Annotated in this window: 203 protein-coding genes, 4 tRNA genes, 3 pseudogenes and 1 riboswitch (1 of these 211 cut by a window edge); of the genes and pseudogenes, 113 read left to right on the top strand and 97 right to left on the bottom strand. The window is 62.3% G+C overall.

Annotated features, from left to right (window positions below; genetic code table 11):
• Positions 1–53: 53 nt before the first annotated feature.
• Positions 54–959, top strand: a complete 906-nt coding sequence (locus NKI08_RS01620) for a LysR family transcriptional regulator (protein ID WP_352470378.1) — start codon at positions 54–56, stop codon at positions 957–959.
• Positions 960–1,216: 257 nt separating this feature from the next.
• Here NKI08_RS01620 and NKI08_RS01615 read toward each other — a convergent pair.
• Positions 1,217–1,291, bottom strand: a tRNA-Asn gene (locus NKI08_RS01615).
• Between the two features lie 220 nt (positions 1,292–1,511).
• Between NKI08_RS01615 and NKI08_RS01610 the strand changes: the two genes are divergently transcribed.
• Entirely contained in the window at positions 1,512–1,772 is a 261-nt protein-coding gene (locus tag NKI08_RS01610) for a hypothetical protein (protein WP_023676401.1), read from the top strand.
• Between the two features lie 63 nt (positions 1,773–1,835).
• Here NKI08_RS01610 and NKI08_RS01605 read toward each other — a convergent pair whose 3' ends face one another.
• On the bottom strand, positions 1,836–2,036 hold the full coding sequence (locus tag NKI08_RS01605; protein WP_352451402.1) for a hypothetical protein: 201 nt from the start codon (positions 2,034–2,036) through the stop codon (positions 1,836–1,838).
• A gap of 217 nt (positions 2,037–2,253) precedes the next feature.
• Between NKI08_RS01605 and NKI08_RS01600 the strand changes: the two genes are divergently transcribed.
• From NKI08_RS01600 to NKI08_RS01565, 8 genes are all read left to right on the top strand, one after another.
• A tRNA-Cys gene (locus tag NKI08_RS01600) sits at positions 2,254–2,327 on the top strand.
• Positions 2,328–2,416: 89 nt separating this feature from the next.
• Positions 2,417–3,085, top strand: coding sequence for a protein-L-isoaspartate O-methyltransferase family protein (locus NKI08_RS01595; protein ID WP_352470404.1), 669 nt, complete (start codon positions 2,417–2,419; stop codon positions 3,083–3,085).
• Positions 3,086–3,272: 187 nt separating this feature from the next.
• Positions 3,273–4,664 (top strand): TolC family outer membrane protein, encoded by a 1,392-nt coding sequence (locus NKI08_RS01590; RefSeq protein WP_352737155.1) that lies wholly within the window; start codon positions 3,273–3,275, stop codon positions 4,662–4,664.
• Positions 4,665–4,863: 199 nt separating this feature from the next.
• Complete coding sequence (locus tag NKI08_RS01585; RefSeq protein WP_352766804.1) at positions 4,864–5,724, top strand: PopZ family protein; 861 nt, start codon at positions 4,864–4,866, stop codon at positions 5,722–5,724.
• A gap of 388 nt (positions 5,725–6,112) precedes the next feature.
• The gene (locus tag NKI08_RS01580) at positions 6,113–8,896 is read left to right on the top strand and encodes a valine--tRNA ligase (protein WP_352766802.1); all 2,784 of its coding nucleotides are present in this window, start codon (positions 6,113–6,115) and stop codon (positions 8,894–8,896) included.
• A 461-nt stretch (positions 8,897–9,357) separates the two neighbouring features.
• On the top strand, positions 9,358–10,578 hold the full coding sequence (locus tag NKI08_RS01575; protein ID WP_352470410.1) for an OmpP1/FadL family transporter: 1,221 nt from the start codon (positions 9,358–9,360) through the stop codon (positions 10,576–10,578).
• 280 nt (positions 10,579–10,858) lie between these two features.
• Positions 10,859–12,583 carry a dihydroxy-acid dehydratase gene (gene ilvD, locus NKI08_RS01570; protein ID WP_352766799.1) on the top strand — a complete coding sequence of 575 codons (1,725 nt, stop codon included), beginning with the start codon at positions 10,859–10,861 and terminating at the stop codon, positions 12,581–12,583.
• Positions 12,570–13,406, top strand: coding sequence for a tetratricopeptide repeat protein (locus NKI08_RS01565; protein WP_023678939.1), 837 nt, complete (start codon positions 12,570–12,572; stop codon positions 13,404–13,406). Before ilvD ends, NKI08_RS01565 begins: the two co-directional genes overlap by 14 nt.
• Positions 13,407–13,430: 24 nt before the next feature.
• Here NKI08_RS01565 and NKI08_RS01560 read toward each other — a convergent pair whose 3' ends face one another.
• The 5 genes from NKI08_RS01560 to erpA form a co-directional block, all read right to left on the bottom strand.
• Positions 13,431–13,748 (bottom strand): hypothetical protein, encoded by a 318-nt coding sequence (locus NKI08_RS01560; protein WP_023678938.1) that lies wholly within the window; start codon positions 13,746–13,748, stop codon positions 13,431–13,433.
• A gap of 77 nt (positions 13,749–13,825) precedes the next feature.
• Positions 13,826–14,620 carry an exodeoxyribonuclease III gene (gene xth, locus NKI08_RS01555; protein ID WP_023678937.1) on the bottom strand — a complete coding sequence of 265 codons (795 nt, stop codon included), beginning with the start codon at positions 14,618–14,620 and terminating at the stop codon, positions 13,826–13,828.
• A 30-nt stretch (positions 14,621–14,650) separates the two neighbouring features.
• Entirely contained in the window at positions 14,651–15,040 is a 390-nt protein-coding gene (locus NKI08_RS01550) for a VOC family protein (protein WP_352454660.1), read from the bottom strand.
• A 2-nt stretch (positions 15,041–15,042) separates the two neighbouring features.
• Positions 15,043–15,522, bottom strand: coding sequence for a hypothetical protein (locus NKI08_RS01545; protein WP_352568862.1), 480 nt, complete (start codon positions 15,520–15,522; stop codon positions 15,043–15,045).
• Between the two features lie 37 nt (positions 15,523–15,559).
• A complete protein-coding gene (gene erpA, locus NKI08_RS01540) occupies positions 15,560–15,907 on the bottom strand; it encodes an iron-sulfur cluster insertion protein ErpA (RefSeq protein ID WP_254818314.1) in 348 nt (115 codons plus the stop codon).
• A 73-nt stretch (positions 15,908–15,980) separates the two neighbouring features.
• On the opposite strand from erpA, the gene NKI08_RS01535 reads away from it, so the two are divergent.
• The 13 genes from NKI08_RS01535 to NKI08_RS01475 all read left to right on the top strand — a co-directional run bounded on the left by NKI08_RS01535 (position 15,981) and on the right by NKI08_RS01475 (position 32,393).
• Positions 15,981–17,195: a deoxyguanosinetriphosphate triphosphohydrolase gene (locus NKI08_RS01535; protein WP_352766796.1), complete on the top strand. Its 1,215-nt coding sequence runs from the start codon at positions 15,981–15,983 to the stop codon at positions 17,193–17,195.
• A gap of 61 nt (positions 17,196–17,256) precedes the next feature.
• Positions 17,257–19,014: an arginine--tRNA ligase gene (gene argS / locus NKI08_RS01530; RefSeq protein ID WP_352766794.1), complete on the top strand. Its 1,758-nt coding sequence runs from the start codon at positions 17,257–17,259 to the stop codon at positions 19,012–19,014.
• Positions 19,015–19,117: 103 nt separating this feature from the next.
• Complete coding sequence (locus NKI08_RS01525) at positions 19,118–22,906, top strand: SPOR domain-containing protein (protein ID WP_352766792.1); 3,789 nt, start codon at positions 19,118–19,120, stop codon at positions 22,904–22,906.
• Positions 22,907–23,022: 116 nt separating this feature from the next.
• Positions 23,023–24,042: a beta-N-acetylhexosaminidase gene (gene nagZ, locus NKI08_RS01520; protein WP_352766790.1), complete on the top strand. Its 1,020-nt coding sequence runs from the start codon at positions 23,023–23,025 to the stop codon at positions 24,040–24,042.
• Positions 24,043–24,100: 58 nt separating this feature from the next.
• A complete protein-coding gene (locus NKI08_RS01515; protein WP_023678931.1) occupies positions 24,101–24,901 on the top strand; it encodes a segregation and condensation protein A in 801 nt (266 codons plus the stop codon).
• Positions 24,898–25,677, top strand: a complete 780-nt coding sequence (gene scpB / locus NKI08_RS01510; protein ID WP_352470421.1) for an SMC-Scp complex subunit ScpB — start codon at positions 24,898–24,900, stop codon at positions 25,675–25,677. The genes NKI08_RS01515 and scpB overlap by 4 nt, the downstream gene beginning before the upstream one ends.
• Before the next feature lie 178 nt (positions 25,678–25,855).
• On the top strand, positions 25,856–26,077 hold the full coding sequence (locus tag NKI08_RS01505; protein WP_352490594.1) for a twin-arginine translocase TatA/TatE family subunit: 222 nt from the start codon (positions 25,856–25,858) through the stop codon (positions 26,075–26,077).
• Positions 26,078–26,105: 28 nt separating this feature from the next.
• Positions 26,106–26,792 carry a Sec-independent protein translocase protein TatB gene (gene tatB / locus NKI08_RS01500; protein ID WP_352470423.1) on the top strand — a complete coding sequence of 229 codons (687 nt, stop codon included), beginning with the start codon at positions 26,106–26,108 and terminating at the stop codon, positions 26,790–26,792.
• On the top strand, positions 26,789–27,652 hold the full coding sequence (tatC, locus tag NKI08_RS01495) for a twin-arginine translocase subunit TatC (protein ID WP_023678927.1): 864 nt from the start codon (positions 26,789–26,791) through the stop codon (positions 27,650–27,652). The genes tatB and tatC overlap by 4 nt, the downstream gene beginning before the upstream one ends.
• Positions 27,653–27,946: 294 nt before the next feature.
• The gene (gene serS / locus NKI08_RS01490; protein WP_352766787.1) at positions 27,947–29,251 is read left to right on the top strand and encodes a serine--tRNA ligase; all 1,305 of its coding nucleotides are present in this window, start codon (positions 27,947–27,949) and stop codon (positions 29,249–29,251) included.
• Positions 29,251–30,009 (top strand): 5'/3'-nucleotidase SurE, encoded by a 759-nt coding sequence (gene surE / locus NKI08_RS01485; protein WP_352470426.1) that lies wholly within the window; start codon positions 29,251–29,253, stop codon positions 30,007–30,009. The genes serS and surE overlap by 1 nt, the downstream gene beginning before the upstream one ends.
• Entirely contained in the window at positions 30,006–30,671 is a 666-nt protein-coding gene (locus NKI08_RS01480; protein ID WP_352470427.1) for a protein-L-isoaspartate(D-aspartate) O-methyltransferase, read from the top strand. Before surE ends, NKI08_RS01480 begins: the two co-directional genes overlap by 4 nt.
• 189 nt (positions 30,672–30,860) lie before the next feature.
• A complete protein-coding gene (locus NKI08_RS01475; protein ID WP_352766784.1) occupies positions 30,861–32,393 on the top strand; it encodes a peptidoglycan DD-metalloendopeptidase family protein in 1,533 nt (510 codons plus the stop codon).
• A gap of 96 nt (positions 32,394–32,489) precedes the next feature.
• Here the strand turns inward: NKI08_RS01475 and NKI08_RS01470 are convergent, their stop codons facing one another.
• Complete coding sequence (locus NKI08_RS01470; protein ID WP_352470430.1) at positions 32,490–33,365, bottom strand: ATP-binding protein; 876 nt, start codon at positions 33,363–33,365, stop codon at positions 32,490–32,492.
• Between the two features lie 293 nt (positions 33,366–33,658).
• On the opposite strand from NKI08_RS01470, the gene yajC reads away from it, so the two are divergent.
• From yajC to NKI08_RS01445, 5 genes are all read left to right on the top strand, one after another.
• Positions 33,659–34,000, top strand: a complete 342-nt coding sequence (yajC, locus tag NKI08_RS01465; RefSeq protein WP_352451381.1) for a preprotein translocase subunit YajC — start codon at positions 33,659–33,661, stop codon at positions 33,998–34,000.
• A 49-nt stretch (positions 34,001–34,049) separates the two neighbouring features.
• Complete coding sequence (locus NKI08_RS01460) at positions 34,050–35,051, top strand: SecDF P1 head subdomain-containing protein (protein WP_352766782.1); 1,002 nt, start codon at positions 34,050–34,052, stop codon at positions 35,049–35,051.
• A gap of 88 nt (positions 35,052–35,139) precedes the next feature.
• The gene (gene secDF / locus NKI08_RS01455; protein WP_352470433.1) at positions 35,140–37,692 is read left to right on the top strand and encodes a protein translocase subunit SecDF; all 2,553 of its coding nucleotides are present in this window, start codon (positions 35,140–35,142) and stop codon (positions 37,690–37,692) included.
• A gap of 15 nt (positions 37,693–37,707) precedes the next feature.
• On the top strand, positions 37,708–38,097 hold the full coding sequence (locus NKI08_RS01450) for an Mth938-like domain-containing protein (protein WP_352500864.1): 390 nt from the start codon (positions 37,708–37,710) through the stop codon (positions 38,095–38,097).
• 25 nt (positions 38,098–38,122) lie between these two features.
• The gene (locus NKI08_RS01445) at positions 38,123–38,950 is read left to right on the top strand and encodes a phytoene/squalene synthase family protein (protein ID WP_502899548.1); all 828 of its coding nucleotides are present in this window, start codon (positions 38,123–38,125) and stop codon (positions 38,948–38,950) included.
• A 26-nt stretch (positions 38,951–38,976) separates the two neighbouring features.
• Here the strand turns inward: NKI08_RS01445 and trmFO are convergent, their stop codons facing one another.
• The 3 genes from trmFO to NKI08_RS01430 all read right to left on the bottom strand — a co-directional run bounded on the left by trmFO (position 38,977) and on the right by NKI08_RS01430 (position 41,079).
• Entirely contained in the window at positions 38,977–40,386 is a 1,410-nt protein-coding gene (gene trmFO, locus NKI08_RS01440; protein WP_352685533.1) for a methylenetetrahydrofolate--tRNA-(uracil(54)-C(5))-methyltransferase (FADH(2)-oxidizing) TrmFO, read from the bottom strand.
• Between the two features lie 363 nt (positions 40,387–40,749).
• Positions 40,750–40,890, bottom strand: a complete 141-nt coding sequence (locus NKI08_RS01435; protein WP_023678914.1) for a DUF1127 domain-containing protein — start codon at positions 40,888–40,890, stop codon at positions 40,750–40,752.
• Between the two features lie 48 nt (positions 40,891–40,938).
• Positions 40,939–41,079: a DUF1127 domain-containing protein gene (locus NKI08_RS01430; RefSeq protein WP_091596947.1), complete on the bottom strand. Its 141-nt coding sequence runs from the start codon at positions 41,077–41,079 to the stop codon at positions 40,939–40,941.
• Between the two features lie 222 nt (positions 41,080–41,301).
• Between NKI08_RS01430 and NKI08_RS01425 the strand changes: the two genes are divergently transcribed.
• Complete coding sequence (locus tag NKI08_RS01425; RefSeq protein WP_352500861.1) at positions 41,302–42,420, top strand: DUF2157 domain-containing protein; 1,119 nt, start codon at positions 41,302–41,304, stop codon at positions 42,418–42,420.
• Positions 42,417–43,001: a GDYXXLXY domain-containing protein gene (locus NKI08_RS01420; RefSeq protein WP_352614037.1), complete on the top strand. Its 585-nt coding sequence runs from the start codon at positions 42,417–42,419 to the stop codon at positions 42,999–43,001. Before NKI08_RS01425 ends, NKI08_RS01420 begins: the two co-directional genes overlap by 4 nt.
• Positions 43,002–43,092: 91 nt before the next feature.
• On the opposite strand, the gene NKI08_RS01415 is transcribed toward NKI08_RS01420, so the two are convergent.
• Positions 43,093–43,177, bottom strand: a tRNA-Leu gene (locus NKI08_RS01415).
• A gap of 343 nt (positions 43,178–43,520) precedes the next feature.
• On the opposite strand from NKI08_RS01415, the gene tig reads away from it, so the two are divergent.
• From tig to NKI08_RS01390, 5 genes are all read left to right on the top strand, one after another.
• Positions 43,521–44,996 (top strand): trigger factor, encoded by a 1,476-nt coding sequence (gene tig / locus NKI08_RS01410; protein WP_352470469.1) that lies wholly within the window; start codon positions 43,521–43,523, stop codon positions 44,994–44,996.
• 160 nt (positions 44,997–45,156) lie between these two features.
• Positions 45,157–45,678, top strand: coding sequence for a hypothetical protein (locus NKI08_RS01405; protein WP_352470439.1), 522 nt, complete (start codon positions 45,157–45,159; stop codon positions 45,676–45,678).
• 212 nt (positions 45,679–45,890) lie between these two features.
• A complete protein-coding gene (locus tag NKI08_RS01400) occupies positions 45,891–46,244 on the top strand; it encodes a c-type cytochrome (protein ID WP_502899547.1) in 354 nt (117 codons plus the stop codon).
• A 147-nt stretch (positions 46,245–46,391) separates the two neighbouring features.
• On the top strand, positions 46,392–47,324 hold the full coding sequence (locus NKI08_RS01395) for a heme o synthase (protein ID WP_352500859.1): 933 nt from the start codon (positions 46,392–46,394) through the stop codon (positions 47,322–47,324).
• A 316-nt stretch (positions 47,325–47,640) separates the two neighbouring features.
• Positions 47,641–48,453 carry a DUF2189 domain-containing protein gene (locus tag NKI08_RS01390; protein WP_023678906.1) on the top strand — a complete coding sequence of 271 codons (813 nt, stop codon included), beginning with the start codon at positions 47,641–47,643 and terminating at the stop codon, positions 48,451–48,453.
• Between the two features lie 64 nt (positions 48,454–48,517).
• On the opposite strand, the gene NKI08_RS01385 is transcribed toward NKI08_RS01390, so the two are convergent.
• The 10 genes from NKI08_RS01385 to NKI08_RS01340 all read right to left on the bottom strand — a co-directional run bounded on the left by NKI08_RS01385 (position 48,518) and on the right by NKI08_RS01340 (position 56,289).
• Positions 48,518–48,991, bottom strand: coding sequence for an aminoacyl-tRNA deacylase (locus NKI08_RS01385; protein WP_352470443.1), 474 nt, complete (start codon positions 48,989–48,991; stop codon positions 48,518–48,520).
• A gap of 144 nt (positions 48,992–49,135) precedes the next feature.
• The gene (locus tag NKI08_RS01380) at positions 49,136–49,540 is read right to left on the bottom strand and encodes a cytochrome C oxidase subunit IV family protein (RefSeq protein ID WP_352470444.1); all 405 of its coding nucleotides are present in this window, start codon (positions 49,538–49,540) and stop codon (positions 49,136–49,138) included.
• Positions 49,541–49,550: 10 nt separating this feature from the next.
• Entirely contained in the window at positions 49,551–50,273 is a 723-nt protein-coding gene (locus tag NKI08_RS01375) for a heme-copper oxidase subunit III family protein (RefSeq protein ID WP_023678903.1), read from the bottom strand.
• A 13-nt stretch (positions 50,274–50,286) separates the two neighbouring features.
• On the bottom strand, positions 50,287–50,991 hold the full coding sequence (locus tag NKI08_RS01370) for a cytochrome c oxidase subunit 3 (RefSeq protein ID WP_352539753.1): 705 nt from the start codon (positions 50,989–50,991) through the stop codon (positions 50,287–50,289).
• Positions 50,988–52,757: a cytochrome c oxidase subunit I gene (gene ctaD / locus NKI08_RS01365; protein ID WP_352470447.1), complete on the bottom strand. Its 1,770-nt coding sequence runs from the start codon at positions 52,755–52,757 to the stop codon at positions 50,988–50,990. The genes NKI08_RS01370 and ctaD overlap by 4 nt, the downstream gene beginning before the upstream one ends.
• 91 nt (positions 52,758–52,848) lie before the next feature.
• Positions 52,849–53,664 carry a cytochrome c oxidase subunit II gene (gene coxB, locus NKI08_RS01360; RefSeq protein WP_352500857.1) on the bottom strand — a complete coding sequence of 272 codons (816 nt, stop codon included), beginning with the start codon at positions 53,662–53,664 and terminating at the stop codon, positions 52,849–52,851.
• 59 nt (positions 53,665–53,723) lie between these two features.
• Entirely contained in the window at positions 53,724–53,912 is a 189-nt protein-coding gene (locus NKI08_RS01355) for a hypothetical protein (RefSeq protein ID WP_352567649.1), read from the bottom strand.
• A gap of 93 nt (positions 53,913–54,005) precedes the next feature.
• A complete protein-coding gene (locus NKI08_RS01350; protein ID WP_352766775.1) occupies positions 54,006–55,352 on the bottom strand; it encodes a PQQ-dependent sugar dehydrogenase in 1,347 nt (448 codons plus the stop codon).
• Positions 55,352–55,801 (bottom strand): DUF2231 domain-containing protein, encoded by a 450-nt coding sequence (locus NKI08_RS01345; RefSeq protein ID WP_352470450.1) that lies wholly within the window; start codon positions 55,799–55,801, stop codon positions 55,352–55,354. Before NKI08_RS01345 ends, NKI08_RS01350 begins: the two co-directional genes overlap by 1 nt.
• A 131-nt stretch (positions 55,802–55,932) precedes the next feature.
• Positions 55,933–56,289, bottom strand: a complete 357-nt coding sequence (locus NKI08_RS01340) for an SPW repeat protein (protein WP_352451366.1) — start codon at positions 56,287–56,289, stop codon at positions 55,933–55,935.
• A 493-nt stretch (positions 56,290–56,782) separates the two neighbouring features.
• Between NKI08_RS01340 and NKI08_RS01335 the strand changes: the two genes are divergently transcribed.
• The 3 genes from NKI08_RS01335 (at position 56,783) to NKI08_RS01325 (ending at position 62,007) form a co-directional block, all read left to right on the top strand.
• On the top strand, positions 56,783–57,877 hold the full coding sequence (locus NKI08_RS01335; protein WP_352766772.1) for a glycosyltransferase family 4 protein: 1,095 nt from the start codon (positions 56,783–56,785) through the stop codon (positions 57,875–57,877).
• Positions 57,878–57,936: 59 nt separating this feature from the next.
• Positions 57,937–58,980 carry a class I SAM-dependent methyltransferase gene (locus tag NKI08_RS01330; protein ID WP_352685540.1) on the top strand — a complete coding sequence of 348 codons (1,044 nt, stop codon included), beginning with the start codon at positions 57,937–57,939 and terminating at the stop codon, positions 58,978–58,980.
• A 447-nt stretch (positions 58,981–59,427) separates the two neighbouring features.
• Positions 59,428–62,007: a bifunctional diguanylate cyclase/phosphodiesterase gene (locus NKI08_RS01325; RefSeq protein WP_352766965.1), complete on the top strand. Its 2,580-nt coding sequence runs from the start codon at positions 59,428–59,430 to the stop codon at positions 62,005–62,007.
• Positions 62,008–62,095: 88 nt separating this feature from the next.
• On the opposite strand, the gene radC is transcribed toward NKI08_RS01325, so the two are convergent.
• Positions 62,096–62,842 carry a RadC family protein gene (radC, locus tag NKI08_RS01320; RefSeq protein WP_352766770.1) on the bottom strand — a complete coding sequence of 249 codons (747 nt, stop codon included), beginning with the start codon at positions 62,840–62,842 and terminating at the stop codon, positions 62,096–62,098.
• 52 nt (positions 62,843–62,894) lie between these two features.
• On the bottom strand, positions 62,895–63,722 hold the full coding sequence (gene map / locus NKI08_RS01315) for a type I methionyl aminopeptidase (protein ID WP_352451363.1): 828 nt from the start codon (positions 63,720–63,722) through the stop codon (positions 62,895–62,897).
• A 297-nt stretch (positions 63,723–64,019) separates the two neighbouring features.
• On the opposite strand from map, the gene NKI08_RS01310 reads away from it, so the two are divergent.
• The gene (locus NKI08_RS01310) at positions 64,020–64,316 is read left to right on the top strand and encodes a DUF982 domain-containing protein (RefSeq protein WP_023678889.1); all 297 of its coding nucleotides are present in this window, start codon (positions 64,020–64,022) and stop codon (positions 64,314–64,316) included.
• Between the two features lie 122 nt (positions 64,317–64,438).
• Here the strand turns inward: NKI08_RS01310 and NKI08_RS01305 are convergent.
• From NKI08_RS01305 to phaC, 3 genes are all read right to left on the bottom strand, one after another.
• Positions 64,439–64,513, bottom strand: a tRNA-Glu gene (locus tag NKI08_RS01305).
• Between the two features lie 169 nt (positions 64,514–64,682).
• Positions 64,683–65,801 carry a YcbK family protein gene (locus tag NKI08_RS01300; protein WP_352501096.1) on the bottom strand — a complete coding sequence of 373 codons (1,119 nt, stop codon included), beginning with the start codon at positions 65,799–65,801 and terminating at the stop codon, positions 64,683–64,685.
• Positions 65,802–66,128: 327 nt separating this feature from the next.
• Positions 66,129–67,964, bottom strand: coding sequence for a class I poly(R)-hydroxyalkanoic acid synthase (gene phaC, locus NKI08_RS01295; protein ID WP_352766767.1), 1,836 nt, complete (start codon positions 67,962–67,964; stop codon positions 66,129–66,131).
• Between the two features lie 97 nt (positions 67,965–68,061).
• On the opposite strand from phaC, the gene NKI08_RS01290 reads away from it, so the two are divergent.
• The 5 genes from NKI08_RS01290 to recJ all read left to right on the top strand — a co-directional run bounded on the left by NKI08_RS01290 (position 68,062) and on the right by recJ (position 74,091).
• Positions 68,062–68,448, top strand: coding sequence for a hypothetical protein (locus NKI08_RS01290; RefSeq protein WP_352614042.1), 387 nt, complete (start codon positions 68,062–68,064; stop codon positions 68,446–68,448).
• A 40-nt stretch (positions 68,449–68,488) separates the two neighbouring features.
• On the top strand, positions 68,489–69,706 hold the full coding sequence (locus tag NKI08_RS01285; protein WP_023678886.1) for an LL-diaminopimelate aminotransferase: 1,218 nt from the start codon (positions 68,489–68,491) through the stop codon (positions 69,704–69,706).
• Between the two features lie 40 nt (positions 69,707–69,746).
• Positions 69,747–71,060 carry a homoserine dehydrogenase gene (locus NKI08_RS01280; protein WP_352766765.1) on the top strand — a complete coding sequence of 438 codons (1,314 nt, stop codon included), beginning with the start codon at positions 69,747–69,749 and terminating at the stop codon, positions 71,058–71,060.
• 202 nt (positions 71,061–71,262) lie between these two features.
• Complete coding sequence (gene glpX / locus NKI08_RS01275) at positions 71,263–72,246, top strand: class II fructose-bisphosphatase (RefSeq protein WP_352451359.1); 984 nt, start codon at positions 71,263–71,265, stop codon at positions 72,244–72,246.
• Positions 72,247–72,306: 60 nt separating this feature from the next.
• Positions 72,307–74,091 (top strand): single-stranded-DNA-specific exonuclease RecJ, encoded by a 1,785-nt coding sequence (gene recJ, locus NKI08_RS01270; protein ID WP_352451358.1) that lies wholly within the window; start codon positions 72,307–72,309, stop codon positions 74,089–74,091.
• Between the two features lie 19 nt (positions 74,092–74,110).
• On the opposite strand, the gene NKI08_RS01265 is transcribed toward recJ, so the two are convergent.
• The 3 genes from NKI08_RS01265 to folE form a co-directional block, all read right to left on the bottom strand.
• Positions 74,111–75,082 (bottom strand): patatin family protein, encoded by a 972-nt coding sequence (locus tag NKI08_RS01265; protein ID WP_352766763.1) that lies wholly within the window; start codon positions 75,080–75,082, stop codon positions 74,111–74,113.
• Between the two features lie 84 nt (positions 75,083–75,166).
• Positions 75,167–75,637 (bottom strand): phosphoribosyl-AMP cyclohydrolase, encoded by a 471-nt coding sequence (gene hisI, locus NKI08_RS01260; protein ID WP_352614045.1) that lies wholly within the window; start codon positions 75,635–75,637, stop codon positions 75,167–75,169.
• A gap of 35 nt (positions 75,638–75,672) precedes the next feature.
• Positions 75,673–76,308 carry a GTP cyclohydrolase I FolE gene (folE, locus tag NKI08_RS01255; protein WP_352466975.1) on the bottom strand — a complete coding sequence of 212 codons (636 nt, stop codon included), beginning with the start codon at positions 76,306–76,308 and terminating at the stop codon, positions 75,673–75,675.
• Positions 76,309–76,548: 240 nt separating this feature from the next.
• Here folE and NKI08_RS01250 point away from each other — a divergent pair, with 240 nt between their 5' ends.
• Complete coding sequence (locus tag NKI08_RS01250; protein ID WP_023678879.1) at positions 76,549–76,995, top strand: iron-sulfur cluster assembly scaffold protein; 447 nt, start codon at positions 76,549–76,551, stop codon at positions 76,993–76,995.
• On the opposite strand, the gene NKI08_RS01245 is transcribed toward NKI08_RS01250, so the two are convergent.
• Complete coding sequence (locus tag NKI08_RS01245) at positions 76,992–77,906, bottom strand: LysR substrate-binding domain-containing protein (RefSeq protein WP_352500847.1); 915 nt, start codon at positions 77,904–77,906, stop codon at positions 76,992–76,994. The two genes, NKI08_RS01250 and NKI08_RS01245, sit on opposite strands and share 4 nt — an antisense overlap.
• Positions 77,907–78,244: 338 nt before the next feature.
• Between NKI08_RS01245 and yidD the strand changes: the two genes are divergently transcribed.
• The 3 genes from yidD to thrS all read left to right on the top strand — a co-directional run bounded on the left by yidD (position 78,245) and on the right by thrS (position 81,722).
• On the top strand, positions 78,245–78,619 hold the full coding sequence (gene yidD / locus NKI08_RS01240) for a membrane protein insertion efficiency factor YidD (RefSeq protein WP_352451412.1): 375 nt from the start codon (positions 78,245–78,247) through the stop codon (positions 78,617–78,619).
• 146 nt (positions 78,620–78,765) lie between these two features.
• On the top strand, positions 78,766–79,581 hold the full coding sequence (gene blaOXA / locus NKI08_RS01235; protein WP_352540662.1) for a class D beta-lactamase: 816 nt from the start codon (positions 78,766–78,768) through the stop codon (positions 79,579–79,581).
• Positions 79,582–79,748: 167 nt separating this feature from the next.
• Positions 79,749–81,722 (top strand): threonine--tRNA ligase, encoded by a 1,974-nt coding sequence (thrS, locus tag NKI08_RS01230; protein WP_352473907.1) that lies wholly within the window; start codon positions 79,749–79,751, stop codon positions 81,720–81,722.
• A gap of 158 nt (positions 81,723–81,880) precedes the next feature.
• Here the strand turns inward: thrS and NKI08_RS01225 are convergent, their stop codons facing one another.
• Positions 81,881–82,846, bottom strand: a complete 966-nt coding sequence (locus NKI08_RS01225; protein ID WP_352540660.1) for an RgsD C-terminal domain-containing protein — start codon at positions 82,844–82,846, stop codon at positions 81,881–81,883.
• A gap of 155 nt (positions 82,847–83,001) precedes the next feature.
• Between NKI08_RS01225 and NKI08_RS01220 the strand changes: the two genes are divergently transcribed.
• Positions 83,002–83,586, top strand: coding sequence for a nitroreductase family protein (locus NKI08_RS01220; protein ID WP_352500844.1), 585 nt, complete (start codon positions 83,002–83,004; stop codon positions 83,584–83,586).
• A 21-nt stretch (positions 83,587–83,607) separates the two neighbouring features.
• Here the strand turns inward: NKI08_RS01220 and NKI08_RS01215 are convergent, their stop codons facing one another.
• Positions 83,608–84,489 carry an HpcH/HpaI aldolase/citrate lyase family protein gene (locus NKI08_RS01215; RefSeq protein ID WP_352766759.1) on the bottom strand — a complete coding sequence of 294 codons (882 nt, stop codon included), beginning with the start codon at positions 84,487–84,489 and terminating at the stop codon, positions 83,608–83,610.
• 3 nt (positions 84,490–84,492) lie between these two features.
• Positions 84,493–84,984 (bottom strand): MaoC family dehydratase, encoded by a 492-nt coding sequence (locus NKI08_RS01210; protein ID WP_502899539.1) that lies wholly within the window; start codon positions 84,982–84,984, stop codon positions 84,493–84,495.
• Between the two features lie 110 nt (positions 84,985–85,094).
• Here NKI08_RS01210 and NKI08_RS01205 point away from each other — a divergent pair, with 110 nt between their 5' ends.
• Positions 85,095–86,216, top strand: a complete 1,122-nt coding sequence (locus tag NKI08_RS01205; protein ID WP_352473901.1) for a DUF2336 domain-containing protein — start codon at positions 85,095–85,097, stop codon at positions 86,214–86,216.
• Here NKI08_RS01205 and NKI08_RS01200 read toward each other — a convergent pair.
• Positions 86,213–88,279, bottom strand: a complete 2,067-nt coding sequence (locus NKI08_RS01200) for an FUSC family protein (RefSeq protein WP_352614049.1) — start codon at positions 88,277–88,279, stop codon at positions 86,213–86,215. The genes NKI08_RS01205 and NKI08_RS01200 overlap by 4 nt on opposite strands.
• A 42-nt stretch (positions 88,280–88,321) precedes the next feature.
• Complete coding sequence (parE, locus tag NKI08_RS01195; protein ID WP_352614050.1) at positions 88,322–90,373, bottom strand: DNA topoisomerase IV subunit B; 2,052 nt, start codon at positions 90,371–90,373, stop codon at positions 88,322–88,324.
• Positions 90,374–90,645: 272 nt separating this feature from the next.
• Here parE and NKI08_RS01190 point away from each other — a divergent pair, with 272 nt between their 5' ends.
• Positions 90,646–91,815: a GGDEF domain-containing protein gene (locus NKI08_RS01190; RefSeq protein WP_352500839.1), complete on the top strand. Its 1,170-nt coding sequence runs from the start codon at positions 90,646–90,648 to the stop codon at positions 91,813–91,815.
• Between the two features lie 72 nt (positions 91,816–91,887).
• On the opposite strand, the gene gcvP is transcribed toward NKI08_RS01190, so the two are convergent.
• The 3 genes from gcvP to gcvT are packed head-to-tail and all read right to left on the bottom strand — an operon-like array spanning position 91,888 to position 96,207.
• Entirely contained in the window at positions 91,888–94,698 is a 2,811-nt protein-coding gene (gene gcvP, locus NKI08_RS01185) for an aminomethyl-transferring glycine dehydrogenase (protein ID WP_352766756.1), read from the bottom strand.
• A gap of 16 nt (positions 94,699–94,714) precedes the next feature.
• Entirely contained in the window at positions 94,715–95,083 is a 369-nt protein-coding gene (gene gcvH, locus NKI08_RS01180) for a glycine cleavage system protein GcvH (RefSeq protein ID WP_352451343.1), read from the bottom strand.
• A gap of 5 nt (positions 95,084–95,088) precedes the next feature.
• Positions 95,089–96,207, bottom strand: a complete 1,119-nt coding sequence (gene gcvT / locus NKI08_RS01175) for a glycine cleavage system aminomethyltransferase GcvT (protein ID WP_352766754.1) — start codon at positions 96,205–96,207, stop codon at positions 95,089–95,091.
• A gap of 148 nt (positions 96,208–96,355) precedes the next feature.
• Positions 96,356–96,442: riboswitch (glycine riboswitch) on the bottom strand.
• Between the two features lie 204 nt (positions 96,443–96,646).
• On the opposite strand from gcvT, the gene NKI08_RS01170 reads away from it, so the two are divergent.
• Entirely contained in the window at positions 96,647–97,645 is a 999-nt protein-coding gene (locus tag NKI08_RS01170) for a hypothetical protein (RefSeq protein ID WP_352766752.1), read from the top strand.
• A gap of 14 nt (positions 97,646–97,659) precedes the next feature.
• Here NKI08_RS01170 and NKI08_RS01165 read toward each other — a convergent pair whose 3' ends face one another.
• Positions 97,660–98,478: a transporter substrate-binding domain-containing protein gene (locus tag NKI08_RS01165; RefSeq protein WP_352766750.1), complete on the bottom strand. Its 819-nt coding sequence runs from the start codon at positions 98,476–98,478 to the stop codon at positions 97,660–97,662.
• Between the two features lie 98 nt (positions 98,479–98,576).
• Here NKI08_RS01165 and NKI08_RS01160 point away from each other — a divergent pair, with 98 nt between their 5' ends.
• Positions 98,577–99,179, top strand: coding sequence for a DUF3011 domain-containing protein (locus tag NKI08_RS01160; protein WP_352766749.1), 603 nt, complete (start codon positions 98,577–98,579; stop codon positions 99,177–99,179).
• A gap of 23 nt (positions 99,180–99,202) precedes the next feature.
• Here the strand turns inward: NKI08_RS01160 and NKI08_RS01155 are convergent, their stop codons facing one another.
• From NKI08_RS01155 to NKI08_RS01125, 7 genes are all read right to left on the bottom strand, one after another.
• The gene (locus tag NKI08_RS01155) at positions 99,203–100,012 is read right to left on the bottom strand and encodes a molybdopterin-binding protein (protein WP_352614056.1); all 810 of its coding nucleotides are present in this window, start codon (positions 100,010–100,012) and stop codon (positions 99,203–99,205) included.
• A 1-nt stretch (position 100,013) separates the two neighbouring features.
• Entirely contained in the window at positions 100,014–100,895 is an 882-nt protein-coding gene (locus NKI08_RS01150; RefSeq protein ID WP_352766747.1) for a cytochrome b/b6 domain-containing protein, read from the bottom strand.
• A 103-nt stretch (positions 100,896–100,998) separates the two neighbouring features.
• On the bottom strand, positions 100,999–101,676 hold the full coding sequence (locus NKI08_RS01145; RefSeq protein ID WP_352766745.1) for a DUF1345 domain-containing protein: 678 nt from the start codon (positions 101,674–101,676) through the stop codon (positions 100,999–101,001).
• Between the two features lie 4 nt (positions 101,677–101,680).
• The gene (locus NKI08_RS01140) at positions 101,681–102,148 is read right to left on the bottom strand and encodes a YaiI/YqxD family protein (protein WP_352766743.1); all 468 of its coding nucleotides are present in this window, start codon (positions 102,146–102,148) and stop codon (positions 101,681–101,683) included.
• A 66-nt stretch (positions 102,149–102,214) separates the two neighbouring features.
• On the bottom strand, positions 102,215–102,784 hold the full coding sequence (gfa, locus tag NKI08_RS01135; RefSeq protein WP_352766741.1) for an S-(hydroxymethyl)glutathione synthase: 570 nt from the start codon (positions 102,782–102,784) through the stop codon (positions 102,215–102,217).
• Between the two features lie 20 nt (positions 102,785–102,804).
• Entirely contained in the window at positions 102,805–103,077 is a 273-nt protein-coding gene (locus NKI08_RS01130; RefSeq protein ID WP_352451332.1) for a hypothetical protein, read from the bottom strand.
• Complete coding sequence (locus NKI08_RS01125) at positions 103,074–104,201, bottom strand: S-(hydroxymethyl)glutathione dehydrogenase/class III alcohol dehydrogenase (RefSeq protein WP_352766740.1); 1,128 nt, start codon at positions 104,199–104,201, stop codon at positions 103,074–103,076. Before NKI08_RS01125 ends, NKI08_RS01130 begins: the two co-directional genes overlap by 4 nt.
• Positions 104,202–104,414: 213 nt before the next feature.
• On the opposite strand from NKI08_RS01125, the gene NKI08_RS01120 reads away from it, so the two are divergent.
• Positions 104,415–106,427 carry an acetyl-CoA carboxylase biotin carboxylase subunit gene (locus NKI08_RS01120; RefSeq protein ID WP_352766738.1) on the top strand — a complete coding sequence of 671 codons (2,013 nt, stop codon included), beginning with the start codon at positions 104,415–104,417 and terminating at the stop codon, positions 106,425–106,427.
• Positions 106,428–106,859: 432 nt separating this feature from the next.
• The gene (dnaE, locus tag NKI08_RS01115) at positions 106,860–110,387 is read left to right on the top strand and encodes a DNA polymerase III subunit alpha (protein WP_352766736.1); all 3,528 of its coding nucleotides are present in this window, start codon (positions 106,860–106,862) and stop codon (positions 110,385–110,387) included.
• 14 nt (positions 110,388–110,401) lie between these two features.
• On the opposite strand, the gene NKI08_RS01110 is transcribed toward dnaE, so the two are convergent.
• Positions 110,402–111,283 carry a DMT family transporter gene (locus NKI08_RS01110; RefSeq protein WP_352471788.1) on the bottom strand — a complete coding sequence of 294 codons (882 nt, stop codon included), beginning with the start codon at positions 111,281–111,283 and terminating at the stop codon, positions 110,402–110,404.
• Between the two features lie 173 nt (positions 111,284–111,456).
• Between NKI08_RS01110 and NKI08_RS01105 the strand changes: the two genes are divergently transcribed.
• Positions 111,457–111,963, top strand: coding sequence for a hypothetical protein (locus tag NKI08_RS01105; RefSeq protein WP_352766733.1), 507 nt, complete (start codon positions 111,457–111,459; stop codon positions 111,961–111,963).
• A gap of 350 nt (positions 111,964–112,313) precedes the next feature.
• On the opposite strand, the gene NKI08_RS01100 is transcribed toward NKI08_RS01105, so the two are convergent.
• The 3 genes from NKI08_RS01100 to NKI08_RS01090 form a co-directional block, all read right to left on the bottom strand.
• A complete protein-coding gene (locus tag NKI08_RS01100; protein WP_352503869.1) occupies positions 112,314–112,565 on the bottom strand; it encodes a GIY-YIG nuclease family protein in 252 nt (83 codons plus the stop codon).
• 315 nt (positions 112,566–112,880) lie between these two features.
• Positions 112,881–113,660: a KilA-N domain-containing protein gene (locus tag NKI08_RS01095; protein ID WP_352766731.1), complete on the bottom strand. Its 780-nt coding sequence runs from the start codon at positions 113,658–113,660 to the stop codon at positions 112,881–112,883.
• A 139-nt stretch (positions 113,661–113,799) separates the two neighbouring features.
• Entirely contained in the window at positions 113,800–113,979 is a 180-nt protein-coding gene (locus NKI08_RS01090) for a hypothetical protein (protein ID WP_352647964.1), read from the bottom strand.
• Positions 113,980–114,006: 27 nt separating this feature from the next.
• Between NKI08_RS01090 and NKI08_RS01085 the strand changes: the two genes are divergently transcribed.
• Complete coding sequence (locus tag NKI08_RS01085; RefSeq protein ID WP_352766729.1) at positions 114,007–115,266, top strand: hypothetical protein; 1,260 nt, start codon at positions 114,007–114,009, stop codon at positions 115,264–115,266.
• 261 nt (positions 115,267–115,527) lie between these two features.
• Here NKI08_RS01085 and NKI08_RS01080 read toward each other — a convergent pair.
• The 3 genes and pseudogenes from NKI08_RS01080 to NKI08_RS01070 form a co-directional block, all read right to left on the bottom strand.
• Positions 115,528–116,495, bottom strand: a pseudogene (locus NKI08_RS01080) (IS1595 family transposase).
• 62 nt (positions 116,496–116,557) lie between these two features.
• On the bottom strand, positions 116,558–116,710 hold the full coding sequence (locus NKI08_RS01075; protein ID WP_502893712.1) for a GIY-YIG nuclease family protein: 153 nt from the start codon (positions 116,708–116,710) through the stop codon (positions 116,558–116,560).
• 248 nt (positions 116,711–116,958) lie between these two features.
• Positions 116,959–118,287: a DNA polymerase IV gene (locus NKI08_RS01070; RefSeq protein ID WP_352766727.1), complete on the bottom strand. Its 1,329-nt coding sequence runs from the start codon at positions 118,285–118,287 to the stop codon at positions 116,959–116,961.
• A 68-nt stretch (positions 118,288–118,355) separates the two neighbouring features.
• On the opposite strand from NKI08_RS01070, the gene NKI08_RS01065 reads away from it, so the two are divergent.
• Together NKI08_RS01065 and NKI08_RS01060 are read left to right on the top strand one after the other, a co-directional pair.
• Complete coding sequence (locus NKI08_RS01065) at positions 118,356–118,931, top strand: GNAT family N-acetyltransferase (RefSeq protein WP_352766725.1); 576 nt, start codon at positions 118,356–118,358, stop codon at positions 118,929–118,931.
• 348 nt (positions 118,932–119,279) lie between these two features.
• Positions 119,280–120,608, top strand: coding sequence for a hypothetical protein (locus tag NKI08_RS01060; protein WP_352766723.1), 1,329 nt, complete (start codon positions 119,280–119,282; stop codon positions 120,606–120,608).
• A gap of 9 nt (positions 120,609–120,617) precedes the next feature.
• On the opposite strand, the gene NKI08_RS01055 is transcribed toward NKI08_RS01060, so the two are convergent.
• Positions 120,618–121,271 carry a hypothetical protein gene (locus NKI08_RS01055; protein ID WP_352766721.1) on the bottom strand — a complete coding sequence of 218 codons (654 nt, stop codon included), beginning with the start codon at positions 121,269–121,271 and terminating at the stop codon, positions 120,618–120,620.
• The gene (locus tag NKI08_RS01050; protein ID WP_352502452.1) at positions 121,268–121,567 is read right to left on the bottom strand and encodes a DUF3572 domain-containing protein; all 300 of its coding nucleotides are present in this window, start codon (positions 121,565–121,567) and stop codon (positions 121,268–121,270) included. Before NKI08_RS01050 ends, NKI08_RS01055 begins: the two co-directional genes overlap by 4 nt.
• Positions 121,568–121,785: 218 nt before the next feature.
• Here NKI08_RS01050 and NKI08_RS01045 point away from each other — a divergent pair, with 218 nt between their 5' ends.
• From NKI08_RS01045 to NKI08_RS01010, 8 genes and pseudogenes are all read left to right on the top strand, one after another.
• Positions 121,786–122,157: a response regulator gene (locus tag NKI08_RS01045; protein WP_006334976.1), complete on the top strand. Its 372-nt coding sequence runs from the start codon at positions 121,786–121,788 to the stop codon at positions 122,155–122,157.
• A 33-nt stretch (positions 122,158–122,190) separates the two neighbouring features.
• Positions 122,191–123,564 (top strand): PleD family two-component system response regulator, encoded by a 1,374-nt coding sequence (locus tag NKI08_RS01040; protein ID WP_352448689.1) that lies wholly within the window; start codon positions 122,191–122,193, stop codon positions 123,562–123,564.
• Between the two features lie 461 nt (positions 123,565–124,025).
• Positions 124,026–124,760, top strand: a complete 735-nt coding sequence (locus tag NKI08_RS01035) for a FadR/GntR family transcriptional regulator (protein WP_023679986.1) — start codon at positions 124,026–124,028, stop codon at positions 124,758–124,760.
• Positions 124,757–125,944, top strand: coding sequence for a PLP-dependent transferase (locus NKI08_RS01030; protein WP_352766719.1), 1,188 nt, complete (start codon positions 124,757–124,759; stop codon positions 125,942–125,944). The genes NKI08_RS01035 and NKI08_RS01030 overlap by 4 nt, the downstream gene beginning before the upstream one ends.
• A 29-nt stretch (positions 125,945–125,973) precedes the next feature.
• The gene (locus NKI08_RS01025; RefSeq protein ID WP_352766717.1) at positions 125,974–127,251 is read left to right on the top strand and encodes an ABC transporter substrate-binding protein; all 1,278 of its coding nucleotides are present in this window, start codon (positions 125,974–125,976) and stop codon (positions 127,249–127,251) included.
• Between the two features lie 450 nt (positions 127,252–127,701).
• A complete protein-coding gene (locus tag NKI08_RS01020; RefSeq protein WP_352613811.1) occupies positions 127,702–128,625 on the top strand; it encodes a carbohydrate ABC transporter permease in 924 nt (307 codons plus the stop codon).
• Positions 128,625–129,473 carry a carbohydrate ABC transporter permease gene (locus NKI08_RS01015; RefSeq protein WP_352502457.1) on the top strand — a complete coding sequence of 283 codons (849 nt, stop codon included), beginning with the start codon at positions 128,625–128,627 and terminating at the stop codon, positions 129,471–129,473. The genes NKI08_RS01020 and NKI08_RS01015 overlap by 1 nt, the downstream gene beginning before the upstream one ends.
• Positions 129,474–129,477: 4 nt before the next feature.
• Positions 129,478–130,544 (top strand): annotated as a pseudogene (locus NKI08_RS01010) (ABC transporter ATP-binding protein).
• Positions 130,545–130,612: 68 nt separating this feature from the next.
• Here NKI08_RS01010 and rpmG read toward each other — a convergent pair.
• The 9 genes and pseudogenes from rpmG to NKI08_RS00965 all read right to left on the bottom strand — a co-directional run bounded on the left by rpmG (position 130,613) and on the right by NKI08_RS00965 (position 140,297).
• Positions 130,613–130,780, bottom strand: coding sequence for a 50S ribosomal protein L33 (gene rpmG / locus NKI08_RS01005; protein ID WP_006201775.1), 168 nt, complete (start codon positions 130,778–130,780; stop codon positions 130,613–130,615).
• A 318-nt stretch (positions 130,781–131,098) separates the two neighbouring features.
• Positions 131,099–131,467: a YybH family protein gene (locus tag NKI08_RS01000; protein WP_352471772.1), complete on the bottom strand. Its 369-nt coding sequence runs from the start codon at positions 131,465–131,467 to the stop codon at positions 131,099–131,101.
• Positions 131,468–131,518: 51 nt separating this feature from the next.
• Complete coding sequence (locus tag NKI08_RS00995) at positions 131,519–131,980, bottom strand: YqfO family protein (RefSeq protein WP_352471771.1); 462 nt, start codon at positions 131,978–131,980, stop codon at positions 131,519–131,521.
• Between the two features lie 110 nt (positions 131,981–132,090).
• Positions 132,091–133,266, bottom strand: coding sequence for an MFS transporter (locus NKI08_RS00990; RefSeq protein ID WP_352766714.1), 1,176 nt, complete (start codon positions 133,264–133,266; stop codon positions 132,091–132,093).
• A gap of 16 nt (positions 133,267–133,282) precedes the next feature.
• Positions 133,283–134,017, bottom strand: coding sequence for an NUDIX hydrolase (locus tag NKI08_RS00985; protein WP_352766712.1), 735 nt, complete (start codon positions 134,015–134,017; stop codon positions 133,283–133,285).
• 72 nt (positions 134,018–134,089) lie between these two features.
• A complete protein-coding gene (locus NKI08_RS00980; RefSeq protein WP_023679976.1) occupies positions 134,090–134,542 on the bottom strand; it encodes a DUF983 domain-containing protein in 453 nt (150 codons plus the stop codon).
• On the bottom strand, positions 134,542–136,848 hold the full coding sequence (gene rnr, locus NKI08_RS00975; RefSeq protein WP_502898793.1) for a ribonuclease R: 2,307 nt from the start codon (positions 136,846–136,848) through the stop codon (positions 134,542–134,544). The genes NKI08_RS00980 and rnr overlap by 1 nt, the downstream gene beginning before the upstream one ends.
• A gap of 6 nt (positions 136,849–136,854) precedes the next feature.
• Positions 136,855–139,470, bottom strand: a complete 2,616-nt coding sequence (gene topA, locus NKI08_RS00970) for a type I DNA topoisomerase (protein WP_352613807.1) — start codon at positions 139,468–139,470, stop codon at positions 136,855–136,857.
• 447 nt (positions 139,471–139,917) lie between these two features.
• Positions 139,918–140,297, bottom strand: a pseudogene (locus tag NKI08_RS00965) (COG4315 family predicted lipoprotein).
• A gap of 188 nt (positions 140,298–140,485) precedes the next feature.
• Here NKI08_RS00965 and NKI08_RS00960 point away from each other — a divergent pair.
• Entirely contained in the window at positions 140,486–141,232 is a 747-nt protein-coding gene (locus NKI08_RS00960; RefSeq protein WP_352471765.1) for a cytochrome c biogenesis CcdA family protein, read from the top strand.
• A gap of 24 nt (positions 141,233–141,256) precedes the next feature.
• On the opposite strand, the gene NKI08_RS00955 is transcribed toward NKI08_RS00960, so the two are convergent.
• The gene (locus tag NKI08_RS00955; protein ID WP_352766709.1) at positions 141,257–142,150 is read right to left on the bottom strand and encodes an SDR family oxidoreductase; all 894 of its coding nucleotides are present in this window, start codon (positions 142,148–142,150) and stop codon (positions 141,257–141,259) included.
• 129 nt (positions 142,151–142,279) lie between these two features.
• Here NKI08_RS00955 and NKI08_RS00950 point away from each other — a divergent pair, with 129 nt between their 5' ends.
• Both NKI08_RS00950 and glmU read left to right on the top strand, forming a co-directional pair.
• Positions 142,280–143,227 carry an AraC family transcriptional regulator gene (locus NKI08_RS00950; protein WP_352766707.1) on the top strand — a complete coding sequence of 316 codons (948 nt, stop codon included), beginning with the start codon at positions 142,280–142,282 and terminating at the stop codon, positions 143,225–143,227.
• Positions 143,228–143,357: 130 nt separating this feature from the next.
• Positions 143,358–144,719 (top strand): bifunctional UDP-N-acetylglucosamine diphosphorylase/glucosamine-1-phosphate N-acetyltransferase GlmU, encoded by a 1,362-nt coding sequence (gene glmU, locus NKI08_RS00945; protein WP_352502465.1) that lies wholly within the window; start codon positions 143,358–143,360, stop codon positions 144,717–144,719.
• A 1-nt stretch (position 144,720) separates the two neighbouring features.
• Here the strand turns inward: glmU and NKI08_RS00940 are convergent, their stop codons facing one another.
• On the bottom strand, positions 144,721–145,014 hold the full coding sequence (locus NKI08_RS00940; protein WP_352471802.1) for a hypothetical protein: 294 nt from the start codon (positions 145,012–145,014) through the stop codon (positions 144,721–144,723).
• A gap of 287 nt (positions 145,015–145,301) precedes the next feature.
• Here NKI08_RS00940 and glmS point away from each other — a divergent pair, with 287 nt between their 5' ends.
• Both glmS and NKI08_RS00930 read left to right on the top strand, forming a co-directional pair.
• Positions 145,302–147,125, top strand: a complete 1,824-nt coding sequence (glmS, locus tag NKI08_RS00935) for a glutamine--fructose-6-phosphate transaminase (isomerizing) (RefSeq protein WP_352502467.1) — start codon at positions 145,302–145,304, stop codon at positions 147,123–147,125.
• An 80-nt stretch (positions 147,126–147,205) separates the two neighbouring features.
• Complete coding sequence (locus tag NKI08_RS00930; protein ID WP_352766705.1) at positions 147,206–147,958, top strand: DUF502 domain-containing protein; 753 nt, start codon at positions 147,206–147,208, stop codon at positions 147,956–147,958.
• Here the strand turns inward: NKI08_RS00930 and recG are convergent.
• Positions 147,910–150,018, bottom strand: coding sequence for an ATP-dependent DNA helicase RecG (gene recG, locus NKI08_RS00925; protein WP_352766703.1), 2,109 nt, complete (start codon positions 150,016–150,018; stop codon positions 147,910–147,912). The genes NKI08_RS00930 and recG overlap by 49 nt on opposite strands.
• Positions 150,019–150,109: 91 nt before the next feature.
• Here recG and NKI08_RS00920 point away from each other — a divergent pair, with 91 nt between their 5' ends.
• The 6 genes from NKI08_RS00920 to NKI08_RS00895 all read left to right on the top strand — a co-directional run bounded on the left by NKI08_RS00920 (position 150,110) and on the right by NKI08_RS00895 (position 157,095).
• The gene (locus tag NKI08_RS00920) at positions 150,110–150,397 is read left to right on the top strand and encodes an FAD assembly factor SdhE (protein WP_352471754.1); all 288 of its coding nucleotides are present in this window, start codon (positions 150,110–150,112) and stop codon (positions 150,395–150,397) included.
• A 13-nt stretch (positions 150,398–150,410) separates the two neighbouring features.
• Positions 150,411–153,908 carry a transcription-repair coupling factor gene (gene mfd, locus NKI08_RS00915; RefSeq protein WP_352502470.1) on the top strand — a complete coding sequence of 1,166 codons (3,498 nt, stop codon included), beginning with the start codon at positions 150,411–150,413 and terminating at the stop codon, positions 153,906–153,908.
• A 179-nt stretch (positions 153,909–154,087) separates the two neighbouring features.
• The gene (locus NKI08_RS00910) at positions 154,088–155,461 is read left to right on the top strand and encodes a class II 3-deoxy-7-phosphoheptulonate synthase (protein ID WP_352613802.1); all 1,374 of its coding nucleotides are present in this window, start codon (positions 154,088–154,090) and stop codon (positions 155,459–155,461) included.
• Positions 155,462–155,610: 149 nt separating this feature from the next.
• A complete protein-coding gene (locus NKI08_RS00905; protein ID WP_352471751.1) occupies positions 155,611–156,030 on the top strand; it encodes a GFA family protein in 420 nt (139 codons plus the stop codon).
• Positions 156,031–156,107: 77 nt separating this feature from the next.
• Positions 156,108–156,467 carry a diacylglycerol kinase gene (locus NKI08_RS00900; RefSeq protein ID WP_352471749.1) on the top strand — a complete coding sequence of 120 codons (360 nt, stop codon included), beginning with the start codon at positions 156,108–156,110 and terminating at the stop codon, positions 156,465–156,467.
• 40 nt (positions 156,468–156,507) lie between these two features.
• A complete protein-coding gene (locus NKI08_RS00895; RefSeq protein WP_352613801.1) occupies positions 156,508–157,095 on the top strand; it encodes a hemerythrin domain-containing protein in 588 nt (195 codons plus the stop codon).
• 3 nt (positions 157,096–157,098) lie between these two features.
• On the opposite strand, the gene NKI08_RS00890 is transcribed toward NKI08_RS00895, so the two are convergent.
• Both NKI08_RS00890 and NKI08_RS00885 read right to left on the bottom strand, forming a co-directional pair.
• Positions 157,099–157,686: a DedA family protein gene (locus tag NKI08_RS00890; RefSeq protein WP_352613800.1), complete on the bottom strand. Its 588-nt coding sequence runs from the start codon at positions 157,684–157,686 to the stop codon at positions 157,099–157,101.
• Positions 157,683–158,246 carry a DUF1003 domain-containing protein gene (locus NKI08_RS00885; protein ID WP_023680015.1) on the bottom strand — a complete coding sequence of 188 codons (564 nt, stop codon included), beginning with the start codon at positions 158,244–158,246 and terminating at the stop codon, positions 157,683–157,685. Before NKI08_RS00885 ends, NKI08_RS00890 begins: the two co-directional genes overlap by 4 nt.
• An 83-nt stretch (positions 158,247–158,329) precedes the next feature.
• Between NKI08_RS00885 and NKI08_RS00880 the strand changes: the two genes are divergently transcribed.
• From NKI08_RS00880 to gltX, 5 genes are all read left to right on the top strand, one after another.
• Positions 158,330–159,043 carry a DNA-3-methyladenine glycosylase I gene (locus NKI08_RS00880; protein ID WP_352540625.1) on the top strand — a complete coding sequence of 238 codons (714 nt, stop codon included), beginning with the start codon at positions 158,330–158,332 and terminating at the stop codon, positions 159,041–159,043.
• A gap of 65 nt (positions 159,044–159,108) precedes the next feature.
• Positions 159,109–160,791: an NAD+ synthase gene (locus NKI08_RS00875; RefSeq protein WP_352613799.1), complete on the top strand. Its 1,683-nt coding sequence runs from the start codon at positions 159,109–159,111 to the stop codon at positions 160,789–160,791.
• A gap of 27 nt (positions 160,792–160,818) precedes the next feature.
• On the top strand, positions 160,819–161,232 hold the full coding sequence (locus tag NKI08_RS00870; RefSeq protein ID WP_352613798.1) for a GNAT family N-acetyltransferase: 414 nt from the start codon (positions 160,819–160,821) through the stop codon (positions 161,230–161,232).
• Between the two features lie 382 nt (positions 161,233–161,614).
• The gene (locus NKI08_RS00865) at positions 161,615–163,420 is read left to right on the top strand and encodes an ABC transporter ATP-binding protein (protein WP_352766698.1); all 1,806 of its coding nucleotides are present in this window, start codon (positions 161,615–161,617) and stop codon (positions 163,418–163,420) included.
• A gap of 133 nt (positions 163,421–163,553) precedes the next feature.
• Positions 163,554–164,927, top strand: a complete 1,374-nt coding sequence (gene gltX, locus NKI08_RS00860) for a glutamate--tRNA ligase (protein WP_352471740.1) — start codon at positions 163,554–163,556, stop codon at positions 164,925–164,927.
• Here gltX and NKI08_RS00855 read toward each other — a convergent pair.
• Positions 164,845–166,029, bottom strand: coding sequence for a DUF2865 domain-containing protein (locus tag NKI08_RS00855; RefSeq protein ID WP_352766696.1), 1,185 nt, complete (start codon positions 166,027–166,029; stop codon positions 164,845–164,847). The genes gltX and NKI08_RS00855 overlap by 83 nt on opposite strands.
• Positions 166,030–166,296: 267 nt before the next feature.
• On the opposite strand from NKI08_RS00855, the gene NKI08_RS00850 reads away from it, so the two are divergent.
• On the top strand, positions 166,297–166,917 hold the full coding sequence (locus NKI08_RS00850; RefSeq protein WP_352613795.1) for a DUF1287 domain-containing protein: 621 nt from the start codon (positions 166,297–166,299) through the stop codon (positions 166,915–166,917).
• A gap of 12 nt (positions 166,918–166,929) precedes the next feature.
• Here NKI08_RS00850 and NKI08_RS00845 read toward each other — a convergent pair whose 3' ends face one another.
• Positions 166,930–169,254: an NADP-dependent malic enzyme gene (locus NKI08_RS00845; RefSeq protein ID WP_352766693.1), complete on the bottom strand. Its 2,325-nt coding sequence runs from the start codon at positions 169,252–169,254 to the stop codon at positions 166,930–166,932.
• A gap of 397 nt (positions 169,255–169,651) precedes the next feature.
• Here NKI08_RS00845 and NKI08_RS00840 point away from each other — a divergent pair, with 397 nt between their 5' ends.
• Both NKI08_RS00840 and NKI08_RS00835 read left to right on the top strand, forming a co-directional pair.
• Positions 169,652–171,052 (top strand): selenium-binding protein SBP56-related protein, encoded by a 1,401-nt coding sequence (locus NKI08_RS00840; RefSeq protein WP_352750196.1) that lies wholly within the window; start codon positions 169,652–169,654, stop codon positions 171,050–171,052.
• Positions 171,053–171,076: 24 nt separating this feature from the next.
• Positions 171,077–171,742, top strand: coding sequence for a hypothetical protein (locus NKI08_RS00835; protein WP_352448725.1), 666 nt, complete (start codon positions 171,077–171,079; stop codon positions 171,740–171,742).
• 140 nt (positions 171,743–171,882) lie between these two features.
• On the opposite strand, the gene NKI08_RS00830 is transcribed toward NKI08_RS00835, so the two are convergent.
• Positions 171,883–172,662, bottom strand: coding sequence for an SDR family oxidoreductase (locus tag NKI08_RS00830; RefSeq protein WP_352502482.1), 780 nt, complete (start codon positions 172,660–172,662; stop codon positions 171,883–171,885).
• Between the two features lie 120 nt (positions 172,663–172,782).
• Between NKI08_RS00830 and NKI08_RS00825 the strand changes: the two genes are divergently transcribed.
• Both NKI08_RS00825 and NKI08_RS00820 read left to right on the top strand, forming a co-directional pair.
• Complete coding sequence (locus NKI08_RS00825) at positions 172,783–173,604, top strand: UDP-2,3-diacylglucosamine diphosphatase (RefSeq protein WP_352766691.1); 822 nt, start codon at positions 172,783–172,785, stop codon at positions 173,602–173,604.
• 127 nt (positions 173,605–173,731) lie between these two features.
• Entirely contained in the window at positions 173,732–174,949 is a 1,218-nt protein-coding gene (locus tag NKI08_RS00820) for an MFS transporter (protein ID WP_352502483.1), read from the top strand.
• Here the strand turns inward: NKI08_RS00820 and dgcA are convergent.
• Entirely contained in the window at positions 174,920–175,903 is a 984-nt protein-coding gene (gene dgcA, locus NKI08_RS00815) for an N-acetyl-D-Glu racemase DgcA (protein WP_352766689.1), read from the bottom strand. The two genes, NKI08_RS00820 and dgcA, sit on opposite strands and share 30 nt — an antisense overlap.
• Before the next feature lie 78 nt (positions 175,904–175,981).
• Between dgcA and NKI08_RS00810 the strand changes: the two genes are divergently transcribed.
• Genes NKI08_RS00810 through NKI08_RS00795 form a run of 4 tightly spaced genes read left to right on the top strand, consistent with a single transcriptional unit; the run spans position 175,982 to position 180,064 of the window.
• Positions 175,982–177,166, top strand: a complete 1,185-nt coding sequence (locus NKI08_RS00810) for an ABC transporter permease (RefSeq protein WP_352742600.1) — start codon at positions 175,982–175,984, stop codon at positions 177,164–177,166.
• A gap of 1 nt (position 177,167) precedes the next feature.
• Positions 177,168–177,986 carry an ABC transporter ATP-binding protein gene (locus tag NKI08_RS00805; RefSeq protein ID WP_352593549.1) on the top strand — a complete coding sequence of 273 codons (819 nt, stop codon included), beginning with the start codon at positions 177,168–177,170 and terminating at the stop codon, positions 177,984–177,986.
• Between the two features lie 13 nt (positions 177,987–177,999).
• Positions 178,000–179,373, top strand: a complete 1,374-nt coding sequence (locus NKI08_RS00800) for an MlaD family protein (RefSeq protein WP_352540616.1) — start codon at positions 178,000–178,002, stop codon at positions 179,371–179,373.
• Between the two features lie 37 nt (positions 179,374–179,410).
• Entirely contained in the window at positions 179,411–180,064 is a 654-nt protein-coding gene (locus tag NKI08_RS00795) for an ABC-type transport auxiliary lipoprotein family protein (protein ID WP_352742602.1), read from the top strand.
• A 104-nt stretch (positions 180,065–180,168) separates the two neighbouring features.
• Here the strand turns inward: NKI08_RS00795 and NKI08_RS00790 are convergent, their stop codons facing one another.
• Positions 180,169–186,555 (bottom strand): apolipoprotein A-IV repeat region-like domain-containing protein, encoded by a 6,387-nt coding sequence (locus tag NKI08_RS00790; protein ID WP_352766687.1) that lies wholly within the window; start codon positions 186,553–186,555, stop codon positions 180,169–180,171.
• Positions 186,556–186,840: 285 nt separating this feature from the next.
• On the opposite strand from NKI08_RS00790, the gene NKI08_RS00785 reads away from it, so the two are divergent.
• From NKI08_RS00785 to NKI08_RS00775, 3 genes are all read left to right on the top strand, one after another.
• Positions 186,841–187,209, top strand: a complete 369-nt coding sequence (locus tag NKI08_RS00785; RefSeq protein WP_292660938.1) for an Hpt domain-containing protein — start codon at positions 186,841–186,843, stop codon at positions 187,207–187,209.
• A 97-nt stretch (positions 187,210–187,306) separates the two neighbouring features.
• Positions 187,307–187,627 carry a 2Fe-2S iron-sulfur cluster-binding protein gene (locus NKI08_RS00780; protein ID WP_023674833.1) on the top strand — a complete coding sequence of 107 codons (321 nt, stop codon included), beginning with the start codon at positions 187,307–187,309 and terminating at the stop codon, positions 187,625–187,627.
• A gap of 81 nt (positions 187,628–187,708) precedes the next feature.
• The gene (locus tag NKI08_RS00775; protein WP_352766685.1) at positions 187,709–188,737 is read left to right on the top strand and encodes an NAD(P)/FAD-dependent oxidoreductase; all 1,029 of its coding nucleotides are present in this window, start codon (positions 187,709–187,711) and stop codon (positions 188,735–188,737) included.
• A gap of 27 nt (positions 188,738–188,764) precedes the next feature.
• Here NKI08_RS00775 and NKI08_RS00770 read toward each other — a convergent pair whose 3' ends face one another.
• Together NKI08_RS00770 and NKI08_RS00765 are read right to left on the bottom strand one after the other, a co-directional pair.
• Positions 188,765–190,246, bottom strand: a complete 1,482-nt coding sequence (locus NKI08_RS00770; RefSeq protein WP_352766683.1) for an MDR family MFS transporter — start codon at positions 190,244–190,246, stop codon at positions 188,765–188,767.
• 200 nt (positions 190,247–190,446) lie between these two features.
• Entirely contained in the window at positions 190,447–191,064 is a 618-nt protein-coding gene (locus tag NKI08_RS00765) for a DUF922 domain-containing Zn-dependent protease (RefSeq protein WP_352766681.1), read from the bottom strand.
• Between the two features lie 96 nt (positions 191,065–191,160).
• On the opposite strand from NKI08_RS00765, the gene folP reads away from it, so the two are divergent.
• The 3 genes from folP to folK are packed head-to-tail and all read left to right on the top strand — an operon-like array spanning position 191,161 to position 192,880.
• On the top strand, positions 191,161–192,006 hold the full coding sequence (gene folP, locus NKI08_RS00760; protein ID WP_352766679.1) for a dihydropteroate synthase: 846 nt from the start codon (positions 191,161–191,163) through the stop codon (positions 192,004–192,006).
• Between the two features lie 3 nt (positions 192,007–192,009).
• A complete protein-coding gene (gene folB / locus NKI08_RS00755; RefSeq protein WP_352471721.1) occupies positions 192,010–192,369 on the top strand; it encodes a dihydroneopterin aldolase in 360 nt (119 codons plus the stop codon).
• Complete coding sequence (gene folK, locus NKI08_RS00750; protein ID WP_352766677.1) at positions 192,353–192,880, top strand: 2-amino-4-hydroxy-6-hydroxymethyldihydropteridine diphosphokinase; 528 nt, start codon at positions 192,353–192,355, stop codon at positions 192,878–192,880. The genes folB and folK overlap by 17 nt, the downstream gene beginning before the upstream one ends.
• A 24-nt stretch (positions 192,881–192,904) precedes the next feature.
• Here the strand turns inward: folK and NKI08_RS00745 are convergent, their stop codons facing one another.
• The 6 genes from NKI08_RS00745 to NKI08_RS00720 all read right to left on the bottom strand — a co-directional run bounded on the left by NKI08_RS00745 (position 192,905) and on the right by NKI08_RS00720 (position 199,452).
• The gene (locus tag NKI08_RS00745; protein ID WP_352448961.1) at positions 192,905–193,453 is read right to left on the bottom strand and encodes a DUF924 family protein; all 549 of its coding nucleotides are present in this window, start codon (positions 193,451–193,453) and stop codon (positions 192,905–192,907) included.
• A 20-nt stretch (positions 193,454–193,473) separates the two neighbouring features.
• On the bottom strand, positions 193,474–195,309 hold the full coding sequence (locus NKI08_RS00740) for a monovalent cation:proton antiporter-2 (CPA2) family protein (protein WP_352682898.1): 1,836 nt from the start codon (positions 195,307–195,309) through the stop codon (positions 193,474–193,476).
• A 365-nt stretch (positions 195,310–195,674) separates the two neighbouring features.
• Positions 195,675–196,229, bottom strand: coding sequence for a hypothetical protein (locus tag NKI08_RS00735; protein WP_023674843.1), 555 nt, complete (start codon positions 196,227–196,229; stop codon positions 195,675–195,677).
• A gap of 87 nt (positions 196,230–196,316) precedes the next feature.
• The gene (locus tag NKI08_RS00730) at positions 196,317–197,411 is read right to left on the bottom strand and encodes a YcjF family protein (RefSeq protein ID WP_352471717.1); all 1,095 of its coding nucleotides are present in this window, start codon (positions 197,409–197,411) and stop codon (positions 196,317–196,319) included.
• Complete coding sequence (locus NKI08_RS00725; protein WP_352766674.1) at positions 197,408–198,886, bottom strand: YcjX family GTP-binding protein; 1,479 nt, start codon at positions 198,884–198,886, stop codon at positions 197,408–197,410. The genes NKI08_RS00730 and NKI08_RS00725 overlap by 4 nt, the downstream gene beginning before the upstream one ends.
• A gap of 62 nt (positions 198,887–198,948) precedes the next feature.
• Entirely contained in the window at positions 198,949–199,452 is a 504-nt protein-coding gene (locus NKI08_RS00720; protein ID WP_352471715.1) for a SixA phosphatase family protein, read from the bottom strand.
• 260 nt (positions 199,453–199,712) lie between these two features.
• On the opposite strand from NKI08_RS00720, the gene dksA reads away from it, so the two are divergent.
• A complete protein-coding gene (dksA, locus tag NKI08_RS00715; RefSeq protein WP_023674847.1) occupies positions 199,713–200,129 on the top strand; it encodes an RNA polymerase-binding protein DksA in 417 nt (138 codons plus the stop codon).
• An 83-nt stretch (positions 200,130–200,212) separates the two neighbouring features.
• Here dksA and NKI08_RS00710 read toward each other — a convergent pair whose 3' ends face one another.
• Entirely contained in the window at positions 200,213–200,965 is a 753-nt protein-coding gene (locus NKI08_RS00710) for a hypothetical protein (RefSeq protein ID WP_352502494.1), read from the bottom strand.
• A gap of 203 nt (positions 200,966–201,168) precedes the next feature.
• Here NKI08_RS00710 and cckA point away from each other — a divergent pair, with 203 nt between their 5' ends.
• Together cckA and NKI08_RS00700 are read left to right on the top strand one after the other, a co-directional pair.
• Positions 201,169–203,742: a cell cycle histidine kinase CckA gene (gene cckA, locus NKI08_RS00705; RefSeq protein ID WP_352766672.1), complete on the top strand. Its 2,574-nt coding sequence runs from the start codon at positions 201,169–201,171 to the stop codon at positions 203,740–203,742.
• Positions 203,743–203,825: 83 nt separating this feature from the next.
• A complete protein-coding gene (locus NKI08_RS00700) occupies positions 203,826–204,536 on the top strand; it encodes a purine-nucleoside phosphorylase (protein WP_352766670.1) in 711 nt (236 codons plus the stop codon).
• 46 nt (positions 204,537–204,582) lie between these two features.
• Here NKI08_RS00700 and NKI08_RS00695 read toward each other — a convergent pair whose 3' ends face one another.
• Positions 204,583–204,978 (bottom strand): hypothetical protein, encoded by a 396-nt coding sequence (locus tag NKI08_RS00695; RefSeq protein ID WP_352502497.1) that lies wholly within the window; start codon positions 204,976–204,978, stop codon positions 204,583–204,585.
• Positions 204,979–205,279: 301 nt separating this feature from the next.
• On the opposite strand from NKI08_RS00695, the gene urtA reads away from it, so the two are divergent.
• The 6 genes from urtA to NKI08_RS00665 all read left to right on the top strand — a co-directional run bounded on the left by urtA (position 205,280) and on the right by NKI08_RS00665 (position 211,474).
• Entirely contained in the window at positions 205,280–206,590 is a 1,311-nt protein-coding gene (gene urtA, locus NKI08_RS00690; protein WP_352455694.1) for an urea ABC transporter substrate-binding protein, read from the top strand.
• Between the two features lie 100 nt (positions 206,591–206,690).
• Positions 206,691–208,307 carry an urea ABC transporter permease subunit UrtB gene (gene urtB / locus NKI08_RS00685; RefSeq protein WP_352766667.1) on the top strand — a complete coding sequence of 539 codons (1,617 nt, stop codon included), beginning with the start codon at positions 206,691–206,693 and terminating at the stop codon, positions 208,305–208,307.
• Positions 208,304–209,536: an urea ABC transporter permease subunit UrtC gene (urtC, locus tag NKI08_RS00680; protein ID WP_352766665.1), complete on the top strand. Its 1,233-nt coding sequence runs from the start codon at positions 208,304–208,306 to the stop codon at positions 209,534–209,536. Before urtB ends, urtC begins: the two co-directional genes overlap by 4 nt.
• A gap of 7 nt (positions 209,537–209,543) precedes the next feature.
• Complete coding sequence (gene urtD / locus NKI08_RS00675; protein ID WP_023674855.1) at positions 209,544–210,290, top strand: urea ABC transporter ATP-binding protein UrtD; 747 nt, start codon at positions 209,544–209,546, stop codon at positions 210,288–210,290.
• Between the two features lie 70 nt (positions 210,291–210,360).
• The gene (urtE, locus tag NKI08_RS00670) at positions 210,361–211,056 is read left to right on the top strand and encodes an urea ABC transporter ATP-binding subunit UrtE (RefSeq protein WP_126041867.1); all 696 of its coding nucleotides are present in this window, start codon (positions 210,361–210,363) and stop codon (positions 211,054–211,056) included.
• Between the two features lie 217 nt (positions 211,057–211,273).
• Complete coding sequence (locus tag NKI08_RS00665; RefSeq protein WP_023674857.1) at positions 211,274–211,474, top strand: hypothetical protein; 201 nt, start codon at positions 211,274–211,276, stop codon at positions 211,472–211,474.
• A 45-nt stretch (positions 211,475–211,519) separates the two neighbouring features.
• Here NKI08_RS00665 and NKI08_RS00660 read toward each other — a convergent pair whose 3' ends face one another.
• The 9 genes from NKI08_RS00660 to NKI08_RS00620 all read right to left on the bottom strand — a co-directional run bounded on the left by NKI08_RS00660 (position 211,520) and on the right by NKI08_RS00620 (position 219,115).
• The gene (locus tag NKI08_RS00660) at positions 211,520–212,326 is read right to left on the bottom strand and encodes a DUF72 domain-containing protein (RefSeq protein WP_352682901.1); all 807 of its coding nucleotides are present in this window, start codon (positions 212,324–212,326) and stop codon (positions 211,520–211,522) included.
• Between the two features lie 28 nt (positions 212,327–212,354).
• Complete coding sequence (locus NKI08_RS00655; RefSeq protein WP_352766663.1) at positions 212,355–212,825, bottom strand: GNAT family N-acetyltransferase; 471 nt, start codon at positions 212,823–212,825, stop codon at positions 212,355–212,357.
• Positions 212,822–213,232: a DUF302 domain-containing protein gene (locus NKI08_RS00650; RefSeq protein ID WP_352568738.1), complete on the bottom strand. Its 411-nt coding sequence runs from the start codon at positions 213,230–213,232 to the stop codon at positions 212,822–212,824. Before NKI08_RS00650 ends, NKI08_RS00655 begins: the two co-directional genes overlap by 4 nt.
• Positions 213,232–216,153, bottom strand: coding sequence for an excinuclease ABC subunit UvrA (uvrA, locus tag NKI08_RS00645; RefSeq protein ID WP_352766661.1), 2,922 nt, complete (start codon positions 216,151–216,153; stop codon positions 213,232–213,234). The genes NKI08_RS00650 and uvrA overlap by 1 nt, the downstream gene beginning before the upstream one ends.
• A 696-nt stretch (positions 216,154–216,849) precedes the next feature.
• Complete coding sequence (locus NKI08_RS00640; RefSeq protein WP_352766962.1) at positions 216,850–217,146, bottom strand: hypothetical protein; 297 nt, start codon at positions 217,144–217,146, stop codon at positions 216,850–216,852.
• A 93-nt stretch (positions 217,147–217,239) separates the two neighbouring features.
• On the bottom strand, positions 217,240–217,845 hold the full coding sequence (locus NKI08_RS00635) for an ATP-dependent Clp protease proteolytic subunit (protein WP_352455702.1): 606 nt from the start codon (positions 217,843–217,845) through the stop codon (positions 217,240–217,242).
• A 26-nt stretch (positions 217,846–217,871) separates the two neighbouring features.
• Positions 217,872–218,396, bottom strand: a complete 525-nt coding sequence (locus NKI08_RS00630) for an SRPBCC family protein (protein WP_352613767.1) — start codon at positions 218,394–218,396, stop codon at positions 217,872–217,874.
• Entirely contained in the window at positions 218,393–218,707 is a 315-nt protein-coding gene (locus NKI08_RS00625) for an ArsR/SmtB family transcription factor (protein ID WP_352448759.1), read from the bottom strand. Before NKI08_RS00625 ends, NKI08_RS00630 begins: the two co-directional genes overlap by 4 nt.
• 81 nt (positions 218,708–218,788) lie before the next feature.
• Positions 218,789–219,115, bottom strand: a complete 327-nt coding sequence (locus NKI08_RS00620; RefSeq protein WP_352766960.1) for a cupin domain-containing protein — start codon at positions 219,113–219,115, stop codon at positions 218,789–218,791.
• Positions 219,116–219,386: 271 nt separating this feature from the next.
• Here NKI08_RS00620 and NKI08_RS00615 point away from each other — a divergent pair, with 271 nt between their 5' ends.
• Together NKI08_RS00615 and NKI08_RS00610 are read left to right on the top strand one after the other, a co-directional pair.
• Positions 219,387–219,899 (top strand): single-stranded DNA-binding protein, encoded by a 513-nt coding sequence (locus NKI08_RS00615; RefSeq protein ID WP_352448761.1) that lies wholly within the window; start codon positions 219,387–219,389, stop codon positions 219,897–219,899.
• Positions 219,900–220,023: 124 nt separating this feature from the next.
• On the top strand, positions 220,024–220,449 hold the full coding sequence (locus tag NKI08_RS00610) for an OsmC family protein (RefSeq protein ID WP_352766659.1): 426 nt from the start codon (positions 220,024–220,026) through the stop codon (positions 220,447–220,449).
• Positions 220,450–220,457: 8 nt separating this feature from the next.
• Here the strand turns inward: NKI08_RS00610 and NKI08_RS00605 are convergent, their stop codons facing one another.
• On the bottom strand, positions 220,458–221,087 hold the full coding sequence (locus tag NKI08_RS00605) for a MarC family protein (RefSeq protein ID WP_352766657.1): 630 nt from the start codon (positions 221,085–221,087) through the stop codon (positions 220,458–220,460).
• 74 nt (positions 221,088–221,161) lie between these two features.
• Positions 221,162–221,692, bottom strand: a complete 531-nt coding sequence (locus NKI08_RS00600) for a hypothetical protein (RefSeq protein ID WP_352471699.1) — start codon at positions 221,690–221,692, stop codon at positions 221,162–221,164.
• A gap of 86 nt (positions 221,693–221,778) precedes the next feature.
• On the opposite strand from NKI08_RS00600, the gene NKI08_RS00595 reads away from it, so the two are divergent.
• Positions 221,779–222,606, top strand: a complete 828-nt coding sequence (locus tag NKI08_RS00595; RefSeq protein ID WP_352766655.1) for a helix-turn-helix transcriptional regulator — start codon at positions 221,779–221,781, stop codon at positions 222,604–222,606.
• 149 nt (positions 222,607–222,755) lie between these two features.
• The gene (gene gyrA, locus NKI08_RS00590) at positions 222,756–225,560 is read left to right on the top strand and encodes a DNA gyrase subunit A (RefSeq protein ID WP_352471697.1); all 2,805 of its coding nucleotides are present in this window, start codon (positions 222,756–222,758) and stop codon (positions 225,558–225,560) included.
• A gap of 53 nt (positions 225,561–225,613) precedes the next feature.
• Here the strand turns inward: gyrA and NKI08_RS00585 are convergent, their stop codons facing one another.
• A complete protein-coding gene (locus tag NKI08_RS00585) occupies positions 225,614–225,766 on the bottom strand; it encodes a hypothetical protein (RefSeq protein WP_352540595.1) in 153 nt (50 codons plus the stop codon).
• A gap of 195 nt (positions 225,767–225,961) precedes the next feature.
• On the opposite strand from NKI08_RS00585, the gene coaD reads away from it, so the two are divergent.
• Both coaD and NKI08_RS00575 read left to right on the top strand, forming a co-directional pair.
• Positions 225,962–226,462 (top strand): pantetheine-phosphate adenylyltransferase, encoded by a 501-nt coding sequence (gene coaD, locus NKI08_RS00580; protein ID WP_352448768.1) that lies wholly within the window; start codon positions 225,962–225,964, stop codon positions 226,460–226,462.
• Between the two features lie 75 nt (positions 226,463–226,537).
• Positions 226,538–226,734, top strand: partial view of a peptidylprolyl isomerase gene (locus NKI08_RS00575; RefSeq protein WP_352766653.1) — the beginning only. Its footprint extends 394 nt past the window's final position; only the first 197 of its 591 coding nucleotides appear in the window; its start codon is at positions 226,538–226,540; the stop codon falls past the right edge of the window.

Raw genomic sequence — 226,734 nt, 5'->3', positions numbered from 1 at the left:
AACCTATCGACTATATCGAATAATCCGCTGCAAGCGACGGAGAGAGAAACTTCATGGCCAGAACCGATCTCAACCAATTGACGTGGTTTCAGGCTGTCGCAGAAGAGCGCAGCTTCACCAAGGCGGCGGCAAAGCTCGGCGTCGCGCAATCGACGCTCAGTCACACGATCAAGCAGCTCGAAACACGCATGGGCATACGCCTTCTGACCCGCACGACGCGTAATGTCGCGACGACCGTTGCGGGCGAAAGGCTGCTACAGACGATCACCCCGCGCATTGGTGAAATCGAAGACGAGATCACAGCGCTGATGGCGCTCCGCGAAAAGCCGTCAGGCTCGATCAGGTTGACCCTGTCCGACCACGCGCTCGAAAGCGTGGTCTGGCCGAAGCTTAAGCCGGTCCTCAGCGGCTATCCCGACATCGGCGTCGAACTGATCCTGGACAGCACCTTCCGCAACATTGTCGAGGAAGGCTTTGATGCCGGTGTCCGGCTTGGAGAGAGCGTCGAGAAAGACATGATCGCGGTCCGCATCGGCCCGGACTGGCGCTTAGTCGCCGTGGCTTCGCCGCGATACTTCGCGGCGCACAGCGTGCCTGTGCATCCGCAGGATCTGGTCCGGCACGTCTGCATCAACATGCGTCACGAAACCGCCGGTGGTCTGTACGCATGGGAGTTCGAGAAGGATGGACAGGCGCTGCGTGTCCGTGTGGACGGTCAACTTACCTTCAACAACTCCTACGCCATGATCGACGCTGCAGTGAGTGGCTATGGCATCGCCTATGTTCCCGAGAACATCGTGGAGCGGCACGTCGTCTCAGGATTGCTGGTGAAGGTCCTCGACGACTGGTCACCCTTCTTCGATGGCTATTTTCTCTATTATCCGAGCCGCCGCCAAAACCTTCCTGCGTTCAAGATCATTGTCGACGCGTTGCGGCATCGGGATCCGTCGGGATCGTGATGTTCCCTTCGTCATATTGTACTCAGGGGCGTGGTCGATAGCGGCTCATTCCTGAATCTCGATAGGCGCAGCAGGAAAGGCATAGGTCGAGGTCCGGTATCCAACTCGAAACGTTAGTTATAACCAGAACATCGCGTCGATGCTTGCGCGAAGGTTGGCCACAACTTTCTTCCCCATCGCGCCGGCTGGAGCGAAGCGCATGATCCTACAGGGAAATTGAATAGGTCCGCGGCCGCATCGCACCGCAGCGTAGATGTTGGCTCCCCGGGCCGGATTCGAACCAGCGACCAACCGGTTAACAGCCGGTTGCTCTACCACTGAGCTACCGGGGAACAGAGGCTCTCATGTGAGTGGGGCAGCCTATAGCAAACCCGTTTCGGCTTTGCAAAGAAGCATTTCGCATTTTTTCGATGCTTTTTGGCGCGAGGCTTGCTGGCAATGGCCGGCGAGCGCCCTCATATGAGCTGTCTCTCGCCTGTCAAGGAACAGAAAAGGCCGTTGCGGCTTTCTCCGGCTGATGGTGCTACTGATGCAAACGGATCGACATTTCACATGACGGCAATGAGCGACGAACAGCCACCGGCCCGGAAAATCTCGGTCTTCGGCCGCCAGTTCACCATGCCGCGCTCGCGCGGCCTCAGGATTGCGATCGGCGTTGTGCTGATCATCGGCGGCATTCTCGGCTTCCTGCCGATCCTGGGTTTCTGGATGGTACCGATCGGACTGCTGGTGCTCTCCTACGAATTTGCCCTGGTGCGTCGTCATCGGCGCCGCTTCGTCGTCTGGTGGGAGCGACGGCGCCGGCCTGACTGAGACTGCCCTGCTGACAGGCCGGTATTCGGCAATTGTTTTGAGAGCGGCGTGGTCGTCCAGGCCTCACCGAGGCTGGTCGAAACAGCTTTCCAGGCGTTCGCAAAGCTCCTTGAGAACGGCGGTAGCCGATGCCAGCCGCGCCCGGTCGCGCGGCGGCAGGGTGTTTGCGCCTTCTATGCTGAGGCGGTCGATGGCATAGCGCACAAGCTCTGCAGACTGCGACAATCCGCGCGACGTGCCGTCCTTCGTAGCTGCTCGACGCATGGCGGAGCCTCCTCTTTGCCCAACGTGGCCGCCGGTTTCGGGTTCCCGTCGCCCAGAATCATGCTTAACGATAAGCTAATATGTTATTGCTAAGATGGGCATTGCGTTGATAAGGCAGGGCATGGAATGTCGAGGAACCGTTGGGAATGCATGGTGGCCGCTTGACGGCATTTTCGCCGCAACCTATTGGAGCCGGGTGGAACGCCGGGAGCAATGAGGCCTCGTGGCGGAGTGGTTACGCAGAGGACTGCAAATCCTTGCACCCCGGTTCGATTCCGGGCGAGGCCTCCAATGCCCGAGCTCCCGCGCGTCAGCGTCAGGGGGCTTCAGTTCCGGTCGAAACAGCCGCGGCCTTTGCGCGGCAAGCGGATGGTTGGAACATGAGCGCTGATTTTGCCGAACGCCGGGTGAAGATGGTCGACGGCCAGATCCGCACCACCGACGTGACCAGCGCACCGCTGCTCGAGGCGATGCTTGTCGTGCCGCGCGAGGCCTTTGTCGGCGCCGGCCAGCGTGACCTTGCCTATATCGACGAGGACATCCGCATCGCCGATACGGCCGACGGTCCGCGCTATCTGATGGAACCGTCGCCATTGGCCAAGCTGATGCAGCTGGCCGATATCGGCCCAAGCGATTCGGCACTCGATGTCGGCTGCGGCACCGGCTATGCGGCGGCGATCCTGTCGCGGCTGGCAAGGTCCGTGGTGGCGCTGGAAAGCGATCCGGCGCTGGCCGAGACCGCCACTTCGACGCTTGCGGCGCTGGGTTGCGGCAATGTCACGGTGGTCCACGGGCCGCTGCCGCAAGGCCACGCAGAGAAGTCGCCTTACGACGTCATCCTGATCGGCGGCAGCGTCGGCGAGGTGCCGGCGGCGCTGTTCGACCAGCTTGCCGAAGGCGGCCGACTCGTCGCCGTTGAAGGGCAGGGCAATTCGGGCGTAGCCCGGCTTTTTTTTAAGACTGGAGGGGTTGTAACGGGAAGACGCGCATTTAATGCGGCAATTAAGCCACTACCGGGATTCGAACGCATTCCCGCCTTCGAATTCTGAGTGATTTTGCCTTGCAGCGAAGGCGCTGTCATGATCGCTTGCGTTTGAACAATCGTTGCTGATCTGCATAACCGGGTGTTTCTTGGGGGCTTTCAGCGGGGGAACGATAAAAAACGCGGCGCCGGCTGATCAGAAGGAGAAGCCAGCGTGGCGCAGTTCCCGTGCAAAACGAATGAGGGAATATAACGTGCCGTCTGTACGCAAGTTGCTTTTTACCGCTGTCCTCGTTTCGGCGACCGCGCTTTCTCCAATGGCCGCCTCGGCCGAAACCATTCTCGGGGCACTTTCAAAGGCCTATCAGAACAATTCCTCTCTCAATTCTTCACGCGCCGGCGTTCGCGTCACCGACGAGGGCGTTGCCATCGCCAAGTCCGGCTGGCGCCCGACCATCACCGGTTCCGGAAGTATTGATTATACCGCCAGCCACAGCAACCTGTTGCACCGGAACATCTCGTTGACCACCGGCAACTTCGGCGTCGAGATCGACCAGACGCTGTTTGACGGTTTTCAGACCAGGAACAATGTGGCGGCCGCCGAATCCCGGGTCCGCGCTTCGTTCGAAAGCCTGCGCAACGCCGAAGAAAACACTCTTTTCAACGCGGCAAGCGCCTATATGGACGTCATCCGCGACCGTCAGGTCGCCGTGCTGACCGAACAGAACCTGCAATTCCTGACCGAGCAGGCGCGTGCGGCGCGTTCGCGCTTCGAGGTCGGCGAAGGTACCCGCACCGACGTCGCGCAAGCCGACGCCCAGCGTGCCTCCGCGGTGGCACAGTTGAGCGCCGCCCGCGCCACGGCGCTGGCAAGCGCCGCGACCTATCGCCAGATCGTCGGCGATGAGCCCGGCCGTCTCAGGCCGGCTTCGCCGCTGTCGAAGCTGTTGCCGTCGAGCCTCGATGCGGCGATCGCGATCGCATCGGCCGAGCATCCGGCCATCCTCGCCACCGCGCATCTGGTCGACGCGGCGGCGTTTTCGGTGAAGTCTGCCGAAGGCGCGCTGCTGCCTCAACTCTCGGCGTCGGCGGGTGTTTCGAGCGCCTATCGCGGCACCGCGCCCGGCTCGCTCTCCTCGACACAGGATGGCGTAACCAATTCGGCGAACATCGGTGCGACATTGACGATACCGATCTATTCCGGCGGCCGGACCTCGGCATTGGTTCGCCAATCAAAGGAATCACTTAGCCAGGCCCGTATCGAGGTCGATGTCAGCCGCGACACCGTGCGCCAGGCGGTGACCTCGGCATGGTCGCAATACACCGCCGCGCAGCAAAGCGTCACGGCCAACCGGCAGGTGGTCGCCGCCGCGCAGCTTGCCCTGAACGGCGTCATCGAAGAGCGCAATGTCGGCCAGCGCACCACGCTCGACGTGCTCAACGCGCAGGCGACCCTCATCACCGCCAAGATCAATCTTGTCAGCGCCGAACGCGACGTGGTGGTGGCGAGCTATGCCATCCTCTCGGCGGTTGGCCATTTGTCGGCAGACCGCCTTGCGCTCAACGTGACGAAGTACAGGCCCGAAGAGCATTACAACGCCGTCAAGGACAAGTGGATCGGTCTGCGCACGCCGGACGGCCGCTGATCGCCAGGCCGTGTTTTCAGCCCGCGCTCGAACGACGCGCGGGCTTTCAACTCCCGACCCTAATCTGTTGAAATCCGAGATGTCGCCAGATTGGGGATTCTCGCAAGCCGTTCCGTCGGTTACGCTGTTGCCATGATTCGAATCCGGCATTGCCGGACAGGAAATCTGAGAACGAGTCACAAGGGCGGCGGATGTGACGATGGCGACGGCAAGCAGCGTACAGCGCGAACCTTCCATGGAAGAAATACTAGCTTCCATCAGAAGGATCATCGAGGACAGCGATACCGGCCGCAAGCAGCCGGGCGACGCCGACGAGCTGCGCCAGGATCTGCAACCGGCGCCGGCAGCCGGACGGGCAGCGGGGGGGGATGCGTTCCGCTCCGAACTGCGCGGCGGGCTGGAGATCGCCAAGCCGGCCACGCGCGCCGAGGTGCAGCCAACGGCCGCGCCGGTCATTGAGCCCCAGGAAACGCCGCTGCGCGCCGGCCCGGTAAAGGCAGCGGTGACGCTGGCTGAGGTGAACACCGCTCCCGCAAAGCCGGATCAGCCTGCGGCAGCCAAGGCTGCCGAGACGACCGACACCATCATCGCCGATTGGCGGCGCGAGATCGCCGCGGTCGGCGACGCGATGGCCAAGCCGGAGCGCGCCGAGCCACTCCGGACGCCCGACGCCGAGCCGAAAGCCGAGGTTTTCGAGAACGAGGCGACTGCTGGACCTGTGCCGGAGCCTTCGGAAATTGGGCCGAAGCCTTCGGAAAGCGGCCCGGAACCTTCGAAAATCGGCCCGGAATCTTCGAAAATCGGATTGGCGCGTCTGGCGGCCAGCGAGGCGCCGCCCGCACGTCCGGCAATCCTTTCGGAGCATACGGGCCGGCAGGTTGCCGCCGCCTTCGGCGAGCTTTCCGACGCGTTTGCCAGCCGCAGCAAGAAGACTTTCGACGAGATGGCCGAGGAGATGCTGCGGCCCATGCTGCAGGACTGGCTGGACAACAACCTTCCGACGCTGGTCGAGCGGCTGGTGCGCGAGGAAATCGAGCGCGTCGCGCGCGGCGCGCAGTAGCAATTCGGAGAGCCGCCAATGGGCGGCGCTCGACCGGCGAATTGTCGAAGTCGGCGCTGCCCCTCATCCGCCTGCCGGCACCTTCTCCCCGTATAGTGACGGGGAGAAGGGGTTGACCGCAATTTAGGCGCCTTTTCCGCAACGTTCGTGACTGGCGAAAACTTCAGTCAGGCGTTTTTCTCCCCGTCACTATACGGGAAGAAATGCCCGGCAGGGCAATGAGGGGCAGCGCAAACCTGAAGCGATTGCCTTGCAACATTCAGTCCCGCGAGTTGCACCGAACCATCCCGGCGCTATCTATTGGCCATGCCGCCCTTGCGGTTGACTTGGCAACAACCTTCCGATTTACACCGGACCACAAATTCCGGACAGCGCGGACCGTTTTCCCATGCTCGAAAAGACCTACGACGCCAAAGCCGTCGAGCCGAAGATTGCCAGGATCTGGGAAGAGGCCGACGCGTTTCGGGCCGGTGCCGGGGCCGAGGAGGGGCTTGAAGCCTTCACCATCGTCATCCCGCCGCCGAACGTCACCGGCTCGCTGCATATGGGCCACGCGCTCAATAACACGCTGCAGGACATTCTGGTGCGCTTCGAGCGCATGCGCGGCAAGAACGTCTTGTGGCAGCCGGGAATGGACCATGCCGGCATCGCCACGCAGATGGTGGTCGAGCGCCAGCTGATGGAGAAGCAGATCCACCGCCGCGACCTGACCCGAGATGAGTTCATCGACAAGGTGTGGGAGTGGAAGGCCGAGTCCGGCGGCGCCATCCTCAACCAGCTGAAGCGGCTCGGGGCCTCGGCCGACTGGAGCCGGGAGCGCTTCACCATGGACGAGGGCCTGTCCAAGGCCGTGCTCGAAGTGTTCGTGACGCTCTACAAGGAAGGGCTGATCTACAAGGACAAGCGCCTTGTGAACTGGGACCCGAAGCTGTTGACCGCCATCTCGGATCTCGAGGTCGAGCAGCAGGAAGTCAACGGCAACCTCTGGCACTTCCGCTATCCGGTCGAAGGCATGACCTTCGATCCGGAAAATCCGAAGACCTTCATCACCGTTGCGACGACCCGCCCGGAGACGATGCTGGGTGATACGGCTGTCGCAGTCCACCCCGACGACGAGCGTTTCCGGCATCTTGTCGGCAAGAACCTCATCCTGCCGATCGTCGGCCGCAGGATCCCGGTGGTGGCGCACGAGTATTCCGATCCCGAAAAAGGCAGTGGTGCGGTCAAGATCACGCCGGCGCATGACTTCAATGATTTCGAGGTCGGCAAGCGCCACCGGCTGCCGGCGGTCAACATCCTCACCGTCAATGCGGCGGTGAGCCTCAAGGACAATGAGGACTTTCTCGCCGGACTGGACGTGACGCCGGAGCGCCAGGCCGTCTGGGACAGGCTCGACGGCCTCGACCGTTTCGATGCGCGCAGGAAGATCGTCGAGCTGATGCAGGCGGGCGGCTTTCTCGAGAAGGTCGAGCCGCATCGCCACACGGTGCCGCACGGCGACCGCGGCGGCGTGCCGATCGAGCCGTTTCTGACCGACCAGTGGTATGTCAATACGGCGGAACTGGCCAAGCCGGCGATCGCCTCGGTGCGCGAGGGCCGTACCAATTTCGTGCCCAAAAACTGGGAAAAGACCTATTTCGACTGGATGGAAAACATCCAGCCCTGGTGCATTTCGCGCCAGCTCTGGTGGGGTCACCAGATCCCTGCCTGGTACGGGCCGGACGGGCATGTCTTTGTCGAAAAGACTGAGGAAGAGGCACTCGGTGCCGCCGTCGAATATTATCTGGCGCTGGAAGGGCCGTGGAAGGCCTGGGTCGAGGACAAGCTCGAGAATTTCCAGCCTGGCGAGATCCTGACCCGCGACGAGGACGTGCTCGACACATGGTTCTCGTCGGCGCTGTGGCCGTTCTCGACGCTTGGCTGGCCGGACCAGACGCCGGAGCTGAAGACCTATTACCCGACCGACGTGCTGGTGACCGGTTTCGACATCATCTTCTTCTGGGTCGCCCGCATGATGATGATGGGCTTGCATTTCATGGACCAGGAGCCGTTCCATACGGTCTATGTCCACGCGCTGGTTCGCGACAAGAACGGGCAGAAGATGTCGAAGTCGAAAGGCAACGTCATCGATCCGCTCGAGCTCATCGACGAATACGGCGCCGATGCGCTGCGCTTCACCTTGACGGTGATGGCAGCGCAAGGGCGCGACGTTAAGCTCGATCCGGCGCGCATTGCCGGTTATCGCAATTTCGGCACCAAGCTATGGAACGCGACGCGCTTCGCCGAGATGAACGAAGTGGCGCGCGACGACGATTTCTGGCTGCGGGACGCCAAGCTGGCGGTCAACCGCTGGATCCTGACGGAGCTGACGCGAGCCGCGCGCGACATAACGGACGGCATCACCTCATACCGCTTCAACGAGGCGGCGGGTGCCGCCTACCGGTTCGTCTGGAACCAGTTCTGCGACTGGTACCTGGAACTGCTGAAGCCGGTGTTCATGGGCGCCGACGAGGCGGCCAAGGCCGAGAGCAGGGCATGCGTCGCCTTCGTACTCGACGAGATCTACAAGCTGCTGCATCCGATGATGCCGTTCATGACCGAGGAACTGTGGGCCGAAACCGCCGGCGAGGGCAGGCAACGGCAATCGCTGCTTTGTCATGCGGCATGGCCGTCGCCCGACTTCGAGGACGAGGCGGCCGCCGCCGATATCAACTGGCTGATCGACCTTGTCTCCGGCATCCGCTCGGTGCGTTCGGAGATGAACGTGCCGCCGGCGGCTATCGCACCGCTCGTGGTGATCGGCGCCAACGACGCGACACACGAAAGGCTCGAGCGTCAGGGCTCGGCTATCAAGCGTCTGGCGCGGGTCGGCGACATCTCGCTCGCCGAGGCGCCACCCAGGGGATCCGCCCAGATCGTCGTCAACGAGGCGACGATCTGCCTGCCGCTCGGCAGCCTGATCGACCTTGCCGCCGAGGCAGCGCGCCTGCACAAGGAGCTTGCGAAGGTGACCGAGGAAATAGCGCGGCTCTACAAGAAGCTGTCCAACGAGAAATTCGTCGCCAACGCGCCGGAAGAGGTGGTGGAGGCCGAGCGTGAAAAACTCGCCGAATATCGCGAGGCGCAAGAGAAGCTTTCGGTGGCATTGGCGCGGGTGCGCGATGCCGGTTGATCGAATAGATTGGGCCGGTTGATCGAACAGATTGGGCCGGCTGATCAAACAAGTTGATCGAACAGATTGGGCCGGCCGATCAAACAAATTGGGCCTGCTGGCCGCAATAGATTCGCTGGTCACGAATCTGCCTTCCAGACAGGCCGCCTGCCACGAAAACGGGCATTCCGCAGCGTAAATCTTGAGGCAAACTGAATGTTTTTGCCCCATTGTTGCCATAATGTAACAATGGCTGACTAGGCACGCAAAAATGCCCTGTTCTGCAGTAATTTAGGGGTTTTTCCCGAGTTTTCTCGTCGATCTGTATTGTGGCGGCCATCTTCCCGCCTCGGCAACAAGGCCGGCACCTTGTCGGAAATGCGTTCAGCCAAGCTGTACATGTACGCACGGCGAATTCGTTGTTGCGCCGTTAACCTGAATTGGTTCTAGCTTGATGCAAGGATATTTCGGGGAGGAGATTCATGTGTTATTCGCGTCTGAAAGTGCTGCTGGGCGCGGGGGCTTTTTCGCTGGCTTTGGCTGGGACGGTGCAGGCCGGGGGCTTTGACCGGGGCGGCGTCAACATCGACCAGCTGTTCGACGCGGCGCCATATTCGTTCGACGCAGGCGTCACCTATGTTTCGCCACAGCGCAAACTCAAGAATGTGCAGCGTCTCGATGGCTCGGGTTTGTCGACATCGGCGGTGGACGTTGGTGGCGATTATGCGGTGCCGCATGTCGGCATCAAGGCCAACATCTTTGAGCCCGTAGACTGTCTTGCCACCTATACGAGACCGTATGGTGCGGACGCGAATTTCGGCATGAACAACGCCTATTCGCCGACAGCGGTCAAATACGCCGTCGACACAGACGATTTCGGTCTCACCTGCTCCTATAAGGTGAACGTCGGCAAGGGCGCCATACGATTCATCGGCGGTGTCTCCTACCAGCAGGTAGACGCGTTTCTTTCCCGTCAGACACTGCTCGCCTTCGGCAATACCGGCCTCGGTGTCTTCAAGCTATCCGACGAGGCATGGGGTTGGCGTGCGGGCGCAGCCTATGAGATCCCCGAGATCGCTCTGCGCGCCAGCCTGATGTACTCTTCGAGCTACAAATATGACGGGCTGTCGGGAACCGTCGACACGACCGGCTTCAGGGGCGCCTTTCCAGCGGATCTGATTCCCGGCTCTACCGGCGTGTACCCAGTCTCGGCGTCGGCTGAGATACCTCAGGCTCTGGAATTCAAGCTGCAGAGCGGCATAGCTCCTGGCTGGCTGGCCTTTGGTTCCATCCGCTGGCAGGAGTGGAGCAAGCTTGGCGTCATTGCCATCAATGGCGTGCGCAGTCCGGTAACCGGTTTGCCCTCGCCCGTTTCATTCGACCTGCTTTATCGCGACGGCTGGACGGTCACGGGCGGTATCGGGCACAAGTTCACCGATCAATTGTCGGGCGTGGTTTCGCTGACCTGGGATCGCGGCACCTCGACGACCTCCGGCTATCAGTCGGATACCTGGGCCGTCGCCAGCGGCGTCTCCTATTCGCCGAACGACCAGGTCGAGGTCAGGCTCGGCGGCTCGATCGGTGTGCTGACGAGCGGGTCATCGACTTTCAGCGGTGTCGGCGACGTGGCAAATGCCGTTACCTACACCTACGGCAACGACCTGCTTCTCGCTGGTTCGGCTTCCGTCAAGATCAAGTTCTAACTATTGAATTTTAAACGACAAAACGGCCGGGCGTTGCCAGGCCGTTTTGTTCGGTGCGTCATCCGGCATTCGGCCAATGCAACAAATTGCCCCCCATGATGTTCGCTCCGATAATTGTGACGTTTTGGCAACAGTTTCTGAACAACCCTCGCGTCGCCCGGCCGCCCGAGAACATTGCCTATTTCCCGCCATAAACCCGGCGCACCTCGAACCTGTCTCGGGACATGCGCCAAAAGGCTAGGCGAAGAGGCAGGCCGCACCGCCCGCGGCAAGGACGAGTATGGACGCCAGAGCGATCTCCAAGGCCAAGCTGCCGAGCCGCCACGTGACCGTTGGTCCCGAGCGGGCGCCGCATCGCTCCTACCTTTATGCAATGGGGCTGTCGGCGGCCGAGATCGCGCAGCCTCTGGTCGGTGTCGCCAGCTGCTGGAACGAGGCCGCGCCCTGCAACATCTCGCTGATGCGCCAGGCGCAAGTGGTCAAGAAGGGCGTGGCGGCGGCCAACGGCACGCCACGCGAATTCTGCACCATCACCGTCACCGACGGCATCGCCATGGGTCATCAGGGCATGAAGTCGTCGCTGGTGTCGCGCGAGGTCATCGCCGACTCGGTCGAGCTCACCATGCGCGGCCATTGCTACGATGCGCTGGTTGGATTGGCCGGTTGCGACAAGTCGCTGCCCGGCATGATGATGGCCATGGTGCGCCTCAACGTACCGTCGATATTCATCTATGGCGGCTCGATACTGCCCGGCAGCTACCGTGGCCGGCAGATCACCGTGCAGGACGTGTTCGAGGCGGTCGGCCAGCATTCGGTCGGCACCATCGGCGACGCCGAGCTGCTCGAGATCGAGCAAGCCGCCTGTCCATCGGCCGGCTCCTGCGGCGCCCAGTTCACCGCCAACACCATGGCCACCGTCGCTGAGGCGATCGGCCTGGCGCTGCCCTATTCCTGCGGCGCGCCGGCACCCTACGAGATGCGCGACCGCTTCAATTTCGCTTCCGGCGAAAAGATCATGGAGCTGATCGCAAGGAACATCCGCCCGCGCGACATCGTTACTATAGAAGCGTTGGAAAATGCCGCGACTGTGGTCTCGGCCACCGGCGGCTCGACCAACGCGGCGCTGCATCTGCCGGCGATCGCGCACGAGGCCGGGATAAAGTTCGATCTTTTCGACGTGGCCAGGATATTCGAGAAAACACCCTATATCGCCGACCTCAAGCCGGGCGGCAAATACGTCGCCAAGGACATGTTCGAGGCCGGCGGCATTCCGCTCTTGATGAAGACGCTGCTCGACCATGGCTATCTTCACGGCGATTGCCTGACGGTGACCGGCCGCACTTTGGCCGAAAACATGGAACATGTTTCCTGGAATGACAGCCAGGATGTGGTCCGTCCCGCCAACAGGCCGATTACCCAGACCGGCGGGGTCGTGGGCTTGAAGGGTAACCTTGCCCCCGAAGGCGCGATCGTGAAGGTCGCAGGTATGGCGGAGCTCAAATTCTCGGGTCCGGCACGCTGCTTCGATTCGGAAGAGGAATGTTTCGAAGCGGTTACGCATCGCAACTATAGCGAAGGCGAGGTTCTCGTCATCCGTTACGAGGGTCCGCGCGGCGGCCCGGGCATGCGCGAAATGCTGTCGACGACGGCGGCTCTCTACGGCCAGGGCATGGGCGGCAAGGTGGCGCTCATCACCGACGGGCGTTTTTCGGGCGCAACGCGCGGTTTCTGCATCGGCCATGTCGGGCCGGAAGCGGCAGTGGGCGGCCCGATCGGGCTGCTTAGGGATGGCGACTTGATCTCGATCGATGCGGTGAACGGCACGATCGAGGTTGCATTGTCCAAAGCCGAACTGGCGGCGAGGGCAAAAGCATGGAAGGCGCGCACGACCGACTATCAGTCGGGCGCGATCTGGAAATACGCACAGACGGTCGGACCTGCCCGCGACGGCGCGGTCACCCATCCCGGCGGTGCCAAAGAAACACACTGCTATGCGGACATCTGAGTTGTTGAGGTCGTCTGTCCTTTCGGCACTGGTTGCGCTCGCCACGTTTGGCGCGACCTTGGGCGCCGTCGGCCAGGCCATGGCCTTCGACGACAAGGTGTTCGACGACAAGACCGGCGTGAAGCCGCAGTCGAGCCCGTGGGCGGTGTTCCAGTTCGGCTTTTCCGCCTACAAGAACGGCCATAAGGAGCAGGCCGCGGAAGCCTATAAATATGCCGCCGAGAACGGCCAGATCGGCGCCACCTGGAAGCTTGCGCGCATGTATGCCGAAGGCGATGGCGTGGCGCGAGACGACTACGCGGCGTTCAAGTTCTTCAGCGAGATCGTCGACCAGGATGTCGAGCCCGGTTCGCCCGAGGAAAGCTATGTTTCGGACGCGCTGGTGGCGCTTGGCGACTATCTGAGGAAGGGCATTCCCGGCAGCCCCGTCGAGGAGAACGAGGTGGCGGCCCAGGAATATTACATGCGCGCCGCCGCCAACTACCGCAACCCGAACGCCCAGTTCGAGATGGGCCAGATGTTCCTCAAGGGTGAGGGCGGCGTCAAGGCCAGCGTCAAGCAGGCCGGACGCTGGTTCCAGCTGGCGGCCGAAAAGGGCCATGCGGGCGCGCAGGCGACGCTCGGGAACCTGCTCTTCCAAAGCGGCAAGATCGTGCGGGGGCTGGCGATGATGACCGCGGCGCTCGAACGGGCCTCACCCGCCGACCAGCCATGGATCCGCGGCATGCAGGAAGAAGCGTTTGCGGCCGCCGGCGAAGCCGACCGCCGCACCGCGATCTCGCTGGCCGACGACATCCTCACCAAGGGTGGCGGCGACCAATAGGTCGGCAGAATTTCCGTTTTGAGATCAATTGTCGGTCGGTTCCGCCGGCATGCCGCTGGGCGCCGGTGTTGAGATCGGCGTGCCCTGCAGATGTGGGGCCAGCGTGTTCTCCGGGCAGCCATCCCGCTGCTTTGTCCAGGATGTGTTGTTGAGCACCATCTCGCAACGGGCGAGGTAGCTTTGGCCGGCAAGCGTCAGGCAGGCGACCCGGCCGATCTGGAATGATTTGCCGTTAGCCAGGCACTCTGCATCGGCAAAAGCCGGCGTCGCCACCGCCATCGCAAGCGCGCAGCCGATCGGGCAGAGTGCAAATCGAGTAGTCATGGGAACCCCAGCCACCATGATGATTTCTCATTAAGCGCGCGATTTGTGGCGATAAGAGGTCAACTTATCAATGTGCCGCCGGACAGCAGCTCCGGTCAGGCCGGCTGCAGCGCCAGATCGATCGCCACCGGCACGTGGTCGGAGGGTTTTTCCCAGGCGCGCACCTGTTTTTCGATCGAAGCCGAGGAAAACCAGTTGGCGGCTTCGGGCGACAGAAGCAGGTGGTCGATGCGGATGCCGTTGTTCTTCTGCCAGGCGCCGGCCTGATAGTCCCAGAACGTAAAAATGTCCGGGGCGTCGGTGACGGCACGCACGGCTTCGGTGAAGCCGAGATTCTTCAGCCGCCGGAACGCTTGCCGCGTCGCGGGCTGGAACAGTGCATCGCTTAGCCAGTTTTCCGGATATTTCGCGTCGATCGGCTCGGGAATGACATTGTAGTCGCCGGCCAGAACCAGCGGCTCTTCCAGTGCAAGCCGCTCCTCGGCCCAGCGCTCAAGTCGCGCCATCCAGGAAAGCTTGTAGGAGAACTTCTTCTCGTCGTCGATCGGGTTGCCGTTCGGCAGATAGATCGAGGCAACGCGCAAGGCGCCCTTGTCGGTCGAGAACACGCCCTCGATAAAACGCGCCTGTTCGTCGGCATCGTCGCCCGGCAAGCCGCGATTGACCTCGTCGAAACGCAGCTTCGACAGGATGGCGACGCCGTTGAAGCCTTTTTGGCCGTAAGTCTCGACATTGTAGCCGAGCGCCTCGATCTCGGCGCGGGGAAACTGCTCGTCGACCGTCTTGATCTCCTGCAGGCAGGCGATGTCGGGCGCGCTTTCCGTCAGCCAATGGGTCAAGTTGCCGATGCGGGCGCGAACGCCGTTGATGTTCCAGGTGACGATTTTCATGACGGCCTCGATAGGCTGGTGGTCCGGAGACTAGCGATCCGGTGGATGACGTTCGACAAGGCCGATCGTATTGCCTGCCGGGTCCTTTAGGAAGGCCATCCATTCGCTTTCCCCCGCCTGGCCGAACAGGCCTTCGGTGTCGCGATGGACGAGCGCCGGCGGCGCGGTGAAGGGAACACCCGCGGCCCTTGCCGAGGCGTGGAACTCGTCGAGGCCCGATATGTCGAGATAGACGGTGCCGGCAGGCAGGCCGTCGGTGAAAAGCAGGCGCACGTCACCGGCCATGATAAAGGCGATGCCCGGCGGATCGAAACGCGCATGCAGGTTCATGCCGAGCACCTCGCGCCAGAACGCCAGCGTCGCATCGAGGTCGCGCCCGGCGGAAAGCGCGACCTGACGGACCGCGCCGACACGGCGCATGCTCATTCACTCCCGAAAGGTTGGGGTTCGGCATTTTCCGCGAGTATTTGCTCTATCATCCATCGCAGGTGCGATGCCTGCTCGCGCGTTGCATTCTCGTCCATCCAATCACAGCCGTTGTAAAGGTCTCCAAGCCAGTGTGGAAAATCGTATTTGTCCTCAATCGGCGACACCATACGGCAGACCTGAAAGGGTTCCAGGTCGCCGTCAAGGTAAGTCCGAATGCGTCGAAGGAACAGCTTACGTGCTATTTCCTTGGCTTCATCGGACTTGTCGTTGAAATCGGGAAAACACCGCGCGATCAGCGACCTCAAATGGCCATGAGCTTTCGCAAGATTAACGGCATTCCGCGGATTGCACCGCACGAGCTGCACATAGTCAGCGTCGTCTGCGTAGACCCGAGCTGCCTTGTGACGGTTGGCCCAACCAACGATATCGATATCGGAAATTGCTTCTATCTCGCGGGCGACAAGGACCGTCATCGGATCCTCAAGGCCCTCGAGGAGCGGCTTCACATTTTCAAATACTGAAGCTGGTGCCGCAGCCGCAGGAGGCGACCGCATTGGGGTTTCTGATCTGGAACGACTGGCCCATCAGATCGTCGACGAAATCGATCACCGAGCCGCCCATATAGACCAGCGACAGGTCGTCGATCAGCACGGTGGCGCCGTCCTTCTCGATGGCGACGTCGTCGTCATTGCGCCTGTCGACCAGGTCGAACTTGTAGGAGAAGCCGGAACAGCCGCCGCCCTCGACCGAAACGCGCAGCGCCGTCTTGCCGGCTTCGCTCGCCACAATCTTGGCGATCCGCCTGGCGGCGGCGTCGGTCATCTCGACTTTCATGGCGGTCTTGGCATCAGCGCCCATGGGCGTCACCTTGCTTTCGGTTTTGTATGATAGGTATGAAGCGCGACGGGGCAAGTCAACTGCGGCATACGCTATGACCAACGAGTTGGGCGACATCGGATTCGGCTATCGGCCGCGCGCGGCCTATGCCAGCGACCCGGCGAAGTCGCGCGGGCGGCTGTTCGACGAGGTGGAAAGCCCGACGCGCACGCCGTTCCAGCGCGACCGCGACCGCATCATCCATTCGACGGCGTTCCGCCGGCTGAAGCACAAGACGCAAGTGTTCGTCGCACACGAAGGCGACCATTACCGCACGAGGCTGACGCATTCGATCGAGGTGGCGCAAATCGCACGCGCTCTGGCGCGGGCGCTGCGCGGCGACGAGGACCTGGCCGAGGCGGTGGCCCTGGTGCACGACTTCGGCCACACGCCCTTCGGCCATACCGGCGAGGACGCGCTGAACGACAAGATGGCCGCCTGGGGCGGCTTCGACCACAATGCACAGTCGCTGCGTGTGGTGACGCGGCTGGAGCGGCGCTATGCCGAGTTCGATGGGCTGAACCTCACCTGGGAAACGCTGGAGGGGCTGGTCAAGCACAATGGCCCGCTGACCGATGCCAAGGGGAAAGGGCTGAAGGGGCCGGTGCCGCAGGCTATCCGCGACTATTCCGAACTGCACGACCTCGAGCTCGACCGCTTCGCTGGTATCGAGGCGCAGTGCGCGGCGATTGCCGACGACATCGCCTACAACACCCACGACATCGATGACGGCTTGAGGGCAGGGCTGTTGACGCTCGATATGCTGGAGGGCGTCTCGCTGCCGGGGTCGATTCTCAAGGGCGTGCGTCAGCGCTATCCGGCGCTCGATGACGTACGCACCGGCCACGAGCTGATGCGCCGGCAGATCACCATCATGGTCGAGGACGTGATCGTCTCGACGACGGCCAATCTGGCGCGCATCCAGCCCGGCAGCGCCGAAGCGGTAAGGGCGGCCGGCGAGACGATGGTGAGCTTCTCCGCCGACACGGCCGCATCGGAAAAGGAGCTGAAGGCCTTTCTCTACAAACACCTCTATCGGCATGCGGAGGTCATGCGGGTGCGCGCCGATGCCGACCAGATCGTCAGGGACCTGTTCGACGTCTATTTCGCCGATCCGCGCGCCATGCCGGATGGCTGGCGCGAAGGGCTCGACCGGGCAGAGGACCGCGTCAAGGCGCGCAGTGTTGCCGATTTCCTGGCCGGCATGACGGACACTTATGCGCTCAAGGAACACAGGCGTTTGTTTGACCATACGCCGGATTTGAGCTAGGGCGGGCGCGATTTTGCCGGCCAACGCGCCGGATCCATGCAAAACCGTCAGAGCCATAGCAATGAACATCTTCGCCGATTTCAACGCGCGAATCATAAAGGCCGTCGAAGCGCTTGATTTGAAAGACAAGGATGGCGCGTCGCCGGACCTGTCGCGCTTCGCCGTCGAGCCGCCGCGCGATGCCAGCCATGGCGACCTCGCGACCAACGCTGCCATGGTGTTGGCCAAGCCGACCGGCCAGAGCCCGCGTGCGCTGGCCGAAAGGCTGGCCGAGGCGCTGCGCGCCGACGAGGATATCGCGGCCGCCGAGATCGCAGGCCCGGGCTTCGTCAATCTCAGGCTCAAGGACGGCTTCTGGCAGGCGCATCTGACGGCGCTGCTCGGCGAAGGCCGCAATTACGGCCGCTCGACTATCGGCGGCGGCAAGAAAACCAATGTCGAATATGTCTCGGCCAACCCGACCGGCCCGATGCATGTCGGCCATTGCCGGGGTGCTGTGGTCGGCGACGCGCTGGCCAATCTGATGGCCTTCGCCGGTTACGACGTGACCAAGGAATACGTCATCAACGATGCCGGTTCGCAGATCGACGTGCTCGGACGCTCAGTCATGCTGCGCTACCGCGAAGCCCTCGGCGATGAGATCGGCGACATTCCGGCCGGGCTTTATCCAGGCGACTATCTGATCCCCGTTGGTCAGGCGCTGGCCAGCGAATTCGGCCGCTCCCTGCTGCAGATGCCGGACGAAGAGGCGCTTGCCATCGTCAAGGACAGGACGATCGATGCGATGATGACGATGATCCGCGAGGATCTGGCGCTGCTCAACGTGCATCACGACGTCTTTTTCTCAGAGCGCACATTGCATGCCAACAATGCCAAGAAGATTCGCTCTGCGATCAGCGACCTGACGCTGAAGGGCCACATCTACAAGGGCAAGCTGCCGCCGCCCAAGGGCGAGAAGCCGGACGACTGGGAGGACCGCGAGCAGACGCTGTTCCGTTCGACCGCGGTCGGCGACGACATGGACCGGGCGCTGGTCAAGTCGGACGGCACCTTCACCTATTTCGCCGCCGATGTCGCCTACCTCAAGGACAAGGTCGATCGCGGCTTCGTCGATCTGATCTATGTGCTTGGTGCCGATCATGGCGGCTATGTAAAACGGCTGGAAGCGCTTGCCCGGGCGATTGCCGGCGACGAGGTCAAGCTTACCGTGCTGCTTTGCCAGCTGGTCAGGCTGTTTCGCGCCGGCGAGCCGGTGCGCATGTCGAAGCGGTCCGGCGAGTTCGTGACCTTGCGCGAAGTGGTCGAGGAGGTTGGCCGCGACCCGATCCGCTTCATGATGCTCTACCGCAAGAACGACGCGCCGCTCGACTTCGATTTCGCCAAGGTGACCGAGCAGTCGAAGGACAATCCGGTGTTCTACGTGCAGTATGCCTCGGCGCGCTGCCATTCGGTGTTCCGGCAGGCGAGCGAGCAACTGGGCGAGGCCATGTTCGACCGCAACCAGCTGGCCGCCGAAGTGGCTTTGCTGACCGACGAGGGCGAGATCGGCCTGATCAGGAAGCTCGCCGAATATCCTCGGCTGATCGAAGCCGCGGCGCTCGCGCTCGAGCCCCACCGGCTGGCATTTTACCTTTACGAACTCGCTTCCAGCTTCCACGGACACTGGAACCGGGGCACCGATAATCCCGACTTACGTTTTGTTAAGGTTAACGACCGACAATTGACGCATGCCAGACTAGGGCTGGTGCAGGCTGTTTCGGACGTTTTGACGTCCGGCCTGACGCTGATCGGAGCCAATGCGCCCACCGAAATGCGTTAGGTTTGAGTAAAAAACCTGTCACCTTTTGCCCACATTGCGCTGGTAAGGGCCAACCCTACGCGACGTCCATGGCGTCCGAATGAGTGCGAGTTCGGGAACAATAATGGCAGACAGAACCCAGCTGAGAGCAGCCGACCACAACGACATCGCCAACGATGATCCGTTCGCGGAACTGACCAGGATCATGGGGTTCGACCCGCGCCAGCCGGTCAAACCGCAAACGCCGGCACAGCCGAAAACCGCTGCCGCCGAACCGTCGGTGGACGAGGGCGATTTCGAGATCGATCTCGAGAAGGAGTTGATGGGCGAATTCGGCGCCGACGCCAATGACAATGCTTCCCCTGCCAAGCTTCGCGAGCCGACACCCGAACCGGCCGCCGCCGACGAAATGGAGGACGCGCTTGCTGCCTCGTTCGAACAGGATTTCGCGTTCGACGACAGTGCGGCGGATGATGCTGCTCCTGTTGCAGCAACTCCTGTTGCCGCCGACGAAATTGCCTCCGCCCCCGAAAGGGCGTTTGCTCCCGCCGTCGAGCCGGAGCTCGGCGACGAGTTCGATAACGCCGTCGCCGGCTCGCTCGAAGACGTGTCGCCGTTCGAGGACGACCTTTCGAGTGACGACAAACTTGCCGCCTCGCTCGACCAGGATTTTCGGCACGACGACGATGTGACGGCCAAGATCGCGGTGACCGGTGAGGATGAACCCAGGGCCGCAGCCGAGGCGATCGAGCCGGTCGACGAGCCCGCCTTCGACGATGAGTTCGACAATGCCGTGGCAAGTTCGCTCGAAGACGAGATGATGCTCGAAGAGCATGAGCCGATGGAGCAGACCGTCGCCGTTGAAACCGCCGCGCAAGCGGCCGCGCCTGCGTTCGACAACGAGTTCGACGATGCCGTTGCAAGCTCGCTCGAAGACGAGCTGATGTTCGACAAGCATGAGCCGATGGAGCAGACCGTCGCCGTTGAAACCGCCGCGCAAGCGGCCGCGCCTGCGTTCGATGACGAGTTCGACGATGCCGTGGCAAGTTCGCTCGAAGACGAGCTGATGTTCGACGAGCATGAGCCGGCGGAAAACGTCGCCGCCCCGGCATCGCCGGTTGAGGCGGTTTCGGCCGATGAGGATCTTGCCGGCCATTTCGATGATGCCATGGCCGATGTCGACATGGACTTCGACGTTCGCTCGGACGGGCCTGCCGAAATCGAAGAACCAGAGTTTATCGAAGAGCAGTCGATCGAAGAGCCAGAGGCCGCCCGGCTTTCCGGCACGGCCGCTGAAGCGGCGTTCGACGACGATTTCGATCTGAGCTTCGACGGTGCGCCTGCCGAGGAAGCCGAAGAGCCCGTGGCGCAGGTTGCGGCCGAACCAGCGGCGCCGGCCGCTGTCGTCCCGACGGCCCCAGTGGCTGAGGAACGCAGCCTGGAAGACGAACTGAACGCGCTGCTCGGTGCGATGAGCACACGGCCGGCACAAGTGGTCAACGAACCTCAGCCAAGCCCGCAGACTGCCCAGAAGCCCGTGATGGCTGTTCAGCAGCCTATCGCGCCGGTAATTCAGAAGCCAGCAGTGGCCGCTGAACAGCCAATGGCGGCGGTCAAAGACGTCGCCAACGAGCCGGTGCATGCTGTCGACGAGCTGGATTGGGAACTCGACGAGCACGAGCCCGCTGAGCCGCAGCAGTCCAGTGCCGCCGATGACGCCGATCTTGGCAGTGTCCTCCTCGATGAGCTTGAAGGCGAGGATTTCGGTGTTGAAGCCGCTGCCGGACCCGCGGATGATCTCGACAGCGATGCGCTCGATGCCGACTTCGCCAGGAATATCGGCCTGGATCATGACTCGGCCGACAAGAGTGCGGCAGCTGCTGCCGAAGAAGACCCGCTCGATGCGCTGAACTGGCTGACGACACGCGCCACGCCGCCCGAGCCGGCCCGCTCGTGGAGCCGCGTGACACCGGTCGCACAGCCTCAGCCCGCTTTTGCAAGCCAGCCGATGGCTTCGGCGCGTTCGGCACCACCGCCGCAGCCGGCTGCAACCCCGTCCTATCGGGCCGCACCGGTCGAAGAGAGGCCGTCCTATGAAAGCCAGGCATCCCGTGAAGAGAGGCCGTCCTATGAAGATCGGCCCGCCTACACGGAAGCTGCACCAACTTCGCGTCAACAGCCTTCCGCCTATGACGAGATGCCCGATGTCGAGACGGTCGACGTGCCCGAGCGCGTCGTGGCGCTGGCGGACGATCTCGACATTCCGGAGCTCAACTTCGACGATGACGAGCCGGTGGCGCCCGCCTACGACGATCTCGATGCCGATTTTGCCAGCCTTCTCACCGAAATGAATGCAACGGATATAGCGCCTGCCCCGGTGCGCAGTGCTGGCTATGACGATGAATACGATGCCGGCTTCGCGTCTGGCTACAAGCAAGATCGTAGCGAGACGCGCGCCTATGGCGCCAAGCCTGCGGAAGCCCCCGTCAGCGCGGCGGCTGCTTCCTATGCCGATGCAGCGGACGGTTTCGATCTGGGCCCATTGCCCGGTGGCCAGCCGGTTTCGCAGGCCGACGATTTCACCTTCGATGAGCTCGACTATGATCCCGAACTGGACGAGGAGATGTCGGTTCCGGGCCTTGCCGAACGCGGGGCCGAAAGGCAGCCGCGCAGGCGCGGGCTGCTGATAGGAGCGGTGGTCGGCGCCGTGGCGATCGCCGGAGGCCTTGGCGCCTTTGCGTTGACCCTCGGCGGCAAGAGCGGCGGCGATGCGCCGGTTATCGTCAAGGCCGACAACAGGCCGATCAAGATCAAGCCGGAAAATCCAGGCGGCACCGTCGTGCCGAACCAGGACAACAAGGTTTATGACGCTGTGGTCAAGGGCACCAAGCCCGCCGAGCCGGTTCAGCAGAAGCTGGTCACCAACACCGAAGAGCCTGTGGACCTGAAGGCCAACGAACCGGAGAGCCGCGTCGTCGATCTTTCGCCCAATGACCCCGATGCCGCGGACGATATCGACGCGCCCGGCACCGCGGCGTCCGACACCGACGGGGCTGGCACCAATGCGCCCGGCACCAGCGCGTCTGACTCCAGCACGCTTGGCGCCAGTGCGGCTGGCGCTGCCGAAACCGCCGCCGCACCGGCGCCCAAGTCCGAGGATCGCATCGCGCAGGTTCTGCAGGAGGCCGAGAAGGGTGCAACCCCCGAGATCGTCGCCGTTGCGCCGCGCAAGGTACGGACCATGGTCGTGAAACCTGACGGTTCGCTGGTGGCGCGCGAGGATCCGGCGCCTGCCGCCCCGCAGATGGCTGCTGCCGAGCCGGCCGATCCGGCGCCGCAGCACGTGGCTCCGTCGGCCCAGGCCGACGCCGCCGCGCAGACCGGCACCGTGCCCCTGATCGACCAAATAACAAGCGATCCGAAGATTGATGACCAGCCGAGTGGCGACCAGGCGAGCGGCGATCAGGCCGAAACCTCCAAGCTGCAGCCGGCGCCCAAGCCCGACACAAAGGCTGAAGCCAAGGCCCAGGCGTCAGCCAGCAAGCAGTCCGCCAGCACCCCGGCCACGGTTCCGGTGGCGCCGCAGCGCCCGTCCGACCAGCCGGTCGATGTGGTTGGCGAGGTCAAGCCCGATCAGGTCGCTTCCATCGATCCGGCCGCGGCCGGGGCTGGTTCGTGGTCGATACAGATCGCTTCGCAGCCGACAGTCGAAAGCGCCCAGGCGACTTACCAGGATCTGCAGCGCCGCTACGGCAGCGTGCTTTCCGGCCGCACCGCCAACATCGTCAAGGCCGAGATCGCCGGCAAGGGCACCTTCTACCGCGTCCGCGTTCCGGCGCAGTCTCGCAACGAGGCGATCAAACTGTGCACCAGCTACAAGGCTGCCGGCGGCAATTGCTTCGTGTCCCACTAGGCATCAAGGCCCCTCGAAAAGCCGGCGTCCGCGCCGGCTTTTTTGCGTGAACGGAAACCTCTGAAGGCAATTACGGGCGATTCCCTTTGTCGGCGCGAAGCTCTAAACTGTTCCGCATGACCGAATCAAAATCCATGATCCTCGGCTGCGCCGGGAAATCACTGACCCGCGACGAGATCCGTTTCTATCGCAACGAATGCCCGTGGGGCTTCATCCTGTTTGCGCGCAATATCGGCGAGACCGAGCAGATCCGCGATCTGGTCGCCGCCATGCGCGACTGCGTCGAGCGTGCGGACGCGCCGGTATTCATCGACCAGGAGGGCGGCCGGGTGCAGCGCCTGCGGCCGCCGCTGGCGCCGAACTATCCGGCTGCCGGCGCACTCGGCGCCTTGTGGCGCGACGACCATGACGCCGGCACCCGTGCCGCCTGGCTGATGGCGCGGCTGCATGCCTTCGACCTGCTGCGCTACGGCATCACGGCGGATTGCCTGCCGGTGCTCGACGTGCCGATCGAGGGCGCCAGCGACGTCATCGGCGCGCGCGCCTATGGCAAGGAGCCGCGCGCCGTCATCGAATTGGGTCGCGCCGCGGCGGAAGGCCTGATGGCGGGCGGCGTGCTGCCGGTGATGAAGCATATTCCCGGTCATGGAAGGGCCTTCGCCGATACGCATTTCGAACTGCCGACCGTCGACGCCTCGATCGGCGACTTGCAGCGGCATGATTTTGCCCCGTTCAGGGAGCTCAACCATTTGCCGATGGCGATGACGGCGCATGTCGTCTATAGCGCGATCGACCCGAAGAACCCGGCCACGACTTCCGGTAAGGTCATCGAAAAGATCATCCGAGGCGAAATCGGCTTCGACGGCCTGTTGATGAGCGACGACACCTCGATGAAGGCACTTTCTGGGGATTTCCCGTCAAAGGCGGCCGCTATCCTTGCGGCGGGCTGCGATCTGGTCCTTCACTGCAACGGCGTGTTCGAGGAAATGGCCGGCATTGCGTCGCGCACGACCGGGCTTGAAGGCAAGTCGTTTGAGCGCGCGGAGCGGGCGCTGACCTATATCAGGAACCGTGACGTGGCGGACGAGACCGAGATTCGGGCCGAATTTGCCAGTTATTTCGACGCGGTGGCCTAGCATCAAAGGAAGCGAAGTGGCGGAAACATTGGACCTGAAGGCCGGCAAGGCCGCACCGATGGACCGCTTGTGGGCCGAGAACGACGATTCCCGGCTGACCGGCGACCCGGCGTTGGTCGTCGATGTGGCCGGCTTCGAAGGTCCTCTCGATCTTCTGCTGCATCTTGCCCGCAATCAGAAGGTCGACCTGTCGCGCATCTCGATCCTGGCGCTGGCCGAACAGTATCTGGCCTTCGTCGAGAAGGTGAGGGCGCTGAGACTGGAGCTTGCCGCCGACTATCTGGTGATGGCGGCGTGGCTGGCGTTTCTCAAGTCGAAGCTCCTGATCCCCAAGCAGCCCGGCGACGAAGGCGAAAGCGGCGAGGAACTGGCGGCGGTGCTGCAGTTCCGGCTGAAGCGGCTGGAGGCAATGCGCGACGCGGCGGCACGGCTGGTCAACCGCAACCGGCTCGGACGCGACGTGTTTGCACGCGGCATGCCGGAAATGGTCATCGTCGAGAAGCGCAATGCCTATTCGGCCTCGCTCTACGACCTGTTGACCGCCTATGCCCAGCAGCGCCAGAAGCAGGCAATAACCAATGTGACGATCGCCAGGCGCGGCGTGTGGTCGCTCAAGGATGCGCGCGACGTGCTGACCAGGCTGATCGGGTCGCTGCGCGACTGGACGGCGCTCGACAGTTTCCTGGTCGAATATCTGGCCGGCCCGGAAGAGCGGCGCACCGCGGTTGCCAGCTCGTTTGCGGCGACGCTGGAACTGGTGCGCGAAGGCAAGATGGAAATGCGGCAGGACCAGGTGTTCGCGCCGCTTTATCTGCGCGGCCGCGCCCAGGCCATCAAGATAGTCGAGGTAACACCATGAACGAACGCGCCAACGCTTCGGTCATTCCGTTCAAGGTCGACGACGACGCCGAGCAAGGCGCGGTCGCCGAAAACCCGGCACAAAATCAGGGGCAGAATTTGTCGCGGAATCCCGGCGAGCGGCTGCATATGGCGGAGGCCGTACGGATGGCCGAGGCGATCGTATTCGCCAGCGCCGAGCCGGTCAGCGAAAAACAGCTCACTTCGCGACTGCCCGACGGCATCAACATTGCCGCGGCAATGGCCGAGCTGCAGCAGATCTATGCGCGGCGCGGCGTCAATCTGGTGCGCGTCGGCGATGCCTGGGCGTTTCGCACCGCCGGCGACCTCGCCTTCCTGATGAGCCGTGACACGGTGCAGCAGCGCAAGCTGTCCCGCGCCGCCCTCGAAGTGCTGGCGATCATCGCCTACCACCAGCCGGTAACGCGCGCCGAGATCGAGGACATCCGCGGCGTCGAGACGTCAAAGGGGACGCTCGACACGCTGATGGAGACCGAATGGGTGAGGATGCGCGGCCGGCGTCGCACGCCCGGCCGTCCCGTCACTTATGGCACGACCGACATTTTCCTCGACCATTTCGCACTGGAGGAGATACGCGATCTCCCCGGCATGGAGGAATTGAAGGGTGCCGGGCTGCTGTCCGGCCGCATGCCGTCGAATTTCTCGGTGCCGCTGCCGCCGGCCGACCCCGATGCGCTTACCGACGACGAGGATCCGCTGACCGACATCGACCTCGAAGAACTCGGCCTTTTGACGCCGCGCGTCACGGAAGATTGAGCCGAGCGCCATCTTAAAGCCACAGGCAGGATGGAACTGCGCCGATTGGTAGCGGGCCACCGTGCCGAAAGTGCGTGACTTCGGCGACTCATTCATGAACTCTGTCGCAGTTCTGTTTGAATCCGAACCCGAAAGCGCATAGATCAGCGTCTGGGAAACCGTTCGAGAGAGATTTGCTATGGGTTCATTTTCGATTTGGCACTGGATGATCGTTCTGGTGATCGTGCTGCTGGTGTTCGGCCGCGGCAAGATCCCCGAGTTGATGGGCGACATGGCCAAGGGCATCAAGAGCTTCAAGAAGGGCATGGCGGACGACGAGACTGCCGAGGACAAGCGTACCGTTGAACACCGTGCCGACGAAACCGTTTCGGTACCGAAGGAAAAGGCCAGCAAAAGCTGAGCCCAAACTTTAGTCGGAACGTATAGCCATGTTCGAAGTCGGCTGGACCGAGATGCTGGTGATCGCGATCGTCATGATCGTGGTCGTCGGGCCCAAGGATTTGCCCAACATGCTGCGCACCTTCGGCCGCACGACGGCGAAGCTGCGCGCCATGGCGTCCGATTTCCAGCGGCAGTTCAACGACGCGTTGAAGGAAGCCGAGCTCGACGACGTCAAGAAGTCGGTCGATTCGCTGAGAAGCCTCAATCCGGCAGCCGAGATCAGGAAGCAGCTCAATCCATTCGAGCAGGCCGCCGCCGACGTCCGTTCCGGCGTCGACGCAGTGATGAAACCCAAGCCGGCCGTCGATGCCGCCGCTTCGACGGAGCAGGCGGCCGAGCCGCTTAAGAACGGCGCAACGACGATGCCGGGCGTCAGCCCGCCGGAGCCGACGCCGGCCACGCCGATCTTTCCGGCGATGACGGACGAGTCCGTCGTAGCGCCGGCAGTGCAGGCGCAAACGGCTGCAGCGGCCGTGCCGAAAAAAGCACCTGCGGCAAAGAAGAAGCCGGCGCCCGCGAAAGCCGCGGCCGCCGTCCCGGCCAAGCCGGCAAAGACTGCTGCGCCAAAGGCTGCCGCAAAAGCTGAGCAAAAAGCGCAGTCGTCAGCAGCGAAGAAGCCGGCGTCAGCAACGAAGAAGCCGGCCGCCAGGAAAACGGCGGGAGCCGCCAAGTGAGCGTTTCGGACAAGGAAAAGGACGAGATAGAAAAATCGTCGGCTCCGCTGATGGAGCACCTGATCGAGTTGCGCCGGCGGCTGATCTGGTCGATCGGCGGTTTTTTTGTTGCCTTCCTGGTCTGCTTCTTTTTCGCCAAGCGGCTGTTCAACCTTCTGGTCATTCCGTTCAGATGGGCGACCCAATGGGCCGGGCTCGACCCGCACAAGGTCGAGCTGATCTATACGGCGCCACAGGAGTTCTTCTTTACCCAGGTCAAGCTCGCCATGTTCGGCGGCATGGTCATCGCTTTTCCGCTGATCGCCACGCAGATCTACAAATTCATCGCGCCCGGCCTCTACAAAAACGAGCGCAACGCCTTCCTGCCGTTCCTGATCGCCTCGCCGATCCTGTTCCTGATGGGCGCATCGCTGGTCTATTTCTTCTTCACGCCGATGGTGATGTGGTTCTTCCTCGCCATGCAGCAGACCGGCACCAACGACCAGGTGCAGATTTCGCTGCTGCCGAAAGTGTCCGAATATCTCAGCCTGATCATGACGCTGATCTTCTCCTTCGGCCTGGTGTTCCAGCTGCCGGTGGTGACAAGCCTGATGACGCGGGTCGGCATGCTGTCGTCCACGGCCCTGGCCGAGAAGCGCAAATGGGCGATCGTCATCGCCTTCGTGGTGGCGGCGGTGCTGACGCCGCCCGACCCGATGAGCCAGATCGGCCTCGCCATTCCGACGATCCTGCTCTACGAGGTCTCGATCTGGTCGGCCCGGCTGATCGAACGCAGCAAGGAGCGCGACCGTGTGGCCCGCGAAAAGCAGGACGCCACCGAAGAGGTGGCCGAAAAGCCGGCGGACGCGTCTTCGACATAGGTTCGGTTGAAGCGGGCAGCATTTTTTTGCCGGCCATAGCAACTTTGTTCTTGCTTTGTGCGGGCAGCTATGCTACTAATTTGGGTATGGTGCCAATTGGCTCCAAAAACCCGCCTCCCGAGGCGGGTTTTTGTTTCCAGGGTTCTTTCGATCGAACGTTGCGCGTGCTGCCTACCTGAGGTCGGCGCGAAGGAACTCTGCCTTGACGTCTTGTATCGATGCGGTTTACGCCCTCTGGTCTTTGTTTTGGGCATTTCCTTGCCCCGAAACCGCCGTGCCGAGGACGAACAGACCATGCTTGACATCAAATGGATTCGCGACAACCCGAAGGCCCTTGTCGAGGCGCTCCAGAAGCGCTCGTGGTCGGCCGGGGATGCGCAGTCCACGGTCTACGACCTGATCGCCGCGGATGAGGCGCGGCGCGAGCATCTGACCGAGCTGCAGACCAGGCAGGAACGCCGCAACGCCGCATCGAAGGAGATCGGCAATGCCATGCGCTCGGGCGATGCAGCTCTTGCCGAAAGGCTGAAGGCCGAGGTCGGCGAGATCAAGGCCTTCATCCAGAATGGCGAGGCGCGCGAGCGCGAGCTCGACAAGGCGCTGAACGATGCGTTGGCAGTGCTGCCAAACGTGCCGTTCGACGACGTGCCGGTCGGCAAGGACGAGCACGACAACGTCGTCAAACGCGTCGTCGGCAAGGTGCCGACGCGGCCGAACTGGGTGAAGGAGCATTTCGAGATCGGCGAAGCGCTCGGCATGATGGATTTCGAGCGGGCAGCACGGCTTTCCGGCTCGCGCTTCACCGTGCTCAAAAGCGGCCTGGCGCGGATGGAACGCGCGCTCGGCCAGTTCATGCTGGATCTGCACACCACCGAGCACGGCTACGTAGAGATCCAGCCGCCGTTGATGGTGCGCGACGAGGTGCTTTTCGGGACCGGGCAACTGCCGAAATTCGAGGAGGATTTATTCTTCGTTCGGCACGGGGACGGCAGGCTTGGCCTAATCCCAACCGCCGAAGTGCCGCTCACCAATCTCGTTCGCGACGAGATCACGCCGCACGAAAAACTGCCGCTGCGCTATACGGCGCTGACGCCGTGCTTCCGCTCCGAGGCGGGCTCGGCCGGGCGCGACACGCGCGGCATGCTGCGCCAGCACCAGTTCTACAAGGTCGAGCTGGTGTCGATCACCGACCAGGAGACTTCGGTTGCCGAGCATGAGCGCATGACCGAATGCGCCGAGGAGGTGCTGAAGCGGCTCGGCCTGCCGTTCCGCACCATGACGCTGTGCACCGGCGACATGGGCTTTGGCGCGCGCAAGACCTACGACATCGAGGTCTGGCTGCCCGGCCAGAATGCCTATCGCGAGATATCGTCGTGCTCGGTATGCGGCGATTTCCAGGCGCGGCGCATGGACGCCCGCTACAAGGACAAGGACGGCAAGGGCAACCGCTTCGTCCACACGCTGAACGGTTCGGGCACCGCCGTCGGCCGTGCGCTCATTGCCGTCATCGAAAATTATCAGAACGAGGACGGCAGCGTAACCATTCCTGAAGCGCTTCGGCCTTACATGGGCGGTCTGGAAAAGATCGAATCGAAATAATGCGCATCCTTCTGACCAACGACGACGGCATCCATGCCGAGGGCCTTGCGTCGCTCGAACGCATCGCGCGCACGCTGTCGGACGACGTCTGGGTGGTGGCACCGGAACAGGATCAGTCCGGCTATGCGCATTCGCTGTCGATCTCGGAGCCGCTGCGGCTCAGGAAAATCGGCGAAAAGCACTTTGCGGTGCGCGGAACGCCGACCGACTGTGTCATCATGGGCGTGAAGAAGATCCTGCCCGAAGCGCCTGACCTGATCCTGTCCGGCGTCAATTCCGGCGCCAACATCGCCGACGACGTCACCTATTCGGGCACGGTCGCCGGCGCCATGGAAGGCGCGCTGCTCGGCGTGCGATCGATCGCCATCAGCCAGGCCTATTCCTATGTCGGCGAGGACCGCGTCGTTCCCTACGAGACCACCGAAGCGCTGGCGCCGGCCCTGCTCGAAAAGCTCGTCGCCGTGCCGTTGCCGGACGACGTGCTGCTCAACGTCAATTTTCCGAACTGTGCGCCGGAAGAAATCGCCGGAACTGTAGTCACTTCGCAGGGCAAGCTGGTCCACAGCCTGTGGGTCGACGAGCGGCGCGACGGGCGCGGCCTGCCTTACTACTGGCTGCGCTTCGGCCGCGAGCCAGTCGAGGGCAAGCAAGGCACCGACCTCAATGCCTTGCGCAATCGGCTGGTGTCGGTGACGCCGCTGCAGCTCGATCTCACCGCGCATGAAATCCGCGATCAACTGGCCAAGGCGCTCGCATGAACTTGAACCACGCTGCAACGGTCGACGAGCGCGAAGGTTTCGCTGCCTTCCTGCTTCGCCTGCGCGGCAGGGGGACGGTGCCGAAGGCGCTTATCGCCGCCTTCGAGGCGACGCCGCGGCGCGGCTTTCTGTCTCCGCATTTCCACTCGATAGCCTGGTCGGACCGTATGCTGCCGATCGAATGCGGCGAGGCCATCGAAGGCGCCGACCTGCAGGCGGCGGTGATCGCGGCACTTGCCATCGAGCCGGGCAACCGGGTGCTCGAGATCGGCACCGGATCCGGCTACACGGCGGCGGTGATGTCGCGGCTTGCCGCGCGGATCGTCACCATCGACCGTTACAAGACGCTGGCCGAACAGGCCCGGCAGCGGCTCGAGGCGCTCGCCGTCGGCAATGTCATCGTGCGCCAGGCGGACGGTTCCAACGGGCTGGCCAACGAAGCGCCGTTCGACCGCATCGTAGCCTGGGCGGCCTTCGACAGCCTGCCGCGCTTTCTCCTCGACCAATTGTCGAGCGGCGGCATCGTCATCGCGCCGATCGGACCCGACGAAGGCGAGCAGGTGCTGGCCAAGCTGACCAAGGTCGGCAGCCGCTTCGAACGCGAGGATATCGGCCTGGTGCGCCTGCAGCCGATCCTGCACGGTGTCGCCGCGGTGATCTGATTCCGGGTACATCGCGCCGCTTGGGGATCAGCCGAAGCCTGTCGTTTCGTCATCCTAGGACGACGAAGTTGAGAGCCTTCCTCGAATATTTTAAGAAAATTTGCGTCTGATTCAACAGGTTTAACCGACCGGTAACATTAACGCGCTTTAATCGCACTCAGTTGTACCGGGTCTGTGCGGGTTAGTGCGATGCAATTCAGTGTTTTGAAGGCAAACGGACGCAATCTGGCGCGTGGCTGCGCCGTCCTCATGATCGCAGGCGCTGCGACGGGGTGTAGTTCCCAGGTGGCGCGGTTCAACAGCGTCGATGACGTGTTCACCGCCTCGACCAACAACCAGCGCGCCATCATCGACAAGCAGGATGCTGCCCAGCCCTATCCGGGCGATGTTGCGGCCGCGCCGATCGACGGCAGCCACACCCAGTCGGTCAGCCGCTCAAGCCTCGAACCGGTTACGGCGCAGCAGTTGCCACCGCCGGCTCCCGCCCTGGCACCCGCCGCCCGCCCGGTGCGTACCGCTGCCGCGCCGGCGATGGCGCCTGCCGCTCCTCGTGTCGACAGGACGGCAACCGGCACCGTCGCTCCGGCGGCAAGGCCGTTCAAGAACGCCGAGCCCGACGCGCCGCGCATGGCGACGGCCGCCGGCGCACCGCATGCAACCGAGATCGTCGTCAAGGACGGCGAGACCATTTCCGGCCTGTCGCGGCGCTACGGCGTGCCGGCCGATGCCATCATGAAAGTCAACGGGCTGAGCGCGACCAAGGGGCTGAAGACCGGCCAGAAGCTCGTCATCCCGGCCTATGCGTATTCGAGCAACGGCGCCACGCCGAAAGTCGCCGACGCCAAGCCCGCGAACGGCACCAGGCACGACCAGCCGGCCGACGCGCCGGAGAAGGTGGCCGTGCTGCCGCAGCAACCGAAGCTCAGGGAAGGCAAGTCTGCCGCGCAGGTGGACGCCTCGGCTGCCGCGAGCCAGCCGAGGGATGGAAAGGCCGCGCCCAAAGTGGCTTCGGCGACGGCCAAGCCAGCCGGTGCCGGCGGCACCTACACGGTTCAGCAAGGCGATACGCTGTCGGCCATCGCCCGAAAGACCGGCGTCGGCGTCGTCGCGTTGAAGCAGGCGAACGGCATGCAGGATGGACTGCTCAAGATCGGCCAGACCCTGAAAGTGCCGGCAGGCGGAACCGCTGTTGTCGCCGGTGCGAAGCCGGCAAAGGTCGATCCGGTGACGACGGCCACCACCCAGCCGCCTGCCAAGGCCACGCCGACGCAGACGCTCGCCTCCTACACGCCGCCAAAGAAGGACGCGAAAGTCATCCAGCAGGCCGAGGACGACGATGCGGTGGCGCCGGACGCAACGGGCATCGGCAAGATGCGCTGGCCGGTGCGCGGCCGCGTGATCTCGAGCTTCGGCGGCGGCAAGGACGGCGTCGACATTGCCGTGCCCGAGGGGACGCCGGTCAAGGCAGCTGAAAACGGCGTCGTCATCTATGCCGGTGACGGCCTCAAGGAATTCGGCAACACGGTGCTGGTACGGCACGAAAACGGTCTGGTCACCGTCTACGGCCACACCAGCTCGATCGAGGTGCAGCGCGGCCAGAAGGTCAAGCGCGGCCAGGAAATCGCCCTGTCCGGCATGAGCGGCACCACCGACTCGCCGAAACTGCATTTCGAAGTGCGCAAGAACTCGGCGCCGGTCGATCCTTCGACCTATCTCGAATAGATGACGAAAGCGATTTGCGGGCCACCTGACCTTCAGCCCGCCGAGGAAGTCCGCTCCGCAAGGTGCGGGCTTCTTCTGCTGTTAGTCCTTGAGCGGCTAATCCTTCAGCGGCTTGCCGAGCCGGCCTGCCAGATCCTGGGTGAACTGCCAGGCGACGCGGCCCGAACGGCTGCCGCGCGTCGTCGCCCATTCCAGCGCCTCGGCGCGCAGCGTCTCGGGATCGATGGCGAGACCGTGATGGCGGACATAGCCGTCGATCATGTCGAGATATTCGTCCTGCGAACATTTGTGGAAGCCAAGCCACAGGCCGAAGCGGTCCGACAGCGAAACCTTCTCCTCGACCGCTTCCGACGGGTTGATCGCGGTCGAGCGCTCATTGTCGATCATGTCGCGCGGCAACAGATGCCGCCGGTTCGAGGTGGCATAGAAGATGACATTGGCCGGGCGGCCCTCGACGCCGCCTTCAAGCGCTGCCTTCAGCGACTTGTAGGAGGTGTCGTCGTGGTCGAATGACAGATCGTCGCAAAACAGGATGAAGCGAAAGGGTGCCGCCTTCAGCAGTCCCATCAGCTTTGGCAGCGCGTCGATGTCTTCGCGATGGATCTCGATCAGCTTGAGCGGCAGGTCGGGGTTCGGCGAAGCGTTGACCGCGGCGTGCACCGCCTTGACCAGCGACGATTTGCCCATGCCGCGCGCGCCCCACAACAGCACGTTGTTGGCAGCATAGCCTGAGGCAAAGCGCTCGGTGTTGTCGACCAATATGTCGCGGACGCGATCGACCCCGCGGATCAGGCCGATGTCGACGCGGTTGACCTTGAGCACCGGCTCCAGATAGCCGGGATCGGCCTGCCAGACGAAGCAATCGGCCTCGCCCAGGTTGGTTTGCGGCACCGGCGGCGGGGCGAGGCGAGCGACCGCCTCGATCAGGCGGTCGAGCTTCTGGCTCAGGGTATCGATGGTGCTGTCGGTCATCTCTTGTCTTTTTTGTTTCGCTTTCGGGATGGTGCGGCAGGCCAATCTACCTGATTTCAGCGGTTTCGAAACTCGTCCCAAGCATTTGTTCGGGCATGATCTTTTGCGGAAACCGAGCGTCGCTTTTCGGGATCACCCTCTAACACGGCTCACCAGGCCGGAAAAGCAGCCGATTTGCCCGGCGGCGCAGTTGCATTGGCAACGTTACCGACTATATTCCGGCCAAATTTGGCGGGGCCGTCAAATTCCCAGAACGGTTAAGGCGGCTGTTTTTAAAATTCAGGAGTACCTCGATGTTCGTGACACCGGCATACGCCCAAGGCATCGGCGGGGACTCGTCCGCAATGTTTATCCAGATCGTGCCGTTTGCTCTGATTTTCGTGATCATGTATTTTCTGATCATCCGGCCGCAGCGTACGCAGCTAAAGAAGCGCGGCGAGATGCTGGCGGCGGTTCGTCGCGGCGATACCGTTGTCACCGGCGGCGGCTTGGTCGGCAAGGTGACCAAGGTGATCGACGATAACGAGCTGGAGATCGACCTTGGCGGCGGCACCAAGGTGACGGCGCTGCGCTCGACGATCGCCGACGTACGCGTCAAGGGCGAGCCGGTGGCAAACCAGAACGCCAAGAAATAACCCAAATCCAAGCGGTGATATCCGCGGGCAGGGCTACTAACGACGGCATATGTTCTATCTTTCGCGCGTGACGATCGTCCTGACTTGGCTTGCCGTGGCCGCCATGTTGGTCTTCGACGCGTCCAATCTCCTCGCCGCCAGTCCGCATATTCTGCTTCGGTTGGACGCGGCCGATGTAACCAACGGCCGGCTGGTGTCGACACGCGACGAGATCAGGACGCTGCTGCGCGATGCCAAGATCGGCTATACCGAACTTACAGGATCGGGCCGGACAGTGCAGGTGCACATCACCGATCCGGGTCAGCTTGACTCCGCCAAGGCGGCACTCAAGACAGTGACCGATCCTGTCGCGGACAGCGGTGTCCAGGAAATGACCCTGGACGATAGCGAGCCCGGCCTGCTCAAATTCACTGTAACAGATGCAGGTCTGAAGTATCGAACTTCGGCCGCGCTTGCACAGTCGGTTGAGGTCATCAAAAATCGTGTCCGCGATCTAGGCGTCACCGACCCGGTGGTCCAGTCAACGGATGAAGACGGCATATTGATCCGGACTGCGGGTGTTGCCGATCCGCAAAGGCTAGGACAAATTCTCACCCGGCCCGGTCGCCTAAGCTTCCAGCTCGTTGATCAATCGATGCCAGTCAACGAGGCAATCAACGGCCGCCCACCCGTCGGCTCGGCGGTTTTTTATTCGATGGGTGAGCCTCCGGTTCCCTACTTGATCGAAAATTGGGTTATCCTTTCCGGTGAAAATGTGGTGGATGCGGAAGCAACCCGCAATTTGGCAATCGATGAGCCCGTCGTCGCATTCCGGCTTGATTCGCGAGGTACGGCGCGTTTCAAATGGGCTACAACGCAGAATGTCGGCAAGCCGTTTGCGGTGATGTTGGACGATCAGGTGATTTCGGTGCCTATTATCCGAGAGCCCATTGAAGGCGGCACCGGTCAGATATCGGGAAATTTCACCGCTGAAAGCGCCAATGACCTCGCCTTGCTGCTACGCACCGGTCCATTGCCAGCAAGATTGACAATCGCCGAGGAAGCACGATAGGGCCGGCCGTGGTCAGAATTAGAAATATGCCCATAAACCGACCGATGGCGGAACGCTGCCGCTTGTACGCCTGAACGGATAAGAACTGATGCTTTATTTTTCGCGCTTCAAGATGATCCTGATCTGGCTGGCCGTAGCCGCCACGGTGGTCCTCGCTGCGCCCAATCTTTTCTCGGCAAGCACCTTGGCCCAACTGCCCAGTTGGGTGCCGAAGCGGCAGATGACGCTCGGCCTCGACCTGCAGGGCGGCTCGCACATCCTGCTCAGGATGGATCCGAACGATCTGATCAAGGATCGGCTGGAGACGACGCGCGACGAAATCAGGACGCTGCTGCGCGATGCCAAGATCGGCTATACCGGCCTTGCCGGGTCGGGGCGCACGGTGCAAGTCCGCATCACCGATCCCGCACAGATCGACGCCGCCAAGAACGCACTGAAGCCGTTGACCAATCCGGTGGCGGCCGGCCTGTTCAGCGGCGGCTCCATCCAGGAGATGACCCTGGATGATTCCGAGGCCGGCCTGCTTAAATTCACCGTCACCGATGCCGGCATCAAATACCGTACGTCGACGGCGCTGACCCAGTCGATCGAGGTCGTCAGCCGTCGTGTCAACGAACTGGGAACGACCGAGCCGATCGTGCAGCGGCAAGGCGACGACCGCATCCTTGTGCAGGTGCCTGGTTTGCAGGACCCGCAACGGCTGAAGGAAATTCTCGGCCAGACCGCCAAGCTGACCTTCCAGATGGTCGACCAATCGATGCCGGTGCAGGATGCGCTGAACGGCCGTCCGCCGCCGGGGTCCTCGGTGCTGTATTCGCAGGACGATCCTCCGGTTCCGTATCTGATCGAGAACCGCGTCATCGTTTCGGGTGAAAACCTCGTCGATGCCCAGGCGACGTTCAACTCGCAGACCAATGAGCCGGTGGTTTCGTTCCGCTTCGATTCCAAGGGGGCGCAGCGGTTCGGCCAGGCGACAGCGCAGAATGTCGGCAAGCTGTTTGCCATCATCCTCGACAACCAGGTGATTTCGGCGCCGCGGATCAACGAACCGATTCCTGGCGGCTCCGGCCAGATATCGGGGAATTTCACCGCCGAGAGCGCCAACGATCTCGCCGTGCTGCTGCGCGCCGGCGCCTTGCCGGCGACGCTCACAGTGATCGAGGAGCGCACCGTGGGGCCTGGCCTCGGCCAGGACTCCATCCATGCCGGCAAGGTCGCCGGCATCATCGGCTCGATCCTGGTCGTGGCGTTCATGTTCGTCGCCTACGGGTTCCTCGGCTTCCTCGCCAACATCGCGCTGGCGGTGCATGTCGCGATGATCGTCGGGCTGCTGTCGCTGCTTGGCGCGACGCTGACCTTGCCGGGTATCGCCGGTATCGTGCTGACCATCGGCATGGCGGTCGATTCGAACGTGCTGATCTATGAGCGTATTCGCGAGGAGAGACGTGCCGGCCGCTCGGTGATCCAGGCGATCGATACCGGCTTCAGCAAGGCGCTGGCGACCATCGTCGATTCCAACGTCACTTCGCTGATTGCCACCGTGGTGCTGTTCTACCTCGGCACCGGGCCGGTGAAGGGTTTTGCCGTCACCTATGCCATCGGCATCCTGACCACAGTCTTCACCGCCTTCACCTTCACCCGCCTGCTGGTGTCGATCTGGCTTCGCCGGGCCCGTCCGAAGGAGTTGCCACGCGCGCCGGTGACCTTCATTCCGCCGGGAACGAAAATTCCGTTCATGGGCATCCGCCGCTGGACGTTCACGCTGTCGAGCGTGCTTTCGGTGCTGTCGGTCATCGGCTTCATGACCATCGACATCAATTACGGCATCGATTTCAAGGGCGGCTCACTGATCGAGGTGCAGTCCAAGGCCGGCAATGCCGATCTGGCCGACATCCGCGGCAGGCTGACGGAACTCAATATCGGCGAGGTGCAGGTTCAGCAGTTCGGCGAGCCGAACGACGTGCTGATCCGCGTCGGTACCCAGGAGGGTGGCGAGAACGCCGAGCAGACCGTCATCGACAAGGTGCGCGGCGAGCTGCAGGACCAGTATGATTTCCGCCGCGTCGAAGTGGTCGGGCCGACGGTCTCGGGCGAGCTTGCCAAGCAAGGCACCATTGCCATGCTGGTCGCGCTGCTCGGCATTCTGATCTATGTCTGGTTCCGCTTCGAATGGCAGTTCGCGGTCGGCGCCATTGTTGCGACCGTTCACGACGTGGTCATGACGATCGGCTTCTTCGTCCTCACCGGCCTCGAATTCAACCAGTCGTCGCTGGCGGCGATCCTTACCATCATCGGTTATTCGCTCAACGATACGATCGTCGTCTATGACCGCGTTCGCGAGGATCTGCGAAAATACAAGCGAATGCCGCTGCCGCAATTGCTGAACAACGCCATCAACGAGACGCTGTCGAGGACGACGCTGACCTCGGTGACGACGATCCTGGCGCTGCTGGCGCTGGTGCTGTTCGGCGGCGAGGTGATCCGCTCGTTCACCATGGCCATGCTGTTCGGCGTCGTGTTCGGCACCTATTCGTCGATCTTTATCGCCGCGCCACTGCTTATCCTGTTCAAGCTGCGGCCGCAGGCCACAGCGTCGGACGAGGAAAAGCCGGTGGGCGGCGGCAAAGCCATAGCCACCTGACGGCTTGCCTCAAAAGTGGCCAAGGGTATCGTCATCCGCGAGGCGCATTTCCCCGGCCGCGCACCGATCGAGGCTTACGGCAATGGCGGTTTCCGCTTTGCCGACATGTCGCATCGCGGCTCGCTGCTGTGCCTGCCTTCGGGCATCTATGGCTGGGAGCCGGCCGATCCGCTGGCGCTGACGGCAGCGGATTTCGCCAAGCTGTTCAACGAGGCAGACAAGGTCGAGATCCTGCTGGTCGGCAGCGGCAAGGATCTGAGGCCGTTGCCGGCCGCGCTGCGTGCCGCGCTGAAGGATGCCGGCATTTCCGCCGATCCGATGTCGACCGGGGCGGCTGTGCGGACCTACAATGTGCTGCTGGCTGAAGACCGCGCGGTGGCCGCAGCACTCATCGCCGTCGACTGACGTGGCCGAAAACACCAAACTCGTCATGGAGACGGTGCGCGCCGCTGATCATGACCGCTACCTGACCGCGCTCTACGCGCCCGAAGACAAGCGGGACGCGCTGTTTTCGCTCTATGCCTTCAACGCCGAAATTGCCGGCATACGCGACCGCATCCACGAGGCGCTGCCGGGCGAGGTGCGGCTGCAATGGTGGCGCGACGTCATCGCAGTCGAAGAGGATGGGGCTGAGGTCGGCCATCCCGTGGCGGACGCGCTGAAGGCGACTATTTCCGCCCACCATCTGCCCAAGGCCGCTTTCGAAAACATGCTCGAAGCGCGCATCTTCGATCTCTATGACGACCCGATGCCGTCGCGCACCGACCTCGAAGGCTATTGCGGCGAGACTGCCGCAGCACTTATCCAGCTTGCGGCGATGGTGCTCGATCCGGTCGAAGCACCGCGCTTTGCCGAGCTTGCCGGCAGGGCAGGTTGTGCGCAGGCGATGACCGGTCTGCTGCTTCTGCTGCCGCTACATCGCGAGCGGGGACAGTGCTTTGTGCCGGCCGATATTTTGGCGGCGGCGGGATCCTCGCCGGAAGAATTCGTTACAGGTGACGGCGGGCCGGGCGCGGAACGCGCCGCTGCCGCGATAATCGCGCTGGCACGGGAACATCTTTCCGCCTTCGAGCAGGGGGCGTCCGCTCTACCGGTTTCGCTGCGCCCGGCGTTTCTGCCGCTGGCTCTTTCGGGCGCCTATCTCGACAAAATGGAGCGCGCCCGCCGCTCGCCTGTCAAGGAGGTGGCGCGGCTCTCTGTCTTGCGCCGGTATTGGCTCTTGTTCCGGCGCGCGACGCGGGGCTGGCCGGTCGCATAGAGGCTGCCGCGTAGCCAACCCGACCGTTATTCCGCCGCTTCCGCCCGAAAAGGCAGCCCCAGCCATTCGCGGCAGTCGGCGAGCGCGCGCGATGTCACCGCGTGCCGCTTGGCAACCGTCTTGTCCTTGCCGCGCAGCCGCTTGCCTTCGATCTTCGGCGCGTCCACCGGCGGAAACAGGCCGAAATTGACGTTCATCGGCTGGAAGGAGCGCTTTCCCGGCTCATCGTCTGAAACGATATGGCCGCCGGTGATGTGGTTGAGCAAGGCGCCGAAGGCGGTGGTCAAGGGCGGCAGCGACGGCGCATGGCCAAGCCTTTCGGCGGCGGCAAAGCGCCCGGCGAGCAGGCCGATGGCGGCGCTCTCGACGTAGCCCTCGCAGCCGGTGATCTGGCCGGCAAAGCGCAGGCCGGGCCGCGACTTCAACTGCAGCGACGCGTCGAGCAGCGTCGGCGAATTGATATAGGTGTTGCGGTGCAGGCCGCCGAGGCGGGCGAACTCGGCGTGTTCCAGCCCGGGGATGGTGCGGAATATGCGCACCTGCTCGGCATGCTTCAGCTTGGTCTGGAAGCCGACCATGTTGTAGAGCGTGCCCAGCGCATTGTCCTGGCGGAGCTGGACGACGGCATACGCCTTTACAGACGGATTATGCGCATTGGTCAGTCCCATCGGCTTCATCGGCCCGTAGCGCAATGTCTCGACGCCGCGCTCGGCCATCACCTCGATCGGCAGGCAGCCGTCGAAATAGGGCGTGCCTTCCCATTGCTTGAATTCGGTTTTCTGGCCGTCGACCAGCGCCTGCACGAAGGCAAGGTACTGCTCCTTATCCATCGGGCAGTTGATGTAATCCTTGCCGGTGCCGCCGGGACCGACCTTGTCGTAGCGCGACTGGAACCAGCAGATATCCATGTCGATCGTGTCGAAATGAACGATCGGCGCGATGGCATCGAAAAAGGCGAGCGCGTCGGCGCCGGTTGCTTCCGCAATCGATTGGGCGAGCGAAGGCGCCGTCAGCGGGCCGGTGGCAACGATCGCCTGGTCCCAGTCCGCCGACGGCAGGCCGGGCACTTCCTCGCGACGAATGGTGATGAGCGGGTGCGCTTCGAGCTTTCTGGTGACCGCTTCGGAAAATCCGTCGCGGTCGACGGCCAGCGCTCCGCCGGCCGGCACCTGATGCGCGTCGCCGGCGCTCATGATCAGCGAACCGGCCAGCCGCATTTCGGCGTGCAGCAGGCCGACGGCATTGGTTTGCGCATCGTCGGAGCGGAAGGAGTTGGAACAGACGAGCTCGGCCAGCCCGTCGGTCTTGTGCGCGTCGGTACCGCGGACGGGACGCATTTCATGCAGGACAACTGGAACGCCGGCTTCGGCCGCCTGCCAGGCGGCTTCGGAGCCGGCGAGACCGCCGCCGATAACGTGAATGGGGTTCTTGTCCATGAGCGCCGAAATAGTCGCTTGGCGCAAGGATTGCAATTGCCACGCGGGAGAATGGCTGACGGGGGAAGCCGCCCCAAAACAACAACACCCGCCGGGGGAGGAGGTCCGGCGGGTGTCGTTTTGTTGGTCGATCCTCGGGAGGAGGTGAAGATCGACCGTATTCGTCATCGCCGGGGAGGAGGTCGGCTTTGACGAAATTCCTTTCGCCATTTGAAAGGGCGCGAAACCCTTTTTAGAAACAGCGCCCGCCGGGGGAGGAGGTCCGGCGGGCGCCGTTTTTGTGGTCAACCCTCGGGAGGAGGTGAAGGCTGACCGTATCCGTCAGAGTCGGGGAGGAGGTCGACCCTGGCGAAATTCTTGTTGTTAGATCGCCCTGCGAGCGACCATCTTGATCTCGTCGCGGACGATGCCGAGATCGTTGAGCTGGCGGTTCGACAGGCGACCCAGCTCGGTAACCGTCTCGCGGTACACGCGCCAGTTACGATAGTTGCGGATCAGGTTCATTGTCGTTCTCTTTTCAAAACTGGTTCGGGCCATTTGCGGCCCGAAGGATTAGACCGCCTTGCGGGCGACGTAGTGAATGTCGCTGCGGCTGATGCCGAGATCGGTCAGTTCACGGGTGCTCAGGCGGCTCAGCTCGGACACGGTGTCCCTATAGCGGCGCCAGTTGCGATAGTTGCGGATCAGGTTCATGGTAGTCTCGTTTCGTCTTTCTTTCGGATCATTCCGTCTTTGTGTGCACCGTGAAAATAGGTGGGGTCATATCGATTTAAAAGCGCTATTGGTGCATGGCAGCAATGCAAATTGTGCAATGCAGCATTAACGCGCGTCCAGTTTTCCGCCCAGATCGGAAAATGCCGTTAGGTCAAACGCTTGGCCGGACGAGCTAAAAGAACCAAGGAAAGGGGGAGGGGCATGGCGAGCTATTCGTCACGGGTCAGGTCGGATATCGCGCGATGGCAGCAGGCCGGCCTGATCGACGCGCCGACAGCCGAGGCTCTAACGCGCGACGTCGAGGCAAACGAACGCAAATCGCTGAGTTTCGGCTCGATCCTGGCGATGATGGCGGCGCTGCTGTTCGGCGCGGCTATCCTGATCTTCATCGCCGCCAACTGGGAAGTCATCCCGCGGCTGGTGCGGGTCGCGGCACTTTTTGCCGTTATCCTTGCCGGCTATGTCGGCGGCGCGATGTTGAAGATGCGCGACCATGCGGCGATCGGCGAAGCACTGTGGATCGTCGCGGCTGCGGCATTCGGCGGTTCGATCGCGCTGATCGGCCAGATGTATCATTTGTCGGGCGACGAGGCCTCGGCCTTGATCACCTGGGGCGCCGGCACGACGCTAGCGGCGGTGGCGCTGCGCTCAAACCCACTGACCGTCGCTGCCGTCGGCATCGCCGATGCCTGGCTATTCCTGAGAGGGTTCGACTACTTCCGGCGCACGGAATTTCCGCATCTCTTCGTGGTCATGGCGCTAATACTGTTCGCCGTTTCGTTCTGGACGCGCAGCCAGGCGGCGCGCCACCTGATCATCCTGTCGGTCCTTTTCTACCTCGTGCTGTTGGCCATGGAATACGACACGCTGCAAGTCGCCATCCCGCTCGTTGCCGCGTCGGTGCTGCTTTTTACCGCTGCGATCTTTGCTGCCGGGCCGGTCGAGAGGGTTTTGCAACTCGGCGGCAGGTTGACCTTGCACGCGCTGATCGGCTTTCTCACCGGACTGGCGATGATCCAATTCGAACTGGCGGATGAAAGCAGCTACAATAGCGGCTTCGCCATTGCCTCGGCTGTTGCGCTGGCCGGCATCATCGCGGCGATCGTGCTGGGCGGCCGCGAGAGCCGGGGACTGCGCTGGGTTGCCTATGCGGGCTTCGCCTTCGAACTCGCCATCATCTACGTGGTGATGCTGCAATCAATGCTCGACACGGCAGGCTTCTTCCTTGCGGCGGCGGTGCTGCTCGCCGTTCTTGCTTTCATTATCATCCGCATAGAAAGGCGCATGAACGCCTCGAACATGACAGGAGCGGCGGCATGATGACCGGCAAAAGACTGATCATCTCGGCGCTGGTCCTGGCGCTCGTCCAGATCGGCTTTCTGAGCTGGATCATCGCCGGACGCGCGGCGATCCTGCGCGATGGCAAGCAGGTCCTGCTCAAGGTCGAGCCGATCGATCCGCGCGATCTCTTGCGCGGTGACTACATTCTGCTCGGCTACGACATTTCACGCATACCGGTGAAACTGATCGGCAACATTCCGGCCGGCAAGCTTTCCAGCGAGGAAACGTCGATCGTGGTCAGGCTGAAGCAGGGCGCCGATGGCTATTGGGGCCCGACCGCGGCCTGGTTCGGGCAAGCGCCGGCGCCGGCAGCATCCGATGAAGCCGATATCGTCGGACACGTCTCCGAGGGCTGGAATATCGGCCAGGGAGCAACGACGATCGCGCCGGAGTACGGCATCGAGCGCTTCTATCTGCCGGAAGGCGAGGGGATGGCGATCCAGAACGATATGCGGGTGCGGCCGTTCGGCATCCGGGTGGCGATTGCGGCCAACGGCACGGCGCAGATCAAGGCGCTGGTGGATGGCGACAAGACACTGTTCGAGGAGCCGCTTTACTAGATCGCGCCACGGCCTTGGCAATGATCCTCCTTCGCCAAGGCTTCGGAGGAGCTTCGAGTGGCCTGCCACCCGAAGCTCGAAGAGCGAAGGGTGGTGCGGATGAAGGGACTCGAACCCCCACGCCTTTCGGCACTGGAACCTAAATCCAGGGCGTCTACCAATTCCGCCACATCCGCATTGCCCGGCCAATCCCATGTAGCCATCATTCTGTCAATGTCAGGGCTGATATCGGCATCATTGGCCGGAATGCAAAGATGGTTGAAAATCAGCGTCGCCTGTGACAAAAGGCGTGTCGAATGTGACGGGACGCGACGATCCGCTTCTGCAGAATGTGATAAGAAGTAGGAAAAACAAAGACTTATTCACATTTTGGAGCGTATTTCTGGAGGATTTGTGCCGCGTTGAGCGGACAGATCGCCAAGTCCCGCACCAAAAGCCATTCCCGGCAAGATCATACCGGCAGGCTGTAAACGGCAGGGGCCGTTTGACGGCCTCATTGGTGGAAACAAAGGTTTTATGATGCAGGTCACCGAAACGCTCAACTCCGGTCTCAAGCGCGAGATCAAGATCACCGTGCCGGCCGGTGACATGGAAGCCAAGCTGATGGCGCGGCTCTCCGATGCCAGGAACAAGGTCCGCATCAACGGCTTCCGCCCCGGCAAGGTGCCGGTGCAGCATCTGCGCAAGGTCTACGGCAAGTCGTTCATGGCCGAAGTGGTCAACGAGATCCTCAATGATTCGACCCGTTCGATCATCACCGGGCGCGGCGAAAAGGCCGCCATGCAGCCCGAAGTGATCATGACCGAGGACGAGAAGGAAGCCGAGAAGATCCTGGCAGGCGGTGCCGATTTCGAGTTCCGTCTGAACTATGAGGTCATTCCGCCGATCGAGATCAAGGATTTCTCCGACATCAAGGTGACGCGCCAGGTGTTCGACGTGCCGGATGAAGAGATCGACGAGCAGGTCAAGCGTGTCGCTGAATCCGCCCGCACTTACGAGCCGAAAACCGGCAAGGCCGCCGAAGGCGATCGCGTGACCATCGATTATGTCGGCAAGATCGACGGCGAAGCCTTCGGCGGCGGCGCCGGCACCGATCAGCCGCTGGTGCTCGGCTCGAAGGAATTCATCCCCGGCTTCGAGGACCAGCTGGTCGGCAGCAAGGCCGGCGACGAGAAGCAGGTCACGGTTACCTTCCCGGAAAACTACCAGGCGGCGCATCTGGCCGGCAAGGAAGCCACTTTTGACGTGACGGTCAAGGAAGTGTCGAAGCCCGGCGCGCTTGAGATCAACGACGAGATGGCCAAAAATCTCGGCCTTGAATCGCTGGAGCGCCTGCGCGAGGTGGTGCGCGGTCAGATCGAGAACCAGTTCGGCTCGATAACGCGCCAGAAGGTCAAGCGGCAGTTGCTCGACCAGCTCGACGCTGCCTACTCGTTCGAGGCGCCGTCCAAGCTAGTCGAGGCCGAGTTCAACAACATCTGGAACCAGGTCAATCGCGATCTCGAAGCTGCCGGGCGGACCTTTGCCGACGAAGAGACGACGGAAGAAGAAGCGCGTGCAGAATACATGCGGCTTGCCGAGCGCCGCGTGCGTCTCGGCCTGGTTCTCGCCGAAATCGGCGAGAAGGCCGGCGTCACGGTGACGGACGAGGAATTGCAGCGCGGCCTGTTCGAGCAGGTGCGTCGCTATCCGGCCAACCAGCAGCAGGAGGCCTTCGAATTCTATCGCAACAATCCCGAAGCGCTGAACACGTTGCGCGCGCCGATGTTCGAAGAGAAGGTGGTCGACCATCTGCTCGGCCAGATTTCGGTCACCGACGTCAAGGTCAGCAAGGAAGAGCTGCTGGCCGACGAGGAGGATACGGATACAACCAAGGCCAAGCCGGCGAAGAAGGCGGCTGCGAAAAAAGCGGACACCAAGAAGGCCGACGACGACGCTGAAGAGCCGAAGAAAAAGGCCGCGCCGAAGAAGAAGGCCGCCAAGGACGCTGAATAACGTCCCTGCTGAATTCCGAAAGGCCGCCTTCTCGAGGCGGCCTTTTTCGTTGTGGCACAGACGCAACGGATTTCACGCATCTGGCGGTCGAGGTAGCGATATGAAGCTTTGATGATTATCTGCGCTGGGTTGCTGACCGCAGCGGTTGTTGGAGGCATCGTTGAGACAGTTCTTCGGTATCGGAAGCGTGGCGGCGGCGTTCCTGCTTGCGTCGGTCTGTGGCATTGCCCAGGCTGATACGGTTCTCGACAACTGGCGGTTCGACAAGAGCAGCGATGGCCTTGTCACCGCCTCGCTTTATGCGACCAACAAGCTCATCACCGGCGGCGGCGCATTGAGCTACAGCCCGGTTTTGACGATCGCGTGCCGGACCGCCGGCGAACCGCGTTGGAGCGAATGGCTGCAGCTGAGCGACACCGTTTCCGCCAGCCGAACCATCGCCATGTCGGTGACTGTCGGCCAATCCGGCAAGCTCAACGAAAGCTGGTCGGTCGGCCCGCGCAGCAGGATGCTGGTCCGCGACGGTGCCGACGGCATCAGGCGACTGATTGCCGCGGACCGGCTGCTGCTGTCCTGGCGGTTCGGGCTGCTGTCGGGGCGCGGCAAAGCCGAGTTTGACCTCACCGGAGTTGAAGAGGCGATCGGCCGGATCGCCGCCAGCTGCAACACCAAATTGCCTTGAGCAGATTGTCCGCATTAAACCTTGGCACGGCCGAACTCTATCTGCCGGCCGGGTTCCGTGGTATGTAGGTGCCGCAACCCCGGGCAGTGGATATCCGTTCTGCCATTCAAGAGCGCATGCCAGCGGACTAAATGTCGGCCTGTGCAGGTCAGCCAGGGCAAATTGGCGATCAGGGAGGAAATGCCATGCGTGCCTTTGTGTTTTTTGTCATCATGTCCGTCGCCACCGTCATTGCCGGCCCCTCGCGGGCACAGGATGCCGCGGCGGGTGAGAAGGTCTTCGCCAAATGCAAGGTCTGCCATATCGCGGACAAGGATCAGAACAAGATCGGTCCGTCCTTGAATGGCGTCATCGGCCGAACGGCCGGCACGCATCCGGGGTTCAGCTATTCCAAGGCTATGACCGAGGCCGGCAAATCCGGCGTTAAATGGGACGAAGCCACGCTGACGACCTACCTTCACGATCCCAAGGCGATGGTCAAAGGAACGAAGATGGCATTCCCCGGCCTCAAGAAGGACGAGGACGTCGCCAATGTCATTGCTTATCTGAAGCAATTCTCCAAATAGCCCGGCTCTTCCGCCGGATCTTGGTATAGCAAACAGGTCGAGGCATAGCCTCGGCCGCAATCTGCCGGCAGTGTCGGTGGGGAGGGCGACTCGTTGCAAAAAAGACATTGGCCGGCTAGGCTGCCATTCCCATCGGTGGTCGTCTGAATGTCGACTGAAGAAAGCCGTCTCAAGGATACCGGCATCCGCCTCTCGGAGGCGACGGCGGGTGATTTCTTTGCGCTTTTGAAACCACGCGTCATGGCGCTCGCCGTGTTTACTGCCTTCGTCGGCCTGATGATGGCGCCCGGCGTGATGAATCCAGTTATCGCCTTAATTGCCATCGGCGCAATCGCGGTTGGAGCGGGAGCCGCCGGCGCGCTCAATATGTGGTACGACGCAGACATAGACGCCTTGATGTCTCGCACGTCCAAGCGACCAATTCCGTCCGGTCGCGTCACGCCTGGCGAAGCTCTCAGCTTCGGTCTGGTGCTTTCCGCACTGTCGGTCATGACGCTCGGCGTGCTGGTGGGGTGGCTCGCCGCATCGTTGTTGGCGTTCACCATCTTTTTCTATGTCGTTATCTACACGATGTGGCTGAAGCGCTCGACGCCACAGAATATCGTCATAGGCGGCGCGGCAGGCGCCCTTCCTCCGGTGATCGGGTGGGTTGCTGCAACCGGCGCAATCGGCATTGAAAGTCTCATCCTGTTTCTGATCATTTTCCTCTGGACGCCGCCTCATTTCTGGGCGCTGGCCCTTTTCAAGGTCGGTGACTATGCCGCGGCTGGGGTCCCGATGATGCCGAATGTGGCCGGCCAGCACTCGACCAGAAAACAAATCTTCGCCTATTCGCTGCTCTTGGCGCCAATCGGCGTGCTCCCTTGGGGCCTCGGCTTCGCGAGCGGATATTACGGCACTGCTTCAGCCGCGTTGGGTGCAGGTTTCATTTGGCAGGCCTGGAAGGTTCTCGTCGCCGACAAGGAGATGAAGCCGGCAAAGGCGCTGTTTGCGTATTCGATTGTCTATCTTTTCGCAATATTTGCAGCGTTGCTTGCCGACACCATTGTAATGCGAGTGATCGCTTCAGCCGACTATTGACCCCGGCTCAAAACATCACATTGGCAGAGCACAAAATCCCAGCAACAGCAGAATAACGACGCCAAGGCCGAGTATGAGAACTGTCCTTCCGTCCATGACCTTCACCTTCGACTAGAAGAGCATATCGAAGAACGGCGTCCGTAGCTAGTCAGGCTACCCGGGACCTCTTACTCCCGGGCCTTCCTACAAAGCGCGACAAGTCCCCCGCATGAGAGTATATTGATCATGGTGCAGGTCGCGGTTTGCGTGGGCCAATCATGCGGAACGGCAGCACCGTAAAACGCGACCTTACCGGACCTGGTCTGGAGGAATGGTCATGGCAAGCTTTCACGTAATAGCAGGCGCCAGCGAGACGCTGGAACACACCAGAATTCGAAAAATCGGTGTCTCCGATCTTTTTGATGCGCTCAGGCGTGGCGTCGATGATTTCATGGTCAAGCCGTCGCACATCGTTTTTCTCTGCCTGATCTATCCGATTGCGGGTGTCGTGCTTGCTGTCTGGACATCAGGTAACAACACGCTGCCATTGCTGTTTCCGCTTGTGTCCGGCTTTGCACTGATTGGTCCGTTCGCGGCGATCGGCCTCTATGAGATCAGCCGGCGACGGGAAGCCGGGCTCGACGCCTCGTGGAGGCACGCCTTTGAGGTCAGGAGTTCTCCAGCACTGCCGGCTATTGCAGCGGTCGGCGTCATGCTGCTTGCGATCTTCATCGCCTGGCTTTTGACGGCCCAGATATTCTACCAGACCCTGTTCGGCCCGGCGCCGCCGCAATCGCTGTCCAGTTTCATCAGTGAAATATTTGCCACGGGACGCGGCTGGACGCTCATCATCCTGGGTCACGCCATCGGCTTCGTGTTCGCCGCGGTTGTGTTGTGCACCACGGTCGTCGCATTCCCGTTGTTGCTCGACCGCGATGTCGGCGCCTACGAAGCCATCCACACCTCGGTGCGCGTTGTCCTGGCCAACCCGATCGTGATGGCCGTGTGGGGCCTTATCGTCGCCGTCGCCCTGATCGTCGGCTCGCTGCCAGTGTTCGCCGGGTTGGCAGTCGTGCTGCCGATCCTTGGTCATGCGACCTGGCATGTCTATCGGAAAGTTGTGGAATCGCCGCCGGCCACCAGACCGTGAGCTGAAAAAACCAGCCCTGCGCGCACCGGTGAAAGTGCCGGTGCGGGCAGGTGGGGCAGAGCTTTCAATAGGCCGGGTGGCTGAAACGGGCCTGGCGCGCGTCCTTTGTCAGGTCGCGAAAATCTCTGCCGCTCACATGCACCAGCGTCCTATGATCACCGCCCTCGAAATAGATTTCGGGAGCGTCGCCGAGGCTTTCATCGAGGACCACTGGCACATCATAGGCAGCGCCGATCGGTGGCACAGCGCCGACATCGCAATCGCCGAACAACGAGACCACCTCGTCTTCGGAGGCAAGTCCAAGAGGCTTCTCCATGACATCCTGCAATGTCGCGAGTTCTATCCTGTGCGTGCTTGGAACCACGGCGAGCGCGTAGCCACGGTCGTGGTGAACGACCACCGATTTGGCCATTATGCTGCCAGGCACATGTGCCGCAATGGCGGATTGTCTGCTTGTCGCCGTGCGGTGATGCTCGACGGTGTCGTAGGAAATTCCCTTCCTATCGATGAAGTCTTTCAGTCTGGTTGCGATGGTCATCTTGGGCGCCCCTTGCTGGTGTTCGCGACGCATGTGGAAACGCCGGCATCGCCTGTCGTTTCCGATACCAACAGAAATGGACCAGTCGTGGATTGTTTCAAGGCGAAGGCTCCAGGACCGGACGGCCCGGATCCGGATTGCATGTCAGGGCCCAGCCCCGAAAAACGCCATTCGGGTGAGAAGCGTGTAGTCCGCTTCGAAGACCATCATCGTCACGAACACCAGAACCAGCACCGGCGGCAGGATAATTGCATATGCCAGTGCCAGCCGTTCCCAGGCCATGTGCATGAAGATGGCGACGATCAGTCCTGCCTTGAGGATCATGAAGATCAGGATCAGCGACCATCTGAGATAGCCGTGGAGACCGAAATAGTCGACCAGATAGGAGCAGGTGCTGAGGATGAACAACCACGCCCAGACCACCAGATAGAGCTTGATCGGGTGCTCCTGATGAACCTCCGCCGGGGTAACGCCGGTCGTCGTCGCATCATGGGTACGGGCGCTGTCCAGTGCGTGTTGTCCCAGGCCGTTTGCGGTTGCTTCAGCCATGTCCTGCCTCTCACCAAAGATAGAAAAATGCGAAAATGAACACCCAGACCAGGTCGACGAAATGCCAGTAAAGCCCCATGATTTCGACGTTCTCGTAGCGGCCCCTTCGGCTGGTGAAGAAGCCGGGCCGTCCGACATCGTAATCCCCGCGCCAGACCTTTCGCGCCACGATGATCAGGAAGATCACCCCGATCGTCACGTGCGTGCCGTGGAAGCCGGTGATCATGAAAAAGGATGCGCCGAACTGGGCAGCGCCCCAGGGATTGCCCCAAGGCCGCACGCCCTCGGTGATCAGCTTGGTCCATTCGAAGGCCTGCATGCCGACAAAGGTCGCGCCGAGTGCTGCGGTCAAGAGCATCAGCACTGCCGTCTTGCGGCGGTCGCGGCGGTAGCCGAAATTGACCGCCATGGCCATCGTTCCGCTGCTCGAGATCAGCACGAAGGTCATGATGGCGATAAGGATCAGTGGAATGTCGGAGCCACCGATGCGCAGGGCGAAGACCTCGCTCGGATTGGGCCACGGCACACGTGTTGAGATACGCGCGGTCATGTAGGAGAGCAGGAAGCAGCCGAAGATGAACGTGTCGCTGAGCAGGAAGATCCACATCATGGCCTTGCCCCAGGACACGTTTTTGAACGCCCGCTGATCCGAGGACCAATCGGCGGCGATGCCTTGCCAGCCTGCGGGCCGCGGCTCTGTTCGGCCGATGTGGGCCAGTGTCGTCTCTGCCATCCGCCCGTTCCTCCTAGGTCAGCAACCCTCGGCAAATGTCGATTAAAGTCGAAGCCCAGCCGGCCAGAAGCGCAAAGATGGCGAGCCAGACGAAAAGCAGGAAATGCCAGTACATGGCGCACAGCTCGACACTGAGGCGAAGCCGCTGCGGCTGCGCTCCGTTCCAGGCGCCGACGCTCGTTCTGCCCAGCCCGACCAGTCCTCCCAGTATATGCAGGCCATGCATTCCCGTTAGCAGGTAGAAGAAGCTGTTGGCCGGATTGGATGCCAGAAAATAGCCATCCGCACTCAGTTCCCGCCATGCCACAAGCTGTCCAATCAGGAAGACGAGCGCCGTGAGTCCAGCGGTGGCGAGGCCGAGCCTGACCATGTCCACTTGACCCTTGCGCGCCGCGAGCGAAGCGCACTGTATCGCGATGCTGCTCAAGACCAGTACGCCGGTGTTAAGCCAGAGCAGGGGCGGGATGGGCAGCGGCCGCCAATCCGACAGCGCCATGCGCATGAAGTAAGCACTGGTGAACAGCGCGAACAGGCAGCCGACGACGGCAAGGAAGACGCCGAGACCGATCTTTGCGGTCGGCAGCGCCGATCGGTCCAGAGCGACAAAATCCCCGGTCATACCTTGCTCGAGCCACGGCTTCGTCATTAGCCGCTGATGGGAAAGCCACCACCCGGCAATACCGGCGATCACGAGCAGGAAGACCAGGATTACGCTCATGCCGGCTCCCTGGAGGGCGCGAAGGAGCCCGGAACGTTTTGCGGTATGAAGTCCTCCTTGGCTCCCGGTACGCTGTAGTCATAGGCCCAGCGATAGACGATCGGCAGATCCTTGCCGAAATTGCCGTGGGCGGGCGGTGTTTCGGGCGTCTGCCACTCGAGCGTCGTTGCCCGCCACGGATTGCCGCCAGCCTCACGGCCATGGCGGATGCTCCAGATGAGATTGAACAGAAACACAATCTGAGCAAAACCGACTATAAAAGCCATGATGCTGATAAACGAGTTCAGGTGGTGGGCCGATTCCGTCATGATCGTCATGTCGGTCAATTCGTTGTACCGCCGCGGCACGCCCATCAAGCCGAGATAGTGCATGGGAAAGAAGATCAGATAGGCGCCGAGGAAGGTGACCCAGAAATGGAACCGGCCCAGTGTCTCGTTCAGCATCCGGCCGGTGACCTTCGGATACCAGTGATAGATCGCGCCGAAGATTACGATGATCGGGGCAACCCCCATGACCATATGGAAATGGGCGACGACGAACATCGTGTCCGACAGCGGAACGTCGACGACGACATTGCCAAGAAATAGCCCAGTCAACCCGCCATTGACGAAGGTGACGATGAAGGCCAAGGCAAAAAGCATCGGTATGGTGAGGTGGATGTCGCCGCGCCACAGCGTCAGCACCCAATTGTAGACCTTGATGGCTGTTGGGACAGCGATGATCAATGTCGTTGTGGCGAAGAAAAAGCCGAAATAGGGATGCATGCCACTGACATACATGTGGTGCGCCCAGACCACGAAGCTCAGCGCGCCGATGCCGACGATGGCCCAGACCATCATGCGGTAGCCGAAGATGTTCTTGCGCGCATGGGTGCTGATCAGGTCGGATACGATGCCGAAGGCCGGAAGCGCCACGATGTAGACTTCCGGATGGCCGAAGAACCAGAACAGATGCTGGAACAGGATCGGGCTGCCGCCGCCGTGCTGCAACTGTTCGCCCATCTCGACGATCGCCGGCATGAAGAAGCTGGTGCCGAGCGCCCGGTCGAGCAGCATCATCACGCAGGCGACGAACAGCGCCGGGAAGGCGAGCAGTGCCATGACGGTGGCGGTGAAAATACCCCAGACAGTAAGCGGAAGGCGCATCAGCGTCATGCCGCGCGTGCGCCCCTGCAGCACCGTCACGACATAGTTCAAGCCGCCCATGGTAAAGCCGACGATGAACAGGATCAGCGAGACAAGCATCAGGATGATGCCCCAGTCCTGGCCGCCTGGCGTACCGGTCATGATCGCCTGCGGCGGATAGAGCGTCCAGCCGGCACCCGTCGGTCCGCCGGGCGCAAAGAAGCTCGACACCAGGACCAGCACGGCGAGCAGATAGATCCAGTAGCTCAGCATGTTGACATAGGGAAAGACCATGTCGCGAGCACCAACCATCAACGGGATCAGATAGTTGCCGAAGCCGCCCAGGAAGAGTGCCGTGAGCAGGTAGATCACCATGATCATGCCGTGCATGGTGATGAACTGGTAGTAGGCTTCCGGGGTGATGAAGTCGAATGTGCCGGGGAAGCCGAGTTGCAGCCGCATCAGCCAGGATAGCACCAGCGCGACCATGCCGATCGCTGTCGCCGTCGCCGAATACTGGATGGCGATGACCTTGGCGTCCTGCGAGAAAACGTATTTCGTCCACCAGCTGTGCGGATGGTAGAGTTCCATTTCCGCGACTTCGGCCGGCGGTACCGCATCTGCAGGTGTGATATCGACCATAGGAACACCTCCGTGCCCTTCTCGGCCAGCCCGACAGTTCGGACTTGCCGCATTAACTTCAATCCCGACGGCGCGCCGTCGTTCCGGTTTCCTACTCTGCCGAGCCCATCTGCTGGGGCGCGGACAGCTGCGCAAAAGTCTGCTGCTGGCCAAGCCACGCCAGATAGTCTTCCTGAGTATCGACCATGACCACGCCATGCATCATCGGATGTCCCTGGCCGCAGAGTTCGGCACACAGGACCTGGAAGGTTCCGGTCTTGGTAGGAGTGAACCAGAAATAGGTGACCGAGCCCGGGATCATGTCCATCTTGGCGCGGAATTCCGGCACGTAGAAATCGTGCAGCACATCGATCGAGCGGAGCAGCATCTTGACCGGTTTGCCTACCGGGAGGTGCAGGTCGGCCGCTTCCACTACGACATCGTCCTGACCGTTGGCATCGGTGGCGATGACGCCGAGTGGATTTTCAGCGTTGACGTCGCGAGTGTCGGATGTGCCGAGCTTGCCGTCCTTGCCGGGGAGGCGGAAACTCCATTGCCACTGCTGGCCGACGACTTCGACCTCGGTTGCGTCGCTTGGAACGGTAACGAACCGGCTCCAGACGAACAGGCCTGGAACGAGCAAAGCGGTGACACCAACCGCGGTGACGACCGTCAGCCAGGATTCGAGCCGCCTGTTCTCAGGTTCGTATGCCGCCTGATTGCCTTCCCGATGACGGAAGCGGAAGACGCAATAGGCCATGAAAAGAACCACGGCGGCGAAGACGACACCGGTGATCCAGAAAGTTATGATGATGGTGTTGTCGATATAGTCCCAGTTCGAGGCAATCGGCGTCCACCACCATGGGCTCAGGAAGTGGAACAACACCGAGCCCACGACTATCAGAACGAGTACAAGCGCAACGGCCATGTCCCGGTTCCTCCCGGTATTCCAAGCGGCGCAAGCCGTCCCGGGAAATACCAAGTGCATCATAACTTGATTTGCGATGAAAATTCTAGAGCCGGCTGTGGGAAGGGCAAAAATACCATTTCGCGGCGCTGGCGGTCCTTCGGTTCGGCGGTGATCAGCGGCAGGCCCTCATCTATTTCCAGCTCACCCGCCCGATGCGGCCACGCGGCAAACATCGTCAGCGTGGAGTAGCCGGCAATGGCGGGCACGCCGAATGCGCCTAGCAGAACCACCGGAACGGCGATCGTCGGGGATCCCTCCACCTGCTCGACCGACAGCTCGACGAAGGGAGTGGAGCCACTTTATTGGCCGGCAGATGTCACCCGCCAAACTGTGTTGCCGACGTCGTCGGCGATGAGCAGGGCCCCGGTTTTGTCGACAGCCAGGCCGACAGGCCGGCCGCGCGCCTTGTTGTCCTTGTCCAGGAAGTCAGTCACCACGTCGGTAGCGACGCCGCTCGGACGGCCGCCGCTGAATGGTACGAAAACTACCTTGTAGCCATTGAAGCGCGTGCGGTTCCAGCTGCCATGCTCGCCAACGAAGGCGCCGCCGCGATATGCCTCGGGAAGGCTGGTTGCCGCATAGAAGGCCAGCCCCAGAGGGGCGACGTGGGAACTCAGTGCATAATCCGGAACGATCGCTTTTGCGACCAGGTCCGGACGTTGGGGCATGACGCGGGGATCGAGATGCTGGCCGTAATAGCTGTATGGCCATCCGTAGAAGCCGCCATCCTTTACCGAGGTCAGATAATCCGGCACGAGATTGGGGCCGAGCTCGTCGCGTTCATTGATCACTGCCCAGAGCGCCCCGGTCTGCGGCTCCCAGCTCAGGCCGTTTGGATTGCGCAAACCGCTGGCGAAAATGCGCGACCGGCCGGTGGCCCTGTCTACCTGCCAGATGGCGGCGCGGTTCTTCTCCGCCTCGATGCCGTTTTCGGCGACGTTGCTGTTCGAGCCGATGCCGACATAGAGCAGCGAGCCGTCGGGGCTTGCCACCAGGCTCTTCGTCCAATGGTGGTCGATCGGGCCGCCGGGCAGGGCGGTTAGCGGCGTCCCGGGCGCGGTGATCTTTGTGTCACCGGTGTTGTAGGGATAGCGGACGATGGAGTCGGTATTGGCGACGTAGAGATCGCTTCCCACCAGCGCCACGCCAAAGGGGGAGCTCAGGTGGTCGAGGAATACGCTGGTCAGCTCCGGCTTGCCATCGCCATCGGCGTCGCGCAGCAGCGTAATGCGGTTGCTTGGGCCGCTGTCGCCGCCCGAGGTGACCCAGGATTCGATCCAGCCCATCACCAAATCCTTGGGCCGTTTGATCGGTTCGCCACCCGGCGCCTTGGACTCGACCACCAGGACGTCGCCATTGGGCAGCACATAAAGCGACCGCGGATGCTGCAAGCCGTGGGCGAAAGCCTGGATCTGCAGCCCCTGCGCGACTGTCGGCTTCTCGTCGCTCTTCCATCCGACCACGGAAGCGAGATGCATCGGCGGGAAGAAATATTGGATCGGCTCCGGCAGTTTTGGATTCGGCCCTATCTGACTGCTGGGGTCCGGGTCGTTGCCGCTGCACGCTGCAAGAGTGATCGCCGCAGTGCAAACTAGGACGGACACCGCGATGCGCCTGGTCTGACCGATGGAGCTTGCTATGCGCATCAATCCGCCACTCCGACGTGATGCCTGTACACCATGGACCAGCCCAGCCAACCGGTGAAGATGAGGACGAGCACGACAACCGCCGAGAGGATCAAGCCTGTAGGAACGATGGAGGTCCATGCATCGCGGGTGTGCACGAGCATGTTGATGATGGATAACGCCAGCGCCAGAAGATTGCCGAGCACGTGCGGCCAGGCGGGGGGCTGTGCCCTTATCAGCGGATTGGCCAGGAAATCGATCAGCCCCGCGATCGCTGCCAGGCAGCCCATGATCACGCCGACGGTAACCAGCCAAGCGGAGAAGTCAGCCCACATCATCTCCGCTGTTCGCCAATAGGCTAGATCCGTCAGCAGGGTGCCGACGAAGCAGGCGATCGGAAATGGCACGAGCATCGGATGAATAGGATGTCCCGCAATCCTGGCCGTCGAACGCGGATTGTCACCGACCATAATGCGTCATCCTTCCTATTCTCGTCCAAACAAACGCCGCCTGCCCGGCCTCCAGCGGCTGTTGCCGAGAGACCGGCAGACGACCGATAGATCCGACAGGCCCAAAAAAGGGCGCTGGCTGGCTGCGCCTGTTAGGCGGCGGACTGGGTCGGCGGGTTCTGATACATCATCCAGAGCTCGATCGCCGCCAGCACGGCGACCAGAATGCCGATCACGACATGCACGGTCATCGCCGTGGTCGCCTGGAATCCAAGCACCCAGGGCGATGCGAGAACCCACAGTCCGACGACCAGGTTCACCCACTCTTCCCACACGGCAAATGCTGCGAGGGCGGCAACCGAAAGCACGACAATCAAGATTCCGCTGCCGAGGGCGTTCTGCGTCTGCGGGCCTGCCGCAAAGGTGAAGATCCAGGGGGAGAAGAACAGAATTGCCCCAAGGATCAGGTTGGCTACGTCACAGAGCCTGGCGTTTGTCCACTGGTTCATGGCATCCTCCATAAGGAGCGTTTATGGCTCCTGAGTTCGGCAAGGTGGTGCCTGAGTTCGGTGAGATGCGCCCGAAGCCGCTCACTCCGTGTCAAGGTAGTGCCCTGCCCGGCTGGAATTCCGCATCTGGCGGTACTCCAGCCAAATCCAGCTATCTAACTGAATTCCGGGCTTTATGTTCCATTCGGCACCGGCACGCCTGGATCAATTGGTGGTGATCGAGCGATCCAAAGCTGCCTGTCAGGGGCGGCGGGGCGGCGGCGCGTAGCTCATTCTGTCTTTTTATCGAGCCGGTGAAACATTTCTCGTGGATCGCAGTTCTTGGATGCAGAGGAGTTGAATAAGGGAAACCTGATTGCACGGGAGGAGCACGGACGGCACAACTATAAATACGCTCTGCATAGAATACTTCGCAACGGGAAGCTCTCGCTTGTCTTGGTTGCCGCCGAAGCTTGTTTGAAAGACGGCGATCGCCGCCGAAAAGATTTTCTAAATGAAAATAGCCCAGATCGCACCGCTAACCGAATCCGTGCCGCCCCGAACCTACGGTGGAACCGAGCGAATTGTTTCGTATCTGACCGAAGAACTTGCCCGACAGGGCCACGAGGTGACGCTGTTCGCCAGCGCCGATTCTCGTACCTCAGCCGAGCTGGTGCCGTGTTGCGACGTCGCGCTGCGCCTGAACCCCAGGGTCCAGGACGGTGGTCCGCACCATGTTATGATGCTTGAACGGGTGCGCCGGCGAGCCGGTGAATTCGACGTTTTGCATTTCCACGTCGATGTTCTGCACTTCCCCATAATTCGGGATTTTGCCAGACGAACGGTTACCACGCTTCACGGCAGGCTCGACCTGCCCGATCTGGCGCAGCTTTATGCGATGTTCGACGACGTTCCCCTGGTCTCGATTTCCTTCGACCAGCGCCGGCCCATGCCGCCCGTCAATTGGGTTGGAACCGTGCATCATGGCCTACCCCGCGATCTTCTGCCATTCCACCCGAACACCTCCGGCTATCTTGCGTTTCTCGGTCGCATCTCGCCGGAAAAGGGGCCGGAAGCGGCCATACAAATAGCGGCGCGGGCCGGGTTTCCCCTGAAGATCGCCGCCAAAATCGACAAGGTGGACCAGTCGTTCTGGAAGGAAAGGGTCGAGCCGCAAGTGCTGCGGCATTCGAACGTGGAGTTCATTGGCGAGATCGATGAGCGGCAAAAGGCGGATTTTCTGGGCAATGCGAAAGCGCTTTTGTTTCCGATCGACTGGCCGGAACCCTTCGGTCTCGTAACGATCGAAGCAATGGCCTGCGGTACGCCCGTGGTTGCGTTCCGGCGTGGCGCCGTCCCGGAGATCATCGATGACGGTGTGTCCGGATGGATCGTGGATACGGTGGAGGAAGCCGTGGGCGCGCTCCGGCGCATAGACAGCCTCGATCGCGCACGAGTGCGGCAGACGTTCGAGAAGCGGTTCACGGTCGAGCGCATGTGCAGCGATTATCTGGCACTCTACCGAGCACTCACGAGCGGCACGGCAGACGCAGTTGCCCCCACAAACGAGCTCTCCAGAAATATCGCGATGGTGGCTGTGCCGGGCTGAGGAACCGACTGATCCACATACAGACCACGACGGCGGAGTCCGGGAGCGCCTGCGGGGTCTTGTCGCCGGGCGCGGCGATCGCGCCAGAAGCCTTTGATCAGCAGCAAGCCTTCCCGGGACTAATGCTTTCGCGAGCGGCGTCGTACTGCCGCCCGGTCCGGATTGACGCGCGCTACTTTCGCTGCAAAGGTGCTTTAACGACTTGTTTACCATGCGTCGGTCAGGGGTGGGGGAATTTGGAACGGTTTCTGGGCGCGAACCGCCTTAATTGGGATGATCGGGCCGAACTGCACTCGACCGACACAACGGGCAGCTACCACATCGAGAATGTGCTGGCCGGCGGATCCAATCTCTATGAGCTGGAAACGCGCGAGCTCGGCGATATCGCCGGCAAGGATATCGTCCACCTGCAGTGTCACATCGGTCTTGACACGATCAGCTTGAAGAATCTCGGCGCAGGCAGCGTGACCGGGCTCGACTTTTCACCGACGGCGATCGTGGCGGCGCGGGATTTTGCTGCGAAGGCAGGCACCGACGTGCGCTTCGTGGAAGCGCCACTGTTCGAGGCGGTGGAAGCGCTCGGCCGGACCTTTGATATCGCTTACGTTACCTGGGGTTCGGTAAACTGGCTGGACGACGTGTTCCGTTGGGCGCGGGTGGTTGCCGATCTTCTGCGACCCGGCGGCCGCCTCTACATGGCCGAGGGCCATCCATTGCTGTTTCAGTGCGATCGAAAGGCCGCGGCCCTGGAATTGAAGCACGACTGGCGAACGCCGATAGCTCGGCCGCTCGCCTGGAACGAGGAACTGACCTACACCGGCGATGATCGCATCTTGAAGCATCCTCGCTATTATGAATGGATCCACCCGATCAGTGACGTGGTGAATGCGCTGATTTCAGCTGGTCTGACGCTCGATTTTCTCAATGAGCATGACACGGTTTCGTGGCAGCACTTTTCATTTGCCGTGCGGGCCGGCAAGGATATGTACGGCTTGCCGGAGAACTCTCCCAAGATACCGATGGCTTATTCCATTGGCGCGACGAAGCGCAGCGTCGGCAAGATACCATACCTTGTGTCTCCCAAGGCGATTGAGGGGCACTAGTCCAGGTCAACGCTCCAGAGTACCCGGGTCGGAGCGTCGACTTGTGCAATCGCGCTCGCGCTCCTCGATCTTCCGAGCAAGCCAGGTCTAGCCGGCCTCTCTCTCGGTCCGCTTCCACAGACGAGCGCCTTGAGATGAGCAGATCTCCTCGCGAATGGTCGACAGACGCTGGATCGCCGGCGCCAGCGCATCTCAATCAGTGGGACCATGGCAGTGGAAGTCGGCAGCTGGCTCCAACCGCTCGGGCCTGCAACATCAGCAACGGTCGGAAGTGCAAAAGCTCTAAGGAGCGTGAAGGTCAAATTAAACATTGAAAGCTAATGTTCCTCATCGGGTCGACCCGAAAACCTGAAATGGCACTTGAGGAATCGCCTATTGGCTTTTTTCCGCGCTAGGTTCGGCGGCATCAAGGAGATCGTCTTTTCGTCGGCAAATATTCCGGCGGCGATCGCGCTTGTCGTCATACTTATCAGCGCTGCGTTCGCGGAGCACCAGAACAAAGTCGTCTCGGACCAGGCCGTCCGTTCGGACGTGCTGACCAAGGTCAACCTCATCCGCGCCAAGCTCGAAGGCAATATCAACGGAAACCTTCAACTCGTGCGTGGATTGGTCTCCGCGGTCGTGACCGAGCCCTATATGGGACAGCAACGCTTCGCCTCACTCGCGAGCAATCTGTTTGGCGCCGACTCGCAATTGAACAATATTGCCGGCGCGCCCGATCTGGTCGTTTCCCTGATGTACCCGATGGAGGGTAACGAGCAGGCGATGGGCCTGGACTACCGCAAGAACGAACGACAGCGTGCGGCTGCGCTAAGGGCGCGAGACGAACGCAAGCTGGTGCTTGCCGGCCCCGTCGAGCTGAAGCAGGGAGGACAAGGCTTCATCGGCCGCTTTCCGGTTTTCGTGCGGAGCGCGGGCAATACGGAAAGGTTCTGGGGCATCATTTCCGCCGTTGTCGACGTGCAGCGTCTTTATCGGGCGAGCGGGCTGCTTGACGACGATCTCGGGATTGACATAGCGCTGATCGGCAGGGACGCTCTCGGCCAAAATGGAGACCAATTCTACGGTAGTGAGCGGATCAGCAAAAGCGATCCGGTGACAGCCGACGTTGTGCTCCCGTCCGGTTCGTGGCAAATCGCGGCCATTCCCAAAAATGGCTGGCCTTCGACGCCAAGCAACGCATGGTTGTTGCGCGCTATCATGGCGACGGCCGGAGCCTTGGTTGTGTTCCCTTTCCTGGTCACAGGCCGCCTGATTGGCGAAAGACAGCGCAATTATGCCGAATTGCGTCGATTGTCACGACGCTTGGAACTCGCCCTGGAAGCGTCGGCTATTGGGGTTTGGGAACACGATCTCGCGACCAACGAGCTTACGTGGGATGATCGCGTCAACGAAATATATGGCAAACCAACTGGCGAGCACCGGGGCTATCCAGACTGGGCGGGAGCAATCCACCCAGATGATTTGGCTGGCGCCAACGCGGACTTCGACAGGGCGGTGGCCAGCGGACGACCATATTTGTCGGAGTACCGGATTGTGCGTCAGGATGGCGAGATCCGTCATGTCCGGTCCAAGGCGATCGTTTACCGGGTCGCAAACGACACCCCAAAAATGATCGGCGCGGAATGGGACGTGACTGCCGACGTCCTGCTGAACAAGGATCTGGTTCGTGCAAAACAGCTGTCCGAGTCGAAAAATGCAGAACTCGAGTCAGCCAAAGCGCGCATAGAGCACATCGCGCTTCATGATTCGCTGACCGGCTTGCCCAACCGGCGTTACCTCGACCAGGTACTGGAACATTACGCGGCAAACGCCAGGCGCTCAGGCGGGCACGCGGCACTGCTTCACATAGATCTGGATCGGTTCAAGCACATCAACGATACGCTGGGCCACGCCGCCGGTGACGCGATGTTGGTTCACGCGTCAACCGTGCTCAGGTCGAAGGTCGGCGACGAGGGATTCGTCGCCCGTATCGGGGGAGACGAATTCATCGTTCTGTGCGTGGTGCGCGACGATACCAAGCAGCTGGCGCTGCTCGCCGACCGCGTCATCAGCCAGATGCGCGAACCGGTCTACTATCAGGGTCATCGATGCCGTTTTGGTGTCAGCGTGGGAATCGCTGTCGACAACGGAAAAGATGTCGAAGCCAAACACCTGCTGGTGAACGCCGATATCGCGCTTTACCGAGCAAAGGGGCGGGGGCGCAATCGATACGAATTCTTCACAGACGCGATGCAAAGCGAAATCGTCGATACCAAGCGGATTGCCGACGAAATTCTCGGCGGCCTCGAGCGCAACGAGTTCATCCCGTTCTACCAGCCCCAATTTGACGCAAAGACGCTCGAAATCGTTGGGGTTGAGGCGCTGGCGAGGTGGAAACATCCAATAAAGGGTATTTTGGCGCCCGACGTCTTCCTGAGGATTGCAGAAGAACTGAACGTTGTCTCGATCATCGACCAAGCCATATTGAAGCAATCGCTTTCGGATTTCGAAGCGTGGTCCGCTGCAAAACTTCACATTCCGCGGGTGTCGGTCAATGTCTCGGCCAGGCGCCTTCAGGATGAGGAGCTCATCAAGAGCCTGCGAGAGCAAAATATCAAGAAGGGAACAGTTTCGTTTGAGCTTGTTGAGTCGATTTTCCTGGACGAGAACGACGACCTTGTCACGTGGAACATCGAGCAGATAAAAGAACTGGGGATTGACATCGAAATAGACGATTTTGGTACCGGTTACGCTTCGATGGTCAGTTTGCTGAAGTTGCAGCCGCGCCGGCTGAAGATAGATCGGCAGCTGGTCACCCCAATCGTCAAATCGCCGCAGAGAAGGCAGGTTGTCTCGTCGATCATTGAAATCGGCAAGTCGCTGGGTATCGAGGTCGTGGCGGAAGGCGTCGAGACGATGCAGCATGCACGGCTACTCAAGGGCCTGGGCTGCGACATATTGCAGGGTTATGCCTTCGGCCACGCGTTCGATTCCGAGGGACTTAAGACCTTTGTCCGATCGCGACGCCTGCGCACGGCCAGCTGAGCCTCGGCGCCAGAATTTATCGAGCCGACCGCCTTCACGTTGCGGTACATAGGCGCACAGCGGACAAAGCTGAAGACAACGCCAAACCTCAGATCAGCAGCAGGCCCTTCATGCTGGAGTGGCCTTTCCTGCCGATGATGATGTGGTCGTGAACGGCAATGCCAAGCGGTTTGGCCGTCTCGATGATCAGCTTGGTCATCTCGATGTCGGCGCGCGACGGCGTCGGGTCTCCCGACGGATGGTTATGCGCCAGAATGATCGCCGTGGCGGAGAGCTCCAAGGCGCGCCTGACCACCTCGCGCGGATAGACCGGTGTGTGGTCGACGGTGCCGACCTGCTGGACTTCGTCGGCGATCAGCGCGTTTTTCTTGTCGAGGAACAGGATGCGGAACTGCTCGCGCTCCTCGAAGGCCATCACCGACCGGCAGTATTCGAGAACCTGCGTCCACGTCGACAACAGCTCGCGGCCGGCGATCTCGCCGCGCGCCATGCGCTGCGCCGTTGCCGCAACCACCTTGAGGTCGAGCGCCACCGCCGGGCCGATGCCCTTCACCTCCTGCAGGCGCTCGACGGACGCACCGAGGACCTCGGCCAATGTACCGAAGCGTGCCAGCAATGCCTTGGCGACCGGCTTGGTGTCGGCGCGCGGGATCAGCCGAAACAATAAAAGCTCGAGCAGTTCGTAGTCGGGGAGGGTGTTGGCACCGGCGGCGAAGCGCTCGCGCAGGCGGTCGCGATGGCCGAGATAATGCGGCTTGTCGGCGGCCACCGCCTTCGCGGGCGATCGCACTGGCCTTTCGGGAAAGAAGGCCCGCTCGTCGTCGTTATTGTTCATGGCTGCCCCACCCAGCATTTGCCGGGCAAGGTAACGCCCGATCTGCCAGACACTAGGCCCGCAGGCCGGGGCGGTCGAGGTTTTTTGGCGACAGCGTGAAGATCTCGCAGCCGGTCTCGGTGACGCCGATCGTGTGCTCGTACTGCGCCGACAGCGAACGGTCGCGCGTCACCGCGGTCCAGCCGTCCGACAGCACTTTCACATGCGGCCGGCCGAGATTGATCATCGGCTCGACGGTGAAGATCATGCCCGGCCGCATCTCGACGCCTTCGCTGGCGCTGCCGTAATGCAGGATATTCGGCGCGTCGTGAAACAGCCGGCCAACCCCGTGGCCGCAGAAATCGCGCACCACCGAGCAACGCTCGGCTTCGGCATAGGTCTGGATGGCGGCGCCGATGGCGCCGGTTCGGGCGCCCGGCTTGATTGCCGCGATGCCGCGCATCAGGCACTCATACGTGACTTCGAGCAGCCGCTCCGCGGCACGCTTGATCGTGCCCACCGGATACATGCGCGAGGAGTCGCCATGCCAGCCGTCGAGGATATAGGTGACGTCGATATTGACGATGTCGCCATCCTTCAACGGCTTGTTGTCGGGTATGCCGTGACAGACGACGTGGTTGATCGAGGTGCAGGATGATTTCGTGTAGCCACGGTAGTTGAGCGTCGCCGGAAGCGCGCCATGGTCCATCCCGAACTCGAAGACGAAGCGATCAATCGCTTCGGTGGTGACGCCGGGCGCCACAATCGGTACCAGTTCGTCAAGGCAGCGCGCGGTGAGATCGCAAGCCTTGCGCATGCCGACAAAACCTTCCTCGTCGTAAAGACGGATCTGGCCGGTGTTTCTGAGCGGTGCCGTGGCGGCGTCGAGATAGGTGACCATTTTATCCGTCTTGCAGGGATGCGGGGCTGGATGAGCCTCGGCGAGAGAAACCTTCCCAGATTTGGCACTGGAAAGCGCAAGGTTCAAGGACGAACTGCCGGCGACGGGCCGAAGACCGGCGATATTCACGCCTGGGGGCATTCTCCTTGCCTCTAGCGGCCCATACTTCGCTGGGTTCATTGACCACCGTAGTGACGACACATTTCTAGGCGAGAAGCGGCTCAAGCATTAAGCCGCCACGGCAATTTTTTGCGACGAACGGCGTTGCTGCGGGGGTGTCAGTTCGGGAGAGATCGAATGGACAGACTGCAATTCGAGGTGCCGGTGCGGATCGCGCCTGTGCCCGGCCAGCCGGTCGAGGAAATCTACAGTGTCGAGCAGGCGCTCGATTTCCTGCAAACATGGCCGGTTCGCCGGAAGGGACCAACCTACCAGGCCGCGTTCAATGCCTGTTTTGGCGCCACGGTGGACATCGTCGAGACCGAAGACGCATGGCGGGCCTTCATGGCCTTTTGCCGGGTGAGCGGCCTGCTTGCCAGGGACATGATGGTTCCGCGCAAGCGCGGCGGCGAGGCGAGGGGGCTGCGGGCGTAGGGAGCCTTCGACGTAGTCCTCAGTCGTCTTCGCCTCTTCTTGCCGACATCCCTATCAGAGTGGCGGGTCCAGCAAAGCTTGCGCAGCATCACGCTGGCGATAGACATGCCAAGTTGAAATGCTGGTACGCCCAAGGGGAATCGAACCCCTGTTACCGCCGTGAAAGGGCGGTGTCCTGACCGCTAGACGATGGGCGCGCTCAGATGTGAGCGCTTATAGTTGCGTCGCGACAAACCGGCAACCCGTCTGCCGCCGGCTGCGACAACTTTTTTCCTTTGGCTCCAAACCGCGTGTTTTTGCCGGCGAAGCTGGTTGCGGCAAAGTACAACGTCGCCGGGGAAGGGGCGTCGCGGCGCCGGAAAGAACCTAGCCGCGCCTGCGGCAGCGCCAGTTCCAGTCACGCTCGGGGCCGACATCGACATGGACGGATTCGGTGTGGCAGTAGGTGCCGACGCCGCCGCGGCCCGGCATGGTGCGGATATAGCTCGCCAGTTCCCATTTCGAGACGCCGGGAACCTGGATGTCGGCGGCGGCGCAGTACATGTGCAGCGAATTCTTTGCGCCGTTGGCGCGGCGGTTGCGGGCCGGATCGCGATAGCCGGAGGTGACCGTCATCTTGCGGCCGTAGTGGCCTTCGATCGTCTTCAGCACGCGAACCAGCGATGGCTTCAAGCAGGCGACATCGACGCTTTCGTTCTGTTTCAGGAGGCCGTTGGGCGCCAGCCGGGCAAGGCCGGCGGCGGAGGCGACCTGGTAGGCGCCACCCGAACCTTCGTCTTCGTTGAGATCGACATCACTCTCATCGTCGAGGCCGGATTTGCGCTTGATCTCGAACAGCGCCGTCTGTCGCACGCCGGGCAGCGCATCGGCGGTGAAGTGGCTGGTGTCGCCTGTCGACACCAGCTGCACCGGCTTTTCAGCCGGATCGGCCGAAGCCAGGGTGACGGTGGGTTTTGCCGCAGGCGTCGCCTTGGCCTGCATGACCGTTGGCTGCCCGCCCGCTCTGCTGTTGGCCGGCGAAGAAGGTGCCGCCGAAGCAGGCGTGGCGCTGAACAGTGAGGCCAGGAAGTTTTTCTTCGGTGCGTAGGCCTGTGGCTGCGGCATCTCGCCGGCGGTCACATAAACCGGGTTGGTCATCGCCGGTGCGGCGGCCTTGGCGTCGGGCTTCGATGCATCAGCACTGTTCTGCGCCACGGCCTGTTCGGCTGTCTGGGCGTTTGGTTGCAGCGGTTGCGGCGTGTGTCCCGCGATCGTCTCGGCTGCCGTGGGGACGGCGATCGGGAATCCAGCGTCGAGCTTGGCCCCTGGCTTGGCCACCGGCACATAGGCGACCTGCTCGGGAAGGTTGGCGTCGCCGTCGGCATTCATCGTCATTTGTGCGCTTGTCATCTGCGACGATGATGCGGCCGTGCTGGCCTGGGGCGCACCGGCGGCCGTGCTGATTTCGGTAGCCGAGGTATTGTAGCCTGGCATGCCGACCGACATCGTCGGGTCGCCGGCCGAGGTGCAGGACGCCAGGAGCACCGAGAAAAGCGCCGCCACAATGGCGCGGCTTTCTCCCTTCGCGAGGCGCGATCCTGCTGATCTCAAAACAAAATTCCCCCTCGATATCCGACCGGTTCGTCATTGGCGCGGCGTCGAAACGTCTCGTCGAAATGACCCTTGTTCCCCGAACCGGAAACGAGACCTGTGTCAAATCTGCAAGCCTCAAAGTAATTTGGCGGCTAGAGGATGAATCAAGGCTGCTCAGGGTTGACGGCACCATTTCGCCCGCTTTTGGCGGCGCGTCAACTCACCACACATTACAGATGGTTACACGCGCACCTTGACATAGGTGCCGGGGGCTTCGCCTAGAACTTGCATATGCTCGCCCGGTTTGCGGGCCGGTACGCGGGTATTGTCCTTGGCTTCGATCCAGCGTTGCCAGTGCGGCCACCAGGAACCGGGATGGTCGGTGGCCCCGGCGAGCCACTGGTCGAAGTCGCCGGCCGGCTTGCCGCCGGTCCAGTAGTGATATTTCTGCGCCGCCGGCGGATTGACGACTCCGGCGATGTGGCCGGAGCCGGCCATGACGTAATCGACCTCGCCGCCGAAATATTTCGAGCCGAGGAAGACCGAAAGCGCCGGCGCGATATGGTCCTCCTTAGAGGCGAGGTTGTAGACCGGAATGGTAACGTCCTTCAGCGAAACCGTGCGGCCCGCCAGTTCCATCATGCCTTGCGAAAGCCTGTTCTCGAGATAGCAATTGCGCAAATAGAAGGAATGGTTGGCAGCGCCCATGCGGGTCGAATCGGCATTCCAGTACAGCAGGTCGAAAGGCAGGGGATCCTTGCCGCGCATGTAGTTGTTGACGACATAGGGCCAGATCAGGTCGCCCGAGCGCAGCATGTTGAAGGCGGTCGCCATCTTCGTGCCGTCGAGATAGCCTTTCTCGTTCATCGCCTTTTCGACGGCCGCGACCTGCTCCTCGTCGACGAACACTTTTAGATCGCCGGCATAGGTGAAATCGACCTGGGTGGTGAAGAAGGTGGCGGATTTGATGCGGTTGTCGCCTTCCTGCGCCATCAGTGCCAGGGCCGCCGCCAGAAGCGTGCCGCCGACGCAATAGCCGATGGCGTTGACTTGCCTTTCGCCGGTGGCCTTCTCGATCGTGTCGAGGCCGTATTGCAGGCCCTCCCTGATATAGGCCTCCCAGCTCTTGGCGCCGTGCCGCTCGTCCGGGTTGATCCAGGAGATGACGAAGACGGTGTGGCCTTGCTCGACTGCCCAGCGAATGAAGGATTTTTGCGGGTTGAGGTCGAGGATGTAGTATTTGTTGATCCATGGCGGGCAGATCAGCAGCGGCCGCTTGAGCACGGTGTCGGTAGTCGGTTCGTATTGCAGGATTTCGGCGACGTCGCTGCGGCCGACCACCTTGCCGGGAGTGGTGGCGAGATTCTTACCGATCTCGAAAAGCGAATAATCGGCCTGCCGCAGCTTCAGGTCGCCCTTGCCGGCGGCAATGTCCTCGGCCAGCATCTTCATGCCGCGCACCAGGTTTTCGCCGTTGGAGGCGACAGTCTCGCGAAACAATTCCGGATTGGTCAGGATGAAATTCGACGGCGAGATGGCATTGGACACCTGCTTGACATAAAAGCCGGCCTTGTGGCGGGTGTGCTCGTCCAGGCCGTCGGCGTGCTCGACCAGTTCGGCCGCCCAGCGCGAGGTGACCAGATACGCCTGTTTGAGGAAATCGAAGAAGGCGTTGCGGCCCCATTCCGGGTCCTGGAAACGCTTGTCACCGCGCTCGGGCTTGACCGCGTCCTCGGCGTCCTCGGCGCCGGCGCCGATGCGCTGGACGGCGTTGGCCCAGACGGTCATGTAGCCGGAAAACAGCCGCGTTTGCGCCTCCAGCGCGCGCTGCGGGTCGGAGAGCCAGTACTCGGTGAGCTTGGAGAACGTCTTCACCATGTCGACGACCGGCTCAGCGACGTGATCGCGCACCTCGCCTTTTTCCCGCGGCTCGGCCCATGCCGAGGCGGCCTTGCCGGCCTGCTCGATCATGCGAGCCATGTTCAGCGCGAAGCGTTCCGGGTCCTTCACCAGATATTGCTCGACGGTCGAAGGTTGGTCATCTTCCGCTTTGCCCGAATCGGGTGTTTTGGACATGGTTCGCGGGGTTCCTCCCGAAGCGTTTTGTTGACATATTACCATGGGATACCGAACAGGGTCCAATGTGCTCTAACCCGGCCGCCAGGAAAACAACATGACGATTAATATTGGCAAGAACGTTTTTTCCGGCACTGGTCGTTTTTGCCGCATGGCGCTCGTCATGTTGGCGATGGCCGGTTGCACGAGCAGCAACATGGAAGGTGCGGCGCCCGCCACCGGCCTTGTCGGCGCGAAGGACACCGGTTCCTATCCGAACCTGAACATCCGGCCGCAGGTGGCGGCCGAGCAATTCACCGACGAGGAAAAGAACGCCAAGCTCGCCCAACTGAAGGCCGAGGAGCAGAGCCAGGCCGCCAAGGGCGGCGGCGTCAAGGTTGCGGACCAGGCAGCGCTGGACCAGCTGGCAAAAAAACACGGCGCCGAGGCGCTGAAGCAGATCGAAGGCAAATGCGACCCCGCTCTCGACCCTAGTTGCAAATAAGCTTATACGCGCGACCGCAACCTCACTGTCTGGAACTGCCATGGAAGAATTTCACAAGGTCCGCCGGCTTCCGCCCTATGTCTTCGAACAGGTCAACCGGCTGAAGGCCAGCGCCCGTTCGCGCGGCGCCGACATCATCGACCTTGGCATGGGCAATCCGGATCTGCCGACGCCCAAGGCCATCGTCGACAAACTCTGCGAGGTGGTACGCGATCCGCGCACGCACCGCTATTCGTCGTCGCGCGGCATTCCGGGCCTGCGTCGTGCCCAGGCCAACTACTATGCCCGCCGCTTCGGCGTGAAGCTCGACCCGGACAGCCAGGTGGTGGCGACGCTCGGCTCGAAGGAGGGCTTCGCCAATATGGCGCAGGCGATCACCGCCCCCGGCGACGTGATCCTTTGCCCTAATCCGACCTATCCGATCCATGCGTTCGGCTTCATCATGTCGGGCGGCGTCATCCGCTCGCTGCAGGTCGAGCCGGACGACGGCTTCATCCCGGCCCTGGAGCGCGGCATTCGCCATTCGATCCCGAAGCCGCTGGCACTGATCCTCAATTATCCGTCCAATCCGACGGCACTGGTCGCTTCGCTCGATTTCTACAAGGAGGTGGTGGCCTTCGCGAGGAAGAACGACATCATCATCCTGTCGGATCTTGCCTATTCGGAGATCTATTTCGACGGCAATCCGCCGCCTTCGGTGCTGCAGGTGCCGGGCGCCATAGACGTCGCCGTCGAGTTCACCTCGATGTCGAAGACCTTTTCGATGCCGGGCTGGCGCATGGGTTTTGCGGTCGGCAATGAACGGCTGATCTCGGCGCTGACGCGAGTGAAATCCTATCTCGACTACGGTGCCTTCACGCCGATCCAGGTGGCGGCGGCGCATGCACTCAACGGCGATGGCGCCGACATCGCGGAAGTGCGCGACGTCTACCGCAAACGCCGCGATGTCATGGTCGACGCTTTCAGCCGCGCCGGCTGGACCATTCCCGCACCGGCGGCTTCGATGTTCGCCTGGGCGCCGATCCCGGAGCCGTTCAAGCACCTGGGCTCGCTTGAATTCTCCAAGCTCCTGATCGAGCACGCCGACGTCGCGGTGGCGCCGGGCGTCGGCTTCGGCGAGCATGGCGACGATCACGTGCGCATCGCGCTGGTCGAAAACGAGCACCGGATCCGGCAAGCGGCGCGCAATATCAAGCGCTTCCTCGCATCCAGCGCCAAGCAGCCGAATAACGTCGTGCCGCTCGCCGCGCATCGCTGATTTTCTACACATCAACCGACTGAATGGGGCGTCGCCGGACATGGCTGAAGCGTTGCGTGTTGGAATTGCCGGGCTCGGCACCGTCGGTGCGTCGGTGGCCCGCGTGCTACGCGACAAGGCGGCCGAACTGACGCGGCAGTGCGGGCGCGACATCGTCGTGTCAGCGGTTTCGGCCCGCGATCCCAAACGCGACCGCGGCGTTTATCTTGGCACAGCACAGTGGTTCGACGACGCCGTCAAGATGGCGCAGACCGCCGAGATCGACGTGTTCGTCGAGCTGATCGGCGGCGACGAAGGCCCATCACGCTCGTCTGTCAAAGCGGCGCTCGAGGCCGGCCGACATGTCGTCACCGCAAACAAGGCGTTGCTTGCCAAGCACGGGGTGGCATTGGCCGAGATCGCCGAGAGGAAAGGCGTGCTGCTCAATTACGAGGCGGCGGTGGCCGGCGGCATTCCGGTCATCAAGACGATGCGCGAGGCGATGGCCGGCAATTCGGTGACCCGCGTCTTCGGCATCCTCAACGGCACCTGCAACTACATTCTGACGCGCATGGAAGCCGAGGGCCTGTCTTTCGATGCCTGCCTGAAGGATGCGCAACGGCTGGGCTATGCCGAAGCCGACCCGACCTTCGACATCGAGGGCCACGACACCGCGCACAAGCTGTCGATCCTGACCAGCCTTGCCTTCGGCACGAAGATCGCCGCCAACGACATCTACATGGAAGGCATCTCCAACATCAGCCAGGCCGACATCCGCGCGGCCGGCGATCTCGGCTACCGGATCAAGCTGCTTGGCGTCGCCCAACGCACCGAAAGCGGCATCGAGCAGCGCGTGCACCCGACCATGGTGCCGACGGCCTCGGTCATCGCGCAGGTGCACGGCGTCACCAACGCGGTGGCGATAGAAACCGACATCCTCGGCGAATTGCTGCTTTCCGGCCCTGGCGCCGGCGGCAACGCCACCGCGTCGGCGGTGATCGGCGACATTGCCGACATCGCCAAGAGCCGGCCTGGCTTCCAGCATGGTCCGGTCTTCGGCCGGCCGGCGAAGGAATTGAAGCCTTACAAGAAAGCGCAGATGCGCAGCCATGCCGGCGGCTATTTCATCCGGCTGACCGTGCACGACCGCCTCGGCGTTTTCGCGGCAATAGCCAAGCGCATGGCCGACAACGACATTTCTCTGGAATCGATCGTCCAGCATTCCGCCGGGCCGGAAACCGAGGCACAGAAGACGGTTATCCTGGTGACCCACGAGACGACCGAGGCGGCGGTGCGCAAGGCCGTCGACGGCATCACCAGGGACAGCCTTCTGACCGACAAGCCGCAAGTCATCCGCATCGAGCGGGCCGGATAGCAGTCTCACATTTTGCGTTTAATCGATTGATATTGCTGCGCTTTCAAAAAGGTCCAACGCAGGTCTTGCTGTTGTCACGGGGCTTTGACACAAGAAGCGCGTCTCTGGCGGGAGGCTAATGCATGTCGCCCAAAAGTGTGCAGCGGTTTTGGGACAACGACATGCATAATAAAAACAAAGTGCCAACGAGGATTGTCCATCGATGAATGTGGCCCAGAACATTGTCGCCGGCCTCGACCGGATACTGACCATGGAATTGGTGCGCGTCACCGAACGCGCCGCGGTCGCGGCCGCCAGATTGCGCGGACGCGGCGACGAGAAAGCCGCCGACCAGGTCGCGGTCGATGCCATGCGGCAGGAGCTCAACCGTCTTGCCATCAACGGCACGGTGGTGATCGGCGAAGGCGAGCGCGACGAGGCGCCGATGCTTTATATCGGCGAAGAGGTCGGTACCGGCCAAGGCCCGGCTGTCGACATCGCGCTTGATCCGCTCGAAGGCACGACGATCTGCGCCAAGAACCTGCCCAACGCACTGGCCGTTATCGCCATTGCCGAAAAAGGCAGCCTTTTGTTCGCGCCGGACGTCTATATGGACAAGATCGCGATCGGTCCGGGTTATGCCGACGGCATCATCGACATCGATGCCTCGCCGGCCGAAAACATCGCCAGCCTCGCCAGGGCCAAGGGCGTGCCGGTGGCGGAGATCACCGCCTGTATTCTCGACCGGCCACGCCATGGCGCGTTGATCGAAGCCGTGCGGGCGACCGGAGCCGCGATCCGTCTGATCGGCGACGGTGATGTCGCCGGGGTCATCCATACCACCGACCCGGACGAGACCGGCATCGACATCTATCTCGGCACCGGAGGCGCGCCCGAAGGCGTGCTCGCAGCTGCCGCCTTGCGCTGCACCGGTGGCCAGATGCAGGGCAGGTTGATCTTCGATACGCCGGAAAAGCTGGCGCGCGCCGCGAAGATGGGGATCTCCGACCCAAAACGGATCTACCACACGCAAGACATGGCACGCGGCGACGTGCTGTTTGCCGCGACCGGCGTCACCGACGGCAATATGCTGGCCGGCGTCAAGTTCGGCCGCAATTTCATCACCACGCACACGATCGTGCTGCGCTCGTCATCGCGGACCGTGCGCGAAATCAAAGCCAGGCATCAGGATCTGGAAAAGTTTTGATTTCGACTCAGTTAGCCGTTGCATATTGTGCGCAATGACAAATTGCAGACGGCGCGTCACGTGACGGGGGAAAGACGCTTTTTCCTCGATGTCAGGCAGTCGGCCACCGGCGTTTCCTGGGAACACCGGCTGACCGAGCGTCAGGACATGGCCGCGCTCGCCATCGCGCAAGGGTATGGCGTGCCTGACATCGTGGCACGTGTGCTGGCCGGGCGTGGTGTCACCGCCGAGCAGACCGAGCGGTTTCTGGATCCGACCATCCGCAATCTGCTGCCCGACCCGGCATCGCTGACCGACATGGACAGGGCCGCCGCTCGCATCGCCCAGGCGGTGATGGCCAGGGAAAAAGTGGCGATCTTTGGCGACTACGATGTCGACGGCGCCGCCTCGTCGGCGCTGCTCAAGCGCTTTCTCGCATATTTCTCGGTGGCGTCGGAGATCTACATACCGGACCGCATCTTCGAGGGTTACGGCCCCAATCCGGAAGCGATGCGCGAACTCGTCTCGCGCGGCGCGACGCTGATCGTCACCGTCGATTGCGGCACCAACAGTGCTGCTTCCATCGACGCCGCAAAGGCCGCCGGCGCCGACGTCGTGGTGCTCGATCACCATCAGGTCGGCGGGCCGCTGCCGGCGGCGGCTGCGGTCGTCAACCCAAATCGCGAGGACGACCTTTCCGGCCAAGGTCATCTTTGTGCCGCCGGCGTCGTCTTCCTTTGCCTGGTGCAGACCGCGAAGATCCTGCGCGGCCGCTTGCCGGATGCCGCACCGCCGGACCTGCTTGGCCTGCTCGACCTGGTGGCGCTGGGCACAGTCTGCGACGTGGTGCCGCTCACCGGCGTCAACCGCGCCTTCGTGGTCAAGGGGCTGCAGGTGGCGCGGCAGCAGAGAAACGAAGGGCTGGCGGCGTTGGCGCGGGTCTCGCGTATAGGCGAGCCGATCAGCACGTTCCATCTGGCCTTTCTGATCGGTCCGCGCATCAACGCCGGCGGGCGCATCGGCGACGCAGCACTTGGCAGCCGCCTGCTTGCAACCGACGACCCGGTCGAGGCCCGCACCATCGCCGAGACGCTGGATCGGCTCAACCAGGAACGGCAGTCGATGGAGCAGGAGATGCTGGCCGCCGCGCGCTCAGAGGCCGATGCCGAGCTTGCCGGCGGCAATGGTCCGGCCATCGTGGTGACAGCCAGCAGCAACTGGCATCCTGGCATTGTCGGCCTGCTTGCCTCGCGGCTCAAGGACCATGCAAGACGGCCGGCCTTTGCCATCGCCTTCAACGCCAATGGTGTCGGTACGGGGTCAGGCCGTTCGGTGTCGGGCTTCGACCTCGGCCGGCTGGTGCGCGAGGCTGCCGATGCCGGGCTTATCGTCAAGGGCGGCGGCCACGGAATGGCGGCCGGCATCACTGTCGAGCGGGCGAAGCTCGGCGAACTCAGGGCTTTCTTCGAAGAGCGCGCGGCGGTGGATGTGTTCCGCCTGCAAGGCGAGGAGAGCTTGGCGATCGACGGCGCGCTTGCCGCCGAGGGCGCGACGCTTGCGCTGCTCGATGCGCTTGAGAGGGCAGGGCCGTTCGGCGCCGGGCATGTTGCGCCGGTGTTCGCGCTGCCGCGCCACCGGCTTGTCGATGCGCGGGCGGTCGGCAGCAACCACATCCGCGCCGACCTGCAGTCGGAAAGCGGCGGCCGCATCCAGGCGATCGCCTTTCGCGCGGTCGACACGGCTCTTGGCGAATTCCTGTTCAAGAACAGGGGCAAGCCGGTGCATGTCGCCGGTTCGCTGTCGGGCAACCACTGGAACGGCAACCGCACGGTGCAGTTCCGCATCGTCGACGCGGCGCTTGCCTGAGAGCTCGCTGCCGCCCTGCCTAAGCGAGGACGGTCTGCAGCCGGGTCAGGTCGCCGATCTGCGCCATCGTTGCCTGGTAGCCGATACGGATCGCTTCGTCGGCGCGGTGGAATTCGGTCAGGCCGATATGGCTGAGCTTCGGCTGCAGCGATATGTCCGGCGGGTCGCCGGCCAGCCTGGCGCGCGAAATGCGGTCCTGGATGATGTTAAAGGCCTCGACCATGACGCCAGTAATGCCGAGCCGCGTCTCGCGCGACTGGCGTTCGGGATCGGCGTGGCCGGCCCTCGGCGCGTCTTTCTCGATGACCAGCTCGCCGGCATTGTGCTTGATCACCGCGGCGCGGCCGAACAGATCGTAGTGAAGGTTCACCGCAACCACGAGCGGCTGCTCGTAGGCACGGCAGACCGAGACCGGCACCGGATTGACCAGTGCGCCGTCAACCAGCACACGCCCATTGCAGGCGACCGGCTCGAACACGCCGGGCAGCGCGTAGGAGGCGCGCATTGCGGTGCTCAACGAGCCGCTCGACAGCCAGATCTCATGGCCGGTGCGGATTTCCGAAGCGACGCAGACGAATGGTTTTGGCAGGTCCTCGAAGCGGATGCCGGCTATGTGCTCGCGCAGCCGCGCATCGAGCTTCATGCCACCGAACAGGCCGCTGCCGCCTAGATTGAGGTCGAGAAGGCCAAAAATGCGCCGCCTGGTCAGGCTGCGCGCGAATTCTTCCAACTCGTCGAGCTTGCCGGCAACATAGCAGCCGCCGACCAGCGCGCCGATCGAGGTGCCGGCGATCATCGACACTTCGATGCCGGCTTCATCAAGCGCGCGCAGCACGCCGATATGCGCCCAGCCGCGCGCACAGCCGCCACCCAATGCCAGCGAAATCCCGGTTTTGCCCGGAGATTTGGTTTCGGATGCGCCCGCAGCCGAGGAGAGGCCATTGGCCTCCCGAACGTCAGGTCTGTTGCGCAATGACGCCCAGTCGAGCATCACAATCTCCCTTGTCCCACGGTCATCCTACAGGCGGGCCGTATCGAAATCATGAATATACGTGGCTGAAGTGCTGCGAATGGTTCATATTGATGGTGTATTGGGCTTTCGATTGGTTTTTTCCGCATCGAACGGCGGCTTGCTGCCGTCGCTGGCAAGCGTCCCTTTGCCATCGCTCAGCCCCACCGTCCGATAAAAGCATGAACGTCGGCCGGTGTGACAAGTTGCTTCGTGACCCAGCACTTTGACGCGCAACCATATCGCGTCCTGGTCACAATCCGTGAACATCTCGACGACCTGCTGGACATTGCCCGAGGTTTCGCCCTTCTTCCACAGCGCGTTGCGCGAACGCGACCAGTAGTGCGCGATGCCGGTCTCGAGCGTCAGCGCCAGCGCCTCGGCATTCATATGCGCGACCATCAGCAGCATGCCGTCTTCGGCATCGGTGACCACGACAGTGACGAGGCCGGCAGCATCGAAGCGCGGTGAAAGGACCGCGCCTTCCTCGAGTGCCTTCTTGTCTGTTGGAGCTTTCGGGAATTCCAATGCCGACATTCGCCGGTCCTTATCTAGCGAAGCCGGCAGGCCGATCAGATCCTGCCGCCGCGCACCATGGTGACGAAGCGGACCTGCTCTTCGGGTGTGTCCTTGAAGACGCCGGTGAAGGTTGAGGTCAGCGTGGTGGAGCCCTGCTTGCGGATGCCGCGCATGGCCATGCACATATGCTCGGCCTCAAGCATAACGGCCACACCGCGCGGATTGAGCACGTCCTGGATGACGCCGGCAATCTGCGCAGTCATCGCTTCCTGGGTCTGCAAGCGATGGGCGAAGATGTCGACGACACGGGCTATCTTGGACAGGCCGACAACCTTGCCGTCAGGCAGATAGCCGACATGCGCCTTGCCGATGATCGGCACCATGTGATGCTCGCAATGCGAGTGGAAGGATATGTCCTTGACGAGAACGAGGTCGTCATAGCCGGCAACTTCCTCAAAGGTGCGGCCAAGTTCCTCGGCTGGGCACATATCATAACCGTTGAACATTTCGCTGAACGCCTTGGTGACGCGCTTCGGCGTGTCGATCAGGCCCTCGCGGTCAGGGTTGTCGCCGGTCCAGCGCAACAAGGTGCGCACAGCGGCTTCGACTTCGGCCTCGCTCGGCCGGTCGGTGACCGGCTTTTCCATATAGGCAGACCGCGGCATGAGCTTCTTGATAACGGCGTCCATAAAGGCGTCTCCCGTAGTTCCTCTCTCAGGAGGAACGAGTTGAACGGACCACGACCTTTCGGGTGTCAGAAACTCGCCCGGTTTCCAGCCCGTAAGTGGCGTGAACAGAATTGGGCATGACGAGGTTTGTGGTCGCCTTGTCGATACCCGACTACCGCCATTATATATGTTCGTGCCGAGCGAAAGGAAGACGCCAGAGCGGCAATGACTGTTCGCTGGACGGCGACGGATTGGAAAAATATGATCGACGATGTCTACAATGCGAAAATTCTGGGTTTTGCCGGAAACATCGCACGGATCGGCCGGCTCGACCGGCCCGACGCAACCGCACGAGCACATTCCAAGCTGTGCGGCTCGACGGTGACCGTCGATCTGAAGATGGATGATGGCGTCGTCAGCGATTTCGCGCATGACGTGAAGGCCTGTGCGCTTGGCCAGGCGTCGTCGTCGATCATGGCGCAGCATGTCGTCGGCGCCAGCGCCGAAGAATTGCGCAGCGTGCGCGAGACGATGCTGAAGATGCTGAAGGAAAACGGCCCGCCGCCCGAAGGCCGCTTCGCCGACCTGAAATACCTGGAACCGGTGCGCGACTACAAGGCGCGCCACGCCTCGACCATGCTGACCTTCGACGCAGTGGTCGACGCGATCGGCCAGATCGAGAAGAAGCGGGCGGAAGAGGCGGCTTAAACCTTGGCGAGAAAACGCCGGCTTTCGGCGAATTCCGCCCGGACCCAGTCGGCAAAAGCCCTGGCTGGTTCGGAAAGGTCATTCAGCCTTCTGGCTACTAGCCAATAGGCGCCCGACGCGACGTCGATGTCGAAAGGCTTGATCAGCGCGCCGGACGCAAGTTCTTCGCCGATCTGCAAAAGATCGCCCAACGCGACACCGTGTCCAAGCAAGGCTGCCTGCTTCGAAAGCGAAGCATCGGCCAGCATCGGACCGCGCGCAGGCACGGCATCAGCCGTCACGCCCGCCGCTTCGAACCAGCGTGCCCAAGCCTGACGGTTTTCTTCGTGCAGCAACGTATAGCGACCAAGGTCGATCGGCTTTTCCAGAGCTGGGCCGGATGCAAGAAGTGCCGGTGACAGAACTGGGGAATCGACGACCGCGGCAAGCTGTTCGGCTTCGCTGCGTGGCCATGAGGTGGCGTGCGCACTGAAACGCAGGGCAAGTTCGGGCTGATCGCTGCGAAACTCTATCAATCTCGGGTCGACCTCAAGGGAAACGTCGATGTCGGGTCGCAACTCGCGAAAGCGGTTGAGCCGCGGCACCAGCCATACGGATGCAAGCGATGGCTCGACGCTGACACGCACCACGGACTGCGTCGGGGCCGCCGTCAATTCCGAAAGCAGCCTGTCGATGCCCTCGAAACTTCTGACCAACTGGTCGAGCAGCCGCTGGCCGGTGTCGGTCAACTCGACGCGGCGATGATGGCGGAAGAACAAAGGTTGGCGCAGGAAGGTTTCGAGCTCGCGGATCTGTCGGCTGATCGCCGCCTGCGAAACATAAAGCTCCTCGGCCGCACGGCTGAAGCTCAGGTGACGACCGGCTGCTTCGAAGCTTCTGAGAGCCGTCAGGGGGAGGTGTCCGCGCTTCATTCGCATAACTCAGAGTTATCTGACGTGGACGTTATACTCGTTTGAAGAGCAAGGCCAGCGGCGCTCTAATCGGTGCTCAAGGAGTGCCGCCATGATCCAGTTTCTCAACATTCTGGGCGATGTGATGCGGATCGCGACGTTTCAATGGTACGACGAGAAACCGCATAGGGATTGGTGCGAGGAGAGGCCGCCGACCAGCGTCGCCGTATGCCGAAGGCCGACGGCCGACCGCTATCCGGTTCGCCCTACCAGGCCATGACGGGATTGCCGGAACGGCATTGCGTTCCTGGCCCGATGCGCACATCTATCGCGTAGGGAAACGCGATGTGGAGACTGCGGTGGTCGGCCAACATCGGCATGCGCACGGCGCCAGGCCGATTCGACAAGGACGCAACTGGTCCGGCCCGTGGCGCAAGACGCCGGGCCGCGTCTTCGGCACGTCGCTTGTCCGACTTTACCAGCTGACGCTGTCCGGCTTCGTCGGCAATTCCTGCCGGCATCTGCCGACCTGTTCCGAATACGCGTACGAAGCGATCGCCCGCCACGGGCTGTGGGCCGGCGGCTGGATGGGGTTTTTCCGGGTGCTGCGCTGCGGACCGTTCGGCACGCACGGCATCGACCGGGTGCCTGAGGCACTGGCTGATCGCTACCTCTGGTTCACGCCATGGCGGTACTGGCGGATCGGGAAAAAACGTGGCGACCTGGACAGTTGACCGCAACTGTGCGGTGCACAGAGGGGTTGCTTTTTACGATCTGGTAGGGTTAACCGCAGCTTGCGCTGACATAGCGCATTTGAGACAAAATCGAGACAAGACACCTCGCTAAGCCGCTCCTGACACCCTTCAGGAGAGATTACCAAATGCGCCGGATAGATCGTCGTCCCTTCATTTTCGCCGTGGTTCTCTACGTCCTGGCGTGGCTGATGGGTTTTCCGATCCGTGCGCAATCGGCGCCGCTCGGGGACGTCGAATGCACGCTGATCGTCGACGCCGCAAGCGGCGAGACGCTGTATCGCCAAGGGACCTGTGATCAGCGCTTCAGCCCCGCCTCGACATTCAAGGTTCCGCTGGCGCTGATCGGCTATGATGCTGGAATCCTGAGCGACGAGCATACGCCAAGCTGGGAGTACAAGGCAGAGTTCAATGCCCCGAAACGGGACCGCAAGACCGTCGACCCGACGATCTGGGAAAGGGATTCGGTCCTTTGGTCCTCACGCGAGATTACGCGCCGGCTCGGCAGCAAACAGTTTGCCGGCTATGTGTCCAGATTGGACTATGGCAACACCGAAGTCTCCGGCACTGCCGGCAAGAATGACGGCCTCACCCATTCCTGGGTGAATTCTTCGCTCAAGATATCGCCGGTCGAGCAGGTCGATTTCCTGCGCAAGCTGCTGGCGCGAAAACTGCCGGTTTCGGACAAGGCCCATGCGATGACCAGCGCGATTGTCCCGACCTTCCGGGCAGGCGGCTGGACGGTGCAGGGCAAGACCGGAACGACCAGGCTCGGCGACAGCGCCGACAAGCGCTCGCTTGGCTGGTTTGTCGGCTGGGCGCAGACCGATGCTCGCAAGATCGTCTTTGCCCGCCTGGTAGTCGATACGAAACGTTCCGACACGCCAAAGGGACTCAAGACGCGGGCGATGTTCCTGAAAGATCTGCCGAATCTCCTCAGGTGACCTACATCCGGCTTTACGGCGCCGAAAACTGCCCATAAAAGACCGCTCGCCGCCGGACGCATCCGGCTCTTACTGATGCATCTCGTAGCCCCAAAACCGCTAAGCAGTCTTGGGCGACATGCATTTCACCACCCGCGCTCGTTTGCGGGACTGGATAGGAGAATCTTATGCTGAATTCCGTTTCCCTGACATTTCCCGATGGTTCCGTTCGCGATTACGACGCGGCGATGACCGGCGCCGGCCTGGCGGAATCGATCTCGAAGTCGCTGGCCAAGAAGGCCGTTGCCTATTCGATCGACGGCACGCTGCGCGATCTTTCCGACCCGATCGGCAGATCGGGCAAAGTCGAGATCATCACCCGCGAGGACCCGCGTGCGCTGGAGCTCATCCGCCACGATGCAGCCCATGTGCTGGCCGAAGCCGTGCAGGAACTTTGGCCGGGAACGCAGGTGACCATCGGGCCGGTGATCGAAAACGGGTTCTACTACGATTTTGCCCGCAACGAGCCGTTCACGCCCGACGATTTCCCGGTGATCGAGAAGAAGATGCGCGAGATCATTGCACGCAACAAGCCGTTCACCAAGGAGGTCTGGTCGCGCGAAAAGGCGAAAAGGATCTTTGCCGACAAGGGCGAGCGCTACAAGCTCGAGTTGATCGACGCCATCGCCGAGGACCAGGATCTCAAGATCTATGCACAGGGCGACTGGTTCGACCTCTGCCGCGGCCCGCATATGGCCGCGACCGGCCAGATCGGCAGCGCCTTCAAGCTGATGAAGGTCGCCGGCGCCTATTGGCGCGGCGACAGCAACAATCCGATGCTGACCCGCATCTACGGCACGGCCTGGGCCGATCAGGCGCAGCTCGAAGCCTATCAGACGATGCTGGAGGAGGCCGAGAAGCGCGACCACAGGAAGCTCGGCCGTGAGATGGACCTGTTCCACTTCCAGGAGGAGGGCCCCGGGGTCGTCTTCTGGCACGCCAAGGGCTGGAGGATGTTCCAGAACCTGGTCAATTACATGCGTCGCCGCCTCGACGAGCAGGGCTATCAGGAAGTCAACGCGCCGCAGGTGCTCGACAAGAGCCTGTGGGAGACGTCAGGCCACTGGGGCTGGTACCGGGACAACATGTTCAAGGTGACCGTTGCTGGCGACGACACCGACGACGACCGGGTGTTTGCGCTGAAGCCGATGAACTGCCCCGGTCACGTCCAAATCTTCAAGCACGGGCTGAAATCCTACCGCGATCTGCCGGTAAAACTTGCGGAATTCGGCAATGTGCATCGCTATGAGCCGTCCGGCGCGCTGCACGGGCTGATGCGCGTGCGCGGCTTTACCCAGGATGATGCGCACATCTTCTGCACCGAGGAACAGCTCGCCGACGAGTGCATCAAGATCAACGATCTGATCCTCTCGACCTATGCCGATTTCGGCTTCGACGAAATCACCGTCAAGCTGGCGACCCGCCCCGAAAAACGGGTCGGCACCGACGCAATGTGGGATCATGCCGAGGGCGTGCTGCAGGACGTGCTCGACAAGATCGCGGCGCGGTCGGGCAACCGGATCAAGACGGGCGTCAATCCGGGCGAGGGCACGTTCTACGGGCCGAAGTTCGAATATGTGCTGAAGGACGCCATCGGCCGCGACTGGCAATGCGGCACCACGCAGGTTGATTTCAACCTGCCTGAACGGTTCGGCGCCTTCTACATCGGCTCGGATTCGGAAAAGAAGCAGCCGGTGATGGTGCATCGCGCCATCTGCGGCTCGATGGAGCGGTTTCTCGGCATCCTGATCGAGAATTATTCCGGCCATTTCCCGCTCTGGTTCGCGCCGCTGCAGGTGGTGGTGGCGACGATCACTTCCGATGCCGACGATTACGCCCAGAAGGTCGTTGCGCAGCTGAAGGCGGCGGGGCTGATCGCCGAAGCCGATCTGCGCAACGAGAAGATCAACTACAAGGTCCGCGAGCATTCGCTGGCCAAGGTGCCGGTCATCCTCGTCTGCGGCAAGCGCGAGGCCGAGGAAGAAACGGTCAATATCCGTCGTCTCGGGTCGCGTGACCAGGAATCACTCGGCCTCGCAGCCGCCGTGAGGCTGCTTGCCGACGAGGCGGTGACACCCGACCGCAAGCGCCGCGCGGCCTGAACCTATCGACGAGCAATGAATGGCGGTGGAGCGATCCACCGCCATTTTTATATTTTGTATGCCTGTCACGCCGCACGCCTATCTGGCAAATCGATCGACGTGCGCGTCGGCGACGCGCTGGCGCGACCCATGCACAAGGCAGCTTAGAGGGGCGCGTCTCAGTCGGCGCCTTCCTCGGAATCGATGGCCGAAGCCTCGGTGGCCAGAACCTCGATGTCCTGGTTGTGCCCAGCCACCACCGTAAAATCCTTCTGGTAGATGCGGTCGCGGTTCTTGGCGATGATGGTGTAGTCGCCCTCGGCCAGCACCATCGAGGCAAAGGCGCCGACGGTTTCCTTGATCGGATCGCCGGATTCGTTGAGCAGGGACCAGGAGGTGTCGGCGATCGCCTCGCCGCCTGGTTCGCGCACCAGCTTCATGGTCATCTCGGCGGCACGGTGCTCGACGGTCGCTTCGGTCAGCTTGCCGGCCTCGACGCGGATGTCGGAGCGGATGACCGCGTTCACCGCGCCATAGGTCGACACGACGTGGTAGGTGCCGGCATTGAGCCGCACGACGCTGTTCGGCTCGACATCGGGTATGATCAGGGCGCGATCGCCATCGGCCGCGGCGTGGCTCTCATAGATCGAGAAGCGCAGCTTCTTCGGCGGTATGCGTACCCCGCCGGACAGCACTGCATCGAGCTTGAGGCCACCGGCATCGAGCACGAGGCTCTCGCGCTTGGCTTCCTTGCCGACGGTGATGCGCTTGGTGGCGCCGGCCCGCCCGTAGGAGGCGTGGACCAGATACGAACCCGGCTCGAGCTGGAATATGGCGGTGCCGCCATGAGAGGAGGCGACCATCGTCAGCTTGCCGTCGCTGGCCGATTCGGGTTTGAAGACGCGCCAGACTATGCCGCGCGTGATGTCGGCGCCCTTGTCGGTCAATTGCGCCGACAGCGTGATCGCCCCGCTGCTGCCCAATGCCAGCGATGTCTCGCTTTTCGGAGGTGCATAGCCCGAAATTCCGGGAAGCTTCAGCTCGCCAAGGCCGTCCACATCCTGGGCGACGGCAAGCGAAACCGGCACCATCAACAGTGCGGCAGCGAGCCATATCAGGAAAAGACGCAATGTCCCCTCAAACATGCCTTGCGTTGAAGCCCAAGGCGGTGGCAATTTCAAGGCTTAAGAGTCCGGTCGGCTTCTGCTACAGGCTCTTTGTCCGGCGCGCCGCGCCAATGGCCAAGCCGCCCGATGTCCCGATGGTGCGCTTCAGCTCAAATTCCAGGAGACTTGCGCCCATGGCGTCGCCGATCATCGATTTTCTGCTGACCCGAAATTCCGCGCCGATCCCGGATTTGAAAGAACCGGCACCGGGCGATGCGGAGATCGCGACGATGATCGCCGCCGCCTCGCGGGTGCCGGACCACGGCCGGCTGGAGCCTTGGCGTTTCATCCTCTATCGCGGCGAGGCTCGCGTCGATATCGGCAAGAAGCTGGCAGCACTTGCCGAACAGCGCGAAGGGCCGCTGCCGGAAGGCCGCCGCAACCAGGAACTGGCGCGCTTTTCGCGCGCGCCGCTGGTCATCGGCGTGATTTCTATCCCCAGGGAAAACCCAAAGATCCCGCAATGGGAGATGTTCCTGTCCGGCGGCATGGCGGCGATGAACCTGATGCTTGCCGCCAATGCGCTGGGCTACGGCACCAACATGATCAGCAACTGGTATTCCGACGTGCCCGAGGGCAGGGCGATCCTCGGCCTGGCGCCGCATGAGCGGGTCGTCGGCTTCGTCCATATCGGCTCCTACCAGGGGCCAGCGCCGGAACGACCGCGGCCCGATCCGGCAAAACTCTATGCCGACTATTCGGGGCCGTGGGTGGGATAATTTCGGCGCGGAACAGCCCCCCTAAGGATCAAGCTCCGATGCCTTGGCTCGCGCCAGGAGCCGCTCTGCGAGCTTGAGATGCGGCCGGTCGTACATCTTGCCATCCATGCCAACGACCCCGGGATTTCCTGCCGCCTCGAACGCCTCGACGATCGCCAGGGCGCTTTTCACCGCTTGCGCCGAAGGCGTGAAGGCGGCGTTGATAACCGGCACCTGCGCCGGATGGATCGCCATCTTGCCGGTGAAACCGTCGCGCTCGGCCTCGGCGCATTCGGCCTCGAAGCCGGCCATGTCGCGAAAATCCGGAAAGACGGTGTCGATTGCCGCGACTTCCGCGGCACTTGCGGCAAGCATGGTCATGGTGCGGGCGAGGCGGAACACATCCGTGTAGCGGCCATTCGCGTCGCGCGTCGCGCGCGCGCCAATCGCCGCCGACAGATCTTCCGCGCCCCAAGTGAGGCCGACAAGCCGCGCGCTTGCCTTGGCGTAGGTTGCAGCGGCCATTACGCCGGCTGCGGTTTCGGTGATGATCGGCAGGATCCTTATCGCGCCATCCGGCAGGCCGCTTTCGGCTTCGTGCACCCTGAGCTTGGCCGAGAGATGCTGGACATCCAGTCCGCTGTTCGACTTAGGCAGCATGATGCCGTCTGGTTTCACCGGCACGAGCGCCGCCAGATCGTCGTCGGTCAGTCCGGTCGAAAGATCGTTGACGCGAACATAGATCGCGGAGCTGGTCCGGTGCCTGTGCGCGGCGATGAAACGCGCCGCTGTGTCGCGTGCCAGACCTTTGTGCTGCTCGGCAATCGAATCCTCGAGGTCGACGATGACCACGTCGGCGCCTACGCCAAGGCCCTTCTCCAGCTTCTTTTCCGAATCGCCGGGAACGAAGAGCAGAGAACGCATCGGCTATGCCTTTTTCATCATCATGGCTTGCCTCGTGCATTTGGCAACCAGCACGTCGTTCTGGTTATAGGCGCGATGCTCGAGCTCGACGATGCCGCGGTCCGGCTTCGACCTGGATTCGCGCACCGAAACCACCGTGGTCTCGACGCGAATGGTGTCGCCATGGAAGACGGGATGCGGAAACACCGTCTCCTTCATGCCGAGATTGGCGATGGTGGTGCCGACGGTGATGTCGTTGACTGAAATGCCGATCATCAGGCCCAGCGTGAACAGCGAATTGACCAGCGGCTTGCCCCATTCGCTCTTCGCCGCGAAGTCGAAGTCGATGTGCAGCGGTTGCGGGTTCAGCGTCATCACCGAAAACAGCATGTTGTCGCCTTCGGTCACGGTCTTGCGCAGCGTGTGCTTGAACACATGGCCGACAACGAACTCCTCAAGGTAAAGTCCGGCCATGGTCGATCTCCTCCGCTGCTTAAGGGTTGATAGGCGTTGCATACCGGGCTCGCAAGCCAGTTAACGAACATGGTGAACCGTTCATAAACCATTTGTGCCTACGGTCTCGACAGGGACCAGAAACCTTCTGGCAAAGGGCGTAAGCAGGCGACATGGTCGTTTCGCATTTCCTGAAATGGATCCACACGGCGAAGGTGTCGGAGCGCGCTGCGGCGGCAAGCGCGCTGGCTCGCACCTATGTCGACTCGGACCTGCCTTTCGAGGACCGCTGCGCTGCGGAGGCGGCGCTGACGCTGCTGCTCGACGACGCATCGTCGAAGGTGCGACTGGCAATCGCCGACGCGCTTTCCATGAGCCACCACGCGCCGCCGCAGATCGTCAGCGCGCTGGCCTCGGACCAGCCGGAAGTCGCAGCCTTGGTGCTGGCGCGCTCGCCGCTGCTCACCGATGCCGACCTGATCGATCGGGTTGCCGGCGGCCAGAAGGCGACGCAGAAGGTGATCGCCGACCGGCCGCGTGTCTCGATGTCGGTTGCGGCGGCGATCGCCGAGATCGGTGAGCCGGAGGCTTGCACCACGCTGCTCGCCAACAGCGGCGCCGATATCGCATCCGTCAGCTTTCGCCGCATGGCCGAGCGGCACGGCCATCTGCCTCTGGTGCGCGAGGCGCTGATCGCCGACACCCGGCTGCCCGCCGATTGCCGGCATATGCTGCTGGTCAAGCTCGGGGAGATGCTCAAGGGGTCGCCGCTGGTGTTGGCGCTGATGGGCGCCGCCAGGGCCGAGCGCGTCACGCGCGATGCTTGCATCAAGGCTTCGGTGACGCTGATCGAAGGCACGCGGACAGAGGAACATACCGCACTTGTCGAACATCTGCGCCTGCGCGGCGACCTGACCGCAAGCTTCGTCGTCCGCACCATTGCGCACGGCAAGGTCGACTTCTTTGGTTCGGCGCTGGTCGCGCTCAGCCAACAGTCCGAACAACGGGTGAGAGCACTGCTGGCCGGCGGCCATGACATAGCGTTGCAGGCACTGTTCCGCAGCGCCGGGCTTGCCGCCGCCACCCACGCCATCATTCTGCGCGCGCTGAAGGTCTGGCGCGAGGTCGCCAATGGCAAACGCCTCGCCGGCGTCCAGGAAGTCAGCTGGCTGATGCTGAAGGAATTGGGCGGACAGTCCGCCGAAGGCGATCTCGCCGGGCTGGTCAAATCGATCCATCTCGACGCGCTGCGCGAGAACGCACGCGGGCACGCGCTGGCGATCGCCGCTGCCTAAACCCGGTCCTTCGCGAAAAAATCCGGAAAATCCTCGATCGCGGCGGCAATGATGCGCAGCGAGGCGGCGATCTGCAGCATTTCGGCCGCGACGCTGCGCTCCGCGATGCCTGCTGCATACTGCCTGGCGACTGCGACGGTCGCCGTCTGCGGCTCGCCGGGACGCCTGAACAGCAGTTCGCGTGCCAGACCGCGCAGGAAATTGGCGATGGAAAGTGCTGTTTCAGGCGGGATCGCGGAACTTTGCTGCGCGTTGCGCAGCCGTAGGATTTCGAGGCCGACGGTAACCGCAGCTATGCCGCCGCCGAGAACCGCGTCGCCTTTCTTGCCGGCGTTCTGCAGCAGTGGCATCAACTGGTTGATCCGGTCGTAGGCAAGGCTTTCGAAGGCCGATCGCCGCGGCAGGCGGTCGTGCAGGCAAAGGCGTGCAAGATCTTCGCGCATGGTTTGCAGGATGCGGTTGACTGTAACCCAAGGGTCGGCGGGCAGCACGACGGCGAAGACGCCGATCGCCAGAAGAATGCCGACAAGGACCGCTGCCGAATTGGCGAGGAACGGCTCCGGATCGTAGGTCATGACCTGATGTGGGCTGAGGAAGGCGAGGAAATTGATCGCAAAGGCCGTTGCCACGCCGACGTAATGCGGATTGGCCATGCCCAGTGCCGCTGGCACCAGGATCGGGACGACGAAAACCGCGAACCAGCCAAAGCCCGGCAGCGCTGGAAGTGCTATCTGCCCGACCACAAACGCGAACGGCAGGGCGAGCAACGTGCCCTCGAAGAAGTTCCATGCCGACCGGATCGGATCGGCGCGCGCGGCGAACAAGCTGGAGACAACGGCGACCAGAATGACCGTGCCGGTCGCGTCCGACCATTTCGTCGCCAGCCAGAAGCCGGCGACCAGGAGCGTGGCGATTGCTGCGCGCACGGCATTGCGCGATGCCGCACGGTAATCGCGGTGCACCACCAGCGCTGGCTGCCGCCGTTCGCGACTGGCACGAGACGGGGGAGAGCGGAGTGCATCCAGGCCGCGCAGCACTTGCTGCATTGCCCCGGCGAAGTCGGCGGCAATGGTTAGGCGGGTGACAGTGCCAGCCCAGTCAATGTCTTGCCCGGCCGCGATGTCAGGCATCTGCCGTGCCTTGCCGGCGATTGCGTCGAGCCGCGCCACCCAGGGCGCCGTATCGTCCAGCGCGCCCGGCTTGGCTACCAGTTCGCCGACAACGGCCTGCAACTCGGCGCGAACGGGGATGAGGGCTGCATTCTTCGGCGCGGCGTGGGCATGCAGCGCACGCGCCGCTGACAGGGCCGACAGAAGCTGGCCGATGGTACGCCGGACCGGATAGGCGCGGGTGGCGAGGCTCGGCCCCTCCAGCCTTGCATAGGTGCGCATCTCGCCGAGCGTCTGGACGTCGCCGATCAGCTTGCGGTGCAGCCCGGCAAGCTTTTCCGCATCGCCGCCGGAAAAAGCGCCGTCCGCATAGGCCGCCAGGTCGAGAATGCCGCGTTTCAGTCTTGAGATGATGGCGTCGGCGGCCAGTTTCGGCAGGATCAGCCGGCTGGTCAACGCAGCGCAGACGATACCAAGCACGATTTCCGCGCAGCGCGCCACGGCGAGATCGATGACGAGGTGCGGCTGGCCGAAAGCCGGCAGGCCGATGATCATCGCGGTGTAGCCGGCAAGCGCCGCGCCATAGGCTTCCGGATTGCGTAGCAGCGACGAGACCAGCGAGCAGATGCCGATCCAGACGGCAAGAACTGCAACCAGCAACCAGGGGTTGGCATCGAAAAGAGTGGTAATGCCGATCGCCGCCAGCGCGCCGGCAAACGTGCCGAGGAGACGATAAAACCCCTTCGCCAGCACCATGCCGGCGACCGGCTGTGCGACGATGAACACCGTCATCATCGCCCATTGCGGGTGGTCGAGCTTCAGCGCATAGGCGGCCAATATCGCGATGAGGCCGGCCGAAACGGTGCGCAGGGCAAAGATCCAGTCCGAACGCGTCGGCCGCGTCAGGCCAGCGATCCGCGTGCCGATATCGTCCTTCAGCCGCGCCCAGGTCAAGTGCTCGTCTCCAGCTCAGAAGGCCAAGCTAGCGGCGGGAGCTCAGATATCCAGCACTTCCGTCTCGGCGAATTCCGCGCGTTCCTGGATGAAGCGGAAACGGGCCTCGGGCTTGGTCCCCATCAATGCGTCGACCGCATCCTTGGTCGCCGCCTCGGCATCGATAACGTCGACCCTGAGCAGCGTGCGCTTTTTCGGGTCCATGGTGGTTTCCTTGAGCTGGGCAGCCATCATTTCGCCCAGCCCCTTGAAGCGGCCGATTTCGACCTTGCCGCGCCCGGTGAATTCGGTGCGCAGGAGTTCGTCCTTGTGCGCATCGTTGCGGGCATAGGCGACCTTGCCGCCTTGCCGGATCGAATAAAGCGGCGGCACCGCCAGATAGAGATGGCCGCCGCGGACCAGGCTCGGCATCTCCTGGTAGAAAAAGGTGATCAGCAACGAGGCGATATGGGCGCCGTCGACGTCGGCATCGGTCATGATGATGACCCGGTCGTAACGCAGGTCCTCGTCGCGATATCTCGAGCGCGTGCCGCAACCAAGCGCCTGGATGAGGTCGGATATCTGCTGGTTGGCGGCAAGCTTGTCGTTGCCGGCGCTGGCGACGTTGAGGATCTTGCCGCGCAGCGGCAGCACCGCCTGGCTGGCGCGGTCGCGCGCCTGCTTTGCCGAACCGCCGGCCGAATCGCCCTCGACGATGAACAACTCGGCACCGGCGGCGGCATTCTGCGTGCAGTCGGCGAGCTTGCCGGGCAGGCGCAGCTTGCGCACCGCACTCTTGCGCGACACTTCCTTTTCCTGGCGGCGGCGCACCCGCTCGTCGGCGCGCGCGATCACCCATTCGAGCAGTTTCGAAGCCTCCTGCGGATTGTCGGCCAGCCAGTGGTCGAACGGGTCGCGGATGGCGCTTTCGACGATGCGGATCGCCTCGATCGTCGCCAGCCTGTCCTTGGTCTGGCCGACGAATTCCGGTTCGCGGATGAACACCGACAGCATGCCCGCCGCCGAGATCATCACATCCTCGGAAGTGACGATCGAGGCGCGCTTGTTGCCGACCAGGTCGGCATAAGCGCGCAAGCCGCGCGTCAGGACGTTGCGGAAGCCGGCCTCATGCGTGCCGCCTTCGGCGGTCGGAATGGTGTTGCAATAGGAATTGATAAAACCGTCGCCGCCGAACCAGGTCACCGCCCATTCGAGCGAACCGTGGCCACCCTGCTTCTCGCTCTTACCGGCAAACATTTCACGGGTCACCTGGAATTCGTCGCCGAGCGAGGCTTTCAGATAATCCTTGAGGCCGCCCGGAAAATGGAATTCTGCCTTGGCCGGCGTCGTGTCCTTTTCCCTGATCAGCGACGGGTCGCAGGTCCAGCGGATTTCGACACCGCCGAACAGATAAGCCTTTGACCGCGCCATGCGGTAGAGCCGCGTCGGCTCGAAAGCAGCGCCCTTGCCGAAAATCTGCTCGTCTGGATGGAAGCGGATCTTCGTGCCGCGGCGGTTGTGCACCTCGCCGAGCTGCTCCAGGCCGGTCACAGGAATGCCGCGCGAGAACTTTTGCCGATAAAGTTTCCTTCCCAGCGCCACCTCGACCTCGAGATGGTCGGACAGCGCGTTGACCACGGAAACGCCGACACCGTGCAGGCCGCCGGACGTCTCGTAAACCTTGCTGTCGAACTTGCCGCCTGAATGCAGCGTCGTCATGATGAGTTCGAGCGCCGGCTTCTTGAATTTCGGGTGCGGATCGACCGGAATGCCGCGGCCGTTGTCGGTGACGGACAGGTATCCGTCGGCGGAAAGCTCGACATCGATGAAGGTCGCATGGCCGGCGACCGCCTCGTCCATCGAATTGTCGATGACCTCGGCGAACAGATGGTGCATCGCCTTGTCGTCGGTGCCGCCAATGTACATGCCCGGGCGGCGGCGCACCGGTTCCAGCCCCTCCAGCACTTCGATGTCGGCGGCACTATAGCTCTCGCTGGCGTCGCGGGGCGCCGGCCGCTTCGCCGCCTGCACCAGCGGGTCGGCCGGGCGCGCGGCGGCGCGAGCCGGTTGCGGCTGCTTGTCCAATTTGGCGAAAAGATCGTTATTGTCGTCCATGCCGGTCCTGGATTCCGATGCTGCGAATCACCACCCGATACTGCCACGCTTTTGGCGGGCAGGCGACGGAGGTTCCTGTTACGTTCGAGGATAGGGCCTCTTACTGCAAAACCATTCGACAGCCAAGCGGCGGAAATGGGGTCGAAGGTGGAGCATCGACGTTTTGTAAACCCTGTCCGAAGGTTACGCCGGAAGATTGGCTAAAAGGCGGTATTTGCGGACTGTCGCTGACCTAGAATGCAGCGGAACCCTCAAGAGGCAGTCGCTTAAGCATGTTGGATTACAGTTCGCTCCTGCTCGCGGCGGCGCTGTCGGGCACGTGCCTTAGCATCACCATGTTTGCCATCTGGTTCAGCGCGCCACAGGCACGCTTTGTGCTGACGGTGGCGTGTGGCATTCTCGTGCTCGTCGCACATGTGGTGTTGTTCTGGCATTACACCAGGGATCCAAGCGCCTGGCTTTGCCAGATCGTGCTTGCGCTGCTCAGCCTCGGCTTCCTGATCATCTGCCTGTCGGCCATGCAATACCTCGGCATAGGCGACTACAGGCGAGCCATCTTGCCGACCTTGGTTGCGATGGCCGTTTGCGCGGGCGCGACGTATCTCGGGTTTGATGGTGTCGGCTTTATTGTCACCTACGCGACGGTAACGGCGCTGCTCTCGCTCATCGGGGCGATGTTCTGGATTGAGGGTGGTCACGATCGCCGGATATTGCTGGTCGTCTCGTTCCTGAGCGGCGTCTGTGCCCTGTCGTTCGGACTTTGCGGCGCGGTCCTGCTGGTCACGGGCCAATGGGTGCTCGGTGTAGCACCGGACAATTGGGCCGAGCGGGTGAATTCCGTCGTGGCCGTCGCCTGCATGACCGGGCTCGGCGCATTGACGCTCTCCCTGCACCATTTGCAGGCGCAGATCGAACTGAAGGCCGAGACGATGACCGATCCATTGACCGGGCTGATGAATCGGCGGGCGTTGACGGCACTCTACGGCGAGCGGGTCTTCGGTCCGTTCATGTCCGTTGCCATGTTCGACCTTGACCATTTCAAGAGGACGAACGACGTATTCGGTCACCCGGTCGGCGACCAGGTTCTGTGCCGCTTTGCCGCCGTCATCAGGAAATACGCCCGGACCGGCGTCGACGCCTTCCGGTTGGGCGGCGAGGAATTCGTGCTCGTCATGTCGCGGATGACGGAAGAGAAGGCCTATGACATTGCGAGCAAGATCAGCGTCGCCTTCGGCACGGAAGTCGTGGCCACCCAACTCGGTCCGTTGCGAAGCACAGTCAGCGGCGGCATCGGCTTTGGCGGAACAAACGGCACCGGTCTCGACGATGTGCTGGCCGAAGCCGACGCAGCACTCTATGCGGCAAAGCGCGCCGGGCGAAATCGCGTCGTCGTCCGGGACCGGGCGAGCAAGGCCGACGGGCCGGCCTTGCGTTCTGCCTGATTGAGGTTTCTATCTTCTTGTTAGACCCATGATCTTGTCCGAAAACCGGATTCCACTTTTCGGGATCATGATCTATTCCGCCGCACCCAGATATTCCGACAGCGGCGGGCAGGAGCAGACAAGGTTGCGGTCGCCGGCGACATTGTCGATGCGTGACACCGGCGGCCAGTACTTTGCTGCGGTGTCGGCATCGCCGGCTGGATAGGCTGCCTCCAGACGCGAATAGGGATGGGTCCACTGGCCGGCCAATGCCTCGGCGGCGGTGTGCGGCGCGTTGACCAGAGGATTGTCGCCCAACGGCCATTCGCCCTTCGCCACCTTGGCTGCCTCGCCGGCTATGGCGATCATCGCCTCGCAGAAACGATCCAGCTCGCGCTTGGGCTCGGACTCGGTCGGCTCGACCATCAGCGTGCCGGCCACCGGGAACGACATGGTCGGCGCGTGGAAGCCATAGTCGATCAGCCGCTTGGCGATATCGTCGACGCTGATGCCGGCGCTGTCCTTGAGCACGCGGGTGTCGAGGATGCATTCATGCGCGACGCGTCCGTTGCGCCCTTTGTAAAGCAGTGGGAAATGCTCGCCAAGCCGCGTCGCCACATAGTTGGCGGAGATGATCGCCGTCTCGGTCGCCTGCTTCAGGCCGGAAGCGCCCATCATGCGGATATACATCCAGGTGATCGGCAGGATGGAGGCACTGCCGAACGGTGCCGCCGCCACGGCATGGGCCGAGCCTTCGGTGACGTGGCCGGGCAGATATGGCTTCAGATGCGCCTTGACGCCGATCGGGCCGACGCCGGGGCCGCCGCCGCCATGCGGGATGCAGAAGGTCTTGTGCAGGTTCATGTGGCAGACATCGGCGCCGATATCGCCGGGACGGGCGAGGCCGACCAGCGCGTTGAGATTGGCGCCGTCGAAATAGACCTGGCCGCCATGGCTGTGGACGAGGGCACAAAGGTCGCGCGCGCCCTCCTCGAATACGCCATGCGTCGAAGGATAGGTGAACATCAGCGCCGCAAGGTTGTGCGCATGCTCGGCCGCCTTGGCCTGCAGGTCGACCATGTCGATATTGCCGTCCTCGGTGCAGCGCACGACGACGACGCTCATGCCGGCCATGGCCGCGCTTGCCGGATTGGTGCCATGCGCCGAGGACGGGATCAGGCAGACGGTGCGATGGCCTTCGCCGCGTGAGCGGTGGTAGCCGCGAATGGCGAGCAGGCCGGCATATTCGCCCTGGCTGCCGGCATTGGGCTGCAGGGTCACCGCGTCGAAGCCGGTGATCTCCGCCAGCCAGCCTTCCAGCTCGTCGATCATGGCGCGATAGCCGGTCGAATGGTCAGCCGGGGCGAAGGGATGCAGGTTGGCGACATCAGGCCAGCTCACCGGCATCATTTCGGCGGCGGCGTTGAGCTTCATGGTGCAAGAGCCGAGCGGGATCATGGCGCGGTCAAGCGCCAGGTCCTTGTCGGACAGCCGGCGCAGGAAGCGCATCATGTCGGTTTCCGAGTGGTTTTCGCGGAAGACGGGCTGGGTGAGGAACTCGTTGGCGCGCGGTTTTCCTGGCATGGAACTGCCGGCGGCAACGCCGGCCTTGGCGCCGAAAAGTGCTGCGATCGCCTCCAGATCGGCTTCGGTGGAGGTCTCGTCGAAGCTGATGCCGACATGGTCGGCGTCGATGACGCGCAGCAGCCGACCGGTCTTCTCGGCGGCGGCGGCGATGGCGCCGGCTTTGCCTTTCACTTCCACGGTCACAGTGTCGAAGCGGCTTTCGCCGAGTACCGAAACGCCCGCTGCCTTGAGGCCGGCAGCCAGGCGGTTGGCCAGCGTGTGGACGCGGCCGGCAATCGCCTGCAGCCCGGCAGGGCCATGCCAGATCGCATAGGCCGTCGCCATGTTGGCGAGCAGCGCCTGCGCGGTGCAGATGTTGGACGTCGCCTTGTCGCGGCGGATATGCTGCTCGCGTGTCTGCAAAGCGAGGCGATAACCGGGACGGCCCTTGCTATCCGTCGACTGGCCAACGAGCCGGCCGGGCATCAGCCGCGTCAGCCTGTCGGAGACGGCGCAATAGGCGGCGTGCGGCCCGCCAAAGCCCATCGGCACGCCAAAACGCTGCATCGGACCGACGGCGATGTCGGCGCCAAGCCTGGCCGGCGCATCGGTCAGCGTCAGGCCAAGCGGGTCGGCGATGAAGACGACCAGCGCGCCGGCCGCGCGGGCCTTGTCGATTGCTGCCTTGTGATCGCCGTAGACGCCGAACGTATCGGGCCAGGAGACCAGCAGGGCGGCGGTGTTGTCGTCGATCACCTCGCCGTCCACCTCGATGCCGAGCGGCTCGGCACGGGTGCGCACGACGTCCAGCGTCTGCGGGTGCGGCGTGCCGGCCAGTGCCACCTTGGTGCGCTTGTCGCGATGATGGCGCAGCGCGATGCCAACCGCTTCGGCCACCGCCGTCGCCTCGTCGAGCAGCGAGGCCGATGCCACCGGCAGGCCGGTCAGTTCCGTCACCAGCGTCTGGAAGTTGAACAGCATTTCCAGCCGGCCCTGACTGATCTCGGCTTGGTAAGGCGTGTAAGCCGTATACCAGGCCGGGTTCTCGAACAGGTTGCGCTGGATCACCGGCGGCACGTGGACGCCATGATACCCGGCACCGATGAAGCTCTTCAGCACCGTGTTCTTTGCCATCGTCGCCGCGAGCTCGGTCAGCGCTTCCGCTTCGCTTGCGGGGGCGGGCAGGGCCAGCGGCCGGTCGAGCCGGATCGACTTCGGCACTGCCTGACTGATCAGGGTCTCGACCGAAGGAACGCCGATCGTCGCCAGCATGGCTCTGACGTCATGGAGGCCCGGGCCGATATGGCGAGCCGAGAAGGGGTAGGGTGCTGCGGTCATCTTCCTGGTCCTGCTATCAACCAATATGGGCTTTGTAAGCGGCTTCATCGAGAAGTCCGTCGAGTTGGCGCTCATTGGCCAGCTTCATCTTCCACAACCAGCCGTCGCCGGTTGCCGCCGAATTGACGAGTGAAGGATCCGATGACAGCGAGGTGTTGGCCTCGGTGATCTCGCCGTCGACCGGCGCGTAGACATCCGATGCGGCCTTGACCGATTCGACCACCACGGCGGTGTCGCCCTTGGCCAGCTTCTTCCCCGGCTCCGGCAGTTCGACGAAGACGAGATCGCCGAGCTGCTGCTGCGCGTAATCGGTGATGCCGACCGTGGCGATGCCGCCCTCGACGCGCAGCCATTCGTGATCTTCGGTGAAATAGGTCTTTGCCATTGAAATCATCCTTTGCGGTAGCGATGGGGCTTGAAGGGCAAGGGGTGGATGTCGACCGGGATTTTCGTCCCGCGGACATCGGCGAACAGTTTTGCGCCGGATTTGGCAAGCGGCGTCTGGACGTAGCCCATGGCGACCGGATGACCGGCCGAGGGGCCGAAGCCGCCTGAGGTGACATGGCCGGCAGGATTGCCGTCGGCATCGAAAAGGGCAGCACCGGCGCGCGCCGGCTGGCGGCCTTCCGGCTTCAGGCCGACGCGTTTTTGCGCCGGACCGCGCTCCAGGACGGCGCGCAGCGCATCGGCGCCGATGAAGGCGCCAGAGGCGCGAACCTCCTTGGGGATGGCCCACATCAGCCCGGCGCTGGCCGGATCGATTTCCGGCGTGATGTCCAGCCCGTGCAGGCACAGTCCGGCTTCGAGCCGCAGGCTGTCGCGGGCGGCAAGGCCGACCCACATCACCCGCTCATCCTCGAGCAGCCTGGCGACGAGGTTTCTTGCATCCGCTTCCGGCAGGCCGATCTCGAAGCCGTCTTCGCCGGTATAGCCGGACCGGCTCATGAACCATTTTTCGCGCGGCTCGATGCCGTGCATGAACACCAGCGAACCGGTCTCGATGCCGGCGCGGGAAAGGGCAGCCCACGCCTCGGGGCCTTGTATGGCCAAGAAGACGCGGTCGAGCGCATCCACTTTTACATCGAAATCGCCCTCTGCATCGAAATTTTTGGCCAGTGCGCGCAGATGCTTTTCGTCGGCGGCGGCGTTGCCGGCATTGGCGACCATCATGAAGCGCTCGGCGCCGAGCCTAGTGACGATCAGATCGTCCAGAATGCCGGCCGCCTCGTTGAGGAAGAACGTGTATTTGGACTGGGAAATCTTCAGCGCGCCGGCATCGAACGGGCAGGCGCGGTTCAGAAGCGCTGCTGCGCCCGGGCCGCTGATTTCGAACAGCTTCATGTGCGAGATGTCGAACAGGCCGGCATGCTCGCGGCTGTGAAGGTGCTCCTTCATCACGCCGGCCGGGTAGGTCAACGGCATCGACCAGCCGGCGAAGGCGCCGAAGCGCGCACCGGCTGTCATGTGCAGATCTTCGAGGGGGAGGTGTTTGGTGTCGTCGCCCGTCATGTCATCTCCAGAGTCGCACGCAAGCGGCCGCGAATGGCGACCAGTCCGTGCCCCTCTGTCTGAAGCCTGAGAGACTCGCGCCCCGTAACTCTGTCGGCAGCGCTTACACCTTCGGCGCGGGGGCAAGCCCCGACTTTCCAGAGTGTCTTTCCCGTCTACGGTTCTTTTGCCTGAGAGATTTCGGGCGATTTCCCCTTCGGCGGCAGCTCTCGCTGCTCTCTCCCGCAAACAGGTAGGACTCGGTCAGGAGCCCTCGACTCGTCATCCATAGCCCGTGGACGACACCTTGTCACCTGCCGGCGACATTTTTACTGCCAAGTCTTCTGCGGGCCTTCTTTATAGGCAAGCCTTCGCTAACCACGCCGCTTGCCGGTTTCTCAAGACCTTGCCGATATACCGCATAAGGGCCGGCAATTACCGGCGGCGGGCGGGGAAGAAAATGGGCGAATTGATCATGAGCGCGCCGGTGGCCGGGCTGACCTCGAAAAATCGGATCACGGCGGAAGACGTGGTCATGCTGCGCGGCGAAGTGTTCGGCGACGGCGTGGTAACGCGCGGCGAGGCCGAGGCGCTGTTTGCGCTGGATGCAACGGCGAGGGACAAATGCACGGAATGGCTCGAGTTTTTCGTCGAGGCGGTCACCGATTTCATCGTCCACCAGGAAAAGCCGGCGGGCTATGTTTCGCAGGACAATGCCGACTGGCTGATCCGGACGATTTCGCGCGACGGCATGGTCGACAGCCAGACCGAACTCGAGCTGCTGGTGCATGTGCTGGAAGTTGCCAAATCATCGCCGAGCACGCTTTCCAGCTATGCGCTGGAGCAGGTCGCTCATGCGGTCGTGGACGGCAAGGGGCCGCTGATGACCGGCGGCAGGCTTATCCCTGGGTCGATTGCCAAGGCTGAGGTCGAGCTGTTGCGCCGCATCCTTTACGCCTATGGCGGCGATGGCAACATCGCCATCAGCCGCGCCGAGGCCGAGGTGCTGTTCAAGATCAACGAGCGGACAGCGGCGGGCGACAACGATCTGTCCTGGAACGATCTGTTCGTCAAGGCGATCGCCAATTTCGTCATGTGTTCGGCCGGCTACGAACCGCCGGTGCGCGACGTGGCGCTGCGCCGGGATTCGTTCTTCGAACAGGCCGATCCGGAAATCGGCGGGTTCTTCAGCCGCATGGTATCGGGCGGCCTGTCCGGCATCATGGAAGCCTATCGCTCACCCGGCGATATCGAAGCCGAGTGGGAGTCCAAGAACAAGGCAGCCGAGGCTCTGGCCCGCCGCGCCGAGTCGGTCGATGCCGGCGAGGCCAAATGGCTCGCTGAACACATAGGCGACCGGCCGCTGCAGGAGAACGAGCGCGCGCTGCTGACGCTAATCAAGCACGCCTCGCCGGAAATCCACCCGGCGCTGAAGCCGCTGATCGACAAGGTCGCATAAGCAGTCGCGCGACGCTATTGTTTGGCGGGCTCCGGCTTGGCACTGGTGTCGAAGCGCAACATCCATTTGAAGCTGCCGAACCAGTAGCGGCGCACGCCGCCTATGGTGCCGTCGGCGGTACGCGCGCCGATCCAGTTGTTGACGTATTGGATGAGGCGCACATCGTCCGGCCGCATCGCAAACGCCTCCGGCGTCCGCAACAGCGGGCCGCCCACCATTGTCAACTTCGCGTCATAGAGCCTTGCGGCCATTTGGGGCGTTGGCGATGTCGCGACCATTGCCTGTGCGTCGCCGCCGATGATCGCGGCGAAAACATCAGAGGTGTTGTCGAAAGACAGAATGGTCGCCTTGGGAAAAGCTTCCTTCGCGGCGGCTTCATCGGTGGAATTGGACAGCACGGCGATCTTGTATCCCTGCGCCGCCACTGCCTTGCCCGGCCTTTTCCCCAGACTGGCGATCGTCGCAACCATGCGGATATCGGCGGTGCCGGTCTGGTTGGAGAATACCACCTCGCGTGCGCGTTCCGGCGTGCTGGCGTAGCCCGCCGCGATCATGTCGAAATCACCCTTGAGCAGTCTTGTCTTAAGGTCGTTCCAGGGCACCTCGACCAGCTTCAGGTCGACGCCGAGATCAGACGCCAGCGCACTGGTCAGGTCGACATCATAGCCGGCGAACTTCCCGTCGGCCTTCTTGAGGATCCATGGCGGGTTGAGCGCCACGCCGACCGTCAGTGTCTTCTGGTCGATGATGCGCTTGAGGCTGTCGTCCGCCCGGGCTGGCAGCAGCGACAAAGCCAACCAGGCAGAAATGGCAAGTATAGTTGTGGCGATCATCTTAGCGCGCATTAATATAACCTCGCTGAGCCCGTCCGGTTGTCAGATTTACACAGAGGTGCCATTCTGTCGATAGCGGACCCTGATGGAGAGTTGCGATGTCGGCACGGATGGCGGTTACCGGTTCGATGATGTTCCTGGTTTGCCTCCTGGACAATCCGGCGAAGCTTTCGCTGCTGCCGGCGGCAGCGCAGGCTGCGGGGGCAAAACGCGTGGTCTGCTCCAGCGCCGACTACCGCTATTCCTATTGCGGGGTCGATACGCGCCGCGGCGTGCAGTTGACCTCCAGGCTGTCGAAGGCGCGTTGCGTATACGGTAGAAGCTGGGGCTATGACGGCGGCGGCATCTGGGTCGACAATGGTTGCTCGGCCGAATTCGCAGTCGCCGGCCCCAACCGCAATCCCTCTGCTGGCGACGTCGCCGCAGCCATTATCGTCGGCGGCGTGGTAGGCGCCATTCTCGACAACGGCAATTCGCATCGCCATCATTCCGATAATTACTATCCGAAGCCCCGCCCGCGCCGTTACGACCAATGGATCGATCCGACGCCGCAATTCGACAATCAGGGCAACCCCAACTTCGATACCCACGGCAACTACCAGGGACCGCATGGGCTGGGCAAGCTTGTCACCCCTGACGACAATCCTGACCTGAATCCGGCCCTGCGCAGCGACGGCGACGACAGCGACGACGACAGTTAGATGAAGCTTAGGTCAGGTTTCGGTCAGATGCCGCCGTACCAGTCGTAGCCATTGTCCTCCCAATAGCCGCCTCTGCCGCCGCCGATGTTGGCGAAGCCGTCGACCAGCTCGATCTTGTAGAGGTATTTCGGCATCTTGTAGCCGAGCTGGCGCTCGACGCGCACGCGCAGCGGCGCGCCGTTCTCGACCGGCAATGGCTTGCCGTTGAGGCCATAGGCAAGGATCGTCTGCGGATGGCGAGCATCGATCAGGTCGATCGAGCCGTAATATTTGATATCGCCGGCCAGGCTGCGGTCGATCGTATCGAGGCAGTGGAACATGACGTAGCGCGCCTGCGGCTTGACCACTGCCTGGTCGAGCACCAGCGACAGCGGCGTGCCGGTCCATTTGGCAATGCAGCTCCAGCCTTCGACGCAGTCGTGACGGGTGATCTGGGTGCGGCTCGGCATGTTCATCAGCTGCTCGCGGCTCAGCGACAGCGGTTTTTCGACCAGGCCTGAAACCTCCAGCCGCCAGTCGGCGAAATCGCTGGCGAGCAGGCCCTTGTAGAAATCGTCGTCCGGTGCGGTGACACCGTTCGGCCGCTGCGGCTGGCGAATGTCGGCCTCGGTGAACTCCGGCGCCAGCGCATCAGCGCCGGCAAGCAGTCGCTGCGCCCGCCAGGTCAGGCCATTGGCGCTTTCGAGGAAGCTGCGCAGGCTGTCGCCGACGCCAAGCTGGCTGTCGAAGGCGTCGCAGCCCGACAGCATGATGCCGGAAAGGCCGAGGCTGGCCGAGGTCAGGAACTTTCTTCGGCTTATCTGTAGCTTGGGGCTGATCTCGAATTTCGCCATGTCAGGCACTCCTCTCTGGCGCTTTGTCGCCATGCGCCGGCGGGTCGGTTCGGTACCACCCGGTGATGATGGAGCGCAGCTCGTTGATCGGGCCGGCGGCCAGGATCATCAGGATGTGGATAATGAAGAAGGCGACGAGCAGCAGCATCACCGTGAAATGAATGGTGCGTGCCGTCTGTCGGCCGCCGAGCAGATCATTCAGGAACGGCAGCACCGAATCCATGCTCGGCGACATGGCAAGGCCGGTGATGATCATCAGCGGCAGCAGCACGAACAGCACGCCGCCATAGGCCATCTTCTGCAGCGTGTTGTAGTCGCGCGTGTGATGGAACCTGAGCTTGGCGTGCTCGACAATGTCTCGCGGCAGGCGCCTGAAATCATCGAGGCGCGGGGCAAGATCGCGGCGCAAATGGCCGTTGATCAGGCTGGCGACCAGCCAGACCAGCAGCGTGGTGGTCAGCACCCAGGCGAAGAAGAAATGAACAACGCGCGCGGTGCCGAGATCGTAATAGGAAGGGATCGTCGCCCAGGACGGGAAGGCACGGGAGGTCTCCTGGCCGGCCGGACCCGACCAGCCGAGCACGCCAGTGGTATCGAAGCGCTTGCCGAAGATTTCGGTATAGCCGCGCGGGCCAGTCGCCGTATTCTCGGCGCCAATGGCGAAGACGGTGTTGTTGTAGCCAAAACCCGACTCCTTGCCGATATAGAGCTGCGGGCGGGCGTTGAAGATCTGCAGGCCGGAAAGCAGCATGAAGAACAGCGCGATCGCCCACAGCCAATGCGTCAGCCGCGTCCAGCGCGACTGCCGATAGATCAGCGTCGCATCCGTCGAAGCAGCGCTATCTGCCCCGGTGCTGGCTTCGCCTCTGGCAACTGATTCCATATTTTCCGTGCCTCCCTGCCAAGCGGTTCCGCGGCCTCGTCAGATCTCTTCTCCTCCCAATACGTCGCCAGCCTAAGCGATGTTTCACCCGATCACGGATTTATTACGGACTGCCGAGGCTGACGGCGAGGTTGACCGCGGCTGCCACGATGACCGTGTTGAAGAAGAACGACAGGATCGAATGCACAAGCACGACACGGCGCATTTGCGAGGTCGTGATGTTGGTGTCGGCGGTTTGGGCCGTCATGCCGATCACCGTAGCGAAATAGAGGAAATCCGAGCCTTCCGGCCGCTTGCCGCCCGGGAAGTCAAGGCCGCCGACCGGAATTTTCTTTTTTGTGTCGCCATCCATCGCATCGCCATCCAACCAGTAGATATGCGCGTAGTGAAGTGCCGCCATCGCATGGATGGTCAACCAGCCAAGCGGGATAGACAGCAGCGCCACCATAAGCTCGATGGTGTCCGCGCTCTTCTCCCTGTTGATCAATTGAAACAACGACATGATGGCAATAGCGACGACAATCAGCGTGACCGCGAAGATGGCCAGTACCGGCAGGTCCGTGTCGCCTGCATTCTTGCGCAGATAGCTGCCGGTAAGCCGCGGCATATGGGCGATGACAAGGACGAGATAGGCGGCAAAGAACACATTGGCGCCGATCGAATAGGCAAGCGGCGCACGCCAGACCAGCGCGGCGCCAAAGGCTGCCGCGCCGATGCAGGCCGACACCGCGAACGGCGTGTGGCGTCGCATGGGCATCTTGGTCGGGGTACCGGTCGCCATGGTCTCAGTCCGCTGACGCGGATTTCAGCGCTCCCCGTAGGATGCGGTCAAGCTCGCCCAGGAACCGCGAGCGATCCTGCGGCGCGAAGCTCGAATTGTAGCCCTTGCTTTCGCCCGTCTCGCGCAGATGCTGCTTGAGATCGCGCATTGCCACCGCCATGCCGATCGTTTCGGGCGTAAACGGGCGTCCGGTCGGACCAAGTACGTGGGCGCCAAGCGCCACCGCGCGCGCGGCAAGCGGGATATCGGCGGTCACCACAATGTCGTTGGACCGGGCATTTTCGACGATCCAGTCGTCGGCGGCATCGGCGCCCTTGGAGACGACGACATTGCGGATCATCGGATCGCGCGACGGACGCAAGCCGCCATTGGAGACGAAGGTGACGACGATGCCGTGCCGCTCGGCGACTTTTTCGACCTCGGCCTTCACCGGGCAAGCGTCGGCATCGACGAGAATAGCAGGTGCGGGCATCGTTGTTCCAAATGTGAAAGAGCCGGGCGGCGTCGCCCGGCTCGATCGATGATAGTCGAGCGGCTACTAGGCCGGCAACGCGCCGGATCTCTTGGCCGTCCAGGTGGCGATATAGTCCATCAGTCCTGGATTGAGGCAATCATAAGGTTCGAGCCCGATCGACTTCAGCTGTGACCTTATGCCGTCCATGCGGCTCGGATCGACACCGGATTCGATGATCGAGGAGACAAAGGCGGTGAAGCCCGGCGGCGACCAGCCGTCTTCCTGGAAGCGTTCCGGATGAATGAAGGACAGCCCCTTGAAAGCGTGGTCGCGCTCGACCGGGCCGTGCATGTGGACGCCGCAGCCGGTGCAGGCATGGCGCAGGATCAGCGCGCCCGGATCGACGATCTTCAGCTTGTCGCCGTTTTCGGTCACCGTCACGTCGTTTGTACCGGCAACCGCCACGACCGAGAACAGTGCGCCTTCCGGCTTCCAGCATTTGGTGCAGCCGCAGGCATGGTTATGGGCGATCTGGCCCTTGACCTTCACCTTGACCGGGTTGCTGGTGCAGGCGCAGACCAGCGTGCCGCCGGCAAAGTCGGCCTTTTGCCTGGGCAGTCCATTGTCGATTTTAGGATGCAGTTTTTCCGGCATTTTTGTCTCCTCCCTTGGTTCTATGCTGGTTCCGTTTCGATTACCGCTTCATTCTCCATACGGTGTTCTTGCTTGACGCGCTCTACCACCTTGAGCGCCTTGCTCAGATATGTATCGCGCACGAGAAACGATATTTCTTCTCTGCCGCGGTCGATCTCATCGAGGTCGATGCGAACGCGGTTGTTATTCCTAAGCGCTACCCAAAGATGTTCGCCGAATTGCCAGCTCTGCATACTGAGCGACTCGCTGAAATTCGGATATCGGATCCGAACCCGGATCAGTACCTCCTTCAATAGACTACCACGCTCCTGATCGACTTGCCTTCATGCATCAGGTCAAAGCCCTTGTTGATGTCCTCGAGCTTCAGCGTGTGGGTGATCATCGGATCGATCTCGATCTTGCCGGCCATGTACCAGTCGACGATCTTCGGCACGTCGGTGCGGCCGCGCGCGCCGCCGAAGGCGGTGCCCATCCAGGTGCGGCCGGTGACCAGCTGGAACGGCCGCGTCGAGATCTCCTGGCCGGCGCCGGCAACGCCGATGATGACCGACTTGCCCCAGCCGCGATGCGACGCTTCTAGCGCCTGCCGCATGACTTTGGTGTTGCCGGTGCAGTCGAAGGTGTAGTCGGCGCCGCCGATCTGGTCGGCGCCGCGCTTGGTCATGTTGACGAGATAAGCCACGACATCGCCGTCGATCTCCTTCGGATTGACGAAATGCGTCATGCCGAATTTCTCGCCCCATTCCTTCTTGTCGTTGTTCAGGTCGACGCCGATGATCATGTCGGCGCCGGCAAGGCGCAGGCCCTGGATGACGTTGAGGCCGATGCCGCCGAGGCCGAAGACGACCGCCGTCGCGCCTTGCTCGACCTTGGCCGTGTTGATCACAGCACCAATGCCGGTGGTGACGCCGCAGCCGATGTAGCAGATCTTGTCGAACGGGGCGTCGGCATTGACCTTGGCCACCGCGATCTCGGGCAGCACGGTGAAGTTGGAGAAGGTCGAGCAGCCCATGTAGTGGAACAGCCTGTCCTTGCCGATCGAGAAGCGCGAGGTGCCGTCCGGCATCAAGCCCTGTCCCTGCGTGGCGCGGATGGCGGTGCACAGATTGGTCTTGCGCGACAGGCAGGACGGGCACTGCCGGCATTCCGGCGTGTAGAGCGGGATGACATGGTCGCCCTTCCTGACCGAGGTGACGCCCTTGCCGATGTCGACGACGATGCCGGCGCCCTCATGGCCAAGGATCGCCGGAAACAGGCCTTCCGGGTCGGCGCCCGACAGCGTGAACTCGTCGGTGTGGCAGATGCCGGTTGCCTTGATCTCGACCAGCACCTCGCCATCACGCGGACCTTCGAGGTCGACCTCCATGATCTCCAGCGGCTTTCCGGCGGCGACGGCGACAGCGGCGCGCGTTTTCATCAGGCAATCCTCCCAAGGCAGTCTGCAATCCAGGTTAGATTTAACTTACCATTCAGCTCTGCGCTATGCATGAAGCGACGTTCTGACCCCGGATTTTCGTCAGCGCCCGCCGATTTGCATGCGGGATAGGCTCCGACTTTGCCTTGACCGGCCCCCTGAAGCCCATAAAACGGGAAGCCCGTAAAAGAAGGGCAGCCGAGGGACGAGGCCTACATGTTCACAAAGATCCTGGTCGCCAACCGTGGCGAGATCGCCTGCCGCGTGATCAAGACGGCGCGCAAGATGGGCATCGCCACCGTCGCGGTCTATTCCGACGCCGACCGCGACGCCGTGCATGTCGAAATGGCCGACGAGGCGGTGCATATCGGGCCTTCGCCGGCTGCGCAAAGTTATCTGGTCGCGGAAAAGATCATCGCCGCCTGCAAGGCCACAGGAGCAGAGGCCGTGCATCCCGGCTACGGTTTCCTGTCCGAGCGGGCATCCTTCTGCGAAGCGCTGGAGCAGCAAGGCATCGTCTTCATCGGCCCGAAGCCCAAGGCCATCAAGGCGATGGGCGACAAGATCGAATCGAAGAAGTTCGCCAACGCGGCCAAGGTGTCGACGGTGCCCGGCTGGCTCGGCGTCGTCGAAAGCGCCGCCCATGCCGAAAGAATAGCCGGCGAAATCGGCTATCCCGTGATGATCAAGGCTTCGGCCGGCGGCGGCGGCAAGGGCATGCGCATCGCCTGGAGCAAGGCAGAGGTGCGCGACGGCTTCGACCGGGCGCGGTCGGAGGCCAAAAGCTCGTTCGGCGATGACCGCGTCTTCATCGAAAAATTCATCGTCGATCCGCGCCATATCGAAATCCAGGTGCTCGCCGACGCGCATGGCAACACGCTCTATCTCGGCGAGCGCGAATGCTCGATCCAGCGCCGCAACCAGAAGGTCGTGGAGGAGGCGCCGTCGCCGTTCCTCGACGCCAAGACCCGCAAAGCCATGGGCGAGCAGTCGGTGGCGCTGGCCAAGGCCGTCGACTACCAGAGCGCCGGCACCGTCGAGTTCATCGTCGACAGCGACAAGAACTTCTATTTCTTGGAAATGAACACGCGGCTGCAGGTCGAGCATCCGGTGACGGAACTCGTCACCGGCATCGACCTGGTCGAGCAGATGATCCGCGTGGCGGCCGGCGAAAAGCTCGCCATCAAGCAGAGCGACGTCAAGCTGAACGGCTCGGCGGTGGAAAGCCGCCTCTATGCCGAAGACCCCTATCGCAACTTTCTGCCGTCGATCGGCAGGCTGACGAAATACCGGCCGCCGGAAGAGGGAAAATTCGGCGAAATCGTCATCCGCAACGATACCGGCGTTACCGAAGGCTCGGAAATCTCGATGTTCTACGACCCGATGGTCGCCAAGCTGTGCACCTGGGCGCCGACACGGCTGGCGGCTATCGATGCAATGTCGGAAGCGCTGGACAGTTTCGTCGTCGACGGCATCGAGCACAACATACCGTTCTTGGCGGCGCTGATGCAGCATCCGCGCTGGCGGGAAGGGCGGCTATCGACGGCGTTCATCGCCGAGGAATATCCCGACGGCTTCGCGCCGATCGTGCCAGACGCCGAGGAGAAAGGGGTGCTGGCCGCGATCGCAACCGCGGTCGAACTGCTGCGCCGCGACCGGCTCGACCGGCTGGGCGGGCGGCTGGCGCCGCATTCGGGCGCCTTGAAACGCGATTGGGTGGTGAAGATCGGCCGGGATTATCTTTCGGTTGCCATCGTCGAAGGCATGATTTCCATTCCGATGGAGCTCGACCTCACAATCGACGGCGGCAAACCGCTGACGGTGACCTCCGACTGGCGGCCGGGCGATCTCATCTGGCGCGGCGCGGTCGGCGGCCGCAAGGTTGCGGCGCAGGTCAGGCCGGTGCTGAACGGGTTCCGCATCGCCTGGAAAGGCATGTCGGTGACAGTCCGCGCCATGCTGCCGCGCACCGCCGAGCTCGAAAGGCTGATGCCGGAAAAAGTGGCGCCGGATACCTCGAAGATGCTGCTTTGCCCGATGCCCGGCCTCGTCGTCTCGATCGCCGTTGCCGAGGGGCAGGAGGTCAAGGCCGGCGAGACGCTGGCCGTGGTCGAGGCGATGAAGATGGAAAACGTGCTGCGCGCCGAGCGCGATCTCATCGTCTCGAAGCTCAACGCCAAGCCCGGCGACAGCCTTGCCGTCGACGCGGTGATCATGGAATTCGCGTGAGGCTGAAACCCGCCCTCGACGCCCGTCAGAAGTTGGCAGGACAGAGGGGGCGCGAAGGAACGCGACTTTGCAATTGGTTGAGCATGCTCGCTTGAGGAGGGACAAGGCGAGGCCGTGAGGAATTCGCAATTTTTTGCCGTCACAACGTATTTTGTTCTTGCTTTGTGCCGGCAGCTATGCTATTAATTTCGGCATGGTGCTAATTGGCTCCAGCGACCCGCCCGCAGTGGCGGGTTTTTATTTGCAGCCTGACGTCGGCGGGACAACGCCCTCTCTGTCCTGCCGGACATCTGCCCACGAGGGGGAGATTGGCAGCTTCGGCGGTTGCTCTAAACTTCCAAAGCTCCAATCGCTTCCGCTGGACTCGTGTTACCCGGTGCCGGACAATACATCTTCATCGACTGAGTCCTTGTGAGGCGGCGCGAAAAAACCATGGCGGATGAGAGACTTCCACGCGATCCCTTGCTGCGCGAGGCCTATGCAAAGGCGTCGCGGGCGGAGGCGGCGGCGCGTCGGTTCATTCATCTGCGCGTGCATTCGGCCTATTCGCTGCTCGAAGGTGCCTTGCAGCTCGGCAAGATCGTCGGCCATGCGGTGCAGGACGAATGCCCGGCAATCGCGGTGACCGACACCAACAATCTGTTCGGCGCGCTGGAATTCGCCCAGAAGGCGGTAAAGGACGGCATCCAGCCGATCATCGGCTGCCAGATCGACCTCGCCTTTTCCGGCGAGGCGAGCGACAGCCAGCGCGACCGAAGGCGGCAAGGACCGGAGATGCGGCCGGTCGTCCTGATCGCCGCAACCGAGGCCGGCTACGGCAATCTGGTCAGGCTGGTCAGCCGCGTCTACCTCGAGACACCGCCCGGCGAAGCGGTGCATCTGGCGAGCGAGATGCTGCAGGGCCACACCGACGGATTGATCTGCCTTACGGGCGGGCCGCGCGGTCCGATCGGCACTGCCTTGAAACAGGATCGCCGCGAACTCGCCGAGACCCGGCTGTCGGCGCTCAAGGGCCTGTTCGGCGACCGGCTCTATGTCGAGCTTGAGCGGGTCTCCGGTTACGACCGCGCCATCGAGCAGTCGTCGGTCGACCTCGCCTACCGCCACGATCTGCCGCTGGTTGCCACCAACGAGGCGTTTTTCTTCTCTCGTGAAGACTATGAGGCGCATGACGCCCTGATCGCCATCGCCGAAGGTTCCGTGGTTGCGGCCGACAATCGCCGCCGCCTTTCGCCCGACCACTTCCTGAGAAGCCAGGCCGATATGGCGAGGCTGTTCGCCGACCTGCCGGAAGCAATCGACAACACCGTCGAGATCGCGCTGCGCTGCTCGTATTACCCGAAGACCCGCAATCCGATTCTGCCGCGCTTTGCCGGCCGCGATGTCGCCGACGCCGATGCTGCGGTCAAGGCGGAGGCGCAGGAGCTTGCCAGGCAGGCACATGAAGGGCTGGAGGCGCGGCTGGCGGCGCACGGGCCGACGCCCGGCTATACCGTCGAGCAATATCGCGAAAGGCTGGATTTCGAGCTCGGCGTCATCGAGAAGATGAAATATCCGGGCTATTTCCTGATCGTTGCCGACTTCATCAAATGGGCCAAGGCACAAGGGATTCCGGTCGGCCCGGGCCGCGGTTCGGGCGCCGGCTCGCTGGTCGCCTATGCCACGACCATCACCGACATCGACCCACTGCGTTTTTCGCTGCTGTTCGAGCGCTTCCTCAATCCCGACCGCGTGTCGATGCCCGACTTCGACATCGACTTCTGCCAGGACCGGCGCGAGGAAGTCATCCGCTACGTCCAACAGAAATACGGCCGCGACCAGGTTGGCCAGATCATCACCTTCGGCACGCTGCAGGCGCGCGCGGTGCTGCGCGACGTCGGCCGCGTGCTGCAGATGCCTTACGGGCAGGTCGACAAGCTGAGCAAGATGGTGCCGTCGAACCCGGCCAATCCGGTCAAGCTCGCCGACGCCATCGCCAACGAGCCGCGCTTTGCCGAAGAGGCGGAGCGTGAGCCGATCGTGCAGACGCTGCTCGATACGGCGCAGAAGCTGGAAGGTCTTTATCGGCACGCCTCGACGCACGCCGCCGGCATCGTCATCGGCGACCGGCCGCTGTCGGAGCTGGTGCCGATGTACCGCGATCCGCGCTCGGACATGCCGGTCACGCAGTTCAACATGAAATATGTCGAGCAGGCGGGGCTGGTGAAATTCGACTTCCTTGGCCTGAAGACGCTGACGGTGCTGGACAGGGCCGTCAAGCTGATCCGCCGCCGCGGCATCGAGATCGATCTTGCCCACATTCCGCTCGACGACCCCGAAACCTACGCCATGCTGTCGCGCGGCGAGGTGGTCGGCGTGTTCCAGGTGGAAAGTGCCGGCATGCGCAAGGCGCTGATCGGCATGCGGCCCGACTGTATCGAGGACATTATCGCGCTGGTCGCGCTCTACCGGCCGGGGCCGATGGAGAACATACCGACCTACAACGCCAGAAAGCACGGCGAGGAGGAGATGGCGTCGATCCACCCGAAGATCGACCATCTCGTCAAGGAGACGCAAGGCGTCATCGTCTACCAGGAACAGGTGATGCAGATCGCGCAGGAGCTCTCCGGCTATTCGCTGGGCGAAGCCGATCTGCTGCGCCGCGCCATGGGCAAGAAGATCCGTGCCGAGATGGACAAGCAGCGCGAGCGCTTTGTTTCGGGCGCGGTCGAGCGCGGCGTCGGCAAGCCGCAAGCCGACTTCATCTTCGACCTGCTGGCAAAGTTTGCCGACTACGGTTTCAACAAATCGCATGCCGCCGCCTATGCCGTCGTCTCCTACCAGACCGCCTATCTGAAGGCGCATTACCCCGTCGAATTCCTGGCGGCATCGATGACGCTCGACATGGGCAATACGGACAAGCTCGCCGATTTCCGCCAGGATGCGCTGCGCCTCGGCATCGAGGTGGTGGCGCCGTCGGTCATGACGTCGTTCCGGGATTTCGAGGTCGGCGAGAACCGCATCTTCTATTCGCTGGCCGCGCTCAAGGGCGTCGGCGATGCGGCGGTCGAGCACATCGTCGCCACGCGCGGCGAAAAACCCTTCAAGAGCCTCGCCGATTTCTGTGAAAGGGTCGATCCGAAGATCGTCGGCAAGCGCGTCTTCGAAAGCCTGATCATGGCCGGCGCGCTCGACTGCTTCGGTCATGACCGCGCGGCGATGATGGCCGGCGTCGAGCGGATGATGGGGCTGGCGTCGCTGGCGCAGCAGAATGCCGTCACCGGCCAGCATGACATCTTTGGCGCCTCGCTCGGCGCACAGTCGCAGGCGCTCAACTTGCCGGCGACCGATCCCTGGCTCGCCGCCGACCGCCTGCACCGTGAATTCCAGGTGGTCGGGTTCTATCTCTCGGCGCATCCGCTCGACGAATACAAGGCGGCGCTGCAGAAAATGCGGGTGCAGACCTGGGGCGAGTTTTCGGCCGCCGTCAAACGCGGTGCTGCCGCCGGCCGGCTCGCCGGCACGGTGACCACCAAGCAGGAGCGCAAGACGCGCACCGGCAACAAGATGGGCGTCGTGCAGTTCTCCGACACGTCCGGCCAGTATGAAGCGGTGCTGTTTTCCGAGGGGCTGGCGCAATACCGCGACTTGCTCGAACCCGGCCGCTCGGTGGTGATCACCGTTTCGGCCGAGGACAGGCCTGAAGGCGTCAATCTGCGCATCCAGACCGTGCAGTCGTTGGAGGAAGAGGCAAGCCGTATCCAGAAAGCGTTGCGCATCTTCGTCAGAAATGACGCACCGGCATCGACAATCCAATCGCAGCTTGGCCAGCGTGGCGACAGTCAGGTGAGCATCATCGTCATCAAGGAAGGCGGCGAGGGCGAGGTCGAGATCGAGTTGCCCAACCGCTACCGCGTATCGCCGCAGATCGCGTCGGCGATGCGGGCGGTGCCGGGCGTGGTCGAGGTGGAACTGGTCTAAGAGTTAGCGCACGCTTATGAAGCGGCGATCTCCGCCGGTTGCGGTGCTCTCCGCTGCAGGTTGAGCAGATTTCCCATGAGGATCAGCAGGGCGCCACCGGCGGTGAAGGCGTCGATCTGCTCGTGATAGAGCAGCCATCCGATCACCGCCGACAGCGGCACGCGCAAAAAGTCCATTGGCGAGATGACCGTCGCATCGGCATAGACAAGTGCGCGGGCCATGCAGAAATGCGACGACATGCCGGTGAAGGCGATGAGCAGGATCCACGGCCAGAGCTCAAGCGGCGGGTTGCGCCATTCGTAAAGCGCCGGGACGAGGCCAAGCAGCGACTGGATGATCAGCATCCAGAAGATGATGCGCACGACGCTGTCCGTCCGCGTCAGCGACTTGACGAGGACCACCGAGACGCCGAAGCAGACCGCGGCTCCCAGCACGATGACATGTCCCGGATTGACCGCGCCGACGCCCGGACGCACGATGATCACAACGCCGATCAGCCCGAGCACGATCGCCGCCAGCCGTGGCCGGGACAGCCTCTCGCCGAGGAAAGCGACGGCCAGCAAAGCGGTCCAGATCGGCGTCGTGAATTCAATCGAGATCAGTACCGCAAGCGGGATCAGCGTCAGGGCGTAGAGCCAGGCAGCCTGGCCGGTATAGTGGACGACGTTGCGGGCGATATGAGCCAGCGGGCGTCCGGTGCGCATCGCCGCAAAACCGCCTGACATCATGACCAGCGGCAACAGGATGAAAAAGCCGATCACCGAGCGCAGCTCGAGCACCTGGAAGACGTTTAGTTCGGCCGTCGTGGCACGGCCGGCCACCGACATCGCTAGGAACGAGGCGATCGACAGCGCCATCCAGAACGCGGCCTTGGGGATCGAGGGTGCGGGTGCCATGCGGCTATGTCGCAAGCCGGAGCGCTCATCGCAACCGCTAGCCGACGCATTCGACTGGGCCAGCCGTGCAGCGTTGCAAACAGTGATGTTGAAGCCGGAACCCGCCGCTGAGGGAAGCGTTGGTCCCTCAGTGTTTGCGTGCTGTGTTTTGGATACCAACGAGGAGCGGTCCGATGAAATCACTTGCACGATTTGTACTTGCCGGCTGCCTGACGGCCGGGGCCGGGGCAGCGCATGCCGACGATCCGGATTTTCTTCGCTCATTCCAGGGGAATTTCGCCGGCAAAGGCATCGTCAAGGTGACCACCGATGCGCCGACGGTGAATGTCTCCTGTTATTTCAATTCCGACGCAACGTCGAGCTCGCTATCGCTCGACGGCAGCTGCCGCGGTCTTATCGTGGTAACGCGCGCCATCAGCGCCGATCTCAAATCGAGCGGGACGAAATACACCGGCACCTATGTCGGATCGCGCACCGGGCCGGCGCAATTGAGCGGCAGCCGCTCCGGCAACGCAATCAATCTCGGCATCCGTTGGGCCAAGGAGGTCAATGGCGATCGCAAGGCGCAAATGACGGTCGAGAAGAACGGCGAGAATGGCATGCGGCTGATCGTCGTCGATACCGATCCGAAAACCGGGAAGAGTGTGGTGACCACCCGGATCGATCTGCAGCGCACGTGATCTTCTTGTTTGATCATGATCTTTTTGAAAACCGATTTCCACTTTTCGCGTACGCGGACCTTCGGTTCGGGATCATGGTCTGGTTGTGAAAATATGACGCTTAGTACCGACGCAAAGACGGCTCGGGGTGGGCAGCAGTCAGTCCCGGCACAGCGATCTTGACGGGTTGGAAGCCGATCGGCAGCCAAGATTTCATCGTTCGTTTCGTTGGACCATCATAAACATTCGGGATCGGCCGAAACTTCCCCAACTTCGTCATCGTAGGGCGAAGCAGGAGCGAAGCGCCGTCGCGGAGACCCTGGGATCCATGCCGTTACCACGCGGCAGTGCGCCTGCGGACCAGTACCGAACTACCACCCCGTTCCGCGAAAAAGCTCGAACCACTCTGGATTGGTCTTCTCGATCAGCTCGATCTTCCACTGCCGCGGCCAGCGCTTCAGCGAGTTCTCGCGCTGAATGGCGTCACGAATGTCGAAATGTTCCTCGTACCAGACGGCGATTATATATTTGACAAACCCGACTTCCCCTAAAGGTCTCGCGATGCTACCTATCCGCGAGGTGTTTGGGGGAAACATGATCCGCATAGCAATCGTTGTAGCCATTGCCGCTAGCGCAACCGCATGCACTAGTCAGGCGAATGTTCCTTATTCGAGCAAGGGAACTTGCAAGAACTACCCCAGCTATGCCGCGTTCAGCGGAGGGGGCAAGTGGATAAAAATCAACATTAATGCCTGTATCCCAGACACACCAAATAAATCCTGCATGATGTATTCTGATGCTACCGGGCAAACGGTGATCAGGTGTAACCCGCTCACGCGCAAATCGGCAACTGCCGAAGGCCGTGCCAGACAGCTTGCAGGAAGCAAATACCCCTAATTCCACGCTGGGGCGCTACCCAGCCGTAGGGGAATGGCCTCTTAGAACATCGTAGGCTGTGAGCTTCGGCGGTCACGCCGGTCGCCTTCAATGGCATCCCTAATGAAGCGAGCAGACTTAGCGGTTGCCGTGCGGCACTCGCCGGGCCCAAGGCTATTCTCTTCTTCAATCCGCTCCGACGACAGAGCTTCTGACGCCATAGTAAAAATCAACTCTTTCGTGGTCATCGCGTCCCGAAGACTGGATTTTTCAGGCACGCCCTTTGCAGCCTTCATCTGCTTTGCCGTTTTGCCGAACAAGGTTGTGTAAGTTGCGTTTGTGCAAGCCGCGAAGTCGGTAGGTACTGTAACGCCGTGACCAGCCAACATGGCGGTGTAGTCATTCCGAGCGCTTCTTGCCAAAGCGCGCTTTGCGGCCCACTCGTTGGCGGCAGAGCCGGACTTCTGAAGAATCTCGTCGGCAAGGGTCGCATCGCCCTGCTTGGCACGAAGGAAAGTTTCTCTGACCTCGACGGCCAGCTTGGGGCTGAGATACTCGGCAAAAGCCAGTGCAAGTATCGGATGGGCGTATGTGCCGCCGTTCGGCCCTGTCTTTGAGCGCCAAATCAGAGACGTTTTGAATTGGTGGGATTTTCCCACTAATTTCTCATGCAGTTCTGTCGCGATCGCCATCCACTGGGGAAGGCGCTGGAAATCTGCAGGTCGCTGATTTTTTGAATATCCAGCGGCGGAATGGATATCCGTCACGCAAACGAAACCGTCCGCATCTTCGCGAATTAAGCGCCCACGTACCGTGATCTGGAATGCACTGTCCTTGTTCATTGGCATTAGCCTTTCCGCCGCTAACGGCTCGAATCGAGATGACCCCGATTGTACGGCGGATTACCCAGCGGCAACAAGCGATCGCGTTCTGCTAATGTTCCATCTCTGTGGTTGTGGGGATAAAGGGTGCCCGCACGGCCTATTTGGAGCGGTCGGCCAACCCCTTCTTAGGCTTCGGCAGTTCCTTGTCGTCCTTCGGTTGGGCCGACTTCACTACCTTTTTCAACACGCGGTCAAAGGCTTCCTCTGACTGGTCGGTTTCCAGTTCGCGCGCGGCCTCTTTGAATTTCTGCAATTGACTTTGCTTTTTAGTTGCCATTGTTTTGCCTTTCCTTCGGAGGGCAGCATGGAAGACGCTGAAGCGATACAAAAGCTCAAGCCATTTTTGGATAGTAACCCAAAATCGGAAGTGAAGAAAACATCGCTCACGGGCGAGGAAATCTTAGCGGTTTCCAATCCATGGGGCGACCCAGCGATGATAATAGCCTTGGATGATGATCAAGACGATACAATTGCGATACTAAATAAGATCATATTCCCCGAGAGGCTTTCAGCTATCTTTCATGTTGATAGCAAGAGGCTAGAAGTCCTTTGGACCGCCTATGCCTTGAGCAACAATAATAAGGAGGTTTTTGGCCGTTCCTTTGAATTCCACTACAATAACAAGACGCACAAATGTCACTTTGCAAAAGCGAGCGATGAACTCATCGCGTTATCCGCATTCATTAAACCCGTTGGCCCAACTGAAAATGGCTATCGAAACACGCTCTCTTTCATCAACTATGCCTTCGCTCTGGGCATTGACGAGGAGCCCGATAAAAGATTTGAGGTCCCAGCCTGCTTTTACATTGAAGACATCGACTATTCTGAAGACAGAATAATCGAGTTTCTCAACTGTTTGAACTTTTATATGTCTTACTATGACGCCCTCACCCCTCGGGTAATCATCCATCCGCCGCAATTGCCGAAGGCGCCTAGCGAAGTTGGAACCCGGTATCGTTATGAAAAGTTTCCCACCGTAATCTCTGCCCACCCGTTGGATTCCGAGCTACTCCAGTTCTGGGGCGCTACGGAGAATCCAGAGCCGGCCAGGAAATTTCTCTACGCTTACCGAATTATCGAGCATTCCGCTTTTTTCTTCGTGGAAAGCGCTCCCAAAATAGCAGTTCGAAAAGCGCTTATGATGCCCCACGCCCTTGATGATATTAGCGGTACGGCTGACCGCGTACTGGCAGCTGTCAGGTCTTCAACCATAAATGAATACCAGCGCTTTGAATCCGTCATGGCTAAAGCTGTGGACCCTCAGATCCTTTGGAAATTCCTGGAGGTCAACGTTGAAATGTTCTCGAAGAACGAGACGTTTGACGGGGGCTTTGAGATCGGTCCGTTGATCGCAGGGCTTCAGAGCAAGGACGATTTTATGAACAATGGAGTGCGGAATATCTGCAACTCGGCTCGCAAAATCCGGAATGCCCTTGCACACGGTCGGGAAGACAAGAACGCTACGGTTATTCTCCCAACTAGGTCCAATTATGAGAAACTTCGCCCTTGGTCCAACCTGATCGTTCGGGCGGCCGGGGAAATTATTCTATACGAGCACGCTTAGCAGGAATTTGGTTTCATTTTGTTAACCTATTTGCAAAGGGTTTTCTTGTATGTCATAATTTGCGCGACTATTTAGAGGGGAACGTAGTTCCCCCTCCGAAGGGCTTAACGGAGAACACGCCAATGACTATCGGTGGTTGAAGAGACCCGCCCCCAAAGGGCGGGTTTTCTCGTTTTAACGGCGTCTCCGTTTTTGAAGGGTTCTCCCTTCTAGAGCGGCAGCTTTAACTGCACCGGTTTCCGGTAATGATCCTTCTTGGCATCAAAAAGCTTGTCGGTAGGTAAGGCGCTTGCCCTTAGCGCCCTTCAAGGCAATGAGTGAGCGAACGTTGTCCTCGATGCCCATGGCCGAACGGTTGGAATAGCGGAAATCGAACTCTGCCAAATAGCGGTGCAGATGGTGTTCGGCGCAATGCTGGTAAACGCCTTTCATGCCGCGCTTGAAGATCGAATAGAAACCTTCGACGGTATCGGTGTTGATGTTGATGCGCTCGCCAGCGCCGTTGGTTTCGATGCGGCCGTGTTCGTTGACGCCATGCTCGACGCGGCTATGGGAAGCGAACTCGCCGCCGACGCGCTTGTAGCCATGGGCTTCGTCGGTCATCGTGCCGTTTCCTTTGCGATGTTGGCGCGAACAATCGGGACCACCTTGGCAATCGACGTGCTGTCGATATGGAAGGAACGGGCTATGCCGCCACGCTCCACAAGCGTAAGCACGGTGTTCTTGTGAGCCGCGCCGGTCCTCTGCTTCGGAACGCCAGCAAGGCGGCCAATGTAGGTTTCGTCCACCTCAACGGACTTGCCGTTGCCGCCCATGGGCGTGAAGTCATCCGAGCGCATGGCCTCGCGAATGCGGTGCGACAGGAACCGAGCCGTCTTGTAGGTGCATTCCAGAACGCGGTGCAGCTGGTGCGAGGAAATGCTCTTCTTTGACGAGCACATGAGGTGGATGGCCTGCAACCACTTGTGCAGGGGCAAATGGCTTTCCTCGAAGATCGTGCCCATGCGAACCGTGAACTGGCCACGGCAGGCGGCGCACTTGTAGAGGCCGTGACGTTCAACGCCGTGCGGGTTCTTCTTCGAAGGCTTGGAGCGAACGCCAGCCAGCTTGTAGTGCTTACCCATTGATCCGCAGTGATGGCAGACCGGACCCTGCGGCCACAGCATGCCCTCTACATGCTCAAATGCGGCGGCTTCATTATGGAAGTAGGGGCGGGACAGAACGGACATGGCGATAACTCCTTGGATTCGTTATCGCTCATCCCGTTTGGGTTTGTCAAATATATAATCGCCTACCAGACCAGGCGCTGCACGCCGTAGCGGCCGGTGAAGCGCGAACCTTGGCCGGATTTGTGCTCCGGCATGCGGCGGCCGAGATCGTTGGTGACGCCGATGTAGATCGTGCCGTGCTTCTGGCTCGCGGTCATGTAGGTATAGCCGGTCATGGCTGAAGGGTAGCTGGCACAGTTGCGGATACAAGCGCCGTTCTGAGCCGCTGTATTCTTCGGCTGACGTCACGGCATGGATCCCAGGGTCTCCGCGACGTCGCTTCGCTCCTGCTCCGCCCTGGGATGACGAAGACGTGGTGGCTTATCGCTAATCGCAACCCTGGAGATTGGCAGCCCGATCGGCAGGCTCCCATCCACAGCCCTTTCAGGCTCTGTCAAAGAACCAAAACCTCTGTGCAGAGGAACTAGTCCTCGACCGGTTCGGGCGGATGGGCATCGCGGCCCTTGCCGAAGGTATAGCCGGTTTCCACCGCCCTGCGGCCGAACTTGCCGCGCAGCGTGTCGATGGCGCCTTCGGCCATGGCGCGCTTGCGTGACTGGACGTCGACCAGGTCGGGCGGGTCCGCCCGGTCATCGTCGGAGAGATCGCTGACGCCAATGCCGAGCAGCCGGTATTTCGTGCCATCCGCTTCCTTGCGCAGCAGCTCGAGCCCGGTCTGAAAGAGGCGGTCGGCCAGCCGGGTTGGATCGCCGAGCTGGCGATTGCGCGTGCGGATCTTGAAATCCTGGGTCTTCAGCTTGAGGACGACGGTGCGTCCGGCAATGCCGGATTTCTTCAGCCGGGCCGAGACTTTTTCCGACAGCGCCCTCAGCACCGAAACCAGTTCGTCGACGGAGGCGATGTCGGTATCGAAAGTGGTTTCCGCCGAGACGCTTTTCGCGTCCTGGTCGGGAACGACGCGACGGTCGTCCTCGCCGCGCGAAAGCCGGTAGAGCCGGTCGCCCATGACGCCGTAGCGGCGCATCAGATCGCCACGTTCCATGCGCTGCAACTGGCCGATGGTGCGGATGCCGTCGCGCTCGAGCGTGGCGGCAAAGGCCTTGCCGACCCCCCAGATCAGCGTCACCGGCTGCTCGGCCAGGAAGCCGATAGCCTCGGCCTCGCCGATCACCGAAAAGCCGCGCGGCTTGCGGAAGTCCGACGCCACCTTGGCCAGGAACTTGCAGTAGGAAAGGCCGGCCGAAACGGTGATGCCGATCTCCTTTTCCACGCCGAGTGCGAAGCGCGCCAGCACCACCGCAGGCGGCAGGCCATGCAGGCGCTCGGTGCCGGCGAGGTCGAGAAAGGCCTCGTCGATCGAGAGCGGCTCGACCAGCGGCGTCAGCGCATGCATCATGGCGCGCACCTCGCGGCCGACGCGCACGTATTTTTCCATGTCCGGCGGCAGGACCACCGCTTCCGGGCAGGCTTCGAGCGCCTTGAACATCGGCATTGCCGAGCGCACGCCGTGGATGCGGGCAATGTAGCATGCGGTGGAGACGACGCCGCGCTTGCCGCCGCCGATGATCAATGGCCGGTCCTTCAACGCCGGGTTGTCGCGCTTTTCGACCGCCGCGTAGAAGGCGTCGCAATCGATATGGGCAAGGCGCAGCCGGTAGAGCTCCGGATGGCGGGCGAGCCGTGGACTGCCGCAGCGCTCGCAACGGCGTGCCTCGCTGCGCTGAAAACTCAGGCAGTCGCGGCAAAAACCGTGTTCGGGATTGTTGACAGGGGCCGCCATCGCTGCGAACATAAAGAGAACAAATGCAATGGTACGTCAGGACGGATGCCACGACAAGGCGGTGGGCCGGGAGAGAGCTCATGAATACGACCATAGCGCCGCTAGTGCCCGAGCTTTGGGCGGATTTCGAAGATCTTTTCGGTAGGCAAGGCGCCTGCTACGGCTGCTGGTGCACACATTTCCGGCTGTCGCCCGCAGCGCGCCGCGCGAGCAACCGGGAGCGCAACAAGGACCACATCAAGGCGCGGATCGAGGCCGGGCCGCCGCCCGGCCTGCTGGCCTTCGAAGGTGGTCAGGCGATCGGCTGGATGCAGATCGGCCCGCGCGCCGACGTGCCCGAATGGAACAACCAGGGCAGGGGGTCGGCGCCGATCGACCCCGCCGACGCCAGCGATCCGGGCGTCTGGGCGATCTCCTGCTTCTTCATCCGCACCAAAGCACGCGGCAAGGGCCTGTCGCACCGCCTGGTCCAAGGCGGCATCGACTTCGCGCGCGCGAACGGCGCGCGGCTGATCGAGGCCTGCCCGATCGATCTATCGAAGGATTCGCGCTCGATCGGGCTGTTCGTCGGCTCGTCGCGGGTCTTCGAGAAGGCCGGGTTCCAGCGGTTGGTCGAACGTAAGCCAGGCCGACCGCTGGTGCGGCTGGTGCTTTAGCCGGATGCGCTTTTGGCCTACAGTCGGCGTCTTGCCGCTGTAACGCTGTTTCACTAATACAAGCAATGATTTGGCCCGAGACAACGGAGAATCGACGTGAAGCGTGTATTGCCACTTGTTCTCGCCGTCGCGTTTAGCGCGCCCGCTTTCGCCCAGACCGTCGACAGCCAAGGCGCGAAGAAGCTTACCGATGATCTGGCACATTATTTCGGCAGGCAGGGTTTCGATATCGGGCTGGTGAAAATCACTGCCGACGGCGATGCGTACAAACTCGCCGTCGATTTCAAGCCGCTCGTCGCTTTGCTGTCGAAACAGGATTCCTTCAAGTTCGACGTCACGCCTTACGACATGCGGGTCAAGCCGCGCCAGGACGGGCAGTGGGACGTGTCGGCGGATACGTCGCTGACCGGATCGTTCGATTTCAAGGGGCCTCAAGGGCCGCAGCACATCGACTTTTCGGTGTCGAACAACAAGTTCACCGGTGTGTATGATCCGGCCCTGGTGGCCTTCGTCAGCGCCACGGGGTCAATGGACGCTATGACGATGAAAACCCGGGAGCCGAAGCAAGAGGCCGATGTCTCTGCCGGTGCCGGCACCGCCACGCTAAATTCGACGAAATCGGCGAATGGCGGCATCGATTTCACTGTCGCGGAAAAGATCTTGAATTTTGCTGAAGTCCTCAAAATCAACGATCCCGAGCGAGGGTTGAATTTCCCGGTCACCCTCAATGCGCCGGAATTTTCGGTGCATGCAAACGGCAAGGGTGTTCGGACAAAGCCGTTGATGGATCTGCTTGCTTTTGCCGTCGCTAATGAAGACGAGGCGAAACTGAAAGTAAATCAGGCGGAACTTAAGTCACGTCTCCTTGCGGCGTTGCCTGTCTGGGAAAGAATCGACGGAACGTACGCCTTCAAGGATTTCGCAATTGAGAGCCCAGTCGGCAAGTGGGGTGCGAAGCAGTTGGATTTGGCTAGCGGCATGGATGGCGTCTCCCAGAACGGCAAGATCAACTATGGGATCAAGGCCTCCGGTCTGACGATCCCCCGGCATTTGCTGCCCGCCTGGACTGGTCCACTGGTGCCGACGGATATCGACCTCAACTTCGGCGGTGCCAATATCGATCTCGACACGATGGCGAAGAAGGCGATCGAAGCCTTTGATCTCAATAAGAATCCGCCGTTGCCGGGGGAATTCGGCAAGGCTTTGGTCGCCGATTTCAAGGCCAAGAAACCCAAAGTAATCCTCGGCCACTCGACCGTGAAGAATGGCGACGTCGAAGTCGCCATGGAAGGCGAGATGACTTTCCCGGGCGGCGAAAAGCCTGATGCGACCGTGACCGTCGCTGTGGCCGGCTACGACAGGATCGTCGATGCCTTGAAGGAAGGCGCCAAGAGCGATGAGCAGATGGCGCAGGCCTTCCCCTTTGCGCTGGCCGTCAAAGGTTTTGGCAAGACGCTGCCGGATGGCCGGCTGGAATGGGTGATCAACACCAAGGCCGATGGCTCCGTTGCGGTCAACGGCGCCATGCTGAAGGGGCCGGATGAAGTCCAGGACGACAGCGCCGGCCAGGATGACAACTCGGGCGATGATGGCGCGAATGGAACGGACAATTCGACCGGGGGCGAGGATTCGGACGGCGGCGACAATGGCGGGGCAGGACCGAAGCTGCAGCCCTGAGCGCTCCCACTAAAGCCCCAGAGCGCTCGCGATCTTCGGCGCGGCGTCGCGCCAGTCTTCGACGACGATGACGCCGTCCGGCGGCGGCGGCAGGAAAGCGCGCAGCGAATTGTCGGCCATCAGATGGAAGAGATACGCATCGGCGACCGAGTTCTGCACCGACACAAGATTGGACGGCTGATCGTCGACGAAAGCGACCGGGCGGCCCTTGTTGCCGCGCAATTTGGCCACCGCCGGTCCCTTGGCCATTTCGGTGGTCAAAAGCGGGTAGGGCAATCCGAGCGCGTCGAGATGCGCACGGCGCACCACGCGGTGCTTGTGCGGCATGGCGGTTAGCAGAACGATCTCGGCGCTGTCGCTAAGCGCTGCAAGAGCATCCTCGGCACCGTCGGTGATGCTTTGCCAATCGGCCTGGGCGTCAAAGAATTCCCCCAGAAGTGCCGTAACCTCGGGCTGTTCGATCAAACGGCCGCTCGCCGTTTCGGTGATGTTGCCGGTGAGGCGGAAGGAAGCCAGCGTCAGGCCGAAGCCGCGCGATTTGAGGAAATGCGGAAACGGCCGGATGAATTCGAGCACGACGTCGTCGACGTCGAGCACCAGCAGCGGCCGGTCGTCGTCGGCCAGCTCCTCGATCTGCCGCGCCGTCTCGGGATCGTCGCTCATACCGAATGCTCATGATTGTCGTCGCCGAGCGGCAGCGCCCGCAATGCCTTGCCGACTGCGGCCGGCGGCGTCCCGGTCTCCTCGGAAAAACGCATCAGCGTCGGCTCGTGGGCAAGGATGAACTGCAGCACGCCGGCCAGGAATCCAGGCTCGCCCGCCGCCCGGCGGATGGAATGGGCTTCGATGCCGGTGATCGCCAGGAAGCGGGGCAGAAGTTCCGGATCGGCGGCGACGAAGCCCAACGCCTTTACGGCAATGGTTTCCGCTTCCTCGCGCATTGACGCTGCGTTTGCCATCGCTACCTTCCTTCATGGGCGGAATCGTTCTGTTTTCGCAGTAGTGGCAAGTGTCGCCGGCAGCAAGCTCGCCCACCTGGAATCCGAACGCTTTTAGGGCGGCCGGTTTGCGTTTCGTCAATCATATTGCCGTATAGTGGGAACAGGTTTGGTGCGTGCCGACAAGGGGGCGCATGACGGCACCCTTCGAGTGGAAGGTCAGCCGGGACGGGAAATCGATGCCAAAGAAGGTTATGATCGTCGAAGACAACGAGCTCAACATGAAGCTCTTTCGCGACCTCATCGAAGCGAGCGGCTACGAGACGGTGCGCACACGCAACGGCCTGGAAGCGCTGGATCTGGCGCGGCAGCACAGGCCGGACCTCATCCTGATGGACATCCAGCTGCCGGAAGTGTCGGGCCTCGAGGTCACCAAATGGCTGAAGGAGGACGATGATCTCCACGTCATCCCGGTCATCGCCGTCACCGCCTTCGCGATGAAGGGGGACGAGGAGCGCATTCGCCAGGGCGGCTGCGAGGCATATATCTCCAAGCCGATCTCGGTGCCGCGTTTCATCGAAACCATCAAATCCTACCTGGGCGATGCCTGATGTATCTTTCCAGCCGAGCCGGAGCTTTGTGAAATGACCGCGCGGATCCTCGTCGTCGACGACATCCCAGCAAATGTCAGGCTGCTGGAGGTTCGGCTGCTCGCCGAATATTTCGAGGTCCTGACCGCCACCAACGGGCCGGACGCGATCGAGATCTGCGAGAACGGCAAGGTCGACGTCGTGCTGCTCGACGTGATGATGCCCGACATGGACGGGTTCGAGGTCTGCCGGCGGCTGAAGGGCGACCCGGCGACATCGCACATCCCTGTCGTGATGATCACCGCGCTCGACCAGGTTTCGGACCGGGTGCGCGGCCTCGAGGCCGGCGCCGACGATTTTTTGACCAAGCCGGTCAACGATCTGCAGTTGATGACGCGCGTCAAGAGCCTGGTCAGGCTGAAATCGCTGACCGACGAGCTGCGGCTGCGCGCCTCGACGACACGCAATATCGGCATCGAGGAGCTTTTGAGCCGCAACTTCGCTGCCGACGATGCGGTGCCGAAGGTGCTGCTGGTCGACGAGCGCAAATCCTCGTTCGAGCGCATCCAGAAGATGCTGCGCGGCAGTGCCGATCTCGACGTCGCCAACGATCCGCATGCCGGCTTCTTCCAGGCCGCCGAGCAGCCGTATGAATGCGTGATGATCTCGACGGCCTTCGCCGATTTCGACCCGCTGAGGCTCTGCTCGCAATTGCGCTCGCTCGATCGCACCCGTTTCCTGCCGATCATCCTTCTGGCGGACGAGGGCGAGGAGGGGCGTATCATCCGCGGCCTCGAACTCGGCATCAATGATTATCTGATGCGGCCGATCGACCAGCAGGAGCTGACCGCGCGGCTGCGTACGCAGGTGCGCCGCAAGCGCTACAACGACCAGCTTCGCGCCAGCGTCACCCAGACCATCGAGATGGCGGTGACCGATGCCCTGACCGGCCTGCACAACCGGCGCTATCTCGACAGCCATCTGCAGACGCTGTTCGACCGCGCCGTGGCACGGCGCCGGCCGCTGTCGGTGATGATCACCGATCTGGACCGCTTCAAGAGCATCAACGACGCGCATGGCCATGACGGCGGCGACGACGTGCTGCGCGAATTTGCGCGGCGGCTGCGCAAGAATGTGCGCGGCATCGACCTGGCCTGCCGCTTTGGCGGCGAGGAGTTCGTCGTGGTGATGCCGGACACCGACGGCGCGGTGGCCGAAAAGGTCGCCGAGCGCATTCGCGCCGAAATCGCCCAGCTGCCGTTTCCCGTCGGCGCCGAAGGCAAAGCCGTCGAAGTCACCGTCAGCGTCGGCGTGTCGTCGGTGCTGAAGGGGGTGGACACGGTCTCCGCGCTGATGAAACGCGCCGACCTTGCGCTCTACGAAGCCAAGAGCGGCGGCCGCAATCGCGTCGTCGCCAAGGCGGCTTAGCATCGAACACCAATTGCCGGGTCAACGCGACAAGGTTACGAATTTACCTTAATCCAAGCGATTTGCGAGGCTTGGTTAAGAAACGGTTGATTTCCATAAGTTGTTGCGCAAATGTGCAGCCCTTAGACGTAACCGGCACGAGGCTGGATCGCCGGTTCGACCCGAAGAATACCCCATGATGCTCAGGTCCGCCGCATCTCCTGGGTCCGTGGGGTCGGCCGGCCGGCGCTGGCACATAGTGGCCTCCTCGTACCGCTGCCAAACGCCGGCCGGCCCCCAATTTTCAAAACACATCAGGAGTCTACGCCAAGACCTGGAAAACGCTTGGTTTTTGTTGCGGCAGCGACAGCGCCCTTTGAAATAGCCGGCTGGGCAGGGCGTATGCGCCCGCAGTCGGTTGACAGGGCCGGTCTTCTATGCAGAAATTGGTTGGACCATTGAGCCATTGGTGACCCGTTGGCATGACCGAATTCGGCCTTTCCCCCATACAGGCAACTGCTCGCGACGACGCGGTGCTCAAGGCGCTGGCCGGCTTTGTGATGCGGGAAGCCCTCGGGCCCGGCCAGAGACTGCCGACCGAACGCATCCTCGCCGAGCGCCTCAAGGTGAGCCGCAACACCGTGCGCGAGGCGTTGACGCGCTGGGAAGGGCTCGGCCTGGTCGAACGGCGGCAAGGCAGCGGCACCTATCTCAAGGGAGTGGTCTCGCTGGACATGCTGCACATGCCGCTGACGCTGGCCGGCGGCAATGATTTCACCAGCCTGATGCAGACGCTGGAAATCCGCCGGGCACTGGAAGCGGAAGCCGCCGCCCTGTGCGCCGTCCGCGCGGGCCAGGCAGATCTCGTCGAGATCGGGCGCAAGCTCGACATTATGGAGCAGGCCTTCCACACCCGCGCCGGGATGTCGGCGGAGGAGGACTGGGAATTCCACCAGTCGATCTACCGCAGTTCCGGCAATCCGCTGTTCGAGCAGATCATCGCCGCCATGCACGAACTGTTCCATCGTTTCTGGGAGCATCCGCTCGGCGTTCGTGATTTCGGCCACGCCAGCTTTCCTTACCACCGCACCATCTACGAACGCATTGCCGCGCACGATCCGGAGGGGGCCCGGGCCGAGGCGCTCAAGCTGATCGCCACCGTCGAGGACGATCTGAAGCGCGGCGCGGCCAAACTCGAACTTTCAGGCCAGAAATGAGCGATCATCCCGCCGGTTTCGAAAACGACTATCTCGCCGAGGCAGCGACGCTTCTCGCCCATGACGAGCCTTTCCCCGGCGGCGCGGTGGTCCCGCCGATCTACCAGACTTCGCTCTTCACCTTCGCCAACTATTCCGAGATGGCCGACACATTCGCCGGCAGGCGACGTCAGCCGATCTATTCGCGCGGCGACAACCCGACGGTCATGGAGTTCGAGGCGCGTGTCGCCGCTCTCGAAGGCGCGGAGGCCGCGCGCGGCTTTTCCAGCGGCATGGCGGCGATCAGCGCCACGGTGCTTGCTTTCGTCGGTGCCGGTGAGCGCATGGTTGTCGTGCGCAATTGCTACGGCGATGCCTACCGGCTGTTCGAACGGCTTTTGCCACGGCTCAACATCAAGGTCGACTACGTCGACGGTTCCGATCCGGACGCGGTCGCGGCAGCACTTCCCGGCGCCAAGCTGCTCTACCTGGAAAGCCCGACGTCGATGATGTTCGAGCTCCAGGACATAACCCAGCTGGCGCGGCTGGCCAAAGAGCAGGGCATCATCACCTCGATCGACAATTCCTGGGCGACGCCGGTGTTCCAGAAGCCGATTTCGCACGGTGTCGACCTGGTGCTGCATTCGGCCTCGAAATATCTCGGCGGCCACAGCGACACCGTCGCCGGTGTGGTGGCCGGTTCGGCCGCCCACATCCGACATATCAACGAGCAGACCTATTCCTATCTCGGCGGCAAACTTTCGCCTTTCGAGGCCTGGCTGTTGCTGCGTGGCCTGCGCACATTGCCGCTGCGGTTGCCGCACCACATGAAGAGCGGGCTGACCATCGCCGAACGGCTGAAAGCGCATGACCATGTCGAGCGGGTCAACCACCCGGCCTATTCCAACCATCCAGGCAAGGCGACGCTTGCCGGCTATGCCGGGCTGTTCTCGTTCGAAGTGACGGAAGACATCGACATCCCGGCCTTCGTCGATGCGCTGAAACTCTTTCGCATCGGCGTCAGCTGGGGCGGCCATGAGAGCCTGGTCGTTCCGGCAAAGGCCTCGCTCGAGCAGACGCCGGGCCTGAATTCGATGGCGCGCTTCGGCGTCAGCCCACGAACCATCCGCTTCAGTGTCGGATTGGAAAGTGTCGAAGACCTGTGGGCGGATGTTGCCCAGGCCTTCGACAGAGCAAAAAGATAAAGGAGCCGTTCAAAATGGGAGTGCTGAACATGAAAAAACTGAGCATCCTTCTTGGTGCCGTCGGGGGTTTGGCGATTTCCGCCGGCAGCGTGCTGGCCGATTCCACGGTCAAGATGGTCGAGGTCATCACCAGCCCGCCGCGTACCGAATTCCTCAAGAAGCAGATCGCCGAATTCGAGGCGGCCAATCCGGGTGTCAAGGTCGAGCTGGTATCGCTGCCCTGGGGCCAGGCGTTCGAGAAGTTCCTCACCATGGTGCAGGCCGGCGACACGCCCGACATCGTCGAGATGCCGGAGCGCTGGATGGGCCTCTATGCGACCAACGGCCAGCTCGAGGATCTCGGGCCATACATGGCAAAATGGGACGATGCCAAAACGCTGGGCGAGCGTGCCAAGCAGTTCGGCTCGACGGTCGATAACAAGCAGTACATGATCCCTTACGGCTATTACCTGAACGCGCTGTTCTGGAACAAGAAGCTGTTCAAGGAGGCCGGCCTGGACGGTCCGCCGGCGACGCTCGATGAATTCGTCGAAGACTCCAAAAAAATCTCGGCGATGCCGGGCAAATATGGCTACTGCCTGCGCGGCGGCCCGGGCGCCTTCAACGGCATGCATATGTTCATGAACATCGCCGCTGGCAAGGGCGGCTATTTCAACGAGGACGGCACCTCGACCATCAACGAGGAAGGCTCGGTCAAGGGCCTGCAGATGCTCGCCGACATGTACAAGAACGGCCTGGCGCCGAAAGATGCGGTGAGCTGGGGTTTTAACGAGACCGTCACCGGCTTCTACAGCGGCACCTGCGCCATGCTGAACCAGGATCCCGACGCGCTGCTCGGCATCGCCGACAAGATGAGCGCCGACGATTTCGCCGTGGCGCCGATGCCGGTCGGGCCGAGCGGCAAGTCCTATCCGACGCTCGGTTATGCCGGCTGGGCGATGTTCGCCAATTCCCAGCACAAGGACGATGCATGGAAGCTGATGGCGACGCTGTTGTCGCCCAAGGACAATCTGGAATGGGCAAAGGAAGTCGGCGTCATTCCAATCCACAACGGCGCCGACCAGGACGCCCACTTCAGGACCGAGCAGTTCAAAGGCTGGTTCGAGGAACTGAACAACGGCGACAAATACGAGATGGTGACACCTCCGACGCATTTGGAAAATCTGGGCAATTTCGTCGACCAGGTGGCGATCAAGAATTTTCAGGAAGTGCTGCTTGGCCAGAAAGCGGCCAAGGACGTGGCTGACGAATGGGCCAAGTTCCTGACCAAAGAACAGCAGGACTGGCTGGCCAAGAACAAGAAATAGCTCTTCTTCCTTCTCCCGTTCACGGGCAGGGCAATCGCATTTGGATTCTTACGAAGATGGACCCCCACCCTAACCCTCCCCACAAGGGGGAGGGAACGCTGCCGCCCGCCCTTACTTCCCCTTTTGGCGCCGAAAGGCAGGCAATTTGCCGAGGTCAGCGCCAACGAAAGTCTCCCTCCCCCTTGTGGGGAGGGGCTAGGGGTGGGGGTACGTCGTAGAGCGAAAGCCTCGGCTTTCCATCTGCGATAGCCCTGCGTTCACGGGGAGGGGGTGTCACGAAGTGACGGATGAGGGCGGCGCCAACCCGTCGTGGCCCGTGTTGCCTCTCATCTGCCTGCCCGTCCTCCGCAGCAGCTGCGCTGCAGCTGCGGAGGGTGGACCGGCATCTCCCCGTAAACGGGGAAGGCGCTGTCGCCAGCCCGTGCTTACCCAGGAGACGATCCAGTACCAATGACCTATGCCGTGTCCGAAATCCGATCCGCCGGCAGGCCGCGAAAGAAGCGGCTATCCCATGCCGTGATCGAGCCTTGGCTCTATCTCAGCCCGGCGATCGCGCTGCTGGTCGTCGTGCTCCTGGTGCCGCTGGTTATCGGTGTCGGCTACTCGTTCCGCAAATTCTCCGCTTTCAAATCCGAATATGTCGGGCTTGGGCAGTATCAGGCGATGCTGTCGGATCCTGTGCTCGGGCAGGCGCTCGTCAACACGCTATGGTGGACGGCAGCCAGCCTGTTCTTCCAATTTTTCCTTGGACTTGGCCTGGCGCTGCTGCTCGACACGCCGTTCCGGGGCAGAAAGATCGTGCAGGCCGTGGTGTTCCTGCCTTGGGCGGTACCGTCCTTCCTCTCGGGCCTGACCTGGGCCTGGCTGTTCAACCCGATCATCGGGCCGCTGCCGCATTGGCTCTACGCCTTGGGGCTGAAAGCCGAGCCAACCAACGTGCTCTCCGATCCCTCGACAGCCATGTGGGGGCCGATCGTCGCCAATGTCTGGTTCGGCATTCCCTTTTTTGCCATCACCCTTTTGGCGGCGTTGAAGTCGATCCCGTCAGAACTGCATGAGGCGGCGGCGATCGACGGCGCCTCGCCGTGGCAGCGCTTCACCAAGGTGACGCTGCCGTTCCTGGCGCCGACCATCGTCATTACCGTCATGCTGCGCACGATATGGATCGCCACATTCGCCGACCTGATCTTCGTCATGACCGAAGGCGGGCCTGCCGGTTCGACCGCCACAGTGCCGGTCTATATCTATGTCAGCGCGTTCAAGTCGCTGGACAAAGGCTATGCCTCCGCAGTGGCGGTCCTGCTGCTTGTGCTGCTCATCGTCTACGCGGTTGCGCTTATCGGCATCCGCCGTTCGCTGGTGAGGCACGTCTGATGATTGCCGGACGCTCCGCTTCCTCGCGCGTCCTCGGCGGTATCGGCCTTTACGGCGCCATCGCCGCCTATATGGCCTTCGCGTTGTTCCCGATCTTCTGGACGCTGAAGATCTCGGTTACACCGGAGCGGCTGCTCTATTCCGAAGGCATCACTTTCTGGCCGTCGCAAGCGACGCTGCAGAACTTCGTCACCGTGCTCGAAGCCACCGATTTCCCGCGCTACTTCCTGAACAGCGTTATCGTTTCGGTGTCGACGGCAGCCTTCGTAACGGTCATTGCCACGCTGGCCGGCTACGCCATGTCGCGATTTTCCTTCCGCGGCAAGGCGACCCTGGCCATCCTGCTTTTGCTCACCCAGACTTTTCCGCTGGTGATGGTCATTCCGCCGATCTACCGCATTATGGGGCAGATCGGCCTCATCAACAGCCTGACCGGCCTCGTCATCATCTACACCGCGTTCAATACGGCCTTTGCGACCTTCCTGATGCAATCTTTCTTCGACGGCATCCCGAGAGACCTGGAAGAGGCAGCGATGATCGACGGCTGCACGCGCCTGCAGGCGATGCGCAAGGTGATCGTGCCGCTGACGCTACCCGGCATGGGCGCGACGCTCGGCTTCGTCTTTACCGCCGCCTGGAGCGAGTTGCTGTTTGCGCTGATGCTGATTTCCAGCGACGACCAGAAGACCTTCGCGGTCGGCCTGCTCACCTATATCGGCAAATTCGCGGTCGACTGGGGACAGATGATGGCGGCTTCCATCCTGGCGCTGATCCCGGTCTGCGTCTTCTTTGCCTTCCTGCAACGCTACCTCGTCACCGGCCTTACCGCCGGCGCCGTCAAGGGATAGATCGATGGCCTCCGTTACACTCGACAAAGTCCGCAAAGACTATGGAGCGGTGCGCGTTCTGCACGCAGTCGATCTCGAAATCGCCGACGGCGAGTTCGTCGTTCTGGTCGGTCCGTCCGGCTGCGGGAAGTCGACACTGCTGCGTATGATCGCCGGGCTGGAGGAGGTCTCCGACGGCGAAATCCATATTGGTGAGCGCCTGGTCAACGATATTGCGCCAAAGGACCGCGACATTGCCATGGTATTCCAGTCCTACGCGCTCTATCCGCACATGGACGTGTCGAAGAACATGGGCTTCAGCTGATGCTGAGAAAGGCCGGGAAGCCGGCGATCGATGCAAGGGTGGACAGTGCCGCCAAGCGGCTCGGGCTCGATGCGCTTCTGCAGCGCCTGCCTCGGCAATTGTCCGGCGGCCAGCGTCAGCGCGTCGCCATGGGCCGTGCCATCGTACGCGACCCGAAGGTCTTTCTCTTCGACGAGCCGCTTTCGAACCTCGATGCCAAGCTGCGCGTTCACATGCGTGCCGAGATCAAGGCGCTGCACCAGCAATTGAAGACCACTTCAGTCTATGTCACCCACGACCAGACCGAAGCGATGACAATGGCCGACCGCATCGTCGTCATGCATGACGGCCTCGTCCAGCAGGTCGGTGTGCCGCTCGATCTGTACGACCGGCCGGTCAACATGTTCGTCGCCGGGTTCATCGGCTCGCCCGGCATGAATTTTCTGTCTGCCGTGGTTGAAAAGGGCGCCAAGCCGGATGCCATCCTGGCCGACGGCCAGAAGCTGAGGCTGCCGGACGGCCTGCCGCTCAGGGATGGCGATGCGATCACCGTCGGCTTGCGGCCCGAGCATATCCGGCTCGCCGACAATGGCGCGCTGAAGGGCGAGGTGGGTGTCGTGGAGCCGCTCGGCCTGTCCACCCAGTTCTATGCCAGGCTTGCCGGCCAGCAGGTCTGCGTGTTTGCCATGGGCCGGGCCAGCGTGAAGCCGGGTGAGGCCGTGCGCCTGTCGGCTGATCCGGCATCGCTCCATCTGTTCGATCCGGCAAGCGGCGATCGCATCGGCTAGCCCTGTATCCCCGAAATGAAAAACGCCGCCCGGAAGGCGGCGTTTCGGTACTGCGAGAGAAAACCCGATTACTTGATCTTGGTTTCCTTGAATTCGACGTGCTTCTTGGCGACCGGGTCGTATTTGCGGAACGACAGCTTGTCCGTCTTGGTGCGGCTGTTTTTGCTGGTCACGTAGAAGAAACCGGTGTCGGCGGTCGACAGAAGCTTGATTTTGATGTTTGCGGCTTTGGCCATGATGTTCGTCCGTTGAATGTTCGTGGAGTTTTGGCCGCTGGAGCACGGGAAACACCCGGACGCGGGAAACTTGCCGCGACACATAAAGAACGCGCCCGGAAAGTCAACCCTTGTCCAGGTTCTGTGTCGTAAGCAGATGAGTTGTCCGGATTAGGTAGCACATGAGTTGTCCGGGTTTATGCCAGCCGATGGAGGCTGGGGACGAAGCGGACATTGAGTGCTACCAAAACCCGACAAGTTGATTGGGTGCCGACAGCCGCGGGAGGCTCCTGTGTGCCTCCGGCCGTCCTCTGGGTGGCGTCTCAGTTTGAATGCTGGCTATGAATATCGAGCGATGGACGGCTGATCGATCACCCAAAGCCAGTTCCCGTCACCTTGCCGGCGAGCGATTTCCGCAGTAACGGTGCCGTCGGCAAGGCGCGTGGAAGTGAGCGCCAAATCCCTGTTGATGATAGCCGGACGCTGATCTCCGAGATCAAACTTTCGTCCCGCTGCCACCAACTTGGCGTAAAATCGGCGGATGGCATCTCTGCCGCAGGCCAACTGTCCGTTGCCGGTATCGAGGATGGCACCGGGTTCGTAAAGAGCAGCCATTCCTTCCGCGTCTCCCGCTTGCTCGCGAGAAACCAATAGCCGCGCCAGGTCCTGGGGATCGCTTGCCGGTTTGCGGTTTGCTTCATCATTCATCGGCAGGCTTCCTGACAGCCAGATTCAAACCGAGATACGACCAGGTTCCGGTCACTCCGCCGCGACGGTTTCCGGTTGTAACGCCTTCTTCCAGTCTCCCGTCGTGTTCCACCAGCGGTTCGGGTTGGTGCGGTCGTCGAGACCCTTGGAGCGGCTGGCAAGCAGTGGCTGAATGCGGATCACCGGTTCCTGATAGCTGTGAACCTGATAAATCGCTTCGACGACGCGTGCGGCGAGCTTCTGGTCATCAGGCAGTTCGAACGACACCTCGACAGTCCCCGACCGCCTGCGCAATTCCGTCTCGGCGCCGGCGGCGGCACCTTCAAGCGGCCGGTAACGTTCGATGCCGTCCGCCGACTGAAAGGCATTGCTGTCATATTTGCCCATTTCGAGCGGCGCGATCGCGACCACCGCCTCCATGATGCGGTCGACATCGGCTGCCGGTGCCTGAAAGGTCACCAGCAGCAGCAGTTCCATCCGCAGCGATTTCGTTTCAAAGCCACTATCGATCATCCGAGGTCTCCCTGCTTATGCACTTTGGGGGAGCATATACTCGAGCCCTCCTGACATGGTTGTGTCAGTAGTTGGTCAGCAGTGGGAGCGATGTCGGCAGCTGGGCCGACTCAGAGGATTTTGCGGAGCAGCCTGGTGCCGACCAGCACGATATAGCAGGCGAAGAACAGGCCGAGCGCCCAACCGAAGCCCGACGGCCCGAAAGCGTCCATGCCGATGCCGATCGCCTGCGGGCCAAGCACCATGCCGACGCCGTAGCAGAGCACGAAGGCGGCGTTGGCGGAGGCCAATTCGTGGCCGGAAAGCTGCGAACCGAGATGCGCCAGGCCGATTGTGTACATGGCAGCGACCACACCGCCCCAGACGAACAGAAGCGCTGCCATCAAATGCCAGTTCTGCGCGAAGTACGGCATGAAGACCGTGCCGGCAAGCCCGACGGTGGCACAGGCCATCAGCAGATAGCGACGGTCGCTTACGCGGTCGCTGATCATGCCGATCGGGATCTGTAACAGCACGTTGCCAAGCCCGATCATGGTGAGCAAAAGGGCGGCGTCCGCCTCTGAGTAGCCGATGCGGCTACCGTAGACCGGGAACAGTGCAAAGCCGCCGGTCTCGACCGCGCCGAACACCAGCACGGCGGCGGTCGCCGTCGGCACCAGCCAGATGAAACGCAGGAAATTGCTGGTTTCGCCGTCCGAGACGATCGTCGGGCTCTCGTTGCGTGCCGCCAGGACCGGTATGGCAGCGAGCGTAACCAAGGCGATGGTAACGCCGAAGGGCAGGAAGCCACTGCTGCCGAGATGGGCGAACAGCCAAGGCCCGGCGGCAAAGCCGAGAGACAGCACGGTGGCATAGATGCCGAGGACCAGTCCGCGCCGGTGTGGCGGCGCCGAGGTGCTGATCCAGAATTCCGACAGGATGAACAGCACCGTCAGCGCGATATGCAGCAGCACGCGCAGCGGAAACCACATCCAGAAAGCTGGCGCGAAATGGAAACCGACAAAGGCCAGCGCCCCGGCGGCGATCATGGCAAGCATCGTCCAGGCGACCCCGAACCGCATGGCAAGCGGGGTGGCGAGCGGCGCGCCGGCGATAGAGGCGAGGCCGGCGACCGCGGTGTTGAGACCGATCATCGACGCGGAATGGCCACGCGTTTCCAGGATCACGCTGAGCAGCGGCATGCCAAGGCCGATGGCAATGCCGACGACGCTGATCGACGAGATCGCCGCGACCATCGGCAGCCAGTGTACGCGTTCCTTGCCCTGCGGCTGGGTATCGACTGTCATGGAATGCCTGGCTGCTCTAGAGAATTTCGCGGACGAAGCGATTGCGGACAAGCCGGTAGAACGGCACGGGACTGCCGGGGCTCAGCAGCGGATCCCAGGCGAGCCGCGTTTCCAGTTCCTCCAGGACCGTGCGCGTGATGTCTGGAATATCGGCTTGCCTGGCCTTGGCCAGCGGCAGCCAAACGACGTCCTCCAACTCGTTGGTCGGACCGCCACCCGGCAGTTCAACGGCGACATCGTCGCGCCATGCGGCGAGAAAGCGCGTATCGAAGCGGCGCACCCGGTTGGGCGGGGTGATGGCGCGTGCGACGAAGCGCAGCGCTTGCAGTGATGGGATGACGCCGTGTTCGACAAAGCCCTGCCAGTCGCGCCTGGCGGTTGCGAACACGCCTTTTTGACCGATCAGCAGGCCGGCCTCCTCATAGGTTTCGCGGATTGCCGACAAGGCAATGGCGCGGGCGCGAGCCGGGCTGGTGCGACCGATGCCAGCGGTCAATCTCGCTTCTTCCTCGGGATCAAGTGCGGTGGCTGTCGAGATGCGGCTGTCGGCCGGATCGGTGCGGCCGCCGGGAAACACGAATTTTCCCGGCATGAAGGCATGACCGGCGTGGCGGCGGCCCATCAGCACCAGGAATTCGTCGCCTTTGCGGTCGAGCAGGATCAGCGTCGCGGCGTCGCGCGGGCGTATAGGCTTGGCCTCGAGCGCGATCCGCTCAACCTTGTCGACTTCCGCCTTGGTCATAACGTCCATGCGGTCGACCTAGCGGAATCTTCTCCGATGCGAAAGTGGCGTCCAGCCATGGCGATTGCGCCAGCCTCGGTTTCAAGCCTCGGGATGCGACTCGATCAGATCTTCTTCACCGCCAAAGCCGTGCATATAAAACGCCCATTGCAGGCCGATGACAGCGCCCTTGACCGGCTGCAGCAGGACGACGGCCAGAATGATGGTCAATGGCACCCAGATGGCGATGTGCTGCCAGGTAGACAGCGTCGAGGTCGCCTCGACACCCATGAAGGCCCCGAGCACGATGTGGCCGACAATGACGACCACGAGATAGGCCGGCAGGTCGTCGGCGCGATGGTGGTGGAGCTCCTCGCCGCAATGATCGCATTTGTCGACGGTCTTGACGAAGGCGCGAAACAGCTTGCCCTCGCCGCAATGCGGGCAGCGGCCGAGCATGCCGCGCTTCATTGCCGTCCATAGCGGCCGGGCGGTCCGGCCCGAGTGATGTTCGCCACCGAAAATCCGTTCTTCCACCTGCAGTTCTGTTGGCATTACCGTCTCCTGCCGCGCGAGCCTGGACGCGATTGCGACGCCCGGGCGCGGCCTTTGGCCTTGTGGAACGACCGTTTGGAGCCGGGCAGCGGCTTTGGCTCGGTCAGCATCTCGAAACGCATCGCGCCGGCCATCGGCGCCACCTCGATCAGGCGAACCTCGACGCGATCAGCAAGCTGATAGCCCTTGCCGGTGCGTTCTCCGAAAAGCGATCGAGCAGTTTCGTCGTATATATAGTAGTCGCCGCCCAGGGTTGAAACCGGAATGAAGCCATCCGCGCCGTACTGCGGCAATTGGACAAACAGGCCCGATTTGGTGACGCCCGAGATGCGGGCGTCGAAACGGTCGTCGATGCGCTCGGCGAGATAGGCGGCGATCAGCCGGTCGACCGTGTCGCGCTCGGCGGCCATCGCGCGCCGCTCGGTCGCCGAAATCAGCGCCGAGACCTCTTCTAGCCGCTCCGCCTCGTCCTGCGTCAGGCCCCCCGGACCAAGGCCGAGTGCGGCAATCAGCCCACGATGCACGATCAGGTCGGCATAGCGACGGATCGGCGAGGTGAAATGCGCGTAGCGCTTCAGGTTGAGGCCGAAATGGCCTATATTGGCGGGCGAATATTCGGCCTGGCTCTGCGAGCGCAGCACCACTTCGTTGACCAGCCCCTCATTATCGGCGCCGCGCACGCGAGCGAGGATGCCGTTGAACTGGTTCGGCAGCATTTGCGCGCCGCGCGCCAGCGACAGGCCGAGCGTCTGCAGGAATTCACGCAGCGATTCCTGCTTGGCGAGCGAGGGCGCATCGTGGATGCGGTAGACCAGCGCCTGGCGCTTCGCCTCGAGTGTCTCGGCGGCGGCGACATTGGCCTGGATCATGAACTCTTCGATCAGTTTGTGCGCGTCGAGCCGCTCCGGCACGACGACCTTGTCGACGGTGCCGTCCTGCTTGAGCAGGATCTTGCGCTCGGGCAGATCGAGTTCGAGCGGCTGGCGGGTGTCGCGGCCGCGCTTCAGGATCGCGTAGGCGTCCCATAGCGGCTTCAGCACCGTATCGAGGATCGGGCCAGTCGTGTCGTCCGGTGCGCCGTCGATCGCCGCTTGCGCCTGCTGATAGGCGAGTTTCGCCGCCGACTTCATCATGACGCGATGGAAGGAATGTCTGAGTTTGTGGCCATCGGCCGAGAAAGTCATACGCACCGCTATCGCCGGACGATCCTGGCCCTCGCGCAGTGAACAGAGGTCGTTCGAGATGCGCTCCGGCAGCATCGGTACGACTCGGTCGGGAAAATAGACCGAATTGCCGCGCTTCAGCGCTTCGCGATCGAGCGCCGTGCCATAGCGCACGTATGCAGCGACATCGGCAATGGCGACGGTGACAATCACGCCGCCGGCGTTCTTCTCGTCGGTGTCAGGCATGGCGAACACCGCGTCGTCATGATCCTTGGCATCGGCCGGATCGATGGTGAGCAGCGGCAGCTCGCGCCAATCCTCGCGGCCGGCAAGCGTCGCCGGCTTGACCGCCTCCGCTTGGGCGATGACGTCGGCGGGGAAAATATGCGGAATGTCGTGTGCGTGGATGGCGATCATCGAGACCGCCTTTTCGCTGGTCAGCGACCCCAACACCGCCAGAACCTTGGCTCGCGGCAGCCCGTAGCGCGAGGCCCGTGCCGGCTCGACCTCGACCAGGTCGCCGTTCTTGGCGCCGTTCTGGAATTCCTTGTCGACGACCAGCTCCGGCTGACGCCTTTCCACCGGTTCGATGCGGAACGTGCCGTCCTTCAGCACACGGAAAACGCCGAGAACCGCATCGGTGCGCTTCTCGAATATCTTCATCACCCGGCCCGTATAGGCCGGACCCGCCGGATCGTCGGTCGGAAAGGTCTTGGCCAGCACGCGGTCGCCGATGCCCGGCGTCGGGCCATTGCCGCCGCGCGACACGCGGATCGCTATGACCGGAGGTTCGCCATTGCCAATCGCTTCGGTCGGGTGCGCCAGCAGCACACCGTCGGCGTCACGGCCGAAGATGTCGAGCACCGCGACGTGGGGCAGGGCGCCGACACGGGCAAGCCGCTTGCGCTCCTTGGTCAGCAGGCCTTCATCCTGCAGGTCGCGCAAGACGTCCTTCAGCCAGATACGGTCTTCGCCGCGCAGCGCAAACGCCTTGGCGATGTCGCGTTTTCCGGCGCGGTCCGGATTTTCGGCGATGTAACGCAGTATCTCGTCGCGTGAAGGCCGGTAATTGTCCCTGACCTTGGCACGGGTATCGGCGGTGCGCAGATCGCCGTGGCTTCTTCCGGAGACTTTGCGCGCCAACCCGTCCTATCCCTTTTTCCTGGCCGCCGGTTTTTTGGCCGCAGCCGGTTTCTTCGCAGGCGCGGCCGCTTTGCGGAAGGGCTTCCTGGCACCGTTGCCGCCCTTGGCTTCCTTTTCCGCAATGAGCGCCACCGCATCCTCGATCGTCACCGATTGCGGATCCTTGCCCTTCGGCAGCGTCGCATTGACCTTGCCGAAATTCACATAAGGCCCGTATTTGCCGTCGCGCACGACTATGTTGCCGCCGCCGGCAGGATGCTCGCCTAGTTCCTTGAGCGCAGCGGCTGTGCCGCCATTGCGGCCGCCTTTGCCCTTCAATTGCTTCTCGGCGATCACCGAGACGGCGCGATTGAGGCCGATCGAGAACACGTCCTCGATGCTGTCGAGATTGGCGTAGGTGCCGTCATGCAGCACGAACGGCCCGTAGCGCCCCAGCCCGGCCGAAATCATCTTGCCGGATTCCGGATGCTTGCCGACGTCGCGCGGCAGCGACAACAAGGCGAGCGCCTTTTCGTGATCGATCGAATCGACCGTCCAGCCCTTGGGCAGGCTGGAGCGCTTGGCATCCTTGCCGTCGCCGCGCTGGATATAGGGGCCGAACCGGCCATTGCGCAGCGTGATCTCCTCGGCGGTATAGGGGTCCTTGCCGAGCACTTTGGTGCCGTCTTCACCACCGCCGTTCTCGCCATTGGGATTGGCGGCGTCGCCGAGCTGGCGGGTGAAGGAGCATTCGGGATAGTTCGAACAGCCGACGAAGGCGCCGAACTTGCCGAGCTTCAGCGACAGGTTGCCGGTGCCGCATTTCGGACAGATGCGCGGGTTCGAACCGTCTTCCCGCGCGGGAAAGACCAGCGGCGCCAGTTCCTCGTTCAATGCATCGAGGACGTCGGTGACGCGCAACTCCTTGATGTCGGCGACGGCGCCGGAAAAATCCTTCCAGAAATCGCGCAGCACGTCCTTCCATGCGAGCTTGCCGTCGGAAATCTCATCGAGCTTTTCCTCCAGCGAAGCGGTGAAGTCGTACTCGACATAACGCTCGAAGAAGCTTTCGAGGAAGGCCGACAATAGCCGGCCCTTGGCCTGCGGCACCAGCTTGCGCTTGTCGATGGTGACATAGTCACGATCCTCGAGCGTCTTCAGGATCGCCGTATAAGTCGACGGCCGGCCGATGCCCAACTCTTCCAGCTTCTTGATCAGCGAAGCTTCCGAATAACGCGGCGGCGGCTCGGTGGTGTGCTGGGTGGCGTTGATCGCCTCGCGTGTGAGCTGCTCGCCGGCACGGATCTCGGGCAGGCGGCGGCTTTCCTCGTCTTCCGAATCTTCTTCCTTCTGCTCGATGTAAGCGGCAAGGAAGCCGTCGAAGCGAACAACCGAGCCTACAGCGCGAAGCTCGGCGGTGCGCGGGCCGTTGACTGCCTCGATCTCGACCGTGGTGCGCTCTATCTCGGCCGGCTGCATCTGGCTGGCGATGGCGCGTTTCCAGATCATCTCGTAAAGCCGCGCCTGGTCAGCGTCGAGATACTGCCTGACGGAAGCCGGCGTGCGCATGAAATCGGTCGGACGGATCGCTTCGTGCGCCTCCTGGGCATTCTTGGCCTTGGCGGAATAGTAGCGCGGCTTTTCAGGCAGGTATTTAGGGCCGAATTCCTTGGCAATCGCATCGCGCGCGGCAGAGATCGCCTCCGGCGCCATCTGCACGCCGTCGGTTCGCATGTAGGTGATCAGGCCGGTGGTCTCACCGCCGATCTCCATGCCCTCATAGAGCCGCTGAGCCACCTGCATGGTGCGGTTGGCCGAAAAGCCGAGGCCCGATGAGGCTGCCTGCTGCAGCGTCGAGGTGGTGAAGGGCGGCCCGGGATTGCGCTTGGTCGGCTTGGCTTCGACCGACGCCGCCTTGAAGCTGGCGCCTTCGAGCATCGCTTTGATGTCGTCGGCCTGCGCCTTGTTGGAAATGTCGAGCTTTTGCAGCTTCTTGCGCTCGAAGGCGGTCAGCCGCGCCTCGAAATTATCCTTGCGCGGCGTACCGAGAATGGCGGCGACCTGCCAGTATTCCTCGCGGATGAAGCGCTCGATCTCGGATTCGCGGTCGCAGACCAGACGCAGCGCCACCGACTGGACGCGGCCGGCGGAGCGGGCGCCGGGCAGCTTGCGCCACAGCACGGGCGACAGCGTGAAGCCGACCAGATAGTCGAGCGCACGGCGAGCGAGATAGGCATCGACCAGCGGCGCATCGATCTGGCGCGGATTGGCCATCGCCTCCAGCACGGACGCCTTGGTGATGGCGTTGAAGACGACGCGGCTGACCGGCTTGTCCTTCAACGCGCGCTTTTGCTTCAGCACTTCCAGGACATGCCAGGAGATCGCTTCGCCCTCGCGGTCCGGATCGGTGGCGAGGATCAGCCCGTCGGCGTCCTTGACCGCCTTGGCGATATCGGCGAGACGCTTTCCAGACGCGGTGTCGACGGCCCAGGACATGGCAAAGTCCTCATCCGGACGCACCGAGCCATCCTTGGCCGGCAGATCGCGGACATGGCCGAACGAGGCCAGAACCTTGTAGTTCTTGCCGAGGTACTTGTTGATTGTCTTCGCCTTGGCCGGCGATTCGACGACGACGACGTCCATACGGTCTCATATCAGTTGTGATGCGGCAGAAGAATTCCGCTGCGCGCGACGAAATCTCGTTCAATGTGTCGCTCACATGGCCGTGCTTTTGCATCCGGTCAAGGCCAAGCAGTCAAAATGCGGCCCTGTACCGAATGCGCAACCCAACGGCGCGCCATGCGATTTCCGCAATCCTGGACAAGGGAAATGAGCAGCCTATCGCTGGACAAACCCGGCAATTGATCCTGGAGAACGGGACAAACTCTCCCGCGGATATAAGAGAAACATCGAGCACGCGCCAGCCCTGCTTGAACAGATGCTGTAAAGCGCGCAATCGCTTGCCCGGCATTTTGCTCGGACAGTCGCAAGGAAGTACCGTGCTGAAAAGCTGGCCGCCGGGGCGGTTGGGTCGAGTTCCCAGCGACCAGCCGTGTTGCTGCCTGTTACAGCCGATCAGAAGCTCAAGGCCTAGTCGGCCTTGGCGATATGCCAGACGCCGCCGACACCCTCGCCGGTCACGTCGCCGGCCTTCTTGTCCTTGATGAACGTGTAGAGCGGCTTACCTTCGTAGGCCCACATCCTGGTGCCGTCGGTGCGGTCGACGATCGTCCACTCGCCCTCGGCCTTGGCGTTGGCGTCAGCCTTCAGCGGCGGCCAATTGGCGGCGCATTTGTCGTAGCAGTTCGACTTGCCCCCGCCTCGTCCTTGTCGTAGGTGTAGAGCGTCATGCCGCTGGCGTCGGTGTAGATCTTGGTGCCGCCGACCTCCGCTTCCTTCCACGCCTCGGCAGCGAAGGATGCGGCAGTGCCGAGCAAAAGCGCGGCCATGCCAATTGCGATCGTTTTCATGGACTTCTCCCTGGGTCATTTCGAAAAGCGTGCGGAACAACGCAGTTTCGTTTGATCAACGCTGCCTGGCTGCCCTTTCTTCCCGGGCGGGCGCCGACTTGCTACCCAATGTGATGGGGCCACGCGATGGTGATTGGCGGACGGCTGTTGTCGCGGCTATATGGCTGCGCAGTCATCGGGAGACGGAAATGGCATTGGACGTCGGCTATGTCAGTGCGATCGGGGCGGGAGCAATTTCCTTCCTGTCCCCCTGCGTGCTGCCGCTGGTGCCGCCTTACCTGTGCTATATGGCCGGCGTGTCGGTCGACGATTTCCGCGGCGAGGCCGGCATTACGGCAAAGGCCGGCGCGCGAGGCGCGCTGATTAATTCCTCAATCGCCTTCGTGCTCGGCTTCTCGACCGTCTTCGTCGCGCTCGGCGCCGGCGCCTCGACCATCGGCCATTTGCTGCGAGTCTGGCAGGAGCCGCTGGCAATGGCGGCAGGCGTGCTGATCATCCTGATGGGGCTGAATTTCCTCGGCGTACTGCGCATCCCTTTGCTTTCACGCGAGGCGCGCTTCCAGTCACAAGGCAAGCCGGCCAGCCTGATCGCCGCTTACGTCATGGGCCTGGCCTTCGCCTTTGGCTGGACGCCCTGTATCGGCCCGGTGCTGGGGCCGATCCTGACGCTTGCCGGCGGCCGCGAGACGGTGGGCGAGGGCGCGCTGCTGCTCGCCGCCTATTCGCTCGGCCTCGGTATTCCCTTCCTCGTTGCGGCGCTGTTTTCAGGCGCCTTCATGCGCTTTCTCGGGAAATTCCGCGTCCATCTCGGCCGCGTCGAAAAGGCCATCGGCGCGTTGCTGGTGGTCGCCGGCGTGTTTTTCCTGACCGGCGGCGTGCAGGCGGTGTCCTATTGGTTGCTCGAGAATTTTCCGGTGCTGGGGCAATTGGGATAGGTTTGCCGCCCGACATGGGTCTGTTCAGCCTTCGAAATAGCCCGGCTGGTCGATATCAGCGATCAGCCCGGGTCCGCTCGGCTGCCACCCCAGCAGCGCCTGGGTCCGTTCGCTCGAGGTCGGGACATCCATCGCCGCGAACATAGCGAACCAGCCAAAATGATCGGCGGCTTCTTCCGCGGACTTGGCGACGACCGGCACGTTCAGGCGCCGGCCGATCACGCCGGCGATGTCCTTGAACGGCACGCCTTCTTCGGCGATCGCGTGATATCGCCCGCCATCGGCTCCATGCTCGAGCGCAAGCCGGTAAACGCGGGCGGCATCGAACCGATGCACGGCAGGCCAGCGATTGAGCCCTTCGCCGATATAGGCCGACACGCCCTTCTTGCGAGCGAGGTCGATGAGAATAGGAACAAAAGCGTGGTCGCCTTGGCCATGGACCGACGGAGGAAGGCGCACAACCGACGCGCGCACGCCGCGTGCCGCCAGCGCGGCGGCTGTCGCTTCGGAGGCGCGGGGATACGAAGCGGAAGATGGGACAGGCGCATCTTCCTCGGTCGCGATACGGCCCCGCGCCTGGAGCGCGGTCCCGGAGGTGACGAGCAGGGGCCGCTCGGAGCCTTCGAGTGCACCGCCCAAGGCCTCGATGGCGCGCCGGTCCATCTCGCAATTTTGCGCGAATTTCGAGAAGTCGTGGTTGAAGCCGGTATGGATCACTCCATCAGCTGCCGCTGCGCCCCTGCTGAGGCTTTCGAGGGCTTCGAGGTCACCTCGATGCACCTCGGCTCCGGTGGCTGCAAGCGACTTGGCCGACGCCGCCGAGCGGGCGAGGCCGAGCACCTGATGGCCGGCGCCGATGAGTTCTTGAACGACGGCAGAACCGACGAATCCGGTCGCTCCGGTAACGAAAACACGCACCACGACTTCTCCTTGTTCGTTTCTGGCCACGACCATTTTCGCGGCTCAGTTGTGTCGTGATAGGCGCTTGAGAAAATACGATCTATGCGGTAAAGTCCGTATTATCTTCGCAATCGTCCGGAATGACCTGTGGATCCCCTTTCAGATGTGCTCTCGCTGCTGAAGCCGCGAAACTATATGTCGGCCGGTTTCGATGCTGGTGGTGAATGGTCGATCCAGTTCCCCGACCAGCAGCAAAGCATCAAGACCGGAGCGGTGGTCTCCGGCCGGTGCTGGCTGTCTGTGGAGGGTGTTGCTGACGCAGTGCGCCTTGAGACGGGAGACAGCTTCTTGCTGCCGAGTGGACGGCCTTTCCGCCTTGCAAGCGACATGAGCTTGACGCCTGTTGAAGCCGTCAAGATTTTTCCGCCTGCGCGAGCCGGCGGGGTCGTGACCCACAATGGCGGTGGTGATTTCTTTCTGGTCAGCAGCCGCTTCGCGCTTGGCGGCAATCATGCCGGCATGCTGTTGCGGATGCTGCCAGCCATTGTGCATATCCGCAAAGAGTCGGACCAGTCGGCGCTGCGCTGGTCTGTGGAGCGGATGATGCAGGAGCTGCGCGAGCCGCAGCCGGGCGGCTTTCTGATGATCCAGCACCTCGCCCACATGATGCTGGTTCAGGCGCTGCGGCTGCATCTTTCGGAAGGATTGAAAGGTGGCATCGGCTGGCTCTTTGCCCTCGCGGACAAACAGATCGGCGCGGCGATCAGCGCCATGCATGACGATCCGGCGCATGGCTGGACGCTACAGGAACTGGCGGAACGGGCCGGCATGTCGCGATCGACCTTTGCGCTCAGATTCAAGGAGACGGTTGGCGCGTCGCCGATGGACTATTTGACGCGCTGGCGAATGCTGCTGGCTGGCGACCGGCTGACGAATTCCAGCGATCCCGTCGCCGTCATAGCGCTTTCGCTCGGCTACGAATCCGAAAGCGCCTTCAGCACAGCCTTCAAGCGGGTCATGAACTGTTCGCCACGGCAATACGGCCGTGGCCGAGCCCCCAGCTTCGCATCACGCAACGAGGCGGAAGCCGCCTGAGCCGATCGGCTTGAGCGTGTCGCGGGTTGGAGGTTCCACCGTCTCACCGGAATTTAACCGCATTGGTGCAGCATGGCGCCGGTGCTACTAACGCTTCGATTCCAGACCCCTTTCAACGGTTGCTGTCCCCATGAGCCAGAGATCCTGCCTGTCCATCATCCTCGCCGCCGGTGAAGGCACGCGCATGAAGAGTGCAGTGCCGAAAGTGCTGCACACAATCGCGGGCCTGCCGATGGTTGCCCATGTCGTCAAGGCGGCCGAAGCCGCCGGCAGCGGCGAATTGGCGCTGGTGATCGGCCATGGCGCCGATGAGATGCGCAAGGCTGCACTCAAGTTTGCGCCGAAGGCCGAGGCTTTCGTTCAGGAAAAACGTCTCGGCACCGCGCACGCCGTGCTTGCCGCACGTGCAGCAATATCAAAAGGTTATGACGATATCTTGGTGATGTTTGGCGACACGCCGTTGATCGATCCGGAAGCGCTCGCGGCGGCGAGGCTGAAGCTGGCGGAAGGTGCGGCCGTCGTCGTGGTCGGCTTCCGTACGGAAAATCCTTCGGGCTACGGCCGGCTTATCGAAAAGGCCGGCAAGCTCGTGGCCATCCGCGAGGAGAAGGACTGCTCGGACGAGGAGAAAAAGATCACCTTCTGCAATGGCGGGCTGATGGCGGTCGCCGGCAGGCACGCGCTGAAGCTGCTCGATCAAGTCGGCAGCAAGAACGCCAAGGGCGAGTATTATCTCACCGACATCGTCGAGATCGCCGCTGCCCAGGGACTTGATGTCGTCGCCACCGAAGCCAGTTTCGAGAACGCGCTCGGCATCAACAACCGTGCCGAGCTTGCCCAGGCGGAAGGTATCTGGCAGCAGCGCCGGCGGCGCGAGGCGATGCTTTCTGGCGTTACGCTGATCGCGCCCGAAACTGTGTTCTTCTCGCACGACACCGAGATCGGCGCCGATACGGTCGTCGAACCCAATGTCTGGTTCGGGCCGGGCGTGAAAATCGCGACGGGGGCCAAGATCCATGCCTTCAGCCATATCGAAGGCGCCACCATCGCGTCGAATTGCGATGTCGGGCCGTTCGCGCGGCTGCGGCCCGGGGCCGATCTGAGAACCAAGGCCAAGGTCGGCAATTTCTGCGAGGTCAAGCAGGCGATCGTCGAGGAGGGCGCGAAGGTCAACCATCTGACCTATATCGGCGATGCCCGCATCGGTGCCGGCGCCAATATCGGCGCCGGCACCATCACCTGCAATTATGACGGCTATTCGAAATTCTTCACCGATATCGGCGAGGGCGCCTTCATAGGCTCGAACTCCTCGCTGGTGGCGCCGGTGTCCATCGGCAAGGGCGGCTACATCGCCTCGGGCAGCGTCATTACCGAAAGCGTACCCGACGATGCGCTGGCTTTCGGCCGCGCCCGCCAGCGGACTCTACCCGGCAAGGGCAAGGAGTTGCGAGAGCGTTTTTCTCAGGCCGCGGCGGCCCGCAAAAAAGGGTAGACTAGCGGAACTCGGCGACAAGCTGGATTTCGCCAACAATTGCATCGTTGAAGGCCGACAGGTCTTCGGCCGGGATCCAGTATTCCAGATGCGCCCGGCTGCCGGCATGCTGGACGCTGTAACGATCCAGAAAGCTGCGACGCACCTCGAAACGCGTCACGAAACCTGATCCGCTCGCGGGCACGTTCCAGTCTCGGGCGATCTGGGTGGCATAGGCCTCGCTGGTAACCGGATAGAAGATCGGCTGATCGGCAAGTCGAGGAGGAAAGGCGCGCATCCCTGCCCTCTGGATCAACTCCAGTTCGCGGGGACCAACCGGACGCCAAAGCGTCACCGTGTCAATTCGTTCGTTTATAGCCGCATCATGTCTTTGACTGATTTCTGGAGCCGTTGAGCCGAGATAGGATACATAAGCGGAGAAACTGAGCAATTGCAGTAACCGGATTGCAAGTGCGCCCTGTCATGGTGCATCTGTGCAGGATAGTCCGGCTGATACCGGACGAAATGGAATGTGATTTTTCGCGACAGCCCGGCAGTCTCTAAATAGCGCCGGGTTTGAGGTCGGAATCGGGGGCAAGCGCCATGTGCGGTATCGTTGGAATTGTCGGTGACTCGCCGGTCGCGCCGCTTATCGTCGATGCGCTGAAAAGGCTCGAATATCGCGGCTATGACTCGGCCGGCGTCGCCACGATCGAGCACGGCAGGCTTGACCGCCGCCGCGCCGAGGGCAAGCTGGTCAATCTCGAGCGCCTGCTGAAGGACGAACCGCTCGACGGCATGATCGGCATCGGCCACACGCGCTGGGCCACGCATGGCGTTCCGAACGAGAGCAATGCGCATCCGCATTTTTCCGACGGCGTCGCCATCGTCCATAACGGCATCATCGAAAATTTCGCCGAATTGCGCGACGAGCTGATGCGCGACGGCTACAGCTTCGCCTCGCAGACCGATACCGAAGTCGTCGCTCATCTGGTGGCGCGCGAACTGGCCAGGGGGCTGAAGCCGGTTGAGGCGGCGCACAAGGCGCTGAAGCGGCTGGAAGGCGCCTTTGCGCTCGCCATCATGTTCAAGGGCGACGAGGATCTGATCGTCGGCGCGCGCAATGGCCCGCCGCTCGCGGTCGGTCATGGCGACGGCCAGATGTTCCTTGGCTCCGACGCCATTGCGCTTGCCCCTTTCACCAATTCGATCACCTATCTGGAAGACGGCGACTGGGCGGTGGTGCGCCGCAACGAGGTCGATATCTTCGACATGGGCGGCAACAAGGTCGACCGCAAACGCCAACAGTCGCTCAGCACGAGCTTCATGGTCGACAAAGGCAACCGCCGCCATTTCATGGAAAAGGAAATCCATGAGCAGCCGGAAGTGATCTCGCACACGCTGGCGCATTATGTTGATTTCATCAGCGGCGTCTCGAAGCCGCTCGACCTGCCGTTCGATTTCGCCAAGATCGACCGGCTGGCGATCTCAGCCTGCGGCACCGCCTATCTCGCCGGGCTGATCAGCAAATACTGGTTCGAGCGCTATGCGCGGCTGCCGGTCGACATCGATGTCGCTTCGGAGTTCCGCTATCGCGAGATGCCGCTGTCGAAGAACGATGCCGCTTTCTTCATCTCGCAATCGGGTGAGACCGCCGACACGCTGGCGTCGCTGCGCTACTGCCGCAAGGCCGGCATGAAGATCGGCGCGGTCGTCAATGTGCGCGAATCGACCATGGCGCGCGAATCCGACGTCATCCTGCCGACATTGGCCGGCCCGGAGATCGGCGTCGCCTCGACCAAGGCGTTCACCTGCCAGCTTTCCGTGCTGGCCTCGCTGGCGGTGCGGGCCGGCGTGGCGCGCGGAACGATTTCGCAGGAGCACGAGAAAACGCTGATACGCGAGCTGTCGGAAGCGCCGCGTTATGCCAACCAGGTGCTAAAGCTCGACGGGCAGATCGAAAAGATCGCGCGCGACCTCTCGCACTACAAGAATGTGCTTTATCTCGGCCGTGACACCAATTTTCCGCTGGCCATGGAAGGTGCGCTGAAGCTCAAGGAGATCTCTTACATCCATGCCGAAGGCTATGCTGCCGGCGAGTTGAAACACGGCCCGATCGCGCTGATCGACGAGAACATGCCCGTCATCGTCATCGCCCCGCATGACCGCATCTTCGAAAAGACCGTGTCGAACATGCAGGAGGTGGCGGCGCGCGGCGGCAAGATCATCCTGATCACCGACAGCAAGGGCGCCGCGCACGCCACGGTGAAGACGATGGAGACGATCGTTTTGCCGGATGTGCCGGAAATCATCTCGCCGATCATCTACGCACTGCCGATCCAGATGCTCGCCTATTTCACCGCCGTGTTCATGGGCACGGATGTCGACCAGCCGCGCAATCTGGCGAAATCGGTAACGGTGGAATAGGTCTCGTTTAAAAACTTCGCCATTCCAAAGCGCCTTGGGGTTCAGTAGTGTCGCGCTGCAAACACACGCTGCGGTGAACCATGTCGGATGCTCTCAAGACCTCAGGCATGACCCGGCTGAGAAACTATTTCCTGACCGGCTTCGTCGTTTGCGCGCCGCTGGCGATTACCGCCTACATTGCCTGGTCGCTGATCGGCTGGGTCGATTCCTGGGTGAAACCCTACATTCCGGTACACTACAATCCGGACACGTACCTGCCGTTTCCAGTGCCGGGTTTTGGGCTGATCGTTGCCCTGATCCTCATCACCTTCATCGGCTTTATGACCGCCAATATCGTTGGCCGCGCCATCGTCAGCTTCGGCGAGCGCCTGCTTGGCCGCATGCCGCTGGTGCGCGGCATCTACCGTTCGCTGAAGCAGATTTTCGAGACCGTGCTGTCGAACAAGGGCGACATGTTCCGCCAGGTCGGGTTGGTCGAATATCCGCGCAAAGGGGTCTGGTCGCTGGTCTTCGTCGCCAGCGAGAAGGAAACCGAGATCAACCAGAAGCTCGACCGGGAAGGCGATCCGCTGATTGCCGTATTCATGCCATGTACGCCCAACCCGACGACGGGCTTTCTGATGTATGTGCCGAAATCCGACATTGTGCTGCTCGACATGACAATCGAGGACGGAGCCAAGCTGATCGTGTCGGCCGGCTTGGTGGCGCCGGCGGTCAAAATGGTGACGGTGAATGGCGAGCAGATCCACGGCGCGCTTGCCAATCCGCCGCTCGACACGATGCCTCAGCCGGCACGCAGGAGCCGCACGGCCTCGTCGCGGCCGAACAGATAGAGCAACAGGCGCAGCGCCGTGCCGCGTTCGGACTGCAATTCCGGATCGCGCGACAGGATCAGCCGCGCATCGTCGCGAGCGGCCTCGAGCAGGTCGGCATGCGCCTCGATGCGCGCCACCTGGAAGCCCGGCATGCCGGACTGGCGGGTGCCGAGCAACTCGCCTTCGCCGCGCAGCTTCAGATCCTCTTCGGCGATACGGAAGCCGTCCTCGGTCTCGCGCATCACCGACAAACGGCGTTTTGCCGTCTCGCCGAGCGGGTCCTTGTAGAGCAGCACACAGGATGAAGGCTTGTCGCCACGCCCGACCCGGCCACGCAATTGGTGCAACTGGGCGAGGCCAAAACGCTCGGCATGCTCGATGACCATGATCGTCGCATCAGGCACATCGACGCCGACCTCGATGACGGTGGTGGCGATCAGGATACGGGTGTCGCCCTGCTTGAAGGCGCGCATCGCATCGTCTTTGTCGGTGCCTTTCATGCGGCCGTGCACCAGGCCGATGCGGTGGCCGAACAGCGGCTTCAGCGAGGCAAAACGGTCCTCGGCCGACATCAGCTTGATCTCCTCGGATTCCTCGACCAGCGGACAGATCCAGTAGATTTTCTGGCCATCGGCGACGGCGTCGAGCATGCGTCCGATCAGTTCGTCGAGCCGTCCAAGCGGCAAGGTGACGGTGCGGATCGGCTGGCGGCCGGCCGGCTTTTCCGTCAGCTTCGACACATCCATGTCGCCGAATGCAGTCAGCACCAGCGTCCGCGGTATCGGCGTTGCTGTCATCACCAGCATGTCGGGCGCATCGCCCTTGGCGGTAATAGCAAGGCGCTGATGGACGCCGAAACGGTGCTGCTCGTCGACGACGGCGAACACGAGGTCACGGAACGTCACCGTTTCCTGGAACAGCGCATGGGTGCCAACGACGATGTCGATGTCACCATTGGCCAGCCCGGTCAGCGTGTCGGCACGCTCGCGGCCCTTTTCGCGACTTGTGAGGACGGCGACACGCAGGCCGGCCCGTTCCGCCAACGGCGCAATTGTTGCCAGATGCTGGCGCGCCAGGATTTCGGTCGGCGCCATCAATGCCGCCTGGCCGCCGGCCTCGACGGCACGCGCCATGGCAAGCAGCGCGACCACCGTCTTGCCGGAGCCGACATCGCCCTGCAAAAGGCGTAGCATGCGTTCGGGGTCACCGAGATCGGCGTTGATTTCGGCAAGCGCCATTTCCTGCGACATGGTCAGCGAATAGGGGAGTGCCACGCGCAGTTGTTCGACTATGCGGCCGTCGCCGACCAGTGGCCGGCCAGATAATCGGCGGACCTTGGCCCGCACCAGCGCCAGCGATACCTGGCCGGCCAAGAACTCGTCATAGGCAAGGCGCCGCCACGCTGCGCCGTCGACAGAGACGTCGATCGGGTCGGCAGGATTGTGGATGCGGTTGAGCGCATCGCTAAAAGCAGGAAAGGCGTGGCGGCGCCGGAACTCACCGTCCTGCCATTCGGGCAGCACCGGCAGGCGGGCCAGCGCCTGGCCGATGGCCCGACGCAGCACCTTGCCCGAGAGCCCGGCGGTCAGCGGATAGACCGGCTCGACCAGCGGCAGGTTTTCCGCGTCGCCGGCAAGTGCGATATGGTCGGGGTGAACCATGGTCGGGCGGCCGTTGAACCATTCCATGCGGCCGGAGACGACGACATGCTCGCCTACGGGCATTGCTTTTTCGAGATAGGCGGCATGGGCATGGAAGAAGGTCAGCGCGATCTCGCCGGTGTCGTCATGGGCGTAGACCCGGTACGGGACCGACCTGTTGCCGCGTGGCGGCGGCTGGTGGCGGTCGATGCGGACGTCGAGCGTAACGATGGCGCCTTCCTCCGAGCCGGCGATGCCAGGCCGGTTGCGGCGGTCGATGACAGTATGCGGCAGCACGAACAAGAGATCCCCGGCGCGCGCGGCCCGGTCGCCGAGGTCGGCTGCTACGACTTTTTCGATCAGGGCGCCAACTTTTGGCCCGACCCCGGCAAGCGAGGTGATCGGGACAAACAGCGGATCGAGGAGGGAGGGACGCATGATGTCAGCTTATGTTGCGGCGACTGTAGCGCAAGGCTGACACCGCCTTCTATCCACGCTATATGCGCCGCCTGGGCAAGGATGTTGCAAGATGACCGGAACGAAACGATCAAGCGAGGGGCTCGATGCCCGCCGCCGCAAGCTTCTGTTTCGTTCGTGGCACCGCGGCATGCGCGAGATGGACCTTATACTCGGCAGCTTCGCCGATGCCGAGATCGGCGCCTTGACCGGCGACGAAATCGACCAATATGAGAGGCTCCTCGACATTCCCGACACCGAATTCCTGCCTCTCGTCACTGGCGAACGCCCGGTTCCGGCGGATATCGACTGTACCGTCCTGCAAAAAATCCTGGCTTCGCGCCGGGAAATGACCTTCTGAACAACGTGTAGCCATGAGCCTTATCCCTACGATCGGTCTGCCGAAAGGCCGCGCCGGCCAGTTCATCGTCGATGGCGTCGCCGACGGCTACGAAGCCTTTGCGCTGGTGCAGGCTGCGCACGAGATCGCCCCTGACAAGCCGGTGCTGTTCGTGGCGCGCGACGGCCAGCGTCTGCCGGCGATCGTCGAGGCGCTTGCCTTTGCCGCGCCGGGCCTGCCGGTGCTGGAACTGCCGGCCTGGGACTGCCTGCCTTACGACCGCGTCTCGCCCGGCGCCGACGCCGCCGCAAGGCGGCTCGATGCGCTGGCAGCGATGATCGCGCTGGCGAAGAAGCCGCACCGCGCCGTCATTCTCACCACCGCGAACGCCTTGCTTCAACGCATTCCGCCGGCGGAACTCGTCGAGGCGCAGACCTTTCACGCCAAGCCCGGCAACCAGATCGACATGAACGCGCTGGTGTCACGGCTGGAGACTTCCGGCTTCGAGCGGGTGCCGACGGTGCGCGGCATCGGCGAATTTGCCGTGCGCGGCGGCATTCTCGATCTCTTCGCGCCCGGCTGGACGGAGGCACTGCGCCTCGATTTCTTCGGCGATACGCTGGAATCGATCCGCGTCTTCGACACCGCAACCCAGCGCACCATCGGCCAACGCAAGTCGATGGCGCTGCAGGCGATGAGCGAGGTGGCGCTGACGCCGGAAACCATCAGCCGCTTCCGCCGCGCCTACATCGAAGCCTTTGGCGCTCCCTCGCGCGACGATGGGCTCTATGCGGCGGTCAGCGAGGGCAGGCGGTTTGCCGGCATGGAGCACTGGCTGCCGTTCTTCTATGAGCGGCTGGAAACCGTGTTCGATTACCTGCCGGATGCGCCCGTGGTGTTTGATCATCTGGCGCATGAGGCACTGGCCGAGCGCCACACTCTGATCCTCGATCATTACGAGGCGCGAAAAAAACAGGCCGACGGCGCCTTGAAGGATGCCGTGCCCTACAAGCCGGTGTCGCCGGATCAGCTTTATCTGTCGCCCGAGAACCTGATTGCCTCGCTTGGTCCGCGCGAAGCGATCGACTTCACCTCCTTCGACGCGCCCGATGCCGGTGCGAAAAAGGTGTTCCATGCCGGCTCGCGCCATGGCCGCAGCTTCGTCGAGGAACGCGCCGACCCTAACGCCAACGTCTTCGACGTCGTCGTCAAACACATTTCCGACGAGCGCGCTGCACGCCGCCGTGTCGTCGTCGCCGGCTGGACTGAAGGTTCGCTCGACCGGCTCGGCCAGATCCTGGTCGAGCATCACCTTGGCAATCTGGAGCCGGTGGCGACGCTTGCCGAAGCCGAAAGGCTTGAGCCAGGGCAGGCGGCCCTGGCCGTGCTGCCGCTCGAATCCGGCTTCGAGACCGAGAAACTGGTCGTCGTCGCCGAGCAGGACATTCTCGGCGACCGGCTGATCCGGCGCTCGAAGCGCAAGAAGCGCGCGTCCGACTTCATCGCCGAGGCTTCGGCATTGTCTTCAGGCGATATCGTCGTGCATGCCGACCATGGCATTGGCCGCTTCATCGGGCTGCGCACCATCGAGGCGGTCGGTGCGCCGCACGATTGCCTTGAAATCCACTATGCCGGCGACGATCGGCTGTTCTTGCCGGTGGAAAACATCGAGCTGCTGTCGCGCTATGGCTCGGATTCGGCCGAGGCGACGCTCGACAAGCTTGGCGGCGGCGCCTGGCAATCGCGCAAGGCACGGCTGAAGAAACGTCTGCTCGACATGGCCGGGCAGCTGATCCGCATCGCCGCCGAGCGACAAATGCGGGCCGCACCGGCGCTGGTGCCGGCGGAAGGCCTCTATGGCGAGTTTGCGGCGCGTTTCCCCTATGAAGAAACCGACGACCAGCAAACGGCAATCGATTCGGTCATGGGTGATCTGGGCGCTGGAAAGCCGATGGATCGGCTGATCTGCGGCGATGTCGGCTTCGGCAAGACCGAAGTCGCGCTTCGTGCCGCCTTCATCGCGGCGATGGAAGGCTTTCAGGTCGCGGTGGTGGTGCCGACGACATTGTTGTCGCGCCAGCATTTCAAGACCTTCTCGCAGCGCTTCTCCGGCCTGCCGATCCGCGTCGCCCAGGCCTCGCGGCTGGTCGGCGCCAAGGAACTGGCCGAGACCAAGAAGGGCGTCGCCGAAGGCCAAGTCGACATTGTCATCGGCACGCACGCACTGCTCGGCTCCTCGATCTCGTTCAAGAATCTCGGCCTGCTGATCATCGACGAGGAGCAGCATTTCGGCGTCAAGCACAAGGAGCGGCTGAAGGATCTCAAGACCGACGTCCACGTTCTGACGCTGTCGGCGACGCCGATCCCGCGAACGCTTCAGCTTGCCTTGACCGGGGTGCGTGAGCTGTCGCTGATCGCCACGCCGCCGGTCGATCGCATGGCCGTGCGTACCTTCATCTCCCCTTTCGATCCGCTGGTCATCCGCGAGACGCTGCTGCGCGAGCGCTACCGTGGCGGCCATTCCTTCTACGTCGTACCGCGTATCAGCGATCTCACGGAAATCCATGATTTCCTGCGCGAATCCGTGCCTGAGCTGAAAGTGGCGGTGGCCCACGGCCAGATGCCGCCCGGCGAGCTCGACGATATCATGAATGCCTTTTATGACGGCCAGTACGATGTGCTTTTGTCGACCACCATCGTCGAATCCGGCCTCGATATACCGACCGCCAATACGCTGATCGTACACCGCGCCGACATGTTCGGCCTGTCTCAGCTCTATCAGTTGCGTGGCCGCGTCGGCCGTTCGAAGGTGCGCGCCTATGCGCTGTTCACTCTGCCCGCCAACCGCAAGCTAACCGATACAGCCGAGCGTCGGCTGAAAGTGCTGCAATCGCTCGATACGCTAGGCGCCGGTTTCCAGCTGGCCAGCCACGACCTCGACATCCGCGGCGCCGGCAATCTGCTTGGCGAAGAGCAGTCGGGCCACATCAAGGAGGTCGGCTTCGAGCTCTACCAGCAGATGCTGGAGGAGGCGGTGGCCGAAGTGAAGGATTCCGGCGAGGTGCAGGACGGCGGCTGGTCGCCGCAGATCGCCGTCGGCACGGCGGTGATGATCCCGGAAAGCTACGTCCCGGATCTGCAGCTCAGGCTGGCGCTCTATCGCCGTCTTGGCGATCTCGAAAATACGGAAGAGATCGATGCTTTCGGCGCCGAGCTGATCGACCGGTTCGGACCGTTGCCGGAAGAGGTAAAGCATCTGTTGAAGATCGTCTTCATCAAGGCGCTTTGCCGCAAGGCCAACGTGGAGAAGCTCGACGCCGGGCCGAAAGGTGTCGTCGTCCATTTCCGCAAGCGGGAATTCCCCAATCCGGTCGGGCTGGTCAAGCTCATCGGCGAACAGGGCTCGCTGGCCAAGATCCGACCCGACCAGAGCGTCGTCTTCAGCCGTGACTGGGCGACGCCCGAGAAGCGGCTGGCTGGCTCAGCGGTTGTCATGACGCAGCTGGCGCGGCTGGTGGAGAAGGCGGCGTAGCAGCGCGTGGCTGGTGCTCTGGGCACAGCCGCATCGGCACTTTCGCAGTGCCGTGCTCATTCGCCACGCGACCACTTCCGGTCTAGAATAGGAAATCGGCTTCGTGTATGGAGCCGCGACCCCATATGGGGCGGATTGGCGGGCGATGGCGTCCGTGTGAAAGAGCGTTAGGTGCTTCGATGACGAAATGGTCGCCGAATTCGTGGAGAGCCAAGCCGATCCAGCAGGTTCCTGCCTATCCGGATCTTGCCGCGCTGAGGAACACGGAAGCCCAGCTTGCCACGTTTCCGCCGTTGGTTTTTGCAGGTGAGGCACGCAAGCTGAAGAAGCAGCTTGCAGCCGTCGCTGCCGGTGACGCATTCCTTCTGCAGGGCGGCGATTGCGCCGAGAGCTTCGCCGAGCATGGCGCCGACAATATCCGCGACTTCTTCCGCGTCTTCCTGCAGATGTCGGTGGTGCTGACCTTCGCCGGCGCCCAGCCGGTGGTGAAGGTCGGCCGTGTCGCCGGCCAGTTCGCCAAGCCGCGCTCGTCCGACAATGAGACCAAGGGCGGTGTAACGCTGCCGAGCTATCGCGGCGACATCATCAATGGCATCGAGTTCGACGCCAAGTCGCGCATTCCCGATCCTGCAAGACAGGAGATGGCGTACCGCCAATCGGCGGCGACGCTCAACCTTTTGCGTGCCTTCGCCCAGGGCGGCTACGCCAGCCTGGAGAACGTGCATCAATGGATGCTCGGCTTCGTGTCCGACAGCCCGCAGGGCGAGAAATACGAATCGCTCGCCAACCGCATCACCGAGACGATGGACTTCATGAAGGCCGTCGGCATCACCTCGGAGACCAATTACGCGCTGCGCGAGACGGATTTCTACACCAGCCACGAAGCGTTGCTGCTCGGCTACGAGGAGGCGCTGACCCGCGTCGATTCGACCTCCGGCGACTGGTACGCCACCTCTGGCCACATGATCTGGATCGGTGATCGCACGCGCCAACCCGACCATGCGCATGTCGAATATTGCCGCGGCATCAAGAACCCGCTCGGGCTGAAATGCGGTCCGTCGCTGACGCCGGATGGCCTGTTGCAGCTCATCGACCTGCTCAATCCGGAGAACGAGCCCGGCCGGCTGACGCTGATCGCCCGCTTCGGCTCCGACAAGGTTGCCGACCATCTGCCCAAACTGCTGCGCGCGGTGCAGAAGGAAGGCCGCAGCGTGGTGTGGTCGTCCGACCCGATGCACGGCAATACGATCGAGGCCGCCGGCTACAAGACACGGCCATTCGACCGCATCCTGAAGGAGGTGCAGACCTTCTTCGAGGTGCACCGCGCCGAAGGCACGCATCCGGGCGGCATCCATGTCGAGATGACCGGCAAGAACGTCACGGAATGCACCGGTGGCGCCCGCGCCATCACCGCCGAAGAGCTGCAGGACCGCTACCACACCCATTGCGATCCGCGCCTCAACGCTGACCAGGCGATCGAGTTGGCGTTCCTGGTCTCCGATCTGCTCAAGAAGAGCCATCCGGTCCAGCACAAGCAGGCCGTTAACGGCTGATATGATCTGAACTTTGATGTCATTGAAGAAGCGCCGGGCGAAAACCGGCGCTTTTTGTATTCAATCCCGCCGGTGTCGCATTTGCTCGTGCCTAACGCGCGCAAAACTGGAATCCTGCCAGGCGATGGCAATTGCATCGGGAGGCCGACATGGCTGACAGTCACACCGGATCATGCTTGTGCGGGGCAGTGCGGTTCAAGACACGAGGACCGCTACGCGGTGTCATCTACTGCCATTGCTCGCAGTGCCGGAAGCAGAGCGGGCATTTTTATGCGGCGACCAACGTTGCCGACCGCGACATTACAATCACCGGCGCGGAGAGCATCACCTGGTACGAGGCCTCTTCGTTCGCCAGGCGCGGCTTCTGCAAGACATGCGGCTCTCTATTGTTCTGGAAGCCGAGCGATGACGGCTATGTTTCGGTGATGGCAGGGCTGTTCGACGCGCCAACCAGGCTCCAAGGCGAATGTCATATCTTCGTCGGCGACAAGGGCGATTATTACGCCATCGATGACGGGCTGCCGCAGTTCGAGAAGTCGACGCCGTCGATCAAGGTGGCAGACGGCTGATTCTTTGCAGAGGCCGCCTTATTCCCTTGGTCCAGCCATTGCGCTATCCCCTGCCGGTGATTCCGAAGGGTTTTGGCATGCAGCGACTGATCGACGCTTTTTACAATTCGGTGCGGGCGTTTCGCAAACTGGCCGCCGGCGAGGAGGCCTTCCAGCTGGAGCTGACGCTGCTCGTGCTTGCCTTGCCGCTCGGCTGGTTCCTTTCGGAATCGTGGCGCGGCTATGCGTTGCTGATCGGCGCGGTGCTGCTCATGATCATGATCGAGGTGCTGAACACCGGCATCGAGGCGGCATGCGACGCGTTCAGCCGCGAATTCAACGTCGATATCCAACTGGCCAAGGATTGCGGTTCGCTGGCGGTGCTGATTTCGGTGGTGATCGCTGCCGGCGTATGGGGCGTCGCCGTCATCGAGCGGATCCTCGGGGTACCGATCTGACGTTTCAGACACTACATGCCGGTCAACTGAGGGGCCCGACATGGCCGATACCACCGGATTTTTGTTGCTTGAACGTGAGGCCCTGCCGGACGATCTGCGCTGGCTGGTCGAAAAATATCCGCGCGAGGACTGGCAGGCGCATGCCAATATCCACGGCATAGCCAATATGTGGCTGCAGCGGCACGACATGTTCCGCGAGCTTGGCGGCATGCTCACCAATGGTATCGGCGATTATCGAGAAAGTAGGCTGAACGCGCCGGAATTCGCGCGCTGGTTCGCGCCGCGCCTCAACCATTTCCTCGGCAATCTCGACGGCCATCACAATGTCGAGGACCATCATTATTTCCCGGTCTTCGCCAGGGCCGAGACCCGTCTGAAGCGCGGCTTCGAGATTCTCGATGCCGATCACCACACAATCCATGAGGGACTGGAGCGCAATGCCGAGGCGGCAAATGCCTTCATCCGCACGCTTCAGGAGAGCGAAGACAAACAGCGTTTCGCCGCCGATGCCTATGCCGACGAGAACGGCCGGCTGATCGCCATGTTGACCCGGCATCTTGCCGACGAGGAAGACCTGATCATTCCGCTGATCCTCGAGAAGGGTGATCGCGCGCTCGGCATTGATTGACGATCAGCTTCCCTTGTGGAGTTCCTTCTTGGCGACGATATGGGCCGCGAGCCAGCCGAGGATGGCCACAACGAGGCCGATTGCCAGAGCGATCAGTAATCGCTCGTGACGAGCCAGCGCTTGGCCGACGATGTGCTCCGCGCCCAGCCCGAAGACATAACCGACAGTGCAGAACAGTGCCGCCCAGACCACCGATGAGATGGCGTTGAGGATGACGAAGCGCGCCGCCGCAATGCCCGACAGCCCGGCGGCGATGCCGCCGACCAGGCGGAGGCCATAGATGTAGCGGTTCGACAGCACGAAAATGTTGGGATGAGAGGTGACAAGGCGGTAGGCGTGGCTGAAGCCCGGCCGGGCTCGGAGCTTGATCACGAATTTATGGTCGGCGAAGCTCCGTCCCAAGATGAAGAAGAACGTGTCGCCACCGAAGGCGCCGAGCGCGGCTGCGAGAAACGCCTGCCACGGGATGAAGACATGCTGATGCGCAAAAAAACCGCCAAGAATTGCGGCGCTTTCGCCCTCTGCGACGCAGCCCAGAAAAACCGCGATCAATCCATATTGCTCAATGAGACGATGGATGACTTCCGTCATGAAGACGTTCGCTGCTTCGACAGAATGTCGTCGATGCGCTTCACCTGCTCGGCCAGCCGGGCGATCTCGTCTCGCATGCCGATGATCTGGCTGTGGCGCAGTTCGTCGAGCTTTTCGTGTAACGCCATGATCTCGATCTCGGCCTTGAGATTAACCTCATAGTCGTGGGCGGCGTCGATTCGATCGCGCTCCGTCTGGCGGTTTTGCGCCATCATGATCACTGGCGCCTGCAGGGCGGCAACCATGGAAAGCACGAGATTGAGGAAGATGAAGGGATAGGGATCGAAGGCGGCGCGCGACAAGAGCCAGACATTGCCTGCCGTCCACAGGATCAGGAAGCCAATGAATGCCAGGATGAAGGACCAAGAGCCGCCGATCCGGGCGATGGTGTCGGCCAGGCGATCTCCAAACGTCTGGTGAAAGGCGACGGCCTTATTGGTGTCCTTGGAGATCGTGGTGCGCTCGAGCGTAGATTGCAGTACCCGGCTTTCGAGCGCGCTGAGGCCGTCCGGCTTTCGCTTCAGCCAGCGGCTTGCCAGGTCCTCGATCGTTTTGTTCATCGTCGCCTCCGTCGTCCGCGATGAGGTAGAAGCTGCCGGTTCCTACGGGAAGTGGTAGATTGACGCGATGGGGTCAGGAAACAATGGTGGATTTTCAGAAAATTCGCGCCCGTGCAGCGAAGCGCAAAGGCGGTGAGGCAGCGCTGACGTCGCTGCTGGGTCCTATGCCCGACAATGCCGCGGTGGCAAAGATTGCGGACGACCGGATCCTGTCGACTATGGCCGAGCGGGTTTTTGCCGCCGGCTTTGTCTGGCGCGTCATCGAGCAGAAATGGCCGGGTTTCGAGGAAGCATTTCTTGGCTTCGAGCCGAAGCGGCTGCTGTTCCAGCCTGACGATTTCTGGCACGATCTCACAGCCGACAAGCGCATCGTCCGCAATCCGCAGAAGATCAAATCCGTACGCGACAACGCAGCCTTCGTCGAGCGCGTGTCGAAGGAGCATGGCAGCTTCGGCAAGTTCCTGGCCAATTGGCCGGCGGATGACCAGGTCGGATTGATGGCCTATCTCGGCAAGCATGGCAGCCGGCTCGGCGGCAATACCGGCCAGTATTTTCTGCGCTGGCTGGAGTGGGACGCCTTCATCGTCTCGGCCGACATGGCGGCAGCGCTGCGCGACGCCGGGCTCGACCTCGCGCAGAGCCCGACATCGAAGAAGGACCTGGGCAAGATCCAAGTGCAGATAAACGCCTGGGCGGCGGAAACCGGACTGCCGCGCCGGCACATTTCGCGCATTCTGGCAATGTCGATCGGCGAGAACCATCCGCCGGAAGCCTTGCGCGAATATATGGGCGAATAGGATCGACTGTTTGGTCCAAACGAACGCCATTGCTCGACGAATTTTGCCGCGCTAAACCCACGGGCATGACAGACAAGACCGCTCCAGACATATTGCGCATCGCCGTCGCCCAGCTCAATCCGACGGTCGGCGACGTCGCCGGCAATCTTGCCAAGGCACGCGAGGCGAGGGCGGATGCCGCCCGCCAAGGCGCCGACCTCGTGCTGTTTACCGAGCTTTTCCTTGCCGGCTATCCGCCTGAGGATCTGGTGCTGAAGCCCGCCTTCCTGAAGGCCTGCGAGCGGGCGGCGGAGGATTTCGCCGGCGATACCGCCGACGGCGGCCCGGGTTTCGTCATCGGCACGCCGTTGAAGCGCAAGACCGGCACGCACAATTCGATCATCTTTGCCGATGGCGGCAAGATCCTTGCCGAACGCTACAAGCTCGATCTGCCGAATTACGGTGAGTTCGACGAGAAGCGCGTCTTCCAGGCCGGTCCCGAGATCCAGGGGCCGGTCAATTTCCGCGGCGTGCGCGTGGGAGTGCCGATCTGCGAAGATATCTGGGGCGAGGTTGCCGTCTGCGAGACGCTGGCCGAAAGCGGCGCGGAAATCCTGCTGGTCCCGAACGGCTCGCCCTATTACCGCGGCAAGGTCGACGTCCGCCACCAGATCGTCATCCGCCAGGTCATCGAATGCGGACTGCCGATTATCTATGCCAACCAGCTTGGCGGCCAGGACGAGCTGGTTTTCGATGGCGCATCGTTTGCCATAGGTTCTGACAAGACGCTGGCCTTCCAGATGAGCCAGTTCGAGGAGACGGTCAACGTCACCACCTGGAAGCGAAAGAATGACATCTGGGTCTGCTCTGACGGACCGATGTCGAAAATCCCGGAGAAGGAGGAGGCCGACTACCGCGCCTGCATGTTGGGCCTGCGCGATTACGTCAACAAGAACGGCTTCAAGAATGTCGTGCTCGGCCTCTCAGGCGGCATCGATTCGGCGATCTGCGCGGCACTTGCCGTCGACGCGCTCGGCGAGGAACGGCTGCGCGCCGTGATGATGCCTTATCGCTACACTTCGAAGGACTCGCTCAAGGATGCCGAGGACTGCGCCCGCGCACTCGGCTGCCGCTACGATATCGTGCCGATCTTCGAGCCGGTCGAAGGTTTCCTGCACGCGCTGACGCAGCTTTTCGAGGGCACCAAGGAAGGTATTACCGAGGAGAACCTGCAGAGCCGTGCACGTGGCACTATCCTGATGGCGATTTCCAATAAGTTTGGCTCGATGGTGGTCACCACCGGCAACAAAAGCGAGATGTCGGTCGGCTACGCGACGCTCTACGGCGACATGAATGGCGGCTTCAATCCGATCAAGGATCTTTACAAGATGCAGGTCTATGCATTGTCGCGTTGGCGCAACGCGCATGTGCCGCCGGGTGCGCTCGGTCCGTCCGGCGAGGTGATCCCGACCAACATCATCGACAAGGCGCCCTCGGCGGAACTGCGAGAGAACCAGATCGACCAGGATTCGCTGCCGCCCTATCCAGTGCTCGATGACATATTGGAGTGTCTGGTCGAGAACGAGATGGGCGTCGACGAGATCGTTGCGCGCGGCCATGACCGGGCGACGGTGGCGCGGGTCGAGCACCTGCTTTACGTCGCAGAATACAAGCGCCGGCAGGCGGCGCCCGGCGTGAAGATCACCAGGAAGAACTTTGGCCGCGACCGCCGTTATCCCATCACCAACCGGTTCAGGGATCGCGGGTAGGCCATTGGCCTGCGTAACGGTTTAGCCATGGCCAACCTTGAAATTAGCTTTGACCTGTCGCGGATCGACTTCCGGGCGACATCCGACATTTTGAAGGCGAGCTATTGGGGCAGCGGCCGCAGCGATGAACTGCACCGCCGCGCTTTTGCCAACTCACTGTGCGTCGGCGCCTATGTCGGCGGCAATCAGGTCGGCTTCGGCCGGGCGATCACCGACCGTACGGTATTTGCCTATCTCGCCGACATAATTGTCTGGCCCGGGTATCGCGGACAAGGCATCGGAACCCGGCTTGTCCAGGCGCTTATCGACCACTCGGACGTCAAGACGGTCACGCATTGGAGCCTGTCGACCAACGACGCCCATGCGGTTTACGAGAAGCTCGGCTTCAGGCCTTCCACCGATGGCCGCTATATGCGCCTCGACCGTATCCCGGCAACCTGAACAGAGGCAGCGCACAACCCGCGATTGTTGCAAAATCGTCTCACTGCTTGGACCAGATGCGCTTTTGGCTATCTACTGACTTGGCGCGGCGTTGAGGCGTCTCTATAAACACCTCTCCGCGATTCCCCTTCAGGAGGAACCGAATGCCAGGATTTGACATCGTTATGCGAGGCTGCGAAGCCTAGGTCTTGGTCAGTGCGCCGCGAGATAGCCTCGCGGCAAGGCTGAACCGAGGCAGGTATTTCGCCGCTGCCGGTCGCCGCCCCTCTACAGGGCCGCCAAATACGCCAAACCTCCGCATCTCCGGGCGCCAAACGGCGCCGACGCGGTTTTTCAATTTCTACTTTCGTGGGATCGGGCTCGTTTGCGCCCGAATGACATCATGACTCGTTTTCGAATAGATTTGCGCGCGGGCGCCTTTCGCAGCGTTCTTGGCTTCACGCTCAGTCATTGGCGGTGTCAGCCGTGGCGGCTTGCCGGCATTATGGGCACATTCCTGCTGTCGACCTTGGCCGACGTGCTGACGCCGCTCTATTCCGGCCGGCTGGTGGATCCCGTCGCCAGCAGTGCTGCGGCCGACGATGTTGCGTGGAACGCGGCGACAGCGGCCTTTTCGATGCTGGTGGCCCTGGCGCTCACCGGTGTCGTGCTGCGCAATCTCGCCTTCATGGCCATTGTCGAGCTGACGTTGAAGATGATGGCGGATATCGCCGCCGACGCCTTCCACCGCGTCCAGCGCTTCTCCACCGACTGGCACGCCAACAGCTTCGCCGGATCGACGGTGCGCAAGATAACGCGCGGCATGTGGGCGCTCGACCTGCTCAACGACACGATCCTGATCGCGCTGCTGCCATCGGTCGTCATGCTCGTCGGCTCGACGCTGCTGCTTGGCTGGTTCTGGCCGCTGATGGGTGCTGTCGTCGCCACCGGTTCGGTTCTGTTCATCGCGGTGACGACGATGCTGTCGCTTGGCTATGTCGCGCCCGCGGCAAGGCTTGCCAATGCGTGGGATACACGGCTCGGCGGCTCGCTGGCCGACGCGGTAAGCTGCAACGCCGTGGTCAAGGGTTTTGGCGCCGAGGAACGCGAGGAGACGCGGCTTGCCGAGGTCGTCGCCAAATGGCGCGGTCGCACGCGCCGCACCTGGATGCGCGGCACCGTCAACGGCACCACGCAAGGGACGATGCTGCTGCTTTTGAGGGCAGCGGTCATCGGGTTCTCCCTGCTGTTGTGGTCGTGGGGGCAGGCGAGCGCCGGCGATGTCGCCTTCGTGCTGACCTCATTCTTCGTGCTGCAAGGCTATCTGCGCGACATCGGCACACATATCCGCAATCTGCAGCGCTCGATCAACGACATGGAGGAACTGGTCGACTTCCAGTCCGAACCACTCGGCATCGAGGATCGGCCCGGAGCCAAACCGATCCGGATCACCGATGGCCGTATCACCTTCGACAATGTCACGTTCCACTATGGCAGCCACCGCCTGCCGCTCTATCGCGACTTTTCGGTGGACATCGCGCCGGGCGAACGGGTTGGGCTGGTTGGCCATTCGGGCTCCGGCAAGACGACATTCGTCAAGCTGATCCAGCGCCTCTACGACGTGACTGCGGGCAATATCCTGATCGACGGCCAGGATATTGCGAATGTGGCGCAGGCGTCGCTGCGCGCACAGATCGCAATCGTCCAGCAGGAGCCGATCCTGTTTCACCGGTCGCTGGCCGAAAACATCGCCTATGCTCGGCCGGCCGCCACGCAGGCCGAGATCGAGCACGCGGCGCGATTGGCCAGCGCGCATGACTTCATTGCCAATTTGCCGAAAGGCTATGGCACGCTGGTCGGCGAGCGTGGCGTAAAGCTATCGGGTGGTGAGCGTCAGCGCGTTGCAATCGCACGCGCCTTTCTTGCCGATGCGCGCATTCTCATCCTGGATGAGGCAACGTCGAGCCTCGATTCGGAATCGGAGGTGCTGATCCAGCAGGCGATGGAGCGGTTGATGGTCGGTCGCACGACGCTGGTCATTGCCCACCGGCTGTCGACGGTGCGGGCGCTGGACAGGCTTTTGGTGTTCGATCGCGGCCGCATCGTCGAAGAGGGCTCGCATGACCAACTGATCCGGCTGCAAGGCGGCATCTACCGCCGGCTGTTCGAACGCCAGGCGCTTGAACTGACCAAAGGCCTGGTGATCTGACGGTTGCGGTGCCGCGCGTCTTGATAGACGTGCGGCGCTGCAGTCTTTTCTTCGCCTTTGTCATGTTCTATGTCTGCCGCCGAGCGCGGGGGCGCGTCTTGTCAACAGCAAAACCATCCGGTACGCCCCGCTCATGACAGTTACCGTCCGTTTCGCCCCGTCACCGACCGGCCGCATCCATATCGGCAATGCGCGCACCGCTTTGTTCAATTGGCTGTTCGCCATCAAGAACAAAGGCCGCTTCATCCAGCGCTTCGACGACACCGACGTCGCCCGTTCGACGCAGGAGTTTTCCGACGCTATCCTATATGACCTGCATTGGCTGGGCATCTTCCCCGATGCCACGGAGTACCAGTCGCGGCGGGTCGAAATCTACGATGCCGCACTGGAGAGGCTGAAGGAGGCGCGCCTCGTTTATGCTTGCTATGAGACGCCTGAAGAGCTCGACCTGAGGCGCAAGGTGCGCCGCACGCGTGGCCTGCCGCCAGTCTATGGCCGCGAGGCGCTGACGCTGGCACCCGAGCAGGTGGCGGAATATGAGGCCGATGGCCGGCGGCCGCACTGGCGCTTTCTGCTGCCCAACTTCAGCAGCGATCCGCTACAGCCGGAGCGCACCGAAATCCACTGGAACGACCTGGTGCGCGGCGAAGAGACCGTCGACCTCGCCTCGCTTTCAGACCCGGTTCTGCGGCGTGAGGACGGCACCTACCTCTACACATTGCCTTCGGTTGTCGACGACATCGACATGGGCGTCAGCCATGTCATTCGCGGCGACGACCACGTCACCAATACCGGCGTCCAGATAGCCCTGTTCCGAGCACTTGGCGCGGAGCCGCCGGTGTTCGGCCACCACAATCTCCTGACAACGGCATCAGGCGAGGGACTTTCGAAGCGCACCGGCGCGCTGTCCATCCAGAGCCTGCGTGAGAGCGGCATCGAGCCGATGGCGATCGCTTCGCTGGCGGTGCTCGTCGGCACCTCGGAAAACGTCGTGGCGGTGCCAACGATGGCCGAGCTAGTCGAGCGCTTCGATCCGGCTGCAACATCGAAATCCGCCGCCAAATTCGACCCGGACGAGCTCTTCGTGCTCAACCGCACGCTGCTGCATCACATGCCGTTTTCCGAGGCGCGCGACCGGCTGATCGTGCTCGGCATCTCCGGCGAACAGGCCGAGTCTTTCTGGCTGGCCGTGCGCGGCAATCTCGACAGGCTGGCCGATGCGGCGATCTGGTGGCGTACGCTTCGAGACGGTCCAGAGGAGCCGGCGGAGTTTTCCGACGAGGACCGCGACTTTCTTCGCCAGGCATTCGAGTTGCTGCCGGAAGAGCCTTGGAACGGCACCGTCTGGAAGGACTGGACGGGCAAGATCCGAGCGGCGAGCGGCCGTAAGGGCAAGGCGCTGTTCATGCCGCTCAGGCTGGCGCTTACGGGACAGCCTTCGGGTCCGGAGCTTGCAGATCTGTTGCCGCTGCTGGGTCGGGAAGGAACGTTGGCCCGACGACCCTGACCTTGCGCTGCTCCGGCGGCGGCAGCGATGTCGGCGAGGGCACAGGTTTGACAGCAAGGCGTCTGATCGCCCCACGGTCGAGGCCGTCTTGCGCATTGGCCAAGGACTCCGGGTCGGCGCCCGGATCAGGCCTGGCAACCGGCAGCGGAATGAACGGGGTACTCTCTACATTCGCCTCGGATTGTTCCCGGGTTGGCGGGTTGCCGGCGATGATCTCGAAATTCTGCGCGGCGTTGCAGCCGCAGGTCGGCGGCCGCGGCATGTCGGATTGCTTGTAGAGGTAGGCCGTCGGCAGTTCGATATAAGGCCTGCCCGTCACCGAAGACGTCATCGACGCCGAATCGCTGTTCACGCCGCGCGTGTAGAAAACCTGCATCTCGGTGCCGGGGCAGCTCGATTCGCAATTCTTCTGATCGCGCTCGAAATCGCCCAGCGAGGCAGCATTCGACATCGGGAAGAAATAGCCGTCGCAGGTCCGCACACACATGGTGCGGAATTCGCCTTGGGGCTGGCCCATGTCGGCGCTGTTGAGCACGGTGCGGATGTTGCCCGGCTGGCTCAGTTCTTCAGCCTGGTCGGCCTCTTCGGGCTGACTGCCCAAAAGCTGGTCGAGCAGGTTTCGCTTGCCGTTTTCACGGTTGGCTTCGCGGACCGGCGCGGGCGTCCGCGCCGCCGCATCATCGCGGCAGCCATTGGCGTCAAGCAACGTCAATATGCGCGCACGATCACGTCGCGAACCACCGCCGGCAAGGTCGCCGCGCTTGGCCTGCAGGGCGTCGAGATTGGCTGCCATGCGATCGATGGTGGCGTCGAGTGCTGCGCATGCGTTGGCGTTGCGGCGAGACAGCGAAAAGCCGCAGCCGGCGCTGCTGGCCTGGCTGACGGCCTTTGAAATCTGCTGGCGCTGCCGGACGATTGCGTCGTCATATTTCCTGAGCAAAGCCGGTTTGCCGCCGCCACCACGAGAAGCGGCGGCAAGATCGGCTTCAAGCTGGCGGCAGAGGCGCGGAGCGGCCCGCGCCTGAGTGACGGCAATGTCGCACATTAGCAGGGCACCGAGCAGCGCGGCGGCACGCGTCAGCTTCCAACATGCGCCCGTCATCCCTCCGAAACTCCGCCTGCCTGTCGTTCAGAAAGCTACCGCGCTTGCGGTTAATCGTTTGTTTAGCATACCGCCGATTCCAGCTTCAGCCCAAATCGGCGATGGCTTGCGCCAGTGCGCGGCTTCGATCACGACCGGTGCTGTCATATCGACCACGCCACACGACATATTCGGACAGAACCAGAACCGCGACATCCTGGCGTTGCACGAAAAAAGGCGTATTCGCCTAGAAGAATGCCTGGATTCAGTAACGCCCGGAGGCTTGGCATGACCGCGATTACCCGTCGAGCCGCACTGCAATTTGGTCTTTTGTGCCTGGCGATGCCGGTTGCCTTGGCGCAGGAAAAGCCCATCACGCCGGATTGGGGTACCAAATTGGTCGAAGCTGCCCGTGAGCAGATCGGCGTCACCACACTCTACGATCCGACCTATACACGCCTGGCCTATCCGGGCGGGGACGTTGAGCCCGAGCGGGGTGTGTGCACGGATGTCGTGATCCGTGCCTATCGCCGCGCCTTCGATCTCGACCTGCAAAAATTGGTGCATGAGGATATGCGGGCCAATTTTGCCGCCTATCCGAAGGCTTGGGGCTTGAAAGCGCCGGACCGCAACATCGACCACCGCCGTGTGCCCAATCTTGCGGTCTATTTCGAGCGGCGCGGTGCCGCCTTGCCCGTCAGCCAAGACCCCGCCGATTATCGGCCTGGGGATCTCGTCGCCCAGATGCTGCCCGGCAATCTGCCGCATATTGCCATCGTGTCGTCCAATCGCTCCACATTGGTACCGACAAGAAGACTGGTCATTCACAATATCGGCGGCGGCGCCAGGGAAGAGGACACTTTGTCTGCCTTCAGGCAGACAGGGCATTTCCGGTTCAAGCCAATCTGAGAAGGCCCATGGCTAGCCCAGCTCGACGATGGCTTGCGCCTTATGCGCGGCTTCGACCACTGCCAGTGCGGTCATGTTGACGACACCGCGCGACGTCACCGACGGCGTCAATATGTGCGCCGGGCTGTCGGTGCCGAGCAGGATCGGGCCGACATGCAGCGCGTCCATCATCGTGCGCAGCGCCGTCAGTGTGATGTTCGCCGAATCGAGATTGGGGAACACCAGCAGATTGGCTTCGCCTTTCAGCCGCGAATGCGGATAGACGCGTTGGCGCAGCTGTTCCGACAGTGCCGAGTCGGCATGCATCTCGCCGTCGCATTGCAGGTCGGGCGCGATGCGCGCCAGGATTGCCGCTGCCTGCCGCATCTTCATGGCGCTTGGCGAATCGCGGGAGCCGAAATCAGAATGCGACAGTAGCGCTGCCTTGGGCTCGATGCCGAAACGCTGAATTTCCTCGGCCGCCAAAACGGTCATTTCCGCAATTTCTTCGGCGGTCGGGTCGACGGAGACATGGGTATCGGTGAGGAAAATGATGCCGTGCTGCGAAATCAGCATGGAAAGCGTCGACAGGTCGCGATCCCTAATGCCGGCGCGCGGTCCGATGATCAGCGTGACGTTGCGCAAATGGCGCTCGAAACGGCCTTCGAGGCCGCAGACCATGGCGTCGGCGTCGCCGCGCTTCAGGGCAAGGGCGGCGATCACCGTATTGTCGGTGCGCACCATAGTGCGCGCGGCTTCCGTCGTCACCCCACGCCGGCCGGCAAGCTCGATCAAAAGGTCGACATAGTGGCGGTAACGCGGATCGTCTTCCGGGTTGATCAGGCCGAAATCGACGCCCGGCTTGATGCGCAGCCCGTAGCGCTTCAGCCGCACCTCGATGACATGCGGGCGGCCGATCAGGATCGGTTCGGCAATGCCTTCCTCGAGCACGACCTGGGCGGCGCGAAGCACGCGCTCGTCCTCGCCGTCGGCATAAATGACGCGCTTGGAGCTCGACGTCTTGGCCATCGAGAATACCGGCTTCATGACCAGGCCGGAGCGGAAGACGAAGCGGTTCAGCTTGTCGATATAGGCGGCGAAATCGGTGATCGGCCGGGTCGCGACGCCGGTCTCGCAGGCTGCCTTAGCGACGGCAGGGGCAATGCGCAGGATCAGCCGCGGATCGAAAGGCGAGGGGATCAGGAACTCCGGACCAAAGATCGGCGTCTCGCCGGAATAGGCACGCGCGGCAACGTCGGACGGCTCTTCGCGGGCAAGCGCTGCAATCGCTCGCACGGCAGCCATTTTCATCTCTTCGTTGATGGCGCTTGCGCCGCAATCCAGCGCGCCACGGAAGATGTAAGGAAAACAGAGTACGTTGTTGACTTGGTTGGGGAAATCGGAGCGGCCCGTGCAGATCATCGCGTCGGGCCGCGCTGCCCGCGCCGCTTCCGGCATGATCTCGGGATTGGGATTGGCCAGCGCCAGGATCAGCGGCTTGGGCGCCATGTGGTGGAGCAATTCCGGCTTCAGCACGCCGGCGGCAGACAGGCCGAGAAACACGTCGGCGCCGGGCAGAACGTCGGCCAGCGTGCGCGCCTCGGTGTCCTTCACATAGGGGTCTTTCCAGCGGTCCATCTCCTCGACGCGGCCCTTATGGGCGACGCCGAACCGGTCGGTGACCCAGATGTTTTCGACCCGCGCGCCGAGCGAGACCAGAAGGTTGAGGCAGGCGAGCGCCGCAGCACCTGCGCCCGACGTGACGATCTTGATGTCCGCGATGGACTTGCCGGCGAATTCCAGCCCGTTGAGCACGGCGGCGGCGACGATGATGGCGGTGCCATGCTGGTCGTCATGGAAGACCGGTATGCCCATGCGCGCTTTCAACTGCTCCTCGACCTCGAAGCATTCGGGCGCCTTGATGTCTTCCAGGTTGATGCCGCCGAAGGTTGGTTCCAGCGCCGAGATCGTCTCGACCATGCGCTCGATGCCCGGTGCGTCGATCTCGATGTCGAAGACATCGATGCCGGCGAACTTCTTGAACAGCACCGCTTTGCCCTCCATCACCGGCTTGGAGGCGAGCGGACCGATATTGCCGAGGCCCAGCACCGCCGAACCGTTGGTGACAACGCCGACCAGATTGGCGCGGGCTGTATAGTCGGCGGCGGTTGCCGGGTCGTCGCGGATTTCAAGGCAGGGGGCGGCGACCCCCGGCGAATAGGCAAGCGCAAGGTCGCGCTGATTGCCCAGTGGCTTCGTCGCCTGGATTTCCAGCTTTCCGGGACGGGGGTGCTTATGGAAATAGAGCGCTGCTTCGTCGAGGTCGGATCGGGCCGCCTTCTTGCTTTCGCCTGTCATGACGGCCGCCTCCTCAGTTCAGTCCGTTTGATGTTTTGAGTCTCTTAGCATGCAGCCGAGGCTTTTCGAGAGGTGATATGTCGCAAGCGCGAGCTTGCGGCTTGCACCCCCGCCCTCCTGTGCGGTCTGCCATTGAGATGTTGGGGCGATAGGCGGGGTGCTGCGGCGAGGTACGCCGCCCAGTTCGAATGTCTGGTGGCGCTCGTCGCTCAGAGGCCTCGCGGCGAAACAAGTCGACATTGCAGTTCTCCAAAATCCGTGAGATTCTTCGAAAAGTCGCACGAAATAGCGTGCGAACAACAAAGCGCCCCGACGTTTTCGGCGGACATCCAAACGCATCACAGATCGTGCCCCTGATTGTCGGTCGGACTGCTTAACCTGCCAAGGGAGGACGACAATGACTGTACGGCCAGACCCGACTTTCCACGCGACTGCCAAGCTCGCAATGCAGGCGCCAGTCGAAAATTTTGCCTACACTTTGATGTTGAGTCCCGACTTCTCTCAGCCAGATGGACTAGCCATAGTTGACGTAAACCCGAAGTCGAAGGACTACGGCAAGGTCGTCCATAGCGTGATAATGCCGAACAAGGGCGACGAGTTTCACCATTTCGGCTGGAACGCGTGCTCGTCGGCCCTTTCGCCGCTGAATGGTCACCCGTTTCTCGAGCGCCGCTTTCTGATCATTCCCGGTATTCGATCTTCGCGCATTTACGTCATAGACACCAAGGGCGGACCGACCAAGGCCAAGATCCACAAGGTCATCGAGCCAGAAGAGGTGTTTGCCAAGACGGGCTATTCCAGGCCTCATACGATTCACTGCGGTCCGGAAGGTATTTATGTCTCGACGCTTGGGGGCGGTGGCCCTGACGGCACCGACGGACCTCCCGGCATCTTTGTCATGGATTGCCAGACGTTCGACGTCATCGGGCGCTACGAGATCGATCGCGGGCCGCAGGACAAGCAATATGATTTCTGGTGGAACCTGCCACGCGACTACATGGTGTCGAGCGAGTGGGCCCTTCCGCCCCAGTTCGAGCAGGGCATCGTGCCTGAAGACCTCCTGTCGAACAAATATGGACACCGGGTGCATTTCTGGAATTTGCGCGAACGTAGGAACGTGCAGACCATCGATCTGGGCGCCAACCACCAGATGGCGCTGGAAGTCCGCCCCGCCCATGACCCGGTCAAGGAATACGGTTTCCTTGGAGTGGTCGTCGACACGACAAACCTCGAGGGATCGATCTGGACCTGGTGGCGCGAGGGCGGCAAATTCCATTGCGAAAAGACGGCGACCATCCCGCCCGAGGCAGCCGCTAAGGATGACCTGCCGCCGTTGCTTCAGGGCTTCGAGGCGGTGCCGCCGCTAGTAACCGACATCGACCTGTCGCTCGATGACCGATTCCTCTACGTATCCTGCTGGGGCACCGGCGAGATGCGCCAATACGATGTGACCGATCCGATGAAGCCTAAGCTTGCAGGGTCCATCCATATTGGCGGCATCACGCGCAAGACCAAGCATCCCGGCGGCGGCGACTACAGGGGCGGACCGCAGATGGTCGAGATCAGCCGCGACGGCAAACGCGTTTACTGGACCAACTCCCTGTATTCGACTTGGGACGACCAGTTCTATCGCGATGGTATTCCGGCAGCCATGGTCAAGGCCAATGTCGGCGAGAACGGTGGGATCACCCTGGACAAGGACTTTTATGTCGAGTTCCCCGAGGGGTATCGCTCCCACCAGATTCGTCTGGAAGGCGGCGATTGCTCGACGGATTCGTTCTGCTATCCGTCGGTGTAACCGACTGCCCGGGTCAATAAAGCGATGAGCGAGTGGACGACGGCCGGTCTCTGGCTGGCCGTCGTCGCCAGCGGTATTTATCACGGTATCAATCCTGGCATGGGCTGGCCGTTGGCCGTTTCGACCGGACTTTTGGATAGACGTGCCGGCGAATTGTTCCGGGCGCTCGGCCTTTTGGCAATGGGCCACTTTGTGGCGATGATCGGTATCCTGCTGCCCTTCGGCGCGATGCTGACGCTCATCGTCTGGGAACGACAGATTCGCATCGCGGCGGGATTGATTGTGATCGCAGCCGGGATCTATCTCCTGATCAACCGGCGCCACCCGCGTGTTCTTGCCCGTATCCCGCCGGCACAACTGGCCTTGTGGTCCTTCGCGGCCGCCACCGCGCATGGCGCCGGGCTGATGCTGGTGCCGATTTATCTCGGCCTGTGCCAGGCAGGCGATCTCGATGTTGGACACCAGGCGGCTATAACGCTCATGGCAGGTAATCTGATCACCGCCACCGCCGTCTCCGTAGTCCATACGGCCGCGATGATTGTAAGCGGCGGTGTTATCGCCATTGCCGTCTATCGATGGCTCGGACCCAAGTTCATCTCACAAAGCTGGTTCAATCTCGACACTGTGTGGGCCGTGAGCCTGATCCTGGTGGGGGGAATTGGGATCGCGAGTATCGGATTCGCTCGGTAGGTTGCATGCATTGGCAAAGGAATTCTCCCTTCTCCGGATGTCAGGAAAGATCAGATCGCATCATGCGGCGCTCGCAACCCAACAACCGCAAAGGGTCGTTCTTCCGCCGTCCAGCGGGTATCAAGCCTTGGATTCTGCCACTAAAACGCACTGACATAGAGGCCGCCGTCGACCGGTATGTTCTGACCGGTCAGGTAACCGGCATGGACCGAGCAGAGGAAGGCGCAGATCTGGCCGAATTCCTCCGGTGTACCGAGCCGTTTGGCCGGAACGTTGGCTGCTGCTTGCGCTTTGCGCGCGGCGGCGGCGGCTGGATCTTCGGGCGTGCCGGCCTCGTGCGGGCCGCGCAGCCGGTCGGTGTCGAGTTTTCCCGGCAGCATGTTGTTGATCGTCACATTGCGGTCGATCACCGTCCGCGCGACGCCGGCAAGGAACGAAGTGAGGCCGGCGCGGGCGCCGGACGACAGGTCGAGGCCGGGGATAGGCACATAGACCGACAGCGAGGTGATGTTGACGATGCGGCCGAAGCCGCGCGCCGCCATGCCGTCGATCACGGCCTGAACCAGTTCGACAGGGGTCACCATGTTCTGGGTGACGCCCTCGAGGATCTTTTCGCGGTCGAGCGCGCGGAAATCGCGAAACGGCGGACCGCCATTGTTGTTGACGAGGATGTCGGGATCGGGGCAGGCGGCAAGCAGCGCCTTCTGGACATCGGGCTTGGATACGTCGCCGACGATTTCGGTCACCTTGACGCCGAATTTCTCGCGCAGTTCAGCGGCGGTTTTGGCCAGCACGTCGGCGTTGCGGCCATTGATCACCAGATCGCAACCTGCCTCTGCCAGTGCCATGGCGCAGCCGCGTCCCAAGCCTTTGCTCGAAGCGCAGACGATGGCCTTCTTGCCGCGAATGCCGAGATCCATGGTGATTTTCTCCTCCGATTGCCGCGGCAACCTATCCGGATGGCTGGACCAATCGCAACCGTCATACGGTTGTTGCATGAATCGGGGCATAGGCTCAGGCGAAAGCAACGGTGACAAATGATGTCCGGCGCAGAGCCCCGCACTTTCCGCAGCATGTTCATCTCCGACGTCCATCTCGGATCGAAGGCGGCGAAGGCCGAATTCCTGATCGATTTCCTGCGCCATCACGATGCCGATATCATCTATCTCGTCGGCGACATCGTCGACGGCTGGCGCCTGAGACGAAGCTGGCATTGGCCGCAAAGCCATAACGACGTGATCCAGAAATTGCTGCGCAAGGCGCGCAAGGGCGCCAGCATCACCTACATCGCCGGCAACCATGACGAGTTCGCGCGACAGTTCCAGGGCGTTCATTTCGGCGGCATTGTCGTCGCCGACCGCGCCATCCACGAGACCGCCGATGGCAAACGCCTTCTTGTCATCCATGGCGACCAGTTCGACACCGTCGTCCATAATGCGCGCTGGCTGGCCTATCTCGGCGACTATGCCTACGACGCGGCGATGCTGCTCAACCGCGTCATCACACGTCTGCGCCAGGTGCTCGGCCTGCCCTACTGGTCGTTCTCGTCCTGGGCCAAGGTCAAGGTCAAGAAGGCGGTGAATTTCATCGGCTCGTTCCAGACCGCGCTGACCGAGGAGGCGCGCCGCTCGCATGTCGACGGCGTGATCTGCGGGCACATCCACCATGCCGCGATCGAAAGCTATGAGGACGTGCAATATATCAACACCGGCGATTGGGTGGAGAGCTGCACGGCGGTGGTCGAGCATTTTGACGGCCGGATGGAGATCCTGCACTGGGCGCATGTCCTGCCGGAGACTCCGGTCGGCAGCGAGGTGCTCGTGCCGATCGACATCAAGGGCAGGGCAGTCCAGGCGGCTTGACCAAATCCGGCCGCATCTCGCTTCAATCGGTTAGGCCAGCGGTTTCATCGACTTTTTCGCCGTGTTAAGCAGCGGCAGGTGTGGCGGGCCGACCCGGCTGAATGCCGTGCCGACGGATCGCCTGTCAATGTCCTCGCTGCCGCCGCTTTCGCCCGAACAGCTCGTCAAGCCACGCCATTTCGAACTGCGCATGAGCTTGATCTTCTTTACGCTCTTCGTTCCGCTCGGGACGCATGTGCCGTATTTCCCGCTGTGGCTGCAGGCGAAGGGGTTCCATGCCGAGCAGATAGCCGTGATCCTCGCCGCGCCGATGTTCCTGCGCGTGGCGACGACGCCTTTTCTTACGGCGCTGGCAGACAAAGCGAGCGACCGCGCCAATGTCTATGTTGCGCTGGTCGCCGCATCGCTGATCCTGTCCGCCGGCTACCTCCTGCCGCCGACCTACGCAACGGTACTTGCCGTGTCGTTGGCCCTGACGGTCGTCTGGACGCCGCATTCGCCGATTGCCGATTCGCTCGCCCTTTCAGGTGTTCGCCGCTTCGGCTCGAATTACGCAAGCATGCGCAAATGGGGCTCGATCTCCTATCTCTGCGCCAATCTCGCCGGCGGTTTCATCCTGTCGGCGAGCGGTGCCCAGGCTGTCCCGGTGATCATCTTCGCGGCGCTGTTTGCCGCGCTAGCCGCCGGACTGATTGCGCCGCGCCTCGGCCGTCCACGCCGCGCCTCGCCGCTTTCGGCCGCCGATATCCAGCAATCGGCACCGAAACTCCTCAACCGATACTTCCTCTATTTTTCGACAGGCGTCGGCGTCATCACCGCCAGCCACGCATTTCTCTACGGTTTCGTGTCGATCTACTGGAAGTCGATCGGCATCAGCGATTCGGTTGTCGGGCTTCTGTGGGGCTGGGGCGTCGTCGCCGAGATATGCATGTTCGTCGTTTTCACCCGCGCTTTCGCCTCCTTCTCGGTCGTCTCGATCATGCTGATTGCCGGGATTGGCGCAATCGTGCGCTGGTTCGCCTTTCCGCTGATCTGGCCGCTTGGGCTTGGCGTTGGCGGGTTTTTCGCGATCCAGACGCTGCACGCGGTTTCGGTGGCGCTGGTGCTGATCGGCCTGCAAAAGATGATCGGTGAGACGGTCGCGGAAGAACGCACCGGGGCGGCGCAAGGCATCGCCTACTTCTCCAATGGCTTCTTCATGGCGGCGGCGACGCTGATTTCCGGTCCTCTTTACGACCGCTTCGGCGCGAATGGCTTCTTTGCGATGATCCCGATCGCCCTGACGGGCCTGGCTCTGATCGGGCTTGCCGCGCGTTCAGCCCCACAGCGCCCGCTCGGGCGGTGACACCAGCGAACCTTGGTAGACGAGACCGGGAACGCGGTCGCGGGCCAGCAGCAGCGGACCGTCGAGATCGACGAAATCGGCATCCTGCGCCAACAGCACGGCCGGCGCCATCGCAAGCGATGTGCCGACCATACAGCCGACCATGACACCAAGACCCAGTTCGCGGGCGCGGTCGCGAAGCACGAGCGCAGCGGTCAGGCCACCCGATTTGTCGAGCTTGATGTTGACGGCGTCGTAAAGGCCGACAAGCGCTTCAAGGTCCTTCGCCTCGTGCACGCTTTCGTCGGCACAGATCGGTACCGGATGCGCGATGTGGCGAAGAATACCGTCATGTCCCGCCGGCAGCGGCTGTTCGATCAAGGCGATACCGTGCTCGGCGGCAAAGGCGAGGTTTGCGACGATATTGTCGTCATTCCAGCCCTCATTGGCGTCGAGAATGATTCGGCTGTCGGGTGCTGCCGCCGTCACTGCACGGATGCGCGCGATGTCGTTGTCGCCGCCGATCTTGACCTTGAGTAGCGGGCGCTGGGCGTTAGCGCGGGCCTGCGCCGCCATCGCCTCCGGCTCGGCGAGCGACAATGTATACGCCGTCTCAAGCGGTCGTAACGGAACGGTTCGTATCGTATGCGCCACCGGTGTTCCGCTGATCTTCGCTTCCAGGTCCCAGAGCGCGCAGTCGATGGCACTGCGTGCCGCGCCGGCAGGCATGGCATCGAGCAGGGCGATGCGGCTGATGCCGCGCGCGATCTCGCTGCGCATCGCCTCGATCGCGTCGCGCACATCCTCCATGGTTTCGCCATAGCGCTTGTAAGGGACGCATTCGCCGCGTCCTGTACGGCCGTTTTCGGTGATGGCGCAGGAAATCACCTCCGCTTCGGTCTTCGAGCCGCGCGAAATGGTAAAGGTCCCGGCTATCGGAAAGCGCTCGGCCTCGACCGAAATGACACGCGCCATATTTTTCTGCTCCGGCTGTGCAACAAGGAGGATATCGGCAAATCGACAGGTCGGCCCCGTCAGGCTAAACAGGACGCCATGTTGACCATCCGCAAACGCGACGCAAGCGGCCCTGCCAAGGAGCCCGACCACCAGCCGCGCATCGCGATCGGCGAGGAGGGCGGCGTTCTCGGCTGCGCTTTCTCGGGAACCTGGACGACGCGCACCGTGGCGCTGGTCGATGCCGAGATGCGCAAGATCGAGAAGCGCAGCGGCTTCAAGACGCTGGCGCTCGACCTTTCACAAATCGAGAAGATGGACACAGCCGGGGCGTGGCTGATCGACCGCCTGGTCAGCAGCTTCGAAAAGAAGGGCGTCGAGATCACGATGCAGGGGCAAAGCGAGATTGCCTCGATCCTGCTCGGCGCCGTCGGTGATGCGGTCCGACGCGAGCCCGAATCAGGTCCGGCAAAGCCGCCCAACTTCATCATTCGCGGGCTCGAGGCGGTTGGCCGGCGCGTTTATGAGATGCGCGACGATTTCCTGGCCGCAATGAATATCCTCGGCGCCACGATACGCGGCTCGCAGATGAAGCTTGGCCGTGGCCATGCCGTCAACATGGCGGCGATCTTCAACCAGATCGATCGCATGGGTGTCGGCGCCATACCGGTAGTCGTGCTGATGTCGGCCATCGTCGGTGCGATCGTCGCCCAGCAAGGCGCTTATCAGCTCAGCTATTTCGGCGCCGACATCTTCGTCGTCGACCTGGTCGGGGTGCTGATCCTGCGCGAGCTCGGCGTGCTGATGACGGCGATCATGATCGCCGGCCGCTCCGGCAGTGCGATCACCGCCGAGATCGGCTCGATGAAGATGCGCGAGGAGGTCGATGCGCTGAAGGTGATCGGTCTTAATCCAATCGGCGTGCTGGTGTTTCCGCGGCTGGTCGCGCTGGTCATCGCGCTGCCTTGCCTGACGATCGTCGCCAACTTTGCCGCGTTGGGCGGCGGCATTTTGGCTGCATGGCTCTACTCCGATATTGCACCGGCAGCGTTCATCGACCGGCTGCGTGTCGCAATCGACCTCAGCACCATCTTTGCCGGCCTGATCAAGGCGCCGTTCATGGCCATGATCATCGGCATAATCGCCTCGGTCGAGGGCATGAAGGTTGGCGGCAGCGCCGAATCGCTTGGCCAGCATGTGACCGCCTCAGTGGTGAAGTCGATCTTCGTGGTCATTATCCTCGACGGGCTTTTCGCCATGTTCTATGCAGCGATCGAGTTCTGAGATGGCGCTGCCGGGCACAAACACGACCAAGGTGGCGGCGAAAGCCAAAGAAGACGAGATCGTGCTGTCGGCGCACGACGTCACGGTGTCGTTCGCCGATCAGGTCGTTCTCGACAAATTATCGCTCGATATCTGGCGCGGGGAGATTCTCGGGTTCGTCGGTGCCTCCGGTGCCGGCAAATCTGTTCTCTTGCGCACCATCCTTGGCTTGACGCGCAAGCAATCGGGAACAATCAAACTGTTCGGGGTCGACGTCGAGAGGGCAACCGAAAGGGAGCGCCTTCGCATCGACATGCGGCTTGGCGTGCTATTCCAGCATGGTGCGCTGTTTTCGGCGCTGACCGTCCTCGAAAACGTCCAGGTGCCGATGCGCGAATATCTCGATTTGCCGAAGAAGCTGATGGACGAACTTGCCATGCTCAAGGTCGAGCTGGTCGGACTGCCGCCGGATGCGGCGCAGAAATTCCCCTCCGAGCTCTCCGGCGGCATGATTAAGCGTGCTGCGCTGGCGCGCGCTCTGGCGCTCGATCCGGATATCGTCTTCCTCGACGAACCGACTTCCGGGCTCGATCCGATCAGCGCGGCTGAGTTCGACGAATTGGTCGTCAAACTGCGCGATACGATGGATTTGACCGTGTATATGGTCACGCACGATCTCGACACGCTGTTTACCGCGTGCGACCGCGTGGCGGTGCTCGGCAACAAGAAAGTGCTGGTCGAGGGCACGATCGACGACATGCTCAGGAGCGAGGAACCCTGGGTAAAATCCTATTTCCGCGGAAAACGCGCCCGGCAACTTGATCTTGCGGCGCGCGCATAGCCATAAGTGAGCAATGGAAACCAGGGCCAACTACGTCATTGTCGGCATTTTCACGCTGGCCGCGATCCTCGCGGCTTTCGCTTTCGTCTATTGGACGGCGGCAATCGGCGAAAAGGGTGAGACGACGGTGCTGCGCGTGCGCATTCCAGGCTCCGCTTCGGGGCTCGGCCGTGGCAGTTTCGTGCTGTTCAATGGCGTCAAAGTCGGCGACGTGCGCCGTGTCTATATCGACGTCGACAATCCGACCGCTGCTATCGCCGACACCGAAATAGACCGGAATACGCCTATCACCAAGTCGACGCAGGCCGATATCGGGCTTGCCGGCCTCACCGGCCAGGCCAACATCGAGCTCAAGGGCGCCGACCCCAAAGAGCCAAAACTTCTCGACGAGGCGGAAAAGGAAGGCCGTGTCGCCGAGATCGTTGCCAACCCGTCGGCGGTCACCAATCTGCTACAGACAGCGCAGAACATCTTCACCCGCGCCGACAAGGTCCTTTCGGAGCTCGAAGGCTTCACCAAGGATGTTCGCGGGCCGCTGACGCAGACCGTCAACAATGTCCAGACCTTCTCCGATGCACTGGCTAGGAATGCGGACGGCGTCGACAAGTTCCTGGCCAGCGTCAGCTCGCTGGCGGACGAACTGAAGGGTGTTTCAGGCAAACTCGACGGCACCCTGAAGGCGGCGGAAGGGCTACTCAACGCCGTCGACAAGGACCAGATCAAGAGCATCGTCGCCAATGTCGACACGGTCACTTCCAACCTCAAGGAAACCAGCAAGCAGTTCGACACGGTCATCAAGAACGTGGACACCGCGGTCGGCTCGATCAACGACTTCGCCCAGAAGACGCAAGGCACACTGGCCAAGGTCGACGGCGTTCTCGACGGCATCGATCCGGCTGAGGTTCGCACCGCGCTGGCCAATATCCAGAAGGCCAGCGAAAACGCCAACGAGGCTGCCGCCGACATCGCCAAGGTGACCAACAAGTTCGCCAACCGGGCCGACGACATCGACGAAACCATCAAAGACGCGCACCAACTCGCAGGACGCCTCAACGATGCCTCGGTGCGAGTCGACGGTATCCTTGCCAAGGTCGACAAACTGCTCGGCTCCGGTCAGGCCGACGGCGTCATGGCCGATGCCAGGGCGACGCTCAAATCGTTCAAGCAGGTCGCCGACACGCTGAACGCCCGCCTCGGCACCATCACCGACAATCTGGCGCGGTTCTCGGGACAGGGGCTGCAAAACGTCGAATCGCTGGTCCAGGACAGCCGTCGTTCGATCAACCGCATCGAAGAGGCGGTGACCGACCTCAGCCGCAATCCACAGCGGATCCTGTCCGGCGGCGAGGGTGAGGTCCGGCAGTTCGACGGCAGGGTGCGCCGTTGACTTCGGCCTGCGCCCACCGCAAGAACATAGCTGGCAGATGCGCATTGTTTCCACGATCCGGGGGGGATCGCGTTTGAAGTCGATCAGTTCAGGCAGCGTCAGATCGAGTGGGTTCAAGGCCGGAGTGGCACTGCTGGCGCTTTCGCTCGCCGGCTGCGCGGCGCTGGGCGGCAAGCCGGCGCCGCTGGATACGTTCGAGCTTTCGGCGCCGTCGCTGGAAGCGCGTGCCCACAGCCGTCGCCAGATCCTCATCGCCCAGCCATCGGCGCTCAAGGCGCTGGACAGCCAGAACATCGTCATTAAGCCATCGCCGCGATCGATCCAGTATCTCAAGGGCGCGCAATGGGCCGACCGGCTGCCGATGATCGTACAGGCGCGGCTGGCAGAGACGTTCCAGCGCTCGGGCAGCTTCACCGGCGTTGGCAAGCCAGGCGAGGGGCTGGCGATCGACTATCAGGTGATCGTCGAGATCCGCTCGTTCGAGGTGCGTGTCGACGGCGGCGAACATGCCGAGGTCGAGCTGTTCGTGCGCCTGTTGAACGATCGCAACGGTGAAGTGCGGGCGTCGAAGACGTTTAGCGCCATCGCGCCCGTTTCGGGCAATGGCAACCAGGCCTATGTCGGCGCGCTCGATGCCGCGTTCGGCGATGCGGCAGGGCAAATCGTCCGCTGGACGGACACCGTGATCTGACACAGCCGGAACTGCCGGCACGGCACTCTACAGCGCCAATGGAATTCAGTACGGCATAAAAAAGGCGGGAAATCCCGCCTTTTCGTTTGTTCTCTGTCGCCCGCTTAGTGCAGGCGGCCGCTGGCGTGGGCCAGCATGGTGTAGACCTTGCCGGTATCCGACGTCAGGTAGGTCTGTGCCATGATGTTGTCGCGGTCGTTGCGCGACACGTCCTTGAGCAGCTTTTCGAAATCGTCACAGTAACGATCGACAGCAGCGCGGAACTCCGCCTCCGACTGATATTTGCGGCGGATCTCGTCGAACGTCTGCTGGCCCTTCAGCGTGTAAAGTCGGCGCGTGAAGACGTCGCGCTCGCCGCGCCGGTAGCGGTTCCACAGCTCGATCGAGGCATCGTGATCGATGGCGCGTGCGATATCGACCGAGAGCGAGTTCAGCGATTCCACGACATGAAGCGGCGACCGCGCAGCGGGAGCCGGGCGCGGCGCTTCGGCAGGCGCTGCCGGCTTGGCGTCGTCTTCGCGTGATGCACCGGTCAGGAGGTCACGCACCCAACCGCCCTGCGGCGTGCGGCCGTTGGGGTCGCGCTGGCGCGGCGCTTGGTCTGCGGGACGTTCGAGGTCGAGCGTGCCGCGCAGCGCCGTCTCGCCCGAAGGCGCCTGCGGTGCACGGCGCTGTTCGGGAGCCGGAGCCGGGCGACGTGGCGGTTCGGCGGGGCGTGCGGCAGGCGCTTGCGGCGCCGGACGCAGGTTGCGCTGTTCCGAACTGTCGGCGCTGCGGCCAGATTTCGCAACGATTTCAGAAAGTTCCTTCAGCGCGTTGATCTGCTCTGAAACGGCACGGCGGATAGCCGTGGTTGATTCCTTTGCCTCTTCCGGCATCTCGATGACGCCTTTCTTAAGCTCGGCCCGGGTGAGGTCGAGCTCGCTCTTGATCGAGCCGGCGGTACGCCGCATCTCCTCGGTCGCATCGGCAAAGCGCTTGGTTGCCGAATCGACCACTTCGGAAATCGCGGTACGGATCTTGTCGGCGGATTCCAGCGTCTTGCCTTCGGCGTTCTGCAGCGTCTGGCCGACCAGATTCTCGAACGAGCGCATGACCCTTTCGAGATCTTCCGATTTCTTGACAAGACCGACGGCAAGGTCCTCCAGCGACGATTGCCTTTCGAGCGTGTGCTCAAGATTGCTCTGGGCCGAGCTCAACAGGTCCGAGGCACTGGAAAGCAACCGGCTGTGCTCGTCGAACTTGGTGGCGATTGAAGCAACCTCGCGCAAGGTCGACGACGACAGCTCGGTGAGCCGCGTCGTGTTCGAATCGACCAGACGCGCCGAACTGGCGAAGGTCTGCGCGGTCTTTTCCGTGGTCGCCGCGAAGCTTTGCGTGCTCCCGGTCAGGCGTTCGTCGACCTGGCCGAGATTGGTCGCCGCCTGCTCGATCAACTGACCGAGCTGCGAGCTGGAGGTGGTCATGCGGCCGATGAGGTCGGCAACGCTGTCGGCAAGCGTCGAGCGCGCGCCTTCGACGGCCGACAGGGTTTCGGCCGTACGGCTGGCGAGGGCGTCGACGAGGGCGGCGTTTTGAGTGCGCAGCTTCTCGGTCGCACGTTCGGTGACCTCTTCCATGCTCTTTTGCAGCTCGGAGCCGCCCTGGGCGAAGCGCTCGACCAGAGGCCGTGCCGTCTCGTCCAGGATTTTCGATATTTCGGCCGAACGTGCCGCAAGCATCGTATTGAGCTCGCGAGTATTGGCACCGATGGTCTTTGCAGCGTCATTGGTGCTCTGGCCGATATGCTGGCCGACCGCGGTGAAGGTTTCGGCGATCGAGTTGGCGCGCGAGACCAGTTGCGCCTCGGCACCCGAGACTTGTTCGTTGAGCTTTTGGCCCATTGTCTCGGCGGAGTAGGCGAGGCGGTTCTCGACGGTGGCGACCTGCTCCTCGACGCGGGCCGCAGTGGCGGCAGCACTCGATGCCAGGCGTTCGTCGGCACCGGCAAGCAGCTGCTCGATTTCACGGGCATGGACGGCGAGTTCCTGGCCAGTCTGCCTGGCGCGTTCGGCAACCCGCTGCTCGGTGCTGGTGAAGGCACCGACAATGGTGTCGGCATGTTCGCCGATTGCGGTGCTGCTGTCAGCGATACGGGCCACCAGGCGATGATCGGCCTCCTCGAAGATGCGGCCGATCTCGGACGCACGGGCCGAAAGTGCTTCAGAGCCTTCGGCAATGCGCGAAATAAGTTGCTGGTCGGCGGCATCGAAAATGCGACCGAGATCCGACGCACGTGCCGCGAGAGCTTCGGCGGATTCGCCGATGCGCACGCCCAGCCGCTCGTCGGCTGTTTCGAAATTGCGCAGGATGTCGCCGGCACGCGCAGCCAGCGACTGGGCCGTTTCGATGGCGCGAGAGACCAGCCTGTGGTCCGCCGCGTCGAAGGTACCGGCAATCTCACTTGCCCGGGCTGCCAGCTGATCGGCCGTTTCCTGGGCACGCGCGAACAAGGTGTTCGACGTGTCGTCGACGCGGGCAATCAGTGCGCTCGACGTATCCTCGGCGCGGGCGGCGAGGCGACGATCCGCCTCCTCGAAGGTGCGGGCGATGTCCTCCGCCCTGGCGAGCAGGGCGGCCGAGGTCTGCTCGGCGCGCTCGGCGATCTTGCGGTCGGCATCGCTGAATGCCGCGCCCGCCTGCTCATGCAGCGCGCTGGTAACTTCCATGACCTTCTCGCGCAGCGCGCCGGCGACGAAGACCGCGCTTCTTTCAAGCACACTGCGCACGTTGTCGACACCCGTCGACAGCGCCCGCTCCATTGTGCTGGCGCGCTCTTCAATGATGCCTGTCTGCCGGCTGAACGCCTGCTCGATCTTTTCTACGTCCGCAGCGATCGCATCGGAGATGTCGGTGCTCCTGGCGGCGATCTGGTCGATATGGCCGGACAGCGAACGGTCGACATCCTTGCGCGTTTCGGCGAGCCTGGAGAGATCGTCCTGCAATGCGCGGGTCAGCACGTCGCGGCCCTCGCTCAGCTTGCCGACATGACCGGCGACGATCTCGTCGACTTCGCTGCGGCTCATTGCAAGCCTCTCCAGATCGGCTTCCAACGCGCGCCTGAGTATGTCGCGGCCTTCCGCCAGTTTCTCAACCTGGCCGGCAACCAGCCCATCGATGCTCGAGCGGCTTTCGGCCAGCTTGGCGAGATCGTCCTCGAGCGCCTTCGACAGGGTCGAGCGGTCCTGGACGAGCTTCTCTGCGTGGGTTGCGACAAGGCTGTTGACGTTGCCGAGATCGGCTTCCAGCGCACGCGAAAACTGCGCGCGATTATCGGTCAATAGCTGCGACTGATCGGCGATGGCGCCCCTGATCGTGCTGAGATCGGCCTCCAAGGCGCGCTTGAGGATGTCGCGGCCTTCGGCCAGCTTCTCGACCTGGCCGGAAACCAGTCCGTCGATGCTCGAGCGGCTTTCGGCCAGCTTGGCAAGATCGTCTTCCAGCGCGCGCTTGAGGATGTCGCGACCCTCGGCCAGCTTCTCGACCTGGCCTGCGACCAGCCCGTCGATGCTCGACCGGCTCTCTGCCAACCTGGCAAGATCGTCCTCGAGCGCTTTCGACAGGGCCGAACGGTCTTCGGCAAGCTTGTTCATATGTTCGGAGACGACGCCCCGCACGGTCTCGAGATCGGTCTCCAGTGCCCGCGACAGCTGACCACGGTCTTCCGCCAGCTTTTCGGACTGGCTGGCGATGACGCCCTTGACGGTGCTCAGATCGGCTTCGAGCGCACGCTTGAGGATGTCGCGGCCCTCTGCCAGCTTTTCGACCTGGCCGGCAACCATCACATCGATGCTCGAGCGGCTTTCGGCCAACTTGGCGAGATCGTCTTCGAGCGCCTTCGAAAGGGTCGAACGGTCTTCGGCGAGCTTGTTCATGTGATCGGAGACAACGCCCCGCACGGCCTGCAGGTCGCTCTCCAGTGCCCGCGACAACTGGCCACGGTCTTCCGCCAGCTTTTCGGACTGGCCGGCGATGACGCCCTTGATAGCGTTCAGGTCCGATTCCAGCGCGCGCTTGAGGATGTCGCGGCCTTCGGCCAGCTTCTCGACCTGGCCGGCAACCAGCCCGTCGATGCTCGACCGACTTTCGGCCAGCTTGGCAAGATCGTCTTCAAGCGTCTTCGAAAGCAGGCTGCGATCATCGGCGAGCCTGCCCGAATGATCGGCGATCAGGCTCCTGATGTCGGACAGGTCGTTATCGAGTGACTGGGAAAGCCCGCTGCGGTCTTGCGCCAATTTCGCCGAATGGGCCTCGATGAGGCCATTGATGCCGGCAATGTCGGCTTCCAGCGCACTAGCGAGTATGGCGCGGCCCTCGGCGATCTTTTCGACCTGACCGGCGACGAGGCCGTCGATGCTGGCGCGACTCTCTGCCAGTTTGCCGAGGTCGGCCTCGAGCGCGCGCGAAAGGATGCTGCGGCCTTCGGCGAGCTTGCCGACATGCCCGGCAACCATTTCATCAATTATCGTACGGGCTTGCACGAGTTTTCCAGAGTCTTCGTTCAAGGCCTGGGCAAGCCTGTTGCGACCCTCTTCAAGGCTTTCGAGATGGCTGCCCAGCGAAGCGTCGATCGCTGCGCGCGATTCATTGACCTTGCGCAGATCCTCTTCAAGGGCGCGCGAGATCAGGCCGCGGCCTTCGGCTAGCTTCTGCACCTGGTTAGCCACCGCTGCGTCGATTTCGGCGCGACCTTCGGCGAACTTCGCCAGATCGGCCTGCATTGCCGCCGCCATCCGGTCGCGGCTTTCGGAAAGCTTGCGGCTGTGGTTCTCGACGGCTTCCTCGATGCCGGCGCGAGCATCGGCAAGCCGCTCGATGTCCGTATCGAACGAACGCGATACGACATGGCGCGCCGCTTCCATGCGCCCGGCGAAATCGCCGGCGCGGGCTTCAAGCATGGTCGAGGTCGATGAAATGATATCGGCCATGTCGGCGCCGATCTGGGTCTTGCCCTGATCGATCATCGCCGACAGCGTCTCCTTGCTATCCTGGAAGGTGTGGGCGATTTCGCGCGCGCGCTCGACCAGCGTCTCGTTGATCTGGCGTGCGCGAGCCTCCAGCGCGGCGTTGAGCTTCTGCGTGCCGGTGTCGAGCGCCTCGGCGCGGGTCTGGAACTCGCTGATCAGCGCCTGGCCACGTTCAGCAAGCGTCCGCTCGATGCCGTTGAGACTGGCTTCGAATTCCGAATTGAGTGTGCGAGCGGCACCGCCGAGCAGCGACACCATGCCGCTCGTGCGGTCGTCGAGCAGGTCGGTCAGTGACCGCGTCAGGCCGTCGGTGGTGTCCGTCAGCTTGGCGATCCGGGTGTCGAGCAGGCTGGCGAAGGCCTCGCCCGACGTCGACAGCCGATCGGTGATCGATTCGAGCCGGCCTTCCACCGAATCGAAGATCGACATCGAGCTTCCGTTGATCCTGTCGATCAGCGTGTCGCCGGATTCGTTGATCGTCATCGACAGCTTGGTCGAGGCGTTGAGAATGCTGTCGCGAATGATATCGCTGGCGGCGTTGATCTCGTCTTTCAGTGTCTCGTGGGCGCCGGTGATCGAGGCGCGCACGCGCTCGGCATGGGTGACGACCGCTTCGCGCTCGCTGCCCAGCCCGTCGACCAGCGAGCGGATGCGGGACTCGTTCTCTGAATAGGAGCGCTCGATCTGGTTCACCTCGCTGTGGACCAGCGTTTCGAGCTCGACGGCACGCGCAAGCGTGCGTTCGATGCCTTCGCCCATGGCTGCCACCTCGCGGCGAACCGCTTGGCCGATCATCATGACGCGATCCTGGGCAAGATTTTCCGGCTCGGCCAGACGGAAGGCCACCTCGGTCATCGACTGCGCGGCAAGGCGCATCTCCTGAGCGCGGCGAATCATCACTGCGAATGCCCAGAACAGGATGACGGGCACTATTGCCGCGACCGCCAGGCCGATCAGCTCCGGACGGGCGAAAAACTGATCGAAGGTGCGGATGTTCCAGATGCCAGGTCCGAACAACAGGTTCGCAAGGCCGCCAGCGCCGGCGATCCAGGCCAGCGAAACGAGAGCCACGACCCAGTAGATCGTGTTCGACGCGCGCCGATTGAGGGTGTGCAGGAGCGTCTTATAGTCTTTTTGACGATCGTCGTTGGCCGGCGAGAAAGCTGCCGGCTGGGAGCCATTGCGCGTTGCGACAGGACGCAACTCAGCCGGCTTGGCCTTTGGCGCGGGATTTGCGATCTGCCTTTGATTGGCGGCAGGTGCCGCGTTCTGGGTCTGGTCCGGGGCAGGCGCTTCGTTCTGGCTGCGACCTTCGCGCGCCAGTTCGTCGGCGGCTTGCGATATTTGTGCTTCGAGATCTTCCATGGATGCAGCCATGTCGAAGTCGCCGCCGGCATCGCCGCTCAGATCGATATCAAGTGCCTTTTCAAGTTCCCTGGCTACGTCGCTGTCGAGCGTTCTTGTCGTCGTTGGTTTCTTCGCCATGCCTTCGCTACCCTGTACAAGCTGCCGCGGGACTTATGGTTGTGCTTATTGATTCTGCCTAGCGTGTCCCGCGCAGGAGGCTGAAAATGGACCTGTCGTATCGTAATGACACAGCCGGGTAAAGAAAACATGCATTCCGCCCGATACGTAAAACTTTAAATATAAGGTTAACACAGCCGTGATTCCGGCGCCGTTATCGCGACATTTTTCCGGGCCAATCATTAACCCGTTGTCCACCGGATACGCCTAGTTTTTGCGGCGGTCGAAGAACGGAGTCTCAAAGTGATACGTGGCGAAAACGGCATTGCCTTCTCGATGCCCGGCGGCGACGTGTCGGGGACAGCCGGGGCGCGGCCGATCGACCTGGCGCATCTTGCGCGCCAGACGATGGGCGATCGGAGCCTCGAGCAGGAGGTGCTGGCTCTGTTCGTGCAGCAGGCGCTGTCGGTGCGCGACAAGATCGTCGATGCGGATGTCAGGCAGCGGCTGCTATTGGCACACGGGCTCAAAGGCTCGGCGCGCGGGGTCGGCGCCTTCGCCATTGCCGATTGCGCCAGCGCGATCGAATGCCGGCCCGAAGACGCCAGCACGCTGAAGCGGCTTGGCTCGCTGATCGAAGAAGTGCGCGACTTCGTCGCCGCCATCAGCCGATAGCGCTTATTCCCAAAACGCCACACAGCGGCGCTTTGGCGCCGCAGTTGACTTGTCCGGCAGAGTGATTATGTCGGCTCAGACTCCCTTCAGGTGACAAATGACCAAACTGACCTTCATCGCCCATGACGGCACGCATTTTGACGTGGATGCCGAAAACGGCTCGACCGTCATGGAAAATGCGATCCGCAATGCGGTGCCGGGAATAGAAGCGGAATGCGGTGGCGCCTGCGCCTGCGCGACCTGCCATGTTTATGTCGACGAAGCCTGGACGGCGGAGGTCGGCGAGCCGGAAGCCATGGAAGAGGACATGCTGGATTTCGCCTACGAGGTCCAGCCGAACTCGCGGCTGTCATGCCAGATCAAGGTGCGCGACGCCCTCGACGGGCTGGTCGTGCGCGTGCCGGCCCGCCAGGGCTGAAACCGATTTTTGCCGCTGCCGCTTGGCAGCGGGCGAATGGTCATGCAGTGTCGCGCGTTTTCCCATAAAGGCGCATGCTTCATGACGGCTATCAACAAGACAGACGTACTCATTGTCGGGGCAGGGCCCGTCGGCCTGTTTGCGGTGTTCGAGCTCGGCCTCTTCGACATGAAGTGCCATCTGATCGACATACTCGACCGGCCCGGCGGGCAGTGTGCCGAACTCTACCCGGAAAAGCCGATCTACGACATTCCGGGCTGGCCCTCGATCTCGGCACAAGGTCTGGTCGACAAGCTGCTTGAGCAGATCGCGCCGTTCAAGCCCGAATTCACCTATAACCGCATGGTTTCGGGCCTGGAAAGGCTGGACGACGGCAGCTTCCGCGTCACCACCGACGAAAACGAGGTGTTCGAAGCCAAAATTGTGGTGATCGCCGCCGGCGGCGGCTCTTTCCAGCCGAAGCGGCCGCCGATCCCAGGCATCGAACCTTATGAAGGCAAGAGCGTGTTCTACTCGGTGCGCCGGATGGAGGACTTTCGCGGCCATGACCTCGTCATCGTCGGCGGCGGCGATTCGGCGCTCGACTGGACGCTGAACCTGCAGCCGGTGGCCAAGAGCGTGACACTGGTGCACCGGCGGCCCGAATTCCGTGCAGCACCCGACAGCGTCAACAAGATGTATGCCATGCAGGAGATGAAGCAACTGGAATTCCAGGTCGGACAGGTGACTGGCCTGGCCGGCGCCGACGGCCGGCTCGCCTCCGCCACCATCAAGGGGCCGGAGGGCGATATCGAAGTGCCGTGTACGCGGATGCTGCCGTTCTTCGGCCTGACGATGAAGCTCGGCCCAGTCGCCGAATGGGGCCTCAACCTCCACGAGAACCTGATCCCGGTCGACACCGAAAAATTCCAGACGTCGGTGCCCGGCATCTTCGCCGTCGGCGACATCAACTGGTACCCCGGCAAGCTGAAGCTGATCCTGTCGGGCTTCCACGAGGTCGCCTTGATGGCGCAAGCGGCCAAGCGCATCGTCAGCCCCGGCGAGCGCATCGTTTTTCAGTATACGACCTCGTCAACCAGTCTGCAGAAGAAGCTCGGCGTGGTCGACTGAACCTCGCCATATTTTTGTCGGGCCGGTCTACTCCGCCAGGGCTGGAGCCACAGCTTCGGCATGGCCGCGAAGCGTTTTCTCCGGCATCAGCCAGAGCGTGATGAGCGACAACAGCAAGATCGCGGCCGCGGCAAGAAAGATCATCACGAACGGCATGGCCGAGGCGATATGGCTGGCCGGCTGCGTGCCTTCGCTGGCCAGCGGCAGGCCGTAACCAAGGGCGACGGCACCAAGCATGGCGACGCCGAGCGCACTGCCCAGCGAGCGGAGGAAGGTGAGAACGCCGGTCGCCACGCCAAGGTGCATGCGATCGACGGCGTTCTGGACCGAGACGGTGGCAACCGGAAAGGTCGTGCCTGTGCCCAGGCCTACGCAGGTCGTCAACACCTCGACGAGTAACAGTGAGGCATGGCCGGCGACCAGGCTGAGCACGCCGAGGCACAGGATCGAGAAAACAGTTCCGATCATGGCAATGCGCTTATAGTGGAAAAAGCGCGGGATCATTCGCGCGCTGAATGTCGCACCGGCCACCGTGCCGAGCATCAGCCCAAGCAACGCGGTGCCCGATTGACTGACCGACAGGCCGACGACCGATTGCAGGTAGACCGGCAGATAGACCGACAAGCCGACATTGGCGGCCTGCAGCAGGAACATCGACAATGTGCCGGCGAGAACGATCGGATTGCCGAGCACTTCGAGCGAGATCAGCGGTTCGGCCGCGCGCATGAGCCGCAGCGCGAACGCGCTCCAGAACACCGCCGAGCAGGCGAGCAGTCCAAGGATTTCAGGCGACAGCCACGGATACTCGCTGCCGCCCCAGTTCAAGGCAAGCAGCAGCAGCGAGGTGGCCGCGACCAGAAGCAGCGCGCCGAGGCCGTCGATGCGGTGATGTTTTGCGGCGATCGGCAGCTTCTTGAGCGGGTTGTTGATGATCGCCATGGCCAGCAGGCCGAGCGGAATGTTGATCCAGAAGATCAGCGACCAATGCAGATGTTCGGCGAAGGTGCCGCCGAGCAGCGGCCCGGCGATGCTGGCGACGGCCCATGTGCCCGAGATCCAGGCGGCGTAGCGGGCCCGCTCGCGCGGCGGCACGAGGTCGCCGATCACGGTCTGCGTCAGGGCGAACAGACCGCCGCCGCCGGCGCCCTGGATCGCCCGGCCGACAACCAGGACCAGCATGTTGGGGGCCGTGGCGCTGACCAGCGAGCCGGCGAGAAAGATCAGGATTGCAGCATAGACGGTCGGCCGGCGACCATAAATATCGGAGATCTTGCCGTAGAGCGGCGCCACGGCGGTCGCGGTCAGAAGATAGCCGGTCACGATCCATGGCAGATATTCGGCATGCCCGAGCAGACGTGCCATCGTCGGCATCGCCGGCGCGACGATGGTCTGGTCGAGCGCCGCCAGCAGCATCGACAAAAGCACGCCGCCGATGATGGCGTTTTTCTCGGTTTCGGTCAGCGGCGCGCTGGTTTCCACCATCGTTTGCTTGTCGACAGCCTGGTCCATATCCGTTCATCCATTATGCCTGCGTGCCCGTCCGCGACGGGCTGGGAAGCATCTAGTACGCCGATTGGCGTTGCCGGAGGCTGATCCCTGCGAACCTGGCATATGTCGTTCGCTATAGGCCGATTTCGACAGCGGCTCGAAAGTTTTCCGAAGCTGGCACTATGTTTCGGCAAAATTGGCTTTGCCCGACGACGCGGAGTTCAGCCGGGAGAGAGCCGGCCGTTCTCAATGCGCTCGATGCGATAGTGCAAAAGCCGCAGGATGCGGCTTTGGAAATTGGCGCTTTCGACACGATCGAAGCGCATCTGGTCCTGGTCGTGTTTGGCAAGCATGGCCGCAGTGATTTTTGCGGCCTTGGTCTTTGCCAGTTCGCAGGTCTTTTCCGGGTAGCTCGCCTTCAAGGCGTCTTCTAGTTCGCGGCCGTGGTTCTTCGCAATCTCGACGTGGCGTTCCTCATGGCGCTTGATGTCGGCGGACAACGTATCCCAGAACAGCCTGACGCCGGCATCGGCTTTGCGCGGGCGGCGCCACTCAGGAAGGATGACCTTGACCTTGACGGTGACGACAGCGTCGGCAATCCAGCACGAGCCCGGCTTTTGCGCATAGCTGACGCGGGTGGTGAACGCCATCTGGGTAGCTCCCGGATGCCGCGACCCGGTGCTTTTCACCTGAGGCCCGAGTTTCGACAGCTGGGTCTCGATGTCGTCGAGCGTCCTGCCGCCGATCGGGAAATAACTATATGTCTTGACGAGCGTTGCAGCGCCGGCCGGGAATGCGGTCAGGGCGAGCACCAGGGCGCAAAGGAGGGATCGTTTCATCGTGTTGCCTCTTTGCCCACCTTGCTTTACCGCCGTCCTCGGCGCAACGGAATTGATCCCCCGCCACGCCGCGGGATCGAACATGGTTGATGGGCAATGATGACAGGGCGATGGCAGTTGGCGCACGGACGCCATCTCGACCTTGGCGGCAAGGCCGTGGTCGTCGGCATCCTCAACATCACGCCGGACAGTTTTTCCGACGGCGGCCTGTTCGATGCGCCGGAAAAAGCAGTGGCCCAGGCGCGCCGCATGGTCGAGGAGGGGGCCTCTGTCATCGACATCGGCGGAGAATCGACACGTCCCGGGGCGTCTGCGGTCTCCGCAAAGGAGGAACAAACCCGCATACTGCCCGTCATCGAGGCGCTGGTGAAGGCCGGCGGAACGCTGATCTCGGTCGATACCTATCGCGAGGATACGGCCCGGCTTGCCGTCCAAGTCGGCGCGCATATCGTCAATGACGTCTGGGGCCTGCAGCGCGAGCCGGGCATTGCCCGCGTCGCGGCCGAAACCGGCGCTGGCCTTGTCGTCATGCACACGGGACGGGACCGGCAGAAACTGCCCGACGTGATTGCCGATCAGCTCTTCTTCCTCAGGAAGTCGCTGGAAATCGCGCGGCGGAGCGGTGTTGCCGACGATCATATCGTGCTCGATCCGGGCTTCGGCTTTGCCAAGGAGACGGCAGCGGAAAATCTTGACCTGATGGCACGGTTTTCCGAGCTTCATGCGCTGGGTTTTCCACTGATGGCCGGCACATCGCGAAAGCGCTTTATCGGCACCGTCACCGGCCGCGACGCAGCCGCAAGAGGCGCCGGGACCGCGGCCACCAGCGTCATCCTGAGGCTCAAAGGCGCGCATCTCTTTCGCGTCCACGATGTCGCAATCAACGTGGATGCGCTGGCCATCGCCGATGCTATGCTGGCACGTGAGATCGGGGAAAGCTGAGCCATGTATGTCATCCGCATGAAGAACTGCGCCTTCTTTGCCCGGCACGGTGTGCTGGACGAAGAAGAGACGCTCGGCCAGCGCTTTTATGTCGATGCGGCACTCATGGTGGATCCCGGGCGGGCGCTGGTCGAGGATTCCATTGAGGACACCGTCAATTACGGCATCGCCTTTGCGGTCATCGAGAAGATCATTACCGGCGAACGGCGCTTTCTGATCGAAGCGCTGGCGCTCGAAGTGGCGAGGGCGCTGACGGCGCGGTTTCCGCAGATCAAGAAGGCCGAGATCACCGTGCGCAAGCCGAACGCCCCGGTGCCGGGTGTGCTCGATCATGTCGAGGTGACCGTTGTCTGGCCAGAATAGTAACAACAACAACAACACCGTCTATCTCAGCCTTGGCGGCAATCTCGGTGATCCGGCGAAGTCGATGGCTGCGGCACTGGGCATTCTGGATGCCAACGAGAGAACACGCGTCGTTGCCGTTTCGTCGCTCTACCGCACGCCGCCCTGGGGCAAGCTCGATCAGCCGGATTTCCTCAACGCGGCGGCCGAAATCTCGACCGCGCTCGCGCCGCGGGCTTTGCTCGACCTTTGCCTCGACGCCGAGCGAAAACTGAAGCGGGTGCGCGAGGAGCGCTGGGGTCCACGCCTGATCGATATCGACATTCTGGTGTTCGGCGACCGCATCATCCACGAGACCGGACTGGAGGTGCCGCATCCGCGCATGCTGGAGCGCGCCTTCGTGCTGGCGCCGCTGGCAGAAATTGCGCCGGAGCTTGTGGTCGACGGCAAGAGCGTATCGGAGCGGCTGGCCGCCGTCGACACATCGGGCATTGAACGGCTGGCGTCAGGCCGGGATTGGTGGAAAACCTGATGCTGTCGCCATCGGTGCCTGAAATCAGCCGGAGAACCCACCTCCGTCGAGGAACATTTGTTCGTCCGGTGTCGTCTCGCGGCCAAGCATCCTGTTTCGATGCGGAAAGCGGCCGAAGCGCTGGATGATGTCGCGATGCTCGATCGCATATTTCAGATAGATCGGGGCTTTGGCGGCGGTAAGCTCTACCGATTTGAGCTGATCGGCGAGGTCCTCCGAATGCTCATAGGGCAGATAGAGAAAAACGCGGAGCTCTTCGTCGAGTGCCAGGTCATGGCCGGCAGCGATCGCTTTCCCGGCGAAATGCCGCGCCAGCGGGTCCGTGGCGTACATGTGGCCGGTGGCGCGAAAGCAGTTTCGCGGAAACTGGTCGAGCAGGATCATCAGTGCCAGCGACCCTTCGGCGTGTTCGGACCAGCCGTCGCATTCGCGGCGGGCGGCGGCAAAGTGCAGATCGAGAAACCGGGTGCGGAAGTCGGCATCAAAGGCGTCGTTCTTCTCGAACCACGCGTCCTCCCCGGCGTCGCGCCAGAATCTGGTGATGGAGACAGCGCGCTCGTCCAGTTCGTTCATCATTCGCGTCTTTCCAACGTTTAATCGGCCGGCTCGGATTTCTGCAGCACGCCGGCCGTCTCCTCGTTGAGCGCCTGGCCCACGCGCCGTGGCGTGCTGAGCGGCGTCGGGATGGGGGTGCCGATATTGCCTTTGAGGAAGCGCCGCCCGGCGCGGATGCCTTCTGCCTGTTGAAGTTCGAAACGGGCAGCATCGCGGCGGCGGACGTCCTCGACTACCTCGGCGACCTCTTCCGGATCGACGCCGAGAGCTTCCAGTGTCGAGCCGCCGAAGACAAGCGCCGATTCGAACGTCTCGCGGAGCTGATAGTCGACGCCGGCACGAATGAGCTGCAATGCCGTGCCGCGGTCGAAAGCCCGCGCCAGCACCGTCAGCAACGGAAACTCCGCCTTGATGAGCTCGGCGATGCGCACGGCGGCATCGGGCTTGTCAACGCAGATCAGCACGGCGCGTGCGCGCCCGGCTCCCGCGGCACGCAGGATGTCCAGCCGCGTGCCGTCGCCGTAATAGACCTTGAAGCCGAAATCGGCCGCCGCCTGGATCATCTCGACCTCATTGTCGATGATCGACACATCAATCCCGCGCAACAAAAGCGGCTGGCTGGCGATCTGGCCGAACCGGCCAAAGCCGATGATCAGCACGCTGCCGGTCAGGCCTTCGGCGACATCGACGCCTTCAAGCGACTGCTCGTCGCGTGGCGTCAGATACCGCAATGCTATGATCGCTAAGGGCGTCAGCACCATGGAAATGATGACGATGGCGGTCAGCATCGCATTGGCCTGGCTATCGATGATACCGACAGCCGCCGCTGCGGAATAGAGGACGAAGGCGAATTCGCCGCCTTGCGCCATGAAGACCGCGCGCTCGAGCGCTTCCCGGTGGCCGGTTTTGAGAATGCGGGCGACGATATAGATGCCGATCGCCTTCATCATCATGTAGGCGACGACATAGATGGCAATGAGCTGCCAGTTGACGACGACCACATGCAGGTCGAGCGACATGCCGACGGCGAGGAAGAACAGTCCGAGCAGAATGCCACGGAACGGTTCGATGTCCGCCTCCAGCTGATGGCGGAAGGTCGATTCCGACAAAAGCACGCCGGCCAGGAAGGCGCCCATCGCCATCGACAGGCCGGAAAGCTGCATGGCGAGCGCCGACCCGAGCACGACCAGAAGGGCGGCTGCGGTCATCACCTCACGGGCGCGCGCGTCCGCCAGGATACGGAAGAACGGATTGAGCAGATAGCGTCCTGCAAGCACCAGCCCGACGATCGCGGCAAGGCCGATGCCGACCTCCGTCAACCGATCCGACAGGCTCATGTCGGCGCCGCCCGGCGCGAGGAAGGCGATCAGCGCCAGCAGCGGCACGATGGCCAGGTCTTCCAAAAGCAGGACCGAGACGATGCGCTGGCCCTTGGGCGTGGCCAGGTCGCCGCGTTCTTCCAGCAATTGCATGACGATTGCCGTCGAGGTGAGTACGAAACCGGCGCCGGCGACGAAGGATTGCGCGATCGGGAAACCTCCCGCCAGGCCGACGCCGGTCAGCAGGACCGCGCAGACGCCGACCTGCAGCGCGCCAAGCCCGAAGATCTCGCGGCGCATGCCCCATAGCCGTGACGGCTGCATCTCCAGCCCGATAATGAACAGGAACATGACGACGCCGAGTTCGGCGACATGAAGAATGGCTTCCGATTCGGAAAAAATGCGCAGCCCGAACGGACCGATCACGACGCCGGCCGTCAAATAGCCGAGGATGGAGCCAAGTCCGATACGCCTGAAGATCGGCACCGCAACGACGCCGGCGGCAAGCAGCGCCACCACCTGGATCAGATCGCCGTTCGATGCCTCTGCCGCCATGCCTGCCGTTCCGCTCTCTTGCAACAAGCGGCCAAGATAGGGGCTTCGGGGCGGATCGAACAGTGCGAATCCGGCGCGTTGTGAAGGCGATATTGCAGGCGCACTGAACAGGATAATGGGCTCCCGCGCGTTGCTTGTTCCAGCAATCCGGCGCTAAGGACGCCCGGCTTCGGCCAGTGAAGGGCGAGCGACGATCAAGTCGCGGCCCTTTCAGGCGGTGACAACCAAGTATCAGGGCGGCACGACAGCAGCCGAGGCCTGCAAGGCCTATGACGAGGTGATTGCCGCGATCAAAGGCTGAGCACTTATTTGCAAATCAAAAGAGGGCGGCGCCGTTTGGCCGCCGCCCTTCTCACGCTGAAAGCTCAGTTCGGAGTTATGGAGCCGACCTCGACTGCATCGATCCGCTTCAGCTTCATGCCGATGACCGGGACCAGCTGCTGGTCGACGCGCACGGCAACGGTCACTGTCATCGAATTGTCGTCGGGGACAAGCGCCTGCATCACGCCGCGCAACTGATTGCGATTGATGGTGAAAACCACCTTGTGCGCATCGACGACATTGCCGCCGATAATGTCGAGGCCGGAGCCGGCGGCCCCGCCCATAAAGCTACCCTTGTAGCCCTGCCGGCCCTTGTGTTCGATTGTTGCCGACATCTGCTGGGTGAACATGCCTACCCGACAGCCGCCGTCGAGCGACATGCCGACCTTGCCGTCAGGCGTCGAGCCGATGAAGCTGCAGGTGAATTTCGTGCCCTTGTATTTGCCGGCAACGATTTCCCCGGGGCCGACCCATTTGCCTTCGACCGACCGAAAGAACTGCTTGTCCGGTTCCGCCGCCGAGGTCTTTCCGGCAATGCCGACGGTTGCGACAAGCGCGAGCGCCACGGGCAGCCCGCTGGACAGAATAACGCTTTTCATCGACGACACCCGGCAACAAAGAGACTGGTTTGGACGCTTCCGACCATGGACAAGATTGGTTAATGCTTTGTCACCCCAAGGCAATAGTCACGTTCCGGAAGCGGATGTTTCTTTTTCTTTCTTTGCTGCAAAGGAGGTCAGCGCGGAGAGGAAATCGCCCAATCCGGGCCGCCTGACCGCGTAAAAGGGCAGGGGCCTTGCGGTTTCCATCGCTGCAATGCCGATGCGCGCAGTCATCATGCCGTTGACGACGCCTTCGCCGAGCTTGGCCGAGAGCCGGGCGGCAAGGCCGTGGCCGACGATCTGCTGGACGAAACTGTCGCCGACGGCGATCGACCCGGTGACCGCGAGATGGGCCAGAACGCTGCGCGCCAGGCGAAAAAAGCCAAGCGTGCCGGGGCGGCCGCCATAAAGTTCCGACAGCCGGCGAATCAACCGGCCGGCTTCGAACACGACATAAGCGACGTCGACCAGCGCGCGGGGGCTGACCGCGGTCACCAGGGAGACGCGCTTCGCCGCTTCGAGGATCATCACCCTGGCGCGGGCATCGAGCGGGCCGAGTATCTCGGTCTCGGCCAGGCGCACCAGATTGCCGCCGTCAATGATCTCGCCGCGCAATTCGGCCAGCGAGCGCCTGCCGGCCGCGGTTTCAGGCTTGGCCGAGACAAAGACCGACAACTCGTCGACCACGGCGCGGGCGGCCTTCGGATCGTCACGGGCAATTGCATCGAGCGCCCGCTTCTGCAACTTTTCGACCTCGGCAAGGCGGGCAATCGCCATGAATTCGCGCACGAGGATGATCAGAAGCGCCAGGATGGCGATCGCGGCCATAGCGGCAGCCAGCCAGCCCAGCCACTCGGCGCGCTCGAACAGGTCGCGAATCAGCTGGTCGGTCCAGAGGCCGACGGCGAGCGAAACCAGAACGCCCAGCGCGCCGAAGAACAGGCTGCCAAGCAGCGAACGTTTTCGCGGCGCAATCGCCGGCGGCGGTTCGGCGGCGACGATATCAGGCTCGTCGAAGACGTCGATCTCCGCCGGTGTGACCACGGCAAGATCCGCCGTCACGGTACGCGGCTTTCGCGCCGGCGCGGCCCCGGACGCAGTATGGTGAGCCGTCGAATCTTCCTTCTGCTGGGGCTCCGGCTCGATGCGAAAGGCCGCCGGTCTGCGGGGCGCACTCATGCGAGATGATCTCCGATCAGGAACTGCAGCGCGCGGTCGAGCCTGATATGCGGCAGCGACAGCGTGACGCCCTCGGCGGTGCGCTCGAGTTTCGGCGGGCGAAAGCGCACGAAGCGGATCGCGGGGTCGTCATCGTTCTGCCGGCGGGTCGATTCGGAAACATCGAACACCGCATCAACTTTCTCCGGCAAGTCACCGGGAAATATGGCTGTTTCTGTCTTTCCGTCAAAGGTTTCGCCATCGATTTTTTCGCCGCGCAACGGCATGCCGATAATGACCGGCAAAGTCTCGCGGCCCTGCTTGACCGTGCCTTCCCGGGTCGCGCGCATGGCAGCCATAGCGACGACGTTGACGTCGGCGCCGGTGAAATTCGCCCGCGCCACGGCTCGGTCGGCTAGCCGCCGCACGATCGCCTGCAGCCGGTCGTGGCTTTCGTGGTGCAGATGGTCGGCCTTGGTCGCGGCCACCAATATACGGTCGATACGCCTCGAAAACAGGTCGGTCAGGAAATTGCCCCGGCCGGGCCGGAAACAGGACAGGATTTCGGTGACCGCGCGCTCTAGATCGGCCATCGCACCGGGGCCGGCATTCAATGCCTGCAATGCGTCGATCAGCACGATCTGGCGGTCGAGACGCGTGATGTGTTCGCGAAAAAACGGTTTGACGACATGCGTCTTGTAAGCCTCGTAGCGCCGCTCCATCATAGCCTGCAGCGATCCCGAGCGGGCGCGCCGGCCGCCCAGATTCGGCAGCGGCGCGAAGGTGAGAGCGGGCGAGCCTTCAAGATCGCCGGGCATCAGGAAGCGGCCGGGCGGCATGGTCGAAAGCGCCCGCTCGTCGAGTTTACAGGCCTTGAGATAGGCCGCGAAGCTCTCAGCGAGACGGCGCGCCGTCATCTCGTCGGCCTCGGCGTTGGGGTCGACCGGATCGGAGAGCGCCCGCCATTCCCGCGAAAGGTCGACACGCACCGCCAACACGGCCATCTCGAAGGCCTCACGCGAAAAATCGGCGTAGGACTTGCCGAGCAGCGGCAGGTCGAGCAGCCATTCGCCGGGATAATCGACGATGTCGACCGACAATTTGCCGGCGGAAAACATGCGGCTCCAGCCAGAGGCCGATTCGTATTCGATGGTGAGCCTCAGTTCGGAAATCGCACGCGTCGAATCCGGCCAGACGCGATCGTCGACAAGAGCTGCGATGTGATCCTCGTACTGGAAGCGTGGGACCGCGTCGTCCGGCTGCTCTTCGAGAAAAGCCCTGGCGATGCGCCCCGATTTTTGTGCCTCAAACAGCGGCAAGCGTCCGCCATGGACGAGATTGTGCACAAGGGCCGAGATGAACACCGTCTTGCCGGCGCGGGACAGCCCGGTCACGCCAAGACGCAGTGACGGAGCGAAAAGCCCGGCAGCGCGGCCTGACAACGTATCCAAGGCAATCTTCGCCTCGTCGGTAAAAGTCGTCAGCGCTGATGGCAAATCTGTTCTCGCGGGCCGGTCAGGATCCGATATAGGCTTTGATGCGCGGCTTTGAAATGGCCTCAGATATCGGCAGGCGTCAGGAAGGCTTCGAGATAGCCGGTGCCTGGCGCAGCCTCGGCAAGTCTGCCGTTGAACCGGACCACCGCAAGTGCGGAGGTCGGGAAGCCGTGGTTCAGCATGGCCCGCGCGGTCTCGTCGCCGTCGCCCGAGAGCGCCATGGCGAGATCCTCAATCATCGGATTGTGGCCGATGACGAGCAAGGCATCCAGCCCGCCATTCTGCCGGATGGCAGTGAGGTACGCGGCGGCATCGTCGCTGTAGAGGGTGTCACAGAACAGCACCCGGCCCGTGTCCGTGTGGCCAGCCAGGCTTTCCAGCGTCTGGCGGGCGCGCTTGGCGCTTGAGCAAAGGGTGAGGGCCGGTGCGTATTTGCGGGAACGCATCAGAACGCCCATCGCTTCGGCATCGGCGAAGCCGGATGGATCGAGCGGGCGGTCGAAGTCAGCCACGCCAGGCAGCGCCCAGCCGGCCTTCGCATGCCTCAGCAGGTACAGTCTGGTCACCGGATCCCCGTTGTGCCGGGCACCGAACCCGTCAGCACGCCGCAGGATTTGCCATCAGAAGAGCTCCGTGCGCAATGGCAAGCGCCCCTCAAGCATAGCGAATCATGTACGGATTCGGTCGTATTCTTCGCAAAAAGGGCATCGCCGATGCCGTTTTGTCCGAGACTAACAATTGCGTGAAACTGTCGTCGATTGACCTTGTGCAGCTTTCGGTCCGCGAATATATAGGCGCCAAATTTGGGGTTTGTTGGGTGAGTCGAATGAACGACATCGTTACCGCCGATTACGTACCCTCCGAAGACGAGCCGTTCATGAACGAGCGGCAGAAATCCTACTTTCGCATGAAGCTCGTCACCTGGAAGAACGACATCTTGCGCGAAGCGCGCGAAACTCTTGAAATCCTGCAGCAGGAAAACGCCAACCACCCCGACCTCGCCGATCGCGCCTCCTCCGAAACCGACCGCGCCATCGAACTTCGCGCCCGCGATCGCCAGCGAAAACTCATCTCCAAGATCGATTCGGCCCTCCAGCGCCTTGACGAAGGCACTTACGGTTATTGCGAGGAGACGGGCGAGCCGATCGCGCTGAAGCGGCTCGACGCGCGCCCGATCGCCACCTTGTCGATCGAGGCACAGGAGCGCCATGAGCGGCGCGAGAAGGTCTACCGCGACGACTGAGTCGCCGGGAAAAACAGCGGCATCGGTAAAGCGTTCACAATGGCCGGTTTTCCGGCCATTTTCATTGGCCGTTCGCTATCGGCCTATCTTTTCTGATTGGACAACTCGCCGAGGAGCTTCGTCATCTCGTCGTCGAGAGAGGGTGATGCCTTCGCCACCGGCTTGCTCGGCGTTTGGCTGAAGCGTGGCTCGTCGAGGGAAACCTCCAGCTCCTTCATCAGCGCATCGTCAATCGACTCGTGCTGTGCCGGCGGCTCGTATCTTGCCGGGGAGTCCTGTCTTGCCGGCGGCTGCGCATGCCGCGAGGCACTGGCGTTGACGGATCCATAACTTGGCAACGGCGTGACGTTCGATGCCGGTTTCGGCGCCGGCGCCGGCATTGTTGCCGGCATCGTCGCCGTCTGGCGGGCTCGGACAGGGGTCGCGGTTACGCTTGCCGGCTGCGGTGGCGCTTGCCTCACCGGCGCGGCTGTGGTCGAAGCAGACCTTGCTGCCGGCTGGTGGCCGTTGTCTCCGGTCAATGCCGGGCGCCGCAACGCCGAGAGCCTGATGTCGCGCTCGACGACGACGTCGGTCGGACCACCGATCAAGAGCAGGTGCTCGATATCGTCACGGCGCACCAGCACCAGCCGCCGGTGACTGTCGACCGCTGTGGCATCCATGACAGCCAGCCGCGTCTTGCGGTTCCTGCCGCCGGCGACGAATGTCCCGAACGTCAGGCTGCGGATCAGCCTGATGATAAGAAGAATGATGAGCAGAAGGACAAGTACTGCAAACGTCCATAGGATTGCTGCGGCATAACCAGGACCCGCCACGCCATCCAGCCATTGCAGCATTGGTTCCCCCAAAATCAGCTTTCGAAGAGAAGCGACACTAGACTGTTGCGGCAGGCCACCGCAAGTTGCCTTTCACGCTTCGTGAACAGCTTGAAACGCCGGGAGCCGAACGGCGTCATTTTTAGCGGACATCTGCAGCCGGGCCTTTTCCCAACCCTGAGAATATGATTCAACCGACACCGGAATTCACGAGCAGGGGGCACATGGCCAAGGAAGCGCGCGGCGATTTCTATCCGGTACCTATCGTCGACCAGAACACGCGACCGGGAGCGGTCACCCGGCTCATCGTCTTCATCGTCGTCCTGACTGGGGCAGCGATCGTCTTCGGCCTTTTCCGCGAGCGCCTTGGCGATCCATTCCTGCTTGGCATGCTTGGCGTGCTGGCGATGATCGGCGTCGGCTTTCTATTCGCCACTGCGATCGGCTTCGTGCACATCACGCCGCGCTCGACAAGCGACGAACTGTCGAAAGCTTTCGTCGATTCGATGTCGCAAGGTCTCCTGGTCACCGACACCAAAGGCCGTATCATCTACGCCAACCGGACCTATGCCGATATGACGGGTGCCGAGTCGGCCGCCGACCTCAAGACCGTCGAAGGTTTGCTTTCAGACGTTCCCGAGGCCTCGGTGACCATATACCGGCTGGCGTCCGGCCTGCGGGACGGCCAGCCGGGCGACGGCGAGTTTCGGCTCGCGCAGTCCATTCGGCCAGGCGCCGAACCGGGCGCGCGCTGGTACCGCGTTCGGGCCCGCGCCTTCAGCGTTCCCGGCCAGCGGCTGCCCATGCTTGCCTGGCAGCTTGCCGATATCTCGCGGGAACGGGCCGAGCAGGAGCGGTTCTTTCTCGACCTGCAAAAGGCGATCGATCACCTCGACCATGCGCCGGCCGGTTTCTTTTCGGCCGACCAGGAAGGCCGCGTCACCTATATCAACGCGACCCTTGCGGAGTGGCTGGGCATCGACCTGGCCAGCTTCACTCCCGGCGCAATCACGTTGCCGGAGATCGTCGCCGGCGACGGCATGGCGCTGGTCCGTTCAGTCAAGGCCGACGCTGGTACCACACGCAATGCCGTTATCGACCTCGATCTGACGACGATGACCGGCGAGGCGCTGCCGGTGCGCTTCATGCATCGTGTCTCGGCCAGCCGAGAGGGGCTCAACGGCCCGACTCGCACCATCGTGCTCAACCGGACGCAAGGCGAGGACGCTTCGGCCGACCTCCGCGCATCGGAAATACGCTTCACGCGGTTCTTCAACTCGACGCCGATGGCGATAGCCGGCGTCGACCATGCCGGCCGCATCCTGCGCACCAATGCGCCATTCCTGTCGCTGTTTTCCTCGGTCGTCGACCGCGACGCGGTCGATCGGCGTGTGCGGCTGGATACGGTGATCCACGAGCGCGACCGGCCGGCTTTCGCCGCGGCCTTCGAAAAGGCACGCCAGCAACAGGCTGACATCGAGCCGATCGATACGGTGCTGCCCGGCAATGAGGAGCGCCACATACGCTTCTACGTCAACGCGGTCGCAGACGGTACCGGTGGCGAGGGCGCCGAGGAATCGGCCATCGTCTATGCCGTCGAGACCACTGAGCAAAAGGCCCTCGAGGGCCAGATGGCGCAGAGCCAGAAGATGCAGGCGGTCGGCCAACTCGCCGGCGGCATCGCGCATGATTTCAACAATGTGCTGACCGCCATCATCATGGCCTCGGACCTGCTGTTGACCAACCACCGGCCGTCCGATCCGTCGTTCCCGGACATCATGAACATCAAGCAGAATGCCAACCGGGCGGCCTCGCTGGTGCGGCAGTTGCTGGCCTTCTCGCGCAAGCAGACGCTGCGGCCGGAGGTGCTCAACCTGACCGACGTGCTCGCCGATCTCAGAATGCTGCTTGCCCGGCTGATCGGCAACGATATCAAGCTCAAGATCGACCATGGCCGCGACCTGTGGCCGGTCAGGGTCGATATCGGGCAGTTCGAGCAAGTGGTGGTCAATCTGGTGGTCAATGCGCGCGATGCGATGCCGGCCGGCGGCGACCTCACGGTGCGCACCCGCAACGTCAGCGCCGGAGAGTGCAAGACCTTTTCCTACCGCGAACTTACTCCGGCCGACTATGTGCTGGTCGAGGTCGAGGACAGCGGCAGCGGCATCGCGCCTGATGTGCTGAAAAAGATCTTCGAGCCCTTCTTCACGACAAAGGAGGTTGGCAAGGGAACCGGACTCGGCCTGTCCATGGTCTATGGCATCATCAAGCAGACAGGCGGCTTCATCTTCTGCGATTCCGAAGTCGGCAAGGGATCCGTGTTCCGCATCTTCCTGCCGCGGCACATTGCGGAGGCAAGGAAGGCGGGCGAGGCTGGAGAAGTGCCGGCCGCCCCTGCCAAGATCACCGACTCAGCCAAGGATCTGTCGGGCTCGGCCACGGTGCTGCTGGTTGAAGACGAGGACGCCGTGCGCATGGGCGGCATGCGGGCGCTGAAATCGCGCGGCTACACCGTCCACGAGGCGTCGTCGGGCGTCGAGGCGCTTGAAGTCTACGAAGCGCTCGGCGGCAAGGTCGATGTCGTGGTGTCGGACGTGGTGATGCCGGAAATGGATGGCCCGACGCTGCTTGGCGAATTGCGCAAACGGCAGCCCGACATCAAGTTTATCTTCGTGTCCGGCTATGCCGAAGACGCGTTCGCCAAGAACTTGCCGGCCGACGCGCATTTCGGCTTCTTGCCGAAGCCGTTTTCGCTCAAGCAATTGGCCACGATCGTAAAGGACATGCTGGAATCCTGACCCTTCCAACGCTCCGCTTGCGCATTGTCGTGAGACTGCCATGATTACAGGCGAAACGGGCGACGGGTTTTGGAAAGCATGCCGTGACGCCACACAACGAGGCTAGCAAAGGCGACTACGCAAGCACGGTGCTGCTGCCGGGCGACCCGCAGCGCGCTGAATGGATGGCGGAGACCTTTCTGGAAGCGCCGCGCTGCGTCAACCGCCGCCGCGGCGCGCTCGGCTTTACCGGGTTGTTTCGCGGCAAGCCTGTCAGCGTCCAGTCCACCGGCATCGGCGTCCCGTCATTCCTGGTCTACGTGCACGAGCTACTGGACTTCTACGGTGCGAAAACGTTGATCCGCACCGGCACCTGCGGTGGCCTGACCGCCGAGATGGCGCTGCGCAGCCTGGTGATCGCACAATCGGTGCGCGGCGAAAATGCGGAGAGCGGCCAGGTTTTTGGGCTCTATCGTGCCGATGCCGGCCCCGATCCTGCATTGTTGGCCCAGGCGTTGGCCCGCGCTTCGGAACTCGGCATCGACCATCGGGCCGGACTGACGATCTGCAGCGATATTTTTTATCATCCGCTGGGGCGCGAACGCTTTGCCGAAGCACAGGCACAGGGGGCGCTCGCCGTGGATATGGAAACCAGCGCACTCTACCGCATTGCGGCCGATTTCGGCGCCCGGGCGCTGTCCATCCTGACCGTCGTCGACAATGTGGCAACCGGCGAGCAGACCGACTATTCCGAACGCCAGGGGCTTTTCACCGATATGACCCGGCTGGCGCTCGACATGGCGGCGGAGAGCTAGGCGGCTTCTACTTCGGAGTAGGGAAGCTCGCCAGGTTCCGTACTTTTCAACGCTTCGTGCAGGTCGAGGCGGTAAAGGCGCCGTCTGGCTGCTTCATGATGATGTCGAAGGACGGGGTGGTTCCGCTTTCCAGCGTCGCTTGCGTAAGCGAGATCGAGTTGCCACCGCTGGTGTAGCCGCCCAGCGGACCCAGCCAGGTAATCACCCCGTCTGCATCCATCTGGTAGTTATAACTCTGCGGCGCGGTGCCGAAGCTAACCGGACCGCTATAGACGTTTCCCTTGATGGTAATGTCGCCGAGGCTGAGGAACATGCCCAGCAGATAGACTTCGCAATGATAGGAGCCGTCCGGCAGCTTGCCGTCGCTGAAGCCGGCGCGCGCTACGGTCGTCGTCGCCAACAGAAGCATGGTGATGAAAATGCAAGACGTTCGGAAGGCCATGGCGTCGCTCGTTTAAGGGTTCGAACTTGCCCCATTTCGCTGCGGCGCTGCAATCCTCGCCAGCGCTCATATGATGCTGCTCAAAATTCGGGCATTGGCCTGTATATGAGTAAAACTTAGGCTGATACGAGTGATCTTTTCTCATTTCAAACCTGGCAGGCGAGGTTCATCTCCTGCGGCTAATACATTAACCGACTGACAGAGCTTGGAAATCTCAAACGTTCCGATCTTTCGCCGGTGATTGGCACAGCCGTTGCATGGTCTGTTCCGATGCAGTTAACCAGCTTGGGAGTTTAAAAGTATGAGGGGCAGTTTCTCGACAATAACAAAAATGTTTTCGGCCGGCGTGGTCACCGCCGGCTTGCTGATGAGCGTTCCCGCCAAGGCGGCCGACGACACCATCAAGGTCGGCATCCTCCATTCGCTGTCGGGAACCATGGCGATCTCGGAGACGACGCTGAAGGACGCCATGCTGATGCTCATCGAAGAGCAGAATGCCAAGGGTGGCCTGCTCGGCAAGAAGCTCGAGGCGGTGGTCGTCGATCCGGCTTCCAACTGGCCGCTGTTCGCCGAAAAGGCGCGCGAGCTGATCTCCAAGGACAAGGTCGCGGCGGTGTTCGGCTGCTGGACCTCGGTGTCGCGCAAATCGGTGCTGCCGGTGTTCAGCGAACTCGACAACATCCTTTTCTATCCCGTCCAGTATGAGGGCGAGGAGAGCGAACGCAACGTGTTCTACACCGGTGCGGCGCCGAACCAGCAGGCCATTCCCGCGGTCGACTATCTGATGAGCGAGGACGGCGGTTCGGTGAAGCGCTGGGTTCTCGAAGGCACCGACTACGTCTACCCGCGCACCACCAACAAAATCCTCGAGGCCTATCTGAAGGCCAAGGGCGTCGCTGCGGAAGACATCATGGTCAACTACACGCCGTTCGGCTTCTCCGACTGGCAGACCGAAGTTTCGGCGATCAAGAAGTTCGGCTCGGCCGGCAAGAAGACCGCCGTGGTCTCGACCGTCAATGGCGACGCCAACGTGCCGTTCTACAAGGAGCTCGGCAACCAGGGCATCAAGGCCGAGGACATCCCGGTCATGGCCTTCTCGGTCGGCGAGGAAGAGCTTGCCGGTCTGGACACTGCGCCGCTGGTCGGCCATCTCGCCGCCTGGAACTATTTCGAGAGCGTCGACACGCCCGAGAACGCGAAGTTCATCGCCGACTGGCACAAGTTCATCAAGAACGACAAGCGCACCACCAACGACCCGATGGAAGCCCATTATATCGGCTTCAACATGTGGGTGAAGGCGGTCGAGAAGGCCGGCACCACCGATCCGGACAAGGTCATCGACGCCATGGTCGGCGTCTCGGTGCCGAACCTGACCGGCGGTTATTCGACGATGATGCCGAACCATCACATCACCAAGCCGGTGCTGATCGGCGAAATCCAGGCCGACGGCCAGTTCGAAACCGTCTCGCAGACGCCCGGCCTGGTGATGGGCGACGAGTGGTCCGACTATCTGCCTGACTCCAAGGACCTGATCTCCGATTGGCGCGCGCCTCTGTCCTGCGGCAACTTCAACGTTGCCACCGGCAAATGCGGCGGCAAGGGAACCAACTGATCCTCCCGGTCTGTCCTCCCAGACCCGCAAGCCTCCGGGCAGGCTCCTCCTCCAGCCTGCCCGGAGGCGACATTCAATCTTCAAGAGCCACCAGAAACCAATGATCCTGATCCGCGCGATTGGCCTGATGCTGCTCCTTCTCCTGGGGACGCTGCTGCCGTCGAACGCCAGCGAAGCAGATCTGCGCGTGGTCATCGCCAAATTCGCCACCGCCGCCAATTTTCCGGCGATAGAAGCCGTGGTGCGCGAGCTTGCGGCTTCCGGCGATCCGGCCGTAGAACGGCCGCTTGCCGCGCTTGCGGAGGGCAGCCTTTACGTGCGCAAGGCCGATTCACTGGTCTTTGTCGGCAAGGAGAGCGGCGACGGTATCGAGCTGCTCGATGCGCTCACCGGCGAAAGATCGGGCGAAGCTGCCAAGGCCGACATCACCAAGATCAAGGTCAACAACACGCTGCGCCGCGTCATTCGCGATGCGTTGGGCACGCTGACGCTCGGCTCCAAGGACCCGGCCGTGCGGATTGCCGCCGCCGACACAATGTTCAAGACGCCGGACGCGGCAAACATCGAGTCGCTCGACACCGCGATCGCCAATGAGAGCGTGGCAAACGTCAAGGCGCTGCTCGAACAGGCCCGCGCCGCGTCGGTTCTCGTTTCAGACAGGCCGGAGGCCGACAAGCTGGCGGCTATCGCGCTCATCGGTGCGCGCGGCGACCGCGATGCGGTGTCGCTGCTCACGTCGGTAGAGGCCAGTTCCGAAGGTGCGGTGAAGGACGCGGCGACCGCGGCGATCGCCGACATCAATTCGACGCTGGCGCTGTGGGATGCCGGCCAGAACATCTGGTACGGCATATCGCTCGGATCGGTGCTGCTGCTGGCGGCGATTGGCCTTGCCATCACCTTCGGCGTCATGGGCGTCATCAACATGGCGCATGGCGAGATGGTCATGCTCGGCGCCTACACGACCTTCGTCGTGCAGGAGGTTATTCGCAATTCCTTTCCCGGCCTGTTCGACTGGTCGCTGGTCATCGCCCTGCCGCTGGCCTTCCTGGTGGCGGCGCTCGTCGGCCTTGTCATCGAGCGCGGGCTGATCCGCTATCTCTACGGTCGGCCGCTGGAAACCCTGCTGGCGACATGGGGTGTGTCGCTGATCCTGCAGCAGGCCGTACGCACCATCTTCGGGCCGACCAACCAGGAGGTAGGCAACCCGTCATGGATGTCCGGCTCGTTCAATATCGGCCAGCTTGCCGTGACCTGGAACCGGCTCTGGATCCTGGTATTCGCGCTCGGCGTGTTCGCGGTGCTGCTCTACGTGATGAAACGCACGCCCTGGGGGCTGCAGATGCGTGCCGTCACCGCCAATCGCCGCATGGCTGCCTCGATGGGCATCAGGACGCCTTGGGTCGATGCGCTAACGTTTGCACTCGGCTCCGGCATTGCCGGCATCGCCGGTGTCGCGCTCAGCCAGATCGACAACGTCTCGCCCAATCTCGGCCGCGGCTACATCATCGACAGCTTCATGGTCGTCGTTTTCGGCGGTGTCGGCAATCTCTGGGGCACGCTGGTCGGCGCTTTCTCGCTCGGCATCGTCAACAAGTTCCTCGAGCCTTATGCCGGAGCAGTGCTCGGCAAGATTGTCGTCCTGGTGCTGATCATCCTGTTCATCCAGAAACGCCCGCGCGGTCTGTTCGCGCTAAAGGGCAGGTCGGTGGAAGCATGATCACGGGACGCTTGTTTGCCGCCGGCGCCGACCGCCGTGTCGCCATCACCATCTTCATCCTGCTGGTGGTTGCAATCGTCGTGCCGCTGCTCAATCTTGCGGTCTCGCCGACAAGTGCGTTTTACGTGCCGTCCTATATCGTCGCGCTCACCGGCAAATACCTCTGCTATGCACTGCTCGCCTTGGCGCTCGATCTCGTCTGGGGCTATTGCGGCATCCTCTCGCTCGGCCACGGCGCCTTCTTCGCACTCGGCGGCTATGCGATGGGCATGTATCTGATGCGCCAGATCGGCTCGCGCGGCGTGTACGGCAATCCGCTGCTGCCGGATTTCATGGTGTTCCTTAACTACAAGGAATTGCCATGGTTCTGGCATGGCTTCGACCACTTCTGGTTTGCCGCGGTCATGGTGCTTGCGGTGCCCGGCCTGCTCGCCTTCGTCTTCGGCTGGTTTGCCTTCCGCAGCCGCGTCACCGGCGTCTATCTGTCGATCATCACCCAGGCGATGACCTATGCGCTGCTGCTTGCCTTTTTCCGCAACGACATGGGTTTCGGCGGCAATAACGGCCTGACCGATTTCAAGGACATTTTAGGCTTCAACGTGCAGGCCGACATGACACGCTCGGCGCTGTTCGCGGCCAGCGCCGTCATGCTGGCGCTCGCCGTCTTCGTCACCTGGGCAATCGTCGGTTCCAAATATGGCAAGCTTTTAATGGCGGTGCGCGACGCCGAAAGCCGTACGCGCTTCCTCGGCTGGCGGGCGGAGAACGTCAAACTGTTCGCGTTCACCGTGTCGGCGGTGATGGCCGGCATCGCCGGTGCGCTTTACGTGCCGCAGGTCGGCATCATCAACCCTGGCGAATTCGAGCCGTCCAATTCGATCGAGGTGGTGGTGTGGGCGGCCGTCGGCGGGCGCGGCACCATCGTCGGGCCGATCATCGGCGCGCTTCTGGTCAATGCCGGTAAATCCTGGTTCACCGGCGTGCTGCCTGAATTCTGGCTGTTTGCGCTGGGCGGACTGTTTGTCGCCGTCACGCTGTTCCTGCCCAAGGGCATCATCGGCATGTGGGATTCCTGGCGCGGCAACGCCAAGGCGCTGCGGGCGGCCTCGGTTGTCGAGGAAGCCGGCATCGATCCCGATGCGCCGGTGCCGTCGAAAACCGACCGCTCGGCGGCGAGAAGGCCGGGCGACTGGTCGGCCTCCGGCGCCGAACCGCAGCCGGCGGAGTGATGGCCTGATGTCGAAGAGCAACACCATCCTCTATCTCGACGGCGTGTCAGTTTCCTTCGACGGGTTTCGCGCCATCAACAACCTTTCACTGGTGCTCGACAAGGGCGAGATGCGGGCGATCATCGGCCCCAACGGCGCCGGAAAGACGACGATGATGGACATCGTCACCGGCAAGACGCGGCCCGACGCGGGTGAAGTTTTCTTCAACGGTGAGGTCGACCTGACCAAACACGACGAGGCCGAAATCGCCATGATGGGCATCGGCCGTAAATTCCAGAAGCCGACCGTCTTCGAAAGCCACACGATCGAGGACAATCTGATGCTGGCGCTGAAAGGCCCGCGCTCGATCTTCCCGGCACTGTTCCATCGTCGCTCGGCCGCGGACGTGCGGCAGATCGACGACATCCTCGGCATCATCCGGCTTGGCGACAAGCGTGACGAACTCGCCGCCAATCTGAGCCACGGCCAAAAGCAATGGCTCGAGATCGGCATGCTTCTGGCGCAGGATCCGAAGCTGCTGCTGGTCGACGAACCGGTTGCCGGCATGACCGACGCCGAGACCGAGGAAACCGCGCGGCTGCTCCGGGATATCGCGCGCGACCATTCTGTCATCGTCGTCGAGCACGACATGCATTTCGTGCGCGAGCTCGGCGTCAAGGTCACCTGCCTGCACGAAGGCTCGGTGCTTTCCGAGGGCAGTCTCGACTTCGTTTCGGCCGACGAGCGCGTCGTCGAAGTCTATCTGGGGAGATGAACATGGTCTGGCGCGTTCCGTTCCATCATTTCGACCTTTCGTTCTTCACGCGTTGGAGAAAGCGCTGACCATGCTCGAAGTCTCCAATGCCACGCTGCATTACGGCGCTGCCCAGGCGCTGCGCGGCGTCTCGCTGAAGGCCGGCGCCGGCAAGATCACCTGCGTGCTCGGCCGCAACGGCGTCGGCAAGACCAGTTTGATGAGATCGATCGTCGGCCATCACCGGCTGACGAGCGGAAGCGTTGCCTTCGAGGGGAAGGCGCTCGACCGGAGCGCGGCGTATGATCGCGCCCGGTCGGGCATCGCATTCGTGCCGCAGGGCAGGGAGATATTTCCGCTGCTTACGGTGCGGGAAAACCTCGAATCGGGTTTTGCGCCGTTGAAGCGCGCCGATCGCAACATTCCCGGTCACGTCTTCGAATTGTTTCCGGTGCTGAAGCAGATGCTCGCGCGCCGCGGCGGCGATCTTTCCGGCGGCCAGCAGCAGCAGCTTGCCATCGGCAGGGCGCTGGTGATGCGGCCGAAGCTGCTGGTGCTCGACGAGCCGACCGAAGGCATCCAGCCGTCGATCATCAAGGACATCGGCCGCGCCATCCGCTATCTGCGCGACCAGGCCGGCATCGCCGTGCTTCTGGTCGAACAATATCTCGACTTCTGCCGGGAATTGGCCGACGAGGTCAACATCATGGACCGCGGTCAGATCGTCCATACCGGCCCCGCCGAGGATCTCGACCGGGCGGACGTCCGCAAATTCCTGACTGTCTGAATTCTTATTGATTCCATTACTTTGCAACTCTGGCGCGCCGAAGATTGCGTGCTAGATTTTGCTTGGCCTTGGTGAGTCGGCCGCTTTCCGTAGCAGTTCCAATTTGGCAGATCAGGGGAAGGCGCGGGCCGCGCCGGCACGCTTGCGCGCAAGCCGTTCCCTTCCAGCGATCTGTTGTCGTCCAACATTTCGGGTGCTTGGGAGCCAGGGCCAGACGATGGAGCGCTATGTCGAGGACTACCAGAAACGACGGCTCACGGAGCGCGTCGATATCCTGACAGCCATCAACATTCTGAAATCGCAGGGGTATGACCACGACGAACTCATCGCGGAGATCACCAAGGTCTTCTATGTCGATCTCGATGCCTTTAACGAGATCGTCAGGGTTGATCGGCGTCCGGACGAACGCGCCGCATAGCCGGTAGTTTAGGACCAAGCCAGGCGGACCACCGACAGCGGGGCGTCAGCCTGCGACCCGCTTCATCAGCGCGATGGCGCCGAATGGAGCGCGGACCTTGCCCTCTGTGATGAAGTAGACGAACACGTCGCGTGGCTTGACCGGCGCGTCGGTTGAAGGATCGGCGCGCGACAGGTCGGCCGGCACCTTGCCTTCCGCCCAGGTTTTTGCGCGCGCCGCCCATTCGTCGAGCGCCTTTGGCGTGTAGCAATCGGGATTGTCGTCGCTGCCGGTCTGCAGCCGCGCATAGATGAAATCGCCGGTAACGTCGGCAATCCCCGGATATTTGGCGTGGTCGGCATAGACGATGGCGGCCTTGTGCTTTCGCGCCAAGGCGGCGAACTCCGGCACGATGAAGCTGTCGTTGCGCACCTCGACCGCGTGGCGAAGCGCAACGCCGTCCTGCTTTTCCGGCAACAGCTTGAGGAAGGCCTCGAAATCGTCCGGGTCGAATTTCTTGGTCGGCGCGAACTGCCACAGGATCGGCCCGAGCTTGTCGCCAAGTGCCGCGACGCCCGACCCGAGGAAGCGCATGATCGATTCCCCGGCCTCGCCGAGCACGCGGCGGTTGGTGACGAAGCGGTTGCCCTTCAGCGAATAGACGAAACCATCCGGCGCCTCGTTGGCCCATTTGACGAAGGTCGGCTCCTTGAAGCTCGAATAATAGGTGCCGTTGACCTCGATAGTGGGCACCTGCCGGCTGGCATAATGCAGTTGCTTGGCCTTTGACAATTTGTCAGGGTAGAAGGACGTGTCCCACGGCTCGAAGGTCCAGCCGCCCATACCGGCGCGGATTGTTCCTGATTGAGTCATGGTCGTCCTCCCGGTTTGCAGAAAAGGATCACGCGATGGCGGTCGTCTCGACGGCTTTCGCCATGTCGACGACCGTCCATCCTGGCCGATATGGATTGGGCCGGCGATCCGTTTCGCGAAAGCCGTAGGCCTTATACAACGAAACGTTCCGTTCCATTCTGGCATTGGTGTAGAGTCGGATTTCCGGCAAGCTCCACAAGCGCGTCTGTTGCTCGGCCCAGTCGAGCAGCCCGATGCCGAAACCCTTGCCCTGAAAGGCGGGCGCAACGGCGACGCTGAAGATCATTGTATGGTCCGCATGTCGTTCGAGAACGATCAAGCCGGCCGGCTGTCCGTCCTGCTCCGAAAGCCAGACCTCGCCGCGTTCTATGCGCGGCGCATAGTCCTCGGTGACGGGGATCGGCGGCGCTCCGAACAGGGCAGTGTAGGGCGCGTAGGCGTCGGTGGTAAGCGAGATCACCGTGGGGAGATCATCGGCCCGAGCGGCTCTCATGATCAAAACTGGCCCGCGCCGGCAGCGGCCGCAATCACCTTGTCCATGCCGGCCGCTATCGCGGCGACGGCATTGCGACTGGCGTCGCCCAAGCCGTGGCGCTCAGCGAGCCAGTGCGCGTCATTGTAGGAGAGCCAGACCTTGCCTTGCTCGTCCTCCCAAGCCAGTGCCTTGACCGGCAGATCGATGCCGGCAAGCTGCCGGTCCTGCATCAGCGGCGTCCCGCCTTTCGGGTTGCCAAAAATCAGAAGCTGGGTCGGACGCAGGGAAGCTTCGACACTGCGCGCACCGGCGGCGTGGTCAATGCGGGCGAAGACCAGCAATCCTGCACCTTCCACAGTCCCGACCAGGCGATCGATCGTCTCGGCCACGCCGAAGCGGCTTTGGACCGTGATGAGACCGTTCTTTGCCATCACTCCGCCGCTTCGCGCTTGCCTCCGGGGCGCCGCTCCAGCAATTCCCTCAAGAACTGGCCGGTATAGCTGCGTTTTTCGCGGACGATGTCCTCCGGCGTGCCGGACGCCACCAGCTCACCGCCGCCGTCACCACCTTCGGGGCCAAGATCGAGTACCCAGTCAGCCGTCTTGATCACCTCGAGATTGTGCTCGATGACGACGACCGTGTTGCCCTGGTCGACCAGCTCGTGCAGCACTTCGAGCAGCTTGGCTACGTCGTGGAAATGCAGGCCGGTGGTTGGCTCGTCGAGGATGTAGAGCGTCTTGCCGGTCGCCTTGCGTGATAGTTCCTTGGCGAGCTTGATGCGCTGCGCCTCGCCGCCCGACAAAGTCGTTGCCTGCTGGCCAACATGGATGTAGCCGAGGCCGACCCGTTTCAGCGTCTCCAGCTTGTCGCGCACGCCGGGCACGGCGGCGAAGAAATCGACGCCTTCTTCGACCGTCATGTCGAGAACGTCGGCGATCGATTTGCCCTTGAACAGGACGTCGAGCGTCTCGCGATTGTAACGCTTGCCGTGGCAAACGTCGCAGGTGACGTAGACATCGGGCAGGAAGTGCATCTCGATCTTGATGACGCCATCGCCCTGGCAGGCTTCGCAGCGGCCGCCCTTGACGTTGAACGAGAAGCGGCCCGGCTGGTAGCCGCGCGCCTTGGCCTCCGGCAGGCCGGCGAACCAGTCGCGGATCGGCGTGAAGGCGCCGGTATAGGTGGCGGGGTTGGAGCGCGGGGTGCGCCCGATCGGCGACTGGTCGATGTCGATGACCTTGTCGAGGAATTCCAACCCCTCGATGCGGTCGTGCTCGGCCGGATGCTCGCGCGAGCCCATGATGCGGCGCGACGCCGCCTTGAACAGGGTCTCGATCAGGAAGGTCGACTTGCCGCCGCCGGATACGCCGGTGACGGCGGTAAACGTGCCGAGCGGGATTTCGGCGGTGACGTTCTTCAGGTTGTTGCCGCGCGCGCCGACGACCTTCAGCCGGCGGTTCTTCTTGGCCTCGCGGCGCCGTGCCGGCGTCGCCACTTCGAGCTCGCCCGACAGGTATTTGCCGGTGATCGAAGCGGGCGTCGCCATGATCTGCTGCGGCGTGCCCTGGGCGATGATGTGGCCGCCATGGATGCCGGCCGCCGGGCCGATATCGACGACGTAGTCGGCATGCAGGATGGCGTCCTCGTCATGCTCGACGACGATGACCGTGTTGCCGATGTCGCGCAGATGCTTCAGCGTGTCGAGCAGGCGGGCGTTGTCGCGCTGGTGCAGACCGATCGACGGCTCGTCCAGCACGTAAAGTACGCCGGTCAGGCCGGAGCCGATCTGCGAGGCAAGACGGATGCGCTGGCTCTCACCGCCCGACAACGTGCCGGAGTTGCGCGACAGCGTCAAATAGTCGAGACCGACATCGTTGAGGAAGCGCAGCCGCTCCCGGATTTCCTTGAGCACGCGCACCGCAATCTCGTTCTGCTTGTCGTTGAGCGAAGCGGGCAGATCGGTGAACCACTGGTCGGCCTTGCGGATGGACAGCTCGGTGACCTCGCCAATGTGCTTGCCGGCGATCTTGACCGCGAGCGCCTCGGGCTTCAGCCGATAGCCGCGGCAGGCCGGGCAGGGCGTGGCCGACATGAAGCGCTCGATCTCCTCGCGCATCCAGGCGGATTCCGTTTCCTTCCAGCGGCGCTCAAGGTTGGGGATGACGCCCTCGAAGGTTTTCGTCGTCTTGTAGGAGCGCAGGCCGTCATCGTAATGGAAGGTGATTTCGCGCTCGCCGGTGCCGTGCAGGACGGCTTGCTTTGCCTCCTCGCTCAAATCCTTGAACTTGTCGCCGAGCTTGAAGCCATAGGCGACGCCCAGCGCTTCCAGCGTCTGCGCATAGTAGGGCGAGCTCGACTTCGCCCAAGGGCTGACGGCGCCGGCGCGCAGCGAGACATTCTCGTCGGGCACGACCAGGCTGGCATCAATGGCGCGTTGGCTGCCGAGCCCGTCGCAGGTCGGGCAGGCGCCGAACGGATTGTTGAAGGAGAACAGCCTGGGCTCGATCTCGGGAATGGTGAAGCCGGACACCGGGCAGGCGAACTTTTCCGAGAACAGCATGCGTTCATGCGTCTCGTTCTTCGATTTGTTGACCGAATCCTCGCCGGTCTGGCTGGCGTCGAGCGGCTTGTCGGCAAATTCCGCCACCGCCAGCCCGTCGGCCAGCTTCAGCGCGGTCTCGATGGAATCGGCGAGCCGCGTCGCCAGATCGCCGCGCACGACGATGCGGTCGACGACGACGTCGATGTCGTGCTTGTACTTCTTGTCCAGCGCCGGCACGTCGGCGATCTCATAGAAGACGCCATCGACCTTGACGCGCTGAAAACCCTTCTTCTGCAGCTCCAGCAGTTCCTTGCGGTACTCGCCTTTGCGGCCGCGCACCATCGGCGCCAGAATGAACAGCCGGGTGCCTTCCTCGACAGCAAGCACCCGGTCGACCATCTGCGAGACCGTCTGGCTCTCGATCGGCAGGCCGGTGGCCGGCGAATAGGGTACACCGACGCGGGCGAACAAAAGCCGCATATAATCGTAGATCTCGGTGACGGTGCCGACCGTCGAACGAGGGTTCTTCGAGGTGGTCTTCTGCTCGATGGAGATGGCTGGCGACAGGCCGTCGATCTGGTCGACGTCCGGCTTCTGCATCATTTCGAGGAATTGCCGTGCATAGGCCGAAAGGCTCTCGACATAGCGGCGCTGGCCCTCGGCGTAGATGGTGTCGAAGGCAAGCGACGACTTGCCCGACCCCGACAGGCCGGTCATGACGATCAGGCTGTCACGCGGCAGGTCGAGATCGACATTCTTCAGATTGTGTTCGCGTGCCCCGCGAATGGAGAGATATTTATGGTCGGCCATCGCCGGTCGCCGCCTCAGAATCTGGAATTCGTGGGATGGGCGGGTTTTCCCGACCACCCCCTATGTAGGTAATTTCGCCGCCTTTTCGAGAGACGCCACAACTCTCGACCAAAGCGTTTAACCGCCTTTCGCGCGAACGGGCAAGCGGAAAGAACAAAGGCCGAACACGCTCCTGACAAAAGCTGCCCGTGAGGCCGGCTTCCCAAAGCGTCTCGCGATCACATTTTTCGGCAACCCGGCTATTCAAGGTTGACGTCCCCGTGTCATGGGGGCAGACTCCAATTGTCAACGAAGCCGGCCGTCTTTCGATGGCCTCGCGGCCTAGGGCTAGCCTGCGAGACGCCGCGGGTTATGCGATGAGCGCTTCGACGACAGTCGCAACGAATAGAAGGAGAGCAGAGGCATGACTCCACCGGATTGTTCCTTGAGGCTCCACGTGTCGCTGGAGCCGCGGCAGGTATAAGTAGCCAGGTCAGGCGTTTAGCGCTACCTGCCCACGTTGACCTGCCGATCCCCACAACAATCAGAGACTGCTAGTCGGATCGTCGGCTGAACGCCGCGAAGCATCCGAAGTAAAAAGCCGGCAGTACACTCCCGGCAATTTGGATTTCAGATCCAAGAAGCCCCGTCAGTTGCAAAAGCAATGGCGGGGCTGTTCGTTTGAAGCCCAATATTTGTGGTTCACACCAGGCGAACTTAGCGGCTGGAGGGCCTGATCCCGCCGGTAGCGACATCGATGGTGATGCTGCCGGAAATCCGAACGTCGGTATCGCCAATCTTGAAGGTGCCGTTGCCGTTGCCTGGAGCCACGTCGTCAGGCTCAGGCTGCGGCGCTGGCTCGGGGATGCGATAATCGCTGGTCACACCGGGCAGGGCGCCCTTTTGCGAAGACGTCGAATTATCTTGGGCAAGTGCCATACCCACCAGTATGTTCGTGCCGGCAACGGTGGCGACGGCAAGGCATAACACGCTGGATAAACGGTTCGCGATCATCACCGGACTATAGTGCGGCGATAGCGCCGAAGCCAGACCAACGGCGCTGAAAGTTGCCGGCGCCCATATCGCTCAGTTCCGTTGGAAGGTGCCTCATGCGGCCTGCTTGCGAGTGTCGAAAACATGGTCGACGAGGCCCCAATCCTTGGCCTCCTGCGCGGTCATGAAAAAGTCGCGGTCGAGCGTGCGTTCCACTTCTTCGTAGGTGCGGCCGCAATGGCGGGCGTAAAGATCGGTCATGCGCCGCTTGGTGCGAAGGATGCCCTCGGCATGGCGCTGGATATCGGAGGCCTGGCCCTGGAAACCGCCGAGAGGCTGATGCAGCACGATGCTGGTGTTGGGTAGCGCGATGCGCCGCCCCGGCGTGCCCGCCATCAAAAGGAACGAGGCCATCGAGGCGGCGAAGCCCATACAAACGGTGGAGACCGGGCAGCTGATATACTGCATCGTATCGTAGATGGCGAAACCGCTGGTCACCACGCCGCCCGGCGAGTTGATGTAGAGCGAGACCTCCTTGTCGGGATTGTCGGATTCCAACGACAGAAGCTGGGCGCAGACCAGCGCTGAGGTGCCGTCATCGATCGGGCCGTTGATGAAGACGATGCGCTCGCGCAGCAGCCGCGAAAATATGTCGAAGGCACGTTCGCCGCGGCTCGACTGCTCGATCACCATCGGCACCAGATTGGCAAGGCCGCTCATCGGTTGTCTCCGTTGACTGTTGTCGTTCAGGCCGCGCGCAGGAAGAGGCGCGGGGTGTTTGCGGCGATCTGCTTGTGCCTGGGAGTGCGCGCTTCAAAGGAAAGCCGGCAACCGGCGCCTGCCATCGCGATCTCCGGCACTGCTGCCCGAGCAAAACCATCATGGACGATGCGCAGATGCGTGCCGCCGGAAACGGTGCGGTCGAGCGTAAAGGTGACGATGCTGTCCACTGGGCTGTCGTTCATTGCGCTGTCCAGGGGACCGCCGGGCGGCACCTGCGTATCGCCGGGCGCCGGCCGCTCCCGCCAGGAATAGCGCAGCAGCCGTCCGGGATCCGCGTCGAGGATTTCGCACTCGATCGGCGCATTCGGCGCTTTAAAGGCAAAGCGGTTGCCGATTTCGGGCTTGATGTCGTTCGGCATCATCCAGGCCGCGAGCAGGTCCGGCACCGTCAGCGCCCGCCACACCTTTTCCGGCGGTTCGGGCAGCTCGCACTCGAACTCGATCTTGTCTGCGGCCATTTCGGCGCGTTCTTTGCCTCGGTTGGTCATTGGTCCATGTCCTTCAAAACCGTCTTGAGCCTTTCGATGCGCTCTGGCCAGAACGCACGGTAGCGTTCGATCCAGCCGAGCAGTGGCGCAAGCCCCTTCGGATCGACGCGGTAATAGGCGTTGCGACCGGCCCGGCGCTCGACCACGAGGCCGGCGCCGCGCAGCACTGCGAGATGTTGCGATACCGCCGGCTGCGATACCGGTATGCCAGTGCGCAGTTCCGACACCGTCATCTCGCCGTCGGCGAGCCGCTCATAGACGGCGCGACGCGTTGGATCCGCCAGTGCCCGAAAAATGTCTGCTTCGATCATGCCGAAAGCATAAGTCAATACTTATCGGTTTGGCAAGCCGTGTTTTTAAGACAGGCGGTGTTTTTTAAGACAGACGAGGTTTTACAAACTCGCTGGAAGCCAGCGTCTCACCATGTCGGGGGATCCGTTGAACGTCGCCTCGAAAACTGGTGACGCGAGCACAGCATGAATATGAAGCAATTCGAAGCCGACGTTTCGGAAGCCATGTTGCCTGTGCGCGGCGACAACAAGCGACTGTCCGGCAGTCAAGACGAGATGCTCTTCGTCGATCCACATCTCGGCCCTGCCAGCGATGACGGTAAGCACTTCCTCGACCGGGTGCCAATGTGTCGGGGCGCCAACCGCGGGTTCGACCCATTGTTCGAATATGCAAAGTTGAGTTGCGCCGTTGCAGGCCGAGACATGCATGCGGGTCTTTACTCCCGTCCGCCACTCTTCTTGCGGCTGATCGTCATGCGCAACCATCTTCATGCGTTCGCCTCGATCCCATGGTCTGTGGAAATTCGACGCCAAGACACTACTTCTTACTGACAACTATTGACAGTGCAGGGCCTCTCCTGTAGAACGAAAAGAGAACAAAAACCTTGTGGGAAAAGGCAGCGACGGCAGGCAGGGATTGTCCATAGCCTGTAAGGTGCGGCGACAAAAATTCGGTTTCGGATGAGCGCGGAGAAGTATCATGGCGGGTAGCGTCAACAAGGTCATTCTGGTGGGCAACCTCGGGGCGGACCCTGAAATCCGCCGCCTGAATTCGGGTGACCCGGTCGTCAACATCCGCATCGCGACGTCGGAAAGCTGGCGCGACAAGACGTCCGGAGAGCGCAAGGAAAAGACCGAGTGGCACAATGTCGTGATCTTCAACGACCAGATCGCCAAGGTGGCCGAGCAGTATCTGAAGAAGGGCATGAAGGTCTATGTCGAGGGCCAGCTGCAGACGCGCAAATGGCAGGACCAGACCGGCAATGACCGCTATACGACCGAAATCGTGTTGCAGAAATTCCGCGGCGAGCTGCAGATGCTCGATGCGCGGGGCGAGGGCGGCGGCCAAGTCGGCAACTATGCCGGTGGTGGTGCGAGCCGCGGTTCCGATTTCGGCCAGTCCGGCCCGGGCGAAAGTTTCAATCGCGGTGGCGCCAACAAGGGCGGCGGCGGTGGTTCGTCGCGCGAGCTGGACGACGAAATCCCGTTCTGATTTTCTCGGGGCGGACTGCCCTTGCGGCGAAAAGCGCCGGCACCTTGGTCACGAAATGGCGTCCCGAAAATCTGTCTTGGATTTTCGGGACGTTGTGCGTTTGAGCGGTGAAAGGACGTATCAGGTGAAGGCAAGGGTCAAATGGGTCGAGGAGCGCACTTTCGTTGGCGAGTCCGCCAATGGGCACAAGCTGGTGCTAGGCACTGCGTTCGGGCCGGAGGGCAAGACGCCGGGGCCGAGCCCAATGGAACTGGTGCTGATCGGCACTGGCGGCTGCTCCGCCTATGACGTGGTCCATATCCTCGAAAAGGGGCGCGAGGCGGTCGAAGATTGCGTGGTCGAACTCGATGCCGACCGTGCAGAAGCCGATCCCAGGGTGTTCACCCGCATTCACATGCATTTTGTCATCAAGGGCCGGGCGCTATCACACGACAAGGTGAAGCGGGCGATCGGGCTTTCGATCGAGAAATACTGCTCGGCCTCGGCAATGATGGCCAAGACTGCCGAGATTACCCACGACTTCGAAGTCATTGAAACGACAGCGAAGTAGGGCTGTTCCTACGTCGCCATCAGCGCCTTGATGCCGTCGGCGACGAACTGTACGGCGAGCGCCGCCAGGATGACGCCGAGCAGCCTTGTCAGGATCGAACGGCCGGTTTGGCCGAGGATACGGTCAATGCGCTCTGACAGCACGAACACCAGGTAGGTGATGACGAGGCAGATGGCGATGATGCCGACAAGCGCTGTCTGCGCGCCTAAACCCTGAAACGAGCTTGAGAGCAGGACGGTCGCCGAAATCGCGCCGGGACCGGCAATAAGCGGGATCGCCAGCGGAAAGGCGGCGATGTTGTGGATCATGTCCCTGGTGATGGCGACGTCGCCGATCTTCTCCTTGCGGTCCTGCCGGCGCTCGAACACCATTTCGAAGGCGATGAAAAACAGCAGAAAGCTGCCGGCGACGCGGAAGGCCGGCAGAGTGATGCCGAAGACTGACAGGATCGACGCGCCGGCGATTGCGAACAACGCCATTACCAGGAAGGCGATGACCGAGGCGCGCACGGAGACCTGGTTGCGCTCCTCGCGGTTCATGCCGCGGGTCACGGCGAGGAAGAGCGGCGCCAGGCCGGGCGGATCGATCGTCACCAGTATGGTGACGAAGGCGTTGAACAGGCTGTCGAAGCTCGGCATGCTGACCCTCCCCGCCGGCAAAGCCGGATAACGGGATTGGTAGAGCAAAGCGGAGCCAGTGGAAACCGTGCGGATCAGGGGCTGACGGCCCGGCGCGCCAGAAACTCGACTTCAAGACGCCAGGTAGCGCCGTCGTCCTGTGAGCGTTCGCCCAGCCAGCGGAACGAATTTTCGGTGATGCGCGAAAAGCTCCAGCGCACAGCAGATCCGGTGCCGTCTGCGCCTTGCTGGATGATGGTGTCGCCCTCGGCACGGCCGAGCTGGCGGCTGTAGTACTGATTGCGCGGATCGCTCCAGAAGATGTGCCAGGCGTCAACGCCGGGATCGTAGACGCGCAACGTCGTGCCATAGAAGGTCCATTTGCCGAGCGAGGGCGAGGGGCCGGCGTCACGGGCAGGCAGGATCCATACGTCCTGGATCGCGCGGCCTTCGAGCACCCAGCCGAAATGCACTTCGCCGCGCCCGGTCAGCACCTGACCGTCCTCGAGATGGCGCGTGGCGTCGAACGTCCAGGCGCCGACGAAGCGGCCATAAAGATTCAGTTTCTCGGCAAGGGCCGGTACGGGCCCATCGCTGTGCAGGACCTTGGCAAAGGAATTGGACATGGCTTCGCTCTCATCTTGTCAGGAGACCGGCAAGCATAGAGGCCGACAGGGGTTCTGCGCTTGGGAAAAGTTGCTATGTTTCGGCGATGACGACGAGCGCGCACAGGCTGGCGTCGGGCCGAGGCTGGCAGGTGTCGGATGTCATCTGCACCGCCAGCGCCGCCGACAGGCCATTCGAGGAGGAGCATCGGGATTTCTGCGTTGCCGCCGTAACCAACGGCACCTTCCGCTATCGTGCGCGCGAGGGCACGGCGATGCTGGCGCCAGGCGCGCTCCTGCTCGGCAATCCCGGCACATGCTACGAATGCGGGCACGAGCATGGCGCCGGCGACCGTTGCCTCTCCTTCCATTTCGGACCGGCCTATATGGAGCGGATCGTCGCCGACGTGCCGGGCGCCAAGACGCTCGATTTCGGCACGCCGCGCCTGCCGCCCTTGCCGGCGCTGGTGTCGCTGCTTGCCGAAGCAGAGGCGGCGCGCGAGATGGCCGACACCGGCGCGTTCGAGGAACTCGCCCTGCGCATTGCCGGTGCCGCGGTAACAGCGGCTTGCAGCGCTACGGATCGGGGACGGACGCCGAGCCGCCGTGACCAGAAGCGTGTCGCCGAAGCGGTGCGGCGCATCGAAGTCGATGCCGACCGGCCGATCTCGCTTGCCGAACTCGCCGACGAGACCGCCACCAGCCCTTACCATTTCCTGCGCACCTTCCGGCACGTTGCCGGTATGACGCCCTACCAATTCCTGCTGAGAGCGCGGCTGCACAGGGCAGCCGTGCGTCTGCGGACGTCGGATCGGACGATTTCGGCGATTGCCTTTTCGGCGGGATTCAACGATCTATCAACCTTCAATCGCCGTTTCCGGCGGCTGATGGGCGAGGCGCCGGGTACTTATCGCGCCCGCCGGCGAGGCCCGTGAAAATGGTGCCACGGCCATATCGTCGCAATTGGTTTATCCTTTTGAATTTGCCGCTAAAAACCACACTGGAAAACTGCCGCGATTGTTGGAGTTTCAGGCTGGCTTCCTATATAAGCACCAAGTGATTCCTGATTAGATTGTGATCCGATTTGACCGACCAAAAGACACCGCGCGGCGCCGACGGCGGCCCCACCGGCATCGAGCCGATATCCATCATCGAGGAGATGCAGCGCTCCTATCTCGACTACGCCATGAGCGTGATCGTCAGCCGCGCGCTGCCGGACGTGCGCGATGGCCTCAAGCCGGTGCATCGCCGCATCCTCTACGCCGCCTATGAGAGCGGCTATCACTGGAACCGCAAATATGTGAAATCGGCACGCCCGGTCGCCGACGTGATGGGTAAATACCATCCGCATGGCGACGCCTCTATCTACGACGCTTTGGTGCGCATGGCGCAGGATTGGTCGCTGCGCGTGCCGCTGATCGACGGGCAGGGCAATTTCGGCTCGATCGACGGCGATCCGCCGGCGGCGATGCGCTACACGGAATCGCGGCTGACCAAGGTCGCGCATGAGTTGCTGGAAGACATCGACAAGGACACCGTCGATTTCCAGGACACTTACGATGCGTCCGGCAGCGAACCGAAAGTCCTGCCGGCGCGCTTTCCGAACCTGTTGGTCAATGGCTCCGGCGGTATCGCCGTCGGCATGGCCACCAACATCCCGCCGCACAATCTGGGCGAGGTCTGCAACGGCGCCATTGCCCTCATCGATAATCCGGCGATCGACCTTCCGGCGCTGATGGAGATTATTCCGGGACCGGATTTCCCGACCGGCGGCATCGTGCTTGGCCGCTCCGGCATCTACAGCGCCTATTCGACCGGCCGCGGCTCCATCGTCATGCGCGGCCGCGTCAACGTCGAGGCGCGCGGCAACGATCGTGAATCGATCGTCATCACCGAGGTTCCCTATCAGGTGAACAAGGCGTCGATGATCGAGAAGATGGCCGAGTTGGTGCGCGACAAGCGCATCGAAGGCATTTCCGACATTCGCGACGAGAGCGACCGCCAGGGCTACCGCGTCGTCATCGAACTGAAGCGCGACGCGGTCGCCGATGTCATCCTCAACCAGCTTTACCGCTTCACCCCGCTGCAGACGTCCTTCGGCGCCAACATGGTGGCACTGAACGGCGGCAAGCCGGAATTGCTGACTCTGACCGACATGCTGAAGGCATTCGTCGCCTTCCGTGAGGAGGTGATCAGCCGGCGCACGAAGTTCCTGCTGCGCAAGGCGCGCGACCGCGCCCATGTGCTGGTCGGCCTTGCCATCGCTGTTGCCAACATCGATGAAGTCATCAAGCTGATTCGCAGCGCTCCGGACCCGCAGACGGCGCGCGAGCAGTTGATGGAGCGGCGCTGGCCTTCGGGCGACGTGGAATCGCTGATTCTTCTGATCGACGACCCGCGCCATCGCATCAACGAGGACGGTACCTACAATCTCTCCGAGGAGCAGGCGCGCGCCATCCTCGAACTCCGCCTGCAGCGCCTGACCGCGCTCGGCCGCGACGAGATCGCCGACGAGCTGAACACGATCGGCGACGAGATCAAGGACTACCTGGACATCCTCTCGTCGCGCGCCCGCGTCCAGCAGATCGTCAAGGACGAGCTCATCGCCGTGCGCGACGAGTTCGGCACGCCGCGCCGTACCGAGCTCGCCGAGGGCGGGGCGGACATGGAAGACGAGGACCTGATCCAGCGCGAGGACATGGTCGTCACGGTCAGCCATTCCGGCTACATCAAGCGCGTGCCGCTGTCGCTCTACCGGGCGCAGCGCCGCGGCGGCAAGGGCCGCTCCGGCATGTCGACCAAGGAAGAGGATTTCGTCACCCGGCTGTTCGTGGCCAACACGCACACGCCGGTGCTGTTCTTCTCCTCGCGCGGCATCGTCTACAAGGAAAAGGTCTGGCGCCTGCCGATCGGCAACCCGCAATCGCGCGGCAAAGCGCTGATCAATATGCTGCCGCTCGAACAGGGCGAGCGCATCACCACGATCATGCCGCTGCCGGAGGATGAGACGAGTTGGGGCGAGCTCGACGTCATGTTTGCCACCACGCGCGGTACCGTGCGCCGCAACAAGCTGTCGGACTTCGTCCAGGTCAACCGCAACGGCAAGATCGCCATGAAGCTGGACGAGGAAGGCGACGAGATCCTCGGCGTCGAGACCTGCACCGACAATGACGACGTGCTTTTGACGGCAAGTTCCGGCCAGTGCATCCGCTTTCCGGTTAGCGACGTACGCGTCTTCCAGAGCCGCAATTCGGTCGGCGTGCGCGGCATTGCGATGGCCGATGGCGACCGGGTGATCTCGATGGCGGTGATCGAGCATGTCGATGCGCCGCCGGCGGAGCGTGCCGCCTACCTCAAGCGGGTGGTGGCCGAACGCCGGCTCGCTGCTGACATCGCGGCCGGCGAGGAGGAAGAAATCCAGCTCACCAATGAAGAGGTCGGCGAAGAGGCAGAGCTTTCCGACGACCGCTATGAATTCCTCAAGGCGCACGAGCAGTTCGTGTTGACGGTGACGGAATATGGCTACGGCAAGCGTTCATCGTCCTACGATTTCCGCCTGACTGGCCGTGGCGGCAAGGGTATTCGCGCCACCGACGTCTCGAAAACGGCCGAAATCGGCCGCCTGGTGGCGACCTTCCCGGTCGGCAATGACGATCAGATCATGCTGGTTTCGGATGGCGGCACCGTTATCCGTGTTCCAGTGAACGGCATTCGTTTCGCCAGCCGCGCCACCAAGGGCGTTACCATCTTCAATACCGCAGAGGGCGAGAAGGTCGTTTCGGTGGAGCGAATTTCAGAACCGCAAGCGGATGAAGAGATCGAAGAGAATGCTGAAAGCGGCGCTGTTGCCGATGCCGATGGTAGGGAGCCCGATACTTCCGTCGAGTGAGTTTGGCACGACGACGCCAGCCCTGTGGGCCGGCGTGTGAAGACACCCGCAATCTAGAAGCGGCGATAAGGCCTGCGGTTGCCGAAGCCTTCGAACCGCTTGGTATTGGCCTTGGCGCGGACGCGCTGTGCTTCCTGATGCAACCCGAATACGGTGGCGATCAGCATGGCGACGGTCATTGCGGTGGCGAGCATGTAGATCAGCATGTGCGTGTTCTCCTGCGCCTAACAACGATTAGATGGGTGTTTGGTTTCATCTCCTGCAGCTGCAACTTAGTGAACACTGCGTGAAGCTGTTGTGAGCGGCACATTCATCTGTCGTTCACGTCGGCCAAAAGGTTCACGGCGCGGGCTGGCGATCGGATTTGCCTTTAGGAGAGAGGCTCGCTAGAAGCACCTGCCATGACCGAACGCATCGCCCTTTATGCCGGCTCTTTCGACCCGCTGACCAACGGCCATCTCGACGTGCTGAAGGCGTCGCTGGCCGTGGCGGATACAATCTATGCGGCGATCGGCATCCATCCCGGCAAGAAGCCGTTGTTTTCCTTCGAGGAACGGGTTGGCCTGATCGAAACGGCCGCGAAGGCAGAATTCGGCAGCGACGGTGCGCGTATCAAAGTAGTCGCCTTCGACGGGTTGGTAATCGACGCGGCCAGGAAGCATGGCGCCTCGATCATGATCCGCGGCCTGCGCGACGGCACCGACCTTGACTATGAGATGCAGATGGCCGGCATGAACGAGACCATGGCGCCGGAGCTGCAGACGGTGTTCCTGCCCGCCAGCCCTTCAGTGCGCACCATTACCGCCACACTTGTGCGCCAGATAGCTTCGATGGGAGGCGACATCCGCCCCTTCGTGCCGGCGGCCGTGGCCGGCGCGCTCACCGCCAAATTCGCGAAATAAAATGCATGTCACCCAAAGTGGAACCCGGCTTTGGGTAACGACATGCATGAACGAAGATATTCGGAGAAAGATCCCATGCAGCTGAAAAAGCTTGCCTTCTTGCTTGCCGTGCTTGCCGGTCTTGTGACCGCATCCGTGTCGGCCTTTGCCGCCGATCCGGAAAACACCATGATCGTAACGCTGAAGGACGGCGACGTGACCATCGCGCTGAGGCCCGACCTTGCGCCGAAGCACGTCGCGCAGATCAAAAAGCTGGTGCGCCAGGGCGCCTA

The sequence above is a fragment of the Mesorhizobium sp. M0768 genome (genome assembly GCF_040320195.1).
Taxonomy (GTDB): domain Bacteria; phylum Pseudomonadota; class Alphaproteobacteria; order Rhizobiales; family Rhizobiaceae; genus Mesorhizobium.
The sequence above is the reverse complement of the archived record's forward strand: the minus strand, read 5'-3'. Positions and strand labels throughout refer to the sequence as shown.

What these genes read in the sequence shown, in the direction of transcription:
- NKI08_RS01280 (WP_352766765.1), top strand. Translation starts at nt 69,747, where the DNA reads ATGGCTGAAGCGTTGCGTGTTGGAATTGCCGGGCTCGGCACCGTCGGT.
- NKI08_RS01145 (WP_352766745.1), bottom strand. Translation starts at nt 101,676, where the DNA reads ATGGCGACCGGTACCCCGACCAAGATGCCCATGCGACGCCACACGCCG.
- blaOXA (WP_352540662.1), top strand. Translation starts at nt 78,766, where the DNA reads ATGCGCCGGATAGATCGTCGTCCCTTCATTTTCGCCGTGGTTCTCTAC.
- cckA (WP_352766672.1), top strand. Translation starts at nt 201,169, where the DNA reads ATGGCCAAGGAAGCGCGCGGCGATTTCTATCCGGTACCTATCGTCGAC.
- NKI08_RS01475 (WP_352766784.1), top strand. Translation starts at nt 30,861, where the DNA reads ATGCAATTCAGTGTTTTGAAGGCAAACGGACGCAATCTGGCGCGTGGC.
- glmU (WP_352502465.1), top strand. Translation starts at nt 143,358, where the DNA reads ATGAGCCAGAGATCCTGCCTGTCCATCATCCTCGCCGCCGGTGAAGGC.
- mfd (WP_352502470.1), top strand. Translation starts at nt 150,411, where the DNA reads ATGAGCCTTATCCCTACGATCGGTCTGCCGAAAGGCCGCGCCGGCCAG.
- NKI08_RS00865 (WP_352766698.1), top strand. Translation starts at nt 161,615, where the DNA reads ATGACTCGTTTTCGAATAGATTTGCGCGCGGGCGCCTTTCGCAGCGTT.
- serS (WP_352766787.1), top strand. Translation starts at nt 27,947, where the DNA reads ATGCTTGACATCAAATGGATTCGCGACAACCCGAAGGCCCTTGTCGAG.
- NKI08_RS01000 (WP_352471772.1), bottom strand. Translation starts at nt 131,467, where the DNA reads ATGAATGATGAAGCAAACCGCAAACCGGCAAGCGATCCCCAGGACCTG.
- NKI08_RS00640 (WP_352766962.1), bottom strand. Translation starts at nt 217,146, where the DNA reads ATGATCGCGAACCGTTTATCCAGCGTGTTATGCCTTGCCGTCGCCACC.
- dgcA (WP_352766689.1), bottom strand. Translation starts at nt 175,903, where the DNA reads ATGGCGCGTGTCATTTCGGTCGAGGCCGAGCGCTTTCCGATAGCCGGG.
- NKI08_RS00900 (WP_352471749.1), top strand. Translation starts at nt 156,108, where the DNA reads ATGCAGCGACTGATCGACGCTTTTTACAATTCGGTGCGGGCGTTTCGC.
- secDF (WP_352470433.1), top strand. Translation starts at nt 35,140, where the DNA reads ATGCTTTATTTTTCGCGCTTCAAGATGATCCTGATCTGGCTGGCCGTA.
- NKI08_RS00895 (WP_352613801.1), top strand. Translation starts at nt 156,508, where the DNA reads ATGGCCGATACCACCGGATTTTTGTTGCTTGAACGTGAGGCCCTGCCG.
- NKI08_RS01225 (WP_352540660.1), bottom strand. Translation starts at nt 82,846, where the DNA reads ATGTTTGAGGGGACATTGCGTCTTTTCCTGATATGGCTCGCTGCCGCA.
- NKI08_RS01165 (WP_352766750.1), bottom strand. Translation starts at nt 98,478, where the DNA reads ATGATCGCCACAACTATACTTGCCATTTCTGCCTGGTTGGCTTTGTCG.
- NKI08_RS01525 (WP_352766792.1), top strand. Translation starts at nt 19,118, where the DNA reads ATGGCAGACAGAACCCAGCTGAGAGCAGCCGACCACAACGACATCGCC.
- NKI08_RS01065 (WP_352766725.1), top strand. Translation starts at nt 118,356, where the DNA reads ATGAATACGACCATAGCGCCGCTAGTGCCCGAGCTTTGGGCGGATTTC.
- NKI08_RS00875 (WP_352613799.1), top strand. Translation starts at nt 159,109, where the DNA reads ATGACAGACAAGACCGCTCCAGACATATTGCGCATCGCCGTCGCCCAG.
- NKI08_RS00630 (WP_352613767.1), bottom strand. Translation starts at nt 218,396, where the DNA reads ATGACCAACCGAGGCAAAGAACGCGCCGAAATGGCCGCAGACAAGATC.
- NKI08_RS01150 (WP_352766747.1), bottom strand. Translation starts at nt 100,895, where the DNA reads ATGGAATCAGTTGCCAGAGGCGAAGCCAGCACCGGGGCAGATAGCGCT.
- NKI08_RS01515 (WP_023678931.1), top strand. Translation starts at nt 24,101, where the DNA reads ATGGACCGCTTGTGGGCCGAGAACGACGATTCCCGGCTGACCGGCGAC.
- hisI (WP_352614045.1), bottom strand. Translation starts at nt 75,637, where the DNA reads ATGTCGGCATTGGAATTCCCGAAAGCTCCAACAGACAAGAAGGCACTC.
- NKI08_RS00850 (WP_352613795.1), top strand. Translation starts at nt 166,297, where the DNA reads ATGACCGCGATTACCCGTCGAGCCGCACTGCAATTTGGTCTTTTGTGC.
- NKI08_RS01030 (WP_352766719.1), top strand. Translation starts at nt 124,757, where the DNA reads ATGAGCGATCATCCCGCCGGTTTCGAAAACGACTATCTCGCCGAGGCA.
- NKI08_RS01100 (WP_352503869.1), bottom strand. Translation starts at nt 112,565, where the DNA reads ATGGCTACAACGATTGCTATGCGGATCATGTTTCCCCCAAACACCTCG.
- NKI08_RS01610 (WP_023676401.1), top strand. Translation starts at nt 1,512, where the DNA reads ATGACGGCAATGAGCGACGAACAGCCACCGGCCCGGAAAATCTCGGTC.
- NKI08_RS00745 (WP_352448961.1), bottom strand. Translation starts at nt 193,453, where the DNA reads ATGAACGAACTGGACGAGCGCGCTGTCTCCATCACCAGATTCTGGCGC.
- NKI08_RS01420 (WP_352614037.1), top strand. Translation starts at nt 42,417, where the DNA reads ATGATGACCGGCAAAAGACTGATCATCTCGGCGCTGGTCCTGGCGCTC.
- NKI08_RS00635 (WP_352455702.1), bottom strand. Translation starts at nt 217,845, where the DNA reads ATGAGCGGCCTTGCCAATCTGGTGCCGATGGTGATCGAGCAGTCGAGC.
- NKI08_RS01015 (WP_352502457.1), top strand. Translation starts at nt 128,625, where the DNA reads ATGATTGCCGGACGCTCCGCTTCCTCGCGCGTCCTCGGCGGTATCGGC.
- NKI08_RS00775 (WP_352766685.1), top strand. Translation starts at nt 187,709, where the DNA reads ATGACGGCTATCAACAAGACAGACGTACTCATTGTCGGGGCAGGGCCC.
- NKI08_RS00835 (WP_352448725.1), top strand. Translation starts at nt 171,077, where the DNA reads ATGAGCGAGTGGACGACGGCCGGTCTCTGGCTGGCCGTCGTCGCCAGC.
- NKI08_RS01285 (WP_023678886.1), top strand. Translation starts at nt 68,489, where the DNA reads ATGGAAGAATTTCACAAGGTCCGCCGGCTTCCGCCCTATGTCTTCGAA.
- xth (WP_023678937.1), bottom strand. Translation starts at nt 14,620, where the DNA reads ATGAAAATCGTCACCTGGAACATCAACGGCGTTCGCGCCCGCATCGGC.
- NKI08_RS00710 (WP_352502494.1), bottom strand. Translation starts at nt 200,965, where the DNA reads ATGCTGCAATGGCTGGATGGCGTGGCGGGTCCTGGTTATGCCGCAGCA.
- uvrA (WP_352766661.1), bottom strand. Translation starts at nt 216,153, where the DNA reads ATGGCCGACCATAAATATCTCTCCATTCGCGGGGCACGCGAACACAAT.
- NKI08_RS00820 (WP_352502483.1), top strand. Translation starts at nt 173,732, where the DNA reads ATGTCCTCGCTGCCGCCGCTTTCGCCCGAACAGCTCGTCAAGCCACGC.
- thrS (WP_352473907.1), top strand. Translation starts at nt 79,749, where the DNA reads ATGCTGAATTCCGTTTCCCTGACATTTCCCGATGGTTCCGTTCGCGAT.
- NKI08_RS01210 (WP_502899539.1), bottom strand. Translation starts at nt 84,984, where the DNA reads ATGCAACGCCTATCAACCCTTAAGCAGCGGAGGAGATCGACCATGGCC.
- NKI08_RS01435 (WP_023678914.1), bottom strand. Translation starts at nt 40,890, where the DNA reads ATGAACCTGATCCGCAACTATCGTAACTGGCGCGTGTACCGCGAGACG.
- NKI08_RS01245 (WP_352500847.1), bottom strand. Translation starts at nt 77,906, where the DNA reads ATGAAGCGCGGACACCTCCCCCTGACGGCTCTCAGAAGCTTCGAAGCA.
- topA (WP_352613807.1), bottom strand. Translation starts at nt 139,470, where the DNA reads ATGGACGTCGTCGTCGTCGAATCGCCGGCCAAGGCGAAGACAATCAAC.
- coxB (WP_352500857.1), bottom strand. Translation starts at nt 53,664, where the DNA reads ATGGCCGTTGCGCTTGTACTCGTTCTGATAGTCGTGGGCTCGGTGTTG.
- folE (WP_352466975.1), bottom strand. Translation starts at nt 76,308, where the DNA reads ATGGACGCCGTTATCAAGAAGCTCATGCCGCGGTCTGCCTATATGGAA.
- gfa (WP_352766741.1), bottom strand. Translation starts at nt 102,784, where the DNA reads ATGCCGGAAAAACTGCATCCTAAAATCGACAATGGACTGCCCAGGCAA.
- NKI08_RS01220 (WP_352500844.1), top strand. Translation starts at nt 83,002, where the DNA reads ATGGCGTCGCCGATCATCGATTTTCTGCTGACCCGAAATTCCGCGCCG.
- NKI08_RS00985 (WP_352766712.1), bottom strand. Translation starts at nt 134,017, where the DNA reads ATGGACGTTATGACCAAGGCGGAAGTCGACAAGGTTGAGCGGATCGCG.
- NKI08_RS00780 (WP_023674833.1), top strand. Translation starts at nt 187,307, where the DNA reads ATGACCAAACTGACCTTCATCGCCCATGACGGCACGCATTTTGACGTG.
- urtB (WP_352766667.1), top strand. Translation starts at nt 206,691, where the DNA reads ATGATCCTGATCCGCGCGATTGGCCTGATGCTGCTCCTTCTCCTGGGG.
- NKI08_RS01505 (WP_352490594.1), top strand. Translation starts at nt 25,856, where the DNA reads ATGGGTTCATTTTCGATTTGGCACTGGATGATCGTTCTGGTGATCGTG.
- NKI08_RS00790 (WP_352766687.1), bottom strand. Translation starts at nt 186,555, where the DNA reads ATGGCGAAGAAACCAACGACGACAAGAACGCTCGACAGCGACGTAGCC.
- NKI08_RS00740 (WP_352682898.1), bottom strand. Translation starts at nt 195,309, where the DNA reads ATGGCGGCAGAGGCATCGAACGGCGATCTGATCCAGGTGGTGGCGCTG.
- rpmG (WP_006201775.1), bottom strand. Translation starts at nt 130,780, where the DNA reads ATGGCCAAAGCCGCAAACATCAAAATCAAGCTTCTGTCGACCGCCGAC.
- ctaD (WP_352470447.1), bottom strand. Translation starts at nt 52,757, where the DNA reads ATGGTCGATATCACACCTGCAGATGCGGTACCGCCGGCCGAAGTCGCG.
- NKI08_RS01125 (WP_352766740.1), bottom strand. Translation starts at nt 104,201, where the DNA reads ATGAAAACGCGCGCCGCTGTCGCCGTCGCCGCCGGAAAGCCGCTGGAG.
- NKI08_RS00585 (WP_352540595.1), bottom strand. Translation starts at nt 225,766, where the DNA reads ATGCTGATCTACATGCTCGCCACCGCAATGACCGTCGCCATGCTGATC.
- parE (WP_352614050.1), bottom strand. Translation starts at nt 90,373, where the DNA reads ATGGACGACAATAACGATCTTTTCGCCAAATTGGACAAGCAGCCGCAA.
- NKI08_RS00615 (WP_352448761.1), top strand. Translation starts at nt 219,387, where the DNA reads ATGGCGGGTAGCGTCAACAAGGTCATTCTGGTGGGCAACCTCGGGGCG.
- NKI08_RS00650 (WP_352568738.1), bottom strand. Translation starts at nt 213,232, where the DNA reads ATGGCAAAGAACGGTCTCATCACGGTCCAAAGCCGCTTCGGCGTGGCC.
- NKI08_RS00600 (WP_352471699.1), bottom strand. Translation starts at nt 221,692, where the DNA reads ATGTCCAATTCCTTTGCCAAGGTCCTGCACAGCGATGGGCCCGTACCG.
- NKI08_RS01380 (WP_352470444.1), bottom strand. Translation starts at nt 49,540, where the DNA reads ATGGCTGAAGCAACCGCAAACGGCCTGGGACAACACGCACTGGACAGC.
- gcvP (WP_352766756.1), bottom strand. Translation starts at nt 94,698, where the DNA reads ATGACCGCAGCACCCTACCCCTTCTCGGCTCGCCATATCGGCCCGGGC.
- NKI08_RS01090 (WP_352647964.1), bottom strand. Translation starts at nt 113,979, where the DNA reads ATGGCAACTAAAAAGCAAAGTCAATTGCAGAAATTCAAAGAGGCCGCG.
- NKI08_RS00765 (WP_352766681.1), bottom strand. Translation starts at nt 191,064, where the DNA reads ATGAAACGATCCCTCCTTTGCGCCCTGGTGCTCGCCCTGACCGCATTC.
- NKI08_RS01045 (WP_006334976.1), top strand. Translation starts at nt 121,786, where the DNA reads ATGCCAAAGAAGGTTATGATCGTCGAAGACAACGAGCTCAACATGAAG.
- yajC (WP_352451381.1), top strand. Translation starts at nt 33,659, where the DNA reads ATGTTCGTGACACCGGCATACGCCCAAGGCATCGGCGGGGACTCGTCC.
- NKI08_RS01395 (WP_352500859.1), top strand. Translation starts at nt 46,392, where the DNA reads ATGTCGACTGAAGAAAGCCGTCTCAAGGATACCGGCATCCGCCTCTCG.
- NKI08_RS01190 (WP_352500839.1), top strand. Translation starts at nt 90,646, where the DNA reads ATGTTGGATTACAGTTCGCTCCTGCTCGCGGCGGCGCTGTCGGGCACG.
- NKI08_RS01095 (WP_352766731.1), bottom strand. Translation starts at nt 113,660, where the DNA reads ATGAACAAGGACAGTGCATTCCAGATCACGGTACGTGGGCGCTTAATT.
- NKI08_RS01250 (WP_023678879.1), top strand. Translation starts at nt 76,549, where the DNA reads ATGATCGACGATGTCTACAATGCGAAAATTCTGGGTTTTGCCGGAAAC.
- NKI08_RS00855 (WP_352766696.1), bottom strand. Translation starts at nt 166,029, where the DNA reads ATGACGGGCGCATGTTGGAAGCTGACGCGTGCCGCCGCGCTGCTCGGT.
- NKI08_RS00905 (WP_352471751.1), top strand. Translation starts at nt 155,611, where the DNA reads ATGGCTGACAGTCACACCGGATCATGCTTGTGCGGGGCAGTGCGGTTC.
- NKI08_RS00620 (WP_352766960.1), bottom strand. Translation starts at nt 219,115, where the DNA reads ATGCATGTCTCGGCCTGCAACGGCGCAACTCAACTTTGCATATTCGAA.
- NKI08_RS01445 (WP_502899548.1), top strand. Translation starts at nt 38,123, where the DNA reads ATGGAGACGGTGCGCGCCGCTGATCATGACCGCTACCTGACCGCGCTC.
- coaD (WP_352448768.1), top strand. Translation starts at nt 225,962, where the DNA reads ATGACCGAACGCATCGCCCTTTATGCCGGCTCTTTCGACCCGCTGACC.
- urtE (WP_126041867.1), top strand. Translation starts at nt 210,361, where the DNA reads ATGCTCGAAGTCTCCAATGCCACGCTGCATTACGGCGCTGCCCAGGCG.
- NKI08_RS01155 (WP_352614056.1), bottom strand. Translation starts at nt 100,012, where the DNA reads ATGGCGAAATTCGAGATCAGCCCCAAGCTACAGATAAGCCGAAGAAAG.
- NKI08_RS01580 (WP_352766802.1), top strand. Translation starts at nt 6,113, where the DNA reads ATGCTCGAAAAGACCTACGACGCCAAAGCCGTCGAGCCGAAGATTGCC.
- folB (WP_352471721.1), top strand. Translation starts at nt 192,010, where the DNA reads ATGTATGTCATCCGCATGAAGAACTGCGCCTTCTTTGCCCGGCACGGT.
- tatB (WP_352470423.1), top strand. Translation starts at nt 26,106, where the DNA reads ATGTTCGAAGTCGGCTGGACCGAGATGCTGGTGATCGCGATCGTCATG.
- NKI08_RS01620 (WP_352470378.1), top strand. Translation starts at nt 54, where the DNA reads ATGGCCAGAACCGATCTCAACCAATTGACGTGGTTTCAGGCTGTCGCA.
- NKI08_RS01480 (WP_352470427.1), top strand. Translation starts at nt 30,006, where the DNA reads ATGAACTTGAACCACGCTGCAACGGTCGACGAGCGCGAAGGTTTCGCT.
- NKI08_RS00625 (WP_352448759.1), bottom strand. Translation starts at nt 218,707, where the DNA reads ATGATCGAAGCAGACATTTTTCGGGCACTGGCGGATCCAACGCGTCGC.
- NKI08_RS01050 (WP_352502452.1), bottom strand. Translation starts at nt 121,567, where the DNA reads ATGGCAAACGCAGCGTCAATGCGCGAGGAAGCGGAAACCATTGCCGTA.
- NKI08_RS01070 (WP_352766727.1), bottom strand. Translation starts at nt 118,287, where the DNA reads ATGTTCGCAGCGATGGCGGCCCCTGTCAACAATCCCGAACACGGTTTT.
- NKI08_RS00695 (WP_352502497.1), bottom strand. Translation starts at nt 204,978, where the DNA reads ATGGCCTTCCGAACGTCTTGCATTTTCATCACCATGCTTCTGTTGGCG.
- NKI08_RS01120 (WP_352766738.1), top strand. Translation starts at nt 104,415, where the DNA reads ATGTTCACAAAGATCCTGGTCGCCAACCGTGGCGAGATCGCCTGCCGC.
- NKI08_RS01265 (WP_352766763.1), bottom strand. Translation starts at nt 75,082, where the DNA reads ATGCTCGACTGGGCGTCATTGCGCAACAGACCTGACGTTCGGGAGGCC.
- NKI08_RS01335 (WP_352766772.1), top strand. Translation starts at nt 56,783, where the DNA reads ATGAAAATAGCCCAGATCGCACCGCTAACCGAATCCGTGCCGCCCCGA.
- dksA (WP_023674847.1), top strand. Translation starts at nt 199,713, where the DNA reads ATGAACGACATCGTTACCGCCGATTACGTACCCTCCGAAGACGAGCCG.
- glmS (WP_352502467.1), top strand. Translation starts at nt 145,302, where the DNA reads ATGTGCGGTATCGTTGGAATTGTCGGTGACTCGCCGGTCGCGCCGCTT.
- NKI08_RS01535 (WP_352766796.1), top strand. Translation starts at nt 15,981, where the DNA reads ATGACCAACGAGTTGGGCGACATCGGATTCGGCTATCGGCCGCGCGCG.
- NKI08_RS00800 (WP_352540616.1), top strand. Translation starts at nt 178,000, where the DNA reads ATGGAAACCAGGGCCAACTACGTCATTGTCGGCATTTTCACGCTGGCC.
- erpA (WP_254818314.1), bottom strand. Translation starts at nt 15,907, where the DNA reads ATGGGCGCTGATGCCAAGACCGCCATGAAAGTCGAGATGACCGACGCC.
- NKI08_RS01040 (WP_352448689.1), top strand. Translation starts at nt 122,191, where the DNA reads ATGACCGCGCGGATCCTCGTCGTCGACGACATCCCAGCAAATGTCAGG.
- NKI08_RS00795 (WP_352742602.1), top strand. Translation starts at nt 179,411, where the DNA reads ATGCGCATTGTTTCCACGATCCGGGGGGGATCGCGTTTGAAGTCGATC.
- NKI08_RS01425 (WP_352500861.1), top strand. Translation starts at nt 41,302, where the DNA reads ATGGCGAGCTATTCGTCACGGGTCAGGTCGGATATCGCGCGATGGCAG.
- NKI08_RS01545 (WP_352568862.1), bottom strand. Translation starts at nt 15,522, where the DNA reads ATGACGGTCCTTGTCGCCCGCGAGATAGAAGCAATTTCCGATATCGAT.
- NKI08_RS01340 (WP_352451366.1), bottom strand. Translation starts at nt 56,289, where the DNA reads ATGAACCAGTGGACAAACGCCAGGCTCTGTGACGTAGCCAACCTGATC.
- NKI08_RS01205 (WP_352473901.1), top strand. Translation starts at nt 85,095, where the DNA reads ATGGTCGTTTCGCATTTCCTGAAATGGATCCACACGGCGAAGGTGTCG.
- phaC (WP_352766767.1), bottom strand. Translation starts at nt 67,964, where the DNA reads ATGTCCAAAACACCCGATTCGGGCAAAGCGGAAGATGACCAACCTTCG.
- NKI08_RS01550 (WP_352454660.1), bottom strand. Translation starts at nt 15,040, where the DNA reads ATGCGCCGTGTCGGCGCGGTCCGTCAGGTCGCGCTTTCCGCCGGGCGC.
- NKI08_RS00830 (WP_352502482.1), bottom strand. Translation starts at nt 172,662, where the DNA reads ATGGATCTCGGCATTCGCGGCAAGAAGGCCATCGTCTGCGCTTCGAGC.
- NKI08_RS01350 (WP_352766775.1), bottom strand. Translation starts at nt 55,352, where the DNA reads ATGCGCATAGCAAGCTCCATCGGTCAGACCAGGCGCATCGCGGTGTCC.
- gltX (WP_352471740.1), top strand. Translation starts at nt 163,554, where the DNA reads ATGACAGTTACCGTCCGTTTCGCCCCGTCACCGACCGGCCGCATCCAT.
- NKI08_RS01060 (WP_352766723.1), top strand. Translation starts at nt 119,280, where the DNA reads ATGCGGGTCAAGCCGCGCCAGGACGGGCAGTGGGACGTGTCGGCGGAT.
- urtA (WP_352455694.1), top strand. Translation starts at nt 205,280, where the DNA reads ATGAGGGGCAGTTTCTCGACAATAACAAAAATGTTTTCGGCCGGCGTG.
- NKI08_RS01430 (WP_091596947.1), bottom strand. Translation starts at nt 41,079, where the DNA reads ATGAACCTGATCCGCAACTATCGCAACTGGCGCCGCTATAGGGACACC.
- NKI08_RS01170 (WP_352766752.1), top strand. Translation starts at nt 96,647, where the DNA reads ATGGGCGAATTGATCATGAGCGCGCCGGTGGCCGGGCTGACCTCGAAA.
- NKI08_RS01595 (WP_352470404.1), top strand. Translation starts at nt 2,417, where the DNA reads ATGAGCGCTGATTTTGCCGAACGCCGGGTGAAGATGGTCGACGGCCAG.
- NKI08_RS01585 (WP_352766804.1), top strand. Translation starts at nt 4,864, where the DNA reads ATGGCGACGGCAAGCAGCGTACAGCGCGAACCTTCCATGGAAGAAATA.
- NKI08_RS00870 (WP_352613798.1), top strand. Translation starts at nt 160,819, where the DNA reads ATGGCCAACCTTGAAATTAGCTTTGACCTGTCGCGGATCGACTTCCGG.
- NKI08_RS00930 (WP_352766705.1), top strand. Translation starts at nt 147,206, where the DNA reads ATGTCGGATGCTCTCAAGACCTCAGGCATGACCCGGCTGAGAAACTAT.
- NKI08_RS01470 (WP_352470430.1), bottom strand. Translation starts at nt 33,365, where the DNA reads ATGACCGACAGCACCATCGATACCCTGAGCCAGAAGCTCGACCGCCTG.
- trmFO (WP_352685533.1), bottom strand. Translation starts at nt 40,386, where the DNA reads ATGGACAAGAACCCCATTCACGTTATCGGCGGCGGTCTCGCCGGCTCC.
- NKI08_RS00735 (WP_023674843.1), bottom strand. Translation starts at nt 196,229, where the DNA reads ATGAAAAGCGTTATTCTGTCCAGCGGGCTGCCCGTGGCGCTCGCGCTT.
- NKI08_RS00890 (WP_352613800.1), bottom strand. Translation starts at nt 157,686, where the DNA reads ATGACGGAAGTCATCCATCGTCTCATTGAGCAATATGGATTGATCGCG.
- NKI08_RS01025 (WP_352766717.1), top strand. Translation starts at nt 125,974, where the DNA reads ATGAAAAAACTGAGCATCCTTCTTGGTGCCGTCGGGGGTTTGGCGATT.
- NKI08_RS00810 (WP_352742600.1), top strand. Translation starts at nt 175,982, where the DNA reads ATGTTGACCATCCGCAAACGCGACGCAAGCGGCCCTGCCAAGGAGCCC.
- NKI08_RS00770 (WP_352766683.1), bottom strand. Translation starts at nt 190,246, where the DNA reads ATGGACCAGGCTGTCGACAAGCAAACGATGGTGGAAACCAGCGCGCCG.
- urtD (WP_023674855.1), top strand. Translation starts at nt 209,544, where the DNA reads ATGTCGAAGAGCAACACCATCCTCTATCTCGACGGCGTGTCAGTTTCC.
- gcvH (WP_352451343.1), bottom strand. Translation starts at nt 95,083, where the DNA reads ATGGCAAAGACCTATTTCACCGAAGATCACGAATGGCTGCGCGTCGAG.
- NKI08_RS00845 (WP_352766693.1), bottom strand. Translation starts at nt 169,254, where the DNA reads ATGACAGGCGAAAGCAAGAAGGCGGCCCGATCCGACCTCGACGAAGCA.
- tig (WP_352470469.1), top strand. Translation starts at nt 43,521, where the DNA reads ATGCAGGTCACCGAAACGCTCAACTCCGGTCTCAAGCGCGAGATCAAG.
- NKI08_RS00980 (WP_023679976.1), bottom strand. Translation starts at nt 134,542, where the DNA reads ATGCCAACAGAACTGCAGGTGGAAGAACGGATTTTCGGTGGCGAACAT.
- NKI08_RS01105 (WP_352766733.1), top strand. Translation starts at nt 111,457, where the DNA reads ATGAAATCACTTGCACGATTTGTACTTGCCGGCTGCCTGACGGCCGGG.
- map (WP_352451363.1), bottom strand. Translation starts at nt 63,722, where the DNA reads ATGGTCACCTATCTCGACGCCGCCACGGCACCGCTCAGAAACACCGGC.
- NKI08_RS00960 (WP_352471765.1), top strand. Translation starts at nt 140,486, where the DNA reads ATGGCATTGGACGTCGGCTATGTCAGTGCGATCGGGGCGGGAGCAATT.
- NKI08_RS00605 (WP_352766657.1), bottom strand. Translation starts at nt 221,087, where the DNA reads ATGCCGAGCTTCGACAGCCTGTTCAACGCCTTCGTCACCATACTGGTG.
- NKI08_RS01400 (WP_502899547.1), top strand. Translation starts at nt 45,891, where the DNA reads ATGTCCGTCGCCACCGTCATTGCCGGCCCCTCGCGGGCACAGGATGCC.
- radC (WP_352766770.1), bottom strand. Translation starts at nt 62,842, where the DNA reads ATGAACAATAACGACGACGAGCGGGCCTTCTTTCCCGAAAGGCCAGTG.
- NKI08_RS01055 (WP_352766721.1), bottom strand. Translation starts at nt 121,271, where the DNA reads ATGAGCGACGATCCCGAGACGGCGCGGCAGATCGAGGAGCTGGCCGAC.
- NKI08_RS01140 (WP_352766743.1), bottom strand. Translation starts at nt 102,148, where the DNA reads ATGCCCGCACCTGCTATTCTCGTCGATGCCGACGCTTGCCCGGTGAAG.
- NKI08_RS00995 (WP_352471771.1), bottom strand. Translation starts at nt 131,980, where the DNA reads ATGATCGATAGTGGCTTTGAAACGAAATCGCTGCGGATGGAACTGCTG.
- NKI08_RS01375 (WP_023678903.1), bottom strand. Translation starts at nt 50,273, where the DNA reads ATGGCAGAGACGACACTGGCCCACATCGGCCGAACAGAGCCGCGGCCC.
- NKI08_RS01565 (WP_023678939.1), top strand. Translation starts at nt 12,570, where the DNA reads ATGCGGACATCTGAGTTGTTGAGGTCGTCTGTCCTTTCGGCACTGGTT.
- NKI08_RS00660 (WP_352682901.1), bottom strand. Translation starts at nt 212,326, where the DNA reads ATGACTCAATCAGGAACAATCCGCGCCGGTATGGGCGGCTGGACCTTC.
- folP (WP_352766679.1), top strand. Translation starts at nt 191,161, where the DNA reads ATGATGACAGGGCGATGGCAGTTGGCGCACGGACGCCATCTCGACCTT.
- NKI08_RS01075 (WP_502893712.1), bottom strand. Translation starts at nt 116,710, where the DNA reads ATGACCGGCTATACCTACATGACCGCGAGCCAGAAGCACGGCACGATC.
- NKI08_RS01390 (WP_023678906.1), top strand. Translation starts at nt 47,641, where the DNA reads ATGGCAAGCTTTCACGTAATAGCAGGCGCCAGCGAGACGCTGGAACAC.
- argS (WP_352766794.1), top strand. Translation starts at nt 17,257, where the DNA reads ATGAACATCTTCGCCGATTTCAACGCGCGAATCATAAAGGCCGTCGAA.
- urtC (WP_352766665.1), top strand. Translation starts at nt 208,304, where the DNA reads ATGATCACGGGACGCTTGTTTGCCGCCGGCGCCGACCGCCGTGTCGCC.
- NKI08_RS01310 (WP_023678889.1), top strand. Translation starts at nt 64,020, where the DNA reads ATGGACAGACTGCAATTCGAGGTGCCGGTGCGGATCGCGCCTGTGCCC.
- NKI08_RS01575 (WP_352470410.1), top strand. Translation starts at nt 9,358, where the DNA reads ATGTGTTATTCGCGTCTGAAAGTGCTGCTGGGCGCGGGGGCTTTTTCG.
- gcvT (WP_352766754.1), bottom strand. Translation starts at nt 96,207, where the DNA reads ATGACGGGCGACGACACCAAACACCTCCCCCTCGAAGATCTGCACATG.
- NKI08_RS00885 (WP_023680015.1), bottom strand. Translation starts at nt 158,246, where the DNA reads ATGAACAAAACGATCGAGGACCTGGCAAGCCGCTGGCTGAAGCGAAAG.
- NKI08_RS01345 (WP_352470450.1), bottom strand. Translation starts at nt 55,801, where the DNA reads ATGGTCGGTGACAATCCGCGTTCGACGGCCAGGATTGCGGGACATCCT.
- NKI08_RS01605 (WP_352451402.1), bottom strand. Translation starts at nt 2,036, where the DNA reads ATGCGTCGAGCAGCTACGAAGGACGGCACGTCGCGCGGATTGTCGCAG.
- NKI08_RS00825 (WP_352766691.1), top strand. Translation starts at nt 172,783, where the DNA reads ATGTCCGGCGCAGAGCCCCGCACTTTCCGCAGCATGTTCATCTCCGAC.
- scpB (WP_352470421.1), top strand. Translation starts at nt 24,898, where the DNA reads ATGAACGAACGCGCCAACGCTTCGGTCATTCCGTTCAAGGTCGACGAC.
- nagZ (WP_352766790.1), top strand. Translation starts at nt 23,023, where the DNA reads ATGACCGAATCAAAATCCATGATCCTCGGCTGCGCCGGGAAATCACTG.
- glpX (WP_352451359.1), top strand. Translation starts at nt 71,263, where the DNA reads ATGAATGTGGCCCAGAACATTGTCGCCGGCCTCGACCGGATACTGACC.
- NKI08_RS00920 (WP_352471754.1), top strand. Translation starts at nt 150,110, where the DNA reads ATGACCGGAACGAAACGATCAAGCGAGGGGCTCGATGCCCGCCGCCGC.
- dnaE (WP_352766736.1), top strand. Translation starts at nt 106,860, where the DNA reads ATGGCGGATGAGAGACTTCCACGCGATCCCTTGCTGCGCGAGGCCTAT.
- NKI08_RS01460 (WP_352766782.1), top strand. Translation starts at nt 34,050, where the DNA reads ATGTTCTATCTTTCGCGCGTGACGATCGTCCTGACTTGGCTTGCCGTG.
- NKI08_RS01085 (WP_352766729.1), top strand. Translation starts at nt 114,007, where the DNA reads ATGGAAGACGCTGAAGCGATACAAAAGCTCAAGCCATTTTTGGATAGT.
- NKI08_RS01020 (WP_352613811.1), top strand. Translation starts at nt 127,702, where the DNA reads ATGACCTATGCCGTGTCCGAAATCCGATCCGCCGGCAGGCCGCGAAAG.
- NKI08_RS00990 (WP_352766714.1), bottom strand. Translation starts at nt 133,266, where the DNA reads ATGACAGTCGATACCCAGCCGCAGGGCAAGGAACGCGTACACTGGCTG.
- NKI08_RS01300 (WP_352501096.1), bottom strand. Translation starts at nt 65,801, where the DNA reads ATGTCGGTCGGCATGCCAGGCTACAATACCTCGGCTACCGAAATCAGC.
- NKI08_RS01035 (WP_023679986.1), top strand. Translation starts at nt 124,026, where the DNA reads ATGACCGAATTCGGCCTTTCCCCCATACAGGCAACTGCTCGCGACGAC.
- NKI08_RS00730 (WP_352471717.1), bottom strand. Translation starts at nt 197,411, where the DNA reads ATGAGTGCGCCCCGCAGACCGGCGGCCTTTCGCATCGAGCCGGAGCCC.
- NKI08_RS01160 (WP_352766749.1), top strand. Translation starts at nt 98,577, where the DNA reads ATGTCGGCACGGATGGCGGTTACCGGTTCGATGATGTTCCTGGTTTGC.
- NKI08_RS01370 (WP_352539753.1), bottom strand. Translation starts at nt 50,991, where the DNA reads ATGAGCGTAATCCTGGTCTTCCTGCTCGTGATCGCCGGTATTGCCGGG.
- NKI08_RS00910 (WP_352613802.1), top strand. Translation starts at nt 154,088, where the DNA reads ATGACGAAATGGTCGCCGAATTCGTGGAGAGCCAAGCCGATCCAGCAG.
- NKI08_RS01560 (WP_023678938.1), bottom strand. Translation starts at nt 13,748, where the DNA reads ATGGTGGCTGGGGTTCCCATGACTACTCGATTTGCACTCTGCCCGATC.
- NKI08_RS00840 (WP_352750196.1), top strand. Translation starts at nt 169,652, where the DNA reads ATGACTGTACGGCCAGACCCGACTTTCCACGCGACTGCCAAGCTCGCA.
- NKI08_RS00805 (WP_352593549.1), top strand. Translation starts at nt 177,168, where the DNA reads ATGGCGCTGCCGGGCACAAACACGACCAAGGTGGCGGCGAAAGCCAAA.
- NKI08_RS01215 (WP_352766759.1), bottom strand. Translation starts at nt 84,489, where the DNA reads ATGCGTTCTCTGCTCTTCGTTCCCGGCGATTCGGAAAAGAAGCTGGAG.
- NKI08_RS01110 (WP_352471788.1), bottom strand. Translation starts at nt 111,283, where the DNA reads ATGGCACCCGCACCCTCGATCCCCAAGGCCGCGTTCTGGATGGCGCTG.
- ilvD (WP_352766799.1), top strand. Translation starts at nt 10,859, where the DNA reads ATGGACGCCAGAGCGATCTCCAAGGCCAAGCTGCCGAGCCGCCACGTG.
- surE (WP_352470426.1), top strand. Translation starts at nt 29,251, where the DNA reads ATGCGCATCCTTCTGACCAACGACGACGGCATCCATGCCGAGGGCCTT.
- NKI08_RS00665 (WP_023674857.1), top strand. Translation starts at nt 211,274, where the DNA reads ATGGAGCGCTATGTCGAGGACTACCAGAAACGACGGCTCACGGAGCGC.
- NKI08_RS01385 (WP_352470443.1), bottom strand. Translation starts at nt 48,991, where the DNA reads ATGACCATCGCAACCAGACTGAAAGACTTCATCGATAGGAAGGGAATT.
- NKI08_RS01290 (WP_352614042.1), top strand. Translation starts at nt 68,062, where the DNA reads ATGACGATTAATATTGGCAAGAACGTTTTTTCCGGCACTGGTCGTTTT.
- recG (WP_352766703.1), bottom strand. Translation starts at nt 150,018, where the DNA reads ATGCGTCCCTCCCTCCTCGATCCGCTGTTTGTCCCGATCACCTCGCTT.
- NKI08_RS00880 (WP_352540625.1), top strand. Translation starts at nt 158,330, where the DNA reads ATGGTGGATTTTCAGAAAATTCGCGCCCGTGCAGCGAAGCGCAAAGGC.
- NKI08_RS00595 (WP_352766655.1), top strand. Translation starts at nt 221,779, where the DNA reads ATGACGACGAGCGCGCACAGGCTGGCGTCGGGCCGAGGCTGGCAGGTG.